The 226,494-nt window shown below is 69.3% G+C and carries 204 protein-coding genes, 2 tRNA genes and 11 pseudogenes (1 of these 217 only partly in view); 123 read left to right on the top strand and 94 right to left on the bottom strand.

Features of this window, described 5'->3' with window-relative positions; translation table 11 throughout:
- The 13 genes from motA to GVO57_RS01650 all read left to right on the top strand — a co-directional run.
- A protein-coding gene (motA, locus tag GVO57_RS01710; protein WP_160591332.1) for a flagellar motor stator protein MotA crosses the window boundary here: on the top strand, window positions 1–529 show its 3' portion. 356 nt of this gene lie to the left of the window's left edge; the window shows 529 of its 885 coding nt (coding positions 357–885); the start codon falls outside the window, past its left edge; it ends in the stop codon at window positions 527–529.
- A 25-nt stretch (window positions 530–554) separates the two neighbouring features.
- Window positions 555–833 (top strand): STAS domain-containing protein, encoded by a 279-nt coding sequence (locus tag GVO57_RS01705; RefSeq protein WP_233281429.1) that lies wholly within the window; start codon window positions 555–557, stop codon window positions 831–833.
- Window positions 830–1,195 (top strand): response regulator, encoded by a 366-nt coding sequence (locus GVO57_RS01700; protein WP_160591328.1) that lies wholly within the window; start codon window positions 830–832, stop codon window positions 1,193–1,195. Before GVO57_RS01705 ends, GVO57_RS01700 begins: the two co-directional genes overlap by 4 nt.
- The gene (locus tag GVO57_RS01695; protein ID WP_160591326.1) at window positions 1,192–3,459 is read left to right on the top strand and encodes a chemotaxis protein CheA; all 2,268 of its coding nucleotides are present in this window, start codon (window positions 1,192–1,194) and stop codon (window positions 3,457–3,459) included. Before GVO57_RS01700 ends, GVO57_RS01695 begins: the two co-directional genes overlap by 4 nt.
- Entirely contained in the window at window positions 3,456–3,947 is a 492-nt protein-coding gene (locus GVO57_RS01690) for a chemotaxis protein CheW (protein ID WP_160591324.1), read from the top strand. Before GVO57_RS01695 ends, GVO57_RS01690 begins: the two co-directional genes overlap by 4 nt.
- 2 nt (window positions 3,948–3,949) lie before the next feature.
- The gene (locus GVO57_RS01685; RefSeq protein WP_327785564.1) at window positions 3,950–4,759 is read left to right on the top strand and encodes a CheR family methyltransferase; all 810 of its coding nucleotides are present in this window, start codon (window positions 3,950–3,952) and stop codon (window positions 4,757–4,759) included.
- Window positions 4,760–4,892: 133 nt separating this feature from the next.
- Window positions 4,893–5,873 carry a protein-glutamate methylesterase/protein-glutamine glutaminase gene (locus tag GVO57_RS01680; protein ID WP_160593763.1) on the top strand — a complete coding sequence of 327 codons (981 nt, stop codon included), beginning with the start codon at window positions 4,893–4,895 and terminating at the stop codon, window positions 5,871–5,873.
- Window positions 5,874–5,891: 18 nt separating this feature from the next.
- Window positions 5,892–6,281, top strand: coding sequence for a response regulator (locus GVO57_RS01675; protein WP_201752672.1), 390 nt, complete (start codon window positions 5,892–5,894; stop codon window positions 6,279–6,281).
- 11 nt (window positions 6,282–6,292) lie between these two features.
- A complete protein-coding gene (locus GVO57_RS01670) occupies window positions 6,293–6,814 on the top strand; it encodes a chemotaxis protein CheD (RefSeq protein ID WP_160593761.1) in 522 nt (173 codons plus the stop codon).
- A 43-nt stretch (window positions 6,815–6,857) separates the two neighbouring features.
- On the top strand, window positions 6,858–7,148 hold the full coding sequence (locus tag GVO57_RS01665) for a hypothetical protein (RefSeq protein WP_160591322.1): 291 nt from the start codon (window positions 6,858–6,860) through the stop codon (window positions 7,146–7,148).
- 1 nt (window position 7,149) lies between these two features.
- The gene (locus tag GVO57_RS01660; RefSeq protein WP_160591320.1) at window positions 7,150–8,025 is read left to right on the top strand and encodes a flagellar motor protein MotB; all 876 of its coding nucleotides are present in this window, start codon (window positions 7,150–7,152) and stop codon (window positions 8,023–8,025) included.
- A gap of 28 nt (window positions 8,026–8,053) precedes the next feature.
- A complete protein-coding gene (locus tag GVO57_RS01655) occupies window positions 8,054–8,479 on the top strand; it encodes a hypothetical protein (RefSeq protein ID WP_233281428.1) in 426 nt (141 codons plus the stop codon).
- Complete coding sequence (locus tag GVO57_RS01650; RefSeq protein WP_160591316.1) at window positions 8,476–9,117, top strand: PilZ domain-containing protein; 642 nt, start codon at window positions 8,476–8,478, stop codon at window positions 9,115–9,117. The genes GVO57_RS01655 and GVO57_RS01650 overlap by 4 nt, the downstream gene beginning before the upstream one ends.
- 42 nt (window positions 9,118–9,159) lie before the next feature.
- Here GVO57_RS01650 and fliP read toward each other — a convergent pair whose 3' ends face one another.
- From fliP to GVO57_RS15340, 3 genes are read right to left on the bottom strand one after another with little or no spacing between them, the layout of a single operon-like run.
- Window positions 9,160–9,909, bottom strand: coding sequence for a flagellar type III secretion system pore protein FliP (gene fliP / locus GVO57_RS01645; protein WP_160591314.1), 750 nt, complete (start codon window positions 9,907–9,909; stop codon window positions 9,160–9,162).
- Between the two features lie 2 nt (window positions 9,910–9,911).
- Window positions 9,912–10,562 (bottom strand): flagellar biosynthetic protein FliO, encoded by a 651-nt coding sequence (locus GVO57_RS01640; protein ID WP_160591313.1) that lies wholly within the window; start codon window positions 10,560–10,562, stop codon window positions 9,912–9,914.
- Window positions 10,562–10,699 carry a FliM/FliN family flagellar motor C-terminal domain-containing protein gene (locus GVO57_RS15340; RefSeq protein ID WP_327785533.1) on the bottom strand — a complete coding sequence of 46 codons (138 nt, stop codon included), beginning with the start codon at window positions 10,697–10,699 and terminating at the stop codon, window positions 10,562–10,564. Before GVO57_RS15340 ends, GVO57_RS01640 begins: the two co-directional genes overlap by 1 nt.
- Before the next feature lie 214 nt (window positions 10,700–10,913).
- On the opposite strand from GVO57_RS15340, the gene flgC reads away from it, so the two are divergent.
- Genes flgC through flhB form a run of 5 tightly spaced genes read left to right on the top strand, consistent with a single transcriptional unit; the run spans window position 10,914 to window position 13,776 of the window.
- Window positions 10,914–11,321: a flagellar basal body rod protein FlgC gene (gene flgC / locus GVO57_RS01630; RefSeq protein WP_160593760.1), complete on the top strand. Its 408-nt coding sequence runs from the start codon at window positions 10,914–10,916 to the stop codon at window positions 11,319–11,321.
- 23 nt (window positions 11,322–11,344) lie between these two features.
- Complete coding sequence (locus GVO57_RS01625) at window positions 11,345–11,674, top strand: flagellar hook-basal body complex protein FliE (RefSeq protein WP_160591312.1); 330 nt, start codon at window positions 11,345–11,347, stop codon at window positions 11,672–11,674.
- 1 nt (window position 11,675) lies between these two features.
- Entirely contained in the window at window positions 11,676–11,939 is a 264-nt protein-coding gene (locus GVO57_RS01620; RefSeq protein WP_160591311.1) for a flagellar biosynthetic protein FliQ, read from the top strand.
- Between the two features lie 4 nt (window positions 11,940–11,943).
- Window positions 11,944–12,699, top strand: coding sequence for a flagellar biosynthetic protein FliR (gene fliR / locus GVO57_RS01615; RefSeq protein ID WP_160591310.1), 756 nt, complete (start codon window positions 11,944–11,946; stop codon window positions 12,697–12,699).
- A gap of 3 nt (window positions 12,700–12,702) precedes the next feature.
- Window positions 12,703–13,776, top strand: a complete 1,074-nt coding sequence (gene flhB, locus GVO57_RS01610; RefSeq protein ID WP_160591309.1) for a flagellar biosynthesis protein FlhB — start codon at window positions 12,703–12,705, stop codon at window positions 13,774–13,776.
- A 72-nt stretch (window positions 13,777–13,848) separates the two neighbouring features.
- Here the strand turns inward: flhB and GVO57_RS01605 are convergent, their stop codons facing one another.
- The gene (locus GVO57_RS01605; protein WP_233281593.1) at window positions 13,849–14,220 is read right to left on the bottom strand and encodes a flagellar assembly protein FliX; all 372 of its coding nucleotides are present in this window, start codon (window positions 14,218–14,220) and stop codon (window positions 13,849–13,851) included.
- A gap of 119 nt (window positions 14,221–14,339) precedes the next feature.
- Between GVO57_RS01605 and GVO57_RS01600 the strand changes: the two genes are divergently transcribed.
- From GVO57_RS01600 to GVO57_RS01590, 3 genes are read left to right on the top strand one after another with little or no spacing between them, the layout of a single operon-like run.
- A complete protein-coding gene (locus GVO57_RS01600) occupies window positions 14,340–15,434 on the top strand; it encodes a flagellar basal body P-ring protein FlgI (protein ID WP_160591308.1) in 1,095 nt (364 codons plus the stop codon).
- Window positions 15,434–15,742, top strand: a complete 309-nt coding sequence (locus GVO57_RS01595) for a rod-binding protein (protein ID WP_160591306.1) — start codon at window positions 15,434–15,436, stop codon at window positions 15,740–15,742. The genes GVO57_RS01600 and GVO57_RS01595 overlap by 1 nt, the downstream gene beginning before the upstream one ends.
- Complete coding sequence (locus tag GVO57_RS01590) at window positions 15,739–16,161, top strand: flagellar biosynthesis protein FlgN (RefSeq protein WP_160591304.1); 423 nt, start codon at window positions 15,739–15,741, stop codon at window positions 16,159–16,161. Before GVO57_RS01595 ends, GVO57_RS01590 begins: the two co-directional genes overlap by 4 nt.
- 174 nt (window positions 16,162–16,335) lie before the next feature.
- Here the strand turns inward: GVO57_RS01590 and GVO57_RS15335 are convergent, their stop codons facing one another.
- A complete protein-coding gene (locus GVO57_RS15335; protein ID WP_327785532.1) occupies window positions 16,336–18,975 on the bottom strand; it encodes a hypothetical protein in 2,640 nt (879 codons plus the stop codon).
- 605 nt (window positions 18,976–19,580) lie between these two features.
- Between GVO57_RS15335 and GVO57_RS01575 the strand changes: the two genes are divergently transcribed.
- The 8 genes from GVO57_RS01575 to GVO57_RS01540 all read left to right on the top strand — a co-directional run bounded on the left by GVO57_RS01575 (window position 19,581) and on the right by GVO57_RS01540 (window position 29,143).
- Window positions 19,581–20,615, top strand: a complete 1,035-nt coding sequence (locus tag GVO57_RS01575) for a flagellar motor switch protein FliG (RefSeq protein ID WP_160591300.1) — start codon at window positions 19,581–19,583, stop codon at window positions 20,613–20,615.
- Window positions 20,616–20,633: 18 nt separating this feature from the next.
- The gene (locus GVO57_RS01570) at window positions 20,634–21,284 is read left to right on the top strand and encodes a FliH/SctL family protein (RefSeq protein WP_160591298.1); all 651 of its coding nucleotides are present in this window, start codon (window positions 20,634–20,636) and stop codon (window positions 21,282–21,284) included.
- 253 nt (window positions 21,285–21,537) lie between these two features.
- Window positions 21,538–23,103, top strand: a complete 1,566-nt coding sequence (fliF, locus tag GVO57_RS01565; protein ID WP_160591296.1) for a flagellar basal-body MS-ring/collar protein FliF — start codon at window positions 21,538–21,540, stop codon at window positions 23,101–23,103.
- Window positions 23,104–23,118: 15 nt separating this feature from the next.
- A complete protein-coding gene (fliN, locus tag GVO57_RS01560) occupies window positions 23,119–23,472 on the top strand; it encodes a flagellar motor switch protein FliN (RefSeq protein ID WP_160591294.1) in 354 nt (117 codons plus the stop codon).
- Window positions 23,473–23,517: 45 nt separating this feature from the next.
- Entirely contained in the window at window positions 23,518–24,792 is a 1,275-nt protein-coding gene (locus tag GVO57_RS01555) for a sigma-54-dependent transcriptional regulator (protein WP_160591292.1), read from the top strand.
- Between the two features lie 3 nt (window positions 24,793–24,795).
- Window positions 24,796–26,877, top strand: a complete 2,082-nt coding sequence (flhA, locus tag GVO57_RS01550) for a flagellar biosynthesis protein FlhA (RefSeq protein WP_160591290.1) — start codon at window positions 24,796–24,798, stop codon at window positions 26,875–26,877.
- Window positions 26,878–26,978: 101 nt separating this feature from the next.
- Window positions 26,979–28,469, top strand: a complete 1,491-nt coding sequence (locus GVO57_RS01545; RefSeq protein WP_160591282.1) for a flagellar hook-length control protein FliK — start codon at window positions 26,979–26,981, stop codon at window positions 28,467–28,469.
- A gap of 11 nt (window positions 28,470–28,480) precedes the next feature.
- A complete protein-coding gene (locus tag GVO57_RS01540; RefSeq protein WP_160591280.1) occupies window positions 28,481–29,143 on the top strand; it encodes a flagellar hook assembly protein FlgD in 663 nt (220 codons plus the stop codon).
- Between the two features lie 425 nt (window positions 29,144–29,568).
- Here the strand turns inward: GVO57_RS01540 and GVO57_RS01535 are convergent, their stop codons facing one another.
- The 6 genes from GVO57_RS01535 to flgF form a co-directional block, all read right to left on the bottom strand.
- The gene (locus tag GVO57_RS01535) at window positions 29,569–29,895 is read right to left on the bottom strand and encodes a hypothetical protein (RefSeq protein ID WP_160591279.1); all 327 of its coding nucleotides are present in this window, start codon (window positions 29,893–29,895) and stop codon (window positions 29,569–29,571) included.
- A gap of 169 nt (window positions 29,896–30,064) precedes the next feature.
- The gene (locus GVO57_RS01530) at window positions 30,065–30,466 is read right to left on the bottom strand and encodes a hypothetical protein (protein ID WP_160591278.1); all 402 of its coding nucleotides are present in this window, start codon (window positions 30,464–30,466) and stop codon (window positions 30,065–30,067) included.
- Window positions 30,467–30,631: 165 nt separating this feature from the next.
- Window positions 30,632–31,399 carry a flagellar basal body L-ring protein FlgH gene (gene flgH, locus GVO57_RS01525; protein WP_407695735.1) on the bottom strand — a complete coding sequence of 256 codons (768 nt, stop codon included), beginning with the start codon at window positions 31,397–31,399 and terminating at the stop codon, window positions 30,632–30,634.
- A gap of 29 nt (window positions 31,400–31,428) precedes the next feature.
- On the bottom strand, window positions 31,429–31,878 hold the full coding sequence (flgA, locus tag GVO57_RS01520) for a flagellar basal body P-ring formation chaperone FlgA (protein ID WP_160593757.1): 450 nt from the start codon (window positions 31,876–31,878) through the stop codon (window positions 31,429–31,431).
- Window positions 31,879–31,883: 5 nt separating this feature from the next.
- Entirely contained in the window at window positions 31,884–32,669 is a 786-nt protein-coding gene (flgG, locus tag GVO57_RS01515; protein ID WP_160591277.1) for a flagellar basal-body rod protein FlgG, read from the bottom strand.
- A gap of 36 nt (window positions 32,670–32,705) precedes the next feature.
- Window positions 32,706–33,452 carry a flagellar basal-body rod protein FlgF gene (gene flgF, locus GVO57_RS01510; RefSeq protein WP_160591276.1) on the bottom strand — a complete coding sequence of 249 codons (747 nt, stop codon included), beginning with the start codon at window positions 33,450–33,452 and terminating at the stop codon, window positions 32,706–32,708.
- Window positions 33,453–33,589: 137 nt separating this feature from the next.
- Between flgF and GVO57_RS01505 the strand changes: the two genes are divergently transcribed.
- From GVO57_RS01505 to GVO57_RS01490, 4 genes are all read left to right on the top strand, one after another.
- Window positions 33,590–34,177, top strand: a complete 588-nt coding sequence (locus GVO57_RS01505; RefSeq protein ID WP_233281426.1) for a flagellar basal body-associated FliL family protein — start codon at window positions 33,590–33,592, stop codon at window positions 34,175–34,177.
- Window positions 34,174–35,163, top strand: a complete 990-nt coding sequence (locus tag GVO57_RS01500; protein WP_327785531.1) for a FliM/FliN family flagellar motor switch protein — start codon at window positions 34,174–34,176, stop codon at window positions 35,161–35,163. The genes GVO57_RS01505 and GVO57_RS01500 overlap by 4 nt, the downstream gene beginning before the upstream one ends.
- A 24-nt stretch (window positions 35,164–35,187) precedes the next feature.
- Window positions 35,188–35,604 carry a DUF6468 domain-containing protein gene (locus GVO57_RS01495; RefSeq protein WP_160591274.1) on the top strand — a complete coding sequence of 139 codons (417 nt, stop codon included), beginning with the start codon at window positions 35,188–35,190 and terminating at the stop codon, window positions 35,602–35,604.
- A gap of 115 nt (window positions 35,605–35,719) precedes the next feature.
- Complete coding sequence (locus GVO57_RS01490) at window positions 35,720–36,133, top strand: magnesium transporter MgtE N-terminal domain-containing protein (protein WP_327785530.1); 414 nt, start codon at window positions 35,720–35,722, stop codon at window positions 36,131–36,133.
- 95 nt (window positions 36,134–36,228) lie between these two features.
- Here GVO57_RS01490 and GVO57_RS01485 read toward each other — a convergent pair whose 3' ends face one another.
- Window positions 36,229–36,627, bottom strand: coding sequence for a flagellar basal body-associated FliL family protein (locus GVO57_RS01485; protein ID WP_160591273.1), 399 nt, complete (start codon window positions 36,625–36,627; stop codon window positions 36,229–36,231).
- A 98-nt stretch (window positions 36,628–36,725) separates the two neighbouring features.
- On the opposite strand from GVO57_RS01485, the gene GVO57_RS01480 reads away from it, so the two are divergent.
- The 3 genes from GVO57_RS01480 to GVO57_RS01470 all read left to right on the top strand — a co-directional run bounded on the left by GVO57_RS01480 (window position 36,726) and on the right by GVO57_RS01470 (window position 40,326).
- Entirely contained in the window at window positions 36,726–36,953 is a 228-nt protein-coding gene (locus tag GVO57_RS01480) for a hypothetical protein (RefSeq protein ID WP_160591272.1), read from the top strand.
- Window positions 36,953–39,025: a tetratricopeptide repeat protein gene (locus tag GVO57_RS01475; protein WP_160591271.1), complete on the top strand. Its 2,073-nt coding sequence runs from the start codon at window positions 36,953–36,955 to the stop codon at window positions 39,023–39,025. The genes GVO57_RS01480 and GVO57_RS01475 overlap by 1 nt, the downstream gene beginning before the upstream one ends.
- Window positions 39,026–39,132: 107 nt before the next feature.
- Window positions 39,133–40,326: an HD-GYP domain-containing protein gene (locus GVO57_RS01470; protein WP_160591269.1), complete on the top strand. Its 1,194-nt coding sequence runs from the start codon at window positions 39,133–39,135 to the stop codon at window positions 40,324–40,326.
- Window positions 40,327–40,492: 166 nt separating this feature from the next.
- On the opposite strand, the gene GVO57_RS01465 is transcribed toward GVO57_RS01470, so the two are convergent.
- Genes GVO57_RS01465 through GVO57_RS01455 form a run of 4 tightly spaced genes read right to left on the bottom strand, consistent with a single transcriptional unit; the run spans window position 40,493 to window position 44,807 of the window.
- Window positions 40,493–41,401: a flagellin gene (locus tag GVO57_RS01465; RefSeq protein WP_160591267.1), complete on the bottom strand. Its 909-nt coding sequence runs from the start codon at window positions 41,399–41,401 to the stop codon at window positions 40,493–40,495.
- An 11-nt stretch (window positions 41,402–41,412) separates the two neighbouring features.
- On the bottom strand, window positions 41,413–43,155 hold the full coding sequence (locus tag GVO57_RS01460) for a FlgK family flagellar hook-associated protein (RefSeq protein ID WP_327785563.1): 1,743 nt from the start codon (window positions 43,153–43,155) through the stop codon (window positions 41,413–41,415).
- A complete protein-coding gene (locus GVO57_RS15330; RefSeq protein WP_327785529.1) occupies window positions 43,152–43,508 on the bottom strand; it encodes a flagellar basal body protein in 357 nt (118 codons plus the stop codon). Before GVO57_RS15330 ends, GVO57_RS01460 begins: the two co-directional genes overlap by 4 nt.
- A gap of 57 nt (window positions 43,509–43,565) precedes the next feature.
- Window positions 43,566–44,807, bottom strand: coding sequence for a flagellar hook protein FlgE (locus tag GVO57_RS01455; protein WP_233281592.1), 1,242 nt, complete (start codon window positions 44,805–44,807; stop codon window positions 43,566–43,568).
- Between the two features lie 286 nt (window positions 44,808–45,093).
- Between GVO57_RS01455 and GVO57_RS01450 the strand changes: the two genes are divergently transcribed.
- The 6 genes from GVO57_RS01450 to GVO57_RS01425 all read left to right on the top strand — a co-directional run bounded on the left by GVO57_RS01450 (window position 45,094) and on the right by GVO57_RS01425 (window position 51,445).
- Window positions 45,094–45,501 (top strand): flagellar biosynthesis repressor FlbT, encoded by a 408-nt coding sequence (locus GVO57_RS01450; RefSeq protein ID WP_160591263.1) that lies wholly within the window; start codon window positions 45,094–45,096, stop codon window positions 45,499–45,501.
- 1 nt (window position 45,502) lies between these two features.
- Window positions 45,503–46,933 (top strand): flagellar protein export ATPase FliI, encoded by a 1,431-nt coding sequence (gene fliI / locus GVO57_RS01445; protein WP_407695697.1) that lies wholly within the window; start codon window positions 45,503–45,505, stop codon window positions 46,931–46,933.
- Window positions 46,930–47,373, top strand: a complete 444-nt coding sequence (locus GVO57_RS01440) for a hypothetical protein (RefSeq protein WP_160591261.1) — start codon at window positions 46,930–46,932, stop codon at window positions 47,371–47,373. Before fliI ends, GVO57_RS01440 begins: the two co-directional genes overlap by 4 nt.
- Window positions 47,370–48,389, top strand: coding sequence for a peptidoglycan-binding protein (locus GVO57_RS01435; protein WP_160591259.1), 1,020 nt, complete (start codon window positions 47,370–47,372; stop codon window positions 48,387–48,389). The genes GVO57_RS01440 and GVO57_RS01435 overlap by 4 nt, the downstream gene beginning before the upstream one ends.
- 601 nt (window positions 48,390–48,990) lie before the next feature.
- Window positions 48,991–50,004, top strand: a complete 1,014-nt coding sequence (locus GVO57_RS01430; protein WP_201752671.1) for a sigma-70 family RNA polymerase sigma factor — start codon at window positions 48,991–48,993, stop codon at window positions 50,002–50,004.
- A gap of 244 nt (window positions 50,005–50,248) precedes the next feature.
- Window positions 50,249–51,445: a helix-turn-helix domain-containing protein gene (locus GVO57_RS01425; RefSeq protein ID WP_160591257.1), complete on the top strand. Its 1,197-nt coding sequence runs from the start codon at window positions 50,249–50,251 to the stop codon at window positions 51,443–51,445.
- Between the two features lie 9 nt (window positions 51,446–51,454).
- Here the strand turns inward: GVO57_RS01425 and GVO57_RS01420 are convergent, their stop codons facing one another.
- The 4 genes from GVO57_RS01420 to GVO57_RS01405 form a co-directional block, all read right to left on the bottom strand.
- The gene (locus GVO57_RS01420; RefSeq protein WP_160591255.1) at window positions 51,455–53,164 is read right to left on the bottom strand and encodes a methyl-accepting chemotaxis protein; all 1,710 of its coding nucleotides are present in this window, start codon (window positions 53,162–53,164) and stop codon (window positions 51,455–51,457) included.
- A 204-nt stretch (window positions 53,165–53,368) separates the two neighbouring features.
- Window positions 53,369–53,980, bottom strand: coding sequence for a response regulator transcription factor (locus GVO57_RS01415; protein ID WP_160591253.1), 612 nt, complete (start codon window positions 53,978–53,980; stop codon window positions 53,369–53,371).
- Entirely contained in the window at window positions 53,980–55,518 is a 1,539-nt protein-coding gene (locus tag GVO57_RS01410) for a PAS domain-containing sensor histidine kinase (protein WP_160591250.1), read from the bottom strand. Before GVO57_RS01410 ends, GVO57_RS01415 begins: the two co-directional genes overlap by 1 nt.
- Before the next feature lie 228 nt (window positions 55,519–55,746).
- The gene (locus tag GVO57_RS01405; protein ID WP_160591248.1) at window positions 55,747–58,536 is read right to left on the bottom strand and encodes an Ig-like domain-containing protein; all 2,790 of its coding nucleotides are present in this window, start codon (window positions 58,534–58,536) and stop codon (window positions 55,747–55,749) included.
- 259 nt (window positions 58,537–58,795) lie between these two features.
- Between GVO57_RS01405 and GVO57_RS01400 the strand changes: the two genes are divergently transcribed.
- The 6 genes from GVO57_RS01400 to GVO57_RS01375 all read left to right on the top strand — a co-directional run bounded on the left by GVO57_RS01400 (window position 58,796) and on the right by GVO57_RS01375 (window position 64,721).
- Window positions 58,796–60,874 (top strand): ATP-binding protein, encoded by a 2,079-nt coding sequence (locus tag GVO57_RS01400; protein WP_160591246.1) that lies wholly within the window; start codon window positions 58,796–58,798, stop codon window positions 60,872–60,874.
- 65 nt (window positions 60,875–60,939) lie between these two features.
- Window positions 60,940–61,013, top strand: a tRNA-Gly gene (locus GVO57_RS01395).
- A gap of 223 nt (window positions 61,014–61,236) precedes the next feature.
- Window positions 61,237–61,809 carry a hypothetical protein gene (locus GVO57_RS01390; RefSeq protein ID WP_160591244.1) on the top strand — a complete coding sequence of 191 codons (573 nt, stop codon included), beginning with the start codon at window positions 61,237–61,239 and terminating at the stop codon, window positions 61,807–61,809.
- Window positions 61,810–62,069: 260 nt separating this feature from the next.
- On the top strand, window positions 62,070–62,528 hold the full coding sequence (locus GVO57_RS01385; protein ID WP_160591242.1) for an EF-hand domain-containing protein: 459 nt from the start codon (window positions 62,070–62,072) through the stop codon (window positions 62,526–62,528).
- An 85-nt stretch (window positions 62,529–62,613) separates the two neighbouring features.
- Window positions 62,614–63,336, top strand: a complete 723-nt coding sequence (locus tag GVO57_RS01380; RefSeq protein WP_160591239.1) for a response regulator — start codon at window positions 62,614–62,616, stop codon at window positions 63,334–63,336.
- Window positions 63,333–64,721 carry a sensor histidine kinase gene (locus tag GVO57_RS01375; protein ID WP_233281425.1) on the top strand — a complete coding sequence of 463 codons (1,389 nt, stop codon included), beginning with the start codon at window positions 63,333–63,335 and terminating at the stop codon, window positions 64,719–64,721. Before GVO57_RS01380 ends, GVO57_RS01375 begins: the two co-directional genes overlap by 4 nt.
- Window positions 64,722–64,749: 28 nt before the next feature.
- Here GVO57_RS01375 and GVO57_RS01370 read toward each other — a convergent pair whose 3' ends face one another.
- On the bottom strand, window positions 64,750–66,123 hold the full coding sequence (locus tag GVO57_RS01370; protein WP_160591238.1) for a glutamate--cysteine ligase: 1,374 nt from the start codon (window positions 66,121–66,123) through the stop codon (window positions 64,750–64,752).
- 62 nt (window positions 66,124–66,185) lie between these two features.
- On the bottom strand, window positions 66,186–66,938 hold the full coding sequence (locus GVO57_RS01365; protein WP_160591236.1) for a 16S rRNA (uracil(1498)-N(3))-methyltransferase: 753 nt from the start codon (window positions 66,936–66,938) through the stop codon (window positions 66,186–66,188).
- A gap of 159 nt (window positions 66,939–67,097) precedes the next feature.
- Between GVO57_RS01365 and ubiA the strand changes: the two genes are divergently transcribed.
- The 10 genes from ubiA to GVO57_RS01315 all read left to right on the top strand — a co-directional run bounded on the left by ubiA (window position 67,098) and on the right by GVO57_RS01315 (window position 77,212).
- Window positions 67,098–68,000, top strand: coding sequence for a 4-hydroxybenzoate octaprenyltransferase (gene ubiA / locus GVO57_RS01360; protein ID WP_160591234.1), 903 nt, complete (start codon window positions 67,098–67,100; stop codon window positions 67,998–68,000).
- A 22-nt stretch (window positions 68,001–68,022) separates the two neighbouring features.
- Complete coding sequence (locus tag GVO57_RS01355; RefSeq protein ID WP_160591232.1) at window positions 68,023–69,369, top strand: TldD/PmbA family protein; 1,347 nt, start codon at window positions 68,023–68,025, stop codon at window positions 69,367–69,369.
- Entirely contained in the window at window positions 69,362–70,144 is a 783-nt protein-coding gene (locus GVO57_RS01350; protein WP_160591230.1) for a 3'(2'),5'-bisphosphate nucleotidase CysQ, read from the top strand. The genes GVO57_RS01355 and GVO57_RS01350 overlap by 8 nt, the downstream gene beginning before the upstream one ends.
- Window positions 70,145–70,262: 118 nt before the next feature.
- Entirely contained in the window at window positions 70,263–71,447 is a 1,185-nt protein-coding gene (nhaA, locus tag GVO57_RS01345) for a Na+/H+ antiporter NhaA (RefSeq protein WP_160591228.1), read from the top strand.
- A 9-nt stretch (window positions 71,448–71,456) separates the two neighbouring features.
- The gene (gene recQ / locus GVO57_RS01340; RefSeq protein ID WP_160591226.1) at window positions 71,457–73,220 is read left to right on the top strand and encodes a DNA helicase RecQ; all 1,764 of its coding nucleotides are present in this window, start codon (window positions 71,457–71,459) and stop codon (window positions 73,218–73,220) included.
- Between the two features lie 141 nt (window positions 73,221–73,361).
- Window positions 73,362–73,916 carry a PEPxxWA-CTERM sorting domain-containing protein gene (locus GVO57_RS01335; protein WP_160591224.1) on the top strand — a complete coding sequence of 185 codons (555 nt, stop codon included), beginning with the start codon at window positions 73,362–73,364 and terminating at the stop codon, window positions 73,914–73,916.
- 130 nt (window positions 73,917–74,046) lie between these two features.
- Window positions 74,047–74,475, top strand: coding sequence for a TIGR01244 family sulfur transferase (locus GVO57_RS01330; RefSeq protein WP_160591222.1), 429 nt, complete (start codon window positions 74,047–74,049; stop codon window positions 74,473–74,475).
- 10 nt (window positions 74,476–74,485) lie between these two features.
- Entirely contained in the window at window positions 74,486–74,749 is a 264-nt protein-coding gene (locus GVO57_RS01325) for a hypothetical protein (RefSeq protein WP_160591220.1), read from the top strand.
- Complete coding sequence (locus GVO57_RS01320) at window positions 74,742–75,722, top strand: sterol desaturase family protein (RefSeq protein WP_160591218.1); 981 nt, start codon at window positions 74,742–74,744, stop codon at window positions 75,720–75,722. Before GVO57_RS01325 ends, GVO57_RS01320 begins: the two co-directional genes overlap by 8 nt.
- Window positions 75,626–77,212 carry a GMC family oxidoreductase gene (locus GVO57_RS01315; protein ID WP_160591216.1) on the top strand — a complete coding sequence of 529 codons (1,587 nt, stop codon included), beginning with the start codon at window positions 75,626–75,628 and terminating at the stop codon, window positions 77,210–77,212. Before GVO57_RS01320 ends, GVO57_RS01315 begins: the two co-directional genes overlap by 97 nt.
- A gap of 21 nt (window positions 77,213–77,233) precedes the next feature.
- Here GVO57_RS01315 and GVO57_RS01310 read toward each other — a convergent pair.
- Window positions 77,234–77,898: pseudogene (locus tag GVO57_RS01310) on the bottom strand (MBL fold metallo-hydrolase).
- A gap of 108 nt (window positions 77,899–78,006) precedes the next feature.
- Here GVO57_RS01310 and pabB point away from each other — a divergent pair.
- The 5 genes from pabB to pdeM all read left to right on the top strand — a co-directional run bounded on the left by pabB (window position 78,007) and on the right by pdeM (window position 82,674).
- The gene (pabB, locus tag GVO57_RS01305) at window positions 78,007–79,716 is read left to right on the top strand and encodes an aminodeoxychorismate synthase component I (protein WP_160591214.1); all 1,710 of its coding nucleotides are present in this window, start codon (window positions 78,007–78,009) and stop codon (window positions 79,714–79,716) included.
- A gap of 30 nt (window positions 79,717–79,746) precedes the next feature.
- Window positions 79,747–80,964 (top strand): pyridoxal phosphate-dependent aminotransferase, encoded by a 1,218-nt coding sequence (locus tag GVO57_RS01300; protein WP_160591212.1) that lies wholly within the window; start codon window positions 79,747–79,749, stop codon window positions 80,962–80,964.
- A 167-nt stretch (window positions 80,965–81,131) separates the two neighbouring features.
- Entirely contained in the window at window positions 81,132–81,305 is a 174-nt protein-coding gene (locus GVO57_RS01295; RefSeq protein ID WP_160591210.1) for a hypothetical protein, read from the top strand.
- Window positions 81,302–81,940, top strand: coding sequence for a peptide-methionine (S)-S-oxide reductase MsrA (gene msrA, locus GVO57_RS01290; RefSeq protein WP_160591208.1), 639 nt, complete (start codon window positions 81,302–81,304; stop codon window positions 81,938–81,940). Before GVO57_RS01295 ends, msrA begins: the two co-directional genes overlap by 4 nt.
- A 65-nt stretch (window positions 81,941–82,005) precedes the next feature.
- A complete protein-coding gene (gene pdeM, locus GVO57_RS01285; RefSeq protein WP_160591206.1) occupies window positions 82,006–82,674 on the top strand; it encodes a ligase-associated DNA damage response endonuclease PdeM in 669 nt (222 codons plus the stop codon).
- A 15-nt stretch (window positions 82,675–82,689) separates the two neighbouring features.
- Here pdeM and GVO57_RS01280 read toward each other — a convergent pair whose 3' ends face one another.
- Genes GVO57_RS01280 through GVO57_RS01270 form a run of 3 tightly spaced genes read right to left on the bottom strand, consistent with a single transcriptional unit; the run spans window position 82,690 to window position 87,392 of the window.
- Window positions 82,690–83,910: a dipeptidase gene (locus GVO57_RS01280; RefSeq protein ID WP_160591204.1), complete on the bottom strand. Its 1,221-nt coding sequence runs from the start codon at window positions 83,908–83,910 to the stop codon at window positions 82,690–82,692.
- A 2-nt stretch (window positions 83,911–83,912) separates the two neighbouring features.
- On the bottom strand, window positions 83,913–84,905 hold the full coding sequence (locus tag GVO57_RS01275) for a retroviral-like aspartic protease family protein (protein ID WP_160591202.1): 993 nt from the start codon (window positions 84,903–84,905) through the stop codon (window positions 83,913–83,915).
- A 42-nt stretch (window positions 84,906–84,947) separates the two neighbouring features.
- Window positions 84,948–87,392, bottom strand: coding sequence for a ligase-associated DNA damage response DEXH box helicase (locus GVO57_RS01270; RefSeq protein WP_160591200.1), 2,445 nt, complete (start codon window positions 87,390–87,392; stop codon window positions 84,948–84,950).
- Window positions 87,393–87,553: 161 nt separating this feature from the next.
- Between GVO57_RS01270 and GVO57_RS01265 the strand changes: the two genes are divergently transcribed.
- From GVO57_RS01265 to GVO57_RS01255, 3 genes are read left to right on the top strand one after another with little or no spacing between them, the layout of a single operon-like run.
- Window positions 87,554–87,973 carry a hypothetical protein gene (locus GVO57_RS01265; protein WP_160591198.1) on the top strand — a complete coding sequence of 140 codons (420 nt, stop codon included), beginning with the start codon at window positions 87,554–87,556 and terminating at the stop codon, window positions 87,971–87,973.
- Window positions 87,974–87,981: 8 nt separating this feature from the next.
- Window positions 87,982–88,980 carry a ligase-associated DNA damage response exonuclease gene (locus GVO57_RS01260; protein ID WP_160591195.1) on the top strand — a complete coding sequence of 333 codons (999 nt, stop codon included), beginning with the start codon at window positions 87,982–87,984 and terminating at the stop codon, window positions 88,978–88,980.
- Complete coding sequence (locus tag GVO57_RS01255; RefSeq protein WP_160591193.1) at window positions 88,980–89,570, top strand: SOUL family heme-binding protein; 591 nt, start codon at window positions 88,980–88,982, stop codon at window positions 89,568–89,570. The genes GVO57_RS01260 and GVO57_RS01255 overlap by 1 nt, the downstream gene beginning before the upstream one ends.
- 15 nt (window positions 89,571–89,585) lie before the next feature.
- Here the strand turns inward: GVO57_RS01255 and pgmG are convergent, their stop codons facing one another.
- Genes pgmG through GVO57_RS01240 form a run of 3 tightly spaced genes read right to left on the bottom strand, consistent with a single transcriptional unit; the run spans window position 89,586 to window position 92,142 of the window.
- On the bottom strand, window positions 89,586–90,974 hold the full coding sequence (pgmG, locus tag GVO57_RS01250; protein ID WP_160591191.1) for a phosphoglucomutase/phosphomannomutase PgmG: 1,389 nt from the start codon (window positions 90,972–90,974) through the stop codon (window positions 89,586–89,588).
- Window positions 90,975–91,021: 47 nt separating this feature from the next.
- Window positions 91,022–91,339 (bottom strand): J domain-containing protein, encoded by a 318-nt coding sequence (locus GVO57_RS01245; protein ID WP_160591189.1) that lies wholly within the window; start codon window positions 91,337–91,339, stop codon window positions 91,022–91,024.
- Entirely contained in the window at window positions 91,339–92,142 is an 804-nt protein-coding gene (locus GVO57_RS01240; protein WP_160591187.1) for a division plane positioning ATPase MipZ, read from the bottom strand. The genes GVO57_RS01245 and GVO57_RS01240 overlap by 1 nt, the downstream gene beginning before the upstream one ends.
- A gap of 84 nt (window positions 92,143–92,226) precedes the next feature.
- On the opposite strand from GVO57_RS01240, the gene panC reads away from it, so the two are divergent.
- Window positions 92,227–93,072 carry a pantoate--beta-alanine ligase gene (panC, locus tag GVO57_RS01235; protein WP_160591185.1) on the top strand — a complete coding sequence of 282 codons (846 nt, stop codon included), beginning with the start codon at window positions 92,227–92,229 and terminating at the stop codon, window positions 93,070–93,072.
- A gap of 169 nt (window positions 93,073–93,241) precedes the next feature.
- Window positions 93,242–93,537, top strand: a pseudogene (locus GVO57_RS14735) (hypothetical protein).
- Window positions 93,538–93,541: 4 nt separating this feature from the next.
- Here the strand turns inward: GVO57_RS14735 and GVO57_RS01225 are convergent.
- Window positions 93,542–94,440, bottom strand: a pseudogene (locus tag GVO57_RS01225) (LysR substrate-binding domain-containing protein).
- Between the two features lie 204 nt (window positions 94,441–94,644).
- Window positions 94,645–95,859 carry an MFS transporter gene (locus GVO57_RS01220; RefSeq protein WP_160591183.1) on the bottom strand — a complete coding sequence of 405 codons (1,215 nt, stop codon included), beginning with the start codon at window positions 95,857–95,859 and terminating at the stop codon, window positions 94,645–94,647.
- 292 nt (window positions 95,860–96,151) lie between these two features.
- Here GVO57_RS01220 and GVO57_RS01215 point away from each other — a divergent pair, with 292 nt between their 5' ends.
- Window positions 96,152–96,769, top strand: a complete 618-nt coding sequence (locus tag GVO57_RS01215) for a class I SAM-dependent methyltransferase (protein ID WP_160591181.1) — start codon at window positions 96,152–96,154, stop codon at window positions 96,767–96,769.
- An 18-nt stretch (window positions 96,770–96,787) separates the two neighbouring features.
- Here GVO57_RS01215 and GVO57_RS01210 read toward each other — a convergent pair whose 3' ends face one another.
- Window positions 96,788–97,942, bottom strand: a complete 1,155-nt coding sequence (locus GVO57_RS01210) for a phospholipase D-like domain-containing protein (protein ID WP_233281424.1) — start codon at window positions 97,940–97,942, stop codon at window positions 96,788–96,790.
- A gap of 146 nt (window positions 97,943–98,088) precedes the next feature.
- Here GVO57_RS01210 and rpoZ point away from each other — a divergent pair, with 146 nt between their 5' ends.
- The 10 genes and pseudogenes from rpoZ (at window position 98,089) to GVO57_RS01160 (ending at window position 107,906) form a co-directional block, all read left to right on the top strand.
- Entirely contained in the window at window positions 98,089–98,430 is a 342-nt protein-coding gene (gene rpoZ / locus GVO57_RS01205) for a DNA-directed RNA polymerase subunit omega (RefSeq protein WP_160591179.1), read from the top strand.
- 171 nt (window positions 98,431–98,601) lie between these two features.
- Window positions 98,602–101,432: pseudogene (gene ileS, locus GVO57_RS01200) on the top strand (isoleucine--tRNA ligase).
- Complete coding sequence (gene lspA / locus GVO57_RS01195; RefSeq protein ID WP_407695696.1) at window positions 101,425–101,976, top strand: signal peptidase II; 552 nt, start codon at window positions 101,425–101,427, stop codon at window positions 101,974–101,976. Before ileS ends, lspA begins: the two are co-directional and overlap by 8 nt.
- Entirely contained in the window at window positions 101,969–102,391 is a 423-nt protein-coding gene (locus tag GVO57_RS01190; RefSeq protein WP_160591175.1) for a DUF3035 domain-containing protein, read from the top strand. Before lspA ends, GVO57_RS01190 begins: the two co-directional genes overlap by 8 nt.
- A 73-nt stretch (window positions 102,392–102,464) precedes the next feature.
- Entirely contained in the window at window positions 102,465–102,824 is a 360-nt protein-coding gene (locus GVO57_RS01185; RefSeq protein ID WP_160591173.1) for a hypothetical protein, read from the top strand.
- A gap of 52 nt (window positions 102,825–102,876) precedes the next feature.
- Window positions 102,877–103,215 carry a P-II family nitrogen regulator gene (locus tag GVO57_RS01180; RefSeq protein ID WP_160591171.1) on the top strand — a complete coding sequence of 113 codons (339 nt, stop codon included), beginning with the start codon at window positions 102,877–102,879 and terminating at the stop codon, window positions 103,213–103,215.
- A gap of 16 nt (window positions 103,216–103,231) precedes the next feature.
- Complete coding sequence (locus GVO57_RS01175; protein ID WP_233281423.1) at window positions 103,232–104,662, top strand: ammonium transporter; 1,431 nt, start codon at window positions 103,232–103,234, stop codon at window positions 104,660–104,662.
- A gap of 170 nt (window positions 104,663–104,832) precedes the next feature.
- Entirely contained in the window at window positions 104,833–105,594 is a 762-nt protein-coding gene (locus GVO57_RS01170; protein WP_201752668.1) for a DUF6733 family protein, read from the top strand.
- Between the two features lie 317 nt (window positions 105,595–105,911).
- On the top strand, window positions 105,912–106,733 hold the full coding sequence (locus GVO57_RS01165; protein WP_160591167.1) for a TorF family putative porin: 822 nt from the start codon (window positions 105,912–105,914) through the stop codon (window positions 106,731–106,733).
- 177 nt (window positions 106,734–106,910) lie between these two features.
- Window positions 106,911–107,906, top strand: a complete 996-nt coding sequence (locus GVO57_RS01160) for a sensor histidine kinase (protein ID WP_160591165.1) — start codon at window positions 106,911–106,913, stop codon at window positions 107,904–107,906.
- A gap of 38 nt (window positions 107,907–107,944) precedes the next feature.
- Here GVO57_RS01160 and tldD read toward each other — a convergent pair whose 3' ends face one another.
- Both tldD and GVO57_RS01150 read right to left on the bottom strand, forming a co-directional pair.
- Entirely contained in the window at window positions 107,945–109,387 is a 1,443-nt protein-coding gene (gene tldD, locus GVO57_RS01155; protein WP_160591163.1) for a metalloprotease TldD, read from the bottom strand.
- A gap of 19 nt (window positions 109,388–109,406) precedes the next feature.
- Window positions 109,407–109,610, bottom strand: a complete 204-nt coding sequence (locus GVO57_RS01150) for a zinc-finger domain-containing protein (protein WP_160591161.1) — start codon at window positions 109,608–109,610, stop codon at window positions 109,407–109,409.
- A gap of 60 nt (window positions 109,611–109,670) precedes the next feature.
- Between GVO57_RS01150 and GVO57_RS01145 the strand changes: the two genes are divergently transcribed.
- Entirely contained in the window at window positions 109,671–110,588 is a 918-nt protein-coding gene (locus GVO57_RS01145) for an ABC transporter ATP-binding protein (RefSeq protein WP_160591159.1), read from the top strand.
- Window positions 110,589–110,637: 49 nt separating this feature from the next.
- Here the strand turns inward: GVO57_RS01145 and GVO57_RS15225 are convergent, their stop codons facing one another.
- The 11 genes from GVO57_RS15225 to GVO57_RS01090 form a co-directional block, all read right to left on the bottom strand.
- Window positions 110,638–112,296, bottom strand: coding sequence for a right-handed parallel beta-helix repeat-containing protein (locus GVO57_RS15225; protein WP_160591157.1), 1,659 nt, complete (start codon window positions 112,294–112,296; stop codon window positions 110,638–110,640).
- Between the two features lie 170 nt (window positions 112,297–112,466).
- Window positions 112,467–113,234, bottom strand: a complete 768-nt coding sequence (locus tag GVO57_RS01135) for a TorF family putative porin (protein ID WP_160591155.1) — start codon at window positions 113,232–113,234, stop codon at window positions 112,467–112,469.
- Between the two features lie 14 nt (window positions 113,235–113,248).
- The gene (locus GVO57_RS01130; RefSeq protein WP_160591153.1) at window positions 113,249–113,635 is read right to left on the bottom strand and encodes a hypothetical protein; all 387 of its coding nucleotides are present in this window, start codon (window positions 113,633–113,635) and stop codon (window positions 113,249–113,251) included.
- 56 nt (window positions 113,636–113,691) lie between these two features.
- A complete protein-coding gene (locus GVO57_RS01125) occupies window positions 113,692–114,225 on the bottom strand; it encodes a demethoxyubiquinone hydroxylase family protein (protein ID WP_160591152.1) in 534 nt (177 codons plus the stop codon).
- Complete coding sequence (locus GVO57_RS01120; RefSeq protein ID WP_160591151.1) at window positions 114,222–114,734, bottom strand: disulfide bond formation protein B; 513 nt, start codon at window positions 114,732–114,734, stop codon at window positions 114,222–114,224. Before GVO57_RS01120 ends, GVO57_RS01125 begins: the two co-directional genes overlap by 4 nt.
- A gap of 39 nt (window positions 114,735–114,773) precedes the next feature.
- Entirely contained in the window at window positions 114,774–116,168 is a 1,395-nt protein-coding gene (locus GVO57_RS01115) for a S41 family peptidase (protein ID WP_160591148.1), read from the bottom strand.
- 69 nt (window positions 116,169–116,237) lie between these two features.
- A complete protein-coding gene (locus GVO57_RS01110) occupies window positions 116,238–117,515 on the bottom strand; it encodes a murein hydrolase activator EnvC family protein (protein WP_160591146.1) in 1,278 nt (425 codons plus the stop codon).
- Entirely contained in the window at window positions 117,515–117,937 is a 423-nt protein-coding gene (locus GVO57_RS01105; protein ID WP_160591144.1) for a 23S rRNA (pseudouridine(1915)-N(3))-methyltransferase RlmH, read from the bottom strand. Before GVO57_RS01105 ends, GVO57_RS01110 begins: the two co-directional genes overlap by 1 nt.
- 11 nt (window positions 117,938–117,948) lie before the next feature.
- Window positions 117,949–118,410, bottom strand: coding sequence for a ribosome silencing factor (rsfS, locus tag GVO57_RS01100; protein ID WP_160591142.1), 462 nt, complete (start codon window positions 118,408–118,410; stop codon window positions 117,949–117,951).
- A gap of 17 nt (window positions 118,411–118,427) precedes the next feature.
- Window positions 118,428–119,057, bottom strand: a complete 630-nt coding sequence (locus GVO57_RS01095) for a nicotinate-nucleotide adenylyltransferase (RefSeq protein ID WP_160591140.1) — start codon at window positions 119,055–119,057, stop codon at window positions 118,428–118,430.
- Between the two features lie 10 nt (window positions 119,058–119,067).
- Window positions 119,068–120,315: a glutamate-5-semialdehyde dehydrogenase gene (locus GVO57_RS01090; RefSeq protein WP_160591138.1), complete on the bottom strand. Its 1,248-nt coding sequence runs from the start codon at window positions 120,313–120,315 to the stop codon at window positions 119,068–119,070.
- 104 nt (window positions 120,316–120,419) lie between these two features.
- On the opposite strand from GVO57_RS01090, the gene GVO57_RS01085 reads away from it, so the two are divergent.
- On the top strand, window positions 120,420–121,424 hold the full coding sequence (locus GVO57_RS01085) for a DUF3667 domain-containing protein (RefSeq protein ID WP_233281421.1): 1,005 nt from the start codon (window positions 120,420–120,422) through the stop codon (window positions 121,422–121,424).
- A 101-nt stretch (window positions 121,425–121,525) separates the two neighbouring features.
- The gene (locus GVO57_RS01080; RefSeq protein ID WP_160591134.1) at window positions 121,526–121,957 is read left to right on the top strand and encodes a JAB domain-containing protein; all 432 of its coding nucleotides are present in this window, start codon (window positions 121,526–121,528) and stop codon (window positions 121,955–121,957) included.
- Here the strand turns inward: GVO57_RS01080 and GVO57_RS01075 are convergent.
- The 5 genes from GVO57_RS01075 to GVO57_RS14720 all read right to left on the bottom strand — a co-directional run bounded on the left by GVO57_RS01075 (window position 121,936) and on the right by GVO57_RS14720 (window position 127,901).
- Entirely contained in the window at window positions 121,936–122,679 is a 744-nt protein-coding gene (locus GVO57_RS01075) for a class I SAM-dependent methyltransferase (protein WP_160591132.1), read from the bottom strand. The genes GVO57_RS01080 and GVO57_RS01075 overlap by 22 nt on opposite strands.
- A 1-nt stretch (window position 122,680) precedes the next feature.
- Complete coding sequence (prfB, locus tag GVO57_RS01070; RefSeq protein ID WP_160591130.1) at window positions 122,681–123,808, bottom strand: peptide chain release factor 2; 1,128 nt, start codon at window positions 123,806–123,808, stop codon at window positions 122,681–122,683.
- Between the two features lie 100 nt (window positions 123,809–123,908).
- Window positions 123,909–126,434, bottom strand: coding sequence for a penicillin-binding protein 1A (locus GVO57_RS01065; protein ID WP_160591128.1), 2,526 nt, complete (start codon window positions 126,432–126,434; stop codon window positions 123,909–123,911).
- Between the two features lie 274 nt (window positions 126,435–126,708).
- Entirely contained in the window at window positions 126,709–127,350 is a 642-nt protein-coding gene (locus GVO57_RS01060; protein WP_233281420.1) for an N-acetylmuramoyl-L-alanine amidase family protein, read from the bottom strand.
- A complete protein-coding gene (locus tag GVO57_RS14720; protein WP_233281419.1) occupies window positions 127,314–127,901 on the bottom strand; it encodes a hypothetical protein in 588 nt (195 codons plus the stop codon). The genes GVO57_RS01060 and GVO57_RS14720 overlap by 37 nt, the downstream gene beginning before the upstream one ends.
- A gap of 172 nt (window positions 127,902–128,073) precedes the next feature.
- Here GVO57_RS14720 and GVO57_RS01055 point away from each other — a divergent pair, with 172 nt between their 5' ends.
- The 3 genes from GVO57_RS01055 to GVO57_RS01045 all read left to right on the top strand — a co-directional run bounded on the left by GVO57_RS01055 (window position 128,074) and on the right by GVO57_RS01045 (window position 132,990).
- Complete coding sequence (locus tag GVO57_RS01055) at window positions 128,074–130,803, top strand: Rne/Rng family ribonuclease (protein ID WP_160591124.1); 2,730 nt, start codon at window positions 128,074–128,076, stop codon at window positions 130,801–130,803.
- A 97-nt stretch (window positions 130,804–130,900) separates the two neighbouring features.
- Window positions 130,901–132,262: a M48 family metalloprotease gene (locus GVO57_RS01050; RefSeq protein WP_201752667.1), complete on the top strand. Its 1,362-nt coding sequence runs from the start codon at window positions 130,901–130,903 to the stop codon at window positions 132,260–132,262.
- Complete coding sequence (locus tag GVO57_RS01045) at window positions 132,262–132,990, top strand: DsbA family protein (RefSeq protein ID WP_160591122.1); 729 nt, start codon at window positions 132,262–132,264, stop codon at window positions 132,988–132,990. The genes GVO57_RS01050 and GVO57_RS01045 overlap by 1 nt, the downstream gene beginning before the upstream one ends.
- 99 nt (window positions 132,991–133,089) lie before the next feature.
- Here the strand turns inward: GVO57_RS01045 and GVO57_RS01040 are convergent, their stop codons facing one another.
- Window positions 133,090–133,770 carry an RlmE family RNA methyltransferase gene (locus GVO57_RS01040; RefSeq protein WP_160591120.1) on the bottom strand — a complete coding sequence of 227 codons (681 nt, stop codon included), beginning with the start codon at window positions 133,768–133,770 and terminating at the stop codon, window positions 133,090–133,092.
- Window positions 133,767–134,789 carry a Ppx/GppA phosphatase family protein gene (locus tag GVO57_RS01035; protein WP_233281590.1) on the bottom strand — a complete coding sequence of 341 codons (1,023 nt, stop codon included), beginning with the start codon at window positions 134,787–134,789 and terminating at the stop codon, window positions 133,767–133,769. The genes GVO57_RS01040 and GVO57_RS01035 overlap by 4 nt, the downstream gene beginning before the upstream one ends.
- A gap of 285 nt (window positions 134,790–135,074) precedes the next feature.
- On the opposite strand from GVO57_RS01035, the gene GVO57_RS01030 reads away from it, so the two are divergent.
- The 5 genes from GVO57_RS01030 to GVO57_RS01010 all read left to right on the top strand — a co-directional run bounded on the left by GVO57_RS01030 (window position 135,075) and on the right by GVO57_RS01010 (window position 139,469).
- The gene (locus GVO57_RS01030; protein ID WP_160591116.1) at window positions 135,075–135,653 is read left to right on the top strand and encodes an outer membrane protein; all 579 of its coding nucleotides are present in this window, start codon (window positions 135,075–135,077) and stop codon (window positions 135,651–135,653) included.
- Between the two features lie 173 nt (window positions 135,654–135,826).
- On the top strand, window positions 135,827–136,447 hold the full coding sequence (locus GVO57_RS01025; RefSeq protein ID WP_160591114.1) for a porin family protein: 621 nt from the start codon (window positions 135,827–135,829) through the stop codon (window positions 136,445–136,447).
- A gap of 174 nt (window positions 136,448–136,621) precedes the next feature.
- A complete protein-coding gene (gene dnaN, locus GVO57_RS01020; protein WP_160591112.1) occupies window positions 136,622–137,731 on the top strand; it encodes a DNA polymerase III subunit beta in 1,110 nt (369 codons plus the stop codon).
- Window positions 137,732–137,798: 67 nt separating this feature from the next.
- Window positions 137,799–138,893 (top strand): DNA replication/repair protein RecF, encoded by a 1,095-nt coding sequence (recF, locus tag GVO57_RS01015; RefSeq protein ID WP_160591110.1) that lies wholly within the window; start codon window positions 137,799–137,801, stop codon window positions 138,891–138,893.
- Window positions 138,894–138,989: 96 nt separating this feature from the next.
- Window positions 138,990–139,469, top strand: a complete 480-nt coding sequence (locus GVO57_RS01010; protein WP_233281418.1) for a glycine zipper 2TM domain-containing protein — start codon at window positions 138,990–138,992, stop codon at window positions 139,467–139,469.
- A gap of 7 nt (window positions 139,470–139,476) precedes the next feature.
- Here GVO57_RS01010 and GVO57_RS01005 read toward each other — a convergent pair whose 3' ends face one another.
- Together GVO57_RS01005 and GVO57_RS01000 are read right to left on the bottom strand one after the other, a co-directional pair.
- Window positions 139,477–141,018 carry a flavin-containing monooxygenase gene (locus tag GVO57_RS01005; protein WP_160591108.1) on the bottom strand — a complete coding sequence of 514 codons (1,542 nt, stop codon included), beginning with the start codon at window positions 141,016–141,018 and terminating at the stop codon, window positions 139,477–139,479.
- A gap of 161 nt (window positions 141,019–141,179) precedes the next feature.
- Window positions 141,180–142,148 (bottom strand): glucokinase, encoded by a 969-nt coding sequence (locus GVO57_RS01000; protein WP_160591106.1) that lies wholly within the window; start codon window positions 142,146–142,148, stop codon window positions 141,180–141,182.
- Between the two features lie 161 nt (window positions 142,149–142,309).
- Here GVO57_RS01000 and zwf point away from each other — a divergent pair.
- Window positions 142,310–143,760 (top strand): annotated as a pseudogene (zwf, locus tag GVO57_RS00995) (glucose-6-phosphate dehydrogenase).
- Window positions 143,753–145,573, top strand: a complete 1,821-nt coding sequence (gene edd, locus GVO57_RS00990) for a phosphogluconate dehydratase (RefSeq protein WP_160591104.1) — start codon at window positions 143,753–143,755, stop codon at window positions 145,571–145,573. Before zwf ends, edd begins: the two are co-directional and overlap by 8 nt.
- A 23-nt stretch (window positions 145,574–145,596) precedes the next feature.
- On the opposite strand, the gene GVO57_RS00985 is transcribed toward edd, so the two are convergent.
- Genes GVO57_RS00985 through GVO57_RS00975 form a run of 3 tightly spaced genes read right to left on the bottom strand, consistent with a single transcriptional unit; the run spans window position 145,597 to window position 149,529 of the window.
- Entirely contained in the window at window positions 145,597–146,769 is a 1,173-nt protein-coding gene (locus GVO57_RS00985; RefSeq protein ID WP_160591102.1) for a GNAT family N-acetyltransferase, read from the bottom strand.
- Between the two features lie 47 nt (window positions 146,770–146,816).
- Complete coding sequence (locus tag GVO57_RS00980) at window positions 146,817–147,707, bottom strand: endonuclease/exonuclease/phosphatase family protein (RefSeq protein ID WP_201752758.1); 891 nt, start codon at window positions 147,705–147,707, stop codon at window positions 146,817–146,819.
- A complete protein-coding gene (locus GVO57_RS00975) occupies window positions 147,604–149,529 on the bottom strand; it encodes a methyl-accepting chemotaxis protein (RefSeq protein ID WP_201752666.1) in 1,926 nt (641 codons plus the stop codon). The genes GVO57_RS00980 and GVO57_RS00975 overlap by 104 nt, the downstream gene beginning before the upstream one ends.
- 219 nt (window positions 149,530–149,748) lie before the next feature.
- Between GVO57_RS00975 and GVO57_RS00970 the strand changes: the two genes are divergently transcribed.
- Window positions 149,749–150,678 (top strand): hypothetical protein, encoded by a 930-nt coding sequence (locus tag GVO57_RS00970; RefSeq protein ID WP_160591098.1) that lies wholly within the window; start codon window positions 149,749–149,751, stop codon window positions 150,676–150,678.
- A gap of 10 nt (window positions 150,679–150,688) precedes the next feature.
- Here GVO57_RS00970 and GVO57_RS00965 read toward each other — a convergent pair whose 3' ends face one another.
- The 4 genes from GVO57_RS00965 to GVO57_RS00950 all read right to left on the bottom strand — a co-directional run bounded on the left by GVO57_RS00965 (window position 150,689) and on the right by GVO57_RS00950 (window position 156,747).
- The gene (locus GVO57_RS00965; RefSeq protein ID WP_160591096.1) at window positions 150,689–152,263 is read right to left on the bottom strand and encodes a hypothetical protein; all 1,575 of its coding nucleotides are present in this window, start codon (window positions 152,261–152,263) and stop codon (window positions 150,689–150,691) included.
- Window positions 152,264–152,280: 17 nt separating this feature from the next.
- Window positions 152,281–154,404, bottom strand: a complete 2,124-nt coding sequence (locus tag GVO57_RS00960; protein ID WP_160591094.1) for a TonB-dependent receptor family protein — start codon at window positions 154,402–154,404, stop codon at window positions 152,281–152,283.
- 147 nt (window positions 154,405–154,551) lie between these two features.
- Window positions 154,552–154,965 carry a hypothetical protein gene (locus GVO57_RS00955; RefSeq protein ID WP_160591092.1) on the bottom strand — a complete coding sequence of 138 codons (414 nt, stop codon included), beginning with the start codon at window positions 154,963–154,965 and terminating at the stop codon, window positions 154,552–154,554.
- 63 nt (window positions 154,966–155,028) lie between these two features.
- Window positions 155,029–156,747, bottom strand: coding sequence for a hypothetical protein (locus GVO57_RS00950; protein ID WP_160591090.1), 1,719 nt, complete (start codon window positions 156,745–156,747; stop codon window positions 155,029–155,031).
- A 216-nt stretch (window positions 156,748–156,963) separates the two neighbouring features.
- Between GVO57_RS00950 and GVO57_RS00945 the strand changes: the two genes are divergently transcribed.
- From GVO57_RS00945 to GVO57_RS00930, 4 genes are all read left to right on the top strand, one after another.
- A complete protein-coding gene (locus tag GVO57_RS00945) occupies window positions 156,964–157,944 on the top strand; it encodes an SMP-30/gluconolactonase/LRE family protein (RefSeq protein ID WP_160591088.1) in 981 nt (326 codons plus the stop codon).
- Between the two features lie 400 nt (window positions 157,945–158,344).
- Window positions 158,345–160,837, top strand: a complete 2,493-nt coding sequence (locus GVO57_RS00940; protein WP_160591086.1) for a TonB-dependent receptor domain-containing protein — start codon at window positions 158,345–158,347, stop codon at window positions 160,835–160,837.
- 189 nt (window positions 160,838–161,026) lie between these two features.
- Window positions 161,027–162,253: a helix-turn-helix domain-containing protein gene (locus GVO57_RS00935; RefSeq protein WP_160591084.1), complete on the top strand. Its 1,227-nt coding sequence runs from the start codon at window positions 161,027–161,029 to the stop codon at window positions 162,251–162,253.
- A gap of 309 nt (window positions 162,254–162,562) precedes the next feature.
- Window positions 162,563–164,413, top strand: coding sequence for an SGNH/GDSL hydrolase family protein (locus GVO57_RS00930; protein ID WP_160591082.1), 1,851 nt, complete (start codon window positions 162,563–162,565; stop codon window positions 164,411–164,413).
- A gap of 45 nt (window positions 164,414–164,458) precedes the next feature.
- Here the strand turns inward: GVO57_RS00930 and GVO57_RS00925 are convergent, their stop codons facing one another.
- The 18 genes and pseudogenes from GVO57_RS00925 to GVO57_RS00845 form a co-directional block, all read right to left on the bottom strand.
- On the bottom strand, window positions 164,459–164,815 hold the full coding sequence (locus GVO57_RS00925) for a hypothetical protein (RefSeq protein WP_160591080.1): 357 nt from the start codon (window positions 164,813–164,815) through the stop codon (window positions 164,459–164,461).
- Entirely contained in the window at window positions 164,815–165,600 is a 786-nt protein-coding gene (locus tag GVO57_RS00920; RefSeq protein ID WP_160591078.1) for a methyl-accepting chemotaxis protein, read from the bottom strand. The genes GVO57_RS00925 and GVO57_RS00920 overlap by 1 nt, the downstream gene beginning before the upstream one ends.
- Window positions 165,601–165,724: 124 nt before the next feature.
- Window positions 165,725–166,096 carry a response regulator gene (locus tag GVO57_RS00915; RefSeq protein ID WP_160591076.1) on the bottom strand — a complete coding sequence of 124 codons (372 nt, stop codon included), beginning with the start codon at window positions 166,094–166,096 and terminating at the stop codon, window positions 165,725–165,727.
- Window positions 166,097–166,107: 11 nt separating this feature from the next.
- Window positions 166,108–166,347, bottom strand: a complete 240-nt coding sequence (locus GVO57_RS00910; RefSeq protein WP_160591074.1) for a hypothetical protein — start codon at window positions 166,345–166,347, stop codon at window positions 166,108–166,110.
- Complete coding sequence (locus GVO57_RS00905) at window positions 166,347–168,653, bottom strand: chemotaxis protein CheA (RefSeq protein WP_160591072.1); 2,307 nt, start codon at window positions 168,651–168,653, stop codon at window positions 166,347–166,349. Before GVO57_RS00905 ends, GVO57_RS00910 begins: the two co-directional genes overlap by 1 nt.
- Window positions 168,650–169,018, bottom strand: a complete 369-nt coding sequence (locus GVO57_RS00900) for a response regulator (RefSeq protein WP_160591070.1) — start codon at window positions 169,016–169,018, stop codon at window positions 168,650–168,652. The genes GVO57_RS00905 and GVO57_RS00900 overlap by 4 nt, the downstream gene beginning before the upstream one ends.
- Window positions 169,015–169,857, bottom strand: coding sequence for a CheR family methyltransferase (locus GVO57_RS00895; protein WP_160591068.1), 843 nt, complete (start codon window positions 169,855–169,857; stop codon window positions 169,015–169,017). The genes GVO57_RS00900 and GVO57_RS00895 overlap by 4 nt, the downstream gene beginning before the upstream one ends.
- Window positions 169,858–169,859: 2 nt before the next feature.
- On the bottom strand, window positions 169,860–170,468 hold the full coding sequence (locus GVO57_RS00890; RefSeq protein WP_233281417.1) for a HEAT repeat domain-containing protein: 609 nt from the start codon (window positions 170,466–170,468) through the stop codon (window positions 169,860–169,862).
- A gap of 2 nt (window positions 170,469–170,470) precedes the next feature.
- Entirely contained in the window at window positions 170,471–171,535 is a 1,065-nt protein-coding gene (locus GVO57_RS00885; RefSeq protein ID WP_160591064.1) for a protein-glutamate methylesterase/protein-glutamine glutaminase, read from the bottom strand.
- Entirely contained in the window at window positions 171,532–172,128 is a 597-nt protein-coding gene (locus GVO57_RS14545) for a chemotaxis protein CheW (protein WP_201752665.1), read from the bottom strand. The genes GVO57_RS00885 and GVO57_RS14545 overlap by 4 nt, the downstream gene beginning before the upstream one ends.
- The gene (locus tag GVO57_RS14540) at window positions 172,119–173,084 is read right to left on the bottom strand and encodes a chemotaxis protein CheW (protein WP_201752664.1); all 966 of its coding nucleotides are present in this window, start codon (window positions 173,082–173,084) and stop codon (window positions 172,119–172,121) included. Before GVO57_RS14540 ends, GVO57_RS14545 begins: the two co-directional genes overlap by 10 nt.
- Before the next feature lie 115 nt (window positions 173,085–173,199).
- Window positions 173,200–175,113, bottom strand: coding sequence for a methyl-accepting chemotaxis protein (locus GVO57_RS00875; RefSeq protein WP_160591062.1), 1,914 nt, complete (start codon window positions 175,111–175,113; stop codon window positions 173,200–173,202).
- Between the two features lie 210 nt (window positions 175,114–175,323).
- Complete coding sequence (locus tag GVO57_RS00870) at window positions 175,324–176,679, bottom strand: lipopolysaccharide biosynthesis protein (RefSeq protein WP_160591060.1); 1,356 nt, start codon at window positions 176,677–176,679, stop codon at window positions 175,324–175,326.
- Window positions 176,676–177,827, bottom strand: coding sequence for a hypothetical protein (locus tag GVO57_RS00865; protein ID WP_160591058.1), 1,152 nt, complete (start codon window positions 177,825–177,827; stop codon window positions 176,676–176,678). The genes GVO57_RS00870 and GVO57_RS00865 overlap by 4 nt, the downstream gene beginning before the upstream one ends.
- A gap of 69 nt (window positions 177,828–177,896) precedes the next feature.
- The gene (locus GVO57_RS00860; RefSeq protein ID WP_160591056.1) at window positions 177,897–179,396 is read right to left on the bottom strand and encodes an HAD-IB family hydrolase; all 1,500 of its coding nucleotides are present in this window, start codon (window positions 179,394–179,396) and stop codon (window positions 177,897–177,899) included.
- Window positions 179,397–179,685: 289 nt separating this feature from the next.
- Window positions 179,686–180,426: a CPBP family intramembrane glutamic endopeptidase gene (locus tag GVO57_RS00855; RefSeq protein WP_160591054.1), complete on the bottom strand. Its 741-nt coding sequence runs from the start codon at window positions 180,424–180,426 to the stop codon at window positions 179,686–179,688.
- A gap of 420 nt (window positions 180,427–180,846) precedes the next feature.
- Window positions 180,847–180,923, bottom strand: a tRNA-Pro gene (locus tag GVO57_RS00850).
- 195 nt (window positions 180,924–181,118) lie between these two features.
- Window positions 181,119–181,876 (bottom strand): annotated as a pseudogene (locus tag GVO57_RS00845) (CsgG/HfaB family protein).
- Window positions 181,877–182,094: 218 nt separating this feature from the next.
- On the opposite strand from GVO57_RS00845, the gene lepA reads away from it, so the two are divergent.
- Window positions 182,095–183,903, top strand: a complete 1,809-nt coding sequence (gene lepA / locus GVO57_RS00840) for a translation elongation factor 4 (protein WP_160591052.1) — start codon at window positions 182,095–182,097, stop codon at window positions 183,901–183,903.
- 76 nt (window positions 183,904–183,979) lie between these two features.
- On the opposite strand, the pseudogene GVO57_RS00835 reads toward lepA, so the two are convergent.
- Window positions 183,980–185,160, bottom strand: a pseudogene (locus GVO57_RS00835) (glycosyltransferase family 4 protein).
- A gap of 90 nt (window positions 185,161–185,250) precedes the next feature.
- On the opposite strand from GVO57_RS00835, the gene GVO57_RS00830 reads away from it, so the two are divergent.
- Window positions 185,251–186,267, top strand: a complete 1,017-nt coding sequence (locus GVO57_RS00830) for a glycerophosphodiester phosphodiesterase (protein ID WP_160591050.1) — start codon at window positions 185,251–185,253, stop codon at window positions 186,265–186,267.
- 213 nt (window positions 186,268–186,480) lie between these two features.
- Here GVO57_RS00830 and GVO57_RS00825 read toward each other — a convergent pair whose 3' ends face one another.
- The 3 genes from GVO57_RS00825 to GVO57_RS00815 form a co-directional block, all read right to left on the bottom strand.
- Window positions 186,481–187,023, bottom strand: coding sequence for a fasciclin domain-containing protein (locus GVO57_RS00825; protein ID WP_201752713.1), 543 nt, complete (start codon window positions 187,021–187,023; stop codon window positions 186,481–186,483).
- 358 nt (window positions 187,024–187,381) lie between these two features.
- The gene (locus GVO57_RS00820) at window positions 187,382–188,119 is read right to left on the bottom strand and encodes an anti-sigma factor (RefSeq protein ID WP_160591046.1); all 738 of its coding nucleotides are present in this window, start codon (window positions 188,117–188,119) and stop codon (window positions 187,382–187,384) included.
- On the bottom strand, window positions 188,116–188,697 hold the full coding sequence (locus GVO57_RS00815; RefSeq protein WP_233281416.1) for a sigma-70 family RNA polymerase sigma factor: 582 nt from the start codon (window positions 188,695–188,697) through the stop codon (window positions 188,116–188,118). Before GVO57_RS00815 ends, GVO57_RS00820 begins: the two co-directional genes overlap by 4 nt.
- Before the next feature lie 189 nt (window positions 188,698–188,886).
- On the opposite strand from GVO57_RS00815, the gene GVO57_RS00810 reads away from it, so the two are divergent.
- From GVO57_RS00810 to GVO57_RS00795, 4 genes are all read left to right on the top strand, one after another.
- A complete protein-coding gene (locus tag GVO57_RS00810; RefSeq protein ID WP_160591042.1) occupies window positions 188,887–189,858 on the top strand; it encodes an NAD(P)/FAD-dependent oxidoreductase in 972 nt (323 codons plus the stop codon).
- Window positions 189,851–191,035: an FAD-binding domain-containing protein gene (locus GVO57_RS00805; protein WP_160591040.1), complete on the top strand. Its 1,185-nt coding sequence runs from the start codon at window positions 189,851–189,853 to the stop codon at window positions 191,033–191,035. The genes GVO57_RS00810 and GVO57_RS00805 overlap by 8 nt, the downstream gene beginning before the upstream one ends.
- A gap of 181 nt (window positions 191,036–191,216) precedes the next feature.
- Entirely contained in the window at window positions 191,217–192,461 is a 1,245-nt protein-coding gene (locus GVO57_RS14715; RefSeq protein WP_233281415.1) for an NF038122 family metalloprotease, read from the top strand.
- 84 nt (window positions 192,462–192,545) lie between these two features.
- On the top strand, window positions 192,546–192,887 hold the full coding sequence (locus GVO57_RS00795; RefSeq protein WP_160591038.1) for a hypothetical protein: 342 nt from the start codon (window positions 192,546–192,548) through the stop codon (window positions 192,885–192,887).
- A gap of 119 nt (window positions 192,888–193,006) precedes the next feature.
- On the opposite strand, the gene ppc is transcribed toward GVO57_RS00795, so the two are convergent.
- Together ppc and GVO57_RS00785 are read right to left on the bottom strand one after the other, a co-directional pair.
- Entirely contained in the window at window positions 193,007–195,673 is a 2,667-nt protein-coding gene (ppc, locus tag GVO57_RS00790; RefSeq protein WP_160591036.1) for a phosphoenolpyruvate carboxylase, read from the bottom strand.
- 70 nt (window positions 195,674–195,743) lie between these two features.
- Window positions 195,744–196,310 (bottom strand): HNH endonuclease, encoded by a 567-nt coding sequence (locus tag GVO57_RS00785; RefSeq protein ID WP_160591034.1) that lies wholly within the window; start codon window positions 196,308–196,310, stop codon window positions 195,744–195,746.
- Between the two features lie 92 nt (window positions 196,311–196,402).
- On the opposite strand from GVO57_RS00785, the gene gluQRS reads away from it, so the two are divergent.
- The 6 genes and pseudogenes from gluQRS (at window position 196,403) to GVO57_RS00755 (ending at window position 201,475) form a co-directional block, all read left to right on the top strand.
- Window positions 196,403–197,275 (top strand): tRNA glutamyl-Q(34) synthetase GluQRS, encoded by an 873-nt coding sequence (gene gluQRS / locus GVO57_RS00780; RefSeq protein ID WP_160591032.1) that lies wholly within the window; start codon window positions 196,403–196,405, stop codon window positions 197,273–197,275.
- A gap of 9 nt (window positions 197,276–197,284) precedes the next feature.
- The gene (locus tag GVO57_RS00775; RefSeq protein ID WP_160591029.1) at window positions 197,285–197,512 is read left to right on the top strand and encodes a twin transmembrane helix small protein; all 228 of its coding nucleotides are present in this window, start codon (window positions 197,285–197,287) and stop codon (window positions 197,510–197,512) included.
- An 18-nt stretch (window positions 197,513–197,530) separates the two neighbouring features.
- Complete coding sequence (locus GVO57_RS00770; RefSeq protein ID WP_160591027.1) at window positions 197,531–198,100, top strand: cob(I)yrinic acid a,c-diamide adenosyltransferase; 570 nt, start codon at window positions 197,531–197,533, stop codon at window positions 198,098–198,100.
- 73 nt (window positions 198,101–198,173) lie between these two features.
- Complete coding sequence (egtB, locus tag GVO57_RS00765; RefSeq protein ID WP_160591025.1) at window positions 198,174–199,436, top strand: ergothioneine biosynthesis protein EgtB; 1,263 nt, start codon at window positions 198,174–198,176, stop codon at window positions 199,434–199,436.
- A 26-nt stretch (window positions 199,437–199,462) separates the two neighbouring features.
- On the top strand, window positions 199,463–200,407 hold the full coding sequence (egtD, locus tag GVO57_RS00760; RefSeq protein WP_160593749.1) for an L-histidine N(alpha)-methyltransferase: 945 nt from the start codon (window positions 199,463–199,465) through the stop codon (window positions 200,405–200,407).
- A 70-nt stretch (window positions 200,408–200,477) separates the two neighbouring features.
- Window positions 200,478–201,475, top strand: a pseudogene (locus GVO57_RS00755) (LacI family DNA-binding transcriptional regulator).
- Window positions 201,476–201,666: 191 nt separating this feature from the next.
- Here GVO57_RS00755 and GVO57_RS00750 read toward each other — a convergent pair.
- The 3 genes and pseudogenes from GVO57_RS00750 to GVO57_RS00740 form a co-directional block, all read right to left on the bottom strand.
- On the bottom strand, window positions 201,667–202,599 hold the full coding sequence (locus tag GVO57_RS00750; RefSeq protein ID WP_233281414.1) for an ROK family protein: 933 nt from the start codon (window positions 202,597–202,599) through the stop codon (window positions 201,667–201,669).
- Window positions 202,587–203,740, bottom strand: a pseudogene (locus GVO57_RS00745) (glycoside hydrolase family 68 protein). The gene GVO57_RS00750 and the pseudogene GVO57_RS00745 overlap by 13 nt, the downstream one beginning before the upstream one ends.
- Window positions 203,740–206,238: a TonB-dependent receptor domain-containing protein gene (locus GVO57_RS00740; RefSeq protein WP_160593747.1), complete on the bottom strand. Its 2,499-nt coding sequence runs from the start codon at window positions 206,236–206,238 to the stop codon at window positions 203,740–203,742. The pseudogene GVO57_RS00745 and the gene GVO57_RS00740 overlap by 1 nt, the downstream one beginning before the upstream one ends.
- Window positions 206,239–206,557: 319 nt before the next feature.
- Here GVO57_RS00740 and GVO57_RS00735 point away from each other — a divergent pair, with 319 nt between their 5' ends.
- A complete protein-coding gene (locus tag GVO57_RS00735) occupies window positions 206,558–207,817 on the top strand; it encodes an MFS transporter (RefSeq protein ID WP_233281588.1) in 1,260 nt (419 codons plus the stop codon).
- Window positions 207,818–207,884: 67 nt separating this feature from the next.
- Window positions 207,885–208,754, top strand: a complete 870-nt coding sequence (locus tag GVO57_RS00730; protein WP_160591021.1) for a 3-hydroxyacyl-CoA dehydrogenase NAD-binding domain-containing protein — start codon at window positions 207,885–207,887, stop codon at window positions 208,752–208,754.
- Between the two features lie 240 nt (window positions 208,755–208,994).
- On the opposite strand, the pseudogene hemW reads toward GVO57_RS00730, so the two are convergent.
- The 3 genes and pseudogenes from hemW to rph all read right to left on the bottom strand — a co-directional run bounded on the left by hemW (window position 208,995) and on the right by rph (window position 211,527).
- Window positions 208,995–210,205: pseudogene (gene hemW / locus GVO57_RS00725) on the bottom strand (radical SAM family heme chaperone HemW).
- Window positions 210,168–210,794, bottom strand: a complete 627-nt coding sequence (gene rdgB / locus GVO57_RS00720) for an RdgB/HAM1 family non-canonical purine NTP pyrophosphatase (protein WP_160593746.1) — start codon at window positions 210,792–210,794, stop codon at window positions 210,168–210,170. Before rdgB ends, hemW begins: the two are co-directional and overlap by 38 nt.
- Window positions 210,795–210,810: 16 nt before the next feature.
- Complete coding sequence (rph, locus tag GVO57_RS00715) at window positions 210,811–211,527, bottom strand: ribonuclease PH (protein ID WP_160591019.1); 717 nt, start codon at window positions 211,525–211,527, stop codon at window positions 210,811–210,813.
- Between the two features lie 117 nt (window positions 211,528–211,644).
- Here rph and hrcA point away from each other — a divergent pair, with 117 nt between their 5' ends.
- From hrcA to GVO57_RS00690, 5 genes and pseudogenes are all read left to right on the top strand, one after another.
- Entirely contained in the window at window positions 211,645–212,700 is a 1,056-nt protein-coding gene (gene hrcA / locus GVO57_RS00710) for a heat-inducible transcriptional repressor HrcA (protein ID WP_160591017.1), read from the top strand.
- Window positions 212,700–213,284 carry a nucleotide exchange factor GrpE gene (locus tag GVO57_RS00705; protein ID WP_407695734.1) on the top strand — a complete coding sequence of 195 codons (585 nt, stop codon included), beginning with the start codon at window positions 212,700–212,702 and terminating at the stop codon, window positions 213,282–213,284. Before hrcA ends, GVO57_RS00705 begins: the two co-directional genes overlap by 1 nt.
- A gap of 298 nt (window positions 213,285–213,582) precedes the next feature.
- Entirely contained in the window at window positions 213,583–213,954 is a 372-nt protein-coding gene (gene secG, locus GVO57_RS00700; protein ID WP_160591015.1) for a preprotein translocase subunit SecG, read from the top strand.
- 100 nt (window positions 213,955–214,054) lie between these two features.
- Window positions 214,055–215,691, top strand: a pseudogene (locus GVO57_RS00695) (CTP synthase).
- Between the two features lie 108 nt (window positions 215,692–215,799).
- Window positions 215,800–216,162 (top strand): PilZ domain-containing protein, encoded by a 363-nt coding sequence (locus GVO57_RS00690; RefSeq protein ID WP_160591013.1) that lies wholly within the window; start codon window positions 215,800–215,802, stop codon window positions 216,160–216,162.
- A 71-nt stretch (window positions 216,163–216,233) separates the two neighbouring features.
- Here the strand turns inward: GVO57_RS00690 and GVO57_RS00685 are convergent, their stop codons facing one another.
- Entirely contained in the window at window positions 216,234–216,695 is a 462-nt protein-coding gene (locus tag GVO57_RS00685) for an Hsp20 family protein (protein ID WP_160591011.1), read from the bottom strand.
- A 225-nt stretch (window positions 216,696–216,920) separates the two neighbouring features.
- Here GVO57_RS00685 and tatB point away from each other — a divergent pair, with 225 nt between their 5' ends.
- On the top strand, window positions 216,921–217,301 hold the full coding sequence (gene tatB / locus GVO57_RS00680) for a Sec-independent protein translocase protein TatB (protein ID WP_160591009.1): 381 nt from the start codon (window positions 216,921–216,923) through the stop codon (window positions 217,299–217,301).
- Complete coding sequence (gene tatC / locus GVO57_RS00675) at window positions 217,298–218,089, top strand: twin-arginine translocase subunit TatC (protein ID WP_201752663.1); 792 nt, start codon at window positions 217,298–217,300, stop codon at window positions 218,087–218,089. The genes tatB and tatC overlap by 4 nt, the downstream gene beginning before the upstream one ends.
- Window positions 218,090–218,294: 205 nt before the next feature.
- Here the strand turns inward: tatC and GVO57_RS00670 are convergent, their stop codons facing one another.
- On the bottom strand, window positions 218,295–219,878 hold the full coding sequence (locus tag GVO57_RS00670) for a sensor histidine kinase (protein ID WP_160591007.1): 1,584 nt from the start codon (window positions 219,876–219,878) through the stop codon (window positions 218,295–218,297).
- Window positions 219,879–219,923: 45 nt separating this feature from the next.
- The gene (locus GVO57_RS14710; RefSeq protein WP_233281412.1) at window positions 219,924–220,097 is read right to left on the bottom strand and encodes a NepR family anti-sigma factor; all 174 of its coding nucleotides are present in this window, start codon (window positions 220,095–220,097) and stop codon (window positions 219,924–219,926) included.
- 311 nt (window positions 220,098–220,408) lie between these two features.
- On the opposite strand from GVO57_RS14710, the gene GVO57_RS00660 reads away from it, so the two are divergent.
- The 5 genes from GVO57_RS00660 (at window position 220,409) to GVO57_RS00640 (ending at window position 226,417) form a co-directional block, all read left to right on the top strand.
- On the top strand, window positions 220,409–221,239 hold the full coding sequence (locus tag GVO57_RS00660; RefSeq protein WP_160591005.1) for a response regulator: 831 nt from the start codon (window positions 220,409–220,411) through the stop codon (window positions 221,237–221,239).
- A gap of 50 nt (window positions 221,240–221,289) precedes the next feature.
- Window positions 221,290–222,027, top strand: coding sequence for a sigma-70 family RNA polymerase sigma factor (locus GVO57_RS00655; RefSeq protein ID WP_160593742.1), 738 nt, complete (start codon window positions 221,290–221,292; stop codon window positions 222,025–222,027).
- Window positions 222,028–222,330: 303 nt separating this feature from the next.
- Window positions 222,331–225,084, top strand: coding sequence for a bifunctional [glutamine synthetase] adenylyltransferase/[glutamine synthetase]-adenylyl-L-tyrosine phosphorylase (locus GVO57_RS00650; RefSeq protein ID WP_160591003.1), 2,754 nt, complete (start codon window positions 222,331–222,333; stop codon window positions 225,082–225,084).
- A 5-nt stretch (window positions 225,085–225,089) separates the two neighbouring features.
- Entirely contained in the window at window positions 225,090–225,551 is a 462-nt protein-coding gene (locus GVO57_RS00645) for a peroxiredoxin (RefSeq protein ID WP_160591000.1), read from the top strand.
- Window positions 225,552–225,610: 59 nt separating this feature from the next.
- Window positions 225,611–226,417 carry a ferritin-like domain-containing protein gene (locus GVO57_RS00640; protein WP_233281410.1) on the top strand — a complete coding sequence of 269 codons (807 nt, stop codon included), beginning with the start codon at window positions 225,611–225,613 and terminating at the stop codon, window positions 226,415–226,417.
- Window positions 226,418–226,494: the final 77 nt, after the last annotated feature.

Genomic DNA, 226,494 nt, shown 5'->3' with positions numbered 1-226,494 from the left:
GGCCGACCATCACCTGATCGAGTTCGTCTGCGACTATGTGCGCATGATGACGGTCAGCTTCGATGACCCGAACCAGCTGGCCGAGGCGATGGAGGCCGATATCGAGCGCCACCATCATGAGGAAATGGCCCCGCAGCACGCGCTGCAGAGCATGGCCGACGGCCTGCCGGCGATCGGCATCGTCGCCGCCGTTCTGGGCGTCATCAAGACCATGGCCTCGATCGACCAGCCGACCGAGATCCTCGGCGCGATGATCGGCGGCGCGCTGGTCGGCACCTTTCTCGGGGTTCTCCTCTCCTACTGCCTGGTCGGGCCGCTCGCGTCGAAGCTCGCCGAGGTGATCGAGGAGGATTCCAAGCCCTACACCATCGTCAAGGCCGCGATCGTTGCCTACGCCCAGGGCGTGCCGATCCAGGTCGCGACCGAGATCGCGCGCCGGCTGACCCCGTCGGCCCACGCACCCAGCTTCCAGCAGCTCGAAACAGCCCTCGACGAGGCCAAGAATGACATCAACGCCATCGCTGCCTGATCCGGCCGGGGCCGGTCAGCCCATCGTGCTTCCCGCCAACGGCACCACCGTTGCGGCGGAAGACCTGCAGGCCCGCTTCGTTCACGCGGCGGACGCCAATGCCGACATGACCATCGATGCGTCGCAGGTGGAAAATGTCGGCCAGGCCATGCTGCAGCTGCTCGTCGCGGCCCGCGCCCATGCGCAGGCCGAGGGTCTTCATTTTGCGATCAACGCGCCCAGCGAGGCCTTTCTCGCGCGGGTGGCCGCCTGCCGGCTTGGAGAGCCGCTTGGCCTTGAGATGGAAAAGGAACGGGAACAATGAGCAAGCTGATCCTGACCGTCGATGATTCGGCGAGCATGCGGATGCTGCTGAAGGCGTCGCTGGGTGCGCAGGGCTTCACCATCGAAACCGCCAATGACGGCGAACATGGCCTGGAGCGGATGCACGAGGTCAAGCCCGACCTGCTGATCACCGACATCAACATGCCCAAGATGGACGGGTTCCAGCTGATCGAGGCGGTGCGCGCCGAGCCGTGCTTCCGCGGCGTGCCGATCCTCGTGCTGTCGACCGAGTTTTCCGACGAGAAAAAGGCCCGCGCCCGTGAAGCCGGGGCGACCGGCTGGATCACCAAGCCGTTCGATGCGGAAAAGCTGGGGACGGCGATCCGCCGTGTGTGCCCGTGAGCGACGAGCTCGACGAAATCCAGGCGATCTTTTTCGAGGAATGCGCCGAAGGGCTGATCGCGGCCGAACAGGGGCTGTCGGCGATGGCCGATGGCGACACCTCTTCGGAAACGATCGCCGGCGTGTTCCGTGCCGTCCATTCGATCAAGGGCGGTTCGGGCGCGTTCGGCCATGCAGCACTGCTCGCCTTCTCGCACCGGTTCGAGAATGTGCTCGACGAGGTGCGCGCCAGCCGCATCGCGCCGTCGGCTGGCGTCGTGCAGGTGCTGCTGCGCGCCTTCGACATCCTGTCGGACCATGTCCAGGCCGCGCAGGAACAGTCCGCGCCGCCTGCCGACGCCGCGATGCTGGCGACGCTTGACGAGGTGCTGGCCAACAAGGGCGTCGGCGACGCCGGTGCCGCGCCTGCCGCGCCCGAACCCGCTGCCCCCGCACCTGAGGCGGCGGCCCCCGCCGCCAGCGATCAGGGCGACGAATTCGGCTTTGTGCCGGTGACGGTGTCGATCGAGGCGCTCGACGATCCGTTCGGCTTTGAGCCGGTGTCGGTCTCGCTCGACGACCTCGATCCCGAACCGCTGCCGTGGCGCGTCTATTTCAAGCCGTCGCGCGCCGCGATGGCCAATGGCGCCGAACCGCTGCTCACGGTTCGCGAGCTGGAGCGGCTCGATGGCCGGGTCGTTGCCGCCGATGTGAGCGCGATCCCGCCGCTGCGCGAGATGGAAGCGGCCGAGGGCTATATCGCCTGGACGCTGTCGGTGCCCGCGTCGGTCGCCGAGAACGAGATCCGCGAATGCTTCGACTTTGTCGCGCCCGATTCGGTGATCGAAATCAGCCGCGAGGGCGAGGCGCTCGACGCGCCGCCCGCGCCCGCTCCCGCGCCGGCCGCGCCTGTCGCCGCGACACCCGCCGCCGCGCCGCCGCCCGCTCCCGCGCCGGCACCGGCCACCCCGCCGGCTGCCGAAGCCGAGCCGGCTGCCCCGGCCAAGCCGGCGCTGGCGCTGGTGCCGCCGGCCGCTGCACCCGCCACGCCTGCGGCTCCGGCCGCTGAGCGCCAGGAACGTGCGACCGAGCCGGCGTCGCTCACCATCCGCGTCGATCTGGCCAAGCTTGACCAGCTGCTCAACCTGGTCGGCGAGCTGGTGATCCGCAACTCGATCCTTGCCGACCGGCTGGCCCCGCAGGATCAGGAACGGGTCGAGCTGCCCCAGCTGTCGCGGCTGACGCGCCAGATCCAGGATAGCGTGATGTCGCTGCGCGCCCAGCCGATCCGGCAGGCGTTTTCGCGCGTGCCGCGCATGCTGCGCGACCTGCAGACCGAAACCGGCAAGAAGGTGGTGCTGGAGGTGTCGGGCGAGTCGACCGAAGTCGACAAGACCGTGATCGAAAAGATCGGCGACCCGCTGACCCACATGATCCGCAATGCGGTCGACCACGGGGTCGAAAAGCCCGAGGACCGCATCGCCAAGGGCAAGCCCGCCGAAGGCACGATCCGCCTGTCCGCCGAACAGAAGGGCGCCCGCATCATCGTGCGGGTGAGCGATGACGGGCGCGGGATCGACCGGGCGCGGGTGCGCGCCAAGGCGATCGAAAAGGGCATTGTCCCGCCCGACGCGCAGCTGACCAACGAGGAAATCGACCAGCTGATCTGCGCCCCGGGTTTCTCGACCGCCGAGGTCGTGTCCAACATTTCCGGGCGCGGCGTCGGCATGGACGTCGTCCGCTCGAACATCGAGGCGCTAGGCGGGCGCGTCGAGATCGCGTCGGTGCCGGGCGAAGGGACGTCGTTCACGATGATCCTGCCGCTCACCCTCGCCATTCTCGACGGGATGATCGTCCGGCTGGGCGGCCAGCGTTTCGTGCTGCCGCTGGCGAGCGTCGTTGAATCGGTCCAGCCCGCACCGGGCCAGGTGCAGCGCGTGTCGCCGCAGGACGAGGTGATCGAGCTGCGCGGGTCCTATCTGCCGGTCCGCAGGCTCGCCGATGTCTTTGGCATCCATTCCGCGCACAGCCGCGAGCCCGAGGATTCGCTGGTCATCGTCGTCGAAAGCGACACCGCCGGCCTGGTCGGGCTGATGGTCGATACGATCGACGACCGGCGCGAGGTGGTGATCAAGAGCCTCGACCAGAATCTCTACCCGATCCGTGGCCTTGGTGGCGCCACCGTGCTGGGCGACGGGTCGATCGCGCTGATCCTCGATATCGAAGCCCTTGTCGCGGCCCATCCGGTCGGTGGCCGCGCGACCCCGAAAGGACTGGCAGCATGACCACGACCAATGTGAACTCCGCCGAGCGCAAGATCGTCACCTTCACCCTGTCGAACCGTATCTTCGGCATCGACATGAGTGCGCTGATCGAGATCCGCGAATGGGAAGAGCCGACGCCGCTGCCGGGCGTGCCGGGGTATATCAAGGGCGTCGCCAACCTGCGCGGCACCGTCATTCCGATCATCGGCCTTGCCGAACGGCTGGGCTGGGAACCGAGCGTGCCGCACGCCCGGTCGTGCATCCTGGTCGTCGTCAGCGATGGCAAGCAGGCCGGCTTCCTGGTCGATGAAGTCGCCGACATCGTGTCGATCAGCGAAAACCAGGTGCAGCCCGCGCCCGATATCGATCTGGCCGAACCGGGCGTGGTCGCCGGTCTCGTCAAGGCGCAGACCCGTGCCCAGCAGGATGCCTCGGACGAGGGCGCGATGGTGCTGCTGCTCGATCTCGATGCGCTCAACGTCACCCGCCAGCTGGATCTGGCTGCGTGAGCATGACGGCGTCGCCCTTGTCCGGTGCCGTCGCGCACGCATCGCCGCTTGGCGGCGAGGCCGAACTCGGCCGGGCCGAGTTCGACGCGATCGCGCGCATCATGCTGGCAGAAAGCCGCGTTCACCTGACCGCGGCCAAGATGACGCTCGTGCACTCGCGCCTGTCGCGCCGGCTGCGCGAACATGGGCTGGCGACGTTCCGCGACTATGTGAAGCTGGTCGAGACCAACCCGGTCGAGCGCGGGGAGATGGTGACGGCGCTCACCACCAACCACACGCATTTCTTCCGCGAGGTCCATCATTTCGACCATCTGCGCGAAACAGCGCTGCCGATGCTCAAGGACCGTGCCCGGCGCGGGCCGGTGCGGATCTGGTCGGCCGCCTGCTCGTCGGGCGAGGAGATCTACACGGTCGCCATGTGCCTGCTCGGCACCGACCGCAGCCATGCCGGCTGGCTGCGCGGCGCGGATGTGAAGCTGCTGGCGACCGACATCTCGCCGCCGATGGTCAAGGCGACGGCGCGCGGCTTCTATCCGGCGGCCACCGCCGAGGCGATCCCCGAGCCCTATCGCCGGGCGTGGATGCGGCCGGTGCAGGGCGGGTTCGAAATGGTCGAGGAGGCGCGCAGCCTGGTCACCGCGCGGCTGCTCAACCTGTTCGCCGACTGGCCGATGCGCCAGCAATATGACGTCATCTTCTGCCGCAACGTGATGATCTATTTCGAGGACGATGCGAAGCGCGAGCTGGAGATGCGGCTCGTCGATCAGCTCGCCCCTGGGGGTATCTCTATATCGGCCATTCCGAACGCCTGATCGGCCCCGCGCAGCACGGCATGAGCCCGTGCGGACAGACAATCTATGTGAAAAATGGAGCCGGAGCGTGATCGCGTCCCCCGTCAAGACTGCTTCTCCCGTCAGGGTCGTCATCGTCGACGACAGCGCGTCGATGCGCGCCGCCCTCAACCGCATCCTCGGGTCCGACCCGGAGATCGAGGTTGTCGGGCTGGCCCCCGAACCGCACAGCGCGCGCCAGATCATCAAGGACATGAACCCCGATGTCGTGACCCTCGATGTCGAGATGCCGGGGATGGACGGCCTGTCCTTCCTTGAAAAGATCATGCGCCTGCGCCCGATGCCGGTGGTGATGTGCTCGACGCTCACCGGGCGCGGCACCGAGGTCACGATCGAGGCGCTGCGGCTAGGCGCGGTCGACTGCATCGCCAAACCGTCGGGCAATGCCGCCGACATCATGCGCGATGCCGATCTGCTGCGCCGCACGGTCAAAAGCGCGGCGCGCTCGCGGGTCCGCCCGGGCGGCGCACCGACCACGCCCAAGCCGGCGGCGATCAACGGCCAGTATCGCGATGTCATCATCGCCATCGGCGCGTCGACGGGCGGGGTCGAGGCTCTGTTCTCGCTGATCGGCTCGCTGCCCGCCGACTGCCCGCCGGTGCTGGTCGTCCAGCACATGCCGGCTGCCTTTACCGGCGGCTTTGCCGCCCGGCTGAACGCGGCGGCGCCGATGACGGTGGTCGAGGCGACCGACGGCCAGGCGGTCGAGCGCGGCCATGTCTATATCGCGCCGGGCGGGGCCTGCCACATGGAGATGGTCAACAGCAGCCAGCCGCGCATCAAGCTGGTGCCCAGCGATCCGGTCGGCGGCCACCGGCCTGCGGTCGATGTGCTGTTCAACTCGGTCGCAAGGCGCGGGGCCGGCGCGGTCGGCGCGATCCTGACCGGGATGGGTCAGGACGGCGCGGCCGGGCTGCTGGCGATGCGCCGGGCCGGGGCGCGCACCTTCGGCCAGAGTGCGGATACCTGCGTCGTCTACGGCATGCCGCGCGCGGCATTCGAGGCGGGCGCAGTCGAGCGTCAGGTGAATCTTTCGGCCATGCCCGAGGCGATCCTCGGCGCGTGCCGCAAATAAGTGGGTGGAGAGTAAGGCATGCCAGCTGCAGCGGCAATCAAGGTGATGGTCGTCGACGATCAGGCCAGCATGCGGGCGATGATCCGCCGCGCGCTCCAGGACTTCGGGTTCAAGGACGTGCGCGACAAGGCGGATCCCGTCGAGGCGCTGAGCGCGGTCAAGAGCGACCGCGTGCACCTGATCATCTCGGACTATAACATGCCCGAGATGGACGGGCTCCAGTTGCTCGAGGAGGTCCGCAAGGACCCGGTCATCGGCAAGACGGTGTTCATCATGCTCACCGGCTCGTCCGACCGTGAAATCGTCCAGCGGGCGGCGGCGCTCGGGGTCAACAACTATGTTGTCAAACCCTTTGCCCCCGCCGCCCTCAAGGAAAAGATCGAGCGCGTGTTCGGTGAGCTGACATGAGCGCGGCCGCGATGCGCCGTGTCCCGATCGTCCAGGGCGAACATGCCGTGGTCAGCGAGGCCAATGTCATCGTCTCGACGGTGCTGGGCTCGTGCATTGCGGTGTGCCTGCAGGATTCGGTGTCGCGGATCGGCGGCATGAACCATTTCCTGCTCGGCGAGCCGAGCGCGGGACATGATGTGTCGCCCCAGGACATGCAGCGTTACGGCGTGCATGCGATGGAAGTGCTGATCAACGCGCTGATGGCGCGCGGCGCGTCGCGCGACCGGCTGAAGGCGCATATCTATGGCGGCGCCAATGTCGTCGCCGGGCTGGGATCGATCGGCAGCCAGAACGCCAGCTTCGCCCGGCGTTTCTGCCAGACCGAAGGCATCGCCATCGCGCATGAGGATGTCGGCGGCAATTTCGCCCGGCGGGTCGAGTTTCTGGCCTATGAGGGCAAGTCGCGCTGCTCGCGTGTGGCCCAGGCCCCGCCGATCCAGATCAAGCCGCCCAAGCCGGTCGCCGCAGGCGGCGATCTCGAACTGTTCTGAGCCCTTTGCGACCAACGACAAACTTCAAGATCGGGATCATTCAATGTCTCACATCGACAGCCTCGCCCCCACGCTGTGCACCGCGCTCGCGACCGAGATCCGCGACGTGCGCACGATGATCGAGCAGCTGGCCGATGTGCTGGCCTGTGACGAATATCTGGCGCTCAAATATACCGAGCAGCTGCAGGCGTTCGACCTGCTCGTCCAGCGCATCTCCGAAACCGCCGGGCTGCTCGACCGGCTGGCCGAGGGCATCAGTGGCCAGGATGCGGTGGCCGAGATCCGGCTCGAGGTCATGCAGCGGCGTCTGCAAGACGTGCTGAAGGCGGCCTGACATGGCGGCCAATCCGTCATCCTCGTCCGACGCGCGCCCGATTGTCATCCGCCGCGTCAAGAAGGTCGTCGGCGGCGGCCATCATGGCGGCGCGTGGAAGGTCGCCTATGCCGACTTCGTGACCGCGATGATGGCGTTCTTCATGCTGCTGTGGCTGATCGCCGATCCCGATCAGGAAAAGCTGCAGGGCCTGGCCGAATATTTTTCGCCCTCGAGCGCGTCGGGCAAGCCCGGCGAGACGATCGAGAGCCTGAGCGGCCGTCAGCCGGGGCTGGGCGGACGCACACGGCGTGCCCAGTCCGACAACCCGACCTCGAACGGCCAGCCGACCGCCGAGGCCGCCACCCAGGGCACCGCCCGGGGCGGCAGCGCGGCTGTGCCCGATCCGTCGCTCAGGGTGATGGCCGAAGAGCTGAAGCTGCTGCTCCAGCCGGTGACGACGCCCAAGTCCGAACGCCAGACGATCGCGATGCAGCAGTCGCGCGACGGGCTCCGCATCAGCCTGATGGACGATGCCAACCGGTCGATGTTCCAGGGCGGCACCGCGGTGCTCAACGCCTATGCGCGCAACATGCTGACCGAGGTCGCGCGCAAGATCGGCAAGAGCGGCGTGCGCATCGCGATCGAGGGCCATACCGACGCGACCGGCGGCCAGAGCGAGGCGAACTGGAAGCTGTCGGCCGACCGCGCGCTCGCCGCGCGCGCTGCGCTGATCGCCGGCGGGCTGACGCCCGACCGTTTCTCCGAAGTCGTCGCGCTCGCCGCGACCAAGCCCGTCTATCCCGATCAGCCCGAGCGGCCCGAGAACCGGCGCATCACCATCGTGCTGCTGGCCGAATCCTCGCCGCTGCCGAGCGACGCCAGCTTCAGGTTCTGACGTGAAACCCGCGCTTCTTCTTCCGCTGATGCTGATTGCCGGCCTGGGTGTGGGCGGCGGCGCCGCCTTTGGCGTCGGCCAGATGCTGCCCGCGCCCGAAGCCGGGCCTGCGAAACCCAAGTCCCCTGTCGAGGAGGACGCGAACCTCGCGTTCATCAAGACCGAGGTCGTGCTCGTTCCGCTGGTGTTTCCCGACGGGCGGCTGGCCGGCTACACCTCGATCGACGCCGCGCTGCAGGTGCCGGCCGACCAGGCCGAGGCGCTGAAGGCGCGGATGCCGCTGCTGCTGCATGCGATCAACCTGCAGACCTTCCGCACCCCGCTGGCGGCGGGGCCGGACGGGCAGCTCGCCGATCTCGAAGGCTATCGCAAGATCGTCGCCGCCGCCGCGCCCAAGGCGTTCGGCGCGGGCGTGGTCCGCAAAGTGGCGATCATCCAGGCCAATCCGTCATGACCTATCAGCCGCGCGGCTTCGATCCCGCCGGGCCGGCGTCCGGCGCGGCCCGGCCGCGCGCCGAGCGCACCGTCTCGCTGCTGATCGTCGCCAAGCTGGTCGCCGCCGGGCAGGAGGCGCTGTGCCGCATCCGCAACCTGTCGGAAACCGGGTTGATGCTGGAAACATCGGTGGCGCTGCGCCCGGCCGACCGGGTGCGCGTCGAGGTCCGCCACCATCCGCCGCTCGACGGGCTGATCGTCTGGGCGGAGGGCGGCCGGGCAGGCATGTCGTTCGACGCGCCGGTTGCGGTGGCGGCGCTGGTCGCGCCCGCGCCCGCGCCGGTCAGCCGCATCCTGAAGAGCCGCCAGCCGCGCGGACCGCGCGTGGCGGCGACGGCGCGGGTGACCGTCGAGCTGCGCGGGCGGCGGCTGACCGGGCGGCTGTGCGACATCTCGCTGGGCGGGGCCAAGATCATGATCCCGGTCGCCCCGCGCCCCAATGACGTGCTCCAGATCCATGTGCCGGGCCTGCCCGCCAAGGCGGCGACCGTCCGCTGGGTGGGCGAGGAGGTTGGCATCGCCTTTGCCGAACCGCTGGCCTATGACGTCCTCGACGCCTGGCTGGCGGGTTCCGCACTCGTCGACGGCGCAGGCTGACACCGGTTCCCGGCGGCCGTCGCCGTCGCTCGCCGTCCCGCCTCAGGTGCCGAAGCTGCGGACCAGCGAGCCGGCGATCAGCGCCCAGCCATCGACCAGCACGAAGAAGATGATCTTCATCGGCAGCGAGATTGACGGGGGCGGCAGCATCATCATCCCCATCGCCATCAGGATCGCCGACACCGCCATGTCGATGACGAGGAAGGGCAGCAGCAGCAGAAAGCCGATTTCGAACGCCCGGCGCAGTTCGGAAATCATGAAGGCGGGAATGAGCGTCGACAGCGGCGTCTTTGCCGCCGGCACCGGCTTTCCCGACAGGTCCGAAAACAGCTTCAGATCATCGGCGCGGACATGGGTGAGCATGAACTGGCGGAACGGTTCCGACGTGCGTTCGAACGCCACCTCTTCGGTGATGCGCCCGTCATTATAGGGTTTGACGCCGTTCTGCCACGCCGCCTCGAAGGTCGGCGTCATCACGAAAAACGACAGGAACAGCGCCAGGCTGATCAGCACCGGGTTGGGCGGCACGCCCGGCGCGCCGATCCCGGTGCGCAGCAGCGACAGCGCGACGACGATGCGCGTGAAGCAGGTGACCGTCATCAGGATGCCCGGCGCCAGCGACAGCACGGTCAGCATCATGACCAGCTGGATCGCCCGGCTGGTCAGCGAGCCTTCGCCCAGACTGATCGTCGCCGATGCGCCGGCCGCGGCATCGGCGCCCGCCGCCTGCGCCCAGGCGAGGCTGGGCGCGAGCAGGCACACCGCCAGCAGCATCAGCTTCAAAAACCGCATGTTCAGGCCGCCTTGGCGAGGCTGCGGCGGCGCACGCGGCGCGGCGCGGTCGGCGTCATCTGCACGACCGTCAGCGGTGCCGCAGGGGCAGGGGCGGCAGCAACCGGCGCTTCCGCCTCGGGCGCCGCGTCACCGGCAACCGGCATGTCCGGCCCGTGCAGCACCAGCCCGGCCAGCGCCGACACGCTGTCGATCGCATCGCCCGCAAGGGTGAATGCCGGGGCGGTATGTTCGGCCAGCCGGTCGCGCGCGCCGTCGACCATCTGGGCAAAGCTGTCGCGCATCTGCGCCAGCTCGGCCTTGGTCTGGGCCATGGCGGCGGCTGCGGCGGCGCGCTTTTCCTCGGCGATGCGCAGCCGCTCTGCCTCGGCCGCATGGTCGATATCGTCGCGCAGGATCGTGCTTTCGATGACCAGATTGCCCTCGGGCGCGATCAGGATCAGATGCTCGCGCCCGTCGCGGCGCAGCAGGGCAACCGAACGGCGCGCGTCGAGCGCGGTGCGCTCCACCAGTTCGATGCGCCCCGGCTGATGGCCGCCGAACCGGCCGGGCAGGCGCAGATTATAGCGCCGGACCGCCCACAGCCCCACCGCCATCAGACCGAGCACCAGCAGCAGCGCCCCCAGCATCCGCATGAGTGCGAACAGGTCCATCAGCCGCCCCGTTCGACCATATGGGTGATTTCCAGCGACATGCGGTCGCCGTTCACATGCACCTTGCCGAGTGCGATCAGCGTGCCGTTCACATGCAGCTCGCTCGGATCGTCATAGCCGCAGTCGAGCGGGATCATGGCCCCCGGCCCATGGTAAGGATGTGACGGATGGGCAGGCGGGTCGAGCCCAGCACCACCGACATTTGTACGCTGACTTCTTCAAGCGCCGACATTGCGGTCTCCCTTTCACCTCGACTTATAGGAGAGATTTTCCGCCTGCCCGGCCCGACTAGGCAAAATCTGCCTATAAGGAGGGGGAAGCGGCCGGGCAGTCCCCGGCGGGAGCCTGATGATGGACCTGAAGACCAGTACCGATATCTCAGCATCCGGCCTCAGGGCGCAGAGCCTGAGGATGCGGGTGATCGCCGAGAATCTCGCCAATGCGGATTCGGTGGCGCGCACGCCGGGGGGCGACCCGTATCGCCGCCGCGTCGTGGTGTTCAAACCCGATGTGAAGGGTGCCGAGGGCGCGACCAGCGTCAAGGTCAGCACCATCACCACCGACAAATCGGCGTTCCAGCGCATCTACCAGCCGGGTCATCCGGCGGCGGACGCGCAGGGCTATATCCAGCGCCCCAATGTCAACGGGCTGGTCGAAAGCGCCGACATGCGCGCCGCGCAGCGGTCCTATGAGGCCAATCTCAACGCCATCGAGGCCGCGCGCACGATGACGATGCGCACCATCGATCTGATCAAATAATCGCCACTTACAGGAGTATCACTATGTCGCTTGGCGCACTTGATGCGGCGTCGGCCTATGGCCGCGCGCTCGGGGTCGGGACGGGGCTGAAGACCGGCGGCGCTGCCGCTGCGGGCGGGGCCAGTGCCGGCGAGGAAGGCGGCTTTGGCGCGATGGTCGACAATCTGGTGTCGAACGCCGCCGACAGCCTGCGCACCGCCGAAGCGGCGAGCGCCGCCCAGGTGGCCGGCAAGGGCGACCTGATCGACGTCGTGACCGCGATCGGCGCGGCCGAAACCGCGCTCGATACGGTGATCGCGGTGCGCGACAAGGTGGTCAACGCCTATACCGACATCATGCGGATGCAGATCTGACATGGCGGCAGCCGATGTCATGGAGATCGCCAGGGCAGCACTGATGCTGATCCTGGCGGTCTCCGGCCCCTTGCTGATCGCGTCGCTGATCACCGGCGTCGCGATCGGCCTGTTGCAAGCACTGACCCAGATCCAGGAAATGACGCTGACCTTCGTTCCCAAGATCCTGGTGATGGGTGTCGTGCTGCTGATGACGCTGCCGATGATGGGGCAGGCGCTGTCCGGCTTCATGGCCGAGATTGTCAGCCGGATCGTGAAGGGCTGAGCCTATGTATGCCGATCTGCCCGTCCAGGCGACCGGCTTTCTGATCCTGTTCGCGCGCGTCGGCGCGGTGCTGATGCTGCTGCCGGTGTTTTCCGAAGATGCGGTGCCGATGCGCCTGCGCCTGATGGGCGCGCTCGGCATGACGGCGGCGCTGTGGGGGCTGTTGTCGGCGCGCGTCCTGCCCGTGGCCGGCAATGATGCGCAGCTGCTTGGGCTGGTGCTGGTCGAACTGGGCATCGGCCTTGCGCTCGGCATGCTCGTCAAGCTGCTGTTCCAGGCGATCATCATGGCCGGGGCGATCATCAGCCTGCAGACCGGGCTCAGCTCGGCACTGGTGTTCGACGCCTCGCTCGGCGGCCAGACGCCGCTGCTCGCCAAGCTGATCGCGCTCGCCGCCGTGCTGTTCTGCATGGCGATGGGCCTGCATCACATGTGGATCGCGGCGATCGTGCGCTCCTATGAGTTTTTCCCGCTCGGGGTCGTGCCCGATGCCGGCGAACTGGCGCGGCTGGCGGTCGCGACCACCGGCAAGGCGATGATGCTGGCGGTGAGCATCGCCGGGCCGTTTCTGGTCTATGGCATCGTGTTCAACGTCGCGCTCGGCCTGTCGGCGCGGCTCGCGCCCGCGATCCAGATCTTCTTCATCGCGCAGCCGCTCAACATCCTGATCGGCATCGCGCTGCTCGCCGTCACCATGGGGGCAATCCTCACCGCCTTTTCGGCATCCTTTGCCGAATGGATGAGCAACGGCTTCGCCTGACCGATGGCAGAGGCCGACAAGGATCAGAAAACCCAGGAGCCGACCGCCAAGCGGCTCGAGGATGCGCGCAAGAAGGGCGATGTCGCCACCGCCCCGGAAATGCGCCATGCGATCATGTTCGCGGCCATGTTCACCGTGCTCGGATCGCTGGGGCTGGGCGCGCTGACCGCGCTGGCGCGGATGGCGGTGCGGATCTGGAGCAATGCCGACCAGATCCGGCTCGATCCGCTCGATGCCAGCCGCTTCGCCATCCACATTGCAGCAGAACTGATGATGGCGATCGGCCCGGTGCTGGCCGTGCTGTTCGGCTTTGCCCTGCTGGTCGGGTTTTCGCAGGGCATGCCGACCATCGCCTGGGCGCGCGTCAAACCCAAATGGAGCAAGCTCAATCCGTTCACCGGCTTCAGCCGCATTTTCGGCAAGCAGGGGCTGGTCGAGTTCGCCAAGACGCTGGCCAAATCGGCCGCGGTCATCGCCATCGGCGTGTTTGTGCTGTGGCCGCATGCCGCCGCCATCGACTCGCTCGTTGGCATGGAACCGATCGAGATTGCGCGCACCGCCGCCGCGCTGGTCGTCACGCTGGTCAAATGCGTGCTGGTGCTGGTCGGGGCGATCGCCGCGTTCGACTTTGTCTATCAGCGCCGCGCCTTCCTCGCCAAGATGCGCATGACGCTGCAGGAGGTGAAGGACGAGCATAAGGAAAGCGACGGCGACCCCAAGGTCAAGGCGCGCCAGCGCCAGATCGGTCTCCAGCGTGCGCGCAAGCGGATGATGGCGGCGGTGCCGACGGCCAGCGTCGTCGTCACCAACCCGACCCATTATGCGGTCGCGCTCAAATATGAACATGGCGCGATGCGCGCGCCGATCGTCGTCGCCAAGGGCGTCGATGCCATCGCGCTCAAGATCCGCGAGGTCGCGGGCGCGGCCGATGTGCCGATCATCGAAAGCCCGCCGCTGGCCCGCGCGCTTTATGCAAGCGCCGAGATCGACCGGCCGATCCCGGTCGAGCATTATGCGGCGGTTGCCGAGATCATCTCCTACGTCATGAGCCTCGCCCGCAAGCGCAAGGCGGCGTAAGCGCGCCGCTACCGGCGACAGACAAGAAGAAGAGGGCGCAAGAACGCGGCGACAGCGTCGCGGCGTCGCCGTTCAGCCGCGCCGTTCGAGCTTGGCGAGTTCAACAAGGATGCGCAGCTCGATCTCGTCGAGCAGCGTCGACAGCGCCGTATCCGGTGAGCGGTCGCGCCGGCGCGTCCATTCGCGCAGTTCGCGCAGCTTTTGCGGGCCGACAGTGCCGGCGATGAGCGCGCGGTGCAGCGTTTCGAGGGCATTGACGCCCTGTTCGGCCTGGCGGGCAATCTCTGCCCGGCGGTCGGGTTCCGGCCCGGCGGCGGCCAGCGCCACCAGCATCTGCACCGACTGGACGGGCGGGCTGACCGCGCTCTGCCCGGCGGGGGGCGGCGGGGCTGCGCCGGGCTGGAACTGCGGCGCATCGACCCGCTTCGCCGGATGAACGGCGATCAGGGCCTGAAGCAGCGCGGCGGTTCCCTCGATACGCAGTTTTGCCTCCTGACCGAAAAAACGGCCTTTCTTCTTCTATAAGAGAAAAGAGTGCCGTTTACCCTTTTCGACGGAACATTATGCGTCTTCTTCCCCTGCTGGTCCTGATCGCCGCCCTCTGGCCGCAGACGCGCGCCGATGCGGCCCCGCGGATCAAGGATATCGTCACCGTCGAAAATGTCCGGTCCAACCAGCTGGTCGGCTATGGCCTGGTGGTCGGGCTGGCGGGCACCGGCGACCGCGTGCTCAACACGCCGTTCACCGAGGAATCGGTGCAGGCGATGCTCGAGCGCATGGGGGTCAATATCCGCGGCACCCAGCTGCGCATCCTGAACGTCGCCGCCGTGTCGGTGACGGCGACGCTGCCGCCCTTTGCCCGCGCCGGATCGACCATCGATGTCCAGGTCTCGGCGATGGGCGATGCGACCAGCCTGCAGGGCGGGACGCTGATCGCCTCGGTGCTCAAGGGGCTGGACGGCGAGGTCTATGCGGTGGCCCAGGGTCCGGTCGCGGTATCCGGCTTTCGCGCCCAGGGTGCGGCGGCACAGGTCAATCGCGGCGTGCTGACGTCGGCGCGCATCGCCGGCGGTGCGATCGTCGAACGCGAAGTGCCCTATGCGCTGCGCTCCGCCACCAGCCTCAAGCTTGCGCTCCACAATCCCGATTTCACCACCGCCCAGCGCGTCGCCGCCGCCATCGGCCGGCGTTTTCCGGGCGCGGCGGCGGTGCTCGATCCGGCCACGGTCGAACTGCGCGCGCCCGATGAGCGCACGCCGCTGATTGACCTTTACGCCCAGGTCGAAAATCTCGAGGTCGCGGTCGACCAGCCGGCGCGGATCGTCATCAACGAGGCGGCGGGCACCGTCGTCATGACCGCCGATGTCAAGGTCAGCCCGGTCGCCATCGCCCAGGGCGGGCTGACGATCAGCGTGTCCGAAGCGCCGGTCGCGTCCCAGCCCGAGCCGCTGTCCGACGGCCAGACGGTGGTGCTGCCGCGCACCTCGATCGAGGTCGATGACGGCGCCAACCGCTCGCTCGGCATGGTCGAGGGCACGTCGCTGCGCCAGCTGGTCGGCGGGCTCAATGCGCTGGGCGTCAGCCCGCGCGACCTGATCACCATCCTTCAGGCGGTCAAGAGCGCAGGTGCGCTGCAGGCCGAGATCGAGGTGCAATAATGTCCGGCATTCCGCCCCTGCCTGCCCAGCCGGCAACGGCCCCCGCGCCCGCTGTCACCGAAGACCCCGGCCGCGCCCGCGCCGCCAAGACCGCGCGCGAGTTCGAGGCGGTGTTCATCGGCCAGATGACCAAGCTGATGATGGAAAGCGTCGAAGTCGGCGACCAGTTCAGCGGCGGGCATGGCGAGGAAATGTTCCGCGGCATCCTGGCCGAACAGCTGGGCAACGAGATTTCACGCCGCGGCGGGCTTGGCCTTGCGCCCGCGGTGATGGACCAGATCATCCGCCTTCAGGGACAGACAAAATGATCGATGACATGATCGAGACCATCCAGTCGCTCAATGCGCTGATGCGCGAGGAGACGGGGCTGCTCGCCACCGCCGGGCGCAGCCGCGACATCGAGCCGGTCGCAGCCGCCAAGCTGAAGCTGACGGCAACGCTCGAGACGCAGATGGCGGCCCTTGCCCGCGAACAGCCGGACTGGCGCGAGACCATGGCTCCCGAGCCGCGTGCGGTGCTGATCGAGGCGCTGGACGAGCTGCAGGATGTCGCCGCCGACAATGCCCGGATGCTGTCGCGCCAGATCGACCTGTCGCGCGACATCATGGATGCGATTGCCGAAGAGGCAAAGCGCCTGTCGGGCACCCGCCGCCAGACCTATGGCGCGGCCGGCGGGCTGTTCGAAATGGATCAGGCGACGCCGATCTCGGTCAACACCAGCCTGTAACGTCGCGCGCGCTTGCCGCCCGCCAGACTGTTGCGCCCCCGGCCGGATGCGGCCGGGGGCGTTTGCCTGTCCGGCGATCGGCCCGCCGCTGCCATGCCGGCGGGCCGATGCCCGCAAACGCAAACGCCCCGGCGGGGCCGGGGCGTTCTGGTCATGACGGGGGTCTGACGATCGTCAGTTGCCGTTGCGGCCGATCGCGCTTTTGATCAGGCCCATCTGCTTGCGGTAGAGGCTGGTCATCGCCGTGAAATCGGCCTGCACCTGGCCCATGCGCAGCAGCTGGTCTTCGAGCGTGACATTGTTGCCATCGGGCTTGGTCTCGCTGATGTCGGTGTCGCGGATCACATTGCCGCCGATGCTCGGCCCGCGTGCGCCAAGCGCGGCCATGCTGCTGGTGATCGCGACGGTCGGCCGGGCAACTGCCGCGCGGCCTGAACGGATGTTGAGCATCGCGCCGAAATCGGGCGTGCGCACGTCGCGCGCCTTGTAGCCGGGCGTCTCGCTGTTGGCGATGTTTTCCGAAATCACCCGCTGGCGATCGGCCAGATGGCGCATCGACTGGGTGATGCCTTTGATCAGAGCGGGGGGCTGCGCCATTGGGTCAGAATCCGGTGAAGGTGGAGCCGCCGCCCAGACGCCGGAGCGCATCCTGATAGCGGCTGGCCTGGGCGGCGAGATAGGGCGACACCCGCCCGGTCTTGCCGCTGTCGTTGACGATCGCTTCCTTGTTCTTGTCCCAGAACAGCGAGCGGAAGGCGCTCTGCGAGGTCGAGAGCGCCGATTCAACGCGGCCAAGCGCCAGCTTGGCCCCGTCGGCGGTCGAAATGTCGAGCGCGGCCGACAGGTCCAGCCCGTAATTGCCCCCGGCCGCACGCGCGGCGCATTGTCGGGGATCGGGGCCGATGCGACCAGCCGCGCCGGTGCCATGCCCAGCTTCTGCAACGCGTCGCGGCCTTCGCGGCCGGCGATCAGCTCGATGCTGTTGCCGGCGCGCGCCTCGATGCGCAGCACATTGCCGTCGCCCTGACGCGGGGTCGAGATCGTGACCTCGCGGCTGGCGGCCAGCCGGATCCGGTCGGCCAGGCTGGTCAGCGTGTCGTTTGCCGCGATGGTGATGCGCCGCACCGCGCCGCCATTGACGCGGAACGAGAATTCGTCGCCGGGCCTGAGGCTCGTCTGCGCGACCAGCCTGGTCGAATCCTCCGGGTTGATCGTGCCGCGGCGGAAGCCGAACGCGCCGATCGCCGTGTCCGCGCCCGGGGCGGCGGCCACCTGCACCGCTTCGGTGCGCACACCGGCCCGGCCCCATTGATTGATGTTTTCAACCGTGCCGGTGCCGCTGTTCACGCGCGCGACAAAGCCGTCGACCGGCCCGGCACGGGTGCCGCCCAGATCCCCGGTCGTGCGGCCGCCGACATAAAGCGTGCCGCCCATGAAGGCCAGGCTGTCGATCTGATCGTCGCCGCCAGTGCCGATATAGCTGGTCGAGGCGTTGGACAGGCCGGGATTGAGGCGGGTGACAAAACCGTCGCGCGCGCCGCTCAGCGTGTTGACCTCGTCACCGGTGATGGCGGTCGAGGTCGCGCCGGCCACGGCGATGGTGCCGTCGCGGCCGATCGCGAGCGCGCGGGCATCGGCCTGTCCGAGGCTGATTTCACCCAGATCGGTCGACAGCGCGGTGCCGCTCATCCGGCGGACAACGGCATTGCCGCCTTCCGATGTCAGCGCGACCAGCGATCCGTCGCTGTCGACGCGGAGCGCGCGCACCGTGTCGCTGCTGCCGCTGTTGATCGTCCGGCGCTCTGCCAGCCGCCCGGTTGCATCGAGCCGCGCCAGAAAAGCGTCGCCGGTGCCGCTGGCGGCGCGGCCGCCGACAAAGATGCTGCCGTCATTGCCGACCGCGACTGCATTGGCGCTGTCTGCGCCGATCGAGCGCACGACGGTCGTGAACTCTTCGTCACCGGCGGCGCTGAACCGGGCGACCAGCATGTCGCCGTCGCTTGTCGCGCCGTCGAACGCACCGCTGACCGTGCCGGCGACGACGATATCGCCGTCGGCGGCGATGCTGATCGCCGCACCTTCGGCAGTCCCGCCCGCGCCCAGCGTGCGCTGCCAGATGACCTTGCCGTCGCTGTCCATCTTGGTCAGGAACAGATCGTCGCCGCCGTCCGACCGGTTGGCACCCAGATCGCCGGCGGTGGTGCCGACCATATAGGTAAAGCCCTGGGCGTCGGTCGCGACCGCGCGGGTGCGGGTGGGGGCCATCACCTGGACGGGTTCGGGCTGCTGGTCGGGCAGCAGCGGCTTGGGCGGCGGGCTCAGCTGCGCGCGGGCGGTCGCGGCCGGGTCGATCGCGCTGTAGCTGGCCAGCGTGTTGCGTTCGATCGCCCCGGTCGGGTCGTCGAACCGCATGATGCTGGTCGCGGTCGGCGAATCGAGCGGCGTCTGGCCGGCGGCGACCATCAGCGAGTCGCCCGCGCCCACCTGGTTGATCGTCACCCGGTCGATGCCGGTGCCGTTCATCTGCAGACCCCAGCCATCGGCGGTCTTCACCGGCTTGAAGCTGATCGGCCAGCGCGGAAGCGGGTTGCCATCCGCGTCATTCACGACATCGCCATTGGAGTCGCGCTGCGGAATGGCGGCGATGGCGGCCGAAAACGCTTGCGCGATGCTGTCGAGCGTCGGCGGCTGCGGCGTATCGGCCAGATCGACGGTGACCGTGTCGGTGGTGGCGCTGCTGCCGCGGTTGAGCGTGATCGAAAAGCGCTCATTGCCGCCAAGGCCGGGCAGGGCCGCGGCGCGGTCCTTGACCACCGCCTCGCCATTGACCTGGGTCGAGGCGGGGCGGCCACTTCCACGCTTTCGGCGCGGCGTGCCGGCTGGCCAAAGGCGATCGACAGCTTGTCGCCGGGGGCGCTGGCAAGGAACGCCTGCAGATCGGCGATCCCGCGCGCGAAGGTCGTCTGCAGCGACGTGCGCTCGGCGACCGAACTGGTCTGGCGCATCGCCGTCTGGGCAAGCACGCGCAGCCGGTCCAGTGCCTTGTAGGTGGTGAACGCCGTCTGCACATCGGGCGGCAGGGTGGGGCCGATCTGGCGCACGCTGTCGATGATCGTCGACATGCTGCGGATGGCCGCCACCTGCACCGACAGCGGCGCGGTGGTTTCGGGCTGGCTCCATGGCGGGGTGACCGGCTTCAGCGTGAACTGCGCCTTGGCGATGCGTGCCGCGCGCGTCTCAATATCCGCCGAAGGCGTTGCAAGACCGCCAAGATTTGTCCCCGAAAGCAGGGACAGGCCGATCACGCCCTGATTGAAATTGATCGTCATAGTGCGCCGAACGTTCGTTGTTGCTCCTCTATAATAGATTGAGTGGAACGCCGCCGGTGCGGTTAACCATCATTTCTCTGGGGATTTTTAATGGCTGTCACGCTTCCGGTCGCCGAGCCGCCCGAGCTCAAGAAATATAGCGGTCCGCAGCGCGCCGCGGCGCTGCTGCTGGTGCTGGGCAAGGAACATGGCGCCCCGATCTGGGAAAGCCTGTCGGTCGAGGAAGTGAAGGAACTGTCCTCGGCGATGTCGCAGCTCGGCCGGCTGCCCTCGGCGGTCGTCGAATATCTGCTGGTCCAGTTTTCGGCCGAAGTGTCGAGCATGGCGTCGCTCCACGGCTCGCACGAGACGACCGAGCGGCTGCTGGCCGGGATCATGCCGCCCGACAAGGTGCGCGAGATCATGGAGGACATTCGCGGTCCCTCCGGGCGCACCATGTGGGACAAGCTGTCCAATGTCGGCGAAAGCGTGCTCGCCGGCTATCTGAAGAATGAATATCCGCAGACCGTCGCCGTCATCCTGTCGAAGCTGAAGCCCGACCATGCCGCGCGCGTGCTCGCCGAGCTGCCGCGCGATTTCGGCGTCGATGTCGTCACCCGCATGCTGCGCATGGACACCGTGCAGAAGGACGTGCTGCAGGAGGTCGAGTCGACCCTCAAGACCGAGTTCATGAGCAACCTGTCGCGCACCCAGCGCCGCGACCCGCATGAGAGCATGGCCGACATGTTCAACGCGATGGACCGCGCGACCGAGGAAGCGATGCTGAACGCGCTCGAGGAGCGCGCGCCCGAATCCGCCGAGCGGATCCGCGCGCTGATGTTCACCTTCGAGGATCTGACCGCGCTGCTGCCCGAAGCGATTGCAGCCGTGGTCAAGAATGCCGACAAGAAGACGATGGCGCTCGCGCTCAAGGGCGCGCCGGAAGAGGCGCGGCGCGTGTTCTTTGGCGGCATGACCGAGCGTGCGGCCGGGATGCTACGCGACGACATGGCCAATATGGGGCCGGTGCGCGCGCGCGATTGCGAAGAGGCGCAGAGCCAGCTCGTCCGCCTCGCCAAGACGCTTGCCGCCAAGGGCGAGATCGTGCTCGTCGATCCCAAGAGCGACGACGCGGTCATCATCTGATCCGGGAAGGCACCAGCCATGTCGATGCACGTCAAGCCATTTGCCTTTGACCGGGTGTTCGCCGTTCCGACGGCGGAGGCCGAACGCAGCCCCGAGGCGCTCAGGCTGGAGATCGAGCATCTCGAGCTCGAGGTGCTGCGGCTCAAGCGCGAAATCGAATCCGAAACCGCGCGCGCCCGGGCCGAGGCGTTCCAGCAGGCGGTCGATCAGGTGCGCGCCGAGCGCGAGGCGGCACTGCTCGCCGCGGTCGATGCGCTCCAGGCCGGGTTCGAGGCGATGGACGAACGCCTCGACGCTGCCGAGGAAAGGCTGGCGCGCGAGGGCGGGGCGATCGCGCTTGCCGCTGCCGATTATCTGGCGGCGCGCGCGCTTGCCGATGCCCCGACCGCGGCGATCGACGACGCGATCGGCCGGGTGCTGCGCCAGGTGCGGCGCGGCCAGCCGGTGCAGATCCGCGTCCATCCCGATCTGGTCGCCGATGTCGAGGCGCTGGTCGCCGCGCGCCAGAGCGCCGACCGCCGCCGCCTGAACCTGACCGTCGTCGGCGATGCCGGCCTCGGCCTTGGCGATGCGCAATTGCTCTGGGATCAGGGCGGGCTGGCGCTGGACGCAGAAGCGCGCCGTGCCGCCGTGGCGCAGGAAATGGCGGCGCTGTTCCCGGGCGACTGACCGGCCGACGACATGCCGTTGCATCGGGCGATGCGGCCCCGGCCCGGATACGGGCCGGGGCCGTTTGCCTGTCTGCGCCCGGCCATGTGCAGCGGTTGCGCCCGCCCCGGCAAAAACTGCCGCCTTCGGGAAAAAACTGCCGGGCCGCGTTCTATAATGAGCCGGTAGGGCGCCACCGCCCGCGGGAATGAGGCCGGTCTTGGAATCTCTTCGTTCGTTTATCGCAAAGATCGGCGCCGGGCGGATCGCCCTGATGGGGGCTGTCGCCACGGCGCTGCTTGTTGCCTTTGCCTGGATGTCGCTGCCTGGCGCTGCGGGTCCGATGGGCTATCTTTATACAGAGCTGGAACCGGCGGCCGCGCAGACCATCGCCGACAAGCTGAAGGCCGAAAATGTGCCCTTCCAGCTGTCCGCCGACGGCACCGCGATCATGGCCCCGGTCGACCGGCTGGCCGATCTCAGGATGACGATGGCGTCGGACCGGCTGGGCGGCAAGATCGGCTATGAGGTGCTCGACGCCGAGGAGCCGTTCGGCGTCTCGTCCTCGCGCGCCAAGATCAACGAGACGCGCGCCATCGAGGGCGAGCTGGCGCGGTCGATCCGCAGCCTGCAGAATGTCGCCCAGGCGCGCGTCCATATCGTCATGCCCGACCGCAGCGTGTTTTCCACCCAGCCGCGCCGCGCGACAGCGGCGGTGACCGTCAAGACGCAAGGCCGGCTGTCGGGCGAGAATATCCAGGCGATCCGCTATCTCGTCTCCTCCTCCGTGCCCGAATTGTCGCCCGAAAGCGTGTCGGTCATCGACCATACCGGGGCGCTGCTGGCGCGTGCGGGCGAGGCGGGGGCGGGGTCCGCCGGCGATGCCGATGAGCGCCAGCAGGCGGTCGAGGCGAAGCTGCGCCAGCAGATCGAAAGCCTGCTCGAACCGATTGTCGGCGCCGGCAAGGTGCGGGCCGAGGTCGCCGCGATCATCGACCGCGACCAGACGCGCGAAGAGGCGAGCACCGTTGATCCCGACAAGCAGGCGATCGCCCGCCAGGTCACGGTTGAATCGAACGACCAGAGCAACGAGACCGATGGCGGCGCGCCGCCCGCAACCGTCGCCGCGCAGCTGCCCGAAACCCAGGCTGCCGATGCTGCCGGGGGTGGCGACAGCCGCCGCGCCGCCCGCGCCGAGACGTCGGAAGACGTGACCTATGAGAACAGCCGCACCAACACCGTGCGGGTGCGCAGCCCCGGCAAGATCAACCGGCTGACTGTTGCGGTGATGATCGATCCGGGCGCGCAGGCCATGCCCGCCCAGCAGCTTCAGCGGCTGCAGCGGCTCGTTGAAAATGCCGTCGGCTTCGATGCCGAGCGCGGCGACAGCGTGGCGGTTGAAAGCATGAAATTCGCCGCCGCCGATGTCGCGGACGAGGGGCTGGACATCATGTCCTATGTGCCGCTCGACCAGATTTTCTCGGTGCTCAAGCTGCTGATCATCGCCGGGGTCGGGCTGTTCGCGCTGCGCCTGTTGCGGCCGCAATGGCAGACCAAGCTGGCCGAAGCGACGGCGGGCGGGGCGATGGGGGTGGGCGAGAATGCGACCCTGCTCGCCGCCGATGGCAGCCCTGCCGCGCTGCCCGGCGCGAACGATCCCGAAACGCTCAAGCTTGCGCTCGACAATGCGGAATCGCGCGGGGCGATGCTCGATCAGGAGATCGCGCTCGCCGAGGTCGACGGCAAGATCAAGATGTCCGCGATCAAGCGCATCGGCGACACCGTCGCCGCCAACCCGGGCGAGGCGACTTCGGTCGTGCGCCAGTGGATGATGAACTAAGGAGAGATGGATCAAATGGACGCGACCCCCTCTCAAGTCGTGCCGTCCGAGTTCGTGGAACTGGACACCGATTTCCCCGATCTGGCGCTGCCCAGCGACGAGCCCAAGGCGCTGTCGACCCGCACCATCCCGTCAATGGCCCCGGTCGAGGAGATCCCGGTCAAGGTGCAGGCGGTGCTCGGCGGTGCGCGGCTGCAGATCGCCGAGCTCCTGCAGACCCGTGCCGGATCGGTGATCGAGCTTGATCGCCGCGTCGGCGAACCCGTCGACGTCTATGTGAACGAACGGCTGATCGCGCGCGGCGAACTGGTGCTGATCGACGGATCGCTCGGCATCACGCTCACGGAAATCGTCAAGCAGGAGCGTTGAGGGGTGAAGCGGGGGAGCCGAACGAAAATCCTGTTGATCGGCGGCATGGCAGGCGAATTCCGCCTGGCCGCCAGCATGGCCCGCGATCTGGGGGCAGAGGTGCATCTGGCCTCGTCGTTCGACGAGGCGCTGGACGAGCTGCGCCATCAGGGCGGCGATCTGGTGATGGTCGAGGTCACGCTCGACGTCGCCGAACTGCTCGCCCGGCTGCGCTCCGAACGCATCGCGGTGCCGGTGCTGGCCTGCGGTGTCGATGCGCCCGCCGACCGTGCGGTCGCCGCGGTGCGCGCCGGGGCCTATGATTATGTGCCGCTGCCGCCGCAGCGCGACCTGATCGCGGCGGTGATCCTGTCGATCGGCGAGCGGCGCACCCACATGATCGGTGAGGATTCGCTGCTGAAGCGCGCCGTCGATTATGCGCTCGCTTTTGCCGGATCGAACGTGCCGGTGCTGTTTGCGGGCGAAAGCGGGACCGGCAAGGAAATGCTTGCCCGCCTCGTCCATGACGCGTCGGACCGGCCGGGCCGGTTCGTGGCCGCCGAATGCCTGGGCGTGGCGGCCGAAGTGCTCGAATCCGAACTGTTCGGCCACCGCGCCGGGGCGTTTCCGGGCGCGGTCGCGCCGCGCGCCGGCCGGCTGGCCGAGGCGGCGGACGGCACGCTGCTGCTGCGCAATGTCGATGCGCTGCCGCCGGTCTGCCAGGCGCGGCTGCTCGCCGCGCTTGATGACCGCAGCGGCGGTTCGGCGCGGATCATGGCGACGACCAGTTTCGACCTGAAGCAGCGCGTGGCCGAGGGCAGCTTCCGCGCCGATCTCCAGTCGCGGCTGGGGCTGGTGGTCGTCGACCTGCCGGCGCTGCGCGCGCGGCCGGGCGATATCGACCGGCTGGCGGTGTGGTTCGCCACCCAGCTGGCGCAGGAAAACGGGCTGCCCGAACGGCTGTTCGCACCCGAAAGCCTGACGCTGCTGCGCGGCTATGGCTGGCCGGGCAATGTCCGCGAGCTGGAAAATGTCATCCACCGCGCGGTGCTGCTGGCAAGGGGCGACATGATCGCGCCGGAGGACATCGTCCTTGATGACGGCACGCGCATCGCCCCCGCCGCGCTGGCGGTTGAGGGCGGCGACGGGTCGCTCAGCATCGACGGGCTGGTCGGCCGGTCGATGGCCGATGTCGAGCGCGAACTGATCCTGCAGACGCTGGAGAGGTGCGGCGGCAACCGCACTTCGGCCTCGACGATCCTCGGCATTTCGGTGCGCACGATGCGCAACAAGCTGCGTTCCTTCATGGAGGCCGGTTACCCGGTCTCGCCGGCGGTGTAAGCGATGCCCCCGCAGTTCCTCGACTTTCTGCAGAAGATCGGCGCCAATCGCGACATGGCGCTGGCCGGCGGCGTCATCGCGATCATCGCGATGCTCATCCTGCCGATGCCGCCCTGGCTGCTCGACCTCGGGCTGGCGCTGTCGATCACCTTCTCGATCATGATCCTGATGACGGCGCTGTTCATCGAGAAGCCGCTCGACCTGTCCGCTTTCCCGACGATCCTGCTCATTGCGACGATGCTGCGCCTCGGGCTCAACATCGCCTCGACCCGGCTGATCCTCGGCCATGGCCATGAGGGGCCGGATGCGGCCGGCGGCGTCATCGGGGCGTTTGGCGAGTTTCTGATCGGCGGCGAGGTGGTGATCGGCCTGACGATCTTCATGATCCTCATCGTCATCAACTTCGTCGTCATCACCAAGGGCGCGGGCCGCATCGCCGAAGTCGCGGCGCGGTTCAGCCTCGACTCGATGCCCGGCAAGCAGATGGCGATCGACGCCGATCTGTCGGCCGGCATGATCGATGAGGCCCAGGCGCGCGCCCGCCGCCAGGAAATCGAGGCGGAAAGCGGCTTTTACGGCGCGATGGACGGGGCGTCCAAGTTCGTGAAGGGCGATGCCGTTGCCGGGCTGCTGATCACCGCGATCAACGTGCTGGTCGGGCTGGTGATCGGCGTGCTCGTCCACGGCGTGCCGCTTGCCGAGGCGTTTCGCACCTATACGCTGCTGACCGTCGGCGACGGGCTGGTCAGCCAGATCCCGGCCCTGATCGTGTCGACCGCCGCCGGCCTGCTGGTGTCGAAGGGCGGGGTTGCCGGGCGCACCGGTGCCGCGCTCACCGCGCAGCTTGGCCGCTCGCCGCGCGCCTTTGGCATGGTCGCCTTCCTGATGGGCGCGCTGGCGCTGATGCCGGGCCTGCCCTTCATTCCCTTTGCAGGCTTTGCCGGGCTGGCCGGCTGGCTCGCCTGGTCGACCGCCCGGCGCAACGAGCTTGAGGCCGCGCGCGCGCGCCTTGAACAGGCGCAGGCCGAGGCGCAGCAGGCGCAGGAGGACGAGCCGATCTCGCGCACGCTCGCGATCGACGCGGTGCGGATCGAGCTGGGCTTTGGCCTGTTGCCGATCATCAATGAAAGCACGACCGATCCGCGCCTCGACGATCAGGTGCGCGCGCTGCGCCGCCAGATGGCGACCGAATATGGCTTTGTGCTGCCGTCGGTGCGGATCATCGACAATCTGGCGCTCAAGGCCAACGAATATATCGTCTATATCAAGGAAACCGAGGCCGCGCGCGGCGAGCTGCGCCTCGACAAGCTGATGGTCATCAATCCCGGCGGCGGCAGTGTCGGCCTGCCCGGCGACGATACGCGCGAACCGGTGTTCGGGCTGCCGGCACTGTGGATCGACCGTGATCTGCGCGAGGAAGCCGGGTTCCGCGGCCTGACCGTCGTCGATTGCGGGACGATCATCGCCACCCATCTGACCGAACTGGTCAAGGACAACATCGCCGACATGCTGTCCTATCTGGAAACCCAGAAGCTGCTGAACGAGGTGCACAAGGACGCCGAAAAGCTGGTGGCCGATCTGGTACCGTCCAAGATCACCATTTCGGGCGTGCAGCGCATCCTGCAGAACCTGCTGGCCGAGGGCATTTCGATCCGCGACCTGCCGACGATCCTCGAAGGCATCGCCGATTCGGTGCCGCTCACCAGCAATCTGGCGCAGATCACCGAACATGTGCGCAGCCGCCTGGCCCGCCAGATCTCGGCGCAGCAGGCGCGCGAGGGGGCCATTCCCATCGTCACCCTGTCGGCCGAATGGGACAATGCGTTTGCCGAAAGCATCATCGGCCAGGGCGAGGACCGGCATCTGGCCATGGCCCCGTCGGCGCTGCAGGGATTCATCGCGGCGGTGCGCGATACCTATGACCGGCTGGCCGGCATGGGCGAGATCCCCTGCATCCTCACCAACCCGTCGATCCGGCCGTTCGTGCGCTCGATCATCGAACGCGTGCGCCCGGCAACGGTCGTGCTGTCGCAAAACGAGATCCACGCCCGGGCGCGGATCCGCTCGCTCGGCACGATTGGCTGACAAACCGTCTATAAGAGTCAGGTTGGGCCATATGGTCCTGCGGCTCTGAACTGGAAGAGATCCGAATGGACATCAGTGCGCTTCTTTCCGGCACCGCACCCGTGACCCCGCCGGCCGGCACGGCCCCGGCCGCGACCGACGGCTTTGCCGCGACCCTTGGCCAGCTGCTGGCGGGGACGCCGGGGATTGCGGGCGGGGCGGGTCAGGCTGGCCCGGTGCAGATCGGCGGGCAGCAGGCAGCCGGCCAGATTCCGGGGCTGACGATCGGCCAGATCGCCAATGGCACGGCCCCCGGCGGCGAAAAAGCCGCCGGCCAGACCGTAAACGGGCTGGCGGCAAACGGGCTGGCGGAGGGGGGTGCCGGCGCGCTGCTGCCGCCCCGGCTTGTCGCCCAGCTGCCCGGCACGTCGCGGACCGCCTATCTGCCTGCCGACGCGGTCGAGGGCGGGGTGCCCGGCACCGCTGGCGCACCCGACGCACTTGGGACGACGCTGACCACGGCTCTGGCCGGGCCGGATGCCGCCACGAAGCTGCCGCGTCCGATTGCCGCCAACCTGCCCGCAGCGGTCGCTGCGACCCCCGACACCGGGCAGGGCGCGCCGCTGCCGATCATCTTTGACGATACCCAGTCCGATCCGATCGAGTTTCCCGACCAGCTGCCCGCGCTGCCCGGTTCCGCATGGGCCGCTGCCGCACTGGCCGGCCCCGCAGCCGGCGAACTGCCCGGTGAGCCGGCCGGCGAACTGGCCGCTGCGGACGAGGGCGAAGCGCTGCCGGCGGCCGATGGCCAGCCGGTGATGCTTGCCGCGCTGCCGCCAGAACCCGCGCTGCCGCCGGTCCGGCGCGGCGTGCCCGATCTTGACGGTCATGCCGCCGAAGCCGCCAAGGCTGCGGCGCCTGCCGCCGTTTCGGCACTGGACATGCCAGCAGCCGGGGCAGCGGAGGCATCGGCCCCGGCCGGTGCGGTGACTGAAATCGCCATGACCGCCGACACCCGTCAGCCGGGCGCGGGCAATGCCGCCCCGGCCGCTCAGATGCCCGCGACCCCGCCTGCGGCCCAGCCGGATGCTCCGGCCATCGCCGCTGCCGCGCCGCCGCCGGTTGCCGCCGCGCCGCAGGCCGTGGCCGCCCCCGGATCGGCACGGTCCGAAGCACCGGGCGCGCGCCTGGCGCTCGACAGCGATTTTGCCGCCCGCATGGGCGTCCAGATCGCGCGTCGCCTTGCCCAGGGCAGCGACGAGCTGACCGTGCGCATGGACCCGGCCGAGCTGGGCCGCATCCAGGTGCGGCTTGCCTTTGACGAAACGGGCGCGCTGCGCGCCGTGGTCGCCGCCGACAGCGCGTCGGTGATCGAGGCGATGCGCCGCGATCTGGGCGACATCACCCGTGCGCTTGCCGATGCCGGCGTCCGCGCCGACGGCCAGAGCTTCCGGTTTGACCGGGGCAGCCAGGATGGCGGCCAGGGCCAGTCGGCCTGGGCGCGCTGGCAGAATGCGCGCGGCACCGCCGCGCTGCCGGGCGACGAACCCGGCGCGCAGGAGCTTTCCTATCGCCCGGTCCGCCGCAACGGCCGGCTCGACCTGATCGCCTGAAGGAGTCTGCGATGACCGTCACCCCGACCAGCGCCGGCGCTGGCAATACCGCCACCCCCTCGGGCCTGTTCGGTGCCAATGGCGCCGATTTCAATCTGTTCCTGAATCTGCTGACCACCCAGCTGCAGAATCAGGATCCGCTCGATCCGATGGATACCTCGCAATACACCCAGCAGCTGGTGCAATATTCGCAGGTCGAGCAGTCGATCCAGCAGACCGGCGTGCTGCGCGACATCCTGTCGCGCCTGTCGGTGCAGGACATGGCCCAGGCATCGGGCCTGATCGGCCGCGAGGTCGAGTTCCAGAACGCGGTGTCGGGCCTGTCGGACCAGCCGGCGCAGTGGAGCTGGTCGGCCCCGCGCGCGGCGGCCAGCATGGTCGCGACCGTCAGCAACGAACGGGGCCAAGTGCTCGCCACCCAGCCGCTGACCCCGGGCCTTGACGGCCGGTTCAGCTGGGACGGGCAGCTGGCCACGGGCGCGCAGGCCCCGGCGGGCAGCTATACGCTCAAGATCGAAGCCAAGGATGCGACCGGTGCCGCCGTGCCGGTCACCGTGCGCAGCACGGGGCGGGTGCAGGACGTGATCGCCGATCAGGGCAAGCTGGCGGTTGGCGTGCGCGGCATTACCCTGCCGCTCGATCAGGTTGTGCGCGTCGCCGCCCCGGCGATTTGATCCACAGCAAAAAACGCCCCTTCGCGCGGGTTTACGGGCAGCTCGCCCTATAATGAGAGGGTGCGGTACAGCGGCGTGACAGCGTCCGCACCAGTGCTCGCCCCGGCGCCGACGGGCAATCGGGCAGCAAGACGGAACGGCAGGCTGATCCCCAACAGCCTGCCGTTTTTCGTATCCGGCGTCCGCCGTTCCGAAGATCGGCGTTCCCCGCACCTGGCAGGATGCGGGACCGCGCGACGCGGCGGCCGGGATATAGGATTTTGAGCGCAAGGCAGGACGGCAGTCAGAGATCCGCAGGGGTATGACGCCCGCGGTGCTGCCCATTTGGGAGATACTTCCGAGGCCCTCCCGCTCCAAGGGGTGTGAGGGAGAGCGGGAGGGCCTCGACCGGGACGCCCGTTGCCGGGACGCCCGATTGCTGGATGTCAGGCCGCGATCGAGCGCGGCAGTTGCATGACCGGGGCCGCATGGGCCACGGTGAAATCTTCAATCGCACAGCCCGGCAGACCGGCGGGTTCGCACAACAGCGCAATACAGTCCGCCACCGATGGGTCTTCGCGCGGCCCGATCGTCTCGGCAATCTCGTCGATCGTCATGCCGGCGGACAGCGCCTTGGCGGCCGCCGCAGCCCACAGGGAACCGGCGTCATTGACCGACAGCCGCACGGTCACATCGATTTCCCGCAGTTCCGCTGCGCCGTTCCGCGACGCGCCCTGGGCGATGCCGGAATGGTTGAACTCGCGCAGGTCCATTACGCTGCTCCACTAGCCGACGGCGCGTCACGCTGCGCTGGCCTGGCGTTGAGGGCGCCGGATCGGGCCGCGAGCATTTTCACCGCTCGTTTACCAATATCTGCCCGTGGGTGGTTTGAGACCACTCCGGTCTTTCCCTTAGCGTAGTTGTCCGAGGACGCATCGGCGGTCAGTGCAGCCGCATCTCGAGCGAGCGGCTGAGGCTGCGCGAATGGGCGATCACAAGGCAGAGTTCCGCGTAAAGCTTGTCCCAGAACGGCGCTGCAATCGTGAAGCGGCGGCCATGTTGCTGGGTGATGATGATGCGCGGCGCCGGTTCGCAAACCAGTTGGAAGCGCGACGAGAATGGACCCTCGCTATATTCATCGGGAAGGCCGGAAGGCAAAGCGAGGCGGGCCGACATGATGTAGCCGCCGAGAAGTTCGGTGCCATAGGGGTCGAGCATGATGCGCTCGTCCTCAGGACCGGCGGGATCCTCCAGCACGATCAGCGCGCCACCGGGATGCGCGTCGACGCTCACCCGCAGCGTGGCGCCCAGCGTATCGATGATGTCTCTGACCCGAGGGAACACAAAACCTCACAAAACCCTAATCGCATTATAGCGGGGCATGGAGCCGGCCCGTGCCGTGCGGCCAAAATCTTGGATCGCGTTGTCAGGGGCGTTGCCGTGCGCGGCTGCCGGGCGGGCCATTGGCGGGCGTGGCCGCAGCCGCGCCCGCGGGGTGAGGGGCCGGTGTCAGAACGGGAACAGCGCGTCGTAGATCTGCTGGGCCCAGCGCGTCTGCTGGAGATCGGTCAGCTGGCCGCGCCCGCCATAGCTGATCCGCGCCTCGGCGATCTGGCTGTGGCGGATGCTGTTGTCGCGGGCAATGTCCTGCGGCCGGATCATCCCGGTCAGGATCAGCTCGCGCAGTTCGAAATTCACCCGGATTTCCTGCCGGCCACGAATGACCAGATTGCCGTTGGGCAGGACGCTGGTGACGACCGCCGACATGGTCAGGTTGATCGTTTCGCTGCGGCTGGTGTTGCCCTGGCCGGCAGAGCGGCTTTCGGATTCGGATTCGACCAGATTGCCGGTATCGGGCTGGCCGGGCAGCACGTCCTGCAGCAGCCCTTCAAGCCCGAGCAGCGAGGCCAGCCCGGCATTTTCAGAGCTGGTGCGGCTGCGCTGGGTGGCATTGTCGACGATTGCCCGGTCCTGCACATTGATGCGGATCGTCAGAATGTCGCCCGTGCGGCTGGCGCGCTGGTCGCGGAACAGGCCGGCGGCGCCGGCGCGGAAGATCGATGCCGTCTGCACCGGTGCCTCGGCGGGCGCGGCACGCGCGCCGGCTTCGAGCCGTTCGTTCATGCCCGAGGTCGCGATCGACCGTTCCCAGGGCGGTGTAGGCACGTTTTCCTGCGTCGTCATCTTGGGCGGCTTGCCGACAGCCGCCAGCCGCCCGGCGGCGCCGCAGCCGGCGAGCGTGGGGGCCAGCGCCGCCATGAGCAGGGTGAGGGAAATGGACTTGTTCACGCGCCTGGCTCCGTTGATCAGTTGGCGGCGATGCGGACCGAGGCCGGGCCGTCGACCGCGCCTTCAAGCGTCTTGTTGCTGGGGGCGACGACGCGGACGACATCGCCCCGCCGTCCGTCGGACAGGGCACGGCCCTGCGCGGTGATGGTCAGCGCGCCGCTGCGCACGCGCAGCGTCACCGGCTCGCCGCGCCGCACGAGGCGCGGGGCCATGACGTCGCCCGACCGCACGACCGCGCCGGCATTCAGCCGCCGCGTCGCTTCCATGCCGGCGGCGGCATTGGCGGCAAGCGCGCCCGTCGTCTGGCTGGCCGGCACGTCCTGGGCGACGAAATCGGTCGTCGCGATGATCTCGCCGCGCTCGACCGGGCGGGCGAGGACGAAGGCGCTCGCCAGCGGCGCGGCCGGGGGAACGACCCCCGGCGCGGCACCGGCCATGCCGGCGAGCAGAAGCGCCAGACCCAGCATCGCCGTCACCGCAGCTGGCTGGAGGTGGCGAGCATTTCGTCGACCGTCTTCACCACCCGGCTGTTCATTTCATAGGCGCGCTGGGCGCTGATCAGCGCGGTGATTTCGGCGACCGGATTGACGTTCGATGCTTCAAGGAACCCCTGGCGCAGCATGCCGAAGCCCGGATCACCCGGCGAGGCGATGTTGGGCTGGCCCGACGCGGCGGTGGCAAGGAACAGGTTGCCGCCCTGCGCCTCAAGCCCCGCTTCGTTGACGAAGGTCGCCAGCTGCAGCTGGCCGACATCCTGCATTTCGGCCTGGCCGGCGACCTTGATCTGCACGATGCCGGTGCGTGAAATGCTGACATCGGTCGCCTGGGGCGGGATGGTCACGCCCGGCTGCACGGCATAGCCGTCGGCGGTCACCAGCTCGCCCTGGTCCGACAGCTGGAACGACCCGGCGCGGGTATAGGCGATTTCGCCCGAGGGCATCAGGATCTGGAAATAGCCATTGCCCTCGATCGCGACGTCATACTGGTTGTCGGTCGTCGTCATCGCCCCCTGTTCGGAGATGCGGTAGACGCCGCCGGTGCGCACGCCCGCGCCGATCTGGATGCCCGAGGGCGCACGCGCCTGCGGCCCGCCGGTCGCAGCACCCGGGCGCGCGACCTGCTGATAGAGCAGGTCCTGAAACTCGGCGCGCTGCTTTTTGTAGGCGGTGGTGTTCATGTTGGCGATGTTGTTCGAGATCACATCGACATTGGTCTGCTGGGCCAGCATGCCGGTGGCGGAAATCGACAGGGAACGCATCGGGTCTACTCCTGGAAAAAAGGGTCTGGGCGCGGATCAGCCGCCGATGCGGCCAAGCCGCTCGACGGCGCGCTTGCGCATGTCGTTGATCGCATCGGCCATGCGCTGGCTGGTCTGGTAGGAGCGCAGGATCTGGATCATGTTGGTGGTCTCGACGATCGGCTGCACGTTCGAGCCTTCGAGCCCGCCGGCGCGCAGCTTCGTCTCGCCGGCGGCGAGGACGCGGCCATTTTCCGCCGCCATCAGCCCGTCGCCGCGCGGCGTGACGCCGGCTTCATTGTCGAACACCGTGACGGCAATGCGCCCGAGCGGGCCGTCCGGCCCCATGATCGAGCCGTCATTGGCGATCGTGACGCGCCCGATCATCTCCGGCGGCACGGTGATCGGCTGGCCGCTATCGCCGCGCACCGGCTGACCGTTGCTGGTGACCAGCTGGCCGGTGTCGAGCAGCTTGAACTGGCCCGCGCGCGTGTAGCCGGTGCCGCCATCGGGCAGCGCGACCGCGAAATAGCCCTGGCCGTCAATGGCCACGTCGAGCGGATTGCCCGTCGCCTGAAAACCGCCGAGCGCGGTGTCGTGCACCGCGCCGAAATCGAGCACGAACGACACGTTGCGCGCATCGCGCGTCATCGCATCTTCGCCGCGCTTCAGCATTTCGTGGAACACCGGCTGCTCGCGGCGGAACCCCACGGTGCTGACATTGGCCATGTTGTTGGCAACCACGTCGAGCCGGCGGCGGAGCGCCTGTTCGTGGCTGAGCAGCACATAGGAAGAAATGTCCATCCTCACCTCGGCAAAAAAGCGCAGGATCGGCTGGCACTAGGCAAGTTTTGCCGATCACCATCCTATAATAGGAGGGAATGACGCATTCGCGGTGCTGCCGGGGCGATTTACCGGCGAGCCCGCGAGAAGGGGATTTTGTGGCGAACCAGAAGACGAAGCTGCCGGACGGTCTGAGCGAGGCCGGCGACACCAAGGATGGCGGCGCGCCGGGTGCGGATGAAAACGCCGAAGCCGGTGCCTCGCCCAATCCGAAGAAACGCAAGCTGATCATCATCGGCGCGGCTGCGGCGCTGCTGGTGGTGGGCGGCGGCGGCGGCGCGCTGTTCATGATGTCGGGCGGGGACAAGCCCAAGGCCGAAGAGTCCGCCGAGGCGGAAGAGGAAGAGGCCCCGGCCGAAGGTGAGGGCGAGGGCGAAGGCAAGGAGAATGTCTTTGTCGACACCCCGCCGATGACCGTCAATCTGCGCACCGCAGATGGCAGCGCGCGGTTCCTGAAGGTTCATTTCATGCTCGTGCCCGGCAAGGCGACGTCGGAGGCGATCACCAAGAAGCTGCCGCTGGTGCTCGACAGCTACCAGCCCTTTCTGCGCGAACTCAGGCCCGAGGATCTGTCCGGTTCGGCCGCCACCTTCCGCATGAAGGAGGAAATGCTGATCCGCGCCAACGCCGTGCTCGGCAAGGCGGCGGTGCGCGACGTTCTCATCCAGGATCTTACCCAGCAATGAGCGATCCGTTCGAGGAGTTCGAGCTGCCCGAGCCCAAGCCGATGGAGATCGGCGCGGCGGGCGAACTCGACCAGTCCGATATCGACGCGCTGTTCGGCGACATTGGCGGCCCGGCGCCGACCAAGAGCGGCCTGCGCGCGGTCATCGAATCCGATATCGTCAATCACGAGCGTCTGCCGATGCTCGAGGTGATCTGCGACCGGGTGATCCGCAGCTTTGCGACCAATATGCGCAACCTGACCTCGGACGCGATCGACGTCACGCTCGAGGAGGTGACCGGCACCCGGTTCGGCGAAATCATGAACCGAGTCGCGCTGCCGGCGATGTTCGGCGTGTTCAAGGTGCGCGAATGGGAAAACTTCGGCATCATGGTCGTCGAGCCGAGCCTGATCTATTCGGTGGTCGATGCGCTGCTCGGCGGCCGCAAGGGTGCCGGCCAGCAGATGCGCGTCGAGGGGCGCGCCTTCACCACCATCGAAACCGCGCTCGTCGCGCGGATGATGCAGCTGGCGCTCAATGATCTCGCCCAGGCCTTTGAACAGGTGACGCAGATCTCGATCGATCTGGAGCGCATCGAAAGCAGCCCGCGCTTCGCCGCGATTGCCGGCCCGTCCAACGTCACCGCCGTCTGCACCTTCCGCGTCGAGATGGAGGGACGGGGCGGCAAATTCTCGTTCCTGCTGCCGCACACCACGCTGGAGCCGGTGCGCGACAAGCTGCTCCAGCGCTTCATGGGCGAGAAATCCGGGCGCGACGGCATCTGGGAAACCCATATGGACCGCGAGCTGCGCAAGACCGAGCTGTCGCTGCGCGCCGTGCTGTCGGAACGGATGATGAAGCTGCAGGACGTGCGCGACCTGCAGATCGGCGAGACACTGCCGCTCAACAAGCATCCCGACGACCCCTCGAAATCCATTGTTCGGGGATCAAGCTGGGCGTTGCCCAGCTTGGCCAGCGCAACAACAGCATCGCCGTGCGCATGCTGACCGACATTGCCAGGAACTGATCCGATGAGCTTTGCCACCACATCCAATATCGTCACCGTCATCCTGTGCATCGCGGTGCTCGTGCAGTCGATGCGGATGATGCGCAGCCTGACCGCGTTCAAGACCGCCGATCTGCCGGCAACGGTGCAGGCGCTGGAGACGGCGACCGGCCATGCCCGCCAGGTGCTGTCGGAGCTGAAGGACGTGCTGCGCCGCGAGGCCGATCCCTCGATGCGCCGGCTGGGCGAGGCCGAGGCGATCCGCGACGAGCTGAAGGTGATGATCGACATCGCCAACGCAACCGCTGACCGGCTGATGGACAGCGCCAGCGCCGCCCGCAAGGCCGAGGCCGATCTGGCTGCCGCGCGCGGCCCGGCCGAGGGGGCGGAGGCCGATCCTGCGGCGGAAGCCAATGCCGATGACGACCGGGTGATCGCATGATCGTTCGCCCGTCGCTTTTGATGCTGACCGCGCTTGCGGCCGGCGCATCGGCGCTCACCAACGCCATCGCCGCCGCCGGCCCGGCCCCGCGCCTGCCGAACAGACCCGGCTGGGCGTGTCGATCCAGCAGGACATGGCGGCGCGCGACCGTGCCGCCGCCCAGCGCAACCGCGCGCTCGACATGCGCGAACAGGCGGCGCGCGCCGCCGAGGCGCGGCTGAAGGCGGCCGGGGTCGGGGCCGAGGCGGCGCCGCCGGGGCGGCCCGGCGCTGCCGCCGCCGATCCCGCTGACGAACGCTACAGCGAACTGGCGCGAATCTATCAGGCGATGAAGCCCAAGGCGGCAGCGGTGGTGTTTGAACAGCTGGCGATGGACGTGCAGGTCGAGGTTGCGGAGCGGATGCGCGACCGGTCGACCGCCGCGATCCTGGCGGCGATGACGCCCAAGGGCGCGGCGGCGCTGTCGATGGCGATTGCCCGCCGTCAGGCCGCCCCGGCTGCGCCCGGCGCGCGCATGGCGGCGCGCTGATCGCGGTCGGGCGCGACCCCATCACCCACGAAAAAGGGGCGCTGCCGGTGTCGGCAGCGCCCCTTTTTCGTCATGACCAGGAGATCCCGCCCGGATCAGACCGGCTTGGCCGCGACGGCGGTGATCAGCACTTCGTGGATGGCCGGATTTTCCTTGCGCAGAGCAGCGGTCAGCTTCTTCGCCAGCTGGTCGCTGTTCACGGCCTGAAAGGGCGAGGCGTAAAGCCGCGCGAAATCCATCATCGTGGCAAAGGTCGCTGCGCGCAGGCGCGGCATCTGCGGACCCATTTCGCCGGCGCTCGCCGGGTCCTTGGCGCTCAGATAAAGATGCACGCGCAACTCGCCCTGCACATGATCGCCATCGACGATCGGCACGGCCATCGGCTCCAGCTTGACCAGCGCCAGCTCGGTCGGCGCCTTGTCATCGGCTTCGCCACCCGCCCCGCCGGCGGCAGTGGCACTGCCAAGCGCGGCCGCGGCCGCAAGCGTGAACATCAGTTTCTGCACTTTTACACCACGATCTGGGGAACGCGACCCGCCTTATACCGGCAGTTTCTCCTATAATAGATGCTGAAGATGATTAACGGTGGCGAATGGGTCAGGATCAGAAACCGGGCAAGCTTCGGGTCGTCGGCGGCGGGCGCACGCCCGCTGCGGCGCAGAGCAAGGCTGAAGAGCAGGCAGCCAAGGCGGAGACCGTCGCGCCGCCTGCACCTGCGCCAGCGCCGTCGCTGGTCATGCCGGTCATCCTGTTTCTGATTGCCTGTGCCGGTGGCGGTGCCGGGGTCGCCTGGCTGCGGTCGGCAGGGATGCTCGGCTGATGGCGCGGGTCATGCCCCTGCGCGCCGCCGCGCTGGCTGCGGCCGCCATGCTGGCCGCGCTCGCCCCGCTGCGGGACGCTCTGGCCGATACGCCGCGCCCGCCGGTCCAGCCGGCCGTCAACCCGCCTGCCAGGCCAGCAGCCACCGCGTCCACCGGGCCGACTCGTGCCGCCAAGGCCAAGGCCGATCAGGCGGTGGCGGCGGCGCGTGGCCCCGCAAAGACGCCTGCTCCCGCTCAGCCCGCGCCTGGGTCTGGCGCAGCGCCCGCCGCCGGGCCGTCCGCGACGGCCGTGCCGGCAACGGATGCCGCGCCGATGCCCGCGTCCGACCCGCAAATGCCGCCGCCCGGCCCGGCCCGCGCCGCACGGCTGCCGGGCTTTGCGCCCGTGCTGTCGGATTCGCCGCGAATCGACGGCCCCGCCAGCTGGCAGGGCAAGCCGGTCGACGACACGCTGGCGGCGCTGGCCGCGTCAACGCCGGCGCAGCGCCAGGCCGCGCGCTGGGACTATGCGATGAGCCTGTGGTCGGCCGGTCGCGTTCCCGAGGCGTCGGGCGTGCTCGAGGTGATGGCGCAGGACGATCCCGATCTGGTGCTGGTCGACAATTTCGATCTGGCGCGCGGGGTTGCGCTGACGGCGCTCGGCCGGTTTGACGAAGCGCTGACCCTGCTCGACCGGCCGGGTCTTGCCGGCAATGCGGAAGCCTGCGCGTGGCGCGCGCGCGCGCTGGCAGGCAGCGGCGCGCGGCTGCTGGCGCTGCGCCAGCTGCCCTGCGCGACCCCCGCGCTCGCCGCCCGCCGCCCGGCGGAGCGGATCCCGTTTCTGATCCCGGCGGCCGAGGCGGCACTGGTTCTGGGCGATCCGGCGGCGGCGCTGCGCATCCTCAAATACACGCCCGAGGCGGACCCGACGTCCAATCTCATCCGCGCCAAGGCGCATCAGGCGCTGGGCCAGCTGGCCGAAGCGGCACTGCTGTTCGGCCGCGTCGCGCAGAAGGGCAATCCAGCCGATCAATATGAGGCGCGCGTCGGAGAGATTGAGGTGGGCGTCAAGCGCCGCACCCTGCCGCCGGCCGAGGCGCTCAAGCGGCTCGAGGCGATGCGCTTTTCCTGGCGCGGCGGGGCGGCGGAGAAGCACGCGCTGCAACTGCGCTGGCAGCTGGCGCGGCAGGTGAAGGACGACCGCGCAGCCCTGTCGGCGGCGGGCACGCTGGTTCGCTATCACGATCTCGGCCCCGATCTGCCGCCGCTGATGCGCGAGGCGCAGACGATCCTCACCGGGCTGCTCGATCCCGGCAGCCGCGTGCCGCTCGATCAGGCGGCCGGGCTGTACTGGGATTATCGCGATCTCGGCCCCGGCGGTGCAGAGGGCGATCTGATGGTCGCGCGGCTGTCGGAACGGCTGCAGTCGGTCGGCCTGTATGAGCGCGCTGCCGAACTGCTCGAACACCAGCTGTTCGAACGCGCGCAGGACATTGCCCAGGGTCCGCTGTCGGTGCGCGTCGCCAAGCTGCACATCCTGTCCGGCCATCCCGATCGCGCGCTTGAGGTGATGAGCGCCACGTCCAAGACCGTCTATCCCGCGCCGATGCTGTGGGACCGGCAGCGCATGGAGGCGGTTGCGCTGCAGCTGCTCGGGCGCGGGCAGGAGGCGCTTGCGGTGTTGCAGGAGGTGCCCGACGCTACCGGTCTGCGTGCCGAGCTGCTGTGGAAACAGCGCAACTGGCAGGGGTTTCTCGATGCTGCAGGGCGTGAGGCCCCGGCCGCGCGCGGCGCGATGAGCGAGGTGCGCCAGGCGATGCTGCTGCGGCGCGCGATCGCGCTCGGCATGCTCGGCCGCGAGGCGGAGCTGGAGGCGCTGCGCACCCGCTATCAGCCGGCCTTTGCGACCTTGCCCACCGCGCGCGCGTTCGATCTGCTGACGCGCGGGGTGAACGAGCTTGATGCCGATGGCTTTGCCGAGGCGATGGCGGCGATGCCGGCGGCCAGCCCGGGCGGATCGCTTGCCGATCTGCTCGACGCGGCACCGGCTGCGGGACGCGGAGACAAGGCGCCGACCAAAGCTAGTGGCTGACGGTGGTGCCGGGGGTTGAAGGTGGGCGGATGAGCGGTCTTCAAGGAGTCGTTAAGCGTCTGCCCCTTATCCCATAATCGGAAGGAAGAATCATCTTGCTGCGCCGTGTGTCCCCCAAAGATCTCGAACTGGGCATGTATGTGCATCGCCTGGAAGGGTCTTGGCTGGACCATCCGTTCTGGCGCTCGCGCTTCCTGATTTCGTCGCCCGACACGCTCGACCTGTTGCGGCGCAGCCCGGTGCAGGCGGTGGTGATCGATGAAAGCCGCAGCAAGCGTCCGCCGGGGCGCCGCAAGCCGGCCGCGGCGCCGCGCCCCGCGCCGCGCACGCCGCCGCGCCCGCCCGGCGAGCGCACATCGCTGGTGCGCGAATATGAACGCGCCGCGCGGCTGGTGAACAAATCCAAGCGGCTGGTCGCCAACATGTTCGGCGAGGCACGGCTGGGCAAGGCCGTGAACAGCCAGGAAGTTTTCGTTCTGGTCGACGAGCTGGCGGCCTCGGTCGCACGCCGTCCCGATGCCTTTGTCAGCATCGCGCGGCTCAAGACCAAGCATGAATATACCTATATGCACTCGGTCGCGGTGTGCGGGCTGATGATCAACTTTGCCCGTCATCTCGGCCTGAGCGAGAGCGAGGTGCGCGAGGCTGGCTTTGCCGGGCTGCTGCACGATATCGGCAAGGCGGCGATGCCGCGCGCGATCCTGGACAAGCCCGGGCCGCTCGATCCGGCCGAGTTCCAGACGATGAAGACCCATCCCGAACGCGGCTTCGTGCTGCTGTCGGAAAGCAGCGACGTGCCCGAGGCGGCGCGCGATGTCTGCCTGCATCATCACGAACGCGTCGACGGCACCGGCTATCCCTACGGACTTGAAGGCCGGCGGCTGACCCAGTTCGCGCGCATGGGCGCGATCTGCGACGTCTATGACGCCATCACCTCCGACCGCGCCTATAAGCGCGCCTGGAACCCCGGCGAGGCGATCCAGCGGATGCGCAGCTGGCACGGCCATTTCGACGCCGGGCTGCTCGAGTCTTTTGTCGGCAGCATCGGCATCTATCCGGTCGGCGCGCTTGTCCGCCTCGAGTCGGGCAGCCTCGCGGTCGTTACCTCGGTCAATCCCGAAGATCCGACCCGTCCGCCGATCCTGCCGCTGCGATCGCTCGGCAATGGCCGCTGGGCGGCGGCCGACCACTCCCAGTCCTGCGACGAAGAGATTCTGGGCATCGAGCATCCCGAAGAGGTGAAGGTCACCAATTTCGAGGCATTGCGCGCGATCGCCCTGCGCATCGCCGCCGGTATCTGAGACCGGCGGCATTCCATTGTCCCGCGCCCCGGTCCGGGTTGCGCCAGTTTGCGGTGGTCCTGCCCGCACCTGCGGTTGCGCGCATGAAAAAAAGGGCGTCGCGGCTCCGTGCCGCGACGCCTTTTTTTGTTCACCCCTCCGGCGGCACTTGCCGCCCCGGCCGGGATCAGCGCAGGAAATTCACCAGGCTCAGCCCCGACAGCCGGGCAAAGGTCTGGTAGCTCGCCTCGAGCGTCGTGCGCCGCTGCACCAGTTCCGAAGCCACCTGGGACAGGTCTGCATCCTCGTTTTCCGAGATCAGCTCCTTGAGCAGCAGCGTGCGTTCCTCTGCGCGGGTTTCGAGCGTCTCGATCTGCGCCCGGCGGCGGCCATTTTCGCCATTGACGGTGCGCAGCGTCTTCAGCCCCTCGTCGAGCAGGGCGACGGCGTCGTTGAGCGCGTCCAGCTGCGCGGCGGTCGGCTGATTGTCGATCGTGCCGGCCTCGGCAATCGTGCGGAACGCCTCGAAGAAGCGCGCGCCAATCTCGTCGGCGACGATGCCATATTCGACATTCAGCCCGTCAGCGACGCGGGCCGCAGCCTTCACATTGTCGTTGGTGAAGGCATCGGCGGTCGACAGGCCGATCGTGTCGGCCAGCGACGCCGGCTGAAAGGGCGGCTGGTTGGTCTGGGAGCCCGCAAACAGCGGCAGCCCGCCTTCATCGGCGTTCATCGCATAGCGGAAGCGCTGGAACGCCTCCTCGATCGCTTCCTGCAGCCCGGTCGACTGGCCGGTCCCGACCGTCTTCAAAATGTCGTTGCGGACCTTGGTCAGCGATTCCTCGGCGCCGCCCAGATTGGCGTCGACAATGGCAAGCGTGGTGTTGAGCCGCTTGGCGACTGCGCCATGCGCCTCCTGCCGCGCGACGAGCGTGCGCGCCGACAGGTTGCGCACGGCCTCGACGCCCAGCGATGCGAAATCCTGGGCCTTTTTGCCGGTGGCCATCTGGATCTGGGTTTCGGCCAGCTTCTGCTGCGACTTGCCGATGGCGCCAAACAGGATGCGCTGATTGGGAATGGTGGCGACGCGGGTCATCGGTTTTCCTTTCAGCCGACCATGGCGATCAGGGTGTCGTACATTTCGGTCGCCGTGCTCATCACGCGCGCGGCGGCCGAATAGCTGTTCTGCAGGACGACAAGCTGTGACAGCTCCTCGTCGATGTTGACGCCGGAGAAATTGTCACGCCGGTTGACCGCATCCTCGCGGCGGGCGGTGGCGTCGACCAGCTGATCCTGTGCCTGGGCGGCGTCCATGCCCGCCCGGCCGAGCACCAGGCTGGCATAGCGTTCCATCGCGACGATGCGGTTGCGCCCGAGATCGACCGGCCGGGCCAGTTCATCGACAAAGGCGGTCGCGCCGCGATTGTCGCCGGCGCCGATCGCGGGCTGGCCGACCGTGGCCGCGAGGTTGAACCGCGCGAGCGGCAGGCGCTGGGCGGTTGCCAGCACGTCCGGCTTGACCTCCGCAAGATTGAGGCCGCTGTTATCGCCCGACAGGCCCATCAGCGAGGCGAAGGACCTGCCCGTGCCGAACCGGCTGGTCGAATCCGACGTGATGCTGACCGACGCGGTCGGGATCGCGGCATTGGGAGTGAACTGCATCCGCCCGCGCGCATCGAGCGCGAAACTGCCAAAGGCGCTCAGCGGACCGCCATTCAGAGCCGTGGTCAGATCGTTGAACGTGCCGCCGGTTGCCGGGGACAGCGTCTGGCGCGCGACGACGCGGCCATTGGGGTCGCGCACCAGCAGCTCGACCGTCTCGCCGGTCGTGAAGCCATGCGCGTCGGTGCCGATGAAGCCGGGCGGAACCAGCGTGCCGCGCGGGCTGGTGATGATATCGTTGAGGCCGAAAAACTGCGAAAAGCCGACACCGGCCCGGCTGCTCGGCTGCGCCGGATCCTGCGCGATCACCACGCCATTGCCGGGCGCGGCAGCGGTGATCGACAGCTGGCCATTGTTCCAGGTCGCGGTCGCGGCCCCGCCCAGCCCGGCATTGATCGCCGCAATCGCATCACCGATGGTCGCGCCGGCACCGAGTGTGCTGAAATCAACCGTGGTGCGCGCGACCAGATTGCCATTGGTCTGGGTGACGGCAAACACCGCCCGGCCGGTAAAGCCCAGCCGGTCGGTCAGCGCCATGCCGCTCTGCCGTCCTTCAAGCCGGTTGGGTGCGGGCACGGTCGTGCTGGCATTGGCGACGGCATTGAGCGTTTCGGCAAGGCCGCCGAACAGCGTGCCGACTTCCTCGCCAAAGGCGGGCAGCGCCCGGTCGCGCAGATCGATCAGCCCGCCCAGCTTGCCACCGATCGCGGGGCCGTCCAGACGCTCGCCGGTCAGCGGGCCCATGCTGCCATCTTCCTCGACGAAGCGGATGTCGATGGGCGGATAGACCGGCTGATCGACGCCGTCGCCGACCGGATAGGACAGCTGGCGCAGACGCTTGTCGACCAGCGCGACGCCGCCTGCGGTTTCGATGTTGAGCCGCCCGTCGGGCATTTCGCGCACCGTGACCTTGATCAGGCTGGCGAGTTCCTCGACCGCGGTCATGCGCAGATCGGTCGCCCCGCCGGTTGCGCGGCCCTGGGATGCGGCGCGCGACACGGTGTCGTTCAGGTCGGAGATGCGCCGCAGCAGGTTGTTGATCGTGTCGATCGTGTAGCCGACCTCGGATTCGACGTCGGTCTTGAGCACCGACACGTCGCGCGACACCTGCTGCATCGACACCAGCGCGTCCTGCACATTGGCGGTGAAGTTGCGCACCGTCTGTTCGGTCGAGGCCGAACCGGTCATCGCCACGGCTGCCGCGCCGATGGCGTCGAGCCGGGCGGGAAGGCCCGATTCATCCCCGGCGCGCCGAGCAGCGACTGAAGCCGGTTGAGATAATTGGCGACCACTTCCGACCGGCCGAAATCGCCCTGGCGCCGATAGACATTGGCCTCGAGGAAGCGGTCGGCGACACGCTCCGGCTCGCTGACCCGCACGCCGGTAATGCGGCCCGAGGTGACGCTGGTCGCCAGATTCACCCGCTCGCGGGCATAGCCGGGCGTGCTGACATTGGCGATGTTGTTCGAAGCCGCGCGCAGGCCCGCCTGCGCCGCGCCGAGGCCGGAAAGTGCGGAGCCGAGAATATCGTTCAGGGACACGGTGTTTCAGGCCTCTGGCTGTCGGGCGGGGGACGTGCGCGCGGATCGGGGGTCAGATCAGCGCTTCAGGTTGCTCAGTTCCTGCAGCATGTCGTCCACGGTCGTGATGATCTTGGACGACGCGCTGTAGGCGCGCTGGAAACGGATCATGTTGGTGAACTCCTGCGCCAGATCGACGTTCGACGCTTCAAGCGTGTTGGCCGCGATCGTCCCCGCGCCGAGCGCGCCGGGCGTGTTGATCGCCGCCGAACCCGAAGCGCCGGACACGGCGAAGGCGTTGCCGGTCAGCCGGTTCAGCCCGTCGGGGTTCTGGAAGGTGGCGATCGGCAGCTGGAACACCCGCCGGGCCGTGCCGTCCTCGAAGATCGCGCTGACCACGCCTTCCTTCGACACTTCGACCGAGGCGATGTTGCCGAGCAGGCCGCCATCGACCGACGAGGAGATCAGCGACGAGGTGGCCCCGAACTGGGTCAGGCCGTCGAGCCCGCCATTGCTGCCGAGCGCCAGGTTGATCGGCTGCGACCCCGCGCCGTTGGTCCAGCTGACCGACAGCGGCGCGAACAGCGCGGGCGTCGAGCCGGCAAGGTTGAGGCTGCCATCGGGGTTGAAGGCGACGGTGCCGCTGGCGAGCAGGCCGCCCGCCGCCGTCACGTCGCTCGCCGGCACCGCATAGATTTCGCTGCGCCAGGTGTTCGGGCCGGTCTTCAGATAGGCAAAGTTGATGCGGTGCGCGCTGCCCTGCGAATCGAACACGTCGAAGGCGCGCTGGAAATGCGGCGTCACCGTGCCTGCGGCCATGTTGCCCGCCGCATAGGTGCCGGCAAACGGCACCTGGTCCGACTGGAGATTGGCGCGGAACTGGACCCGCGTCGTCGGCGCCGCCGAACCGGTCAGCTCGCTCAGCCGCACCGGCTCAAGCGCGTTGGTGTTGCCGGTGTTGACGAACTGGCCCTGGGCGTCGAGCCGCCAGCCCTGCAGATAGAAGCCGCTGGTGTTGCGCATGAAGCCGTCAAGGTCGGGCTTGAACGATCCGGCGCGGGTGAAGGCGATGTCGGCATCGCGGTCCGAGCCGGTGCGCACGACGAAGAAGCCGGCCCCGTCAATGCCCAGATCGGTCTCGCTGGCCGACGCCTGGAGCAGGCCCTGCTTGGAGATCAGCGCCTGCGGTGCGGCGGCGACGCCGCCGGCCGAATAGCTGGAGCGCAGCCGGCCGTCGGTCACGAGCGTGCGGAACTCTGTCGTCACGCCTTTATAGCCGACGGTGTTGATGTTGGTGATGTTGTCGGCGACGGTTGCCATCGCGCTCGATTTGGCGCCGAGGCCGGACACGCCGGCATAAAGAGCGGAAAAGAGGCTCAAAAGAGGTCTCCTGGGACATGTCGGGCGCTCGTCGCCCGCCTGCATTCACCATTATAGGAGGGGGGTGGGGGCGACCAAAATGCGGTTGCCACGGCTTTTTTCCCGGGCCGTGCCGGCCGGGTGCGGGGCGGCAAATTCCGCCGGGCCTAGGCAAATATTGCCGCACATGCCGCCGTTCGCCCCATGTTCGTCCTATAGGAGAGGGGACAGACTGAAGGATTGCAGCATGACCCTCCGCATTTCACTCCGGCCCGGCGAAAAGGTGATCGTGAACGGCGCGGTGTTGAGCGCGGTCGGCCGCACCGAGCTGGCCGTCGAATCCAAGGCGGCGATCCTGCGCGGGCGCGAGATCATGAGCCCGGCCGAGGCCGATACCCCGGCCCGCCTGCTCTATTTCCACACGATGATGGCCTATATCGATGCCGAAAGCAGCGAGGCGCACCAGGACCGGATCATCGAGGCGCTGCGCAATGTGTCGGCGCTGCTCAGGACGCCTGAGGCCAGCGTCGCGACGATGAGTTTCGCGCGCAACGTCGCGGCCATGCAATATTATCGTGCGCTCGGCGATTGCCGCCAGCTGATGCGGCTGGAGGACGAGCTGCTGGCCGACGCGCAGCCGGAACAGGCGGCCTGACATGCTGCGCGACCTGTCGGCGCTGGCCCAGTCGGTCGCCACGCTCGATCCCGATCTGCGTTTCGGCAAGGTCGTCGGCGTGCGCGGCGCGCTGATCGAGGTGGCCGGGCTGGCCGGGGCCGCGCGCATCGGGTCGCGGCTGTCGATTGCCGGTGCCGACGGGCTGGTCGAGGCCGAAGTGACCGGCCTGGATCATGACATCGCCCATTGCCTGTCGTTCCGCGACCCGCAGGGCATTGCCTCGGGCGCGCGCGCCGATCTGGTCGCCGGCCAGTTCGTGCTCCGCCCGTCGACCGCCTGGCTCGGCCGCATGGTCGACGGGCTGGGGCGGCCGATTGACGGCCGCCCGGCGCCGATTGCGGGAGCCGAGGCGCGGCCGATCAAGGCGATGCCGCCCGCCGCCGCCGAACGCGCGCGGGTGGGGGCGAAGATCGAAACCGGGGTGCGCGCGCTCGACGTGTTCGCGCCTTTGTGCGCGGGCCAGCGGCTGGGGCTGTTCGCCGGTTCGGGCGTCGGCAAGTCGGTGCTGCTGTCGATGCTGGCGCGCTGGACGGCGTGCGATGTCGCGGTGATCGGCCTGATCGGCGAGCGCGGCCGCGAGGTGCAGGAATTTGTCGAGGATGATCTGGGACCGGAGGGTCTGGCGCGCAGCGTCGTCGTCGTCGCGACATCGGACGAACCGGCGCTGATGCGCCGTCAGGCGGCGTGGACCACCCTCGCCATCGCCGAATATTTCCGCGACCAGGGGCTGCACGTGCTGTGCCTGATGGATTCGGTCACCCGCTTTGCGATGGCGCAGCGCGAGATCGGGCTGGCGAGCGGCGAGCCGCCGGCGACCAAGGGCTATACGCCGACCGTGTTTGCCGAACTGCCGCGCCTGCTCGAACGCGCCGGCCCGGGGCGGCCGGGCCAGGGATCGATCACCGGCCTGTTCACCGTGCTGGTCGATGGCGACGATCACAATGAACCGGTGGCCGATGCCGTGCGCGGCATTCTGGACGGCCATGTCGTGATGAGCCGGCGGATCGCCGAGCGCGGCCGCTATCCGGCCATCGACGTGCTGAAATCGGTCAGCCGCACCTTGCCCCATGCGCACAGCCCGGCGGAAAACGCCGCGCGGATCGAGGCGCGGCGGCTGATGTCGCTTTATCAGGACATGGAGGACATGGTCCGGCTGGGCGCGTACAAGGCCGGCGCCAGCCCCGAGGTCGATCAGGCGATCGCACTGGCCCCGGCGATCGAGGCGCTGATCAATCAGGGCAAGGATGATCGCGGATGGGCCGGCGCGACCTTTGCCGCGCTGGGCGAGATCATCGGCACCGCCGACGCGGACGCCGAAGAGGACGCGGCGCAGGGCGCGGACTGGGCGGGGGCGGATGGCGCGCCTGATCCGGCCGGCCAGCCCGATGACCTGATGCGCGAGGCGGCATGAAGACGCCTTATCACGCCGCGCTCACCATCCAGCAGCGCACGGTTGACCAGATCAAGGTCGAAATCAGCGTGGCGCTTGAGACCGCAGACCGGCTGCACCGCCGCACGACCGAGGTGCAGGCCGCGATCCAGGCCGAGCACCGTGTGGCGGCCGCGGACTGGCGCCTGCCCGAGAACCGTTACTTCCTGCGGATGCGCGACGAACGCGCGCGGCTGGCCGCCGACCGCGCCGCCGCCGACCGGCAGCTCGATCAGCTGCGCGCCCGTGCGCGCGAGGCCTATGGGTCACTGAAGGCCGTGGAGAGCGCCGCCGACAAGTTTGCGGCGACGATGCGTCAGGCCGCCGCCGCCGCCGAACAGGCGGAGGATGATGACCGCGCCGCCGCCGGGCTGCTGCGCGTCGCCCGCGCCCGGCGCGCGGCCCGGCAACGCCGGCCATGATCGTCCGCCCCGATCTGAAGGCACTCGCCCCGGCCGAGCGGGCGGCGTTCATCTATGCGAGCGCCAAGAGCGAGATGACCAGCCGGCTGTGGCGCGCCGCGCTCGGCAGCGGGGACCGCGATGGCGAGGGGCAGGCGGGGGCGAGCACGCTTGCCAGTGCCGGCGGGTTCGATCTCGATTCGCTGATCGATGCGCTGTCGGCGGGCCTGCCCGAGGCCGCCGGGCGCGCGCGGGGGCCCCAGCAGCTGCTGCCTGAAAACTTTGCCGCGCCGGTGCCGCAGCCGGTTGCCGGGCCGGTGCCCGATCGCGCCCCCGGCCGCGCCGATTCCGGCACCGCCGATGCCGATGGCCGCCGCAGCGCGGCCGCGCCGTCCGGCCTTGGCCCCAATGCGCGCCATGCCGCCGCCATCGACTCTGCCGCTGCCCGCACCGGCCTGCCCGCGCCCGCGCTCGCTGCGATCATCGATGCGGAGGCCGCGAAGAAGCGCGACGGCAGCTGGAACACCCACAGCCGCAATCCCCGGTCGAGTGCGGCCGGGCTCGGCCAGTTTCTGGCCGGCACCTGGGAAGGCGAGGCGGAGCGCCCCGGCACCTGGCTCAACCGCGCCGCGCATGAACGCGGCTGGCTGGACGAGGGCGGGCGCGTCGTCGCCGCGGCGCGCTCGGACCTGCTGGCGCTGCGCTATGATGCGCGCGCCGCGATCGAGGCAACCGCCGATTATGCGCGCCGCAACCTCGACCGGCTGCAGGCAGCCGGGGTGCGGATCGGTGATGGCATGGCCGAAATCGCCCGCGCCGCCTATCTCGGCCACCATCTGGGCGCGGGCGATGCGGTCAGGTTCCTGAGCATGGGCGGGCTGCCCGCGGCGCGGGCGGAAAAGCTGCTGGTCGCCCAGATTGGCGGCGGCGCTGCGGCTGCGCGCATCGCCGAGGCCGGCCAGGCGACCGCCGCGCACCGCGACTGGCTGCTCGGCTTTGTCGACCGTCATATCGATCCCGCGCGCTTCGCGGGCTGATCCGATCGCCCGACCGGACCGGGGCCGGGCAAGCAGCAACGCGCCGCAACCGCCGGTTGCCGACGCGGCTGACTGCTGATTTCGGCCGCAAAACGCCGTCCGGCGGTTCGTCCGCTCTATAACGGAAAAGAAACCGGTGCGGGGAGCGATCGGGTGGATGCATCGCGCATGACTGTCGGGGACGTCCGGGCTTGGCCGTGTGTGCACCGCGCGCCGGGCGTCCGGGGGCGGACGTTCGCGTTAACATCCGCTGCATTTCTGAACGGATCGCGGGCGCCGCACCGCCGCCACGCGCCGGAGTCGGGCCTGTTTTCGCCCCGATCCGGGCACTGGCCGGTGCTGGATCGCGCCTTGTTTGCGGAGAGCCGCGCCGCTGCCCGGATCCGCAGGCGCTTTCGCCAGGATGCTGAAAAAACGCTTTTTATCAGCTCGTTCTGACCGGCGAGATGCACCCGGCAGGGCCATTCCGAGCGGCATGATTATAGGATAGGTAATTCTCCGTAACCATATTCTGGGAGGTCGTTAAAGGATAGCTGCGATCAATGCCCTCGTCACGCCGCCGGGACAGCCCGAGCGGATTGGAATGGGGGTTCCAAATCTCATGTCGAAGACGACCATCGCGCTCGAAGAAGCTGTTGCCATCGTTCTGGAAAACACGCCCAAGGGCGAAGAGCGGCAGACCGCTCGCCAGCGCGCCAATGTCGACCGCGCGTTCATGCGCATCCTGAAGCTGATCGCGCCGCGCATCCGCCATTTCATCCGCCAGTACGGGCTGACCGCGCACTGGGACGATGCCGAACAGTGCTGCGCGATTGCCGTGCACCGCGCCATCCAGGCCTATGAGCCGGAAAAGGCGCAGTTCACCACCTTCGTGAACTGGCAGATCCGCGGCGAGCTGCAGAGCCTGCGCTTCCGCCTGATGACCGACCAGCGGCCGTCGGCCAAGAAGGTCGAGGCGACGACGATTTCGCTCCATGCCTCCGCGACCGGTGCCGAGGGCGAGGAAACCACGCTGGAAGCAATCATCGTCGACGAAGAGGCGCTGGCGCTGACCGAATCCGCCGCGTCGGACTATCTGGCCCGCGCCGCAACGGCGAGCCTGCTCGACGAGTTTGTCCGGTCCGGCCGCGCCGCCGGCATCGAGCAGCTGCGCCGTCAGCAGCCCAAGCGGGCGCTCGCCAAGGCGCGCAGCGAAGGGCCGCGGTTCAAGAACGCGCTGGCAGGCATCGACCCGACCGAAGTCGCCAAGCTCGACCAGAAGCTGGCCCGCGACCGCGAGATCCTTGAGCGCCGCGTGTTCGGTGACGGCAGCGACGAACTGGATGTCGATGCCGGCATCACCAAGGAGCGCGTCCGCCAGATCAGCAAGCGCGCCACCCGCACCATCGCCGATCTGGCCGCGCAGCAGCCGCGTTTCCGCCTGATGGCCGAATATGGCTCGGTGGGTGCGCCGGCCAAGCGCGCGCCGCGCACCGCCGCCCAGCCGCTGCTGCCCGATCCCAATGCGCCGCACAATCTGGCGCTGCGCGTCCGTGCTGTTGATGCGATCGGCGATCTGGGCGGCACGCTGCCGCCCCGGCCCGCTGGCCCGGCGTCGGTCGGCATCGCGGCCTGACCGTTCCTCTCATCCCATCCGCCGGGCTGACCGCCCGCCGCCCCGGACCCATCCCCGCATCTCCCGCGGGGATGGGACCTGTCATTCCAGGCCCGGATTGTCCGCAATGTTGACCGGGACCCGCCGCCGGACCGCATGGTCGGGCGGTGTTGCAAAATCGGACACAGTTTCCCCGGCACGATCCTAGACGCCAGCCTGTCATAAATATAGGTTCGCAAGCCAATAAAAGGGGGGATTGGCTGGCATGCGGCGGGACGAGAGTGCGTCCGGGGGCGGGGCGGAGCCCTGCGCGATCCGGGTCGATCCGCACCGCCTTGTCGTTTTCCCCAATCGTATCCGCGATTTGCGGCGCACCCATGGCCAGTCGAAGCTGCTCGCGCTGTCCGCGCGGCTGCCGGCCATTCCCTATATCCGCCTGTCCAAGATCGAACGCGGGGAAGTGGTCGCGCGCGCGGATGAACTGCGCGCCATCGCCGCTGCGATCGGCGTCGAGGCGGTCGATCTGCTGATCGATATCGATGCACCGGATTTCGACATCGCCCGCTGGGCAGAGCCGTTTCAGGATGGCGGTGCGTTCGATGCCGCGGAGGAGGGGTTTGCGGTCAAGCTTGCCGCCGCCGTGCGCACGCGCCGCGCCGGGGACCGTGCGCTGACCGTGGCCGTGCTCGACCGCGATTACGGGATCGCGCCCGTGATCCTGTCGCGGATCGAAAACGCCCACAAGACGCTTGATCGCTGGAACGCCGCCACGGTCGGCGCGCTGTGCCGGTTGATGACGGTGCGCGACGAGGGCGAGCTGCGCGCCCTGGTCGAGGCCCAGTATCGCGCGGGCGCGCTCGATGCCGCGCTGGTCGGCTTCGGGGATCCCGAGGCACGGCGTGCACGCATGCGCGCGCGGATTGCAGCACTTGTCGCTGAACTGGGCGGCGCTGCGGCACCCGGCCCCTATGCTGGCGGAAATGGCGGTTCGACCGCAGGCACGGACCGCATCCCGGCCTCTCCCGAACCGCATGTTCGGCGGCGCGCCATTGCCCCGCCGCCGCTTCCCGCGCCGCCACCGCCGTCATTCGCCACGATTCGGCTGGTGCCGGTGTTCGGGGCGCCGCGTGCCGACGGGCTGATCGATCCGGTGATCGTCCCCGGCGCGCTGGTCGAAGCGCCGCGCCATGCCGGGCCGCGCGCCTTTGGCCTCAGGGCATGCCGCCCCTCGCTGGGCGCAGGTTTGCCCGGCCACGGCGTGTTGATCGTCGATCCCGATGCCTATCCGTTCGGGGCGGGGCTGGCCGTGCTGCGCGAGGATGACGGCTATCGCCTTCTGCAGACCAGCTATGATCTGGCCGGGGCGATGCGGGGCCACAGCCTCAATCCACCGCTCGATCTGGCGCTTGACGGCACCGATCCTGCCCGGCTGGCGGCGGTGCTTGCCGTGATCTTTCCCTGACCCGCCGGATCAGAAGCTCGTCCAGTCGTCGCCGCCACCGTCATTGCCGGAGTCGGGCCTGCGCAGCGCTGCGATCGCATCGCTGGGCAGCTGCTTGATCGGCGCGCCGAAATCACCGGGGCGCGGGGTGGCCGGTGATGGCCGGTGCGCCGGGCGCGGCTGGGCTTCGGCGGCGGCCGGCCGGGGGCGGGACGATGCTTCGGCTGCCGGGCCGCCGGCACCGCCATGGGTGCGGAAGCGCGCGGCCTGGGTGGCGAGCGAGTCGATTTCCGAGGTCAGGTTGCGCGCGGCGGCCGAGGTCTGCTCGACCATCGCGGCGTTCTGCTGGGTCGCCTGATCCATCGCGCCGATCGCAGCGTTGATTTCGGTGATGGCGGATGCCTGGGACTGGTTGTCGGTCGCGATCTCGCTCAGCAGGCCGAACACGGCGGTCACGTCGGTCGAGATGTTGGCAAGCGCATTGTCCACCCGCTCGACCGCGCCGACGGCGGTGCCGATATCGGTCTGGGTGACGGTCAGCTGGTCACGCGCGCGCTTCGCCTCCTCCTCGGCGCGCATCGCGAGCGCGGAGACGAGATCGGCGACGACGGCAAAGCCGCGTCCCGCCTCGCCCGCGCGGCCCGCTTCGACCGCCGCGTTCATCGCCAGAACGCGGGTCTGGAAGGCGATCTTGTCGAGGCCTTCGATCACGCTGTCGATGCCCTTGGCGCTGTCGGCGACGCGGGTCATCGCCTGCACCGCCTCGTCGGCGACCGCGCGGCCATCGCCCACGGTGGCCAGCGTCTGGTCGGCACGCTTGACCGTGCGCTCGGCGGCCCCGGCGGTGGCCTTCAGCCGGTCGTCCATCCGCGCGATGCCGGCGGCGGTCTGCTCAAGGCTGGCGGCGTTGCTTTCCGTCCGCCGGGCGAGATTTTCGGAGGCCTGGCTGATGTCGTTGGCTTCACGCCGGATCGCGCGGATCGTCTCGGCCAGCGACCCGACCAGCTGTTCAAGGCTGGCGAGCGCGCCGTTGAAATCGGTGCGGATGCGCGCATAGGCACCCGGGAAATCGCGATCGAGCGTTGCGGTCAGATCGCCCTCACGCAGCGCCGCCAGCCCCTGCTGCAGCGAGACAAGGATGGTCTCCTGATGCGCGGCTTCCTGTTCGCGCTGCGCTGCTGCCTCGCGCTCGATGGCGGCGCGCTTGGTGTTTTCCTCGCCGACATGGGCGACCAGCCGGGTCAGCTGTTCGGCCGTCATCACCAGAAAGCCGGTTTCGACGAGCAGGATCACAGCATGGAGCAGCACGCGCATCACCCCGCCGCCGCCGGCAAACACCCAGCCCGGCATCGCCATGCCGAGCACCAGATGATGCACGGCGACAACCAGTGTCGCGGCGATGATCGTCCGCCAGTCGCACAGCATCGCGGTGGTCGCGAGCACGGCGAAGAACAGCATGTGGATGTCGGTCTGCCACGCATAGCCTTCAAAGACATAGAGCAGCAGCGCGGGATAGACGGGGGCGGTCAGGCCAAGCGCGATCCGGGTCTGGTCGTCGGTCCGGCCGGCCTGGGCGGCCAGTAGCGGATAGATGGCCAGCGCGACGGCAAGCAGGGCGGCGATCCATTTGCCGCCGATGGCCAGCGCCGCCCCGGCGGTGATCAGCGTGAGCAGCAGGATCAGCCCTGTCAGCGTTTTCACGCCCATCAGGCGGATGGTTTCAAGGTCGATTTTCTGCATGGCCGTGACGATCCCGCTCCGTATCCGGCCGGGCCGACGGCATGTTGACCGCTGCGCGCCATGGCATGGCGGGGCCGCGCCATCGCCCGGACGCACCTCCGCTCATTATAGAACGGCATCGGATCGGCGGTTCGCACGGCGCGCAGATTCCGGCCGCCATGGGGGGAAGGGGCGCGCGGCGGCCCGCCCCGCCGCGCGCCTCGTTCAGTCCTGCGGGAACAGCCCGGCGGCGAAGGCGATCTTGAGCGCTTCGGACAGGCTGCGCACCTTGAGCTTGGCCATCAGATTGGCGCGGTAGATCTCGACCGTGCGCGGGCTGATCTGCAGGTCATGGGCGATGACCTTGTTGGCATGGCCTTCGATCAGGCCCTTGAGCACGTCAGTCTCGCGCGCCGACAGCTGGCTGACCAGCTGGCGGGCCTGTTCGACCCGCGCGGCGGCGGCGCTTTCCTGCTCCAGCTTTTCGAATGCGCCTTCCATCACCTCGGTCAGCGCCTGGTAGTTATAGGGCTTTTCGAGGAAATCGAACGCGCCCGCCTTCATCGACTTGGTCGCGACCTCGATGCTGCCCTGGCCGGTCAGGATGATCGCCAGAAAGCGTTGCTGGTCGCGGATCGCGCGCAGCACATCAAAGCCCGAGGATCCGGGCATGTTCATGTCGAGCAGCAGCACACCGGGATCCAGCTCGTCCGCGCCGCCCAGAAAGGCGTCGCCCGAGGCGAAGCTGCGGATCACGACATCCGAGCGCAGGCTGAGCAGCCGGTGCAGCGAAATGCGGAGTTCGTCATCGTCATCGATGATGTAGATCGAACGCATCAAGGGTCGGGATCTCCGTCTTGTTCTTCGAGCGCCGGCACGGTGAACCGGAAGCAGGCGCCGCCTTCTGCGCGGTTTTCCGCCCAGATGCGCCCGCCATGCGCCTCGACGATCCTGCGACTGATCGTCAAGCCAACCCCCATGCCGCCTCCCCCCTTTGTGGAGCGGAAAGGCTGGTATAGCCGGTCAACCACGTCTTCGGAAATACCCGGGCCGGTGTCGATCACGCTGATCTCGACCATATCGCCGGCCTTGCCCGCCTTGACGAGGATGTTGCGATTGTCCGGCCCCACCTGTTGCAGCGCGTCGATCGCGTTGCGCATCAGGTTGACGATCACCTGCTGCACCTGAACGCGGTCGGCCATCATGAAGGTCGCCTGGCGGTCAAAGGCCAGATTGACGCGCACATCATATTGCGCGCGCCCGACAAAGACGAGGTTCACCGCATCGCGCACCGTTTCCTCGACCGGTTCGATGCGGATATCGACTTCGCCGCGCGTCACGAACTTGCGGATGCGGCGGATGATCGTGCCTGCACGGATCGCCTGCTTGACCGCCGCTTCGATCATCTCCACCGGGCGCGGATCGCTGAGCGTTTCCCGGCCCAGCAGCAGTCGCGCGGCTTCCAGATAGTTGGACAAAGCGGCGAGCGGCTGGTTCAGTTCATGGGCGATGTCGGCCGCCATTTCCCCCATGGCATTGACGCGCATCGCATGCGCAAGCTCGTCATTGAGCGTGCGCAGCCTTTCCTCCGCTGCCAGCCGTTCGGAGATGTCGCGCATCGACACCGCGTAAAGCGGCTCGTCGCCGGCAGAGACGGTTTCGACCCGGACCTCGATCGGGATTTCGCGCCCGTCGGCATGGCGGCCGCGCATGATCAGCGGCGGCGCGGGCTGGCCGCGATTGCCCGAGCGCACGAACCGGCCAAAGGCCAGCTCGTCCGCGCCCAGCACCTCGCGCGGGGCGAGCATCGACAGATTCTGGCCCATCGCCTGTTCGGCGCTGTAGCCAAAGGCCTGTTCGGCCGAGCGGTTGAAGCTTTCGATCGTGCCCGATTTGTCGACGATCAGCATCGCGTCGGGAACCGCGTTCAGCAGCGCGCGCAGCTGCGACCGGCGGGTGGCGACGCGCCCCTGGCTCAGCCCGGTCAGGTCGGTGTTGCGCCCGAACAGCCGCGCGATGCACCCGTCATCGCCGTAAAGGCAGCGGGCGACGCCGCGCATGATCCGGTATTCGCCGCCGCGCATCTGCAGCCGGTAGACGATATCGATCTTGGCGAGCCGCGCGGCCTCGGCGGTCGTGACCAGTTTGCGGACATGGCCAACGTCTTCCGGATGGATCAGTCGGATGAACTGGCTGAGATTGGCGACCGTCCCGGACGGGTAGCCCAGGCTCTCTTCGGTGCCCGACGACAGCCGGATGCACCGCGACCGCAGATCGATGTCGAACGTCCCGAAGCCCGCTGTCGTGACGGCCTCGGCCAGCGTTTCCTCGATGATCCGGCGCTCGTCCCGGGCCGCGCCGTTCGCCTCCGCCATTCACAGCCCTCTTGCGTCTCTCAAGGCCGTTATGGCCCCGGTGGCCCGGTTTATCCCGCCGCAGACTCTCTGACTGCTGCCGAAATGACCGTGCGTCTCCCGCCCTTTAATAGGTTAAAGTGACACGAAAAGCGGCGTTCGCCTATAACAATGTTGCACATCGCAGGCGGGGTAGGCCGGATCTGGGGCCGCACCGCCCGGTGCGGCCCCAGACTGTGGAGGCCCGGCTCAGGCCAGCTGGAACCATTCCTGGCCGAGCGCGAACATGTGCCGCTCCGGGCCATGGCCGAACAACGCGCTCCCCTGATCGAACGACGGGGCCAGCCCGGCAGGCTGGTTGTCGAATGCCAGTTCGCGCGCGAAGATCGTCTCGGCGGTGGGCCCGAGCTGGAACAGTGCCAGCAGCGGGTTGTGGTCGGTCGACAGCTGGACGCCCGCGGGCAGATCGGCATTGATCTGCACCGCGTCGAACTGCGCGCCCGCCAGCAGGTTCGACGTGGCGACGATATGGTCGAGCGCCTGGTTGTTGCCCTCGAACACATAGGAATAGCGCTCTTCCTCCGGGAGCAGCGCGGTCGCCATGTCCTGCATCAGCCCGCCATTGGTCAGCGACTTGATGGCGTTTTCCCAGACAAAGCCGTTGAAATCGCCGAGCACGGCGATCTTGGCCGCCGGGTCGGCCGCAACCTTGGCATCGATCCAGCTGCGCACCGCCGCCATCTGGGCGGTGCGGGCGGCATCGCCGGCATCGGCCGGCGGCTGCTTCGCCCCGAACAGCGGGTCGGACCCGCCGCGCGAGGTCGAGTGGACGTTGACCAAAGTCAGCGTTTCGCCGTTGAACTCAAAGCTGGCGACGAGCGGCCGGCGGGTGCCGCTGTAGATCGGATCGTTGATCAGCTGCAGCGAGCCGGCGACCAAAGTGACCCGCGACGGATCGTAGAAGAAGCCGTTGCGGATATTGCCATTGGGTTCGCCGCCGGTCGAGTTCGCCGCCGAGGGCGCGATTTCGGCATAGGCATATTCCGGCCCGCCCATGTCGAGGATCGCCTGGATCAGCGCCTGCGCCGTCGGCACGCCCGACAGGTTGCTGCCGGTGCCTGCGCCGTCGCCGTCCTGGATTTCCTGCGCGGCGATGATGTCGGGCGCATTGAGGTTGAAAACGATGTCGGAGGCGAGCGAGTAGATCTTGTCCGCGCTGTCGACCGCCGACAGGTTTTCCATATTGTAGGTCGCAACCGACACCCGGTCGATCCGCTCCTGCAGGTTGGTCGTCTCACGAACCAGCTCGACATCCTCGGTCACCGCGACCGCTTCGGTCACCAGCAGCTCATAGGACTGGAAGGAATAGCTGATGATGCCGCTGACATCGCTCAGCCGGTCGCCGACCGTGTAGAGGTCGTTGAAGCCGGCGAACAGGCCATTGTCATTGTCGAGCTGCAGCCGCTCGGGATTGTAATCGCCCTCGCTGATCGTGATGCCGCCGCGCTCGGACACGCCGGTCGCGCCCGCGCCGCCGCTCGCCACGACATAGGTTTCGCCGAAGCTGTTGGTGTTCGACACGACGAGCGGCTTGTCGATCGTGACATACATGCCCTCGAGCGACTCGTAGAAATCGATGCCGTCGGTCGTCGGATCATAGGAGGTCAGCCCGTCATCATCGATGACCTCGGTCGGCGCCTGGCGGCCGCCCTGGCCGATCAGCACCGTCTCGAACGCCGCCGTGCCCAGCTTGGTGAAGCTCGGCGACACCAGCTGGGTGATCGTCAGGTTGCGCGCGTCATTGCCCGGACGGAATTCGGTGACGGTCGCCCGCACCTCGATCAGGTCGCCGCGCGCCACGCCGGTCGGCGCCGAGCCGGTGAGCACGAAAATCCCGTCCGACGTGCGGTCGTCGCCGTCCGAAGCCCCGATCGCCGACTGGATGTAGAAGCCGTTGGTGTCGATCGCGGTGACGACGCCCTGGGTGAGCACCTGGGTGTTCACGAACCCGCTCTGATGGCCAAGGCCCTGGATCTCGCCGATCGTCACCGCCTGCGTGCCGAGCGTCGTGAAGTCGAGCGCGCCCTGCGGCAGGCCCGCAAAGGCGTTGCCGGCCAGATCGGCGAGCACGCCCGCGGGTGCAGTCAGCGTATAGGTGCGCCCGCCGATCAGATCGGCGATCGGGTTGATCGTCACCGTATTGCCGCTGATCGTCACCTGCGGGTCGGTGACGGCGATCACGCGCACGTCATTGCCGCTCGCAAGCGTGAAGCTGCCCTGGCCGGCCTGCACGGCCTCGCTGAACCGCAGCACGATATTGGCCGCCGGGTCGACGGCGACTGCGCCGTCATCGGGATCCGACGGGTCGAACCCGGCAAGGGTCGGCGGGGTCAGGTCGGGGCCGCCGGCGACGCTCGACACCACGATGTCATCGATGCCGATCGTCTCGTCATTGCCCGCCGCATTGGTGGTGATGACGCGGATCTGCAGGTCGGCGGCATTGTTCGCGCCCGCCGGCAGGGTGACGTCGATCGCGGTCACCAGCGTCGCGCTGTTCGCCTGGGTGGCGTCGGCGATATAGGCGATGTTCGACCAGCTGCCATTGCCGGTGCGCCACTGCACGGCGACCTGCTGGATCGCATTGTCGGCGGTCGCGTCGAGGTCGCGGATGTTCGCCTGAAAGCGGATATTCTCGCGTCCGGTGGCATCCAGATAGACCACGATCGACGGCGCATCGGCGGTGCCCGATCCGTTGAGCGCGATGGTCGGATTGGCGATGCCGTCAAACTCGAGCACGCCGCCCGACAGGTTGCCCGCGCTCGGGTTGCTCTGATTGGCGACCACATTGACCACCACTTCCGACGTCGTGGGGGCGGTGATGGTGCGCGGGTCGACCCCGGTCGCGGTCACGATGTCGTCGCCGCGATAGCCCATGATGCTCGGCACGCCCGACCAGTCATTGGCGGCGGTGATCAGCCCGGCATTGCTCCAATCCTGGCGAAAATCGCCCGATGCCAGCACGTGGCGCACAGTGGTCATGATTCCCCCTTTTTCGAAAAAAGCTTCCAGCCCCAGAACCCCATCACGGTTACAGTGATGTTAAGATTTGTTAAGAAAATCTTGTGCGGCCGGGTTGTGCCAAAATGGGCCGTGCCGGTGCCGGCAGTACCGGGGCCGGCCCCCGATCGGGTCCGGAACCGGCGCAAAATAGGGGATTATCCGCACTGTCGCCGGTCACCCCCGGGGCGCATGATGGGCATTGGCCCCTCAGACGGGCGGTGGGAGATTTGGGACAGGCATGCGGCGGGCACCCGGCGCGGAGGATGAGGCGGGCGGCGGCCACGCCGTGACGGCGGGCCGAAAGGCCGTGCTGGCGGGCGCGCGAATCGCATGGCCGGGCGAAGGTGGCCGGCTGGTGCTGTCGGCCGGGCTGTGCGCGCTTGTCGGCCTGCCCGCGATCGAACGCGGCATCGGGCGGGTGGCCGCCCTGCGCGCCATTCACCCCGGTGACCGTGCGTTCGTGCGCGCGGCGCTGACCGATTCGGGTTCGCCCGGCCGCACGGCGCTGGCCCTGCTGTTCCGCATCCGTGGCGCATCCGGCTGGGTGTGGGTGCATGGCCGGATCGTGCGCGGCCCGCGCGGCGGCCGGGCGGGTGCCGTCCATTATCTGCTGAGCGACCATGATGTCCGCGCGCCTGGCCGTCGCGCTGCCGATCTGCTTGGCCGGATCAGGCTGGCGATCGCGACCGCCGCTGCGCCGCACGAGGCGCTCGACCGGGCAGCGGAGCTGATCGGCCGCTATCTGGACGCCGGCCAGGTCGGGGTCGCCCATGTCGATGCGCAGGGCGCATATGCGCGGATCGAGCGCGGCTGGAATGACGGCACGATTTTCCTGGTGCGCGGATCATGGCGGATGGATGATTTCGGGCCGGAGTTCATCGCCGAGATGCGCGCCGGCCGCATGGCGGCCATCCCCGATCTTGCACGCGATCCGCGCACCAGCCGCCCCGATTACCTTGCCCAGTTCCAGGCGCTGGGCGTCGGCGCGATCGTCACCGTGCCGTTCATGGACGGGGAAAGGCTGGTCAACTTCCTGTTCGTCCATGCCAGCGGCCCGCGCGACTGGACGGCGCTGCAACTGGCGACCGCGCAGAAGGCCTGCGCGCTGCTGGCCGATGCCGTGCGCTTTGCCCGCTGGACCGCCGATCTGGAGGCGCGCGAGGCGCGCTTCGCCATCGCGGCGGGCAGTGTCGGCATGGTGGTGTGGGAATGGGATGTCGCCGCCGGCCGCCTGCATCATTCCGGCCATCTCGACTGCCTGCTGGGCCTGCCGCCGGGAACGATCCGCGAGCCCGACGATGTGCTGGGTCTGATCCACCCCCAGGATCTGAGCGCGCTCGAGCTCAACATTGTCGACGCCCTGGCCGGGACGGGTCCGGAAGCGTTCGACACGGTCATGCGCGTCGGCGTTGCAGATGCCGAGCGCTGGATCCGCGTGTTCGGCGCGGTCACCGCGCGCAGCGGCGCCGGGCAGGGCATCCGCGCGCACGGCTTCGCGGTCGACGTCACCGCCGCCCATCAGCTCGAGGCGCGGCTGGCCGCGACCGAGGACCGGCTGCAAAAGGCATCGCGCCTGTCGGCCATGGGCGTGTTCGCCGCCACGCTCGCGCATGAACTCAACCAGCCGCTGACCGCGCTCGCCAACCATCTGTCGATCCTCGCCGCGCTCGCCGCCGGCCAGGACCGGCCGGGCGAGACGATGCGCCAGTCGGTGCTGCTGGCCCAGAATCAGACGCGCCGGGCCTCCGACATTATCCGGCGGATGCGCAAGCTGGTGACCGGCGGCGGGCGCGAGACCGTCTGCTGCCCGCTGCGCGACATTGTCGATGCGGCGGTGCGCGGCAATGAGGACCGCATCCGCAAGCAGCGCATTCTGCTCGACATCGAGTTTGCCGATCCCGACCTGTCGATCGATGTCGATCCGATCCAGATCGAGCAGGTCGTCTACAATCTCGTACGCAACGCCTGCGAGGCGGTGTCCGCCGTCACCCGCCCGCGCATCCGCATCCGCGCGGCAACCGACGGCGAGACGATGTCGCTGACCGTGGCGGACAACGGCCCGGGCGTCGCCCCGGCGATCGCCGCGCGGCTGTTCGAGCCGCTGGCGACCAGCAAGCCCGAGGGGATGGGCCTCGGCCTGTCGATCTGCCGTTCGATCCTCGAGGCGCATAATGGCCGCATCAGCCTGCTCGACAGTGCCGAGGGCGCGGCCTTCCGCATCGCCCTGCCGGTCGCGGCCTGCTGCGCGCCGGCCCCGGCATCCTGCCGCGCCGAACGGGCCGGTGCGCAGGCCTTGCTGCTCGGCAAGGACGATTGACGGAACCCGGCAGGCATGGCAGTCGCGCACCCGACAGGCCGGGTGCCCGGTGCACCCTGTCCCGGGCGGGTATAGCTCAATGGTAGAGCACTAGCCTTCCAAGCTTGTGATACGGGTTCGATCCCCGTTACCCGCTCCATTTTTCCGGCCTGCTCCGGCCTCCTTATCGTCCCGCCAGCCCGTTCCCGCCTCCGCTTTGCTCGGGATCGGATGCGATGATCATTGCCGCATCGCGGTGCCGTGGCTTAGCTCCGGTGCCTGCTCGATCTCATCGTTCGGGAACCGGGATGAAGCTGCCTCTCGCCTCCGCTGTCTGCTGCCTGTCGCTTGGTCTGTTGTCCGCGCCGGTGGCTGGCCGGGCGGTGCCGACGGACACCCCGGCGGGCATCGACCCGGTCTCCGCGTCAGCCGGGGCGCGGGCCGCGCTGCGCGCCCGCGCGGTCTTTTCCTGTTCGGATGACCGTCTGTTCGGCCGGGTCGGGCAGGATCGCCTGTGCCTGCCGGCGGCGCTGGCCCCCGTGCTCGGCGGCGATGATGGCGAGGTTGCGGTTATCGCGCTCGCGCTTGCCTATCATGCGCGCCACCGCCCGGCGCCCGCCCCGCCGCCGCTGGTGGCTGCGGCGGGCGAGCTGTTGTCATCTGCCGTGGCAGAGCAAGTGCGCGCGCGGGACGATGCGCTGCCGGAGCGCGTTGCTGAACGGTTCCGCCTGCCGTCGCCGCCCGCCGGGCGGGGGGAAAGCGCGCCGCCCCTATGGGTGATGGACGGCTTGGCACGGGCGCGGACTGCGGGCGTTTGCGCGGCCGATCTGGCGCTGACGCTGCGCCGGATCGGCGATGATGCCCGCCTGCCGCCGGGCTTGCGGGCCGAGGCGCGGGCGACACGCCGGGCGCTTGGCATGTTCGGGTGGAGCGCAGCCGCCGGCGCCGCCTGCTGAACTCGGTCGCCGATCCCGGCCGCGATGGCGTCGCCGCGCGACATTTTGCGACAATGCAGGCCCGGTGGCGCGATAGGCTTGCGAAGGATTGATGCGATCACTGCGTTCATCAGGCCGGGCCGGGTGGTCCGGTGCCGATTGTCGCGGGAGTTTGTCGCCATGTCGCTCGCTCTGTTGCTGTCCGCCCTTGGGGCCTTTGCCGTCACCGGGGCATCGCCCTTGCCGCCGCCGCGCCGCCGGTCGCCGCTGGTGAGGCCGCTGTGCAGGAGCCGGGTTGGGCCGGTGGCGATCTCAGCCGTGCCGCCGTCGAGGCGCGCATTTCCAGCCGGTTCGCGCGGATGGACGCCGATGGCGACGGGCGGCTGACCCCGGCCGACCGCGCGGCGCGGCGGGCGGCGCTCGCCGGGCTGATGTTCGACCGGCTGGATGCCGACCGTGACGGCAGCATCAGCCGCGCCGAATGGGCGGCCGCCGAGGCCCGGCGGGGTGATGGCATGCCGGCCGGTCGCCGGATGCAGCCCCGCGCGATGAACGCTGGCCGGGGCGGCCGGGGCATGGCGCTGCTGGCCGGGGCAGACCGCGACCGCGACGGCGCGGTGACCGAGGCGGAACTGCGCGCGCATCTGCTTGCCCGGTTCGACCGCGCCGATGCCGACGGCAATGGCGTGGTGACGGCGGCGGAACGTGCGGCTGCCCGCGCCGCGCGCCGGGGCGGCTGACCGGCGTCTCCAGCGTTCCGATCCGCGGCATTTTCCGCGCCGCCGGGTGATTGGGGCGGGCGAAAAAATGCTCTAAGCCCGGCCTATGGACGACAAGCCGCACCTTCTGCTCGTCGATGACGAACGCTCGATCCGCGAGCCGCTTGCCGCCTATCTGACGCGCAGCGGCTTTCGCGTGACCCAGGCCGGCGATGCCGCGGCGGCGCGCGAGCGGCTCAACGGCTATGCGATCGATCTCGCCATCCTCGACGTGATGATGCCGGGCGAGGACGGCCTCAGCCTGTGCCGCCACATCCGCGCGACCGGCGACCTGCCGGTCATCCTGCTCACCGCCATGGCCGAGGATACCGACCGGATCGTCGGGCTGGAAATGGGCGCGGACGATTATGTGGTGAAGCCGTTCAACCCGCGCGAGCTGGTCGCGCGGATTAAGGTCATCCTGCGCCGCGCCGGGCGCAGCGGCGGCACCCGGCTGAAAGCGCCCGAAACCGGCAGCTATGCCTTTGCCGGCTGGGTGCTCAAGGCCGGCGAGCGCAAGCTCGTCGATCCCGACGGCGTCGGGGTGCCGCTGTCGACCGGCGAGTTCAACCTGATGCTCGCCTTCGTCACCCATCCGCATCAGGTGCTCAGCCGCGACCAGCTGCTCGATCTGGCCTATGGCCGCGAGGCGCATGCCTTTGACCGTGCGATCGACAATCATATCAGCCGCCTGCGCCGCAAGGTGGAGGCGGATCCGCGCAGCCCGGCGCTGATCAAGACGGTGTGGGGCGGGGGCTACAGCCTGGCCGCCGATGTGACCCGGCTGTGACCACAGGCACCGGCACCGGCACCGGGCTGGGGCGATCCGCGCTCCGGCTGCTGCCGCGCAGCCTGGGCGGGCAGCTTGCCCTGCTCGTCGCGCTGGCACTGGGCGCGGCACAGGCGGTGAACTTCACCCTGTTGTTGCAGGCGACCAAGCGTCAGGCGGTCGCGCAGGCCGGCACCTTCGCGCTGGCACGGCTGGCCGAGGCGGTGCAGCGCGCCCGCGCCGGCCAGCCCGAAGCGGCGATGGCGGGCGGCGCGCTGCTGACCGGGGACAGCCCGGTGCGCCCGGCGATGGCGCAGCTGCCCGACATTGCCGAGCGCGGGCGCGACATGCTGGCCCAGATCGGCGTCGAGGTCGATGCGCTCAGCGCCGCGCAGGTGCCGGCGCGCGAGTTCAGCGTGCGCGTCGACGGGCGCGGGCGGATGCTGCGCGGCGCGGCGGTGCAGCAGCGCCAGATCATCGTCGTGTCGGCGGCGATCGCGCCGGGGCGCTGGGTGACGACAGCGGCTTCGCTGCCGCCCGGCGAAGGGCGGGTGATCGGCTGGCTCGCCTTCCAGACGCTGGTGCTTTACGGCTTTGTGCTGCTGGCCGTGCTGTGGATCGGCCACCGGCTGGCGCGGCCGCTGGCCGAGCTGCGGCTGGCGACCGAGGGGTTCAGCCGCGACCGCGCGGCACCGCCCGTCGCCGAACGCGGGCCGGACGATATCCGCCGGCTGGTCGCGGCGTTCAACGCGATGCGCACCCGGATCGTCGGCATGCTCGATGAAAAGGACCGGATGCTGGGCGCGATTGGCCATGATCTGCGCACGCCGCTCGCGTCGCTGCGCGTGCGCACCGAACTGGTCGATGACGAGGGCGAACGCGCGCGCATGGCCGCGACCATCGACGAGATGAACCGGACGCTCGACGACATCCTGTCGCTGGCGCGGCTCGGCCGGCCGAGCGAGGCGGTCGAGCGCATCGACCTGCCGGCGCTGATCGACAGCCTGGTCGAGGAATTCGAGGATCTGGGCGCGGACGTGGCGTTTGCGCCGGCGGGCCGGCTGACCGTCGCGATCCGCCCGACGCTGATCAAGCGGGCGCTCAGGAACCTTGTCGAAAACGCGCTCAAATATGGCGGCTGCGCGCGGATCGATGTCGAACGGGACGGGGATGGCGGGGTTGCCGTCCATGTCGCGGATGACGGGCCGGGCATCCCGCCCGACCGGATCGAGGCGATGTTCGAACCCTTTACCCGGCTGGAGACGTCGCGCAGCCGCGAAACCGGCGGGGCCGGGCTGGGCCTCGCGCTCGCCCGCGCCATTGCCGAGGGGCATGGCGGCGGCATCCGCCTGGTCAACCGCCCGGGCGGCGGGCTTCAGGCGACGCTGAAGCTGCCCCCCGGCTGACCGGCGCGCGCGCCGGGTCAGCCCGCGATCAGAAGCTGTATTCGCGGTAGACGCGGCTCAGGTCGCCGCCCCAGTCGCCATGATACAGGTCGAGCAGCCGTTCGGCGGGCGTCTTGCCGCTGCGCACCACATCCCAGAGCGGGGCGAGGAACCCGGCCTCGGTGTCGCCGGCGCTGTTGCGCGCCGCCCGGCGGTTGAGCCCGGCCTCGGCGATCGCCAGCACTTCGCCCGCAATGTCGCGCAGCGTGCCGCCGCCGGGCAGCGGCGCATCCAGCCCCAGCCGCGGCACATCCTGGCGCAGCGCCTCGCGCGCGGCCATCGACCAGGGGCGGACCAGATCCCAGGCGGCATCAAGCGCGGTCTGGTCATAGAGCAGCCCGACCCAGAAGGCGGGCAGCGCGCAGATCCGGCTCCACGGCCCGCCATCGGCCCCGCGCATTTCCAGAAAGCTCTTCATCCGCACTTCGGGAAAGGCGGTCGACAGATGGTCCGCCCAGTCCGACAGGCGCGGCCGTTCGCCGGGCAGCGCCGGCAGCTCGCCGCGCAGGAAATCGCGGAAGCTCTGCCCGGCGGCGTCGATGTAGCGGCCGTCGCGGAACACGAAATACATCGGCACGTCGAGCGCATAATCGGCATAGCGTTCATAGCCGAAGCCGTCCTCGAACACGAAGGGCAGCATGCCGGTGCGCGCCGGATCGGTATCCGACCAGATATGGCTGCGATAGGACAGGAAGCCGTTCGGCCGCCCTTCGGTGAAGGGAGAGTTGGCGAACAGCGCCGTCGCCAGCGGCTGCAGCGCCAGCCCGACGCGGAACTTGCGCACCATGTCGGCCTCGCTCGCATAGTCGAGATTGACCTGGATGGTGCAGGTGCGCAGCATCATGTCCAGCCCCAGGCTGCCGACGCGCGGCATGTGGTTGAGCATGATCGCATAACGGCCCTTGGGCATCACCGGCAGCTCGTCGCGGCGTTTGTCGGGCCACATGCCAAGGCCCAGAAAACCGAGCCCCAGCTCATCGCCCACCGCCTTCACCTGTTCCAGATGGCGGCCGGTCTCGGCGCAGGTCTGGTGCAGGTTTTCAAGCGGCGCGCCCGACAATTCCAGCTGGCCGGCCGGTTCCAGGCTGATCGTCCCGTCCGCGCCGCGCAGCGCGATCATATGGTCGCCTTCCATCACCGGCCGCCAGCCAAAGCGGGTCAGGCCCTGCAGCAGGTCGCGGATGCCGCCCGGCTCGGCATAGCCGGGTGCGGCATGGCCGTCGCGGCGATAGACGAACTTTTCATGCTCGGTCCCGATCCGCCAGTCGGCGGGCGGCTTTTCGCCACCCGCGAACAGCGCGACCAGCTGGTCGCGCGATTCGATCAGGGGATCGTCCTTGCTGCTCTCGTCGCGCGTGCTCATCCCGTCCGGTTCCTTGCTGGCTGCCCGTGCCTCTATTGGGCCGGGCCCGAAAAAAATAGATTTTATTTTGCTACCCAATCGCCCGCGACCGCCATCCAGACGGACAGGGCGGCGGCCGCCGCGGTGTCGGCACGCAGGATGCGCGGGCCAAGCGACACCGGCACTGCGGCGGGCACAGCGCGGATGAGCGCGCGTTCATCGGGATCGAACCCGCCTTCGGGACCGATCAGGATCGCCGCCGGGCCGGGCCGGGCGGCGATGGCGGCGGCGATCGGCGTGCCGCCTTCTTCGTCGGCGAAGAACAGATGCCGGTCCGCCGGCCATGCGCCGATCAGCGTTTCCAGCCCGGTCAGGTCGTGCAGTTCGGGCAGGGCGGTGCGCGCGCATTGTTCGGCCGCCTCGATCATGTGCGCGCGCAGCCGCTCAAGGTTCAGCCGGTCGACGACCGCGCGGCGCGTGCCCACGAACATCAGCCGCGCCGCGCCCAGTTCGGCGGCCTTTTCCACGACCCAGTCGATGCGGCCGCGCTTGATCGGGGCGGCGCACAGCCAGATGTCGGGCACCGGCTCGCGCGGGCGCAGCCGCTCGATCAGCCGCACGGTCAGGTCGCGCTTGCCCTGCGCCACGATCTCGCCCGCCCATTCGCCGGTCTGGTCGTCGCACAGGATGACGATGCCGCCGGGGCGCATCCGCATCACGCCGCCCAGATAATGGGCCTGCGCCCCGTCGATGCGCAGCTCCAGCCCCTCGGCCAGCGGCGGATCGACGAACAGGCGCGGGGCGGACCGGGGCGGCCAGGCGGGGGTGGCGGGCATGGCCGGGGGCTTAGCCGAGCGCGGCCGTCGGGCCAAGCATCGCGCCGCGCCCGCCGCCCGTTCGGCGCACGGGACCGGCCGGTCCAGACGCCTGATTTGCTGCATTTTCCGGGGCGCGGGGTGATTCCACCCGCCCGGAAAATGCTTTACGGCGCGGCCATGTCCACCGTGCTTCCCGATACCGAACACCGGCGGCTCGCGGCGTCCGGCCGGCTGCGGCCCTATATCCTGCTCGCCCGGCTCGACCGGCCGATCGGCTGGTGGCTGCTGTTCTGGCCCTGTGCCTGGGGCGTGGCGCTGGCGGGCGGGGCGTTCAGCCATTTGGCGTTGCTGGCCTGGCTGCTGCTCGGATCGGTGGCGATGCGCGGCGCAGGCTGCGTCTATAACGACATCATCGACCGCGATCTCGATGCGCGGGTGGCGCGCACGCGCGGGCGGCCGCTCGCCGCCGGGCTGGTGTCGCTGAAGGCGGCCTGGGCCTGGCTGCTGATCCTGTGCGGGATCGGGCTCGTTGTGCTGGTGCAGCTGCAGCCGCTTGCCATCGTCATCGCGCTGGCGAGCCTCGCGCCGGTTGCCGCCTATCCGTTCATGAAGCGCATCACCTGGTGGCCCCAGGCCTGGCTGGGCATGGTGTTTTCCTGGGGCGCGCTGGTCGGCTGGGCGGCGACGTTGGGCACGCTCGGCTGGCCGGCGGTCGCGCTCTATCTGGGCACGGTTGCCTGGGTCGTCGGCTATGACACCATCTATGCGCTGCAGGACCGCGAGGATGACGCGCTGGTCGGCATCCGCTCGTCGGCGCTGGCGCTGGGCGGGCGGGTGCGCGCTGGCATCGGCTTTTTCTATGCGCTGGCGCTGATCGGCTGGGCTGTGGCGATCTGGGGGGTGCGTGCCGAGCCGCTCGCACTGGTCGCGCTGGCGCCGGCGGCGCTGCATCTGCTGTGGCAGGTGATGGCGCTCGAACCCGGCGATGCCGATGATGCGCTTGGCCGCTTCCGCTCGAACCGCATGGCGGGGCTGCTGGTCTTTCTTGCCTGTCTGACGGTCGGGACTGGCGCGGGCTGAGCCGCGACCTTAAGTGCAGGCGATGCTTTCTGCCGAAGATGCCGCCGCCCGCCTTCAGGATCTGGTCGCCGCCGCGCGCCGTGCCGGTGCCGATGCCGCCGATGCGATCTATCACGCCAACCGGTCGACCGACGTGCATGTCCGCCTTGGCCGGCTGGAGAATATCGACCGGTCGGACGGCGAGGAAATCGGGCTGAGGGTGTTTGTCGGGCGGCGCTCGGCCAGCGTCTCCGCCTCCGACCTTGCGCCCGCCCGGCTGGATGCGCTGGCCGAGCGGGCGGTGGCGATGGCGCGCGAGGCGCCCGAGGATCTCCATGCCGGGCTTGCGCCCGAGGACGCGCTGATGCGCGATGCTGCCCCCGATCTTGACCTGCATGACGGCGTCGATCCCGAACCGGCAGAGCTGCGTGCCCGCGCGCTTGCGGCCGAGGAGGCGGCGCGCGGCGTCGCCGGCGTGTCGAACAGCGAAGGGGCGAGCGCCAGCGCCGGATCCAGCCTGGTCGCCATCGCGACCAGCCACGGCTTTGCCGGCGGCTACCGCGCCAGCGCCCATTCGGTTTCGGCCTCGATGCTCGCCGGCGAGGGCGGGGCCAAGCAGCGCGACGGGGCGTGGCACTGGACCCGCCATCTGGCCGATCTGGACCCGGCCGAGCAGATAGGCCGGCTGGCGGGCGAGCGCGCGGTGGCGCGGCTGGGCGCGGCGCGGCTGCCGAGCGGCGCGATGCCGGTGGTGTTCGACCCCCGGGTCGGCAATAGCCTGATCGGCCATGTGCTGGGGGCGATTTCCGGCCCCGCCATCGCCCGGCGGACGAGCTTTTTGCTGGAAATGGAGGGCGAGCATGTGCTGCCGCGCGGCCTGTCGGTCGTCGATGCGCCGCACCGGCGGCGCGGCCTGCGCTCGCGCCCGTTCGACGGCGAGGGCCTGCCGACCGCCGAGAGGCGGATCATCGATGACGGGCGGCTGACCGGCTGGCTGCTCGACAGCGCATCGGCCCGCCAGCTTGGCCGTGCGCCGACCGGCCATGCGGTGCGCGGCGTCGGCGGCCCGCCGGGCGTGGGGGCGAGCAATGTCGATCTGCTGGGCGGCACGCTGTCGCGCGACGAGCTGCTGGCCGGCATCACCCACGGCTTTTACGTCACCGAGCTGATCGGCCAGGGCGTCAATGGCGTGACCGGCGATTACAGCCGCGGGGCGGGCGGTTTCCTGATCGAGAATGGCGTGCTGACCCGGCCCGTTGCAGAGGTGACGATTGCGGGCAATCTGCGCGACATGCTCGCCAATCTGACCGCTGCCGACGATCTTGAGCATCGCTACGCGCTCAACGTGCCGACGCTGCTGGTCGAGGGGATGACGCTCGCCGGTGGCTGACCGGCTGATCGATGCGGTCGCCGCCATCGCGGGCGAGGCCGGGGCGCTGGCGATTGGCCGCGCCCGCGCCGGGTTCACGACATGGGAAAAGGCCCCAGGCCAGCCGGTGTGCGACGTCGATCTGGACGTCGATGCGCTGCTCAAGCGGCGCCTGTCGGCGCTTGATCCCGAGGCGGGCTGGCTGTCCGAGGAAACGGCTGACAGCGCCGACCGGCTGGCGCGGCCGCGCACCTGGATGGTCGATCCCATTGACGGCACGCGCGATTTCATCCGCGGGCGGCCGGGCTGGGCGATTTCGATCGCGCTTGTCGCGCGCGGGCAGGCGGTGCTGGGCGTGCTCGCGGCCCCGGCGCGCGGCGAGCTATGGCGGGCCGAACTGGGCGGCGGGGCGTGGCTGAACGGCCGGCGGCTGGCGGTTGCCGACCGGCAGGCGCTGCCCGGCGCGCGCGTGCCCGCCGACATGCTGCCCGCCGACGATGCCGATCTGGTTGCCGTGCCCCGGCCCAACTCGATCGCGCTCAGGATCGCGATGATCGCCGCCGGCGAGGTCGATCTGGTCGCAAGCCTGCGCTGGGGCCGGGAATGGGACATCGCCGCCGCCGCGCTGATCGCCGGCGAGGCGGGAGCGGTCGTCACCGATGCGCTGGGCGCGCCCATTGGCTGGAACAGCCCGACGGCTGAGCTGTTCGGTGTGCTCGCCGCCGTGCCCGGCATCCATGATGCCGCCCGCGCGCGGCTGTCCGAACGGGCGGCGCGCGCCGCCCGGCGCGACTGACGCCAGAGCGCTCCGGGCCGCAGGGTGAGTCCGCCCTGTTCGAAAACGCACCAGGCGAAGCGGCGATCCCGACCGCTTGGCGGTTGATCCCGCCGCCGTCTCGCGACACAGACGGGCGATGGCCCTTTCCCGTCCCGCATCCGCCCTGCGTGCCTTCCTCGCGACCGAGGCGGCGGGCGGCTATCTGCTGATCCTGGCCGCCGCGCTCGCGCTCATCGCCGCCAATCTGCCGGCGACCGCCGACGCTTATCATCATTTCGTCCATGCGGTGACCGGGCCGGTGCTGGTGCCCAAGCTGGGGCCGATGACCGTGCATCTGTGGGTCAATGACGGGCTGATGGCGATTTTCTTCCTGCTCGTCGGGCTGGAGATCAAGCGCGAGCTGCTCGACGGCCAGCTGGCCCGCCCGGCGGACCGGGTGCTGCCGGTCATTGCCGCTGTCGCGGGCATGGCCGCGCCTGCGGCCATCTATCTGGCCTGTGCCGGGCCGGTGGCGGGGCTGGCCCGGGGCTGGGCGATCCCGGCGGCGACCGACATCGCCTTTGCGATCGGGGTGATGGCGCTGCTCGGCCGGCGGGTGCCGACCTCGCTCAAGCTGTTCCTGACGACGGTCGCGATCGTCGACGATATGGGGGCGGTCGCGATCATCGCGGCCTTTTACACCGAAAGTCTCGATCTGGGTGCGGCGGCGGCGGGGCTGGCCGTGCTGGGGGTGATGTTCGCGCTCAACCGGCTCGGGGTGCGCGCGGTCTGGCCCTTTCTGATCGGCTTTGCCGCGCTCTGGTATGCCGAACTGGTGTCGGGCATTCACGCGACGGTGGCGGGCGTGCTCGCCGCGCTCGCCGTGCCGATCCGCGTCACGCCCGCCGCGCCCGATGCCGAAGACTCGACGCTCCACCGGCTGGAACATGCGCTGGCGCCCTGGGTGGCGTTCGTGATCGTGCCGGTGTTCGGCTTTGTGAATGCCGGGGTCGCGCTTGGCGCGGGCACCGATGTGCTGGCGCCGCTGCCGCTTGGCATCGCGCTCGGCCTGTTTCTCGGCAAGCAGGCGGGGGTGTTCGGCGCGGTATGGGCGACGGTGCGGCTGGGGCTGGCCCCCCGCCCGGCGGGTGCGGGCTGGGTGCAGATCTATGGTGCGGCGCTGCTGTGCGGGATCGGCTTTACGATGAGCCTGTTCATCGCCGGCCTCGCCTTTCCCGGCGATCCGGCGCGGGTCGATGCGGCCAAGATCGGCGTGCTTGCCGGATCGCTTCTGTCGGCGCTGGCGGGCTTTGCCGTGCTGCGCCTCGCTGCCCGCCGCTGAGGCGCTGGCATGGGCGATGTTCAGGCGCTGCTGCAGTCGGTTTTCGGCTTTCCGGGCTTTCGCGGCGTTCAGGGGCAGGTGATCGACCGGGTGATGGCCGGCCGCCATACGCTGGCGGTCATGCCGACCGGGGCGGGCAAGTCACTCTGCTACCAGCTGCCGGCGGTGGCGCGTGATGGCCTGTGTGTCGTCATCTCGCCGCTGATCGCGCTGATGCATGACCAGCTGCGCTCGGCATTGGCGGTCGGCATCCGCGCGGCGACGCTGACCTCCGCCGACGACAATCGCCGCGAGACGATCGACCGGCTGCGCGCAGGCGCGCTCGACCTGCTCTATGTCGCGCCCGAACGCGCGGCGACGCCGCAGTTCCGCGAGCTGATCGCCGAGGCGCGGATCAACCTGTTCGCCATCGACGAGGCGCATTGCGTGTCCGAATGGGGGCATGATTTCCGCCCCGATTACCGGCTGCTGCGCCCGCTGCTCGACAGCTTCCCGCACGTGCCCCGGCTGGCGCTCACCGCCACCGCCGATGCGCATACCCGCGCCGACATTCTGGTCCAGCTCGGCCTGCCCGAAGACGGGATGATCATCGCCGGGTTCGACCGGCCCAATATCCGCTATGCCATCTCCCCGCGCGACGGCGCGGCGCGGCAGATCGCCGATCTGGTCCGCCAGACGCCGGGGGCGGGCATCGTCTATGCGCCCTCGCGCGCCGGCACCGAAAAGCTCGCCGCCCAGCTGGCGGCGACCGGGCGGCCGGTGCGCGTCTATCATGCCGGGCTGTCGCCCGAGCTGCGCCAGGCCAATCAGGCGGCGTTCGTCGCGTCCGAGGACATGGTGATGGTCGCGACCATCGCCTTCGGCATGGGGATCGACAAGCCCGATGTGCGTTTCGTCGCCCATGCCGCGCTGCCGCGTTCGATCGAGGCCTATTATCAGGAAACCGGCCGTGCCGGGCGCGACGGGGCACCGGCTGCCGCGCATCTGTTCTGGGGCGCGGAGGATTTCGTGCGCGCGCGCCAGCGGCTGGACGAGGTCGAGCCCGACCGGCGGGCGAGCGAACAGGCGCGGCTGGCGGCGCTCAGCGGTCTGGTCGAGACGGGCGACTGCCGGCGGATGGTGCTGCTGCGCCATTTCGGCGAGCAGCCGGCTGGCCCGTGCGGCAATTGCGACAATTGCCTGACCCCGCCGGCGCGCGTCGACGCGACCGAGCTGGCGCGCAAGCTGCTGTCGGCGGTGTTCCGCACCGGCCAGACCTATGGCGCGGGCTATGTCGAGGAAATCCTGCTCGGCCGCTCGACCGCGCGCAGCCAGATGAACGGCCATGACAGCCTGTCGGTGTTCGGCATCGTGGATGCCGCCGACGCGCCGCTGATCCGCCCGCTCACCCGCGCGCTGATGCTGCGCGAGGCGCTGGTGACGACCGAACATGGCGGGCTGATGCTGGGCGCGCAGGCCCGCCCGATCCTGAAGGGCGAACAGCCGGTCGAAATCGCACTGCCGCCGCGCCGGACGCGCAAGCGGGGCGGCGCAGCCGTGCCCGCAGCCGATGATCCGCTGTTCGAGGCGCTGCGCGCCTGCCGCCGCGCGCTTGCGGCCGAGGCGGGCGTGCCGCCCTATGTGATCTTCCATGACGCGACGCTGCGCGACATGGCCGCCGCGCGGCCCGACAGCCTGTGGGCCATGGGTCAGATCACCGGCGTCGGCGCGCGCAAGCTCGATGCCTATGGGCCGGCATTCCTGCGCGCGATCGCCGAGCATCTGTCGGCCTGAGCGCGCACCCGCCGGCAGCCGGGCGCGCATCCCCGCCCGGCGTTTCCGTCTCGGAACGGGACGTCATCGCCGCTTGACTCTTGGTTAACAGAAGATGAACGTCAACCTTCTCGGGGGAGTTCATTCAGAAGGGGTGCGATCATGAAGACCAGTCTGTTCGTGGCTGCTGCTCTTGCCACCGTCTGCGCATCTGCCGCGTCGGCCGGCACCATCGTGTTCACCGGCAACACCAGCGGCGGGCCGTTGTGGAACCGGCCGATCCAGGGCAATCCGCCGACGCCGCCGGCATCGGGGGTCGGCACGGCTGTTGCCTATCGTTTCCACCAGTTCGCCGTCGATGCGAACGGGGCCTACAGCTTCCAGTCCACCGCGGTCGGCGGCTGGGACAATTACGCCTTCCTCTATTCCAACAGCTTCAACCCGCTGACGCCCTTTGCCAATGTGATCGTCGGCAATGACGACAATCCCCTTATCGGCCTGGCGGGCTTCACCACCAATCTGACGGCGGGTACGACCTATTTCCTCGTCATCACTGGCTACGAAAACATCGATGCCGGCGCCTATTCGGCCGAAATCCGCGGCCCGGGCAACATTGCCGCCGTGCCCGAACCGGAAAGCTGGGCGCTGATGATCGGCGGCTTCGCGCTTGCCGGCGGCGCGCTGCGCGTCCGGCGGTCGCGCATCGCCTACGCCTGAACCGGTCTTCGATCATGGCCGACGGCCCCGCATGGCGACGTGCGGGGCCGTTTTGCCGTCCGGCGATCTGATCGCCCGCGTCCGCGAAATCGCTTATTCACAACGGGGTAAATCCGGTTACAGTTCCGGCATGATCCACCGTCTCGACGAACGCATGGCCGTGGCGCCGCAGATCTGGCCCTCCGAATTGCTCCCGCTTTCGGAACAGGGCTTTGCGCTCATCATCAACAACCGCCCCGATGACGAGGAGGCCGGCCAGCCCGCCTCGGTGGAGGTCGAGAGCGCGGCGCGCGTCGTCGGGCTTGGCTATCGTGCCATCCCCGTCACCCATGCCGGGTTCAGCCATGCGCAGATCGATGCGATGGTCGAAGCGCTGTCGGCGGCGCGCGGGCCGGTGCTTGCCTATTGCCGGTCGGGCACGCGCTCCTGCTTTCTCTGGGCGCTCGCCCGCGCCCGGATGGGCGACGATCCCGCCACGCTGGTCGAAAAGGCGGCCGCCGCCGGTTACGACCTGCGGCCGATCCAGGCGATGATCGAGGCGCTTGGCGCCGGGCGATGAACGGCCGGCCATGAACATCGCGCTGATGGCAGGGTCGCTCGCCGGGGTGCTGCTGCTCGCCTTCATCGCCCGCGCGCTGGGCCTGGGCGGCGCGGCGCTCGCCGACGAGGCCGAGGCCTGTGCCATTGCCGAGGCGGAGATGCCGGGCTTCATCGCTGCTGCCGCCACGCTTGATGGCGACCGCGCCGGCGCGCTGGTGACCGGGGTCGATGGCCGGGCGCTGCGCGTGCGCCGCCACGGCGCGCAGTTCGTGGCGGAGAGCGTCAATGGCTGAACTGCCCGATCCGGTCGATTATGCGGTGCCGGGCTTCATCCTGCTCATCCTTGCCGAAATGCTGGTCGCGCGCGCGCGCGACCGTCGCCGCTACTGCCCGCGCGATACCTTCACCTCGCTGATGCTGGGGTTCGGCTCGACGGTCGCCGGGGCGCTCAGCGCCGGGCTGGTCTACAGCCTTGCGGTCGCCGTCCACGGCCTTGCTCTGTTCGACATCGGCTTTGCCTGGTGGGCGTGGATCCTGTGCTTCGTGCTCGACGATCTGGCCTATTATCTCTTTCACCGCTCGGCCCACCGGGTGCGCTGGTTCTGGGCCAGCCATGTCATCCACCATTCGAGCCAGCATTATAATCTGTCGACCGCGCTGCGGCAGACCTGGACCGGGTTCATCAGCCTGGCCTTCATCTTCCGGCTGCCGCTGTTCCTGATCGGCTTTCCGCCCGAAATGGTGTTCTTCTGCGCCGGGCTCAACCTCATCTACCAGTTCTGGATCCATACCGAGATGGTCGGCCGGATGCCGCGCTGGTTCGAGGCGGTGATGAACACGCCGTCGCACCACCGCGTCCACCATGCGACCAACGCCGCCTATCTCGACCGCAATTATGCCGGCGTGTTCATCATCTGGGACCGGATGTTCGGCACGTTTACGGCGGAGCGTGACGATCTTCCGCCGCGCTACGGGCTGGTCAAGAATCTCGGGCGCTTCAACCTGATCTGGGCGGCCTTTCACGAATGGGTCGGCATCGCCCGCGACGTGGCGCGCGCCCCCGGCTGGCGGGCGCGCCTGCTCTATGCGTTCGGGCCGCCGGGCTGGAGCCATGACGGCAGCCGCGACACCAGCGAGACAATCAGAGAAAAAGAACAGAGGAGAGTGGCGTGGAAGAGTATGACATCATCGTCGTCGGCGGCGGATCGGGCGGCAGCGCCGTCGCCGGCCGGCTGGCGTCCGGGGGGCGATACCGGGTCTGCCTGATCGAGGCGGGGGGCACCAACACCAGCTGGCGGGTGCGCGCGCCGGGGATGCTGCCCTTTCTGCCCAAAAACACCAATTGGCGGTTCGAAACCGTGCCGCAGCCGGGGCTCAACGGCCGGCGCGGCTATCAGCCGCGCGGCAAGGGGCTGGGCGGGTCGAGCGCGATCAACGCGATGATCTATATCCGCGGCTGCGCCTGGGACTATGATCGCTGGGCCGAGCTGGGCGCGACCGGGTGGAGCCATGACGAGGTGCTGCCCTATTTCCGCCGCGCCGAGGGCAATGTGCGCGGGGCTGACGCCCATCATGGCGGCGACGGGCCGCTCAAGGTGTCGGACCAGAACTGGCCGCACCCCGGCAGCCTTGATTTCATCGAAGCGGGCGCATCGCTGCAGCTGCCGCGCAGCGACGATTTCAACGGTCCCCAGTTCGAAGGCGTCGGCCTGTATCAGGTGACGCAATATCGCGGCGAACGCTGGTCGGTGGCGCGCGGCTATGTCGAGCCCGAGGTCGCGGCCGGGCGGCTGGCGGTCAAGACCGGCGCGCTGGTCGAAAAGATCGGGGTGGAAAATGGCCGTGCCCGGTCGGTCACCATCCGCCGTGGCGGACGGACCGAGACGCTTGGCGCGCGCGGCGCGGTGATCCTGTCCGCCGGCGCGTTCGGCACGCCGCAGACGCTGATGCTGTCGGGCATCGGCCCGGCCGACCATCTGCGCGAACAGGGCATTCCGGTGGTGCTCGACCGCGCGGCGGTGGGCGCGGACCTGCAGGACCATATCGACTATGTGTCGGGCTATGAGACCGACGGCTATGAGTTTCTGGGCGGATCGGCGCGCGGCGCGGTCAAGCAGATCGGCGCGATCGTCGAATGGCTGCGCCACCGCACCGGGCGGCTGACCACCCCTTATGCCGAGGCCGGCGGCTTTGCCCGCACCAGCCCCGATGTCGCGGTGCCCGATGTGCAGTTCCATTTCGTGCCGGCGGTGCTGGAAGATCATGGCCGCACGCGGGTGAAGGCGCACGGTTTTTCCTGCCATGTCTGCGTGCTGCGCCCGGAAAGCCGCGGCACGGTGCGGCTGGGCAGCCCCGATCCGCGCGCCGCGCCGGTCATCGATCCGCGCTTCCTGTCGGACGACCGCGATACTGAGGTGCTGCTGCGCGGCACCAAGCTGATGCGCCGCATCCTCGAAGCGCCGCCGCTGGCGCGTCATGGCGGGCGCGACCGGCACACGGCGGGGATCGAGGATGATGCCCGGCTGGTCGAGATCATCCGCAACCGCGCCGATACCGTCTATCACCCGGTCGGCACCGCGCGCATGGGCAGCGACCCTGATGCCGTTGTCGATCCGCGGCTGAAGGTGCGCGGGCTCGACGGGCTCTATATCGCCGATGCCTCGGTCATGCCGCGCATCGTCAGCGGCAACACCAATGCCCCGACCGTGATGATCGGCGAACGCTGCGCCGAGTTCGTGACCGCCGATCTCGGCTGATGCGAAACCGGGTGCCGGCCGTCAGCCGGCCAGCACCCGGTCGGCGACGAACGGATTGGTCCGGCGTTCATGGCCAAAGGTCGACATCGGGCCATGGCCGGGGACGAAGTTGGTGTCGTCGCCCATCGGCCACAGCCGGGTGGTGATCGCGGCGATCAGATCGGCATGATTGCCTCGGGGAAAATCGGTGCGCCCGATCGAACCCTGGAACAGCACGTCGCCGACGATCGCCAGCCGCGAGGGCGCGTGGTGGAACACGACATGGCCGGGCGTATGGCCGGGACAGTGGCGGACACCGAGCCGCAGCTCGCCCACCGTCACCTCGTCGCCATCGACCAGCCAGCGGTCCGGCTCGAACGGGCGGCCATCAATGCCGTAACGCCGCCCGTCATCGGCGAGCTGGGCGATCCAGAACCGGTCATCCTCATGCGGGCCTTCGATCGGCACGCCGAGGTCGGCGGCCAGCATCCCGGCCTGGCCGCAATGATCGATATGGCCGTGGGTGATCAGGATCTTCTCGATCGCGCACCCGGCCTGGCGCACCGCGTCCTTCAGCTTCGGCAGATCGCCCCCGGATCGACCAGCGCGCCGCGATTGGTGCGCGTGCACCAGAACAGCGTGCAGTTCTGCTGCAGCGGCGTCACCGGCACGATCATGGCCCTGAGCGGGGGGAGAGTGTTGGTCATGCCCGGCCATGTGGCGCGGCGCGCCGGTGCGGGCAAGGGGGGCGCGGTGGGGCGCGCGGTGCAGCCCGGGCTTGCATCTGCCGGGGCAGGCGGCATGAGGGCGGCGGCGTGACCCCGTTCGTTCTTCTCGACAATGCCCGCACCGGCGAGGCGCTGCTCTACCGCGATCCGCAGGCCGTGGTGCGGGCGGACCGGCCGGGGGATGTGCCCGCGGCGCTCGCGGTGCTGCGCGGCCACCATGCCGCCGGGTTCATCGCCTATGAAGCCGCCGCCGCGTTCGAGCCGCGCCTTGCGGCCCTGCCCGGCGCTGCGGGACAGCCATCGGCCCCGCCGCTGTTGTGGTTCGGGCTGTTCGGCGCGCCGCAACGCGTCGATGCCGATGCGTTTCTGCCCGATCCGGCGGGCGCGTGGATCGGCGCGCCTGAACCGCTGGTCGCGCGCGCCGATTATCTGGCCCGCGTCGCGGCGGCGCAGGACGCGATCCGCGCCGGCGACATCTATCAGGCCAATATCAGCTTTCCCGCCGCCGCGCGCTGGGCGGGGGACCCGCTGGCGCTTTATGCCGGGCTGCGCCGCCGCGCCCGCGCCGCGCATGGCGCGCTGGTCTTTACCGGCGACCACTGGATCCTGTCGCTGTCGCCTGAGCTGTTCTTCACGCTTGAAGGCGGTGTGCTGACCGCGCGGCCGATGAAGGGCACCGCCCCGCCGGGCAGCGATCCGGCACGGCTGGCCGGCGATCCCAAGCAGCGGGCCGAAAATCTGATGATCGTCGATCTGCTGCGCAACGATCTTGCCCGCGTCGCCATTGCCGGCAGTGTCGCGGTGCCCGAGCTGTTCCGGATCGAGGACTATCCGACGGTCCAGCAGATGGTGTCGACGGTGACGGCGCGGATCCGGCCCGGCTGCGACGCCATCGATGCGCTGACGGCGCTGTTTCCGTGCGGATCGATCACCGGCGCGCCCAAGATCCGCGCGATGGAGGTGATCGCCGCGCTGGAGCAGGCCCCGCGCGGCGTCTATACCGGGGCGGTCGGGCGCGTCGATCCGGATGGGGGGGCGGCGTTCAACGTCGCGATCCGCACCCTGGTGACGACGCCCGGGGCCGATCGGGCGCTGCTGGCGATGGGATCGGGGATTGTCGCGGACTCCGATCCCGCCGATGAATGGCGCGAATGCCTGTCCAAAGGAGCCTTTGTGGCGTCTGACGCCGGTTTTGACCTGATCGAGACGATCGCCTTTGATCCCGAGGACGGTCTGTTGCGGCTGGAGGCGCATCTGGCGCGGCTGAAGGCGAGTGCGGCGGCGCTCGGCTTTTCCTTCAACCGCCATGCCGCGCGCAACGAGCTGCAGGCCGCGACCTTCCGCCTGCGCGCGCCGGCGCGGGTGCGGCTGCTTGCCTCGGCCGGCGGCAGCCTGGCGGTCGAGGTGCGGCCGATGCCGCCCGCGCCATCGGAGGTGGTCGAGGTCGCGCTGGCCGAAATGACGGTGCCGCGCGCCGATCTGCGCCGCGTGCACAAGACCAGCGACCGCGCCTTTTACGACGATCCGCGCCGCGCCGCCGGCACGTTCGAGGTCGCCTTTGTCGATGCCGAGGGCTTTCTGACCGAAGGCAGCTTCACCAATCTGTTCGTCGAGCGGGACGGAATGCTGCTCACCCCGCCGCTGGCGCGCGGGCTGCTGCCCGGGGTGCTGCGCGCCGAACTGATCGCCGAAGGCCGCGCCCGCGAGGCCGATCTGGTGCCGGCCGATCTGGCCGGCGGGTTCCTGATCGGGAATGCGCTGCGCGGACTGTTGCGGGCGCGGCTGCGTCCGCTATAGCCCGGCGGGCCTGCCCGCAAAGGAGTGCCCATGTCCGCCCCCTCCGTCACCCGTCTTTCCGCAGCACTCGGCCGCATCCAGCCGTCCGCCACCCTGGCGATGACCCAGCGTGTCGGCGAACTGAAGCGGCAGGGCGTCGATGTGATCGGCCTGTCGGCGGGCGAACCCGATTTCGACACGCCCGATTTCGTCAAGGAGGCGGCGATCGCCGCCATTCGCGGCGGCCAGACCAAATACACCAATGTCGACGGCACGCCCGAGCTGAAGGCGGCGATCATCGCCAAATTCGCCCGCGACAACGGCTTGACCTTCACCCCGGGGCAGGTGAGCGTGAATGTCGGCGGCAAGCACACGATCTTCAACGCGATCGTCGCGACCTGCGATGCGGGTGACGAGGTGGTGATCCCCGCGCCCTATTGGGTCAGCTATCCCGACATCGTCGCCTATGCCGGCGCGACCCCGGTGTTCATCGCGGCGGGCGCCGATCAGGGCTACAAGATCACCCCCGAACAACTTGACGCCGCGATCACGCCGCGCACGCGCTGGGTGCTGATCAACTCGCCGTCGAACCCGAGCGGTGCCGCCTACAGCGCCGCCGAACTGCAGGCGCTGGGCGAGGTGATCCGCCGCCATCCGCATGTCCTCGTCATGACCGACGACATGTACGAGCATATCTTCTACGCCGATTTCCCGTTCACGACGCTCGCCCAGCTGTGCCCGGACCTTCAGGACCGCATCCTGACCGTCAATGGCTGTTCCAAGGCCTATGCGATGACCGGCTGGCGCATCGGCTATGCCGCCGGGCCGGACTGGATCGTGAAGGCGATGGGCAAGCTCCAGTCGCAGTCGACGTCCAACCCCTGCTCGATCGCCCAGGCAGCGGCGGTCGCCGCGCTCACCGGGCCGCAGGATTTCCTGGCCGAGCGTCAGGCGGCGTTCCGCGTCCGCCGCGACATGGTGGTGGCGATGCTGAACGCCGCCCCCGGTCTGTCCTGCCCGACGCCCGAAGGGGCGTTTTATGTCTATCCGGACGCCAGCGGCCTGATCGGCAAGACCACGCCCGACGGGCGGCGGATCGCAACCGATGACGATCTGATCGACTATTTCCTCGATCATGCCCGGGTGGCCGCCGTGTCGGGCGCGGCGTTCGGCCTGTCGCCGGCCTTCCGCGTCAGCTATGCGACGTCGGATGCGGTGCTGCGCGATGCCTGCACCCGCATTCAGGAGGCGTGCGCGGCGCTGCGCTGATCCGGCGCGCCCATTGATCGGCCCGCTCAAGCGGGCTGATCGAAAATCTGCATGGTGCGCCCTCTGGTTCAGCGGGCGTCCAGCATCCATTTGCGATCCCGAAACGTAGCTCAGCCACCGAACCGGGCGGTCCCCGCGGACGCGCCCGGACCCGACAGAGAAAGCCCATGTCCTTTTTCCGCTCCGCCCTTCTCCGCCAGTTTCTCGGCGGTTTCGCCCTGGGGGCGGTGCTGCTGCTCGGCTGGCAGGCGACCGACCGGGCGCTGGCCCCCGACGAGGCCGAAATCGCCGCCCGCTCGGCGGCGCAGGCCGGCGCGGTGATGGCGCAGGCCGCGCGATGAGGCTGGCCGCCGCCGCGCTGCTTGCCGGTGCCGCTCTGGCGCCGGGCGGGGCGGCGACGGTGGCGGTGCCGCCCGCGCAGGCCGATATTCCCGCCGCCTCGCCCCGCGCGACGGCGGTGCTGGCGGGCGGATGTTTCTGGGGCGTGGAGGCGGTGTTCGAGCGGCTGGCCGGGGTGGTGTCGGTCGAATCCGGCTATGCGGGCGGGGCGGCGGGCGATGCGCGCTACGACATCGTCTCGGCCCAGCGCAGCCGCCATGCCGAGGCGGTGCGCATCGTCTATGATCCGCGCCGGATCAGCTATGCGACGCTCTTGCGCGTGTTCTTCGCGGTCGCCCATGATCCGACGCAGATCGACCGTCAGGGGCCGGATGTCGGGCCAAGCTACCGGTCGGCGATCTTTCCCGCCGATGCCGCGCAGGCCCGCGTCGCGCGCGCCTATATCGCCCAGCTTGGCGCGGCCCGCGTCTTTGCCCGCCCGATCGCGACCCGGATCGAAACCGGGCGCTTCTACCCGGCCGAGGCCTATCATCAGGACTTCATGGCCCGGCACCCGGACCATCCCTATATCCGCGCGCACGACGTGCCCAAGCTGAGGGCGCTGGCGCGGACCTTTCCGGCGCTGCTCAGCCGCTAAAGCCGACCCCAAAACCGCCGGTGCCGCCATTTGCATCGCCGGGCAAAGCCGTTAGGGCTTGGGCCATGGTTCGCTTTTCGTTCGCCGGGCACGAACTGGCCGCGCTTGCCGAAGGGGCGCTGTTCTGGCCGGCGCGGCAGGCGCTGCTGGTCGCCGACCTGCATCTGGAAAAGGCAAGCTGGTTCGCGCGCACCGGGCAGATGCTGCCGCCCTATGATTCGCAGGCGACGCTCGAAGCGCTGGCGGCGCTCGCCGGGCAGACCGGCGCGCGCGAAATCTGGTGCCTGGGCGACAGTTTCCACGATGCCGATGGCAGCGCGCGGCTGCCGGATGCGGCGCGCGCGCTGATCGACAGGCTGGCGGCATCGGCGCGGCTGTTCTGGATCACCGGCAATCATGATCCCGCCCCGTCCGGATCACGCCCGCTGCCGGGCCAGCTGCTCGACGAAGCGGTGGTCGACGGGCTGGTGCTGCGCCACGAGGCCGATCCCGCCGATCCCCGGCCCGAACTGTCCGGGCATTTCCATCCCAAGCTGCGTGTCCGCGTGCGCGGGCGGCAGGTGGCGCGGCGCTGCTTCGTGCGCAGCCCGGCCAAGCTGATCCTGCCCGCCTTTGGCGCGCTGACCGGCGGGCTGGATGCCGGCCATCCCGAAATCCGCCGCGCCGCCGGCGAAGGGGCCGAAGCGCTGGTCGCGCTCAGCAACCGGCTGCTGCGTTTCCCGATCGCCGCCTGAGGCGCCGACCCCCGCTCAGCGCGCCGCGCCTTCGGCGGCGCGCATGACGCGCAGCAGATTGCCGCTCCACACTTTCTTGATGTCGGCGTCCGAATAGCCGGCGGCGCGCAGCGCGGCGGTGATCCGCGGCAGTGCGGCAACGTCGATCATGCCGGTCACGCCGCCGCCGCCATCCCAGTCCGCGCCGATGCCGACATGATCGGGGCCGACCAGTTTCAGGCAATGCAGCAGGCTGGCCATGAACTGATCGAAGGTCGCCGGATTATAGGGCTGCAGCCGGTCGAGCGCCGCCCATTCCAGCGCCACCGCCCGCTGCTCTGCCGGGTCCATCCGGTCCATCGCCTCGCGTTTCGCCCACAGCGCCTGGCGCGCCGGGCTGCGGTCGACCGGGGCGAGGAAGATGCTGTTGACGAACACCACGCCGCCGCGCGCCGCCAGCGCCTTCAGCCGCTGATCGTCGAGGTTGCGCGGATGATCGAACACCGCGCGCGGGCCCGAATGCGACAGGATGATCGGCGCGCGCGACAGCGCCAGCATCTGGTCGAACGCGGCGTCGGAGGCGTGGCTGGCGTCGATCACCATGCCCAGCCGGTTCATCTCCGCCACCCATTGCCGGCCGAGCGCGCTCAGCCCGCCATGGCGGCTGCGCCCGCCGCTTGCCGCATCGGCGAACTGGTTGTCGCCATTGTGCACCGGCCCGGCCAGCCGCACGCCGGCGCGGTGGAAATCGGCGAGCGCCGCGACACTGTCGCCCAGCGGATAGCTGTTCTCGATCGATTGCAGCACGACGATCCGCCCGCGCGCGGCCTGGCGCTCGATCTCGGCCGCGCTGGTCGCCAGCGCCATGCGCCCGCCGCTGCCATCCACCATCGCGCGGATCTGGCGCACCCGCGTCCAGGCATGATCGGCGGCGCGGGCATAGCCGGCGGCGTCGAGCGGTCCCTGTTCGGTGTAGATGACGAAAAACCCGCCATCCAGCCCGCCTTCGGCCATGCGCGGCAGATCGACCTGGCTCAGATCGCTGGCATAATCATGCCGGTCGGCGATCCGCCAGCCGGGCCGGCCGAGATTGACCGGCGTGTCGAGATGCGTGTCGAGCGCCAGCAGCCTCATGTGCAGCGCCCGGGCATCCCGGGCGGGATTTTCGGCCGGGGCAGCGGCCGGCATGTCCGCCGCCGCGCAGGCGGTGAGCGCGAACGCCGCAATCATGGTCGCGGCGGGGCGGGGCCAGGCCATGGTCAGCGCGCCGCCAGCTCGGTGCGCGCGGGCAGCGCGGATGACCCGCCGCGCACGAACCTGACCTGCTTGTTGGCGAAATCCACCGACACGCGCGAAAACAGCCTGAGCGCATCCATGCCGAGCAGCATCGCCGGCCGGTCGGCAAGGCCGAAGCGGCGAAACGGTTCGGCGTCGGTAAAGGCGACGGGCAGATTGTTGATCGTCAGCCCGCCGATGCGGATCTGGCGGATATGGGCGAACTGCGCGCTGATCGTGTCGCCGGTCACGCTGGTCAGCCCGACGGGGAGCAGCGGCCCGGCGCGGTGGCGGTTGCCCAGCCGGCGCAGCAGCGCCAGATTGCCGATGCTGGTTTCAGCGCCGGTATCGATGATCACCTGGATGCGCTGGTTCTCGATGCTCGAATCGACAAGGATCAGCTGCCCGAACCGGCTTTTGGCGCGCACGACGATCATGTCCTCGTCGCGCCTTTCCTCGCGCTTGCGCGCCGCCGACACCGTCATTCGGCCGGCCTTGAAATCCAGCACCAGCCGCCGCGTCTGCAGGCTGTCGAGGCCGAGCAGTCCGGCCGCGCCGATATGCACGGCCTCAAGCGCCGGGGCCTCGATGGGGGCGATGGCGGTGCCCGAGACCTCGAGATCCGGCACGATCACCGTGCGCACCTGATCGGTCCCCGTCACCGTGATCAGCCGGCGCACCGGGCCGGGGGCAAGCTGCAGCCGTTCGGCCAGCTGGCGTGACACCACCGTGCGTTCGGCCCCGGTATCGACGACAAAGGGAATGTCCGACAGCCCGCCGATCGCGACCGGCACGGTCATGCGCGCCGCACGGTCCGCGCCCAGATCGAGCGTCGCCAGCGGATCGGCATCGCCGTCCTCGGTCGCCTGCGCATCCGCTGCGGGTGTCGGGGCGGACACGGCGGGCAAAGCGGGCGGCGTCGCGCTGGCGGACGCGAGGGCAAGAGCCGCGAGCAGCGGGGCAAAAGCGGTCGACATGGTCTTGATCCTTCTCCGCCCGCCATATTGCCTGGTTCGCGCCTAATCCGCCAGCATCGCCTCTGCGGCCAGCGCCTCGGCCTCGATCAGCAGCTGGTCGTCGACATCGCGCGGGGCCACGCGTTCGCGCCCGATCAGCACCAGCACCGGCACCGCAAGCGGGCTGACGCGCGCCAGATCCATGTGCAGCATCGTCGGCCCGGCGCGTTCGAGCAGCGCCGCCAGCCGCCCCAGATCGGTCATCCGCGCGCGGGCATCGTCCCACGCCGCCTTCAGCAGCAGATGATCGGGCTCATAGCGGGTGAGCACGTCATAGATCAGGTCGGTCGAAAAACTGACCTGCCGGCCGGTCTTGCGCTTGCCCGGATGCTGGCGCTCGACCAGCCCGCCGATCACCGCCACCTCGCGAAAGGCGCGTTTGAGCAGCGAGCTTTGCTGTGCCCATTCGACAAACTCATGTTCCAATATGTCGGGCGAAAACAGCGCGGCGGGATCGGGAATGGGCGCAAGGCTGGTGGTGGCGAGCGCATAGTCGCTGGCGACAAAACCAAGCGGCTGCAGCCCGAGATTTGCCATCCGCCGCGTCAGCAGCATGCCGAGCGACTGGTTGGCGTTCCAGCCTTCGAATGTATAGGCGACAAGGTGATGCCGCCCCTCGCGCGGGAAGGTTTCGACCAGCAGTTCGCCGGGGCGGGGCAGGCGCGACCGGCGGGCCTGCATCTCCAGCCATTCGCGCACATCGGCGGGAAAACGCGGCCACTGGCCCGGATCGGCCAGGAATGCGCGCACCCGGTCGGCCAGATGGCTGGAAATCGGCATGCGCGCCCCGCCATAGGTCGGCACCCGCGCCGGGCGGCTGGTGGCGCGCACGACCACATCCTCGGCCTCCACCCGCTCGACCTCCAGCGTCAGCCCGGCGAAGGAAAAGGTGTCGCCCGGCCCAAGGGTCGCGGCAAAGCCTTCCTCCACCCGCCCGAGGCTGCGGCCGTTGCGGAAGCGGACGTTCAGCATCGCCGCTTCGACGATGATCCCGGCATTCAGCCGGTGCTGGGCGACAAAGGCCGGGTGGCTGACGCGCCAGCGCCCGTCGGCGTCGCGGGCCAGCCGGCGGAACCGGTCATAGCTTTTGAGCGCATAGCCGCCCGAGGCGACAAAGCCGATCACCTCGGCGAACAGTTCTGCCGTCAGCCCCGAATAGGGCAGGGCGGCGCGGATTTCATCGAGGAGAGCCGCCTCGTCGAACGGCGCGGCGGCGGCGCACGCCATGATGTGCTGGGCGAGCACGTCGAGCGCCCCCGGCCGGAACCGTTCCTGGTCGAGCGTGCCGTCCGCCACCGCATCGACGGCGGCGCGCGCCTCCAGATATTCGAACCGGTTGCCGGGCACGATCAGCGCCTCCGACGCCTGATCGAGCCGGTGATTGGCCCGCCCGACGCGCTGCAGCAGCCGCGACGATCCCTTGGGCGCGCCCATCTGGATCACGCAGTCGACATCGCCCCAGTCGACCCCCAGATCGAGCGAGGCGGTGGCGACCAGCGCGCGCAGCCGCCCCGCGGCCATCGCCTCTTCCACCTTGCGCCGCGCCTCGACCGACAGGCTGCCATGATGGATGCCGATCGGCAGCTGCGCGTCGTTGAGCGTCCACAGATCCTGGAAGATCAGTTCGGCAAGGCTGCGCGTGTTGCAGAACACGATGGTCGTGCGCCGCCGCGCTATTTCGGCCATCACCTGCCGCGCGGCATAGCGGCCGCTATGCCCGGCCCAGGGGATGCGATCATCGGGAATGACGATCCGGATGACCGGCGGCGCCCCCGGCTCCCCTTCGACCAGCGCGACCGAGTCGATGTCGCCATAAGGCGCGAGCCAGGCGCGATAGGCATCGGGATCGGCAACGGTCGCCGACAGCGCGGTGCGGGTCAGCCCCGGGGCGATCGCCTGCAGCCGCGCGAGCGACAGCGCCAGCAGGTCGCCGCGCTTGCCGCTGGCAAAGGCGTGAACCTCGTCGATCACCACCCGCCGGACCGTCGCGAGCAGCGCCGCGCTGTCGGGATAGGACAGCAACAGGCTGAGCGATTCAGGCGTGGTCAGCAGGATGTGCGGCGGGCGTGCGCGCTGGCGCGCCTTGCGGTCGGACGGGGTGTCGCCGCTGCGGGTCTCAACGGTGATGCCCAGGCCCATTTCGGCAATCGGCGTCATCAGGTTGCGCTGCACATCGACCGCCAGCGCCTTGAGCGGCGACACGTAAAGCGTGTGCAGCCCGTCGCCCGGATCCTCGGCCAGATCGACGAGCGTCGGCAGGAATCCGGCCAGCGTCTTGCCCGCCCCGGTCTGCGCGACGAGCAGCGCATGGCGGCCCTGTGCCGCGGCCCCCAGCATGTCGAGCTGGTGGCGGCGCGGCGTCCAGCCGCGCGCTGCGAACCAGCCGGCGATCCGGGCCGGCAGGCGCGCACGGGGGAGTTCCGGGGCGGCGGCGCCCTTGTCTGCCATGGCGTCGGCCATGCCCAGTCCAGTGGAACGCCGGGGCGCGGCGCGCAACCCCCTTCACCCCCCAAACCACCCCTCGTCACCTGCGCTGCGCCCGCGCCGCGCCTGCCCTCCGGCGATAACGGTTTGCGATCCGGGCGGCGGGGGATTAATGGCTTCAGCCCATGGGACAGATCGCTCCGCGCGCCTTCGGGCTCGCCATTCTCGCCGTGGTGCTGGGGGTTGCCGCCAGCGTCATCTGGGTGCTTGTCTATGCGCTGGCGGTTGCGCCGGGGCAGGGTCAGCAGGCCTATGTCGATTATGCGACCGCCGCCGCGCCGACCATCGCGCTTGCGACCGGCGTGCCGATCATGGCGCTGCTCGGTTGGTGGATCGGGCGCGGGCGTGACCGGCGCACCGCGCTGTTCGGCGGCGCGCTGGTTGCGCTGTTCTTCGTCGCCATCGACATCGCGCTGCTCGCGGGGCTGGGCAATATCGCGCTCGCGCCCTGGGCCGACATCCTGCCCGGCTATGCGGCGCGGCTGGCGGCTGCGCTGGCCGGGGCGGCGCTTGCCGGCCGGGGCGGGGTGCGCGCGGCCGGCTGAGCGGCGGCATGGCGCGCCTCGGCGACTGGATCGAGCCGCGCGCCGAGGGCATTTACATTCCCGCCGCCGATGCGTGGATCGATCCGTCGCGGCCCAAGCCCCGCGCGCTCGTCACCCATGGCCATGCCGATCATGCGCGCGGCGGCCATGGCTGTGTCTGGGCAACGCCGGCGACGCTGGCGATCATGGATGCGCGCTACGGGCCGCAACAGGCGGTGCCCGTCGATCATGGCGCGGTGCTGAACCTGGGCGATGTCGCCGTGCGCTTCGTGCCGGCGGGCCATGTGCTCGGCTCCGCGCAGATCGTGCTCGATCATCGCGGCGAACGCATCGTGGTGTCGGGCGATTACAAGCGCCGGGCCGATCCCACCTGCCTGCCCTTCGAACCCGTCGCCTGCGACGTGTTCGTGACCGAAGCGACGTTCGGCCTGCCGGTGTTCGTCCATCCCGATACCGGGGACGAGATCGACCGGCTGCTCGCCGCCGTCCATGCCAATCCCGACCGGGCGGTGCTGCTGGGCGCCTATGCGCTTGGCAAGGCGCAGCGGATCATCGCCGAACTCAGGCTGCGCGGCCATCATGCGCCGATCTATCTGCACGGCGCGATGGAGCGGCTGTGCGCGCTTTATGCCGCGCACGGCGTCGCGCTCGGCGATCTGCGCCCGGTGGCGGGCGCGGCGCGCGCCGACATGGCCGGGCATATCGTGCTGTGCCCGCCTGCTGCGCTCAATGATCGCTGGAGCCGCCGCCTGCCCGATCCGCTGACCGCCATGGCATCGGGCTGGATGCGCATCCGCCAGCGCGCCCGCCAGCGCAATGTCGAGCTGCCGCTGATCATTTCCGACCATGCCGACTGGGACGAGCTGTGCGCGACCATCACCGAAATCGCCCCGCGCGAGGTGTGGGTGACGCATGGGCGCGAGGATGCGCTTGTCCATTGGTGCGCCACCCGCCAGATCAAGGCGCGCGCGCTCGACATTCGCGGCTATGAGGACGAGGACGACTGATGGCGAAATGGGGACGGTGGCTGGCAATCGGCGGCGTCGCGGCGGTGGCGGCGAGCGCCTATCTCTATGCGCGGCGCGAGGCGCGGGCGGCGCAGCCCGGCTACCGGGTGGTCGAACGCGCCGGGGCGATCGAGATCCGCGACTATCCGGCGCTGCTGGTCGCCCAGTCCGAGGATCCCGGCGACCGCAAGTCGAGCCTTGATCGCGGCTTTCGCAAGCTTGCCCGCTATATCTTCGCCAAGTCGCGCGAGGGGGAGAAGATCGCGATGACCGCCCCGGTGCTGCATGACGCGGCCGCACCCGGCCGCTGGCGCACGCGCTTCATCATGCCCGCCGGCTATCGCCGCGACACCTTGCCCGCCCCGGCGGCCGGGGTCGACATTGCCGATGTGCCGGCGCGGCGGGTGGCGGCGATCCGCTTCAACGGCCGCGCCGACGATGCCGCGCTCGTCCGGCGCGAGGCCGATCTGCGCGCCTGGCTGGCGGCGCGCGGCCTGACCGGCGGGGCGGCTGAACATGCATTCTACAACAGCCCGTTCGTCGCGGCGGCGATGCGCCGCAACGAGGTGCTGATCCCGCTTGCCGGGTAGAGCAGCGGCCGGGCGTCAGTGCCCGGCCTGCGGCCCGCGCACGATGCCCGACCGGCCAAGCTGGTCGTCGATCTGGGCGACCAGCCGGTCGAGCCCGTCCGCCGACCGGCCCTCGGCACGGGCAACGAGCACATCCTGGGTGTTCGACGCGCGCAGCAGCCACCAGCCATCGGCGGTGGTGACGCGCGCGCCATCGGTGCGGTCAACGGTCGCGCCCTCGGCCTCCAGCCGCGCCAGCACTTCGTCGACAACGGCGAATTTGCGCGTCTCGTCGACCTGGAAGCGCATTTCGGGCGTGTTGATCATCTGCGGCATCGCGCGGCGCAGCTCGGCGAGCGGGCGGCCGGCGCGGGTCAGCGCGCCGATCAGCCGCACGGCGGCATAGAGCGCATCGTCGAACCCGTAATAATCATGGGCGAAGAAGATGTGCCCGCTCATCTCGCCGGCCAGCGGCGCGCCGGTTTCCTTCATCTTCGACTTGATCAGGCTGTGGCCGGTCTTCCACATCAGCGGCGTGCCGCCCAGTTCGGCGATGCGGTCGTAAAGCGCCTGGCTGGCCTTCACATCGGCAATCACGGTGGCGCCGGGCAGATCGGCCAGCACCGCCTCGGCGAGCACGGTCAGCAGCTGATCGCCCCACACCACCTGGCCCTCGCCGTCGATCGCGCCGATGCGGTCGCCATCGCCGTCAAAGGCGATGCCGAAATCCAGCCCCTTGTCCGCCACCAGCCGCTTCAGATCGGCGAGGTTCTTCTCCTCGGTCGGGTCGGGATGATGGTTGGGGAAAGCGGGATCGACATCGGTGTAGAGCAGATGATGCTCGCCGGGCAGCAGCCGGACCAGCTTTTCGAGCGCCGGGCCGGCGGCACCATTGCCCGCGTCCCAGCCGATGCGGAACGCGCCGCCGGCAAAGCCCTGCACCAGCCGGGCAACATACCGGTCAAGGATTTCGACATCGCTGATCGTCGCCGGCGCGTCCGCCGCCAGCCAGTCGCCCGCCGCCGCCAGCCGGCCGATTTCCTGAATGTCCGCCCCGAAAAACGCCCGGTGCTGGAACACCATCTTGAAGCCGTTATAGCTGGGCGGGTTGTGGCTGCCGGTGATTTGGATGCCGCCATCGACGTCGAGCACCGCTTCGGCGAAATACAGCATCGGCGTCGCGCCCAGCCCGACCCGCACCACCGAACAGCCGCTGTCGGTCAGCCCGCGCGCCAGCCCCTCGGCCAGCATCGGCGAACTGTCGCGCCCGTCCCAGCCCAGCGCCACCCGCGTGCCCCCGGCGCGGCGCAGCAGCGTCGCAAAGCTGCGGCCGATCGCATAAGCGTCTTCGGCGCCGAGCGTCTGGCCGATCACGCCGCGAATGTCATATTCGCGCAGGCAGCTGGGGTGAAACTGATGTGACATCAAACCTCCTTATCGGGCAGCGCGCCGTCGGGCCGCTGCCTTAACGCTCAATTGTTGCCGCTTCGTTCGATCTCGCGCAGCAGCAGGTCGCGCGCGGCATTGACCTGGTTGGCCAGCGCCGCGCTGCCCCCGGCATCGGGATGGACCCGCGCCATCAGCCGGCGGTGCGCCGCGCGGATCGCCGCCGCATCGGCATCGCCGGCGACGCCCAGCAGCTGCCGCGCCTCGGCCACGCCCGCCACCCCGGCATCGCCCGCACCGCGCTTCGCCCCCGCGATGCGCGTGCTGCCGCGCCGCGCCGCGCGGCCCCGCCACCAGAACAGGGCCAGCGCGGCCAGCGCCAGCAGCGTGACCAGCTTTGCCATCAGGCCCCGGCGCTGTCCGCGGCCGCACCGCCCTGGCCGTCGGGCAGGCCAAGCCCCGCCACCAGCTCGCGCAACTCCTGCCGCGCGGCGACATGGCCCAGCCCGACATCCTGGATCTGGCCGATGTCGAGCATCGTCAGCCCGCTCGGGAACAGCTCGCGGTAGATGACGCGCTCGCCAAGGCCGGGGATCAGGCGAAAGCCCACGCGCCGCGCCAGCGCCGCCAGCGCCTCGCCCACGCGGCGCATGTTGCGCGCCTCGATATGCTGCAGGCGGTTGCGCAGCACCACCCAGTCGATGGTCGTGCCATCGGCCTTGGCGCGGGCCTTGCGCGCGTCCCAGATCAGTTCGGAATAAAAGCTTGGCCGGCTGACCTTGTAGCTTTCCGGGTCGACCTGGCCGATCAGATCGAAATCGACAAAGCTGTCGTTCATCGGCGTGACCAGCGTGTTGGCAAGCGATGCCGCGCGCCGCGCGATCGGATCGTCGCGGCCCGGCGTGTCGATCACCAGAAACTCCGCGCCCTCGGACATCGCCGCAACCTTGTCGAGAAACGCCTGCTCGTCGCCCTCGCCATGCGTGTCGACGCGCGGCGTCGGCAGATCGACCTGGCGGCGCCTGGCCGTCGCGGCGCGGTTTTCCAGATAGCGGGCAAGGGTGCGCTGGCGATGATCAAGGTCGAGTGCGGCGACGCGGCGGCCCTGCGCGGCGAGGGCGACCGCAACATGGACCGCCGTGGTCGATTTGCCAGTCCCGCCTTTTTCGTTTGCAAAAACAATGATATGTGTGCGGTCTGAGGACATGAGATCCGGTTCGGCCCCTTGAGAGTCTTGATGGCCGGCATCCGGCCCCTATTCAGCGCCGCCCATATCGGAGGCCGTCCAGCCGTGCAAACCATCCGTCAGATCGATGCGCTTCGCGACGCCGTCGCCGCCCTGCGCGCCGATGGCCAGCCGGTCGCGTTCGTCCCCACCATGGGCGCGCTTCACGCCGGCCATATCGCGCTGGTCGAAGAGGCGCGCCGCCGCACGCCCCATGTCGTCGCGTCGATCTTCGTCAATCCGCGCCAGTTTGCCGCGCATGAGGATCTCGACCGCTATCCGCGCCGGCTGGCCAAGGATCAGGCGATGCTGGCCGAGGCGGGGTGCCAGCTGCTCTGGGCGCCCGAGGTGGACACCATGTATCCAGCGGGGTTTGCGACCGCGATTACGATCGGCGGCGTCACCGCCCCGCTTGAAGGTGCGGCGCGGCCCGGCCATTTCGACGGCGTCGCCACCGTCGTCGCCAAGCTGTTCAACCAGGTCGGTCCCGACATCGCGCTGTTCGGGGAAAAGGATTATCAGCAGCTGGCGGTGATCCGCCGGCTGGTCGCGGATCTGGATTTCCCGATCGAGATCATCGGCGTGCCGACCGAGCGCGAGGAGGATGGCGTCGCCCTGTCGTCGCGCAACGCCTATCTGACCGAGGAAGAACGCGCCCAGGCCCGTGCACTGCCGCGCGCGCTGGGCGAGGCGGCGGGGTCGATCGCGGCGGGCGGCGACATTGCCGAGGCGCTGGCGCGGGCGGAGGCCGCGCTCGTTCGCGCAGGCTTCGGGCCGATCGACTATATCGCGCTTGCCGATGCCGCGACGCTGGCCCCGCTCGACCGACTCGACCGCCCGGCCCGCCTGCTCGCCGCCGCCTGGCTGGGCACGACCCGGCTGATCGACAATATCGCGGTGATGCCCGGCTGAGCGGGGACGTTTTTGTCGCGGTGCGGGGAGTCGTTTGTTCGGGAAGAACGGCACCGGCCCGCACCCCCACCCGGCCTCCCATATACCCGGCACGTCCCTGACCGGGCGTTAACCATTTTTTCAGTCCCGCCGCCCAATCCTGTCCACGGTAGCAAGCGGAGGGGGCCTTATGGGCAGCAGCTACAAGAGTGCGGCGTTCCTGATCGAGTCGCGGCTGAGCGATGCCGCCCGCGGCGATGCTCAGGCCTGTTTTGAACTGGGTATAGCCTATTCCTCGGGGCGGGCGGCCTGAGCGTCGACCTGATCGAGGCGCATAAATGGTTCAACCTGTCGGCGCTGGCGGGCCTTGCCCGCGCCCAGCAATGCCGGGCCGAGATCGCCGAGGAAATGACCGCGCGCGAAATCGCCGAAGCGCAGCGCCAGGCCCGTGCCTGGCTGAGCGCGACCCAGCGCCGCGCGGCCTGACCGGTCAGGCGGCGGCGTCTGCGCCATCTCCGAACCGTCCGGTCAGCCAGCGGTGGAAGATCGCGACCGCCGGGGCCCTGAGGGCGCGCGGGCGGCAGGCGAACCAATAGCTGTAGGGGCTGGTCGCCGACACGTCGAACAGCCTGACAAGACGCGGGTCATTGGCATTGCGCAGATGGCTTTCATGCATCATCGCAACGCCCAGTCCTGCGCGGCTGCCTCCAGGATCAGCTGTCCCGAATCATAATGGTCGATCGCCTGCGGCTCGATCCGCCCCAGGCCGAGCGCGGCGCAAAAGGCGTCGAACGCATCCGGCAGGTCGCGGTGCAGGAATACCGTGGTGCGCGCCAGATCGCGCGGATGGCGGAGCGCGTCCGGCCCCTCGGTCATGCTGCGCGCGCCGATGGCAAGAACCTGGTTGCGGTCGAGCCGATAGGCGTAAAGCCCCGGATCGATGTCGCGCGCCAGCCAGATCGTCGCGTCGAGATCGTCGCCCAGCCGCGACAGGCTGTGCGGCGCGGTGTCGATGTCCAGATGCAGTTCGGGATGGGCGGCGCGCAGGTCAGGCAGCAGCGGCAGCAATTGCTGCGTTGCGAACAAGGGCAGCACCCCCAGCCGCAGCCGCAGCACCGGCGCGCTGCTCGTGAACCCCTCAATCGCCTGGGCAAGGCCCGACAGATGCGGGGCGATGGCGTCCATCAGCCGTTCGCCGTCGCCATTCAGCCGCATCGCCTGGGGCAGGCGATCAAACAGCGGCCGGCCCAGAAACCGCTCCAGCGTCTGCACGCGCCGGCTGAGCGCAGGGGAAGACAGCGCAAGTTCCTCCGCCGCGGCCTTGACCGAGCCGAGCCGGGCCACCTGCTGAAATGCCTCGATCGCGGTCATCGGCGGAAGCCGGCGCACCCCTGTCGTCCCCTGCTGAATGCGGAGCCACGCCCGCTGCGCCTGCCGTCATATCATGATTGCAGTTTATGCAATGCATATTTCGCACTTCGCACTTGCACAAACCCATGCTGCACTGCACATAGGACGGGCCTTTCAGGCATCCTCTCCTAAAAACTTTTCCGGCCGGTCCATTTGGACCGGCCTTTTTTTTGATCCCGGGGTTCAGCGGGCGAGTCGCGCGGCCAGATAGGGCAGCAGCGCCAGCAGCGCGGCACCCGCGGCCAGATAGGGCAGAGGCGGCCAGATTTCATACATGCCGACGCCGACCGACGGGCCGAGCACGAAGCAGGCCCCGTTGACCGAAGTGGTGCGCCCGGCGACCGCGCCCTGTTCGTCCGCGCCGACCGCGAGCGACGCGCCCGCGGTGAAGGCCGGGCGCAGAAAACCAAAGCCCAGCGAGGCGAGCGCATAGGCGACGCACAGCATGTGGAGCGACGTGGCAAAGCCGGTCACGACACAGCCGAGCGCCGAGACCAATGCGCCCCACAGCGCCAGTTCGCGGGGTTTCAGCTTCAGCGTCGGGATCAGCCCCCATTGCGCGAGCAAAGCCGCGCCCGCGCCGGTCATCAGCACCAGCCCGGTCGCCCCCGCCGCCGCGACCGTCGACAGGCCGAGCCGGTCGAGCACGACAAAGCCGATCGCCTGGCCGGTCATCGCCTGCGCATGGCCGGCGACCAGCCCGGTCAGCATCCAGGGCCAGATGCGCGGTTCGGTGAGCTTCATCGGCGGGGTGCGGCCTTCGGCCATCGCCGCGCGCACGCTGGCCCCGGTCGGTTCGCCGCCGATCGAGGGATAGCTGGTCGCGGCACCGTGCGCGGCGGCCGGCTGATCGTCGCCCAGCCGCGCCCAGGCATAGATGAGCACGATCAGGCCAAAGCCTGAAAAGACGAATGCGGGACCAGCGAGCCCCACCACCGGCAGCACGAAGAAGGGCGCAAGCGCCGGCCCCAGGATGGTGCCAAGCCCGAAGGCCGAGGCGAGCAGGGTGAGCGCCGCCGTGCGTTCCTCGCGGCTGCTGTGCGCGGCGACGATGGCCTGCGCGGCGGGCGGGGCGGCGGCGCCGAAACCGCCATAAAGCATGCGGGCAAGGATGAAGGCGCCAAAGGCGACGCCGGGGGCGATCAAGCCGATGATGCCGGCGGCGAGGAACGCCCCGCACAGCGACACCGACGAGATGAAGCCGAACAGGCCAAGCAGCACCATCGCCCGCCGCCCGGCCCGGTCCGACCGTTCGGCCCAGAACGGCGCGGCGATCACCCAGACCAGTGCCGACACCGAAAAGGCCGCGGCGACCGCGCTGTCGGGCACCTTGAGCGACCGGCCGATCGCGGGCAGCACCGATTGCAGCGCGGTGTTGCCGGCGGCGATCACCAGCATGACGATGAACAGCAGCTTGAACGGCGGGGCTGCGCCGGTCGGCTGCGCGCCGCCGCCGTCCGCCCGTCCGGGGCCGCGCCATGATGGCCGTTCAGTTCCGCGTCCCCGCCAGCCGGCATGTCCCTGTCACCATGATCCGCCATTGCCCAGGCAGCGATAGGGCAATGGCGGGCGCTGTAAAGTCTTGGTCTTTCAGCCGGTCCCGGAAACCGCCCGTCGCGCACGGGGCGTCCCTGACTTGCCATTGCGGGGCGGATTTGCGACGGACGCGCGCCCCGCGTCAGGAGAGACGATGTCCGCTTCAACCGCCCGCCGCAAATGGCGCATCCCCGGTGCCGCCGCGTTCTGGCGGCTGCCGCCGGTCCTGTTCCTGCGCGGGTTCCTGAAGGCACCGGCCATGGTCGGATCGATCGTGCCGTCGTCACAGCGCCTGATCGCGCGCGTTCTCGCCCCGGTCGACTGGGCGCGGGTGCGGCTGTTCGTCGAATATGGGCCGGGCGTCGGCACTTTCACCCGGCCGATCCTCGACCGGCTGCCCGCCGATGCGGTGCTGATCGCGATCGATCCCAATCCCGATTTCATCGACTATCTGAAGCGCGAGATCGCCGATCCGCGCCTGTGCCTGGTCCGCGGCTCGGCGGCCGATGTCGAACAGATCATCGCCGATCTCGGCCATGACGCGGCCGATTACATCGTCTCCGGCCTGCCCTTTTCGACCTTGCCCGAGGGTGTGGCCGCGCGCATCGCGGCGGCGACCGCTGCGGTGCTGCGTCCGGGCGGGGCATTTCTGGTCTATCAGTTCTCGGCCAAGTCGCTGCGCTGGCTGGCACCGGCCTTTCCGCGCATCGACCGGTCGGTCGAGCTGTGGAACGTGCCGCCCGGCTTCTGCTTCTTCGGCTGGAAGGACTGAGCGGCCCCCGGCCGACGCCTATTTGCTGTCGACGTTGAGGCTGCCGCCGAAGTTCAGGCGGCGCGACACCGTGTAATCGACGACGGCGACCAGAAAATAGGCGAGCGCATGCCGGATCCGCCCCGGCCAGTGCCGCCAGCCCGCCAGATCCGCCAGCCGCCATTGCCGCGCCGCTGCGCATTCGCCCTCGAAATAGGCGCTCAGCTGGCGGCTGAGCGCCGCATCCTCGATCCTCAGCATCAGCTCCATGTTCAGAAACAGGCTGCGCATGTCGAGATTGGCCGAGCCGATATGGACGATGTCGTCGATCACATAGAGTTTGGTGTGCAGCCGCTGCCGGTCATATTCATGGATGCGCGCGCCGCGCCGCAACAGGCCGGGATAGGTGAAGCGTGCCGCCGCGATGGTGGTGCCGTTGTCGGACCGGCCGGCGGTCAGCAGATGCGCCGATCCGCGCCGCGCGACGCGTTCGATGCGGCGCAGCCAGGTGGGGGCGGGGGCGAAATAGGCGGCGATCAGCCTCAGCCTTGTGGCCGCGCCCAGATCGGCGCGTAGCTGGGCCGCCCAGGGGCTCATCCGGATGGTCGGCCCGCCGAGCAGCCAGCGCACCGGCCCTTCGCGCTCGCTCCAGCCGAACAGCGCGCGGCGCAGCGCGCGCATGCGCGGGCGCGGCTGGCCCGACCAGGCGAACACCATGTCGTAATAGCCGGTCAGCCGCGCCGCCGCCGGGCCATCGACAATCAGCCCCAGATCGCGCCAGCCATCGGGATCGCCCTCGGCGAAATAGGACTCCTCGATATTGAACCCGCCGATGATCGCCACCGCCTCGTCGGCCAGTGCCAGCTTCTGGTGGTTGCGCAGCAGATAGCGCCGCCCGAGCCGGGGGATGAAGCGGCAGATTTCCGCCCCCGCATCGCTGAGTGGCGCGAGGAACGGATCGTCGGCCGCGCTGCCGAAGCCGTCGAGCAGCAGCCTGACCCGCACCCCGCGCGCCGCCGCCGCCACCAGCGCGTCGCGCACCTGCGTGCCCGTGTCGTCGGGGGCGAAGATGTAATAGAGCAGCCGGAGCGAATGCTGAGCCCCGGCGATCAGGTCGAGCAGCGCCGCCAGACGGTCCGGCCCCGAGCTGACCAGCCTGAGGCGGTCGGCCCCGATCTGTGCTTGCGCGTTCACGCCGGTGTGATGGCAAAGGCGGGCAGGGCGCGCAACCGCCGGCGGGGCTGAGGGAGGGAGCCGGCGGGCCGCGTTTACATTGACTCCGCCGCGCGCGCCGCCTATGTGGGCCGCCTTCCGCACAACCCGCTTTTTCTGGAGCGTTTATGGCGCGCGTTACTGTCGAGGATTGCGTCGACAAGGTTCCGAACCGCTTCGATCTCGTGCTGCTGGCGGCGCAGCGCGCCCGGCAGATTTCCGGTGGCGCCGAACTGACGCTGGACCGCGACCGCGACAAGAACCCGGTCGTCGCGCTGCGCGAGATCGCCGAACAGACGGTGCTGCCCGCCGACCTGCATGATGCCGTCGTCTCCGGCCTGCAGCGCGTGCAGATCGACGATGATGACGCGCCCGATGAAGTCGGTTCGCTGGCCGCGTCGGCCGAGGCGCTGCGCCTCACCGCCGCCGCGCCGCCGCGCAACCAGAATCTCGGCCCGGATTACGAATAAGCCGGCCGGTCAGGCCAGGCCGGCGGAACAAGCGGCGCGGGGGGCGACCTCCGCGCCGTTTTGCGTTGGTGCCGCCCGGCCACTGCGCTGCCACTGCCTCGTCCCATCGGCACCCCCGGCCCGTCGCGCCGCGTGACTTCGCGCGCCGTTTCCGTTAAGCGCGCGGCTCTTATGGCCGATACACAGACCGATTACCGCGACACCGTCTTCCTGCCGAAGACCGATTTCCCGATGAAGGCCGGGCTGGCCCAGAAGGAACCCGCGATTCTCGCGCGCTGGGACCGTATCGGCCTGTATCAGCGGCTGCGCGCCGCGCGCGCCGGCGCGCCGCGTTTCATCCTGCATGACGGCCCGCCCTACGCCAATGGCGACATCCATATGGGCCATGCGATGAACAAGGTCCTGAAGGACATCATCGTGCGCACCCAGTCGCTGCTGGGCAAGGACGCCCCCTATGTGCCCGGCTGGGACTGCCACGGCCTGCCGATCGAATGGAAGATCGAAGAGGAATATCGCAAGCAGAAGAAGAACAAGGACGAGGTTCCCCCGGCCGAGTTCCGCGCCCAGTGCCGCGCCTATGCCGACAAATGGGTGGGCGTGCAGAAGGCGCAGTTCCAGCGCCTGGGCATCATGGGCGACTGGGACGATCCCTATCTGACCATGACCTTCGATGCTGAGGCGACGATCGTCGGCGAGCTGCTGAAGTTCGCCGAGAGCGGCCAGCTTTATCGCGGCGCGAAGCCGGTGATGTGGTCCCCGGTCGAAAAGACCGCGCTCGCCGAGGCCGAGGTCGAATATGAGGACGTGACCTCGACCCAGATCGACGTCGCCTTCGAGATCATCGACGCGCCGAACGCCCCCGATCTGGTCGGCGCGCATGCGGTGATCTGGACGACCACGCCGTGGACGATCCCGGTCAACCAGGCTTTGGCCTATGGGCCTGAGGTCGAATATGTGCTGGTCGCGCCGTCGTATGACCGCGCGCTTGGCGATGCGTCGTTCGACAATGCCGCCAACATCCTGCCGAAGCGGCTGCTGATCGCCCGCGACCTGATCGCCACCGCGCAGAAGCGGATGGGCATCACGACGGTCGCCGAACTCTGGTCCGGCAAGGGCAGCGACCTTGCCGGCGCGAAGGCGCGCCATCCGATGCATGCGCTGGGCGGATTTTTCGCAGCCCCGCGCCCGCTGCTGCCCGGCGATTTCGTCACCACCGATGCCGGCACCGGCCTTGTCCATATGGCCCCGATCATGGCGAGGACGATTTCGCGCTGTGCCGCGCGCATGACATCCATCCGGTGTTCGCGGTGATGGACGATGGCCGCTACCGCGACGACTGGCTGTGGCTGGGCGGCGCGGATGCGCGGCGGCTGAGCGTCATCAACCCGAAGTTCAACGCCCCCGAAGGGCCGATTTGCGCCGATCTTGGCGCTGCCGGCGCATTGCTGTCGGCCGGGGCGTTCCAGCACAGCTATCCGCACAGCTGGCGGTCCAAGGCGCGGATCATCTTCCGCTGCACGCCGCAATGGTTCATCGGCATGGACCGGCCGGTCGCGCTGCCCGGTCAGGCCGATGCGGCGGGCGACAATGCGCCCACGCTGCGCGGCCTTGCGCTCGATGCAATCGCCGCGACCCGGTTCGTGCCCGACAAGGGGCGCAACCGCATCGGCGCGATGGTCGAGGGGCGGCCCGACTGGGTGATTTCGCGCCAGCGCGCCTGGGGCGTGCCGATCGCGCTCTATCTCGACCGGCGCACCGGCGATTATCTGCGCGATCCCGACGTCAATGCCCGGATCGTCGCCGCATTCCGCGCCGGCGGGGCCGATGCATGGTTCGGGGCCGATCATCAGGCGCTGCTGGGGCCGGACCGCGATCCCGCCGACTACATGCCGGTCACCGACATTCTCGATGTCTGGTTCGACAGCGGCTCCACCCATGCCTTTGTCGTCGAGGCGCGCTACGGCGCGGGTGTCCGCGCCGATCTTTATCTTGAAGGGTCGGACCAGCATCGCGGCTGGTTCCAGTCCTCGCTGCTTGAAGCGTGCGGCACGCGCGGGCGCGCACCCTATGCCGCTGTGCTCACCCATGGCTTCGCGCTCGACGGGCAGGGGCGCAAAATGTCGAAATCGCTCGGCAATGTCGTCGATCCGCTCAAGGTCATTCAGGATTCGGGGGCCGACATCCTGCGCCTCTGGGTCGCCTCGACCGACTATTTCGAGGATGTCCGCATCGGCAAGGAAGTGCTGGCGACGACCAGCGATGCCTATCGCAAGCTGCGCAACACCTTCCGCTATCTGCTCGGCGCGCTCGACGGTTTTGACGCCGCCGAGGCGGTGACCGATTTCCCCGAGCTGGAGGCCTATATCCTCCACCGGCTGGCCGAGCTTGATGCCGAGCTGCGCGAGGCGGCGGATGCGTTCGAGCTCAACCGCTATGTCCGCCGCATCGCCGAGTTCGCGAACGAGGACCTGTCGGCGTTCTTCTTCGATATCCGCAAGGACAGCCTTTATTGCGACGCCGCCGATGCGCCGCGCCGCCGCGCCTATCGCACGGTGCTCGACATCCTGTTCGGGGCGCTGGTGCGCTATCTGGCCCCGGTGCTGCCCTTCACCGCCGAGGAAGCGTGGCAGAGCCGCTGGCCGGACGATGAAGGCTCGGTGCATCTGGCGACCTGGCCCGACATCGACGCTGCATGGCTGAACCCGGATCTGGCCGCGAAATGGGCCGGGCTGCGCGCGCTGCGTTCGGCGGTTACCGAAGCGATCGAGCCGCTGCGCCGCGAAAAGCTGATCGGATCGAGCCTGGAGGCCGAGATCACCGTGCCGGGCCATCACGACGCCGATCTGGAAGAGCTGTTCATCGTGGCGAAGGTGTCGCCGGGCGAGGAGATCGCCGTGACCCGCACCACCGCCCATAAATGCGGCCGCTGCTGGCGGCATCTGCCCGATGTGGCGGCCGATGGCGGGCTGTGCGGCCGCTGTGCCGAGGTGGTCGGTGGCTGAGCCGGGCGTTCAGGCCGCGCCCGAGGCGGCGGATGCCGGGGCCGGGCGGCTGCGCGCCACCGGGCTCGCACTGGCCGGGGGCGTGTTCCTGATCGACCAGCTGGTCAAATATTGGGTGATCGGGCCGCTCGCGCTCCAGCTGCATGGCCAGATCGTGCTGCTGCCGGTGTTCAACCTCACCTGGGTGCAGAATTATGGCGTCTCGCTCGGCTTTCTGACCGCGAGCAGCGATCTGGCGCGCTGGGCGCTCGTTGCGATGACCGGGCTGATCGCAACCGGCGTGCTCGTCTGGATGTGGCGCGAGCGCAGCCGGGCCGATGTCTGGGCGCTGGGCGCGGTGCTGGGCGGGGCGGCGGGAAACATTCTCGACCGCATTCGCTTTGGCTATGTGGTTGATTTTCTCGACCTTCATTTCGGGGATTTTCGCCCCTTTTTGGTCTTCAATGTGGCCGATGCCGCGATTACGATCGGCGTCCTTACGCTGCTCGGGCGCGCGCTGCTCGTTCGCCGCGATAATGATTCTTCGGAGACGATCGATGCGTAATCTTGTGGTTCTGGGCATGGCGGCGCTCATGCTCGCCGGTTGTGGCGGGTCGAACGCGATGAGCGGCCGCCGCGGCCCGGACGAATTCGCCGCCGCCCGGCGCGCGCCGCTGGTCGTGCCGCCCGATTTCGCGCTGGTGCCGCCGACGCCGGGCGCGCCGCGTCCGCAGGAAGCCGATTCGAGCACCCAGGCGCTGCAGGCGCTGTTCGGCGGCGCGGCACCGCGCAGCACGGTCGAGCGTGTGACGCTTGGCCAGGCGGGCACCGACCGCGCGGCGGCGGGCATCCGCTCGTCGGCCGGTGATCCGGGCACGGTGGTGGTCGACAAGGGGCAGGTGACCCGCGACATCATCGCCGCGCCCGAGGGCGATGGCCAGGATGCCCGCGCCGCCGTGCCGGGAACGCCGCCGCGCTGATCCTGCCGCCGGTCCCGCGCGGGGCCGTGCCGCACCATGTTGGCCCCGGTCGCGCTGCGCCGGGGCCTTTTTCATGCCCGCAGCGATCCGCTCTTTGCTGCCTGAAATTGCGGCACGGGAAATGGTGCAAAAAAAACGGCCGGCAAGATCTTGTCTTGCCGGCCCGAGGTCGTCCGCAGGAGGAACATCGAAGGCCGGGGCGGAAACCCTGACCGTCGCCAAATTCATCGCAAAGACCGTGCCAGACCCGGTTTTCCGCCATTTTTGCCATCGCGACGCGCATTTGCCGCGGAAACTCTGCCTCCTAATCGTGCAGCGCAGCACCAAAATGCACAAAAAACCAGCAATGTTGCGAAGATTGACGTTTGACGCGAGTGAAAAAGCTATTGTGCGACGCAGCATAGTTGTGGGTGCGGACGCACAATTTCATTGACGACCTGTTCACAAACATGAAACATCCGAGTCGCGTTGAGCGGGGGATGTGCATGAAAATTGTCACAGCGATCATCAAACCCTTCCAGATCGATCGCGTCCGTGAGGCGCTGACCGCGCTGGGCGTGTCCGGACTGACGATCTCCGAGGTGCGCGGGTTCGGCCGGCAAAAGGGGCAGACCGAAATCTATCGGGGCGCCGAATACACGACCAATCTGGTGCCCAAGCTGAAGGTCGAAGTGGTGTGCGCCGAGGCCCAGGTCGACGCGATCGTCGAGGCCATTCAGGCGGCTGCCGTCACCGGGTCGATCGGCGACGGCAAGATTTTCGTTCAGCCGATCGAGCAGGCTGTCCGCATCCGCACCGGGGAGACGGGCGATGCGGCGATCTGACCGGAAAGGGGGAAACATGATTGCAAAGTCGTTGGCGGGCCTCGGGCTTGCGCTGTTTGCGGCGCTGCCGGCCTGGGCGCAGGGGGCTGCGGCCTCCGCGATACCCGAGCCGAGCGTGGACAAGGGGGACGTGGCCTGGATGCTGGTGTCGTCGGCGCTGGTGCTGATGATGTCGGCCCCGGGCCTCGCGCTGTTCTATGGTGGGCTGGTGCGCACCAAGAACATGCTGTCGGTGCTGACCCAGGTGTTCATGATCGTCTGTCTGGTCGCGGTGATCTGGGTGTGCTGGGGCTACAGCATCGCCTTTACCGAGGGGAATGCGTTCTTCGGCGGCCTGGGCAAGCTCTTCCTCAAGGGTGTCGATGCCAGCTCGCAGGCGGCGACCTTCTCCAACGGCGTCTATATTCCCGAATATGTGTTCATCTGTTTCCAGATGACCTTTGCCTGCATCACCCCGGCGCTGATCGTCGGGGCGTTTGCGGAACGGGTGAAGTTTTCCGCGCTGATGCTGTTCGTGACGCTGTGGGTCACGCTGATCTATTTTCCGATGGCGCACATGGTCTGGTATTGGGACGGGCCTGACGCGATCGCCAAGGCGGCGCTCGCCGGGGCGGACGCGGTCGCCGCCGCCAATGGCCATGCCGGCTTCCTGTTCCAGATGGGCGCGCTCGATTTCGCCGGCGGCACCGTGGTGCACATCAATGCCGGCGTCGCCGGGCTGGTCGGGGCGATCATGCTCGGCAAGCGGCTCGGCTATCCGCGCGATCCGATGCCGCCGCATTCGCTGACCATGACGATGATCGGCGCGTCGCTGCTGTGGGTTGGCTGGTTCGGCTTCAACGCCGGGTCAAATCTTGAGGCGAATGGCGTGACCGCGGTTGCGTTCATCAACACCTTCGTCGCCACGGCTGCCGCCGCGCTCAGCTGGGTGCTGGTTGAACAGGCAACCGGCGGCAAGCCGTCGCTGCTCGGCGCGGTCACCGGCGCGGTGGCCGGTCTGGTGGCGGTGACGCCCGCCTCGGGCTTTGCCGGGCCGATGGGCGCGGTGGTGCTGGGGCTGATCGTTTCGCCGATCTGCTTCTTCTTCGTCGCCAAGGTGAAGGTGAAGCTTGGCTATGACGATTCGCTTGACGTGTTCGGTGTCCATTGTGTCGGCGGGATCGTCGGCGCGCTGGCGACCGGCATCCTGGTTGATCCCGCGCTCGGCGGGCAGGGCGTTGCCGATTATGCCAGTCAGCCGGGGACGGCGGTGTTCGCCTATGCCGGCGTCGCAGCCCAGCTCTGGACACAGGCCAAGGCCGTGCTGTTCACCCTGGCCTGGTCGGGCATCGGGTCCGCCATTCTGTATTTCGCCGTCGATAAGATCATCGGGCTGCGTGCTGGCGACGAAGAACAGCATGCCGGCCTCGACATTTCCGATCATGGCGAGCGTGCGTATAACTACTGATAAAGTATCTTTGTAAATCGAAGCCATTAAAACAATGCATTTGTGCCCGGAGTAAAACGTCGTTCTTATATGATTTGTGTTGATTATGTTGTTTTGACACTTTTCATAACAAGAACAAGCTGAGTCCGCCGGAGGAGTAACTTAGGGTTACTTGAAGAAGGACGAAAATCATGAAGATGATCAGCAAGAACGTTTTGCTCCGGGCCATGTGCATGACGCTGGCCGGCATCGCCGCCCCGGCGGTCGCCCAGGAGCGGGAGTCGAGCTACACGGTCGCCCTGAACCAGGACAGTTTCTTCGGCTTCTACCCGACGTTCAGCGGGTCGATCCCCACCGGGGAAAAGACCGATTTCACGTTCTACGGCATTTTCTGGACCAAGCCGGCCTTCGGGCTCAACCCGACCAACACCGGCGATGATCTGTGGACCGAGTTCGGCGTCGGGGTGAACTTCAACCTTGCCGATGGCAAGCTGAAGGTGAAGCCGCAGATCGGCCTCACCAACGGCGCGCTGCTGTCGGGCGGTTCGGTCAACGCCGCCGGGGTGGTGCAGGGCGCGAAGTTCGCCGATGGCGTGGTGCCGAGCCTGACGGTCAACTATGCCGATGAGAAGGTCGAGGCGGAGTTCTATGCCGGCTATTATGCCGCGCTGCGCAACCGCGGCGGCGATGCGGCGCTCGACTTCCTCCACACCTGGACCAATGTCGGCTACAAGTTCAGCGACAAGGCATCGGCTGGCCTGCATTATGAGCTGCTGTCGAACACCCGCAACACCTATCCCGGCGGGTCCACCGCGCGCGTCTATCAGTGGGTCGGCCCCTATGTGCAGTTCAGCCTGCCCAAGGGCTTTTATGCCCGCTTCACCGGCGGGGCAGATGTCGAGAGCGGCAATGCCGGTGATTTCTACAAGATGAGCATCGGCATGACGTTCTGATCGCGGCACGACCGGCACGCCGCCGGTCGACCGACAGCAATGGTGGCCGCGGGCACTTGTCAGACCGCGCCGATCATTGCCGGGCGTCTGCCTGCGCAACCAGAAGACGCCGCAACTGGGGCTGGCATGTGGTTCATGCCGGCCCCTTTGTCTTGCGCGGTTGGGCCAAAAAAATCGTCCTCACGACCATAAAAGAATTTGATTCATGGCATAAGCGTGCATAGCAAAGAGGGACCGGCGGATGCGCACCCGCAACGAGGAGCGCCGCGCCGGGCGCAGGACGGACAACGCGATTTTATCTGCGGGGGGTCTGATCTATGCGCGCATATCTTGGTGGCTTGGCGTTTGTGGCGGCTCTGTCGGCGTCGCCGGCCATGGCTCAGGACGGCGAAGCGACGCCGGCTTTTACGGTGACGGGGACGGCGGCGCTGCTGTCCGATTACCGGTTTCGCGGCGTGTCGCAGAGCGACAAGGAAATGGCCGTGCAGGCCGGGCTCACCCTCACCCACAAAAGCGGGCTTTATGCCGGTGCCTGGGGATCGAATCTTGCCGGCTGGGGCACGTTCGGCGGTGCCAATATCGAGCTGGATCTGATCGCCGGCTATAAGACTGCGATCAGCGAGAAGGGCGCCATCGATGTCGGCCTGACCTGGTACATGTATCCCGGCGGCGCGGACGTGACCGATTTCGCCGAACCCTATGTCAAGCTGAGCGGGACGACCGGGCCTGTTTCGCTGCTTGCGGGCGTCGCCTACGCGCCCAAGCAGCGAGCGCTGGGCAATTTCTCGGCAACGCCGCAGAGCCGCGGGCAGAAGCAGGACAATCTTTATGTCTGGGGCGATGCCGCCGCGCCGATCGCGGGCACCCCGCTGACCGCCAAGGCGCATCTGGGCTTTTCAAAGGGCAATCCGGGGCTTGGCCCCAACGGCACCAGTGTTGCGCCAACCGGCGAATATCTCGACTGGCTCCTCGGCCTTGATTTCACCGTCAAGAATCTGACGCTGGGCGTCGCTTATGCCGATACCGACATTTCGCGGGCCGAAAGCGCCAATCTCCAGCCCGGCTTCAGCAAGCGCGGCAATGGCGTGACATCGATCGCCGGGGGCACGATCATCGTGTCGCTGACGGCGGCGTTCTGACCCGCCCGGCTCCGGCGCCAGGCGGGCGGCGCCGGGGCCTTTCCGATTAACCGCGTCTGCCCTGTTTCGCTCCGGTCGGCTCGGCTGTCCGTTTTACCATTTTTTCCGAGCCGCCGGGTGATTTCACCCGGCGTGAAAACGCTTTAGCTCAGCAGGTCGACGAGATCGGGGCGAGTCGTGGCTGAGGATTGGACGATTGCCGGCCGAACTGCCCGCATCGCGTCGGGCGTTGCGCTTGCGGTGATGGCCTGTGCGGCGGCCACGGGGCTGCGCATGGTCGCCGCGCCGCTGCTGCCGCCCGGATTCCCGTTCCTCACCTTCTTTCCGGCAGTCGTGCTTGTCGCGTTCGTGGCCGGGCCCTGGGCGGCAACGCTGTGCGCGGTCCTGTCGGGGATCGCGGCAGCGCTGTTGTTCATGCCCCCCGGTCCGGCCGGGCCGCTGTCCCTTGCCGGGCTGGTCGCGCTTGGCATGTTCGCCAGCGTCGCTGCGGTCGACATCATCCTCATCCACCTGATGAAACGGGCGGGCAACCGGCTGCGTGCCGAGCGCGAGCGCGCCGCCCGGCTGTATGAGGAGCAGCGGCTGCTGTTTCAGGAGCTGCAGCACCGCGTCGCCAACAACATGGCCTTTGTCGCCTCGATCCTGTCGATGCACAAACGGCAGGTCGCCCGCGATCCGGGGTCTGCGACCGCCGCATTCGACGAGGCGATCGAGCGCATCCACGCGATCGGCCGCGTCCACCGGCGGCTCTATGACCCGGCGGCCGCCGGCCTGTCGGCGCGCGACTATCTGGAACAGCTGGCGCGCGATTCGCTGGCGCTGATGAATGCGGGCGAGGTGCGGCTGGAGGTGAGCGCGGCCGAACTGCGCCTCGATCTGACCCGGCTGGTCGCGCTGTCGCTGATCGTCGCCGAACTGATGACCAATGCGGTCAAGCACGGTCTGGCGGGCCGCCCCGACGGGCAGATCCGCATCACCATCGCCCCCTCGGCGCCGGACCGGCTGGCGCTGGTCGTCGCCGATGACGGCCCGGGCCTGCCCGACGGATTCGATCCGCGCACCGCGAGCGGGCTGGGGGCGCGGATCGTCCAGGGGCTCGCCGCGCAGCTGGGCGGCACGATCGACTGGCCGCGCGGGCAGGGCGGTATGGTCAGGATCGAGTTTCCGGCCTGAGCGGCGGGGCGGCGTCCCCCCCGCTCCCCGGCCCCCGGTCAGCGCGCCTGGGTGCCGCCCACGGTCAACCCGTCGAGCAGCAGGCTGGGCTGGCCGACCCCGGCGGGAACCGACTGGCCGCCCTTGCCGCACACGCCAATGCCTTCGTCGAGCGCGAAATCATTGCCGATCGCCTGCACGCGGGTGAGCGCGCTCGGCCCGTCGCCGATCAGCGTCGCGCCCTTGATCGGCGCGCCCAGCCGGCCATTTTCGATCAGATAGGCCTCGGTGCAGGAAAACACGAACTTGCCCGACACGATGTCGACCTGGCCGCCGCCAAAGCTCTTGGCGAAAATGCCCGATTTGACACGCGCGAGCATCTCGCCCGGATAGTCGCTGCCGCCGAGCATGAAGGTGTTGGTCATGCGCGGCATCGGTGCATGGGCATAGGATTGGCGGCGGCCATTGCCGGTGGGGGCCACGCCCATCAGCCGCGCGTTTAGCCGGTCCTGCATATAGCCTTTGAGGATGCCGTCCTCGATCAGCACGGTGCGGCCGGTGGGCGTGCCTTCATCGTCGATCGACAGCGAGCCGCGCCGGTCGGCGATTGATCCGTCATCGACCACGGTCACGCCCGGTGCCGCCACCCGCTCGCCAATGCGCCCGGCAAAGGCCGATGTGCCCTTGCGGTTGAAATCGCCTTCCAGCCCATGGCCGATAGCTTCGTGCAGCAGAATGCCGGGCCAGCCCGGACCCAGCAGCACCGGCATTTCCCCGGCGGGTGCCGCGACCGAGTCGAGGTTGATCAGCGCCTGGGCGAGCGCCTGGTCGATCCCGCGCTGCCACTGGTCCTCGGTGAACAGCCGGTCGTAGAGATAGCGGCCGCCCATGCCGAACGATCCGGTTTCGCGCCGGCCATTGTGTTCGGCGACGATCGCGATGTTGAGCCGGACGAGCGGGCGGACATCGGTGGCGACAAACCCGTCGGCGCGGACGATTTCGACCACCGACCAGCTTGCCGACAGCCCGACCGACACCTGCGCGACGCGCGGATCGCGGGCGCGGGCGGCCGCATCGATCGTCTGGCACAGCGCCACCTTGTCGGCAAAGGGCACCAGCCCGATGGGATCATGGCCGGTATAGAGATGCCGGTTGGTGCGCGGCGGCGCGGGCGCGGCAGCCTGGCCGGGATCAAGCACGCGCATCGTTTCAGCCGCGCGGCGGATGGCGGCGGCGCTCAACTCATTGGCATGGGCAAAGGCGGTCGTCTCGCCCGCCACACCGCGCAGGCCGAAGCCCGAGCTGGTCGAATAGTCGGCGGTTTTCAGCCGCCCGTCATCGAAACCGAAGCTCTCGCTCGCCTGATATTGCAGATAGAGTTCGCCGTCATCGACGCCGTTCAGCGCCGCGCGGGTGAGCGCAAGCGCGGTATCGGGATCAAGGTCGCCGCCATAAAGGACGGCGCGCGGATCGGCGGAGCGCGGATCGGGGGACGGGGTCATGCCCCCCGATATAGGCGCTTCAATGGGCGGCGGAACCCTCATTGTCGGCCGGGCCGCCGATCAGCACGAAGCGACGGTCGCAATAACCGCATTCGCCATAGCCGCGTTCGTCGATTTCGATGAACACGCGCGGATGGCCGAGCGCGGGGTCGATGCCATGGCCGGAGCCGTCACAGGCGACGCGGCGGGTGGACACGCGGAGGGTTTCGGGGGGCGGGATCATGCCGCCGCCGATAGCAATCGCGCGTTGCCCTTTCCAGCCCCCCGCGGTTAGGGGTGACACATGGATGAAGCGGCGATCTCGATTCAGGGGCTGGGCAAGACCTATCGTGGCGGCAAGCGGGCGCTGGACGGGGTCAGTTTCGATGTGCCGCGCGGCCAGATTTTCGGTCTGCTCGGCCCCAACGGCGCGGGCAAGTCGACGCTGATCAACATCCTGTCGGGCATGGTCCGCAAGACCGAGGGGCGGGCCGCGATCTGGGGCTTCGACATCGACGCGCATCCGCGCAACGCCAAGGCGTCGATCGGCATCGTGCCGCAGGAGATCGTCTTCGACCCCTTTTTCACGCCGCTCGAGACGCTGGAGCTGTTCGCGGGGCTGTATGGCGTCCCGCGCGCCGAGCGGCGCTCGATGGAGCTGCTGCGCGCCGTGCATCTGGAAGACAAGGCCAATGCCTATTCGCGCACCCTGTCGGGCGGGATGAAGCGGCGGCTGCTGGTCGCCAAGGCGATGGTCCATTCGCCGCCGGTGCTCGTCCTCGACGAGCCGACGGCGGGCGTCGACATCGAGCTTCGCCAGCAGCTCTGGGCCTATGTCCGCGAACTCAACGACCGTGGCGTCACCGTCGTCCTCACCACCCATTATCTGGAAGAGGCGGAGGAGCTGTGCGACCGCATCGCGATCATCAACCATGGCCGGCTGATCGCCAATGAGCCGACGCGCGAGCTGGTCGGCAAGGCGCAGGAAAAGCGGGTGGAGGTGACCGTCGACCGCGACATCGCCGTGCCGCCCGCCGCCGACTGTTTCGAAAAGATCGCCCTGCGCGGCGAACGGGTGCTCGAAATCACCTATTCCAAGGCCAAGGTGAATGCCGGGCAGGTGCTGTCCGCCGTCCAGGCCGCGGGGCTTGGCATCGTCGATGTGACGACGCGCGAGGCCGATCTCGAGGATGTGTTCCTGAGCCTGACACGCGCGGCCTGAGCGGCGGGGCGGCCCGGCCCGGGCCGCCCGCTCCGGCGACAATCCCGGGTCAGCCGAAGATGAACGCGTCGAGCGGCAGGTCCGGCACGCCCGCAACATGGCCGATCAGCTCGTCCCGGCTGTCGGCCCGGCCATTGCCGTTGCTGTCGTGCAGGATCTCGATCCCCGCCAGCCCGCCGACCCGGCCCTTGCGGAACACATAATCGCCGGGCGCGCCCGCCAGCATGATGCGGTCGCCGGCTGAAAAATCGAGGATCTGGCCATAATCGCCGCGCCCGCCGCGGCGGCTCTGGCCGTCATCGTAAAAGCGGCCGCGCGCATCGCCGAGCGCGAACACATCGGGCCCGCCGCCGCCGGTCAGCCGGTCGATGCTGCCCCGCCCCAGCCGGCCATCGGCATCGGCCACCCCGGTCAGCCATTCGGCAGCATCGCCGCCGGTCAGCCAGTCATTGCCGGTGCCGCCGCGAATGAACGGCATGTCCGCCTCGGGCCAGGGGGTGGGCAGCTCGGCAGGGGGCAGCGCGGGCCTGCCGCCGGTCTGCGGGGTGTCCGGGTCAGATGGGGCCGGCTGGGAAGGGACAGGCTGGGACGGCGTGGGTGCGGGTGAAGGTGCGGGCTGGGGCTGTGCGCCCGGCCAGACCGGCAGCGCGCCCGGCTGGAAACCCATGCCGGGGACGATCAGATCGGCAATGGCCGCTCCCGCCCCGGCATTGATGCGCGGCAGGAACACATCCTGACCGTCAAGCCCGTGCAGCACGGCATTGTCGCTCTGCGCAAGCCCGGTCGCGGTGCCGATCAGCAGATCGTCGGTCACGTTGCGGGCGATCAGCGCGCCGTCGACCCGGTCGACCCGGATCCACAGCCTTTTGGCGTCGCTGGTCGGCGACACCACGGTGTTCCCGATGATCGCGACGCCGATCGCGCCTTCGACCGAAATGCCCTCGAACTGGTCGGATGAATAGATGAGGTTGTTTTCGATCCGCACATTGCTGTGCGGCAGCCGGCCCTGTTCGTCGCGGATGAAAATACCCTGGGTGCCGGTGCCATTGCCCTGCAGCACGACATTGTTGCGAATGAGCACGTTGCTCGATCCGCGCGTTTGGCCCGCCGTCCAGAACTGGATGGCGTCGGCGTGGTCGCCGGCCGATGGCTGGAAATCACGGTAGAGATTGTTCTCGATCACCACCCCGTCGACCGCGGCGAAATCGCCGCCGTCGCTGCGGATGCGGTGAATGAGGTTGTCGGCGATGCGGATGTCGCTCGACTGTTCGATCACAAAGGCGCGCATCAACTCCTGCACATTGGAGCCGGTGAGCGCAAAGCCGCGCGTGCCGGTCACATAAAGGCCCCAGCCGTCATTGCCGGCATTGCCGTCGAGCGAGCCGTGCAGCGACACGCTGTCGAAGCGGATATTCTCCGCATTCGTGACCGTCGCGAGCTGGGTCCATTCCGGCTCGCCCGGCGCGAGCGCGCGGCCGATGTCGAGCCCGCGGAACAGGATGTTGCGCGATCCGTTGACATGCACACCGTCGAGCCGCGCCGGATTGCCGGCATCGGCCGAGGCAATGGTGACGTCGGCGGCAAAGCTGCGGCTGTTGAGCGCCAGCGTGCCATAGCTGCCGGGCGCGAGCAGGATCGTTTCGCCACCGCTGGCGCGGGCAAGCGCCGCATCAAGCTGCGCGCGGTCAGTGACGGTGATGACGGTCATTCAGGTCCCCGGACAAGCAACACGCCCCCGGCACGGGGAGGCGGCGGGCGGACATCCGCCTGCGCGCCCGGCGCTAGGTGCGGCGGATGAAGCCCAGATGAACCAGATTGGGACAGGGCGGCAGGCCGGGGGGCGGATGCGGCAGGCCGAGTCGCCGGCGACAGATGGTTTCAGAAATCGAGCGTCGCCCGCGCGATCAGCCCGGCCCCGCCCGGGCGTCGGCCATTTGCCAGCTGCAGCCCGGCATTGCTGTCGGCATAATCGAGCGCGAGCGTGAGCGGGCCGAGGCTGTGGCGCAGACCAAGCCCCCATTCGGTGTAGCGGCGCGCGAGCGTCAGCTGCCCGCTGCCGGTGTCGCGCCCGATATGCGCGGCGAGCGTCAGCGGGGTGCCCGGCACGCCGAGGTCCAGCCCGGCACGCAGATAGAGATTGTCGGCCCGCCGCTCGCGCCCGGTCGTGCCGGCCGCCAGAGTGCGCTGGCGCGGCGCATAATGGGCCGAGGCGCTGAGGCTCACCGGCCCGATGTCATAGCCAAGCGCCGCGTAAGGCTCGATGACATCGGTCGTCCCCGTGCTCCCGGCAAAGGCGAAATAGCGCGCCCCCAGATCGAGTTCGACCGGGCCGGCCATCGTCCGGTAGCCGGCGGCCAGCTCGACCAACGCATCGGCGCCGCGCGCCGCCGGGCCGGACAGGCTCGCCGCGCGCAACTGCGCATGCAGACCGGAGATATGGCTGGCGTCGATCGTCGCGCCGATGCTTGCCCGCCTGTTCGACAGCGACAGGCCGCGCAGCCGGAAATCGCTCGCCAGCGTCACGCCTGCGCTGAGATCGAGCGCGGGGGGCGGATCGGTCATGTCCGCCGCTGCCGGGGCGGCCGTAACCCCGCCGAGCAGCAGCGCCGGCAGCAGGGCGCGCCCGCACAGTCCTGCCGGATGCATGAGGGTGAGCGGGCTCAGCGGTCGTTCAGCTCGCCATTGGCGCGCGCGCGGCGTTCCTCGCGCGCCTGGCGCAGCAGCTGCTGATAACAGCCGGTCCAGCCGCCCGCGCCGACCGGGGAACAGCTGTTGATGCCGGCGGCGCCGACATATTCCATGCTGCGGGCACGCTCGGCCCAGCTCTGGCTCTGCGGGCTCGGCTCGATGCGCCGCAGCTCTTCGGGGATCCGGTATTTCTCGCCCTGCGGCTTGCGCACGCAGATGACGTCACGCGGGCAGGGCTCGTCGCCGAACACCACCAGCACCGCCTCGTTCGAGTTGCGCTGCGCCGCTGCCGGGCCAAAGGGCACCAGCCCCGGCACGGTCAGCGCGATCGCCAGCGCGAAACGGATCTTGGTGGTCATTGCGGGTCCTCTTCCCTTGGCCGCCGGCGGCGCACCGCCGCCAGCCATGATCGTGTTCAGATACGTTTCGACAGCGCGATCGCCGCGCGGCAGCCCAGCCGGATCGCATGGAACATCACCGGATAGGCAGGCGCGCGCTCGGCCCCGGCGGCCAGCGCGGCATCGCGGTGCTCGACCTCCTCGGCCTGAAAATCGCGGATCGCCCCGGCCAGTTCCGGATCGCGGTCCTCAAGCGTGTCGAGCTGTTCCTGATAATGGCGGTCGATCTCGGTCTCGATCGCCGCCGTGCAGGCCATCGCTGCTTCGGGGCCGATCGCCGCCGTCACCGCGCCCAGCGCAAAGCCCGCAACGTTCCACAGCGGCTGCAACAGGGTCGGCCGCACGCCGCGTTCGACGATCATCGCGTCGAACCGGCGGCGATGGCGTTCCTCCTGTGCGGCCATGCCGGCAATCGCCCGCGCGGCGGGCGACCGGTCGCCCATCACCGCCAGCTGCCCGGCATAGATGCGCGTCGCGCCATATTCGCCCGCCTGATTGACCCTGAGCATCGTCGCGGTATCGACCGCGCTGTCACCGGGTTTCCAGCTCATCGCGTGCCACTCCCCTTGATCGCAAGCGCCGCGACGCATGCTGCCGCGGCAAAGGAAAACAGGGCGTTGAATCCGGCGAGCGACACGCCGAACAGCGTCCATTGCGGCTGGTCGCACCGGATGATCGGCGCGGCAAGGATGGATTTGAGCAGATCTTCGCTGCTGCCCGACACCGCATTGGCCGCGCAGCTGGTCACGCCTTCCCACCAGCCATATTCGACACCGGCGTGAAACACCCCGATCGCGCCCGACACGGCAATGGCGAGTGCTGCAAACAGCACCAGCGGCCGGGTGAGGCGCGCCGGCAGCACAAAGGCAAACAGCGCCAGCACCAGCGCCACCTCATGCGGCCAGCGCTGCCAATAGCACATTTCGCACGGGAACAGCCCGCCCAGATATTCGGACGCGAGCGCCCCGCCAAGCAGTGCGGAAGGTGCGGCAAAGGCAAGCAGCCGGGCCTGGGCGAGGGAGGTCACGATGGGCAGTCTCGGTGCGGTGATCGTCGCCATTCAGGCCACCTGGTCGATGAACGGGGGCTGTATTGCGGATCAGCGCTGCCGGGCCGGGCCGGGCTTGCCGGTCGCCGCCTGCCCGGCAGCGGGCTTGCCCGCAGCCGGCTGGCCGCCCAGCGCGACCAGCGCTGCGCCGTCGCGCCGCAGCCGGGCGATGGCGCGCACCGCATAATCGAGCTGGAAATCGGTGACGCCCTGCTTTTTCAGCTCCTCGGCGGTCATCTTGAAGCGCGGATCCTCCTTGCCGTCATCCTCGATCACCGACCGATCGACCTTCGCCTCATTGACCAGATGGCGGCGCAGATCGGCCTCGCGGAAGCGCGGCCGGGTCTTGTAATCGGGGTCGCTCAGCTGCGGCACGGCGATATCGGGTTCGATGCCGCCTTCCTGCACCGACTTGCCCGACGGGGTGTAATAGCGCGCGGTCGTCAGCCGCAGCGCGCTTTCGGCGGTCAGCGGCAGCAGAGTCTGCACCGATCCCTTGCCGAAGCTGCGTTCGCCCATCACCAGCGCGCGGTGCTGGTCCTGCAGCGCGCCGGCCACGATCTCGGCGGCGGAGGCCGACCCGGCATCGACCAGCACGATCAGCGGCGCGCCGCCGGTATCGTCGCCGGCCTTGGCATAATAGCGTTCGACATCGCTCTTCTCGCGGCCGCGCTGCGACACGATCTCGCCGCGTTCGAGGAACGCGTCCGACACCTCGATCGCCTGATCGAGCAGCCCGCCCGGATTGGAACGCAGGTCGATCACATAGCCGGCCGGCCGCCGCCCCAGCGCCTTCTGCACGCCCAGGATCGCGGCGCGCACCCCGGCGCCGGTATTCTTGGAAAAGCTGTTGATGTTGATGACGCCGACATCGCCCTTCAGCTCCCATTTGACGGGCTTCAGCTCGATGACCTCGCGCACCAGCGACACGTCGAACGGCTTGTCCCGGCCCGGGCGGACGATGGTGAGCTTGAGCGAGGTGCCCGGCTTGCCGCGCATCTGCTCTACCGCCTCGTCAAGCGTGCCGCCATAGAGCAGCTGGCCGTTGATATGGGTGATATAGTCCCCGGCCTTCAGCCCGGCGCGCGCCGCCGGCGTGTCCTCGCTGGGCGCGATCACCTTCACCGCGCCGTCTTCCATCGACACGGTAAGGCCCAGCCCGCCATAATTGCCGTCGGTCTGCGCCTTCATCGACTGGAAGTCGGTTGCATCCAGATAGCTGCTGTGCGGATCGAGCGCGGCAAGCATGCCGTTGATCGCGCCGCGGATCAGCGTCTTGTCATCGACCTTGTCGACATATTCGCCGCGCACCCGCTCGAACACGCTCATGAACTGATCAAGCTCGCGATAGGTGTCCTGCTCGACCGCGGCGAGGCCGGCGGTCGCGATCGGGACCAGGGCAAGGGCGCTGGCAAGGGCGGCGGCGCGCAACACGGGACGGAACATTCGCGGCACTTTCGGCAAGGTTGGCTGTCGACGATATAGGTATTCGCCAAGGGATTAAAGATCAGCGGATCACCGGATCTGCGCCGCCACCGCGACCGGGCGGCCCTGATGGCGCAGCTCGATCAGCAGCGGCGTCGCCCCGGCACGGCCCACCGGGCTGCCCTGATCGACGGTATCGCTGGTACGCGCCGTCGCCCGCGCCAGCCCGGTCAGCACGCTCATCCAGCCGCCGCCATGATCGATGATCAGGATCTCGCCATAGCCGCGATACGGCCCGGCAAAGGCGATCCGCCCGCCCGCCGGGGCGACCAGCAGCGCCCCGGCCTCGGGCAGCAGCGCGAGCCCGCGCGCCCGCTCGCCGCCTGCCCCGGCCTCGCCAAAGCCCGACACGACGCGGCCGAGTGCGGGCAGCCGGTAGGAGGCAAGGCCAGATGCCGCGTCCGATCCGGGATGGGCGGCGGGAGTGGGCGCCCCTCCCGGCCCTGCGGTCCCTGGCCGGGGCAGTGGCCCGGGCAGCGCGCGCAGCGCCGCCGCCAGCGCCGCCTGCCGGTCGGCCAGCGCCACCAGCTCTTCCAGATCGCGCGCCTGTTCGCCGAGCGCCAATGCGGCATCGCCGGCCCGCGCCGACCCGGTGGCGAGCATCGCGGCGCGGCGGCGCTCCAGTGTCTCCAGCCGCGCCAGCTCCGCCAGCCTTGCCGTGCGTTCGGCCTGGGCGGCGCGCTGGGCCGTGACCACGCCGTCGGCAAGCGTGCGCAGCCGCTGCACCTCTGCGAGCGCGCCGCGCAGCGCCTTTGTCTCGGCCTCGATGCGCGGCGCGATCGCGCTGAACACCGCGCGGACATGAACCAGATCCGTCACCGATCCCGGCTGCACCAGCGTCGCGACCGCGGGCCGCCGCGCCATGGTCTGAAGTGCAGCGAGCAGCCGCGCGACCGGCGCGCGCGCCCCGGCCAGCCGCGCCGCCTGACGCTGCCGCGCGGCATCGATCAGCGCCAGCCGCGCCCGCCCAGCCGCCAGTTCCGCTTCGGCGGCCTGGATGCGCGCGGCGAGTGCGGCCCGTTCGTGGCGCGCGCGCGCGGCGGCATCACGCGCCCGTGCCGCCAGCGTATCGAGCCGCGCGGCACGCTCGCGTGCCGCATCGGCGGCCCCGCGCGCTTCGGCCAGCCGCCGCCTTTCGCTGCCCGGCGCGGCCAATGCGGCGGGCGCAGGCGGGGACGCCCCGGCAGGATCGGCGGGCGGACGCCGCGTCGCCCATATGCCGATAAGCGCGGCGGTGGCGAGTGCCAGGGCGATGATCGCCGCTGTGGCGGCCGGACGCGCGGGCAGGAACCGGGCGGCGGGCGCCATCAGCCTTCGCGGTGATAGGGGTGGTTGGCAAGGATGCTGGTCGCGCGCCACAGCTGTTCGGCCAGCATCGCGCGCGCCAGCAGATGCGGCCAGGTGGCGCGGCCGAATGCCAGCAGCAGATCGGCCTCGCCCCGTGCCTGCTGATCATGGCCGTCGGCGGCACCGATCAGGAACCGGCATTCGCGCCGGCCATCGTCGCGCCACCGGCCCAGACGCTGCGCCAGTTCCATCGACCCCAGCATCTCACCGCGCTCGTCCAGCGCCACGGTGACGCTGGCCGGCGCGGGGGCGGGCATGCGGCCGCCCTGATCGGGCAGTTCGGTCATCCGCACCGGCCAGGCGATCCGGCGCAGATAGCGGTCGACCAGATCGGCCTCCGGCCCGCGCCCGATGCGCCCGCGCGCGATGATGTGCAGAAGCAAGGGGTCAGCGGTCAGCCATGGGCCGGCAGCGACCCGCCGCCGCGCTCGACGCCGGGCAGGGGGCCGACGCCCCGTTCAGCGCCCGCGTCACCCGCAGCCGGGGCCTCGCCAAAGGCCCACATGCGTTCCAGATTGTAAAAGCTGCGCACTTCGGGGCGGAACAGATGGACGATCACGTCGCCCGCGTCGATCAGCACCCAGTCGGCGGCGGGCAGGCCCTCGACCCGCGCGATCCGGCCCAGCTCGGCCTTGATGCGTTCAACAAGCTTCTGCGCCATCGACGCGACCTGGCGGGTGGAGCGGCCGCTGGCGATCACCATGTGATCGGCAATGCTGCTCTTGCCGGCAAGCGGGATCGAGACCGTCTCGACCGCCTGGTCGTCCTCAAGCGAGGACAGGACGAGCCTGTGCAGCGCCCCGACCGGATCGGTCTCGGCGGTGCTCGGAGCGCGGGATGAAGCGGGCAATGGCATTCCTCTTGAAAAGGGGATCAGGATGTCGGGGGACAGGCATCACTGCCTGTCCGAACGCGAGACGTGGGGCGGCGGTGCCAATCGGGATCGGCGCGGCGGATGGCCGTGGCCGAACGCGGATCGGGGCGAAAGCGCAGCAGCACGAGCGCCGGCAGTCTCCACATCGTCCAGTCTTTGTGCTGGCCGGCGGGCCGGACGAAGCGCCGCAGCCAGGCCATTGCGTTGCTCGCAAGAGCGTGCCGGTTATATCCGGGACGCGCGATCACCGCAATCGGCACCGTGCGCGCGATGCGCCGCCACGCCCGCCAGCGGTCGAACTGGGCCAGATTGTCCGCGCCCATCAGCCAGATGAAGCGGGTGCGCGGGTGCCGGCGCACCAGCCGGTCGAGCGTGTCGACCGTGTAGCGGGTGCCAAGCCTGGCCTCAATGGCGGTGGCGCGGATCGGCAGCCCCCGCGCCGCCGCCCGTGCCGAGGCGAGTCGCGCCGTAAGCGGGGCCATGGTGTCGGCGTCCTTGAGCGGATTGCCCGGCGACACCAGCCACCAGATCTCGTCCAGATCGAGCGCGCGCAATGCATGGCGGCTGATCGCGCGGTGGCCGCCATGGGCGGGATTGAACGAGCCGCCGAGCAGCCCGATCCGCTTCACGGGCGCACCTTCACGGGCGCACCTGGCCGCTGCCCCGCCCGATCCATTTATAGGTCGTCAGCCCTTCAAGCGCGACCGGGCCGCGCGCGTGCAGCCGCCCGGTCGCGATGCCGATTTCCGCGCCCAGGCCGAACTCGCCGCCATCGGCGAACTGGGTCGAGGCATTGTGTAGGACGATCGCGCTGTCGACTTCGGCCAGAAAGCGGTCGGCCGCTGCGGCGTCGGCGGTGACGATGGCGTCGGTATGGCCCGATCCATGCGCGGCGATATGGGCCAGCGCCTCTTCCAGCCCGTCGACGATCCTGACCGCCGCGACCGCATCCAGATATTCGGTGTCCCAGTCCTCGGGCGTCGCCGGGGCGATGGCGGGATCAAGCGCCTGCGCCCGCCCGTCGCCGCGCAGCGCGCAGCCGCGCTCTATGAGCGCGGCGACCAGCGCCCGCGCGTCGGGATAGGCGGCATCGATCAGCAGCGTTTCCATCGCCCCGCAAATCCCCGTCCGGCGCATCTTGGCGTTGGTGACGATGGCGACCGCCATGGCCGGATCGGCGGCGGCATGGACATAGACGTGATTGTTGCCATCAAGATGCGCGAGCACGGGAACGCGCGCGCCGTCCTGAACGGCGGCGACCAGCGATTTGCCGCCGCGCGGCACGATCAGGTCGATCTGCCCCGCCGCGCCGAGCATCGCGGCGACGAGCGCCCGGTCCTGATCGCCAACCAGCTGCACGGCATCGGCGGGCAGCCCGGCATCGCTGAGGCCGGCGACAATCGCGCGGTGGATCGCCCGGTTGGTGTGGACGGCCTCGGATCCGCCGCGCAGGATGACGGCATTGCCCGCCCTGACCGCCAGCGCCGCCGCATCGGCGGTGACGTTCGGCCGGCTTTCATAGATGATGCCGATGACGCCGATCGGCACGCGCACCCGCGCCAGCACCAGCCCGTTGGGCCGGGTGCGCCGGTCGATTTCCGCCCCGACCGGGCTGTCGAGCGCCGCGATTTCGGCAAGGGCGGCGGCCATCGCCTCGATCCGCGCGCCATCGAGGCGCAGCCGGTCGGTCAGCGCGGCCGACAGGCCCGATGCCGCCGCCAGATCGCGGGCATTGGCCTCTATGATCGCGCCCGCCTGTTCGCGGATGCGCGCCGCGGCCGCGACCAGCGCGGCTGCGGTCGCCGTGGCGGGCAGGCGGGCAAGCGCGGCGGCGGCGGTGCGGGCGCGCGCGGCCATCGCGCCGATCATCTGGCTGGCATCGGTCATCCGCGCGGCCTAGCATGGCGGGACAAAGCCGCGCTAGGCGGGGCCGTGCGGCGGACCGATGCGGCCATCGGCGGTGCGGCAGGGGAGTGCGGGGGATGGCGACCATGACGACGGCAGTCGGAATGACCACAGGCGCGGCCGGCGACGCGGGGCAGGCGGCATCCCCGCACGGCGTCTGTGCCAATTGCGGGACGGTGCTGGCGGGTGCCTATTGCCATGGCTGCGGCCAGGCCGCCCATGTCCACCGCTCGCTGGCGGCGATCTGGCACGATCTGGCGCATGGCGTGCTGCATTTCGAAGGGCGGATCTGGAGCACGCTGCCGCTGCTTGCCTGGCATCCGGGCGCACTCACCCGCCGCTATATCGCCGGGGAGCGGGTACGCTTCGTCTCGCCGATGGCGCTGTTCCTGTTTTCGGTGTTCCTGCTGTTCGCCGTGTTCGGCGCGCTGGGCATGGAACTGAACGTCATAGGCGGCGACCGGACCGCCACGGCTTCGGCCGCCGCCGCGACGTCGCGCGACGGGCTGGCGGCGGCACGCCACGATCTGGATGCCCGCATTGCTGCGGCGCGGGCGCGGGGCGGCGATACCGCCGCGCTCGAACAGGAACGCGCCATGCTGTCGATGGCGTCGGGAATCGTCGAGCCGGGCGGGAACGGCCTGCAGATCAGCACCGGGCTGGCCGCCATCGATGCGCGCCTGAAAAAGGCCAGCGCCAATCCGGGCCTGCTGCTCTACAAGATCCAGTCGAGCGCCTACAAGCTCAGCTGGGCGCTGATCCCGATATCGACCCCGCTGCTGTGGCTGCTGTTTGCCTGGCGGCGCGAATACCGGCTTTACGACCATGCGGTGTTCGTCACCTATTCGCTGGCGTTCATGTCGCTGCTGGCCGTGGTGCTTGCGGTGTTGGGATCGCTGCCGGTGCTGGAAACGGCCGTGGTCACGGCTGCCACGCTGGTCCCGCCCGTGCACATGTACCGCCAGATGCGCGGCGCTTACGGCCTCAGCCGGCGCAATGCCCTGCTGCGCACCGGGCTGCTGCTGATCCTCGCCCTGTTCGCGCTGACCATGTTCGCCTTTTTCCTTGTCGCGCTGGGCGCGCTGGGCTGAGCCGCAGATCGCGCCGGATCGGAGCGGATCGGCCCCGATCCGCTCCGCAATGGCCCTGATCGGACTGGGCGGGCGCATCGCTGCACGGGCAGTTTCTGCCGATGCATGCGATGCGCCCCGCCCCCGATGCAGCGATCGTCGATATGCGCGTCGGCGGCGGGCCGGTGATCGACCGGCCGGGGGCTGCCTATCGTCTGCTGGCACCCGGGCTGGTGTGGTTGCGGCACGAGCGGCTGGCGGTGCTCCACCTGACGCGCGACCGGCGGCTGATCGCACAGCAGCTGTTTGAGGGGCGGGCGGCGGACATTGATCTGCCGGCGCGGACGATCCTTGCCCGGGCGCTTGATGTCGGGGCGGCGGGCATCGTGCTTGCCCATAACCATCCGGGCGGCGACCCGATGCCCAGCCCCGGCGACATTGCCGCGACGCGCCGGCTGGTCGCGCTGCTCGGCCCGGTCGGCGTCCTCATGCACGACCATCTGGTGATCGCGCGGGCCGACTGGACGTCCTTCTACCTGCTCGGCCTGTTGTAGCGGCAGGCGCGCACCGCGCGCGGCTCCGGCCGGGGGCCGTGCGCTTCGAAGGCGGCGAAATAGCTGTCGGCGCGGGGCATCGGCGCGAACGCGACCTGGCGATAGCCAAGTGCGGCAAACTCGCAGGCAAGCAGCGCCGGCGGCGTGCCGTGATTCTGGGTCGGCCGGTCGGAATCGACCACGATCACCCGCCCGCCGGGGCGCAGCGCCGGGCGCAGATGCCAGAGAAAGGCATAGGGCTGGCCGATCTCATGATACATATGGACCATGAACACCCGGTCGAAGCTGCCGGCGGGCAGCTTGGGATTTTCGGGTTCGCCCAGCTTGACCGAGACATTGTCCAGCCGTTCGCGGTTGACGCGCTGGGCCAGCGCGTCGCGCACTTCGGGCACGATGTCCTGTGCGAGCACGCGGCCATCGGCACCGACGCGCGTCGCCAGCCTGACCGTGTAATAGCCTTCGCCCGCGCCGATATCGGCCACCGTCATGCCGGGCACGACCCCGGCCCGGTCCATCACCGAATCCGCCTCGCTCACCCGGTCGCGCGCCTCTTCGGTCGACCAGCGGGTCGACACGATCCGCGCCACCGGCCGGTCGGGGGCAGGGAACGGCCCGGCCCGCTCGCCGTCGCGCGCCGGCGCGCGGCCCGGGGCCTGGCAGCCGGCCAGCGCCAGCCCCGCCAGCAGCGGCGCGGCCAGCGCAAGGGCGGCGGCGCGGCGCATCCTAGTCGACATCCTCGACATCGACCTTCTCGCCGGTCACGCGCTGCGACAAGGCGGCGGCCATGAACCGGTCGAGATCGCCGTCAAGCACGTCGCCCGGCGCGGTCGAGGTGACGCCGGTGCGCAGATCCTTCACCAGCTGATAGGGCTGGAGGACATAGGAGCGGATCTGGTGGCCCCAGCCGATATCGGTCTTGGTGGCGTTGATCGCGTTCGCCTCTTCCTCGCGCTTGCGCAGTTCATGCTCATACAGGCGCGCGCGCAGCTGGTTATAGGCCTCGGCCCGGTTCTTGTGCTGGCTGCGCTGGTTCTGGCACGCGACCACGATCCCGGTCGGCAAATGGGTGATGCGCACTGCCGAATCGGTGGTGTTGATGTGCTGCCCGCCCGCGCCCGAGGCGCGATAGGTGTCGATGCGCAGATCGCTTTCGTTGATCTCGATCTCGATATTGTCGTCGACGACCGGATAGACCCAGACGCTGGCAAAGCTGGTGTGGCGGCGGGCGTTCGAATCATAGGGGCTGATCCGCACCAGCCGGTGCACGCCGCTTTCGGTCTTGGCATAGCCATAGGCGTTTTCGCCCTTGAGCAGCAGCGTTGCCGATTTGATGCCCGCCTGTTCGCCGGCATGATGGTCGATCAGCTCGACCTTCATGCCCCGCCGTTCGGCCCAGCGCGTGTACATGCGCTGCAGCATCCCGGCCCAGTCCTGGCTTTCGGTGCCGCCGGCCCCGGCATTGACCTCGATATAGGTGTCGTTGCCATCGGCCTCGCCGGCCAGCAGCGCCGCCACCTTGTCGCGCTCGGCCCGTTCGGCGAGCAGGGCAAGGCTCTGCACGCCTTCATCGGCCATCGCCTCGTCGCCTTCGGCCTCGGCCATCTCGATCAGCTCGGCGGTGTCGTTGAGCTCATTCTCGATCGCGCGGGTGGCCGAGATCGCCTCGTCCAGCCGGCGACGTTCGCGCATCACCGCCTGGGCCTGTTTGGGATCGTTCCACAGCGCCTGGTCCTCGACCTTGGCGTTGAGTTCGTCGAGCCGGCGCAGCGCCCGGTCCCAGTCGAGAAAGCGGCGGAGCAGCGCGAGCGCGTCGCGAATCTGGTCGATATGGGCTTGCGCTTCGGCGCGCATCTGGACGTCCTACTCTTTCTCGTCTGCGCCGGGGCAGGGCCGCGGCGTGCCGGCCGCCGCCCCGGGATAAGGGGCGCGCGGCATGGCCTGAACCATGGCTCTAGTAAATCCCGCCCTCGCGCTCAAGGAAGTCGCTGTCGCGGCGCGGGCGCGCGTTGAGCGCGGCGGCCGCCGCCTCGGCCTCGGCGCGGGCCTGGGCGAGGATGTCGGCACGGCGGACCGAACGCCGCGGCTCGCTTTCCGGCTTGAACGCTTCCCAGATCACCGCTGCGCGGGGATCATTGCCCGGCCAGGTGCCGAACACGCGCTGGCCCGAGCGGCGGTCGATCCTGACCATGCGGATGCCCGGCGCGGCGCGGAACGGGACGACCGGCATGTCCTTCATCGCCTCACGCGCGAACTGGCGGAACACCGGCGCGGCGAGCGTGCCGCCCTGCGCATAGCCGCCCAGCGAGCGGGGCTGGTCATAGCCCAGATAAAGCCCCGCGATCAGATCGGGCGATCCGCCGACGAACCACACATTGGTCGGCCCGGTGGTGGTGCCGGTCTTGCCCATCAGCGGACGGCCAAGGTCGCGCAGCACCTGGGCGGTGCCGCGTTCGACCACGCCTTCAAGGATATGGACCATCTGATAGGCGGTCATCGGGTCCATCACCTGCCGCCCGCGCAGCGGCGGGCGCGGCATCGGCCGCCCGTCCCAGTCGCGCGCATTGCAGCTGCGCATCGCCGCACAGCGCCCGTCGCTGCGCCAGATCACCTTGCCGCGCCGGTCCTGCACATAATCGATGATCGTCGGCTTGAGCTCGCGGCCGAGCGCGACCAGCTGCGAAAAGGCGTTGGTCATCTGCAGCACCGTGGTGTCGCCCGCGCCGAGCGCGATCGACAGATAGGGCTGATATGTGCCGATCCCCATGCGCGAGATGGTGCGCACGACATTGGCCATGCCGGTCTGCGAGGCGGCGCGCACCGTCATCAGGTTGCGCGACTGTTCGATCCCCCAGCGCATCGTGCGCGGCCCGGCATAGCCGCCGGTGAAGTTGCGGAAGCATTTCTGGCCGAGCAGCGCCGACTGATAGACGCAGAACGGCCCGTCGATCAGCACCGTTGCCGGGGTCATCCCCTGATCGAGCGCGGCGGCATAGACAAAGGGCTTGATCGTCGAACCGGGCTGGCGCTGCGCCTGAGTGGCGTTGTTGAAGCTGCGCAGCCGGCTGTCGAACCCGCCCTGCATGGCAAGCACGCGGCCGCTGCGCGGATCCTGCACCACCATCCCGCCCGAAATCGCCGGGATGCTGCGCAGCGACCAGCCGCCATTTCCGCCCGCGCCTTCGGGCGCGACGACGATCACATCGCCGGCGCGCAGCCGGGCAAAGGCGGTGCCGCCCGCGCCCGCGACCGGCATCTGCGCGGCGGCCGCCGGCAAGGTGGCTTCTTCGCCCGAGGGAAAGCCGATGCGCGCGGCAGCCGCCGATGTGTCGAGCACCAGCGCCACCCGCCAGTCGGGATAGCCGGCGCCGAGATTGGCCGCCGCCAGCCGCTGCGCCCAGTCGCCGCCCAGCTCCAGCCGCCGGATCGGCCCGCGCCAGCCCCGGCCACGGTCGTAACGCACCAGCGCATCGCGCAGCGCGCCCTCGGCCAGCTGCTGCAGCCGGGGATCGAGCGAGGTGCGCACCCACAGCCCGCCGGCATAAAGGCTGTGCGGCCCGGCCCCGGCATCTTCGCCAAAGCGCTCGATCAGCGCCCGGCGCACATCCTCGATGAAATAGCCGGCATTGGCATCGAACCGCGCGCCCTGGCGCGGAATGGTGCCGAGCGGCGCGGCGCGGGCGGCGGCAAGCGCGCGTTCGTCGATATAGCCGTTGCGCCGCATCTGGCCGAGCACCCAGTTGCGCCGTTCAAGCGCCCGGTCGGCATGGCGTTCGGGGCTGTAATTGCTCGGGGCCTTGGGCAGGATGGCCAGATAGGCCATTTCCGGCAGGGTCAGCTGGCCGACATCCTTGTCGAAATAGGCGCGCGCCGCCGCCTGCACGCCATAGGCGTTCCGGCCGAGGAAGATCTGGTTCAGATAGAGTTCGAGGATCTGTTCCTTGGTCAGCGCGGCTTCGATCCGGTAGGCAAGGATCGCCTCGCGGATCTTGCGGCGATAGCTGAGTTCACCCGACAGCAGCAGGTTCTTGGCGACCTGCTGGGTGATGGTCGACGCGCCGACCGGGCGGCCGCTGCGCGTGAGGTTGGTGAACAGCGCCGAGATGATGCCCGGATAATCGACGCCGCCATGGCTGAAAAAGGTCCGGTCCTCGGCCGAGATATAGGCCTGGACGAGCAGCTGCGGATATTCCTCATAGGCCAGCTGCACCCGCCGTTCGCGGGCAAAGCTGTGCACCGGCGTGCCGTCGACCGCGCGGATCATGGTCGGCAGCGGCGGTTCATAGCTGCGCAGCATGTCGACCGACGGCAGATCGCGGGCAAAGACCAGCCAGATCGTCAGATAGGCGGCGGCCATGAGGCCGGCGAGCGCGGCCAGCCACCTGATCCAGCGCCGCTGCGCAAGCCGGGCGACAAGCTGCGCCAGCGGGCCGTCGCGCCGCAGGCGGAAGCGCGCATTTCCAGGTTGAGCCTGATCCATCGCGCCCGGCTCTAGCAGCTTTCACGGGGTTTTACAGTCGGTCGGGGAGTGGGGTGTTTGTGGTGCGGCGGCAGGTTGTTTGTGGATTGGGAAGAACGGCACCGGGTGTTGTTTGTTGGGAAGAACGGCACCGGCCCGCGCGTGTTTGTTCGTGTCGCGGCACCGGCCCGCTCCCCCACCCGGCCACCCATATGATACTGCCGTTGGGTGGCCGGGTGGGGGAGCGGGCCGGTGCCGCCCCCGCGCCGCGAGGCGCGGCACAGACGCGCCTCCCCTAACGCCGGGCGGCCTTGCGCGCGAAATGCGCATCGATGGCGCGGGCGATCGCGTCGGCGATGCGCCGCTGGCCGTCGGGCGCGCCGATAAAGGCGAGGTCGGTGGCGTTGGTGATATAGCCCGCCTCGAGCAGCACCGAGGGCATGTCGGGCGCCTTCAGCACCATCAGCGAGGCGGTGCGCAGATGATCGGGGCGGAACGGCACGCTCGCCTCGGCCTCGCGGTGCAGCAGCCGGGCAAAGGCGAGGGCATCGGCGCGCGTCTCGCGCTGCGCGAGGTCGATCAGGATCGAGGCCACATCGTCGCGCGCCGCGCCCAGATCGATCCCGCGCACAATGTCGGCGCGGTTCTCGCTCCGCGCCAGTGCCGCGGCCTCGGCATCGGAGGCGGTCTCCGACAGCGTGTAGATGGTCGCCCCATGCGCCGCGTCCCCTGCCGGCGCGGCATCGGCGTGCAGCGAGACGAACAGCCTGGCCCCGAGCGCGCGGCCAATCTCGATCCGCTCGCGCAGGCTCAGATAGCGGTCGGTGTCGCGGGTCAGCGCCACCCGCGCCCGCCCGCCCGCCAGGATGCGCGCGCGCACCGTGCGGGCAAGGGCCAGCGTCAGATCCTTTTCGCGCGCCGCGCCGCCCTGCGCCACCGCGCCCGGATCATGGCCGCCATGGCCGGGATCGAGGATGACGAGCGGCCGGTCGGCGGGGCCGTCGACGGCGGGCAGGGGGCGGCGGGCGGCGGCGGATCGAGGCGCAGCGTGAGCGTGCCCGGCGTCTGCGCGGCGGCGATCAGCGCCAGCCGGACGGCGGCCGCGATGCCCGCCGCCAGAATGGCTGCCGCCGCCGCCTGCCAGATCCTGTCGCGCACCTGCCCCGCCATCTGCGCCCGTGCCCGGCGGTCCGCGCCCGCCGGTCCATGCCCGTTGATCCTGTCCGCCGACAGCATGGCCGGCAGGATTTTGCAATGGCGATGGGCAGTTGCAGCCATGGCAACTTGCTCCATGTTGCAAGCAATGCTAGCAGTCATGACAGTCGCGCCGTATTGCGCGGCCTTTACCGGCTTACCGGCGGGCAGGTTTTTGCCATCCGCCCGGTGCCGACCGAACAGGTTGATGTTGCAATGGGGCATGTTTTCCGCGTTTCGCATCGTCCGGCAGGTGCCGGCGGTTGCGCGACGCAGGACGATGACCGCGGCCAAGGCCCGCGGCATGCCCGTGCAGCGGAAGCGCTTATTTTCGTATCACCATTGCCGGCGGCTGCGGACCATGGGTTCCGCGCGTCGCCCGCCTGCTATCGCGCCGGCGCCCGGATCGGCTGCTTGACCGCCGACGGCCGCGCCCGCGCCCGGAGACCAGTGAATGACCATGCGCATGTTGATCGACGCGCGCCACCGGGAAGAAACCCGCGTGGCCGTCGTCAAAGGCAACCGTATCGAGGAATTTGATTTCGAATCGGCCGAGCGGAAGCAGCTCAAGGGGAATATCTATCTCGCCAAGGTGACGCGGGTCGAACCGTCTCTCCAGGCCGCGTTTGTCGATTATGGCGGCAATCGCCACGGCTTCCTCGCCTTTTCCGAAATCCATCCCGATTATTACCAGATCCCCAAGGAAGACCGCGAAGCGCTGCTGCGCGAAGAGGCGGAGCATGCCGCCGAGGAAGCGGCGCTGCAGAATGCCGAGGATGATGACGATGGCGCGCACGATGGCGCGCACGATGCCGAGGGCGACGGCGCGCATGGCGATGACGGCGAGGAGCGTCCGCGCGCCGAGGCGCTGAACGGCGGCGGCGGGTCCGACGATGCGGTTGAATCGCTGCGCGAGCGGCGGATGCGGCTGCGCCGCCGCTACAAGATCCAGGACGTGATCCGCCGCCGCCAGGTGCTGCTGGTTCAGGTCGTCAAGGAAGAACGCGGCAACAAGGGCGCGGCGCTTACCACCTATCTGTCGCTTGCCGGCCGCTACTGCGTGCTGATGCCCAACACCGCCCAGGGCGGCGGGATCAGCCGCAAGATCTCGAACGCTGCCGACCGCAAGCGGCTGAAGTCGATCATGTCGGAACTGACGCTGCCCAAGACCATGGGCTGCATCGTCCGCACCGCCGGCCTGTCGCGCACCAAGACCGAGATCAAGCGCGATTTCGACTATCTGGCGCGGCTGTGGGACGAGATCCGCGAGACGACGCTGAGCGCGTCCGCCCCGGCGCTGATCTATGGCGACAGCGACCTGATCAAGCGCGCGATCCGCGACATCTACAACCGCGACATCGAGGAAGTGATCGTGGAGGGCGAGGACGGCTATCGCGCCGCCAAGTCGTTCATGAAGCTGCTGATGCCGAGCCATGCGCGGCGCGTGCAGCCTTATTCCGATCCGGTGCCGCTGTTCCAGCGCTTCGGCGTCGAGGACCAGCTGTCGCAGATGTACCAGCCGGTCGTGCAGCTGAAATCGGGCGGCTATCTGGTCATCAACCCGACCGAGGCGCTGGTGTCGATCGACATCAACTCCGGCCGCTCGACGCGCGAGCACGGGATCGAGCAGACGGCGGTCGCCACCAACCTTGAGGCCGCGCACGAGATTGCGCGCCAGCTTCGCCTGCGCGACATGGCCGGGCTGGTCGTCATCGACTTTATCGACATGGAGAATGGCTCCAACGTCCGTAAGGTTGAAAAGGCGATGAAGGCGGCGCTCGCCAATGACCGGGCGCGCATCCAGGTCGGCCGCATTTCGGGCTTCGGCCTGATGGAAATGAGCCGCCAGCGGCTGCGCACCGGCGTGCTCGAAGCCTCGACGCGGCCCTGTCCGCACTGCGAAGGCACGGGCTTTGTCCGCACCGCCTCGTCGGCCGGCCTGTCGGCGCTGCGTCTGCTCGAGGACGAAGCGGCGCGCGGGCGCGGTTCGCTGCTGCTGCTGCGCGCCAGCCAGGAAGCGGCGCTCTATGTCCTCAATCACAAGCGCGCCGAACTGGCGGAGATCGAGGAACGTTACGGCGTGCGCATCGAGGTTGCCCAGTCGGGCGAGGTCGAGGGCGCGCGCATGACCGTGGAGTCGAGCGGCCCGCCGCCCGCCCATGCGCCGCGTTTCGATCCGCCGCAGATCGCGTTCGACGATGACGATCCCGAGATCGACGAGATCGAGGACGAAGAGGACGAGGAAGAGGAAGCCGCCGAGGCCGGTGCGCGGGGCGAATCCGGTGCGCGCGGCGACGGCGAAAGCCGGGATGGCGCGCGTGACGAACGTGGCGAGGGCGGTGCCCGCCGCCGCCGCCGCCGTCGTCGTGGCCGTCGCGGCCGGGACGGGGCTGATGGCAGCGAGGCCGGGGCCGAGCGCACCAGCCATGGCGAAGATGCCGACGCCGATGACGCCGCGCAGGATGAGGCCGATGCCGTCGAGGACGGCGAGGCGGCTGCCCGCCGCACCGACGAGGCCGGTGGTGAGGATGGCGAAGGCCGTCGCGGCCGGCGTGGCCGGCGTGGCCGTCGCGGCGGACGCCGTCGGCGTCAGGGCGATGAGGCGCAGGCCGGGGCCGAGGCCGGGGATGTGGGCGAGAGCGGTGACATTGCTGTCGCCGAAACCGCGACAGCCGATGTCGAGGCCGCAGCGGCGCCCGCCGCCGAGGACGCCCCGGCTGCCGAGGCCGCCGCACCCGCCCGGGCGCGCCGCACCCGTCGCCGCAAGGCCGATGCGCCGGTCGCTGCCGATGCGGCCACGGTCGAGCCCGCCGAGCCTGAGGCCGCCGAACCGGTGACCGCCGAGGCCGCTCCGGCCAAGCCGAAGCGCAGCCGCCGCAAAAAGGCGGATGCGCCGGTCGACGCCGAAGCCGCGCCCGTGGCCGATGCGCCGCCGGCCGAGGCCGGCGAGGCGACCGATGCCGCCCCGGCCAAGCCGCGCCGCACGCGCCGCCGCAAGGCCGACGCCCCGGCTGCCGAGGCACCGGATGCGGTCGCCGTCGCTGCCGAACCGGTGGCGGAACCCGCCCCGGCCAAGGTCGTGGCCGAGGATGCCGCCGCGCCGGCGACCGCCGAGGCCGAAGCCGCCGGGAACGCCGCCGACTCTGCTCCGCCGCGCAAGGGCTGGTGGCAGCGGACGATCACCGGCCGCTTCTGATGCGTTTCGCCCCGGAGATCCTGTCGGTTCTCCGGGGCGGACCCATTGCCGCTGTTCTTCATCGCCGGTTCAGTTCGATGGGCAGAAGGGCACGGCCATGCCCGCAGCGCTGACCCGTCTGTTCCGCCTCGTCCTCGCGCTGATGCTGTCGGTTGCGGTGATGGCGCGCCCGGCGCTTGCCCAGTCGATCGTGCGCGACGCCGAGACCGAGGCGCTGATGCTCGACATGTCGCGCGATCTGATCATCGCCGCCGGGCTGCAGCCGCGCAACGTGCAGATCGTGATGATCCTTGACGGCAGTATCAACGCCTTCGTCGCGGGCGGCCAGATCGTCTATATGCATTCCGGGCTGATCACCTCGGCCGACAATGCCAATCAGGTGCAGGGCGTGATCGCCCATGAAATCGGCCATATCGAGGGCGGCCATGTCGTCCGGTTTTCCGAAGGTGCAAAGGCGGCGACGGGCATCATGCTGCTGTCGCTGCTGCTGGGCGCGGCGGCGATCGCGGCCGGGGCCGGGGAGGCCGGGGCGGGCATTTTTGCCGCCGGTCAGCAGGCGGCGATGGGCAAGTTCCTCGCCTTCACCCGCACGCAGGAATCAAGCGCCGATGCGGCGGCCGCGCGCTATCTGAATGCCGCCGGGGTCAGCGGGCGCGGGCTGATCGATTTCTTCAAAAAGTTGCAGAATCAGGAATATCGGCTCGGCATCCAGGCGACCGACAGCTATGATCGCACCCATCCGCTCAGCCGCGAGCGCGTGACGGTGCTGACCGATGTGCTCAAGGGCGCGCCGGCGTGGGACAAGCCGACCGATCCGGCGATCGAGGCGCGGTTCCAGCGCATCAAGGCCAAGCTCAAGGGCTATGCGCTCGATCCTCCCCAGGTGCTGCGCGAATATCCGGAAACCGATCGCAGCATTCCGGCCCGCTATGCCCGCGCCTATGCCTGGCATCGTAGCGCCTATCCCGAACAGGCGCTGGCCGAGATCGACGCGCTGCTCGCCACCGCGCCGCACGACCCCTATTTCCTTGAGCTGAAGGGGCAGGTGCTGCTCGAATCCGGCCGCCCGCGCGAGGCGCTGCCCGCACTGCGCGAGGCCGTGCAGCTGACCCAGTTCAACCCGCTGATCGCATCGATGTTCGGCCATGCGCTGGTCGCGACCGAGGATGACGGCAACCATCCCGAGGCCGAACGGGTGCTGCGCGCAGCGCTCGCCAAGGACAAGGACAATCCCTTTGCCTGGTATCAGCTGGGCGTCATCTACGGCCAGCGCGGCGATGTCGCGCGCGCCGCGCTCGCCAGCGCCGAACGCTTCAACCTTGAAGGCCAGCCGCGCCTGGCGCTCATGAGCGCGCGCACCGCGCTGGCAGGGATTCCGCAGGGCTCGCCCGACTATCTGCGCGCGCAGGACATTGAAATGGTGGCGCGCACCGCCGCCGAACAGGAGAAACGCCGCTGATGAGCCGCTGGCCGCTTTATGCCGGGATCGCCCTTGCCTCGTCCGCGGTGACGGCAGTCGCCACCAGCCTCATCCTGCCCGCGCAGGGCGGCGAGGCGGTGCGCGATTATCTGCTCGCCCATCCCGAGGTGATCCCCGAGGCGATGGACCGGCTGCGCGCCAAGGAGGCGGCGGGGCGGATCGCCGGCAATCGCCGCGCGCTGGAGGCGCCGTTTGCAGGTGCATGGATCGGGGCGGAAAAGCCCGATGTCACGCTCGTCCAGTTCTTCGACTATGCCTGTGGTTTCTGCCGCGCCAGCCTGCCCGACATCCAGCGGCTGGTGCGCGAGGATGCAAAGCTGCGCATCGTGTTCCGCGAACTGCCGATCCTCAGCCCGGGCAGCGAGGCGGGCGCGCGCGCCAGCCTCGCGGCGGCGGTGCGCGGCCGCTATGTCCGCTTTCACGACGCGCTCTATGCCGCCGGCCGGCCGGACAGCGGGACGATCGCGGCGGCGGCGGGCGCGGCGGGCCTTGATGCCGCCGATCTCACCCGCGTCGGCGCGACGTCAGCGGTGACGGCCGAGCTGTCGCGCAACATCGAACTGGCGCGGGCGCTGGGCGTGACCGGCACCCCGGCCTGGGTGATCGGCGACCAGACGCTGTCCGGCGCGGTCGGCTATGCCGCGCTCAAGAAAGCGGTCGCCGATGCGCGCGCCGCCCGCGCCGGATCGGCGTCAAAGCCGGGCTAGAGCGATTTCCAGTCAGGTGGGATCACCTGACGGTTCGGAAAACGCGGCAAACCAACAAATCAGAGCGGTTGATCTGGCGCAGCCGGATCGAAAACCGCTCTAGTCGCCGGACTGCGGCGCGTCCTCGGCCCGGCCCTTGAAGCCCTGGGCGATCACATACCATTCCGATGATTCCTTGCGGCTGGCCGGGGGCTTGGCGTGCTTGACGGTCGTGAACTGCTGTTTGAGCAGCGCGACCAGATCATTGTCGGCCCCGCCCGCCAGCACCTTGGCGATGAAACCGCCGCCGGGGCGCAGCGTCTCGATCGCGAACCAGGCGGCGGCCTCGACAAGCGCCATTGTCCGCAGGTGATCGGTCTGGGCATGGCCGACCGTGTTTGCTGCCATGTCCGACATGACAAGGTCCGCCTGGCCGCCCAGCGCCTCGCGCAGCCGCTCCGGCGCGTCTTCGGCGGTGAAATCCATCTGGAACAGCGTGACGCCGTCGATCGGGTCGGTCGGCAGCAGATCGATGCCGACCACGGTCGCGCCCGGCACGCGCTTGCGCGCCACCTGCGCCCAGCCGCCCGGTGCCACACCCAGATCGACGATCCGCCGCGCGCCTTTGAGCAGGCCGAATTTCTCGTCCAGCTCCAGCAGCTTATAGGCCGCACGGCTGCGATAGCCCTCGGCCTTGGCGCGGCGCACATAGGGATCGTTGAGCTGCCTCTCCAGCCAGCGCGTCGACGCGGCGGTGCGGTTGCGCGCGGTCCTGACCCGCTGGCGGCCGCCGCCCCTCATGCCAGATGCCCGTCGCGCGCCATCAGGCTGCGCAAAATGCCCTCGCGGATCCCGCGATCCGCAACCCCCAGCCGTTCGGCCGGGAAGATGTCGAGGATCGCCTCCAGGATCGCGCAGCCGGCGACGACAAGATCGGCCCGTTCGGTGCCGATGCACGGCAGGGCGATGCGTTCTTCATAGGACATATGGGCAAGCATCCGGGACACCGCGCGCATCGCGGCGGCGGGCACGACCAGCCCGTCCACGGCGCTGCGGTCATAGCTGGGCAGGCCGAGATGGACGCTGGCAAGCGTCGTCACCGTGCCGCTGGTGCCGAGCAGCCTGAGGCCGCCTGCCGCATCGCCGGGCAGGCGCGCGGCAAAGCCGGCGAAACTGTCCGCCACCCGCGCGCGCATCCGGCGATAGCTGTCGGCCCGGTCGATCGCGCAGCTGAGGTCGACCGGCTCGACCTCGGTCAGCGACACCACGCCCCAGGGCGCTGAATACCAGTCGAGGGTGCGCGGCGCCGGGCCGCTGGTGTCGATCAGCACCAGCTCGGTCGATCCGCCGCCAATGTCGAAGATCAGCGCCGGGCCGTCGCCCGCCTCCAGCAGCACATGGCAGCCCATCACCGCCAGCCGCGCTTCTTCTTCGGCCGAGATGATGTCGATCGCGATCCCGGTTTCGCGCCGGACGCGCTCGATAAAGGCCGGGCCGTTTTCGGCGCGGCGGCAGGCCTCGGTCGCGACTGAGCGTGCCAGATGCACATGCCGCCGGCGGAGCTTGTCAGAGCAGATGCGCAGCGCCGCGACCGCCCGGTCCATCGCCGCATCGCTCAGCCGCCCGCTCGTCGCCAGTCCCTCGCCCAGCCGGACGATGCGCGAAAACGCATCGACGATCACGAACCCGTCGGCAGCGGGGCGGGCGATGAGCAGCCGGCAATTGTTGGTGCCAAGGTCGAGCGCGCCATAGACGCGGCGCTGCGGGGCGAAGATCGCCGGTGCAGTGGGCGCCGATCGGGCCCGGGGCGCGGGCCGCATCGGCAGCGGCGAAGACTTGGCCATGCTGCCGTCAAATCCGTCATTCTCCGGCCCGGGACAAACCCGCCGGTGCTTGGGCGCAATCCTATCCCGCGCGCGGCGGGACGGCAAGCGGGGCGGGCATGACCCGGCATGTTGCAGAAATGCCACGCTCTGTGATTGTAATGTGACGTTCATCTGCCGTTGTGCGCCGTTCAGGCGGGGCCGCGCATTGAGGCCGGGCCGCGGCGCCGGATCGCTCCCCCGACAGTCCGGCCGCGGCGATGACATGAGTGGAGTTTGATCATGAAGAAGTTTCTCACCGCCCTTGCCTTTGCTGCTGCCACGGCGACCCCGGCCATGGCGCAGGACAGCGCCGCCTTTGTCGGCCCGCGCGTCGAAGGTCTGGTCGGCTATGACCGTCTGCAGGGCGCCGGCGGCGGCCGTGACGGCCTGGCCTATGGCATCGGTGCCGGTTATGACTTCAAGGTCGGCCGTGCGATCCTGGGCTTCGAGGCCGAATATGCCGACAGCAACACCGATGGCTGCGAAGCCGGCTTCATCATCGCGACCGACCGCATCTGCGCCAGCGCGCGCCGCGACCTTTATGTCGGCGGCCGGGCCGGTGTCGCCGTCGCCCCGTCGACGCTGCTCTATGCCAAGGCCGGCTATACCAATGCCCGGGTCGGTCTCGACTACACCAACCCGGTGACGCCGGCGGCGAATTTCAGCCTCAGCGACAATCTGGACGGTGTGCGCGTCGGCGCGGGTGTCGAGCAGAAGCTCGGCTCCAACCTCTATGCCAAGGCCGAATACCGCTATTCCAACTATGAAGGCGGGTTCGAGCGCCATCAGGTGCTCGCTGGCCTCGGCGTCCGCTTCTGAGGGCGGCGTTCAGCCGAAACGCATGGTCCGGCATGACCGGACTGTGGAAAACCGGGGTCGGAGCGCTTGCTCCGGCCCCTTTTTGTGTTCACGCAGCGCGCTGCGTCGGTTCCTCTCAGGCGGCGGCGCGCATTGAGGCCGGGCTGCGGCGATGACATGAGTGGAGTTTGATCATGAAGAAGTTTCTCACCGCCGTTGCCGTTGCCATTATCACGGCGACCCCGGCCATGGCGCAGGAACGCGCCGCCTTTGTCGGCCCGCGCGTCGAAGCTCTGGTCGGTTACGACCGGCTGATCGGTCCTCGCACACGGGCGACGATCGGTCCCCTTACGGTGCTGGAAGCCAGCGTTGGCCAGGACGGCCTCGCCTATGGCATCGGTGCCGGTTATGATTTCAGGGTCGGCCGTGTGATCCTTGGTCTTGAGGCTGAATATGCCGACAGCAACATCGATGGCTGCGAAGCCGGCTTCATCAGCACGACCGACCGCATGTGCGCCAGCGCGCGCCGCGACCTGTATGTTGGTGGCCGGGCCGGCGTCGCCGTCGCCGCGTCGACGCTCCTCTACGTCAAGGCCGGCTATACCAATGCCCGGGTCGCCCTAGATTACACTGAGCCAGCATTCCCGGTGGCGAATTTCCGCCGCACCGACAATAGGGACGGCGTGCGCGTGGGCGTAGGCGTCGAGCAGAAGCTTGGCTCCAACCTCTATGCCAAGGCCGAATACCGCTATTCCGATTATGAAGGCTGGGACGAGCGCCATCAGGTGCTCGCTGGCCTCGGCGTCCGCTTCTGAGGGCGGCGTTCAGCTGAAACGCATGGTCCGGCATGACCGGACTGTGGAAAACCGGGGTCGGAGCGCTTGCTCCGGCCCCTTTTTCTGTTCATGAAGCGCGATGCGCCGGTGCCCCTCGGGCGGCGGCGCGTCTGGGTCGATCAAGTGGGGCCGGCAGGGCCAAGGGACGGGTTCATGAAAGCGACGATCGAACGTGCGACGCTCTTGCGGGGCCTCGCCCATGTTCAATCGGTGGTCGAGCGCCGCAACACGATTCCGATCCTGTCCAACGTGCTGATCGAGGCCGGGGCGGGCGGGCTCAGGCTGATGGCGACCGATCTTGATCTGCAGATCGTCGAGACGATCGAGGCGGCGGTCGACCAGGGCGGGGCGACCACGGTGCCCGCGCACACGCTGTTCGACATCGTCCGCAAGCTGCCCGAGGGCGCGCAGGTCGAACTGTCGGCGGCCGAGGGCAAGATGGCGATCCATGCCGGGCGCGCGCGCTTCAACCTGTCGACGCTGCCGCGCGACGATTTCCCGATCATTGCCGAAGGCGAGCTGCCGACCCGGTTCGAGCTGCCGGCTGCCGCGCTGCGCCAGATCATCGACAAGACCCGGTTTGCGATCTCGACCGAAGAGACGCGCTATTATCTGAACGGCATTTTCCTGCATGTCGCCGACGATCCGGTGCCGGTTTTGAAGGCTGCGGCCACCGACGGCCACCGGCTGGCGCGGGTGACGGTCGAGCGTCCGGCGGGGGCCGAGGGCATGCCCGATGTGATCGTGCCGCGCAAATGCGTCGCCGAGCTGCGCAAGCTGATCGACGAGGTCGACGGCCATGTCGGCGTGTCGCTGTCGGCAACCAAGATCCGTTTCGATCTGGGCGGCGCGGTGCTGACGTCGAAGCTGATCGACGGCACCTTCCCCGATTATTCGCGCGTCATCCCGACCGGCAATGACAAGATGCTGAAGCTTGATCCCAAAAGCTTCATGGACGGGGTCGACCGCGTGTCGACCATCGCCAGCGACAAGACCCGCGCGGTCAAGATGGCGCTGGAACGCGACCGGGTGATCCTGTCGGTGACCAGCCCGGAAAACGGCACCGCAGCCGAGGAAGTGCCCGGCGACTATTCGGCCCAGCCGTTCGAGATCGGCTTCAACGCCCGCTATCTGATGGACATTCTCCACCAGATCGACGGCGACATGGTCGAGGTGCATCTGGCCGATGCCGCCGCGCCGACGCTGATCCGCGAGCATGACCGGTCCGAGGCGCTTTACGTCCTGATGCCGATGCGCGTCTGACGGGGCGGCGGGCTCGCCCCCGCCCGCCCGGTTCCCGCGCGCCGGCAAAGCCCGTAAGGGACGGGCGATGCTCACCCGGCTCGAACTGACCGATTTCCGCTCTTACGGTGCCGCCGCGATGGTGCCGGGGCCGGGGCTTGTCGTGCTGACCGGCGACAATGGCGCGGGCAAGACCAACATCCTCGAAGCGGTGTCGATGCTGGCACCGGGGCGCGGGCTGCGCGGTGCACCGCTTGGGCACATGGCGCGCAGCGGCGGCGCGGGCGGCTTTGCGGTGTCGGCCAGCCTTGCCGCGCCGGACGGGGTCGAGGTGCGGCTGGGCACCGGCACCGCCGCATCCGCGCCCGAACGCCGGCTGGTCAGGATCAACGGCGCATCGGCCGCCGCCGCCGCACTTGCCGAATGGCTGGCGGTGCTGTGGATCACCCCGGCGATGGACCGGCTGTTCGTCGATGCGGCAAGCGGTCGCCGCCGCTTTCTCGACCGGCTGGTGCTGGCGCTCGAGCCGGGCCATGCCGTCCATGCCAGCCGCTATGAAGCCGCGATGCGGGAGCGCAACCGGCTGCTGGCGGGCGATGGTCCTGTCGATCCCGCCTGGCTGGCCGGCATCGAGACGCAGATGGCAGAGGCCGGCCATGCGCTCGCCACGGCGCGGGCGCGCACGGTGGCGGCGCTGGCAGACCAGCTGGCCGCGCCGGGGGCGGCCGATGATCCGCTGCCGCGCGCCGCAGTGGCGCTTGGCGGCTGGATGCCCCCGGACGATCCCGCGCTGTTCCGCACGGCGCTGGCGCGGGGCCGGGCGCGCGATGCCGCCGCCGGGCGCGCGACCGAAGGCCCGCACCGCCAGGATCTGGATGTCGTCCATGCGCTGAAGGCACAGCCGGCGGCGCGCTGTTCGACCGGCGAGCAGAAGGCGCTGCTGCTGGCGCTGGTGCTTGCCCATGCCGATCTGGTCGCCGTGCGCGCCGGGCGGCGGCCGGTGCTGCTGCTCGACGAGGTGGCGGCGCATCTCGATCCGCGCCGCCGCGCGGCGCTGTTCGCGCGGCTGGCGGCGGCGGGCGGGCAGGTGTGGATGACCGGGACCGAGCAGGCGCTGTTCGCCGACGCGCCCCCCGGCACCGGCCATTTCAGTGTCGCGGGCGGCGGCATCACCGGCCCCTGACGCCGCGCAGCCACTAAGCCGCGCCTGTTGCCGGACGTTCAGCGATCCCCGCTTATGCTGCCGGTCTTCGCATCCGCATGAGGAGGAACAGGCAGGATGAGGATCACCCGCATGGCCGCGGCGCTGGCGTTGCTGGCCCCTTTGGCCGCCGCCCCCGCTCACGCCGCTGCCGCCGCGCAGCCGGTTCAGGCCGACAGCCGCTGGGCGACCGACGATTATGCCGAGATGGACGAGGCGCAGCGGCGCTGGGACGATGCCCAGGCCCGGTTCGAGCGCGAGCGCGACGCGCTGGAGCGCGAACGGCTGGCCTATGATCAGGCGCGCGCGCGGTTCGACCGCAACCGCGCGCGCAGCGCCGCTTATGACGGGCCGACCTGGGCCGGGCCGAATGGCGAGGTGCACTGCCGCCGGTCGGACGGGACCACCGGCACGATCATCGGCGGGGTGGCGGGCGCGCTGCTTGGCCGCGCGATCGATGGCGGGCGGCGCAGCGCCGTCGGCACGATCCTGGGCGGCGGGGCCGGTGCGCTTGCGGGGCGCTCGATCGAGCGCGGCCGCGACGCGCAGTGCCGCTGACGGGCGCTTATTCCGCCGGTTCGAGCTGCCGGGTCGCCGCCGGCAGCTTTTCGCCCTTGCGGGTGAAGGTCATCGCCCCGTCATCGACCTTGCCGAACCTCAGGTCCATCAGGTCCAGCGCGTAATTCTGGTGGACCCGCCACGGCCGTTTGGACCCCTGGCGCGGCAGATGCGCGATCGCCCGCTGCACATAGCCCGAGCTGAAATCGAGCCAGGGCATCGCCTCGACCTCGGGATCATCCAGCACCGGCGTCGCAATCTGCGTCCCCGTGCGGTCCATATGGTTGAGCAGCCGGCAGACATAGGCGCAGGTCAGGTCCGACTTCAGCGTCCAGGACGCGTTGGTATAGCCGAAGGACGAGGCGAGATTGGGGATCCCGCTGTACATCATCGCCTTGTAGCTGACCGTCTGCGCAATGTCGCGCGGGCTGCCGTCGACGGTAAAGGTGACGCCGGCCAGCAGCTGCATGTTGAGCCCGGTTGCCGTGACGATGATGTCGGCGGCAAGCTCGCGCCCGTCCTCCAGCCGGATGCCCTGCTTCGTGAACCGGTCGATGCGTCCGGTCTCGACCGAAGCGGTGCCGGCGCGGATCGCGGCGAACAGGTCGCTGTCGGGCACCAGGCACAGCCGCTGGTCCCAGACATTGTAATGCGGCGTGAAATGCGTCTCGACATCATAGCCGGGCGGCAGCTCTGCGCGCACCCGGTCGAGCACCCATTTGTTGACCGCCTGCGGATCGCGCCGCGTCTTGTTGTAGAAATAAAGCCCGAACAGCACATTCTTCCAGCGCGTGATCGCATAAGCGAGCCGCGCCGGCAGCACCGCGCGCAGCGCATTGGCCACCCGGTCCTCGGCCGGGCGGGTGACCATATAGGTGGGCGAGCGCTGCAGCATCGTCACATGGCCGGCGGTGCGCGCCATTTCGGGCACCAATGTCACCGCGGTCGCGCCGCTGCCGATCACGATCACCCGCTTGCCGGCATAATCCAGATCCTCGGGCCAGTGCTGGGGATGGACGATGCGCCCGGCAAAATCCTCCCGCCCCGCAAAATCGGGCGTATAGCCGGCGTCATAGCGGTAATAGCCCGAGCACATGAACAGGAAGCGGCAGGCAAAGCGCCGGCGCACCCGTTCCGCCCCGATCTCGACCGTGACCGTCCAGGTCGCGCTGGCCGATGACCAGTCGGCGCTCACCACCTTGTGGCCGTAACGGATGTGCCGGTCGATGCCATGGTCGCGCGCAGTGTCGCGCAGATAGGCCTTGATCGACGGCCCGTCGGCAATCGCCTTGGCCTGTTTCCAAGGCCGGAACGAATAGCCGAGCGTGTGCATGTCGGAATCCGAACGGATGCCGGGATAGCGGAACAGATCCCATGTCCCGCCCAGATCGTCGCGCCCTTCAAGGATCAGATAGGATTTGTCCGGGCACATGGTCTGGAGGTGCCAGCCCGCGCCGATGCCCGAAATGCCCGCGCCGACGACCAGCACATCGACCCGTTCGATGCCGTCATCGCCCGTCACGACCGCCATATCCGGTTCCACGCCCATCGCTCCGCCTCCTGTGTCGCCGCGCCCGGCCTTGCTGGCCGGCATTTGGGCTGGGCTTTTGCTGCCGCGCGATCAGTTTTCTATCCGAACCTAACCCGGATCGGCGGGGCTGGCGACCCCCCGTTTCGCACGGCTGTGGACGTGGCCCGGTGCGGGGTTTTTCAGGCGTTCAGGCGGGCGGCAAAGGCGGCTGCCGCCCCCAGCAGGCCGGGCTGGGGATGGGTGACGATCCTGACCGGCAGGGCGGCCATGCGCGCTTCGAACCGGCCCTTGGCGACGAAGCGGTCGCGAAAGCCCGAACGCGGCAGATGCGCGGCGAGCCTGAGGCCCAGCCCGCCCGCCACCACCACCGCGCCGGCACCCTGCGCGAGCGCGAGATCGCCGGCCACGGCCCCCAGGCTCATGCAGAACCGCTCCAGCGCCGCCACCGCCAGATCGTCGCTGCCCTCCAGCGCGCGGGTCCACAGCGTCCGGTCGTCAACCGGCGCGACCGGGCGCTGCTCGATCATGGCCAGCGCCTGATAAATGTCGGGCAAAGCGGGGCCGGCCACCACCCGCTCCACCGACACGCGCCGGTGGCGCTGGCGCAGCAGCGCGAGGATCTGGTCGTCGATCGCGTCCAGAGGGGCGAAATCCATATGCCCGCCCTCGGTCGCGACCGCGCGGTCGCCGCCCGCGCTCCGCACCAGCATCGCGACGCCCAGCCCGGTGCCGGGGCCGAGCACGGTGACCACGCCGTCTGCGGGCAGCGGCCCGTCCGGCCCGCACAGCGGCACCAGCTGTGCGGGGGCGAGCGCTGCGACCGACTGGGCGACGGCCTCGAAATCATTGACCATCGCCAGCGCGTCGATGCCGAGTTTTTCAGGCAGTTCAGCCGGGCGGATGACCCAGGGATTGTTGGTCATCTTGATCGTGTCGCCATCGGCGGGGGCTGCGACCGCGATTGCCGCCGCGCGCGGCAGCGGCCGGCCATGCGCGGCGGCAAAGGCGGTCCAGGCGCTCGCCAGGCTGACATGCTCGGCGGCGCGGATCACGGTTTCCGGGCCAAGCTGCGCGACCCGGCGGCCATCCAGCGTCGCGACCGCGAACCGCGCATGGGTTCCGCCCAGATCGACCGCGACAATCTCCATGCCCGTCCCGCTCCCCGCCTGCCGTTCCGCCGCTTATCGACGGAAATTGCGGCGTCTTTCGCATGGACAGGCGCAATCGCCAATGGCGGTGAATACGAATGCCCGATAAGAGCACTCGGCCGCCGATGACGCTAGGGCGGCAGCCACAGTTTGGAGCGCGCATGGCAGACCCTCATCAAACGCTCATTCTTTTCGGGGCAACCGGCGATCTTGCGCACCGGATGCTGTTTCCCTCGCTCTACAATCTGTTCCGCGACGGTCTGTTGCCTGCCGACATGCGCATCATCGCCTCCGGGCGGGGCGAAATGGACGATGCGGCGTTCCGGGCGAGCATCGACCTGGCCCGGTTCCTGCCCGCCGACCGGTTCGATGCCGATGCCGCGACGGCGTTTCTCGACCGGGTGAGCTATTGTGCGGTGTCGGGCGATCCGGCGCAGTTCGCGCGGCTGCGCGCGCTGGTCGGCGACCGGCTGGACCGGGGCGTGTCGGTCTATCTGTCGACGCCGCCGGCGCTGTTCGCGCCGATGGCGCGCGGTCTGGCCGATGCGGGGCTGGCCGGCGAACATGTCCGCATCGCGATGGAAAAGCCGATCGGCCACGATCTTCAGTCGTCGCAGCAGGTGAATGACGCGGTCAATGCCGTGTTCCCCGAGCGGCGGGTGTTCCGCGTCGACCATTATCTCGGCAAGGAAACGGTGCAGAACCTGCTCGTCCTCAGGTTCGGCAACATGCTGTTCGAGCCGCTGTGGAATGCGACCGCGATCGAACATGTCCAGATCACCGTCGCCGAGACGGTCGGGCTGGAAGGGCGGGTGTCCTATTATGACGGCGTCGGCGCGCTCAAGGACATGGTGCAGAACCATCTGCTGCAGCTGCTGGCGCTGGTTGCCATGGAACCGCCGGCCTCGATGGCCCCGGCGGCCGTGCGCGATGAAAAGGTCAAGGTGCTGCGCTCGCTGCGCCACATGACGCCCGAAACGGTCGGCCAGCTGAGCGTGCGCGGCCAATATGGCGCGGGCGCGGTCGGCGGCCAGCCGGTCAACGGCTATGCCGAGGAACTGGGCGCGGCGTCCAACACCGAGACGTTCGTGGCATTGAAGGCGCATATCGACAATTGGCGCTGGGCAGGGGTGCCCTTCTACCTGCGCACCGGCAAGCGCATGCCGCAGCGCCATTCGGAAATCCTGATCCAGTTCCGCCCGGTTCCGCATTCGATCTTCGCCCGGCGCGGGCCGGGGCTCAATGCCAACCGCATGATCATCCGCATCCAGCCGCAGGAGAATATCCAGCTGCAGGTGATGGCGAAGCAGCCCGGGCTGGACCGCGACGGCGTCGCGCTGCGCGAGGTTGCGCTCGATGTGTCGCTGTCGACCGAGGCCGCCGGGCAGCGCCGCCGCATCGCCTATGAACGGCTGCTGCTCGATCTGGTCGAGGGCGATCCGACGCTGTTCGTGCGCCGTGACGAGGTGGAGGCGGCATGGGCGTGGATCGATTCCATCCACGGCGCCTGGGCCGCGACCGGCCAGGAGGCCCGGCCCTATACCGCCGGTACCTGGGGCCGTCGGCGGCCATTGCCCTGATCGAACGCGACGGAGCCAGCTGGCATGACTGAACTGCATCCCGAAATCGCCGCCGTCACCGCGCGCATCGTCGCGCGCAGCCGGCAGACCCGTCAGGCCTATCTGGATCTGGTCGATCGCCAGCGCGACGCGGGCACCAATCGCGGCTCGCTGAGTTGCGGGAACCTCGCGCACGGCTTTGCCGCGGCTGAGGAGGACAAGGCCAGCATCCGTGCCGGGCGCGCGATGAACATCGGCATCGTCACCGCCTATAACGACATGCTGTCGGCGCATCAGCCCTATGGCCGCTACCCCGAGCAGATCAAGATCTTCGCCCGCGAACGCGGCGCGACCGCGCAGGTGGCGGGCGGGGTGCCGGCGATGTGCGACGGCGTGACCCAGGGCCAGACCGGCATGGAGCTGTCGCTGTTCAGCCGCGACGCCATCGCGATGGGCACGGCGGTCGCGCTCACCCATGCGATGTTCGAAGGCGCGCTGCTGCTCGGCATCTGCGACAAGATCGTGCCGGGGCTGCTGATCGGCGCGCTGCGGTTCGGGCATCTGCCGATGATCCTGGTGCCGGGCGGCCAGATGCCGTCGGGCATTCCCAACAAGGAAAAGGCGCGGGTCCGCCAGCTTTATGCCGAGGGCAAGGCGACGCGCGAGGAGCTGCTCGCGGCCGAGGCGGCAAGCTATCATTCGCCCGGGACCTGCACCTTTTACGGCACCGCCAACTCCAACCAGATGATGATGGAGGTGATGGGCCTGCACGTGCCCAATGCCGCCTTTGTCCATCCCGGCACCAGGCTGCGCCAGCAGCTGACGCGCGCCGCCGTCCACCGGTTGACCGAAATCGGCTGGTCCGGCGACGATTACCGGCCGCTTGGCCGGTGCATCGATGAAAAGGCGATCGTCAATGCCGCTGTCGGGCTGATGGCGACCGGCGGATCGACCAACCATGCGATCCACCTGCCGGCGATCGCGCGCGCGGCGGGCATCGTGATCGACTGGGAAGATCTGTCGCGCCTGTCGGCGGCGGTGCCGCTGATGACGCGCATCTATCCCAATGGTTCGGGCGATGTGAATGATTTCGCGGCGGCGGGCGGCATGCCGTTCGTGATCCGCGAGCTGCTGGATGCCGGGCTGCTGCACGGCGACATCATGACCGTGGCGCCGGGCGGCATGGCCGCCTATCGTCACGAACCGGTGCTGGACGGCGAGGATCTGGCCTGGATCGCGCCCCCCGCCGAAAGCCGCGATCCGTCGATGCTGCGCCCGGTTGGCGATCCGTTCCAGCCGACCGGCGGGCTGAGGCTGTTGGCCGGCAATCTCGGCCGCGCGGTCATCAAGACGAGCGCGGTCGAGCCGGACCGCTGGATCATCGAGGCCCCGGCGCGGGTGTTTGATGACCAGAATGACGTGCTGACGGCGTTCCGCGCCGGCGAACTCGACCGCGATGTGGTGGTCGTCGTGCGCTTCCAGGGGCCGGCGGCGAACGGGATGCCCGAACTGCACAAGCTGACCCCGGCGCTGAGCGTGCTGCAGGACCGCGGCCACCGCGTCGCGCTGGTCACCGACGGGCGCATGTCGGGGGCAAGCGGCAAGGTGCCGGCGGCGATCCACCTCTATCCGGAAGCGCTGCATGGCGGGCCGGTTGCGCGGCTCGCCGATGGCGACATGGTGCGGCTGGATGCGGTTCAGGGCACGATCGAGGTGCTGGACCCGGCCGCGCTCGACCGCGCGCCCGCCGCAGCGCCGTTGCCGGCCGAGGGCAATGGCCGCGAGCTGTTCCGCATCTTCCAGACCGGCAGCGACGATGCCGAACGCGGCGCATCGGCGATGCTGGCGGCGCTGGAGCGGGGCTGAGCGCGAACCGCCTGCGCCGCCCGCTACCAGCCATGGCGGGCGAGCGCGGGCGTGAGCATCCGGTCGAGCGCGCGGGCAAAGCCGGTGAGCAGCGCCCGGCGCACCGGCCCCAGATGGCCGGCATGGACGGCCAGATATTCGATCTCGCCGCGCGCGCCGCGCAGCCGCTTGAACGCGCCCGCGCCCGCCGATCCGTTGATCGCCAGCCCGTGCCGGCACGCCCAGTCGGCATACATCCAGCTTGCGATCCGGTAGAGCGCGGCCGAACGCGGCGCGCCGGTATCATATCCGGCCATGAACGGCGTCATCACCCCGGCGCGCGCGATCATGCCCGTTGCTGCCATGATCCGTCCATCGGCGGCCCGTGCCAGCCGGTAACGCGCCATGCCGATATCGCCCATCATCCGGAAAAATGCCGGGGTGAAGGCGGGATTGAGCGGCGAATGGCGTTCCAGATAGAGCATCGCGTAAAGCGCCGCGATCCGCTGCGCATCGGCATCGTCCAGCGTGTCCGCATCCTCGATCCGCAGCCCCGATGCCTTGACCGCGCGCCGGTCATTGGCGCTGTTGTTGCGCGGCCGCCAGTCGCGGGCGGGATCCTCGGTCACCCAGATCTGCCGTGCCGGCATCAGCAGCCAGCCATCGGCGCTGGCCGCCGCCAGCAGCGCGGGTGACGACCAGCGGTCGAGCGAGCGCAGCACGATCAGATGATCGGGAAAACGCGCAGCGAGCAGCGCGCGGAGCGCGGGCAGGTCCGTTCCGTCCCAGCCGTCATGCAGGCTGGTCGCCGTCAGCCAATGGTCCAGATGCACGGCGGCCTCGACCCGCGCGACGCGGAGGAGCAGATCAACGAGGCCGAGCATCCCGCGCGCCGCCAGCCTTGCCGCCGGTGACGGCAGCAGCCCCAGCTCCCCCAGCGGATAGCGCGCATAGGCGCTGCGCAGATTGGTGACATAGGCGGGCCCGGCGCGCCGCCCGTCCGCGCCATCGACCATCACGGGCCAGCCGCGCCCGCCCGCGCGCAGCAGCATCGGCCGGGCGGTGACATTGCCGGCAAAACCGGTGCATCCCGCGCGCCCGAGTGCGGCGACAAAGCGTGCCGCCGGGGCCGGATCGCGGGCCAGCGTCGCTGGATCCTCGACCAGCGCGGGCGCGCCGGGGGACGGGCAAAGATCGGGGACCGGGCCGGGCTGCACGCCGCCTGATAGCGGGCGACTATGTCGTTCCAGAGACGGCGGGCGGATCAGTGCGCGATGCGCACCGACACCGGGCAATGATCGGACGGGTGGGTCGTCTCGTCCCCGTCATACAGATATTCGGCGAACGAGCCCTTCACCACCCGCGCGGTCGCGCGCGTGCCGGTCGCGATATGGTCGATGAAGCGGCGATAGCGGGCGACGCAGCGGGCCTCGGCGTCGCCTGCGGCCAGCGTCAGCGCCGCGCCCGCCGGGCGGCCGTCATCGACCAGCGCGCGGAACCCGTCGCCCGGATCGGCCAGCCGCCGGTTCCAGTCGCCGAGCACGGCGAAATCCTCTCCAGCTGCCGCGCGGGCGTCGATCCAGCGTTCGAGCGACCGGCCCTGGGCGAACAGCACCGGGCAGTCATCATCCTCGGGATCGCGCCCGGCCGCACAGCCCGATTTCAGATGCACGGCGAGCAGCCGGACCGGCCGCGCCCCGCCGATCGTCACATCGACGCCCCAGCGCAGTTCGGGATTGCCGACGCCAATTGCCCGCAGGTCGCGGTGGCGGGTGATGGGAAGCGTGCGGCGGATCGCAAAGCCGACATCCTGGCGGCGGATAGAGGCCCCCGGCCGGTCGCGGCATTCGCCGCCCTGGCCGCGATCGGGCCGCGCCGACATGACGATCCGGTAGCGCGCGGGATCGAACACGCGCGCGGCGGCGGCGGCGTTTTCCACCTCCTGAAATGCGATCACATCGGCATCAAGCGCATCGGCGTGCCGCCTGAGCAGCGCATAATCTGCCGGGCCGCGCGGGCGGCACCCGGCCCCGTCGGCGGCCGCCAGATGTTCAAGGTTCCAGCTGGCGATGCGGATCGACGGCGTGTCCGCCGGTGCGGCGGGCGCGGCCGGGGCGCAGGCCGCCCCCGACAGGCCGAGGGTCAGCGACAGCAATGCGGTCAGGACCGGGCGACGGGGGAAACGGGCGATGGGCATCGCCCGCCCTTAGGGCATTTTCGAGCCGGGCTGAACCGCCCGGCGACCCGGACACCGCTCTGGCCAAGGGCGGGATCAGGCGGCGCGCGCCGCGATCCCCCGGCGGCCCTGCCGGATCAGAAGCTTGCCCAGTCGTCACCGCCACTGTCGGGGCGGCGCAGCGCCGGCACCGCCGCGGCGGGCAGCGGCCGGGGCGCAGCGGGCGCACGTGCCGGCCGGGGGCGGGGGTCGCCATGCTCGCCGACGGCCGGGGCGCGCTCGCCTGAGTGCCGGGCCGGCCGCCGCCGGTATTGAACGCCGCCGCCTGGCCGGCCAGCGCCTCGACCTCGGCGGTTAGGTTGCGCGCGGCGGCAGAGGTTTCCTCGACCATCGCGGCATTTTGCTGGGTCGCCTGATCCATGGCGAGGATGGCGGTGTTGATCTCGGTGATCGCCGAGGCCTGGGAGCGGTTGTCGGCCGCGATCTCGCCAAGCAGGTTGAACACCGTCGACACATCGGTCGAAATGTTCTGGAGCGCGCCATCGACCCGCTCGACCGCATGGACGGCGGTGCCGATTTCGGCCTGGGTGACGGACAGCTGGTCGCGCGCGCGCTTCGCCTCTTCCTCGGCGCGCATCGCAAGGGCGGAAACAAGGTCGGCGACGACGGCAAAGCCGCGTCCCGCCTCGCCCGCGCGGCCCGCCTCGACCGCCGCGTTCATCGCCAGAACGCGGGTCTGGAAGGCGATCTTGTCGAGACCTTCGATGACGCTGTCGATGCCCTTGGCGCTGTCCGACACGCGGGTCATTGCCTGCACCGCCTCGTCGGCGACCGAGCGGCCATCGCCCACGGTTGCCAGCGTCTGGTCGGCGCGTTCGACCGTGCGGCCGGCGGCGTCGGCGGTCGCCTTCAGCCGCTGGTCCATCTGCGCGATGGCGGCGGAGGTTTCCTCAAGGCTGGCGGCATTGGCTTCGGTGCGGCGGGCAAGGCTTTCCGACGCCTTGCTGATCTCGGCGGATTCGCCGCGGATCGCGGTGATGCTTTCCGACAGGGCGGTGACCAGCTGATGCAGGCTTGCCAGCGCATCGTTGAAATCGGTGCGCAGCTGCGCATAGCCCTCGGGGAATGCCTGCGCGATCGCGCGGGTCAGGTCGCCGTCGCGCAGCGAGGCAAGGCTGGTGCCCAGTTCGACAAGGATCGTGCGCTGCGTTTCCGCCTCGCGCTCGCGCTGGGCGGCGGCGGATTTTTCCGCCTGTTCGCGCAGCGCATTCTCCTGGTTGATCTTGTCGAACATCTCGACCAGCCGGGCGCTCGTCCACACCAGCACCCCGGTTTCGATCAGCAGGATCACCGCATGCAGCAGCACGCGGGCAATGTTGCTGCCGCCGGTGAACACCCAATCCGGCGCCGCCATGCCGAGGATCAGGTGGTGAACCGCAACCACCAGCGTCGCGCCGATGATCGCGCGCCAGTCGCACAGGATGGTGACCGTCGCGAGCACGGCGAAGAACAGCATGTGCAGATCGGTCTGCCAGGCATAGCCTTCGAACACGAACAGCAGCAGCGCCGGGTAGACGGGCACGCTCAGCCCCAGCGCCAGCCGCGTCTGATCGTCGGTCTTTCCGCCCAGCGCCGCCATCACCGGATGGACGGCGAGCGCCACCGCCAGCAGCGCGCCGACCAGCTTCGACCCGCCCACGAACAGGGCCGAGCCGAGCGTGGCCACCGCCAGCCCGGCGCACAGCGCGGCCAGCACCTGCACGCCCACCAGCCGGATGCCTTGCAGGGAAAGACTGTTCATGCCCAACATCACTTCCTTGTTGCGTCGCGCCCGGATCGCCGGGGTGCGGCCTTGGGCCGGCGCGCGGTCGCGCCGGATGATGCATCCATTTTAGACGATTTTTCCGCGATCCTCCGGGCGGCGGTGGGAAATGAGGGGCGATGCAAAGCTTTGCATGCCGCTTGTCCGGCCCCGACGGTCATGCGAGCGTTGCGCCCGTTTTGATGCGGGAGACGAACGATGCTGGTTGCCGTGATCGCCGTGCTGCTGATGGCGGCCCCCGGCCCGGACATGATCGTCGTGCGGCCCGACCAGCCGGTGGCCGCGCTGGTGGAGGACCGGCCAGTCGCGCTCGGCCTGCGCACCGGCTCGATCGACCGCATCAACCTCAATGCCGCAACGGTCGCCCGGCTGGGGCTGAAGCCGGCGGGGCTGATGGGCAAGGTGTCGCTGAAGATCGGCCGCACCCGCATCATGGACGGTCGCAACCGGCCGGTCGGCTATGCGGTCGGCGGGCGCACGGCCAAGGGGCGGGTGATCTGGTTCGACGGGCTGGATGGCCCGCATGACGGCACGATCGGGCCGTTCGCCTTTCCGCAGGCCCGGATCGCGGTCGAACTGGGCGGGGGCGGCGGTCAGGCCCATGCGTTCCCGCTCGCCGGGGCCATCGACACCGCCGGCTACACACCGGTCGAGCGCGGCAGCGCGGAGGGTAATCCGGACGGGCGCTGGGGCTTTGGCCTGTCCTTCGGGGTCGAGCATGACTATCGCCTGCCGCTCGCCTCGGCCGCGACGGGGGCGGCGCTGCTTGCCGAACTGGGCGGCACGGTGACCGATGAGGTCTGGGACGAGGAGATTCTGCTGGGCGTCACCCGGCCGGTCCGCCGCGTCGTGCTGGCCCGCCCGCTGGAGATCGGGCCGTTCCGGCTCACCGAAATCGCGGTCCGGGTGCGCGACCGGCGCGACGCGATGGGCGCGGGGGATGCCCTGCCCGAACCGCCGCGCCCGGATGATGATCCCGCCGAAATCGTCGTGACCGGCAGGCAGCAGGGCGGGATGCGGCCGATCTACACGCTGGAAATCGGCCGCCCGGTGCTGGCGGCGTGCCGGTCGATCACCTTCGACAAGGCGGCACGCCAGATCCTGCTCGACTGCCCGCCCGCGTCCTGAGCGGGGGCGGTCATCGCCGCCCGGCGGCCGCCCGGTTCCGTGCCGCTGCCCGCGCCTTGCGGTCGAGGATCAGCCCCGGCACCGCCAGCCCCGCGATCAGCAGCAGGACGACCAGCCCGACGATCACATTCATCGCCGTGCGGCCGAGCGGGAACAGGAAGTTCCATTTGTGCGCAAGGCTGAACGCCAGCCGTTCGGGCTTTTGCCAGTCGGCCACCCGGTCGGCGAGCGCACCGGTCGCGGTGTCGATGAACAGCGTCGCATGGACGGGCGCGCCATAATCGACCCGCCACACCGGCAGGCGCTTGTTGCGGAAATCATAATCCGGCCCGAAACGGGTGATCAGCCTCATGCCCGTAATCGCGCTGTCGGGCGCGCCGCTGAACCGCCCGGCGATCATCCGCGCCAGCGCCCGGTCGCCATCCGCCCAGGGCTTGCCTGACGCAGCGTCGATGTAGAGCGCCGGGCCGGTCGGCTGCACGCCGTCAAAGCGCGCGGCGCGGATTTCGGCGGCGGTGCGCGGCAGGGCGGGTGTGGCCTCGGCCCTGGCGTGACCGCCATGGTCATGCTCGCCCCCGCTCTGTGCGCTTGCGTCGCGCGCGAGGCCGAGCCGGTAGAGCGCCCGTCCGCCCGGCCCTTCGACCAGCGAGACATGATCGACCGTGCGGCCCGCGGTCAGCGCGCGCCACTCTGCCTCGACCGGAAAGCGGCTGCCGGCCAGTTGCACGGGCGGGGCGAGGCGCATCTGGCTGGCCGGCGGGGCGATCGCCCCGGTCAGCAGATGCCAGATGCCGCTCGCCGCGAACAGGAACAGCGGCAGCGCCAGCAGCCAGGCCATTTGCCGGTGCCAGCCGCGCGCGCCCGGCGGCCGTTTGCCGCGCCGGACGGTCGCCAGCATCGCCATGCCGGTCACCGCCAGCACGACGAGCCCGCCGACCAGCACCGTGATCACGGCCACCCGCACCACCGACAGGCCCGGCGGCACCCAGTCCCAGTTGTGGAGCAGCCGGAACACCGCCTGCAGCGCCGTCTTGGTGCGGTTGTTGACCGCCGCCAGGCTCGACGTTTCGGTATGGACATAGGCGGTCAGCCGGTCGTCGCCGGCAAAGCGGATGCGCCACACCGGCAGCAGCCGGTTCACCCACGGATAGTCGCCGTCAAAGCCGTTCTGCAGGGCGATGTCCGCAACCGGGCGGCGTTCGCCAAGGAAGTGCCGCGCGATGAAGATTGCCTGCGCGCGGTCATGGCCGCGAAGCTCCGCGCCGGTGCGGGGATCGAAATAGCGCCGGGGTGCGGCCGGCGCGGTCGTCACCTGCCACAGCGTCCCCGACGGTCCCGCCACCGTGCGCACCACCGCTGCCCGGTCGATGCCGGCGGCGGCGAGGGTCGCCGCCACCGGCCGCGCGCCGGCCAGGTCGAGCGGCGCGCGCGGCGGCATGAACACCGCCTGTTGCGGGCCGCCCAGCACCATCGCGATATGGGCAAGGGCCGACAGCCCCCAGATCAACAGGCTGGCCGCGCCCGCCCGCGCGAGCCAGCGATGGTTGGACGCCGCGAACCGGGCGATCCTGTGCTTGAGCGCCATGGCCCTTATCTCCCGGATCAGAAGCGCGCGGTCACGCCGCCGAAAAACGCCCGGCCCTGGCCCGGCGTATAGGCGGCGGCGCGCTCGCGCTGCTGGTTGGCGACGGTGGCGACGTTCGAGATGTGGACGACGTCGAACAGATTCTCGACCGATCCGAACAGCCGCAGCCGGGGCGCGATATCGACCCCGGCGGTCAGCCCGACCAGCTCGTAACCGGGCGCACGCTCGGTATTGGCATAGTCGGTCCAGGGCGAATCGATGATCCAGCGGATATTGGCCGACACATAGAAACGGTCGCGCGCGTCGAAGCGGATTTCGCTCACCACCACATGGCGCGGCACGCCGGCCAGCTGGTTGCGGCCATAGACCGGATCGTCGACGAAGCGGAAATCGTTGAGCGTATAGGCGGTGCTCAGCCGCAGCGACTGGCCGCGCGCCGCCAGCCAGTCGCGCGCGACGAACAGGTCGATCCCGGCTTCCAGCCCCTGATGGACGGTGCGGCTGCCATTGGTCGTGACCGACGACGCTCCGTTGTTGATCGCGGTGTCGAGAAACTCGTTCTCGACCTCGGCGCGGTAGAGCGCCACGTCCCACGCGATCACGCCGCGCTGGCCGCGGCTGCCGATCTCGAACGTCGTCGCGCGCTGCGGCGCAAGGGGGGCGAACGGAAATGCCCCGCCCGCCGTCAGGTCGGCCAGGCTCGGCGGTTCAAAGCTGCGGCTGATATTGCCGAACAGCTGCGCGCCGCCGCCCAGATCGGCGATCAGGCCGATGCGCGGGTTGAACTGGTCATAGACGCCCCGGCCGCTGACCGCATTCAGCTCAGCCGTCACGTCCCGCACCGCGCGCGCATATTGCCCGCCGGCGATCAGGTTCAGCCCGCGCAGCAGCGCCAGATCCAGTTCGGCAAAGCCGACCAGCAGCGATGAATCCTGATCCGACTGGTTGCGCAGCGCGCCGCGCCGGCCGCTGTCATTGGCCCAGGTGCGCGCCGCATTGTCGGCGCTGGCCAGCCAGCCGCCGACGCTCCAGCGGCTGTCGAGCCCGCCCGCCAGGCTGAACGTGCCGCCCAGCCGCGCCGAGACGCCGATTTCGGTTTCCTTCTGGTCGATGATGCCCGCCAGCCGGGTGATCGCATGATCGAGCACGCGCCGCGCCGCCCAGCCGCCCAGCTCCAGCTTGGTGGCGCCCAGATCGATCGCCGTCAGGTTCGACAGGCGCAGCACCGACAGGTTGCGGTCCCAGTCATCGGCGACCGGGCCGGGATCGAGCACGCGCACCGGCCCGCCGGGGAAGAACGGGCCGATCTGCACCGGCCGCCCCGCCGCGCGCGGATTGGCGAGCGCATCGGCCAGCCGCAGCGACCCCGCCAGTTCGAACCGGTCGCGCAGCGCGGTCAGGTAGAAACGGGTCTCGACCGCGTCGCTCGCCCGCCAGCCGACATTGGCATGACCATAAAGGCTGCGGACGTCGCTGTGGACGCGGTAGCCATTGGTGGTGAGCCCGGTCAGGCCGACGAAATAATCGGCATCGCCCTCGGTTCCCGCTGCCGACACATTGCCGCGCAGCGTCTCGAAGCTGCCGCCTTCGAGCCGCATGGTGAGCGGCGCGCGCGCGGTCCGCCCGGTCGGGCTGACGATGTTGACCGCACCGCCCAGCGACGCCGCGCCATAGCGCAGGCCATTGGCGCCCTTGAACACCTCCAGATAGCGGATGGTGAGGGGATCGACCTCCTGAAACTCGGTGCTGCCGCTTGCCCGGCTGATCGGCACCCCGTCGCGCAGCACGGTCAGGCCGCGCCGTTCAAAGCCGGAGTTCAGCCCCGATCCGCGGATCGACAGCCGGCTTTCGCGCTGGGCGCTGGTATCGGCGAACACGCCGGGGGTGAGGACCAGCGTGTCGCCGATGCTCTGCGCGAAATCATCGGCGAACACCTCATCCTCGACAAAGCCGATCGCGCCCGGCACGCGTTCGAGCGCGCGGCGCGCCTGATCGGCCGAGGGGGCGGTGGGTGTGCCGATGCGGGCGGCGGTCACGACGATCACGTCCTGGCGCTGGCCGATGCCCTGGGCGAAAGCGGGGGCGGCGGGCAGCAGGGCGGTGCCGGCAAGCGCGGCGGCAACAAACTTGGTGCGGGTCATCAACGAAAATCCTGGCAATCACGGTCTGAACGGGCGCGCAGGGCCCGCGACCGGCCCATGCGGGGCGCAGACGGTCGCGGCGTGTGGCGCGCGGCACGGCCGGGCGCGCGCTTCAGCGCGCGGGAACCGGCCGTTGGCGGGTGGGGTTCAGACGGTAAGCGGCGGGCCGCGCAGCGGCGGGCGCAGGCCCGGCCCGTGGCGGCGGAGCACCGGCGCGACGGGGCGCAGGCCGAGCGCCATCACATAGGCAATGGCGATGGCCAGCAGCAGGGCATCGACCCCGGCGGTCGCGGCCATGGCAAGTCCTGTGAACAGGCAGCCCGATTTGGCCTTCATGTCGGCCTGAACCGCCGGATCGCCGGCATCGCCCTTCATCGGCAGGGCGATCCGCACCGGGCCGGGATCGTTCGCCCCGTCCCAGCACAGTTCGATCATGAACGCCTGGCCGGCGCGCGACGGCATGAAGCCCGCCGGGATCAGCGCCTTCACGGCCAGCGCGACCGCGATCATCGCGATCGCCACGGCCTTGTGGCCAAGGATCAGGGCGCGCAGCCGGGTCATGCGGCGCGCGCCTTAACGCGCGCTGCCCGGTTTGTCATCTCCGGTTTCCAGCCGGGCGGCGCCTCAGCGATAGCGCCAGCTGGTCAGGTCCGCGCCCGGCGGCGCGGTCTGGCGGATGCGCTCGAGGATCTTGTCGACATACATGCTGTTGTAGCGCAGCCGCGACACCGCGTTGGGCAGCTTCGCGTCGCCATTCCAGCAATGTTCGGCACGGTCGCCGTACAGCACCTCGCCGCGATAGGGCGGATCGGCGCGGGTCAGCACCTGTTCGAGCGTGTACACCGCGTTGTTAAGATAATAATTGTCCATGTCGCCGACATAGACGTGAAGCTTGCCGGCAAGGTCCGGGGCCAGCTTTGCCCAGTCGCGCGCGAGGATGTGGGTCAGGTCGTAATTGTCGCGCCAGTGGCGGGCGACTTCGGGATCGATCGAGCCGCTCAGCTTGTCGACCAGCGGGCGCGGATAGCCGTCCGCGCCCATCGGCGAGAACACCGCTTCCCAGATGTCCCACTGCCCGCCCGAACGGGTCTTGTCGCCCAGCACATATTCCAGCCGGTTTTCATCCTCGGCCATGTAATCGACCTGGCCGAGATAATTGCGCTTCGCCGGCTTGGCGACACGGCCGAACGGCCCCTCGCGCCAATAGGCGTTGCGCTCCTCATAGATGTTGGTGACCATGTAATGGCGGAAATCGACCGGGTCCGGGCAGCCGATGAACGCGCCATTATAGGCGCGCGGATAGAAGATCTGCGCCGCCATCGCCGACCAGCCGCCGGTCGATCCGCCATAGAGAAACCGCGCCCAGCCCTGGCCGATGCCGCGAAACTTCGCCTCGAGCGCGGGCAGGAACTCATGGGTGATCGCATCGCCATAGGGGCCGAGATTGGCCGAGTTCACCGCATAGCTGTCGTCGTAGAACGGGTTGGAATGGTCGATCTCGACAATCAGCATGCGCGGGAAATCGGGTGAGATCCATTTCCTGTAGAAATCATAGGCTTCCTGCTGCTCGATCCGGTTGTAGCAGGGCTCGCCGAATCGGGCATTGGGCACGCAGGGGGCGTCGGCATCGGGCGGGGTGGTGCGGAAGCCGCCGAAATCGGCCGGGAAATGGCCGTGGAAGATGGCAAGCGGAAAGCGCGCTTCGGGATGCAGGTCGAAATCGCGCGGCACCAGCACATGGCCGGTGATATAGGTGTCGCGTCCCCAGAAGCGGGTGAGGCTGGGGCTCTTGAATTTGAAATGGCGGATGAAGGTCGTGTCTTTGGGCGGCGCGACCGGCGGCAGCACGCGGCTGAGCGCGATGTCGATCTGGCCGGGGCGGGCGGGATCGAAGCGGATGCGCTGCGGCGCGCTGATGATGTTGCCCGGTTCCTCGCGCCAGTTCTGCCCGGCCCCGCGCGCGGCGGGCAGCAGCACCGTGCGCCCGTCGCCCCGCCTGAACCGGTCATAGACGTGCAGCACCGCCTGCACATGATAGTCGCCGGCCGGCACGCCCGCCAGCGTGCGCGCCGGATAGCCGGGCAGATCCGCCGTCATGGTGACGGTGCCGCCGCGCGCGACGCCGCTGACGTTCATGCCGATCACCTGCGGCGCATCATGGCCGGGCGCGACCTGGAAGCGCGGTTCGGGCGTGTCGCGCGGCGATAGGATCAGGATCAGCCGCCCGTCATAGCGCGCCTGCGGCGCATCGGCGGGGATCGTCACGCGGAAGGTTTCCGCCGCCGCCGGAACTGCCAGCGCGGCAAGCGCCACCGCCCCCATGAAGCTCAATGCCCGCATCATCCCCCTGTTCCCCCGCGGCTGTCCGCCGGCGCGATCCTAGGCCGGGAATGCCCGCGCGCAAGGGCGGTAAGGGGGGGCAGGGGGCTGTGCGCGGGGCCATGATCGCCGCACCGCCCCAGCTTTCCGTTTTGCTGCATGTTCCGGGCCGCCGGGTGATTCCACCCGGCTGGAAAACGCTCTAGGCTCGCCCGATCAGCATAAAAGGGGGAGGCGACGATGCGGCAATGGCCGGGCGCGATGGCGGCGATCTTGTGGGGCGGCGTGGCTGCCGGGCCGGTTGCCGGGGCGCAGGATGCGCCGCCGGGCGCGTTCGAGGCCGGGGCCCCGCTCGGCGTCACGGTCGACGGGCGGCACCAGCCGATGTCATCCAATGTGCGGGTGTTCGGCGCGATCGTGAGCGCGGAAAGCTGCATCTATGATCGCAGCCGCCGGCTGATCATGGTCGTCAGCCGCGGCGCCGCGCAGACCGAGGCGCCCAATGACGGCTTTGTCTCGCTGCTCAACCCCGACGGGTCGGTCCACACCGCCAAATGGATCGGGGCCAGCCGCGCCGGGCTGATCCTCAACCAGCCGTTCGGCAGCGACATTCAGGGCGGGCGGCTCTATCTGGCCGACAGCGATGGCGGCACCGCCGACGGCGCGGCGCGCGTGTCGGTGATCCGGGTGTTCGATGTCGCGAGCGGCGCGCCGGTCCGCGCCATTCGCGTGCCGGATTCGCCCTGGTTCAACGACATCGCGGTCGCGCCCGACGGCACCATCTATGCGACCCAGACCGGCAGCCCCGATGGGCGGGTGCCGATGCGCGTCTACCGGATCGATGCCGACGGCACGGCTCGCGTGCTCGTCGACGGCGCGCCGCTGTCGCTGCCCAACGGCATCGCGCTCGATCCGGACGGCAACATCGTCGTCGTCAATCTGGGCAATCGCGACGTGCTGACCTTCAGCCCGTCGGGCAAGCTGCTCAATACCGAACAGGCCGCCCAGTCGGGCAATGACGGGCTGGTGATCCTGCCCGACGGCACCCGTTACATCAGCAGCGTGCGCGAAGGCGGCATCCAGCGGATGCGCCCCGGCCGCCCGGCCGAGCTGATCGCGCGCAACATCCCGAGCGCGGCATCGATGTGCCACGATCCCGACCGCAATCAGCTGATCATCCCGATGAACCCCAACAACGCGGTGGCCATCGTCAGGCTTTAGAGCATTTTCGAGCCGGGTGGACTTGACCCGGCGGCTCGGAAAATGCCGCACAACGAAAAGCGGGAGCGGCCGATCCGATGCAATCGGATCGGAAACCGCAGTGTCGCGGGAACCGGCGGGGGCGGCGGGCGGTTCGGCTCTCATCCCCAATGCGCCGCAGGGCGCTGAATTCGCATGGTTTGTTCCGGGCGGTTGCCTGCAACAACAAGATTTTATGGCAAAGTTTGTTGGTTAGCGCGCGGGATGACGTGGTTGCCGCCATGCAGCTAAGGGCTTTTACTTACCGCTCCTTAAGTTGCTGACTTTGCTTGGTCATAAGTAAATCATCTGACTTCGATAGGTCATGCTTTTTTTCTCTCTATAATGCGTCGATAAAACCATAATCACGCCAGGATGAGAGATGAGAAACATTGCCATTGCCCTGCTCGCGTCGTCCTTTCTGGCGACGCCGGTTCTTGCCGGCGAACCGGCGGACATTCCCGCAGCCGACACCGACCAGCCCGAGGCCCCGGCCGATCCGCAGGCTGCCCCGGCGCAGGAAGTGTTCTCGACCGGCGTGGCGCGTGGGCGCGACCGGCTGGACAGCGCGACATCGACCAGCATCTTCAGGTCGAGCGAGTTTCTGAAGCTCGGGCCGCGGCCGTTCGCCGACGTGATCCGCGCCATCCCCGGCCTGCGCGTCGAATCCGCGGTGGGCGAGGGCAATGCCAATTACACGGTGCGCGGCCTGCCGCTCGCATCGGGCGGCGCCAAATATCTGCAGATCCAGGAAGATGGTCTGCCGGTTCTGGAGTTTGGCGACTTTTTCAACTTCGCCGCCGATGTCTTCGTGCGCAGCGATTTCAACATCGCCCAGATTGAATCGATCCGGGGCGGTTCGGCCTCGACCTTCTCGTCCAACTCGCCGGGCGGGCTGATCAACCTGCTGTCCAAGACCGGCGACACCGATGGCGGTGCCGTGCAGCTGACCAGCGGGATCGACTATGGCGAGCGCCGGATCGATTTCGACTATGGTTCGCAGCTGGGCGGCGGCTGGCGGTTCCATATCGGCGGCTTCTACCGCCAGGGCGAGGGGCCGCGCGATATCGGCTTCAACGGCTATAAGGGCGGGCAGATCCGGCTGAACATCACCAAGCAGTTCGACACCGGCTTCATCCGCCTGCACGCCAAATATCTGCAGGACCGGTCGCCGACCTTCGCTCCCTATCCGATCCAGATCACCGGGACGAACGACGATCCGACGATCCGCAACTTTGCCGGCTTCGACGTGCGCAGCGACGCCACGCTGTCGCCCTTTATCGGTCCGGTGGTGACGCTTGACGGGCAGAACCAGCTGCGCCGCTTCCCGGTGCGCAACGGCATGGATCCGGTCAGCAAGGCGATCGGGCTGGAGGCGCAGTTCGAGGTTGCCGGCTTCACCGTCAGCAACAAGGCGCGCTATTCGGCGAACTCGGGCGACTTCCTGCGCGTGTTTCCATCGTCGGTGAACACGGTGAATGCCCTGGCCGCGCAGATTGGCGGTGCCGGGGCGACCGCGCGCTATGCCAGCGGCCCGCTCGCCGGCCAGCCGATTGCGGCGGGGTCGCCGATCAACGGCAACGGGCAGCTGATGCTGTCGTTCATGGCGCAGACCCGGGCGCGCTCGCTCGACTATTTCGTCAATGATCTGCGCGCGTCGCGGGTGTGGAACATGGGTGGCGGCGCGCTGACCGTGACCGGCGGCCTTTACGCCGCCGACCAGCAGCTGTCGTCCGAATGGCTGCATTCCTCGATCGTCACCGATGTGGCGGGCAATGGCCGCACCGCGATGGTCGACATCACCAGCGCGGCCGGCGTCGCCCAGACCCAGGGCGGCTATTTCTCGTTCGCGCGCGGCAACAGCAGCCGGTTCCGCCGCATTTTCGATGTCGATTACAGCATTCTCGCGCCCTATGGCTCGGTCAACTACCATGTCGGCAAGCTCGCGATCGGCGGCAGCCTGCGCTATGATCGCGGGCGGGTGCGCGGGTCGCTGGTCGGCGCCGATCTGGGCGGCGGCCGGGTGGGCCTGACCAGCTTCGACGTCAATGGCGATGGCGCGATCTCCGCGCCCGAAACCCGGGTCGGCTTCCTGCCGCTCGATCGGCCGGCCCCGGTCGATTATGATTATGGCTTCCTCAGCTATTCAGCGGGCGTCAACTACCGGATCTCGGAGCCGCTGGCGGTGTTTGCGCGCTACAGCCGTGGCGGCCGCGCCAATGCGGACAAGATCCTGTTCACCTCGGCCGTCGCCGCCGATGGCAGCGTGCCGAGCAAGGCCGACCGGGTCGACGAGGTCCGCCAGCTCGAAGGCGGGTTCAAGTTCCGCCGCACCAACGTGACCGTCAATGCGACCGCGTTCCTCGCTTATGCCGACGACCATAATGTGCTCAATGGCTCGGCCAACGCGACGTTCCGCACCTACCGCGCTTACGGTCTGGAGCTCGAGGGCACGTTCCGCCACGGCCCGTTCAGCATCGCCGGCGGCGCGACCTACACCACCGCCAAGATCACCGAGGACAAATTCGACGCGAGCCTCACCGGCAAGGAACCGCGCCGCCAGCCGGCCTGGACGATCACGGTGATGCCGCAGCTTGAGTTCGACCGGGTGAATGTCGGCGCGAACATCGTGACCGTGACCAGCAGCTATGCACAGGACGAGAATATCCTGCGCATCCCCGGCTTCACCACGGTGAACGCGTTCGCGCTGTTCAAGCCGGTGGCGCGGGTGCAGCTGATGGTCAATGCCAGCAACCTGTTCAACCAGGCGGGCTTTTTCGACATCAACCAGAGCCAGCTGCCTGCCAACGGTATTGGCTGGGGCCGGTCGATCAACGGTCGCACGATCTCGGCCTCGCTGCGCTACGACTTCTGATCCGATGTTCGGGGGAGCGGAGGCTTCGCTCCCCCGCCACCTCTGACCAGTCCGCGCCCGCCCGTGTTGCCGCACGCGGCGGGCGCGGGCATGTGCTGTCACGATACTGTCATCCCGGCGACGCAACCCGGCCCCGTGAGCGATGGCGGGCCCGCAAGGTCTGCCGGGGGAAGGGGTGGGCAGCGGGTCATGGGCACGACGCCGGAGTTGATCATCGTGCTGATGGGCGCGGGCGGCGGCGGGCTGAGCCTGGCGCTGGTGGCGGCGCGGCTGCTCGGTCCGTCGGGCCGCCAGCGACGCGGGCCGCTGCTCGCGCTGGCGGCGCTGCTGCTGGTGTTCACCCTCGATCTGGCCGATTCCGCGCTGGCGCTTGCCAGCCCTGCCCGCCACGGTGCGTTTGCAGGCTATGTGCTGCTGGTCTGGCCGCTCTTTCCGCTCGCGCCCTGGCTTTATGTGCGCAGCGCGACGCTGGCTCCCAGTGCGGGGCACTGGCGGTCGCTGCGCGTGCCGCTCACGCTGTGGGGCGTCGCCATCCTTGCGCTGGTGCCGCTGCTGCGGCTCGACGGCGCGGTGCGCCATGCCATTCTGGTCGACGGGCGGCTGCCGGCGGCGGACGGGCTGCTGCCCGCGATTGCGGGGCTGACCCTGTTCGTGCTCGGCTGGCTGGCGGCGCTGGCCGTGTCGGCGGTGGCGACGATCCGGCGGCTGGCCGCGCATCGCCGGCGGATGCGCGCGCTCTTGTCCAACACCAGCGGGGTCGAGCTGCGCTGGCTCGACGGGTTTCTGCTGTTCCTGCTGGCGGCGTTCGCGGTCGAGCTGGCGGACAGCCTGCTGGCGCTGTTTGCCGACCGGTCGCTGCTGGGCGACGACATGGCGGCGCTGGTCGAGGTCGCGATCCTGATCGGCCTTGCCCTGTTCGGCCTGCAGCAGGGCGATCCCGTGCCGGTCTGGGCGCGCGACCTGCTGCCGCCTGAGGCGGGGGACGACGCTCCCCTGCCGGCGGCCGGCGATGCCGGTGCTGCGACCATCGCCGATGCCGGTGCCTATGCCCGGTCGGGGCTGGACGATGACAGTTGCGCCCGCATTCTCGACCGGCTGGATGCGGTGATGGCCGCCGAGCGGCCCTGGGCCGATCCGTTCCTGACGTTGCAGGCCCTTGCCGAACGCTGCGGCGTCAAACCCCATTATCTCAGCCAGGCGCTCAACATGCGCGGCGGCACCAGCTTTTACGACTATGTCAATCGCTGGCGCGTCGAGGCGGCGTGCCGGGCGCTTGCGGCCAGCGAGGACAATATCCTCGCCATCGCCGAACAGGTCGGCTTCAATGCCAAATCGACGTTCAACGCCGCCTTTCGCCGCGTGACCGGGGAAACCCCCTCCGCCTATCGCCGCCAGGCGGGCGGCCGCGCCGCCTGACGCGCGGCTGACGCGCAACTAAGGCGCAACGGTGGGGCGCAGCGGGGTCCGGGCCGATCGGCGCGGACGCCCGGCACGTCCGCGCCGATGGGGCTGGACGACGCGGCGGCCGCCGGGCGCGCACAACAGGCCGGTCAGCAACCACCGGATCTGCCCATCATGTTTTCCGCACCGCTTTCTCGTCACCTGCCCGCCCGTGCCGCCGCCGTCGCGTCCCGAGCTGTTCCGGCGTTCGACCGCCCCGTCCGTCGCCCCGTGCCCAGCCCAGTCCGCCGCCCAGTCCGCCGCATCGCCCTGCTTGGCGCGGCGATGCTGGGGCTGCCCATCGCCGGGCCCGTGGCCGCTGCCGGGCCGTCTGGCGTGCTTTACGTGTTCGGGGATTCGGATTCCGATCAGGGCAATCTCGCCCGGCTGCGCGGCGAGCGCGCGGCCGACCGGCCCGGCTATTTCTGCCCCGATGACCTGTGCCGCGATTCGAACGGCCCGGTCTGGGCCGAACGGCTGGGGCGGCCGGTCGCGCCGCTGCTGGCAGCGGGGCCGGCAGTACCGGGCCGGGGCATCAACTTTGCCGTGTCGGGCGCGCACATGACCGCGCGCGGCGAGCCCGACGTGCTGCCGAGCGGCGTGACCGTGCAGATCGACCAGTTTGCTGCCCTGGTCGCTGGGGGCCGGATCCGGCCGGCGGCGGACGACCTGTTCGTCATCCAGGCCGGCACCAATGATCTGCTGCGGCTGGCCGAAGGCGATGCACCCGAGGCGATTGGCGGCGATATCGTCAGCGCGGCTTCGGGCCATGTCCGCCGGCTGGCCGGGCTGGGTGCGCGCACCTTGGCCGTCGCCGAGGTCGCCCCGGTCCAGTATCTGCCGATGGTCGCGGGTGCGGAGCTGGCACCGCTGCGCGCCGCGCTCACCGGCATTGTCGGCGGCGTGAATGACGCGCTCGCGATGACGCTCGCTGACATGCGCGGCGATTTGCCCGCCGGCACCAACATCGTGCTGATCCGCCAGCAGGCCTTTTTCGACTGGCTGGCCGCCAATCACGGGGCGCTCGGGCTCGCGCCGCTCGACCGGGCCTGCATCGATGCCGATGGCCGGCTGTGCGCGCCCGATACCGCCGCGCAGGACCGGTTCGTCTGGTTTGACAGCAATCATCTGAGCGGCAGCGGCCACGCGCTTTATGCCCGCTGGGTCCAGGCGACGCTGGACGGGGCCTCGGGTGCCGCCGCCGCGCAGACCGCGCAGCTGCCCGATCTCGCCATCGCCCAGGCGGCACGGCTGCGCGCGCTGAGCGATGCCGCCCGGGCCCCTGGTCTGTCAGGTGCCGATCGCGGCGTGCGCCTGTTCGCCGCGCCGCTGATCGAGCGCGGGCGCTTTGCCGGTCCGGCGGGCGGCGAGAGCAGCCGCATCCGGGCGCAAGGCGGGCTGATCGGGCTGGATGCGCGCCTCGGGCGCGGCAATGCCGGCCTGTCGGTCGGCTGGACGCAGGGGCGGACGATGTTTGCAGATGGTGGGCTGGCGCGGTCGCGCGGGTTTGCGGTCAGCGGTTTTGCCGGCTGGGCGCTGCCGGTGGGCGCGATCGAGGCGAGCATCAGCTATGCCCGTCCAGAGCTGACCGATATTCGCCGCGAAACCGGGCTGCCCGGCCTCGTCGCGCGCGGGCGGACGCGCGGCCGGCATCTGGCCGCGACGCTCGGCTATGCCAGCGGGATTGCGGCCGGGCCGCTGACCGCCGCTGTCCGCAGCCGGATCGTCTATGAGCAGGTGCGGCTGGGCGGTTTCGAGGAGACGGCGGCCGACGGGCTGGCGCTTGCCTATGCCCGCCAGAGGCTCGCGCGCTGGGGCATTGAGTCGCGGATGGAGGCATCGTGGCGGATCACCGCCGCCGGTGACGCGCTGACCATCGCGCCCTTTGCGGAGCTGGACAGCCGGATCAATCTGGCCGGCGGGGGGCATGTGCTGACCTCTGCGCTGGCGGGCAACATTGCCCTGCCCGCGACCACCGCCAGCCGCCAGTCGGCCCGCGACACCATCGATGCGGGCGGCGGGATCAGGCTGGAGACGCGCACCGGCCTCAGCCTGTCGGCCCGCTATGTGCGCGCGGTTGCGGGGCCGGCAAAGGGGGGTGGCCTGTGGTCGCTGCAGGTGGCGATGCGCTTTTGAACCCAGGCGGCGGCGGCCGGGGTCTGCCCTGCCGGCCGCCGCCGGTCAGAACAGCTGGACGCGGGGCATCGCCGGTTCGGGCGTGTGGACGGTGGCCGGCGGGGCGGCATGGGCCAGCCTTTCGCTTTCCATCACATAGCGCGCGCGAAGCGTCTCGAGCCGGTCGGCAAGGCTTGGCCCGGCTCCGGCGTCGGGCGTCGTCAGATGCGCCTCAAGCTCGTCGAGCGCCTCGGTGACATGGTCCAGCCGCTGGCGGATGATGTCGTGGAACTGCACCGCCCCCAGAATATGCGCCAGCCCCTCGGTCAGCTGGGCATGGCTGCCGCCCGCTTCGCGGATCAGGCCGATCAGCGTGTGGCCGCTGCGGTTCACCTCCTCGTGCAGCGCGCCCAGTTCCGCCATCAGCCGGGCGACGTCGGCATCGCCCGCCCCGGATCGGGCCGGGCGCGCAGCAGCTCCTCGCGCATCCGCTGTGCGATCAGGTCCAGCTCGCTGCCCAGCGTCTTGGCGACCGAGGCGATCGATTCGGCCAGTGCGCGGACCTGGTCGGCGACCACGCCGAACGACCCGCCGGCAGCGCCCGCACGCCCGGCCTCGACCGCGGCGTTGAACGACAGCAGCACTGCCCGGTCCGAAATCTTGGCGATCTCGTCCGCAGCCGGCCGCAGCCGGGCCGTGCCTTCGGCCAGCGATTCCAGCCGCTGATGATTGGCCGACAGGTCGCTGGCGCGCCGGTCGAGGATCGCGGTCAGCGACTGGATGATGTGATCGGGCCGGGCGGCGGCACGCAGCAGCGCCTCGCCATCGGCGACCGACCGGCTGAGCCGCGCCTGCTGCTCGGCCGAACTGCCATTGAGCCGCGTTGCCTGATCGATGATCGCCATCACCCCGGTTTCGGCATCGCCCTGCACACCGGCAATCTGGCCGCGCAGCGTGTCGAGATAGCGGATCAGTTCGCCGGCATCGATCCCCGCCGGGGCCGGCACCGGGGCAGGGGGCGGCAGATCGGCCTCGACCGTGGCCGGCGGCGCTTCCACCGGATCGGCCATGTCGTGCGCGAACGGCGGTGCGGCCGCAGCGGAAACGGTCTCCGCCGCCTGCCTGTCGGGCCGCCTGCGTGCCGCCACGCCCAGCAGCGCCGCCGCCTCGCCCAGCGCCAGCGCCGCCCCCAGCCGCCGGCCAGCCATCCGCCCAGCAGCGCGGCCGCCGCCGTCACCAGCAGCGCGGCTGCGGCGGTGCCGGCGGCATGCCGGGGGCGCGGTGGTCCGCTCTGCGGGTGTCGGGGGCGGGGCATTGGCGGCATCCCGCGTGTCAGCCCGGCATCACCTGGCGGACGACCTCCAGCAGCTCGGGGCCGGGCACCGGCTTGACCAGCCAGCCGGTCGCGCCCAGCCGCCGCGCCTCGTCGCGCTTGGCGGCCTGGCTTTCGGTGGTCAGCGTCAGGATGGGCTTGAACCGATAGCCCGGCAGGGCGCGCACCTGCTTGATCAGTTCCATCCCGCCCATGTGCGGCATGTTGATGTCGGTGATGATCATGTCGGCCTTGAGCCCGCTGCGCAGCTTCGACAGCGCCTTGCAGCCGTCAGCCGCGGTTTCGACGACATAGCCGTTCATTTCCAGCGTCGCGCGGACGCTCATCAGCATGGTGGCGGAATCATCGACGATCAGGATGGTCTTGGGCATCGGCAGTCCTATCAGTCCGGAGAAAATAGCGGGGCCAGCCAGCCATGCAGATCGGCATCGGCGGGCAGGGCGAGCACCGGCGCGCCGCTGGCCAGCACGACCTGCACACAGGCGGGGTGGATATGGGTGCAGCCGCCCAGGTCGATCGTGCGACCGGGAGCTTCGATCAGCCACGCATGCAGCGTCTCGGCGGTCTCCACATCGACCTCGCCCGACAGCACGGCTTTGCGCTTGAACAGCCGGATCGGCATCAGGCGAGCCTCCTTGCGTTGAGCACCATGACAACCGCGCCGTCGCCCATCAGCGTCGAGCCCGAATAGATGTCGATCCCGGCCAGCATCGCGCCCAGCGGCTTCTGGATGACGTCGAGCGTTTCGCGGAAATCATCGACGATCAGGCCGATCTGCTCGTCCCCGCGCTGGAGGATGAGGATCGCCAGCTCGCCCGCCGCGCTCCGGCGCGGCGCGGCCGCGATGCCGAGCGCGTCATTGAGCGGGCGCAGCGCGACGATCCGGCCGCGCCGGACGATGGCCTGCCCCTGTCCCACCCCCTGCACGGCCGTTTCGGGCACCCGCAGCGTCTCGACCACCGCGTCCACCGGCACGGCAAAACGCTGGCCATCGGTTTCGATCACCAGCACGCGGGTGATGGCGACCGACAGCGGCAGCATGATCTGCACGGTCGTCCCCCGTCCGGGCACGCTGTCGAGCGCGATGTCGCCGTGCAGCCGCTCGACCGCCGTGCGCACCACGTCCATGCCCACGCCGCGCCCGGACAGGTCCGAAATCGCCGCGGCGGTCGAAAAGCCGGGCAGGAACACCAGCTGCACGGCATCGCGCTCGCTGAGCTGTGCTGCCGCATCGGGCGCGATCAGCCCGCGCTCGACCGCCCGCGCGCGCACCCGCTCGGGATCGATGCCGCGCCCGTCGTCGCGGATCTCGATGCGGATGCGGTCGCCCTCCTGCGCCGCGCGGATCGCGATGCGCCCGGTTGCGGGCTTGCCGGCGGCGATGCGCTCCTCAGGCATCTCCAGCCCGTGATCGAGGCTGTTGCGGACCATGTGGATCAGCGGGTCGGCGATGCTTTCGACGATGTTCTTGTCGGCCTCGGTCTCCTCGCCCTCCAGCACCAGCTCGATCTGTTTGCCCAGCCGGCGCGACAGGTCGCGCACCAGCCGCGGAAAGCGTTCGAACACCAGCGCCACCGGCATCATGCGGATCTGCATGATCGCGCCCTGCAGCTCGTCGGTGATGCGACTGATCGCGGCGTGCTGCGCCTTGATCTCGCGCTCCAGCTCCCGGCCGCCCTCCAGCCGCGCGGCATGGCGGGCAAGATAGGGCAGCGCGTTGCGCGCCACCGCCATCTCGCCGACCAGATTGAGCAGCCGGTCGATCCGTGCCTGATCGACGCGCAGGCTGCGGCTGGCGGCGACGGGCTCGTCGGCGCGCGCCGCCGCGGCCGGAGGTGCGGCCGAGGGCGTGTCCGGGCCGGTGGCAGCCGCATCCGGCGCGCCCCGCGCCTGTGCGATCAGCATGTCGGCCGCCTCGATCAGCGCAGCCGGATCGTCGCTGTCCAGAAATGCGTCGCCCAGCGCCGGCAGCCGCCCGGCCAGATCGGCAAGCCCAAGCTGCCGCGCCCCGCCCGCCAGCACGCCCACCGCCGCGCGCACCCGGCCGGCATGCCAGTCGGGCCGGTCAGCCTCCAGCAGCGTCGCGCGCTGGTCGGCAAGCAGCGACGCCAGATCGGCTGAAGGTTCGGCGGCCGGGCCGGGTTCCGCCTCGGCAGCGGGCACCGGGATCGGGATCAGCGACACCTGATCGGCGACATAGCGGAAATGCCGGCTGAGCGCCTCGTGCGGGGCCGCGCAGACCAGTTCGAACGCCAGCCGGTTGCAATAGGCGTCAAGCTCGGCCAGCGGCGGCCAGTCCTGCGGCGCGACGATGCGTCCCCAGATCCGCCCCGGTGCCTGGCGGGCATTGCGCAGCGGATCATCGCCGCTGAAATAGCATTGCTCGCTCGGCAGATAGCGGATGAAGACCAGCGGGTCTTCCCCGCCATGGTCGCGCGCCGCCGCCAGCGCCGGGGCCGGGATGTCGGCGGGCGGATCGACGGGCTGATCGGCGGGGGGAGCGGTGGACTGGGCGGACGTCCCGGCTGCCGGTTCGGGGGACGCGGGGGCGATCAGTGCGCGCAGCGTCGCGGCCATCGCCACCGCCTCGTCCCCGCGCGGGCCGTGCGTGTCGCCGCTTTGTGCCACCTGGTCGCACAGCGCCGAAACCAGATCGGCGGCGCGCAGCAGCTGATCGGCAAGCACCGGCGTGAAGGGCAGCACGCCGCCGCGCACCGCATCCATCAGGTCTTCGGCGGCGTGGAGCAGCCGCGTCATCTCGGCCATGTCGAACAGGCCGCTATTGCCCTTGAGCGTGTGGACGCAGCGGAACAGCGCGTTCATCGCCGCATCGTCATCGGGCGTGCGCTCAAGCTGCATCAGCCCGGCATCGATCCCCTGCAGCAGGTCCTGCGCCTCGGCGAGGAACTGGTCGAGCAGCCGGCTCATGCCCGTCCCCCGGTCAGCAGCGCGACATGGTGGAGCAAAGTCTCCGGCCGGACCGGCTTGGGCAGATAGGCGCTGGCGCCGCTCAGCCGGCAGCGCGCGGCGGTGACGGCACCGCTGTCGGTGGTGATGACCAGCGCCGGCGGCTGGGCGACGGGTTCGCGGCGCAGCGCTTCCAAAAACGCAAAGCCGTCCAGACGGGGCATGTTCACATCGACGATGCACAGGCTGCACGGCTGGGCGAGCGCGGTTTCGAGCGCGTCGATGCCATTGTCCGCTTCCGCGACCTGATAGCCGGCCCCGGACAGGATCTGGCGATAATAGCTGCGGATCACCGCTGCGTCGTCGACGACGAGGATCGGGTTCATGCGGCGTCCCCCGGCCGTTGATGGACGATCGCGCGCGGCAGCCTGCGCGGGCTGAACAGCGACGAGATGCGCCCCATCGATTCCGAATGGCCGAGCAGGACGAAGCCGCCCGGCGTCAGTGCGTCGTAAAGCGCATCGGCGGCGATGCGGCGCGAACGGTCGTCGAAATAGATCAGCAGGTTGCGGCAGAAGATGACGTCGATGTCGCGAAAGGCGCGGGTTTCGCCCGGCGCGGTCAGGTTGCAGCGCGTGAAGCTGACCGAGTCGCGGATTTCCGACGACAGCTGATATTCGTCGCCGCGCGGCACGAAATAGCGGGCGAGCCAGGCGCGGGGCAGATGCTGGACCGAGCGGGCGGAATAGCGGCCGGCCCGTGCGCGCTCGAGCACCGCCGTGTCGATGTCCGACGACAGGATCTCCACATCCCAGTCGGCGAGCGCGGGCCAGCGTTCGAGCAGATAGATGGCCACCGAATAAGGCTCTTCGCCGGTGGAGGACGGCACGCACCAGATGCGGATCGGCCGCCGGTGGCGGCGGCGCGCGACGATGTCGGGCAGCACCGAATCAACCAGCGCCTCGAACTGATATTCCTCGCGCAGGAAATAGGTCTCGTTGACCGTCATCGCGTTGATCAGCTGCTGCAGCTCGGTCGCCGCGCCGCCCTGGCTCAGCCGCGCCAGATAGGCCTTGGCCGAGCCGCTTGATGTTTCGCGCACCCGCTCGACCAGTCGTTTGTCGACGAAATAGCGTTTCGAGGCGTCGAAATGGATGCCGGTCTCGCGGTGGAAATAGTCGCGGAACCGCTCGAAATCATCGTCGCTGACCTGGGGATGGCCCATGCTCATCGCTCCCGCAGGCGCGCGATGGCGGCATCGGTTGCATATTGCAGGAACGGTTCGGCGCGGAACCGCGCCTTCAGCCGCAGCAGCGCGGGCAGCGCCGCGCGGTCGCCCTGCTCGCCGAGCAGATCCGCCGCCGCGGCGCAGACATTGGCGTCCTGTTCCTCGGCCAGCAGCCGCTCCAGCCGCCCGGCCAGCCGGTGATCGCGGCGGCCGGCCAGCGCCGCCAGCCCGCGCAGCCGCCGTTCGGCGTCGGGGTCGTCGAGCAGCGGCAGCAGCAGCGCGACGGTGCGGGCATCGTCGATCCGGGCCATCGCCTCGAATGCCGCCGCGCGCATGCCCGGATCCTCGGCACCGAGCAGGGCGGCGACGCCGCCAAGCGCGGCATCGCTGCCGATCGCCAGCAGCGCGTCGATCAGCGCCGCGCGCACCGCGCGGTCCGGCTCCACCGCCAGACGTGCCAGCAGCCGGGCCATGGCGGCGGGCTGCCCGGCCAGCGCCTGGGCGGCGCGGCGGCGCGCGGCAGGGTCGGCGGCGCTGAGCCGTGCGGGCGGCGGTGGCATGCGGTGCGGGGCCTGATCGGCCCGGCTGCGGGGCTGGAGCAGGGGCATGGTCAGCCGCCCGCCGCCCAGCGGTTCAGCTGGTCGGCGATTTTCTGGGCGGGCAGCACGACTTCGGCGCCGTCGCGCAGGATCAGTTCGCGCGGCATGCCATGGACGATCGCGGTTTCGGCGGATTCGGCGATTGTCCGGCCGCCGCGCTGCCGGATCTCGGCAAAGCCGTCGGCGCCGTCATTGCCCATCCCGGTCAGCATCACCGCGACCAGCCTCTGCGCCGGGCAGTGCTGCAGGGCCGACCGCGCCAGCACCTCGACCGACGGGTGCCAGGCAAACGCGGGGTTTTCGGGCTTGGGGACCGCAAACAGCCGCCCGGCCCGGTCGGCGACGACCAGATCGGCCCCGCCCTTGGCGACATAGGCGCAGCCGGGTTCGAGCGCGACCGGCGTTGCCGCTTCGACCACCTTCAGCGGGCAGACCCGGTCGAGCCGCTCGGCAAAGGAGCGGGTGAAGGCGGCGGGCATATGCTGGGCGATCACCACCGGCCAGGGAAAGTCGGCGGGCAGATCGGGCAGAATGTCCTCAAGCGTCTTCGGGCCGCCGGTCGACACGCCGATCAGCACCAGCCCGGCGCGCCGTGCCGGGCGCAGGCTGGGGGCGGGGGCGGGGGTGGCACGGGGGGACGAATGCGGGGCGGGCCGCGCCCGCACCGGTTCGCCGTGGCGCAGCCGCGCCCCGGCGGCGGCGCGGACCTTGGCGACCAGTTCGCGGCGGATGTCGCCGAAACTGCGCGAGATGGTGCCGCCGGGCTTGGCGATGTAATCGACCGCCCCCAGGTGCAGCGCCTCAAGCGTCACCAGCGCGCCCTGTTCGGTCAGCGACGACACCATCACCACCGGCGTCGGCCGTTCGGTCATGATCAGCGACAGGGCGGTCAGCCCGTCCATCTGCGGCATGTTGATGTCGAGCGTGATGACATCGGGGTGCAGCGCGCGCACCTGTTCGACCGCCTCGGCACCGTTGCGCGCCTGCGCGATCTCGAACCCGCCCTCCTCTGCGAACAGCTGGGCGAGCTGGGTCCGGACAAGCGCGGAATCGTCGACGATCAGCAGGCGGATCATGCGGCCGCGTCCAGCATCCCGGCAAGTTCGGCCCGCTCGTCCGCATCGATCAGATGATGGGCATCGATCAGCTGCAGCATGCGGCCGCGCTGCCCCATGTTGACGAGGCGGGGCAGCAGCCGGTCCTGCGCGGCGGACAGCGCCGGGGCAGGCTCGATGGCTCCGGCATCGACGCTCAGCACCTCGCTGACATGATCGACGACAAAGCCGGTTCGCACACCGTCGATCTGGAACACGATGATCCGCTGCCGTTCCTGCGTGTCGAGCCGGTCCATGCCCAGCCTTGTGCGCAGGTCGAGCACCGGCAGCACCGATCCGCGCAGGTTGATCACCCCCTCAACGGCCGCCGGTGCGCGCGGCACCCGGAACATCTGGTCCGGCACGCGCAGGATTTCGCGCACATCGGCGATCGGCACGCCGAATTCCTGGCGGTCGAGCCGGAACACGATCAGCTGGCCCTGATCGCCCGCGCCCGGTTCCGTGCCCGCAGCCGCCTCCGCCGCGCCGTCGCCTCCGGTCTCGTCGCCGCCCAGCCTGCCGGCGGCCTCGATCGCCGGGTGGACGAACAGCGCCCGGCTGTCGATCACCGACACCAGCCGCCGGCCTTCCTCCAGGCGGCAGACCTGCGCGATCTCCCCCGTCCCGCCGCGAGCAGCGGCGGCAGCTGTTCGATGACCGTGCGGGGCACGCCCAGCACCTCGGTCACCGTATCGACGGCCAGGCCGACCGAGTCCTCGCCGACCTTGAGCACGACGATGCGGCTTTTCTCGTCGAGCGGCCGCGCCTCGAGGCCGAGCAGGCGGCGCAGATCGACGAGCGGCAGCAGGCGGTTGCGCAGCGTCATCAGGCCAAGGACATGGCCGTCCGAACCCGGCACCGGCATGATGCGATCGGGCGAATGCACGATCTCGCGCACATCGGCGATGGCGATGCCATATTCCTGCCCGTCGAGGCGGAAACTGACCAGCCGGATCTCGTCGCCGCCATCGCCCGCCTCGGCCGGGGTGCGATCATCGGCCCCCGCATGGCCGGATGGCTGGCCGGGCGTCTGGGCGCGGCCGGCCATGGTCTGTGCTTCGGCCAGCGCCTCGACTGCCAGACGGGGAAAATCGACGATCAGCGTGATGCCGCGGCCATCGGCGTCGCGGATCATGCCGGCCAGGAACCGGCTGTCGATCACCGACTGGGCGGTGCCGGCGGGTTCGATCTGCGCTTCGGCGATGCTGGCGACGCTCGACACCCGGTCGACCACGAAGCCGACCGGCTGGCCGAGCTGGATGACCATCGCCCGGCTGGCTTCGTCGCGCGGCCGGTCCGGCAGGCCGAGCAGGCGGCGCAGCGACACGATCGGCAGCACGTCGCCGCGCAGATTGGCGATGCCGTCCAGCGCCGGCGGTGCCAGCGGCACCCGCACGATATCGGGCAAGCGGATGATCTCGCGCACCGCCGCCATCTCGGCCGCAAAGGGCCGGCCGTCGATGGCAAAGGTGACGAACTGGCGTGTGGCCGTGCCCCGTTCGGCGGCACCGCCTTCAGGGGTTGCCGCCACGGTGCTGCCGATATCGGCAGCCGCCGGGGCAGCTGGCGGAGCAGATGCGCGGGGCGCGCGCGGGCCGCGGCGGGCGGCCCGGGTCGATGGTGTCTGGGCCATTTCGGCCTCCCGTTCAGGCGGCGCTCTGCAGCTCGTCGGCGAGAGCGGCGATTTCCTCGATAGCGGTGGCGAGTTCGCGGGCCCCCTGATCCTGCTGCTGGGCGGCGCTGGCGGCCTCGCTTGCCGATTTGTCGGCCTCCTGCGCGGCGGCGGCGATCTGTTCGACGGCTGTTTTCACCTGCGCGATGGCAGCGGCGATTTCGACCGATGCGCTCATGATGTCGCCTGCGCCGCGTTCCATTTCGGCGATTTCGCCCTCGATGCGAATGAGGTTCGCCGTGCAGCTTTCGGCCTTGGCGACCTCTGCCAGCGCGGCGGCGACGATCTCGTTCAGGTCCTGGCCGACAAGCGCGATCTGGTCCTGCACCGCGCGCACCATGTCCTTGATCCGATCGGCATTTTCAGCCGAATCATGGGCAAGGTTGCGGATGTCGGTGGCGACGACGACAAAGCCCTTGCCATATTCGCCGGCCCGCGCCGCCTCGACCGCGCCGTTGACCGCAAGCATGCTGGTCTGGATCGACACGGTGGAAATGGCATCGACGATCTTGTCGATCCGCCGCGACACCAGATCCAGGTCCTTGACCTGCTGGATGCTGGCCCGCGACGCTGCCGCCGAGTTGTTGATGCCCGCGACCATCGCGTCCACCGCCAGCTTGTTGCGCGCCAGCAGCTCGCGGATCTGGCCGACCTTTTCGCTGCTCTGCGACGCGCGTTCGCGGGCGACATCGACGCCGCGCTCGATCTGCAGCGCGGCAGCCGCCGATTCCTCGGTCGCGGCGGACTGGACCTCGGCCCCTTTGCGGATCTGCTCGATCGCGGCCATGATCTGGGTCCCGGACTTGCTGATCTCATGCACCGCCGAGGACAGCTGTTCGGACGCGGCGGCCACTTCCTCCGCGCTTTTGGCGACGTCCGACGAGTTTTTCAGATCATCGGCGAGGTCGGACATCGACTGGGCCGATTGTTCGCATTCCGACAGCGCCATCGCCTGTTCGGCCACCGTCTTCGCCGATTCCTCGGCGGCAGCCGACTGCTGCTCGGCTGCGGAGGCGATTTCCTGCATGCCTTTGAGTGCCTGCTGCGTGGCGACGTTGGACTGGGTGGCCCCGACCGCGATTTCCTGAATCCCGGTCACGATTGTCGAGATATCGGTGCGGATCTGGGCCAGCTGCTCGGTGATCGTGACCGCCTTGGCGACCTCGTCGTCGATCGCGGCGGCCGACTGGTTGATCCCGGCGGCAATCTCGCGGACATCGCTCTGGATCTTGCCGATCAGCTCCTGGATCTGCGTCGCGCTGCGCTCCGACGTTTCGGCCAGGGTGCGCACCTCGTCCGCCACCACGGCAAAGCCCTTGCCATGCTGGCCGGCATGGGCGGCCTCGATCGCGGCGTTGAGCGCCAGCAGGTTGGTCTGGTCGGCGATGCGGCCAACGGCCTTGACGATGTCGTCAATATTGGCGGCCTGTTTTTCAAGCTCGGCAACCATTTCGACCGAGGCCGTCTGGCGGTGGGCGGCGGTGGTGACGTTGGCGATCAGCGCGGCGATCTCCTCGCTGGTGCGGGCGATCACCTGCTGCGACGCCTCGCCCTTGTCGCGGCTGGTCTCGGCATTCTGCATCTGGCGGGTGATTGCGCCGGCGACCTGCTGGAAGGCGGCAAGCGACATCTGCGCGGCGCTCGACGCCTGTTCGGCGCCGACGGCGATCTCGTCGGAGGCGCGCTTCAGCTCCTCGGCGGCGGCGGCGGCCTCGTTGATGCCCGCCGTCAGCTCGGTGCTGGCCGCGGCGATCCGCTCGGCCACCTGTTGCTGCTTGGCGAGCGTGCGCGCGCGCTTGCGGCGCAGTTCGGCCTCGCGCGCCGACCCGGCGGCGGCAGGGCGGGCTGCGACATTTTCCGATCTGGCGGAGTTCTTAACCAGAGCCATGCCTTCCTCTCATTTCGGCAACCATGATCCTATCGCCCCGGTATAGAAGAATGGCTGTCGCCGCAGAGGAAAGCGGGTCAATTTTTGACGGTTAAGCTGACCTTATCTACGAAATTGGTAAGCAAAAAAGATTAACGCTGACCGGCAACAGAAGGCCCATCAGATTGAAAATCAGAAGGAACCAGCCAAAAAACGTATAAATACGTAGGATCAGATTTGATCATCGGTCGCGGCGGGGCCGGGGCTGGCGGTCCCCGTCGCGCGCAGGCACAGAAACACCAGCACGCCAAGCGCGAGCACCGATTCCAGCACCGCGAAATAGCCCGATCCGATCAGGCCGAACCCCTTGAGGGCAAGCGGCAGCAGCGGCAGTGCCAGCACGCTCGCCACGATGTTCGCGCTCATCGACCGTCCGGCATGGCCAAGCGCGATCAGCGCGGAGCTGAGCTGGGGCGCGGCCAGCATGATCAGGCGTGCCGCAAGCAGCCAGACCGCCAGCGCCGCTGCGCCGGCAAACGCCTCCCCGCCCAGCAGCACCACCAGCTCGCGCGAGAAACAGGCGATGAGGACAACGAGCGGCAGGGCCGCCAGCATCGACAGGCCGATGCTGGCGAACAGCGCCTTGCGCAGGGGTGCGCCCCGGCCGCCGCTGGCGATCAGATGGGCGAACTCGGTATAGGCCGCCTGCGCCAGGATCTGCGCGGGCTGGGCGATGATCACGGTGGCGCGCTGGGCGACCGAGAACAGCCCGGCGGCTGCCGGACCAAGCATCCAGCCCACCGCCAGCAGCGCGATGCGCGGCGCCAGTTCGGCAAAGGTCGCATCGGCATTGGCGAACAGCATGAACCGCAACAGGCCGGGATTTTCAGCGCCGATCGCGGGCGCATCGGCGGGCGGGGCGCGGAACAGGCGCGCGCCGGGATCATGCTGCCGCGCCACCAGCCAGCCCATGATCCACAGGCTGGCGGATTCGGCGATCGATGCCAGCAGCCAGACGATGATGAACCCGGTCAGCCCCAGGCCGAGCAGCATCACGGCAACCGCGCCGATCAGCCGGCACAGCGGCATCACCGCATGGTGCAGGCCAAGCAGCCTGAACTGCCTGAGCAACTGCAGATAACCCGCCGGGGTCGTGCGCACCGCCATGACGATGGCAAGGCTGTAGGGCACGACATAGTCGAGCGCCGCGCCGGATATGCCCAGCCGGGGTGCGATCACCGGGGCCAGCGCCATGCCCACCGCCACCGCGACCGCACCGGCACCCAGTTCGACGAGGGCGGTAAAGCGCATCAGCCGCCACAGCCGGGGACGGTCGCCTTCGGCCAGCGCCGGCGCGCCGTAGCGGACGATCGCGTGCCAGCCCGGAAAGCTGATGATGCCCCCCACCGCCAGCGCATAGCCATGTACGAGGATCAGGATGCCATAATCTTTCGGCCCCAGCGCGCGGGCGGCGATGATCAGATAGGCAAGGCTGCAGATGCCGGCGACTGCCTTGCCGCCCAGCAAAAGCCCCAGATTGGCGTAGATCCGGCTGACGACCCCGCGCTGGCGCGTGGCGTCGGTCATGCGTAGAGCGCCGTGATCGCGCGCGCGGCACGCATGCCCGAAGGCTCGTCGGTCAGATCGAAGGTATAGGCGAACAGCCGCTGCTGCACGGCGCGGTAGCGGGCGTCGTGGTTGGCGATGGCCTGATCGATGCGCGCGTCGAGATCACCCACATCATCGAGCACCGGTCCCGCCTGCCAATGGGCGTAATTGGGATCGCCGGCATGGTCGACATGATGGGCGTTCAGGAACAGGCAGGGGCGGGGTTCGCGCATGAACTCGTAAACCTGGCTGCTGACATCGCCCAGATAGATGTCGGCGGCGCGGGTATAGGTCATGTCGGTGAGCGCGCGGCTGGCGGTGTCGACATGGATGTTGGGCGCGGCCAGCCAGCGCGGATCGATCCGGCCGGGGCGGTCGATCCGCAGCCGGTCGATGGTGACGACGAACCGCCGGTGAAACAGCATGATGTGCGGCGCAAAGATCAGATTGTAGCGCCGGCTGGCGACGAAATGGTCCAGCACCGCCCGGCCCATCCGATACCAGGACGACAGGTGCGGCGACAGATGCGGGTTGTAAAGGATCGTCGGCCGCCCGTTCGCCTGCATCGGCAGGACCGGCCGGTCGCCCGCCATGGTGTCGAACTTGGCATAGCCGGTGATCGTGATGTTCGCCGGATCGACCCCAGCTTCGGCGACCAGCCGGTCGCGGATCTTGGGCCCGGCAGCCAGAATATGGTCGAAGCGGGCCGCCGATGCGCCAAAGCCGATCGCGCGGTCCCCCGCGCCATGGTCGGCCAGCACCATCTTCAGCGCGTGCAGCCCGTAACGCTGCTTGAGCAGCAGCGATGTCCGCTCGGTCACCACCAGAACGTCAAGGCTGCGGAACAGGTCGAGATTGTCGCGGTAGATCACGATTTTGCGGGCCGGCACGATCCCGCCCAGCAGCTGTTCGGCCAGGCGCGAGCTGCCGCGCCGGACATCGAGCCGGACCAGCCTGAGCCGCGCCAGCCGCTCCGGCCCCGCCAGCCGGGTGATTTCCGCGATGATCGCATCGCTGCTGGCGGCGATCAGCACGTCATGGCCCAGATCCGCCAGCGCCAGCGCGATCGGCAGGCTGTGGGCGATCTGGTGGATCTGATCGTGGTTGCAGAGAACGCCTATGCGCACGGTGCTGGTGCCATCACTGCCATGTTTCCTGCCCGTTGCAGGCCTTGTGCCTTTGCCGTCACTTGCGGCTCAGCTCCAATGCAGAACCGGCCAGCGCCGCCGCGTCGCCAGCGCCCTGAGCTTGGCGGACGGATTGACCGCGACGGGTTCGTCCGACCATTCGAATGTCGGCCTGTCCGACGCATGGTCGGAAAAGAACCGGACATGGATGTCGGCGCGCGCCAGGCCTTCCGCCTCCAGATGGCGCTCGACCATTTCGCGCTTGGCTTCGCCATAGCAATTGTCGCCATCGATCGCCGGGGTCAGCCTGTCATCGTGCCAGGTCGAACGGGTGCAGACCAGCTCGTCGATCCCCAGCCGCCGTGCCAGGGCCTCGACATAAAAGCCGTTGGCCGCGGTTGCCAGGATCACCCGCCGCCCCTCGGCGCGCTCGGCCGCGATGCGCTGCCGGCCTTCGGCGAAGAAGCCGTTGCGGTCGAGCCGGTCGGCAAAGCGCTCGGCAAGCGCGTGCACGGTCGCGCGGGGCACCGCGCTGCCGATGAGCAGCGCATGCTCGATCTCCTTCAGCCGCCGCCGGCTGACCAGCCGGGCCAGATAGGCGAGCATCGCCGCCAGGACGAGCGGGACCAGCACCAGGCGCCAGCGGGCATGGTTCCACGCCATGAACAGCAGCAGCGCCGTATAGGTCGGCTGGCGGGTCAATGTCCGGTCAAGGTCGAAGATCGAGATCTTGGCCGCCGCGCGCGCGCCGGACGGGGCGGCCGCCGCCGCCTGCGCGCCGCGCGCCCTCAGGATCGCATCGACCTGCCAATAGTCGGACCATTTGTCGACATCGATGCCCGCATCGGGATCGGCCATCGCCACCAGCTGTGCCGACAGGCCCAGTCGCGCGCCGGCCAGCGCGATGCCCTCGGGGCCGGACACGCGCCGCGTGAGTGCCTTGAACGCCAGCCTCGGCCCGAAATGCAGGAACAGGCGCAGCGCCTTTTTCCGGTCCTGTTCGGCGAGCGTCCACAGCTGCAGCGCATTCCAGGTGACGGGCGTGTGCAGCGCGAACAGATTGGCCCCGGTATAGCCATCGTCGCTGAACCTCAGCCAGGTGCGGTCTGTCCCCGGATAGCGCGCCAGCATCGTTTCGCGGGCCACCATGCCGACCGACAGATCATGGGTGGATGCCCGGGCGAGAAAATCGTCGACCATCTGCGTGGTGAGCAGCGGGTGATCGGCCGTGGTGATCATGATCGGCCAGGGCAGCGTCTCGCGCCCGGCCAGCGCCATGATGTTGCGCGAGATGCCGGCCCCGCCCGACCGGACCGTGATGCGCGGCTCGGCCATGAAATGCACGAGCGCGGGGTCATTGAGAAGATCGCCGTCCTTCGCGATGATGACGATCCGGCCGACATGGCGCGACTTGAGCAGCGCATCGAGCACCCAGGCGATCATCGGGCGGCCGTTGATCGGGATCACCGCCTTGGCGCCCCGGCGGAACCCTCGCGCCAGCGGGTCGGTGCCCGGGCGCTGGCCGGCAAGCAGGGCGACGGACCAGACCTGGTGCTGCCGCGCGCTCATATGGCCTTTCGACATGTGGACCGAACGTGAAGCAAGAACGCGTCACCCCGCAATTGCGCTGTCGGGCCGCGACACCGCGCGGCGCTCAATCCCCCAGCCCGATATCATCGCGACAAAGGTTTGCAAGCCGGGCAAACCCCGGGTCTGGTGGATGCGGGGAGCCGTTATTGGACGAGCCGCGCGCGGCGTTGGCGGCCAAACGCACGCGCCGACAAAGCCGCGCCTGGTTGTGCCCGGCCGATCGGGCGTGGGGTCGAAGACAGGGACGATTGGGTCGCGTCAGCCGCGTTCAGGCGACTTTGCGCGGCCGACCGAACCGCAGCATTAGCCAGGGTTGCAGGACCAAAGCGTTCAGATCGATCGCAGCGTGTATGGCCACAACGATGAAAAGGTTGCCGGTGGCAAGATACACGAAGGCGAGAAAGGCGCCGATCAGCCCTGTCGTCAGCACGCCGACGACGCCTTGGTAGGCATGCGCCAGACCGAAGGCGATCGTCGCGAGAGCGAAGCCCAGCAGCGGATCCCCGGCCAGGTCGGTGAACAGCAACGGCAGCACGAGCCTGAAGAAAAGCTCTTCGCCAATCCCCGCGTTGAGCGACAGCAATGCGCCCCAGCCAAGCTCTGCCCGGTTGCGCGGCCGCAGCGCGTCGAAATCGCCGGCGCCGATGCTCTTGCCGGTCCGGATCGCCACGATCATGGTGATCGCGACCCCGGTGCCGAACGATATTCCGGATCCTATCAAATGGTCGGCGCTAAGATCGAGTGCGCCGATCCGCGCCCGGATCATCGCAGCGATCGGTGCGAACTCGGCCGGGAGAACGAACAGCGCCGGCAGTCTGCCCAGCATCGCCAGCTGCGCCACGCCGAAAAGGCCGAACAGCACGAGGCCCTTGAACAGCCAAAGCCGGTAGATCTGCTGCCTGTCCGCGGTCCCGGCCAGCGTCTTGAAAAGCAGATACTCACGTCGATCGTCGACAGCGCATTTGATGAGAAGACCGATTGAGACGGCGAGCAGGACAAGGGAAAGCATGTCGGTCTCCGTTGGCAACAGCCGATCCAGGCGCGAAACTGATCAGACCCGATCCGGCAATAGGCGGCGCGCGCGGGACCAACAACCGCAACGGTGGCTGATCACCATGGCGGCCAAAAAGCTGAGCAGATAAGGTAGGCTGGCGTCATGTTGCGCGCCGTCCAGACCGTGTACGCCGTCCTCATTGAGATCCGGATTGTTATAGAATGGGAGGTGCCCTCCCGCGCAGGAAAGTTTCGACGCCACCAGTAGACGGCGCCGCGACGATAAGTTGCCATTCTGCCTGCTCCCCGGCACAGCGGGGGGGGGGGGAGGGCACAATCGGCCGCACAATCTTGCGGATTTGAATCGCAACCATCTACCTGCCTCAGATTGAAAGGCGCGGTTTTCTGCCGTTTTAGGCTGCGAACGCTGGAGAAATGGTCGGGGAGAGAGGATTCGAACCTCCGGCCCCTGCCTCCCGAAGACAGTGCTCTACCAGGCTGAGCTACTCCCCGACCGGACCGGGCGGCGGACCGCCCCGGAGGCAAGGTGGCTGCCCTTAACGGGGCTTTGCGTGCGGATCAAGGCCGTCGTGCGAACTTTCCGTCGCCCCGCGCAAGAAAGCGGCATCGCAGACAGCAGGGGCGGGGAATCCGGAGGGGGCGGGCGCCTGCCAGTCGAGGCGCCCGCCCCCTGAAGCCGCCGCCGGTTCAGCGCGCCTTGGGCGCGGCGGCTGCAGCGTTCTCGGGCAGGCCGCCCAGTTCGGTGACCAGCTTGGTATAGGCGTCGAGATAGGCGAGCACGATCACCTGGCCGATTTCGGTGTTCTGATAGCCGCCCCGGCCGCGCCGGCGAAGCCGCCCCAGAACGCACCGCCGCCGCCGCCAAAGCTCAGGTCGGATTTGCGCGCATAGCCTTCGACCAGCGCCTCCTCTTCGGTGGTGCGGGCATTGACGACCGACAGGGTGACATTGGCCTCGCTCTTGCGGACCGAAATGCCGCCCAGCAGCCCGCCGACCGCGCGCCCGCCGAGCAGCCCGCCGATCGCGCCCAGCGCGCCGCCGCCGCCCGAGTTGCGGTTGGAGCTGACAATGTCGGGCTGCAGGAAATAATCCGCCGCCTTCACCTGGCCGCGCCCGAGATTCGATCCGGCCTGCAGTTCGCCGGCATCGGCCATCGCGCGTTCCATGTTGCGGCTGGCCATGCTGCGCCCGCGATTGACGAGCGTGAAGCAGCCCGAACGCTGGACGAAGATCTTGATGATCGCCTCGGGGCTGCCGAGGTTGAGTTCGCGCCACCATTGATTGTCCGGCTCGACGATCGCGATCGTGCCGAGTTTCTTGGTGCACACCGGGATCTCGGCCGTCTGCTTGGTCTGCATCTGCCGCGCGGACGAGCCCTTGGTGTCCTTCTTGTCGACGGCAAAGGCCGGCCCTGCCGCCAGCAGCGCCACAGCGGCCGCCGTCATCGTCATCATCTTGCGCACGTCATTCCTCCCTCTCGCCCCTTCAAGCTGAAACCGGTTTGCCGGTGACCCTGGTCCGGTCCGCATGCGGCGCGGAACGGACGACCGGTCATATGGTGGCGACCCCCTTGTTCGGCGCAAGGCATAGCGCAAAGCGCGCGCGCTCGCACCGGCTTTTCCCGGGCTTTGGCAAGCGGCCCCGGCAGTGCTAGGGGCGCGGCATGACCGACCTCGACAAGATCCGCAATTTCTCGATCATCGCCCATATCGACCATGGCAAGTCGACCCTTGCCGACCGGCTGATCCAACGCACCGGCGGGCTGAGCGAGCGCGAGATGTCGTCGCAGGTTCTCGACAATATGGACATCGAGAAAGAGCGCGGGATCACGATCAAGGCGCAGACGGTGCGCCTCGACTGGAACGGCTATGTCCTCAATCTGATGGACACGCCCGGCCATGTCGACTTCGCCTATGAGGTGTCGCGCAGCCTCGCCGCGTGCGAGGGTGCGCTCCTCGTCGTCGACGCCGCGCAGGGCGTGGAGGCGCAGACGCTCGCCAATGTCTATCAGTCGATCGAGCATGATCATGAGATTGTGCCGGTCATCAACAAGATCGACCTGCCCGCCGCCGAGCCCGAAAAGGTCCGCGCCGAGATCGAGGAGATTATCGGCCTCGACGCGTCCGAGGCGGTGCTCGCCAGCGCCAAATCGGGCATCGGCATCGACGAGGTGCTGGATGCGATCGTCAAGAAGATCCCGCCGCCCAAGGGCGATGCCACCGCGCCGTTGCAGGCGATGCTGGTCGATAGCTGGTACGACCCGTATCTGGGCGTCGTCATCCTTGTCCGCGTGGTCGATGGCGTCCTTAAAAAAGGGCAGCAGATCAAGTTCATGCAGGCCGGGACCATGCATCTGGTCGACCGGGTGGGCGTGTTCCGCCCCAAGATCGAGCATATGCCCCAGCTCGGGCCGGGCGAGGTCGGCTTCATCACCGCGCAGATCAAGGATGTCAGCCAGGCGATGGTCGGCGACACCATCACCGATGCCAAAAAGCCGGCGGCCCAGCCGCTGCCCGGCTTCAAGGAAGTGCAGCCGGTGGTGTTCTGCGGCCTGTTTCCGGTCGATGCCAACGACTTTGAAAAGCTGCGCGAATCGATCTCCAAGCTGCGCTTGAACGATGCGTCGTTCAGCTTCGAGATGGAAACCTCGGCCGCGCTCGGCTTCGGCTTCCGCTGCGGGTTTCTGGGGCTGCTTCACCTCGAAATCATCCAGGAACGGCTGACGCGCGAATATGATCTCGATCTGATCACCACCGCGCCGAGCGTGGTCTACAAGCTCGCGCTGACCAAGGCGGCGGGCGAGACCGAAGGGCGGCAGATCGAACTGCACAACCCCGCCGACATGCCCGATCCCAACCGCATCGCCGAGATCGAGGAGCCGTGGATCGAGGCGGTGATCTATGTGCCCGACGAATATCTGGGCGCGATCCTGAAGCTGTGTCAGGACCGGCGCGGCATCCAGAAGAACCTGACCTATGTCGGCGGCCGCGCGCAGCTGACCTATGAACTGCCGCTCAACGAGGTGGTGTTTGATTTCTACGACCGGCTGAAATCGATCAGCCGCGGCTATGCCAGCTTCGATTACGAACAGATCGGCTACCGGCCGGGCGACCTCGTCAAGATGTCGATCCTCGTCAATGCCGAGCCGGTCGATGCGCTGTCGATGATCGTCCACCGCAGCGCCGCCGAGGCGCGTGGCCGCCACATGTGCGAGCGGCTGAAGGATCTGATCCCGCGCCATCTGTTCAAGATCCCGATCCAGGCGGCGATCGGCGGCAAGGTGATCGCGCGCGAGACCATCGCCGCGCTGCGCAAGGACGTGACCGCCAAATGCTATGGCGGCGACATTACCCGCAAGCGCAAGCTTCTGGAAAAGCAGAAGGAAGGCAAGAAGCGCATGCGCGAATATGGCAGCGTCCAGATTCCGCAGGAAGCGTTCATCGCCGCGCTGCGCATGGGCGACGAGGGCTAGGGAATGTTCGGGCCGGGCTGGCCGGCCCGGCTCCTCAGGCTGAAGATGGAGCGGGGCGGGGCGAACCCCGGCCCGGTCAGGGCACCGGGCTGGCTTGCGGTGCGCCGCCGCCGTCGCGGCGCTGGCGCAGCACGCGCAGATAGGTATCGACCAGCGCCTGGTTGACCTGATCCCAGCCCGACTGGGCGGCGCGGGCAAGGCCCGCCTGTCCGGCGGCGATGCGGGCGTCGGGATCGGCCAGATAGTCGCCCAGCGCGTCGGCAAATGCCTCGATCGCGCCGGGGCGCACCAGCCGGCCGGTCACGCCGTCGGCCACCAGGCTTTCGCTGCCGGTCGCGCGGGCGGCGATCACCGGAATGCCGCAGGCCATCGCTTCCTGCGTCACATTGCCGAACGTCTCGGTGACGCTGGGGTTGAACAGCATGTCCATCGATGCGACCGCGCGGCCCAGATCGGCCCCGCCCTGAAACCCGGCGAACACCGCCTGCGGCAGCCGGCGTTCGAACCAGTCGCGCGCCGGGCCGTCCCCGACCACCAGCACTTTGTGGCGCAGCTGCCGCCGCTCCAGCGCCTCGATCGTGTCGGAAAACACGTCGAGACCCTTTTCCATCACCAGCCGGCCGAGAAAGCCGATCACCACATCGTCATCGGCAATGCCCAGCGCCTGCCGCCAGCCCAGATCGCGGCGGCCGGGGTTGAAGATGTCGCGATCGACCCCCGGCTCCAGATGCCGACATCATAGCTCATCCGCTGGCCGCGCAGGCACTGGGCCATCGAATCCGACGGCGCGACAATGGCGTCGCAGCGGCGATAGAAACGGCGCAGCACCGCTTCGACCGCCGGTTCCATGAAGGCGAGGCCGTAATAGCGCGGATAGGTTTCGAACCGCGTGTGGACCGAGGCGACGACCGCCAGATCGTGGCGGCGCGCATAAGCGAGCGCGCGGTGGCCGAGAATGTCGGGCGCGGACAGATGGATGAGGTTGGGCGCGAAATCATCAAGATCGCGCCGCACCGCCGCCGGCAGGCCGAGCGCGATCCGGTATTCGCCGCGCCCCGGCACCGGCACCGATGCGACGCCGACCAGATCGCCCGTTGGCGCAAAGGCCGGCGTGTCGACGACCGGTGCATAGACGCGCACCTGCGCGCCCTGGCGCAGCAGATAGCCCACCAGCCGGTTGAGTGCCTGATTCGCCCCGTCGCGGACGTAATTGTAGTTTCCGCTAAACAAAGCGATGCGAAGGTCGGTGGCATTCATCCCCGCGCTGCTAGCGGGACCGGGAGAAAAAGTCACATGCCCTTCACCGCCGGCCTTTCGTTTCGCGCCGCCCTTGCCATTCTGGCGGCCATGACCGCGTCCCTCACCCCCGCCGCCGCAGCCCCCGTTCCCGCCGCATCCGCCCGCCCGGTCGTCATCGCCCATCGTGGCGCCAGCGGCGAGCGCCCCGAACACACGCTTGCCGCCTATGAACGCGCGATCGAGCAGGGGGCCGATTTCATCGAACCGGATCTGGTGATGACGAAGGACGGCGTGCTGGTCGCGCGCCACGAAAACGAGATTTCGGGCACCACCGATGTCGCCGAACGGCCCGAATTCGCCGCCCGCCGCACGACCCGGCTGATCGACGGGGTGGAGATGAGCGGCTGGTTCACCGAGGATTTCTCGCTTGCCGAGCTGAAGACGCTCAAGGCGCGCGAACGGCTGCCCCGGCTCCGGCCCGGCAACACGGCCTTTGCCGATGAACGCATCCCGACCTTTGCCGAGGTGGTGGCGCTGGCCCGCAAGCACGGCGTCGGCGTCTATCCCGAAACCAAGCATCCCTCCTATTTCCGCGGCATCGGCCTGCCGCTCGAAGCGGCGATGCTGAAGGTGCTTGCCGATCATGGCTGGACGCGCGCGGCCGACCCCGTGTTCATCCAGAGCTTCGAGGTCGAAAACCTGAAGATGCTGAAGGGGATGACGGCGCTCCGCCTCGTCCAGCTGGTCGCCGGGGCGGGCGGGCCGCCCGACCGGCCGGGCACCGCCTATGCCGACATGCTGACCCCAGCGGGGCTGAAGGAGATTGCCGGCTATGCCGCCGGGATCGGGCCGGAAAAGACGCTGGTGGTGCCGCGCGACGCCGCCGGCCGGTCGCTGCCGCCGACCCGGCTGGTTGCCGATGCCCATGCCGCCGGGCTGGTCGTCCATCCCTGGACCTTCCGGGCCGAAAACATGTTCCTGCCCGCCGAACTGCGCAGCGGCGCGGCGGGTGAGGCGCATGGCCGGCTGGCGGAGGAGCTGGCGCAGTTTCTGGCCGCGGGCGTTGATGGGCTGTTCAGCGACTATCCGGCAGCAGCGGTGACGGCGGTGCGCCAGCCGCGCTGAGGCTGAAAAGGGCGAAGGCCGTCCCCGGGTGCAAGGGGGGAGGGGATGGCCTTCGCCCAGCCATAAGCCCGTCCGGTTCCCGGCCTTTGCGGCGGTTCATGGAGCCGGCGGGCGATATGGGAAAGACCGTGTCAGGGGGACGGCCTTTCCCGGTCTTGCCGCGCGGGGCGGGCGGCGGACATCCGCCCGGCCCCGCGCGGAAGCCTGCAGGGTTTACGGCAGGACGACCGCGTCGATCACATGGATGACGCCGTTCGACTGCATGACATCGGCCTGGGTGACATGGGCCATGCCGCCCTTCTGGTCGGTCAGCATCACGGTGTCGCCCATCAGCGTCGCGGTCAGCGTGCCGCCGTTCAGCGTCTTGACCACCGCCTTGCCGCCGCCGGCCTTGATCTTGCCGACCAGATCGGCGGCGGTCACGCGGCCGGGGACGACATGATAGGTGAGCACGCCGGTCAGCGCGCCCTTGTTTTCCGGCTTGAGCAGCGTTTCGACGGTGCCGGCGGGCAGCTTGGCGAAGGCGGCATTGACCGGCGCGAACACCGTCAGCGGGCCAGGGCCCTTCAGCGCATCGACAAGGCCGGCCGCCGAGACCGCCGCGATCAGCGTCGTGTGGTCCTTGGAGTTGACGGCATTTTCGGCGATCGTCTTGTTCGGATACATGGGCGCACCGCCCACGATCGGCGCGGTGTCGGCGGCGATGGCCGCACCGGCAGTGGCGAACAGGACAGCGGCGGTCGCCGCCTTCAGCATCAGCTTCATGTCAAATCCCTTTCTGGTCGTGGCCCCGTCAGGGGTCCGGGCCCACGCAGCCAGCTACGCATGGTCGTGGGCGGCGGATGCAGCCTGTCGCCAACGGCTGATCGCTGATCGGCAACGTCTGGTCGGGATGGGGCGTGCCGGGGGTGTCGAGTTGGGAAGAACGGCACCGGGGAGTCGTTGGTTGGGAAGACCGGCACCGGGGAGTCGTTAGCTGGGAAGAACGGCACCGGCCCGCTCCCCCACCCGGCCTCCCATAGCGTAACCTGCCGTTGGGAGGCCGGGTGGGGGAGCGGGCCGGTGCCGCCCCCGCGCCGTGAGGCGCGCAACAAACAACTCTCAGGCCCGCACCTCAGACGGCGCGCATCTCGCCTGCCATCACCACGGGGCCGCTCGGCTTGCCGCCCGGCGCGCCGCCCGGCGGTTCGAGCGTGATCGCCAGCTTCACGCCCGCGCCCAGCATCCGCCGCTCTTCGGGCGCGATCACCATCGTCGCCGCGCTCTTGTCGGGAATGACGCCCAGCGAGCGCGGCTTGCCGTCGGCGGGGATCACCCACAGCTCGGCTGCCTTGCCGCCGGCATCCATGCCGGTCGGCAGCACGGTCATCCGCCCCTCGCGCCCGTCAAAGGTGATGGCGACCAGCCCGGTGCCGCGCGTAGGGGCGGCGGGGGTGAGCGCGGCGACCATGATCGGCGCGGCCTGTTCTGGCCCGGCTGCCGGTTCGGTGGCCGGCGGAGGTGCCGAGGCCGTCTGCGGTGCCGGTGCGGGTGCCGGGGCAGTCGGGCGCAGCACGATCACCGCAAGGAAGCTCGCCGCGAGTGCTGCCGAGGCATAGGTTGCCATCCGCCAGAACCGGGGGCCGTCCGCCCGGGCCGGGCGTGCGGCGGGGGCGGGGGGCGGCAGGCTTTCGGCGATGCGCGCCCACAGCTCGGTCGGCGGCGTTTTGTCGGGCGCGCCCATCATCGGCAGCAGCCGGGCGCGCCAGCGGTCGACGGCCAGCGCGAAGCCGGCATCGCCATCGACCCGCGCCGTGGCATCGGTCAGGCCCAGCGCATGTTCGGCGGCCAGCAGATCATCTTCGTCGTTCACCGGCTCAGACACTCACGCAGCTTCAGCAGAGCGCGGCGGATCCGGCTCTTGACCGTGCCGAGCGGTTCGGACGACCGCTGGGCGAGTTCGGGATAGCTCGCGCCTTCCAGAAACGCGGCGCGGATCAGCCCCGCCTCGCGACCCGGCAGATCGCCCAGACAGGCATGCAGCCGCGCGCCGTCTTCCGCCATTTCCGCGAGCGACGCGGCATCGGGGGCGGGATCGGCGATGTCGGCCGCGTCCTCGATCGGGGCCATGATCGCCCCGCCGCGCGCGCGCAGCCGGTCGATCGCGCTGTTGCGCGCGATCGCTGCCAGCCAGGTGATCGGGCTGGCGCGGCTGGGGTCGAACCGGTCGGCCCGCCGCCAGATGTTCAGATAGGCGTGCTGCAACGCCTCCTCCGCGTCATGGCCTTCGCCCAAGATACGGCAGCATATCCCGTAAAGTTTCGCTGAACTGCGCTGATAGACTTCGTAAAAGGCGCGTCGGTCGCCCTCGGCGGCGCGGGCAAGCGCCGCCGACAGGCGTTCGCGGGCCTCGTCTGCGCCGGTGCGGTAAGACGGTTTGACCAGTTCCAATCGCTGCTCCACCGCCCCCGAAGTTGCCCTGCCGAGTCGCGCTCTGCGCCCGCCCAAGCTAGTCGATCCGCCCCGTTGTGCAATGGCCGGGCGCAGCTTGGTGCGCGGCGATTTCCCCGCGTGCCCAAACGCTTTATGGCCCGCCCCGGACAGCGCTGGGCGTCGCGGGGTCGAGCCGGGAGGGAAGTGATGCAGATCGTGATTGTCGGGGCAGGACTGGCCGGGCTGGCCGCCGCCGATGCGCTGATGGCCGCCGGCCATCGGGTGCGGCTGATCGACAAGGCGCGCGGGCCGGGCGGGCGCATGTCGACCCGGCGGGCCGAAACCCCGCTCGGGGCGGTGCAGTTCGATCATGGCGCGCAATATTTCACCGCCCGCACCCCCGATTTCGTCGCGCAGGTCGATGCCTGGGCGGCGGCGGGCATCGTCGCGCCCTGGCCGGCTGCCGGGCCGGATGCCTTTGTCGGCGTGCCGGGGATGAACGCGCCGGTGCGCGCGCTCGCCGCTGGCCATGACGTGATGTGGTCAACGCGCGCCGAGGCGCTGGTCCGCGCCGGGGCCGGCTGGCGCGTGACCGGTGACGCGGGCGGCGCGGCGCTGGACATCGCTGCCGATGCGGTGCTGGTCGCGGTGCCCGCCGAGCAGCAGGCCGCGCTGCTTGCGCCCCATGATCCGGCGTTCGCTGCCCGTGCCCAGGCCAGCCGCTCCGCGCCGTGCTGGACGGTGATGGCGGCCTTTGCCGAACCGGTGGCCGCGCCCGACAGCTGGCGGGGTGGCACGGACGGCGATGGCGGCGTGATCGGCTGGGCGGCGCGCAACTCGGCCAAGCCCGGGCGCGCGGGACCGGAGGCATTTGTCATCCAGGCCAGCCCGGACTGGTCACGCGCGCATCTGGAAGACGATGCCGACACGGTCGCCGCCGCGCTGCTCGCCGTATTTGGCGCGGTGATCGGCACTGCGCTGCCGGTGCCGGCCTATGTCACCGCGCATCGCTGGCGCTATGCGATGGCCGCGCGGCTGGCGGAACCCGGCCCGCCCGCGCTCTGGAACCCGGCGCTGCGGCTGGGCGCGTGCGGCGACTGGCTGGTCGGGCCGCGCGTCGAGAGCGGCTTTGTCTCGGGGCGGGCGCTGGCCGCGCTGATCGGCGGCGATCATGGCTGAGCCGACGCGCGCCGCCGCGCTGGCCCGGATCGCCGCCTTCGCCCCGGCGATGGGCGAGCTTTATGCCGACCGGCGCAACCATGATCATGGCCCGGCGGCGGGCGATGCGCTCGCCCGGCCCAATGTGTCGGGCCTGTCGCCCTGGCTGCGCCACCGGCTGGTGCATGAGCGCGAGGTGATCGCCGCCGCGACCGCCGATCATGGCGGGGCGGCGGAAAAGTTCGTGCAGGAGGTGCTGTGGCGCGGCTATTTCCGCGGCTGGCTTGAACAGCGGCCGAGCGTCTGGCGCGCCTATGTCGAGGGGCGCGATGCGGCGCTTGATCGCCTCAACGCCAATGCCGGGCTGCGTCGCGCCTATGACGCGGCGGTGGCCGGACGCACCGGCATCGACTGTTTCGATGCCTGGATCGCCGAACTCACCACGCACAACTGGCTGCACAATCATGCGCGGATGTGGCTGGCGAGCATCTGGATCTTCACGCTGCGCCTGCCCTGGGAACTGGGGGCGGACCTGTTCATGCGCCATCTGCTTGACGGCGATGCCGCGTCCAACACCCTGTCTTGGCGCTGGGTGGCGGGGCTGCACACGCGCGGCAAGGCCTATGCGGCGCGGGCGGAGAATATCCGCCGCTACACGGGCGGCCGCTTCGATCCGCGCGGGCTGGTCGAGGATGTCGAGCCGCTTGACGAGGCGGCCGAGCATCCGCTCGTCGCTCTGCCCGCACCGGGCGGCGCGGTGATGCCAGGCCATGCGCTGGTCGTGCATGACGGCGAAGGGCTGGCGCTGCCGCCGGCGCTTGCGCACCCGCCGGCCATCGTCATCGGCCTTTGCGCGCCCGACCGGCGCAGCCCGGCGGGCGTCGCGCCGGCGGTCGCCGGCTTTGCGCGCGGCGCGGTGGCCGACATGCTGGCGCGCGCCGAAGGGCTGTGGGGCTGCCCGACTGCCATCGCGGCAACCCCGGATGAACTTCATGCCGCTGCTGCCGGCCGGCCGCTGGCGGCGTTCCGCCTGCCGACCGGGCCGGAGGGTGATGTCTGGGCGGCTGCGCTGGCCGGGGCGCTGAGTGTCGATGATCCCTATGACCGTGCGCTGTGGCCGCTCGCCACCGCCGGCTTCTTCAAGGTCAAGCAGAAGGCGCCGCGTGCGCTGGCCCCGCTCGGCCTCGCGCTCGGCTGAGTGTCTTTGGCAGGGTGGGCGGGCGCAGATCCCGACCATGCAATATGGTGCCAAAAGGACACATGATATTCTATATCATTGGTATTCAATAAGTTAATACTTGATTTACCATAACCGTCCGTCAGCATCCCCTTCGCGCGGGCTGTGGGGTAGCAGCCCGTCGAAAAAAGGGGATGAATGCGTGAGCAGATTGATCATTGCCGCCATGGGCGGCGCGGCGCTTGGCGCCCTTGCCATGCCATCGGCGGCGCAGGCGCAGCTGGGCCATGTCCACACCGCGACCTGTAACCACCAGTTTGTCGAGGATAACGGGACCTACAACCCGAACAGCCTCAACAGCTTCTCGGTCCAGTCGAACAATGCCGGCGGCGGGATGACCATCATCCTCAACGACCTGGGCGGCGTGGGCGAAGGCACCCAGGCGCGCGCGGCGTTCGAAGCGGCGGCGCGTTACTGGACCAGCCTGTTCAACGACAACATCACCATCCGGCTCGATGTCCGCTTCTCGCAGCTCGGCACCGGCATTCTGGGCTCGACCGGCTCGACCACCAACACGGTCGGCTATTCCGCCGTCCGCCAGGCGCTGATCGCCGACGCCAAGTCGACCTTCGACCAGGTGGCGGTCGCCTCGCTGGGTGCAGGGCCGCTGACGTTTGCATCGAACGAGCCGGCCGGCCAGCCGATCAACCGCGACACCCGCGTGCTTGATGCCAACAACTCGTTCGACAACAACAATCTGAACGTGAACACCGCGCAGATGAAGGCGATGGGCCTTGCTCCCGTCTATGCGGCCAACAACCCCAATGGGCGCGACGGCAGCGTCAGCTTCTCGACGCTGTTCGACTGGGATTTCGATCCGACCGACGGCATCGATCCGGGCAAGATCGATTTCGTCGGCGTTGCCGCCCATGAAATCGGCCATGCGCTCGGCTTCCGCTCGGGCGTCGACACCGCCGATGTGAACGCGCTGCCCGGCGTGGCGCTTCCGGGCCGCACCGGCCTCAACAACATCGCCTGGGGCACGGTGCATGACCTGTTCCGCTACGGCACGCTTGATGGCCAGACCGTGCGTGATTGGACGATTGGCGGTGCGCCCTGCTATTCGATCGATGGCGGCCAGAACTGCCTGGCGCTGATGTCGACCGGCCGCACCGTCGGCGATGGTCGTCAGGCCAGCCACTGGAAGGACGACGTCCTTCTGAACATCGCGCCGCCGATCGGCATCATGGACCCGACGGCGACCGGCCCGGGGGGCGGCCGTCCGTTCCAGCAGGTGTCGCTGTTCGACATCATCGCGTTCGACGCCATGGGCTATGACCTGGCCGCGGTGCCCGAGCCGCAGACCTGGGCGATGATGATCCTCGGCTTCGGCTTTGTCGGTGCCGCCGTGCGCCGCCGCGTCCGGGTGGGCGTCCGCTTCGCCTGATTTTTCCGGGGGGAGGGGGTGCCGGCCTGTCCGGGCCGGCACCCGACCCCGCTGGATCGATCGGCAAAAGCCCGAAGATCGAACATGAAACGCCGCGTGGCCCGATGGTCGCGCGGCGTTTTTCATGCGGCGGCCGGTGCGCGGCGGCCCTGCTTGTCGCACCGGCGCGCGATCAGGCCGGCGGGCGCGGCCGTGTTGGGCGGGGTGTGCGGTCAGGCGTCGAAGCTATTCCCGGCGGTCCGGTCCGCGCGATTTGTGTCCGCGCGCCTCGACCAGATTCAGCCCGGCAATGACAAGCAGAAGAACGACGATCACGCCCCCCAATATTTCCATGCGCCCCCCCATTTCGAATCAAGAGGTTCGCATGAAAAACCGCCGCAGGAAAGCCGAGGTTTGAAGTCCCGCGCGGTCAGGTCCTGCGGTTGATCACCGAACACCATCACGGGCGGGCATATATGCGGCTCGCGCATGCTTGGCAGGACATGCGCGATCCTGCACGGCTCGCGCCACAGCTTCGCTGTGCTTTCGGTCGTCCGTGTGCGGTTTCAGCCGCTGTTGCGCAGCGCGGTCGCGATCGCGTTGATCGACAGCTGGATGCCCTCGGCGATGCGCGCATCGGTCTCGCCGGCACGGTGGCGCTTCAGCAGCTCGATCTGCAGCAGGTTGAGCGGCTCGATATAGGGCAGGCGCAGCCGGATCGAGGCATCGAGCTTGGGAGTGCGCGCCAGCAGTCGCGGCTGGTCGGTCACCTCGAGCAGCGCGTCGCGGGTGGCGAACCAGGCATCGCGGATGCGGCCGAAGATCCGCTCCGCCGCAGCCCGGTCGGCGACCAGCCCGGCATAGCGCGCGGCGATGCCCATATCGGATTTGGCCAGCACCATTTCGAGATTGGCCAGCGTCGTCGCCATGAACGGCCAGGCCGTTGCCATGTCGCGCAGAAGTGCTTTGTCCTCAATGCTTTGAAGCGCGTGGCCGACGCCGAACCAGCCCGGCAGCATCACCCGCGCCTGCGCCCAGCTGAACACCCAGGGGATCGCGCGCAGATCCTCGATCCGGTCGGATGCGGTGCGGCTGGCAGGGCGCGATCCGATCTTGAGCGTCGCGATTTCGGCGACCGGTGTCATCTGCCGGAAGAAGCTGCGAAAATCGCCATCGTCATAAACCAGCCCGCGATAGGCGGCAAAAGCGGTGCGCGACATGCCCGCCATCGCGCCCGCAAAGCGCCGCCGGTCCGCCGCCGACAGTTCCTCGGGCGCGAGCGAGGTCAGCACGGTCGCCGCCGCCATCGCCTCCAGATTGGCGGCCGCGCTTTCGGCGGTGCCATATTTGGCGGCGATCACCTCGCCCTGTTCGGTGATGCGGATGCGGCCCTGCACGGTGCCGGGGGCCTGGCCCCGAATGGCGGCGAAGGACGATCCGCCGCCGCGCCCCACCGCGCCGCCCCGGCCATGGAACAGGCGCATCCCGATCCCGGCTTCGGCGAATACCGCGCGCAGCGCCTCGCTCGCCTCGTGGAGCGACCAGACCGAGGTCAGATAGCCGCCATCCTTGTTGCTGTCCGAATAGCCGAGCATCACCTCCTGAAAGCCGCGCGCCCGCGCCGCCGCGCCGACCGGGGGCAGCGCCAGCCAGGTGCGCATGATCGCCGGTGCGGCCTCAAGGTCGGCAATCGTCTCGAACAGCGGCACGGCCATCACCATCGGCTGCGCGCCCGGCGCGGCCAGCCCCGCCTCCTTCAGCAGCAGCTGCGCCTCAAGCAGGTCGGAGACGGACCGCGTCATCGACACGATGCAGTTTTCAACCGCAGCCGGCCCGTGGCGGCGATGGGCCGCGGCCGCAGCCTCGAACACCGCCAGTTCCTTGGCGGTTTCGTCGGAATAGTGCGCAAAGGGCGAGCGGAGCGGCCGTGGCGAGGCGAGTTCGCGGGTGAGGAGCGCAATGCGCGCCGCCTCGTCGAGCGCCAGATAATCCGCCTCCACCCCGGCCTGTGCCAGCAGCTCGGCGACCACGCGTTCATGGACGGCGCTGTTCTGGCGCAGGTCGAGCGTCGCGAGGTGAAAGCCGAAGGTCTCGACCGCGCGGATCAGCCGGGCGAGCGCGCCGCCCCCGGCCAGCGGCCCGCCGCCCGCGCCGAGCGACCGGGCGATGGCGACCAGATCGGCGCGCAGCGTATCGGGATCCGGATAGGGCGGCGCGGCCAGCGCGGTCGCGCGCGGCGGCGCATGGCCGGTCAGGTCCGAATAGGTGGCGGCCAGCCGCGCATAAATGCCCGACAGCGCGCGCCGATAGGGTTCATCGGCGCGCGCCGGGGCATTGTCATGGCTGGCATCGGCCAGCGCGCGCACGGCATCGCTCACTTCTGCCAGTTCGGTCGAGACCGACAGCTCCGCGCCCAGCGCATGCACGGCGTCGAGATAATGGCCCAGCGCCACCTCGGCCCCGCGCGCCAGCGCCAGTTCAAGCGAGGCTGCGGTGACGAAGGGATTGCCGTCACGGTCGCCGCCGATCCAGCTGCCGGGGCGCAGGAACCCCGGCGGCCGCGCGCCGATCAGCTGTTCCCAGCGCTGGTAGAGCGCGGGCAGCACCGGCAGGAACACGTCGCGGAAATAGGCGGTCGCGGTGTCGACCTCGTCGGCGACATAGAGCCGCTCGCGGCGCAGCGGGCGCGTCTGCCACAACAGCGCGATCTGGCGCGAGATCGCCTCCTCGACCGGCTCGCCATCCGCTGTTTCGGCAAAGCCCGCATCGCGGCGGCGCATCAGCTCGGCAATGCGGTTCTTGTGGTCGATGATGCTCTTGCGCCTGACCTCGGTCGGATGCGCGGTCAGCACCGGCGCGATCCGGGCGGATGACAGCAGCTCCATCAGCGCCTCGCGCCCGATCCCGGCGCGGTCGAGCGCGGCGAGCGCGGTCTTCAGGTCCGCCCCCGGTTCCGCCGCGATGCCCTGCCGGTCTTCGGCCAGGTTGGCGAGCATCGAAAACAGCATGAAGCCGCGCACAAAGGCGAGCGTGTCGTCCAGCCCCAGCGCATCGAGCCCGGGATCGATCGACGCCGCATCGGCCAGCCCCCGGTGCCGGTCGACCGAGGCGGAGCGGATATATTCGGTCTGCCGATAGAGCCGCTCGCCCCCATAATGGCGGATCACATCCCCGAGCAGGCGGCCGAGAAAGCGGATGTCGGGGTTCTGGGTGATCGCGGGGGCTTGTTGCATCGCAACATGGTGCCCCGCGTCCCCCGCCCGGTCAACCGGACCTGAGGGGCGGGAGGTCTGCCCCCCCCACTCACGCCTGCAGTTCGACGTCCCAATACAGCCAGTCGCGCCAGCTTTCGTGCAGGTAGTTGGGCGGAAAGGCGCGGCCATGGTCCTGAAGCTGCCAGCTGGTCGGCCGATAGGGCTGTTCGTGCAGGCCCATGCCCGCTTCGCGCGGCGTCCGCCCGCCCTTTTTCAGGTTGCAGGGCGCGCAGGCGGTGGTGACATTTTCCCAGGTGGTGCGCCCGCCATAGGCGCGGGGGATGACATGATCGAAGGTCAGATCGCGCGCCGCGCCGCAATATTGGCAGACGAAACGGTCGCGCAGGAACAGGTTGAAACGGGTGAAGGCGGGGTGTTGCGAGGGTCTGACATATTGCTTGAGCGCGATGACCGAGGGGAGCCGCATCGCGCTGGTCGGACTTCGCACCTGCTTCTCATAGGTCTCGATGATGTCGACCCGGTCGAGAAACACGGCCTTGACCGCCGATTGCCAGGGCCACAGGCTGAGCGGATAATAGCTGAGCGGCGTGTAATCGGCATTGAGGACCAGCGCCGGGCAACTGTCCGGGTGGCGTATGAGATCGGGATGGTACAAGCGCGCCTCTCCCTCGTTCCGACAGGCGCAATGCCCGGCGAAGATGACGCAGGGATGACATTTGCCGGGCAAAAGGGTCAAGCCGATCCACCATGTTATCCACAGACTTGATCACACGCTTCGCCCCCAGCCCGACCGGCCTGCTCCACGCCGGCCACGCCCTGTCGGCGATGATGGCGCATGACCGGGCGCGGGCGGCGGGCGGCCGCTTCATCGTCCGCATCGAGGATATTGATGGCGGCCGGGCGCGCGAGCCCTTTGTCGAATCGATCCTTGCCGATCTGGCCTGGCTGGGGCTGAGCTGGGACGGCCCGGTGGTCCGCCAGTCGGCGCGGCTGCCGCTCTACCGGGCGGCGCTCGACCGGCTGCGCGCAATGGGGCTGGTCTATCCCTGTTTCTGCACGCGCGCCGACATTGCGCGCGAGATCGCGGCCAGCCAGTCCGCGCCGCACGGGCCGGACGGGCCGCTTTATCCCGGTACCTGCCGTCCGGCGGCAGGGCAGGGCGAACCCGATCTGTCGCGGCCTCATGCCTGGCGGCTGGACGTCGCCCGCGCAGCGGCGCTGACCGGCCCGCTGGTCTGGACCGACGAGCGTGCCGGCCAGGTGGCGGCGCGGCCCGATCTGCTTGGCGACGTGGTGCTTGCGCGCAAGGATGTGCCGACCAGCTATCATCTGGCGGTCGTCACCGACGATGCCGATCAGGGGGTGACGCTGATCGTGCGCGGGGCGGACCTGTTCCATGCCACCCATGTCCACCGGCTGCTGCAGGCGCTGCTCGACCTGCCGGTGCCCGTCTATCACCATCACGGGCTGATCCTTGATGCGGACGGGCGGCGGCTCGCCAAGCGCCATGGCGCGCCGACGCTTGCCGATCTGCGGGTGGCGGGCGCTGACCCGGCGATCATCACCGGGGCGATCAGAAATGGCGGCGCGCCGCTTGGATTCCGGCGCGATGATGCCTAGATAGCCGCGATGACGACGATCCTTGCCCTGCTTCTCATCGTCGCGATGATCGCGACCCTGTTCATGCTGATCCGGGGCGTCGTCGCGTTCCTCAAAACCACCGAGGCCGATCTGAACGCGCAAGGATCCGGGCCGAGCCAGTCGGCCCTGCGCCAGAACAAGGCGATGATGGGGCGGATCTTCTTCCAGGGCGTCGCGATCATCATCGCCGCGCTGCTGCTGCTCCTGTCGCGCTGACCCGACCGGCCCGTCGCGATGGTCAAGCTCAACCGCATCTACACGCGCACCGGCGATGATGGCACGACCGGGCTGGTCGATGGCTCGCGCGTGCCCAAAAGCGCCGCGCGCCTCGCGCTGATCGGCGATGTCGATGAAGCCAACAGCGCGCTGGGCGTCGCCATCGCGGCGCTGGGCGACGATCCGGTGGTCGGCGACCTCAAGCGCATCCAGAACGACCTGTTCGACCTCGGGGCCGATTTTGCGACGCCGGGCGAAAGCTTTGCGCCGTCCGACATGGTGCTGCGCATCGTCCCCGCCCAGGTCGCGCGGCTGGAGGCGGAGATTGACGCGATGAACGCCGATCTTCCGCCGCTCACCTCGTTCATCCTGCCCGGCGGCACGCCCGGCGTCGCCGCGCTGCATCTGGCGCGCGCCATTGTCCGCCGTGCCGAACGCACCGCCGTGGTCGCAGCGGGGCAGGTGCCGCTCAACCCGCAGGCACTCGCCTATCTCAACCGGCTGTCGGACCATCTGTTCGTCGCAGCGCGGCTGGTCGCCAGCCGCAATGGCGGCGACGTGCTGTGGAAACCGGGCGCGACCCGCTGACGGTTGCGGCGCGGCATGCGGGCGCCGGTCCGGTCACGACAATGTCGCGGGAGCCGGCTATGATCGCCGCCCGATGACTGCCGCCCGCCCTTTCCGGTCCGACCCGCCCGTGGCGGATCTGGCCGCCCTGTTTGCCCAGGTCCGTGCGTTCAGCATGGCGCTGGTCGAGGGGCTGAGTGATGCCGATGCCACCGTCCAGTCGATGGACGATGCGTCGCCCGCCAAATGGCATCTGGCGCACACCAGCTGGTTCTTCGAAACCTTCGTGCTGCGCGATCTGCCCGGTTACCGGCCGTTCGATCCCGCCTTCGCCTATCTGTTCAACAGCTATTACGAGGCCGAGGGCCCGCGCCACCCCCGGCCGCAGCGCGGTCTGCTGACGCGCCCGTCACTGGCCGACATCTGCGCCTATCGCGCCCATGTCGATGCCGCGATGGCCGGGGCGATGGCCATGCTGACGCCTGACCAGGCGGCGCTTATTGAACTGGGGCTGGCGCATGAACAGCAGCATCAGGAGCTGCTGCTGACCGATCTGCTGCACCTGTTCGCGCAGAACCCGCTTCACCCTGCATTCCGGCCGCAGCGCCGGGAGCCCGCACCGCCGCCGCCGCCCATGGGCTGGCGCGACGGGGCGGAGGGGGTGGTCGAGATCGGCCATGCCGGGCCGGGCTTTGCGTTCGACAATGAAGGGCCGCGCCACCGCGTGCTGCTGGCGCCGCACCGGCTCGCCGACCGGCCGGTCACCGCCGGCGAATGGGCGGCGTTCATTGCCGACAGGGGCTATCAGACGCCGCGCTGGTGGCTGGCCGATGGCTGGGCATTCATCCAGCGCGAGCGGATCGAGGCGCCGCTCTACTGGCAGCGCGACGGCGAGGGCGGGTGGCTGAGCTTCGGGCTCGACGGGCTGCATCCGGTCGATCCCGCCGCACCGGTCACGCATATCAGCCTGTTCGAGGCCGATGCCTTTGCCGCCTGGGCCGGGGCGCGGCTGCCGACCGAGTTCGAATGGGAAGCCGCCGCTGCCGACCATGATCCGGCCAGCGGCAATTTCCTCGACGCGCCGGTCGCGGTGCGGCCGCTGCCCGGCGATCACGGCCTGTTCGGCGGCGTCTGGGAATGGACGGGCAGCGCCTATCGCCCCTATCCGGGCTTCCGCCCGGCAGCCGGCGCGGTCGGCGAATATAATGGCAAGTTCATGAGCGGCCAGTTCGTGCTGCGCGGCGGCAGCTGCGCGACGCCGCGCGGCCATGCCCGCGCAAGCTATCGCAACTTCTTCTACCCCCATCAGCGCTGGCAGTTCAACGGCCTGCGCCTGGCGAGCGACCCGTGCAGCTGACCGGCGTGCATCCGGGCGGGCGGACGATGACCGCCGACCCCGCATTCCGCGCCGATGTGCTCGCCGGGTTCCGCATGCGTCCGCGGGCGATCCCGGCGCGCTGGTTCTATGACCATCAGGGGTCGCTGCTGTTCGAAAAAATCACCGCGCTGCCCGAATATTACCCGACCCGGGTGGAGACCGCGCTGCTCGCCGCCGCCGCGCCCGACATCGCCGAGGCGGTCGGGCCGGGGCGCGCGGTCGTCGAGTTCGGATCGGGATCGTCGGTCAAGACGCCGCATATCCTGGGCGCGGTGCGGCCGGCCGCCTATGTGCCGATCGACATTTCGGGCGAGTTTCTGCGCGAATCGGCGGCAGCGCTCGCCTCGGGCTTTCCGCGCCTGTCGATCCTGCCGGTCGAGGCGGATTTCATGCTGCCGATCGAACCGCCGCCCGCGATCGCGGCGCTGCCCAAGCTCGGCTTTTTCCCCGGTTCGACGATCGGCAACATGGTGCCGCGCACCGCGGTCAATCTGCTGCGCGCGATGGCCGAGACGCTGGGTGAGGGCGCGATGCTGCTGATCGGCATCGACCGGGTGAAGGATGTCGGCACACTGATCGCCGCCTATGACGATGCCGCCGGCGTGACCGCGCGGTTCAACCTCAACCTGCTGCACCGGATCAACCGCGAGCTGGACGCCGACATTCCGGTCGACGGCTTTGTCCACCGTGCGCGCTGGAACGATGACGAGGCGCGGATCGAAATGCATCTCGAGGCGGTGCGCGACTTGAGCTTCACCATCGCGGGCGAGACGTTTGGGATGGCGGCCGGTGAGACCATCCACACCGAAAACAGCCATAAATATGGCCCGCGCGAGGCACGGCTGCTGCTGCGCGCCGGGGGGTGGAGCCCGATCAGGGAATGGACCGATGCCGATGACCAGTTCGCGCTGATCCTGGCCGAATCGCGCCCGCCCGGCACCGCGCCCTGAAGCCTTTGGGGCCAGAAACTTAACCCCTGCCGGGCTGGCGGGGGGCGGCCGGCCATGGCATGGAACGGTCATGAAGGCTCCGATTGGTTCGCTGGCCGAGCTGGCCAAACTGGCCGGCGTTTCGGTTTCCACCGTGTCGCGGGCGCTGGCGGGCAATCCCGCGATCCGCGCCGAGACGCGCGACCGGATCGGCGCGCTGGCGCGCGAGCATGGCTTTCGCATCAACCAGGCGGCGCGCAACCTGCGCCTCGGGCGCACGGGCGCGATCGGCGTCGTGCTGCCGCTCGGCCATGAAACCGGCCAGCATCTGTCCGATCCGTTCTTCATGAGCCTGCTCGGCCCGCTCGCCGACGCGCTGGCGGCGCGCGGGCGCGACCTGCTGCTGTCGCGCGTCATTCCGGAGGCCGATGACTGGCTGGACGCGATTGTCGATTCGGGCCGGGTCGACGGCGTGATCCTGATCGGCCAGTCCGACCAGATCGACGTGATCGAGCGGGTCGCCGCCCGGTTCCGGCCGCTGGTTGTCTGGGGGGCGGCGGTGCACGGCTATCAGCAGCTGACCGTCGGCACCGACAATGTCGCGGGCGGCCGGATGGCGGCCGCGCATCTGCTGGGTAGGGGGCGTCGCCGGCTGGCGTTTTTTGGCAATCCGGCGGTGCCTGAGTTCGCCGCCCGCTATCAGGGTTTCTGCGCCGCCCTGGACGAAGGCGGGGGGAGGGACGGCTGGTCCCCGTTCATCTGACCACCGATGCCTCGGCGGGCGAAATCGCCCGCTATCTCGACAGCGAGTCGCCGCCCGACGGCATCGTCGCGGCATCGGACGTGATCGCGATGAGCGCGTTGAGCGTGCTCGGCGCGCGCGGCATCGCCGTGCCCGATCAGGTGGCGGTGATCGGCTTTGACGACATTCCGCTGGCGCGCCACACCAGCCCGCCGCTGTCCACCGTGCGCCAGCATGTCGCGCGCGGGGCGGAGCTGCTGGTCGAGCTGCTGTTCGCGCGGATCGACGGGCGTGACGCCCGTTCGGTCACCATGGCACCCGAACTGGCGCTGCGCGGCTCAGGCTGAGGGGGAAGCACGGCACCGGGTGTTGTTTGTTTGGGAAGAACGGCACCGGCCCGCTCCCCCACCCGGCCTCCCATAGTATGCTGCCGTCGGGAGGCCGGGTGGGGGAGCGGGCCGGTGCCGCTCCTGCGGCGTCAGCCGCAGCACAAGCCACGCCGCCCCTGCGCCGTAAGGCGCACAGCAAACAACTTCCCTCAGCCGGCCGCCGCCATTTCGGCCAGCGCGACCGCGCCCAGCGGCCCCGCATCGGATCCGAGCGCCGGGGCGGTGATCAGCCGGTCGAGCGCGTCCGGCGTGACCGGAGCCAGATAGCCGCCGAGCATCCGGGCGGTCGCCCGGCGCAGATGCGGCAGCAGCACCGCCCGGCTGCCAACGCCGCCGCCGATCAGGATGCGCTGCGGCGACAGGATCAGCAGCAGGTTAGCGATCAGCGTCGCCAGTTCGTCCGCGATCATCGGCCAGACCGGGTCGTCATCGCCGATCTCGTGCGCGGGCCGCCCGGTGCGCGCGGCGATCGCCGGGCCGGACGCCAGCCCTTCCAGACAGTTGCCATGATAGGGGCAGATGCCGGCAAAGCCTGACGCGGGCGCAGAGGCGGGGCGGACATGGCCCATTTCCGGGTGCATCAGGCCGTGCAGCGGCCGGCCGTTCACCACCGCGCCGCCGCCAATCCCGGTGCCGATGGTCAGATAGGCATGGACTGACAGGCCCTGCGCCGCGCCCCACCGCCCTTCGGCAAGCGCCGCGCCATTGACGTCGGTATCCAGCGCGACCGGCAGACCGAAGCGCCGGAAGGGCGCGAGCAGGTCGGTCCCCGCCCAGCCTTGTTTGGGCGTCGTCGTCAGCCGCCCGAAATCGGGCAGCGCGGGATCGAGGCAGAGCGGGCCGAAGCTGGCAATGCCCAGCCCCGCAATCGCCGCGCCCGCCGCCTGCCAGCCGTCAAGGGCCGCCATCATGCCGCCCAGCACCGTCTCCGGATCCTCGGTCGCCACGCGGACACGGTCGAGGATCTGCGGGCCGCGCGCCAGCACGGCGATGGATTTGGTCCCGCCCAGCTCGATTCCGGCAGTAAGTGGGCCAGCAGTAAGCGGCCCAGCAGGAAGCGGCGCGCCCGTCATGCGAGCCATGCCCGGTCGCCGGCCAGCATCAGCTGCAGCGTCGGCGCAACCGTGCCGCCGAAACAGGCGCGCGCCTCGGCCGCGCTGGCGGGGGCGTGGGCCGCGCCGATCATGTCGGCAAAGCTGAGCACCTGAAGATCGGCGGTCACCCACCAGCTATAGGCCTGATGCGGGGCCTGTGACGGGTTGGCGAACACCAGGCCAGCACCATTGAGCGGCCGGTATGGCCCTCGATGCGGTCGGCCACCATACCGTAAAGCCCGGTCGGCCCCGCGGGGCCTGCGGGATCGAACACCTTGTTCTGGGTCGACCAGAACAGATAATAAAGCCCGTCGCGGCAGACGATGTGCGGGCGTTCCAGCTCGTTGTTCAGCCCTTCGGCGGCGATCAGCGGCGGCAGCAGCCGCCATTTGTCCCCGTCCGCCACCGCCCAGCCGATCGCGCCGTTGAACGCCGCCGCCGATCCGGCGAGCGAGGCGGCGAACAGCAGATGGTCGCGTCCCGTCGCGGGATCGTGGAAAAAGGCCGGGTCGCGAAACGCCTTGATCGTGCCGATCGCGCCGCCGCCCGCCATGTCGGTCTGGTAATGGACGCCGTCGGCGGCGACCGTTTCGCGCGGCACGCTCCAGCCGGTGGGGCGCACCCCGTCGAGCCGCGTCTCGGTCACGAACAGCCGCTGGTCAAAGCTGGTCGCGGTCTCGCCGCGCCGCCCGGCGGCGGTGAAATGGACGGCGAGGGTGACACCATCATCGCCCAGCACCGCCGAGCCGGACCATTCGCGGCTGCCCGGCGAAAAACCGTCGGGAAACAGCGGGCCGAGATCGCGCCAGCCGCCATCGGCCGCCCGGTGCATCAGCCGCAGCCGCGCAATGCCGTGGCGGGCATCCGGGTCCGGCCCTTCGGGGGCGGACAGGAAGATGGCGAGCATCCCGCTGGCAATCCCGGCAATCGCGCCCGACCGGTCCTGCACCGGCCACCAGTCCCACAGGTCATGGCCGGGCAGCAGCGGCGGCGCATCCGCCCGGCCGATCACCGGCGCATGGGCCGGTGCGGCAAGCGCCAGCAGATGCGCGCGGGTCCAGTGACTGGTGATCGCCGCGCCCGGGCCGTCCGGCCCGGGCAGGGCGCCGTCCGCCCGGGCGTCCAGCATCAGAAGTCGAACCGGACGGCGGCCGAGACGGTGCGGCCGTTGATCGAGCGTGCGCGCACAATGCCGTCTGCGGGGATCGAGGCTTCCTCCGCCTCGGTGAAGCCGTTGACGTCGAACAGGTTGTTGGCGTTCACCGACAGGGTGACGCGCGGCACCGGGGTGAACCGGGCAAAGGCGTTGACCTGGGTGAAGCCCGGCAGCTTCAGCCGGTTGTCGTCCTGCGCATAGCTGTCGGTGGTGCCGACCATATTGGCCCCCAGCGCGAACCGGTCGGTTTCATACTGGGCGGTCGCCTGATAGATGAAGTCCGCCTGGCGGCGCGGCCGGTTGCCGGCAACGGCCGGGTTGACGGCGTCGCGGGTGATTTCGGCATCGGTATAGGTGGCCCCGGCCGACAAGGTGAAGCCGCCGCGCCGGATGCTGCCTTCCAGCTCAAGGCCCCAGGCGCGGTAGGAGCGGTCGAACAGCCTTTGCGTCGTCGCCTCGAAATTCTGTTCCTCGGTGCGGGCATGGAACAGCGTGGCGTAAAGCTGGGTGCCGCCGTCGCGATATTTCACCCCGCCTTCCAGCTGGCGGACAAAGTCCACCGCCAGCGCCGGGTTGCGCAGCGCGCCGGTGGTCGTGCTGACATTATTGTCGTTGAACAGCAGCCGGTCGGCATTGGCGCGGCCGCCGCGCGCATAGCTGGCAAACAGCGCCAGCGTGTCGGCCAGCCGGTAGTTCAGGCCCAGCGAGTAGGACAGATAGTCGTAATTGTAATCAACCGGTGCCGGGCTGCCGAGCGGGACGACCGAGGTCAGCTGTTCGGCGGTGGAGATGGTGCCATTGCCATCGACATCGACCGGCCGTGTGCCGACCCGACCGCCACCCAGATCGGCACCGAAGGTGGTGCCGCGCGCGCGACCGAAATCATAGCGCAGCGCGCCATCGACCGACAGCTTGCCGAAACGCATGTTGAGCGAGGCGAACGGCGCGTTGGTATCATAGCTCAGGTCATAGACCCGGCGGCAGCAGCCGCCGAAAAAGCTCGCGCCATAAGCCACGGTGCCTCCATCGGTGACCGCCGCGCCGCCGGTGGTGCGGATGTCGATCAGCCCGGCATTGCCGCCGCCGCGCACCTCGAGCAGGTGCGACGTCCACAGCCAGTCGGTCGCGATGTCCTGCCGCGACTTGTAAAAGCCGAAGGTGACCGCGCCCTCGCCCCCGCCGATCGTCAGATCGCGGGTCAGCCGCAGGTCGTTGGTGATGTTATCAAGGCTGTTGAGCCGGGTGTTGAACAGCACGACGCGCGCGACCAGCGTGCCCGCGGGCACCGCCTGGCCGGCATTGGGGCCGGTTGCAAAGCGCGCCGTCGCGCCCGCGCCGCCCAGTTCGGTCGCGATCGCGCCTGCCGTGCCGACCGAAGCCGGGAAGGGCGAGGTGAAGCCGCCCGACACGTCGGAAAAGCGGAAGCGGTTGACCAGCGTCCAGTCGTCATCGACGTCGATCGAGGTTTCAAAGCCGAACGCCTTGACCAGCGGGCGCATGCCGTCGGTCACGTCGAAACGCTGGGCGACATTCTGGCCGTTGAGCGACAGCGCCTGCAGGAAGCCGCGCGAATGCAGGCTGTCGCCGTTGATGCTGAAGCCGGGCAGGCTGGTATAGGTCGGATCGGCGTCGGTGCCGGTCACGCGCACCGGATTGGGCAGATAGCCGACCGCGCGGTCATCCAGATATTTGCCGAAGAAGCGGATATAGCCGCCCTCGAACTTGCGGGTGAGGTTGAGCTTGATCTGCCCGCCCTTCAGCCCGTCATAGCCCAGCCGGCGCGGGCCTTCGCCCTGGCGGTAGAAGCCGCCGACATGGAAGCTCCAGTCCTTGCCGATCGGCGCGCCATAATCGAAATCGACGCGATATTCCTCATAATCCAGCCCGAGCGTCGTCTGGATCGCGCCGCCTTCCTGCTCGCCGGTCTTGGAGATGAAGTTGATCACCCCGCCCGGCGAGTTGGAGGCGAAGGTCGAGGCCGAGCCGCCGCGCACCGCCTCGATCCGGGCGATGTTGAAATCGGTGCGCACAAAGATGTCGGCATTGCCGAAGGTGATGTCGCCAAACTCGAGGACCGGCAGCCCGTCTTCCTGAAGCTGGAGGAACTTCGCCCCGCCCGAGGCGACCGGCAGGCCGCGCACGGCGATGTTGGCATTGCCTTCGCCGCCCGAGGCTTCGGCGCGAATGCCGGGGATCTGGCGGAACGCCTCGGCCGCCGAACGCGGCGCAAGGTCGATGAGCGCGGCACCCGACAGCGCGCTCGTCGCAACCGTCGCGTCGAGCCGGTTCTGGCCGCGCGCCACGGCGGTGACGACGATGTCGTCGGCGGGCGCTGCAGCGGACTCATCAGTCTGCGCGGCGACATCGGCCTGGGCCGGGTCCGCGATCCGCGCGGCATGGGCGGGCATTGCGGTTGCCGCCGCGAGCGCCGGCAACATGACGCCAGCCAGCAATGCGTGGTGCTTCACCATATCCTGCATCTCCCCTGCTTGCCGTTTTTTGCACGGCGTTGGCAGCGGTATAATATTTCGCAATCGATTGCGCAATCGATTGCATTCTTGATTGTCGTCGCCCGCCGCCGCGCTATGCTGGCCGGTGCAGGGCAGCTGCGACCTGGCCATCGCACAAGCATGGCGGCCGGCCGCCCGGGAGCGGGAGAGAGAGATGACGGCCACCCAGACGCACGGGGGACGCGAAGGCCCGTCCGGCAACAGTTCGTCCGGCAACAGCCCGGCGGGTGGGTGCGCGGGGGCCGCCAGGCCGCGCCTGTCGCTGCTGCGCATCGCCGAGATGAACCTTGGTTTCCTTGGCCTCCAGTTCAGCTTCGGGCTGCAGCAGAGCAATATGGGGCCGATCTATGCCTATCTGGGCGCGGACGAGGCGAGCCTGCCGCTGCTCTGGCTCGCCGGGCCGATGACCGGGCTGATCGTCCAGCCGCTGGTCGGCGCGCTCAGCGACCGCACGGTGTCGCGCTTCGGCCGGCGGACGCCCTATTTCCTGATCGGGGCGCTGCTGTGTTCGCTGTGCCTGTTCGCCATGCCGCACAGCCCGGCATTGTGGGCGGCGGCCAGCCTGCTCTGGGTGCTCGATGCCGCCAACAATGTGACGATGGAGCCGTATCGCGCTTATGTGAGCGACCGGCTGGCCGCCGATCAGCGCCCGCTCGGCTTTCTGACGCAGAGCGCCTTTACCGGCCTTGCCCAGACACTGTCCTATCTGTCGCCGTCGATCCTTGTCTGGTGGGGGGTGGGGGCCGATGCGGTCGGCGCCAACAACATCCCCACGGTCACCGGCATCGCCTTTGCGGTCGGCGGCGTCCTGTCGCTGTCGACGGTGCTGTGGTCGGTGCTGCGCGTTCCAGAGCTGCCGCTCGATCCCGCCCAGGCGGCGGCGCTTGAGGCCGGGCGCGCCGCACCGGGCGGGGCGCTTGGTGATCTGTGGGCTGCGATCCGCGACATGCCCGCGCCGATGCGGGCGCTGGCGCTGCCGATGCTCTGCCAATGGTATGCGATGTTCGCCTATTGGCAGTTCGTCGTCCATGCGCTGGCGCGCAGCCTGTTCGACACCGCCGATCCGCTGAGCGCCGGCTTTCGCGAGGCGGCCCTGCTCAACGGGCGGCTGGGCGGCTTCTACAACTTCATCGCCTTTGCCGCCGCGCTCGCGATGGTGCCGCTCGTCCGCCGCGCCGGCCCGGCCCGCATCCATGCGCTGGCGCTGACCGTATCGGGCGCGGCGATGATCGTGCTGCCCGGGCTTGCGGATCCCTGGCTGATGGCGCTGCCGATGTTGGGCATCGGCATTGGCTGGGCAAGCATGATGGGCAATCCCTATGTGATGCTGGCCGACGCGATCCCGCCTGAGCGCACCGGCATCTATATGGGCATTTTCAACATGTTCATCGTCGTGCCGATGATGATCCAGAGCCTGACCATGCCGCTCATCTACCGCCCGCTGCTGGGGGGCGATCCGCGCCATGTGCTGATGCTGTCGGGCGCGCTGATGCTGCTGGCCGCGCTGCTGACGCTGCGGGTCAGGCCGCAGCGCGGCTGACCCGTGCTTGCCGGGGGCGGGCGGCCGGGGCATATCGCCGCCGCATTGTCGCGTGACGGAGATTGAGATGGACATTGTGGGCGTGATCGGCGCCGGCCAGATGGGGGCCGGCATCGCGCAGGTGTCGGCACAGGCCGGCTATCAGGTGCTGCTCGCCGATGTGGCGATCGACCGCGCGGAGGCCGGGAAAGCCGGCATCGCCCGCCAGCTCGACCGGCTGGTCGCCAAGGAAAAGCTGTCGGCGGCCGAGCGCGACGCGGTGCTCGCCCGCATCACCCCGGTCGGCGATCATGCCGCCTTCGCCCCGGCCGGGCTGGTGATCGAGGCCGCGACCGAGAATGAGGCGATCAAGCGCCGCATCTTCGAAAGCGTCGGCACGGTGCTGTCCCCCGACGCGATCCTGGCATCCAACACCTCGTCCATCCCGATCACCCGGCTGGCGCAGGCGGCGCCCGATCCGGCGCGCTTCATCGGCGTGCATTTCTTCAACCCCGTGCCGGTGATGGGGCTGATCGAGGTGATTTCGGGCCTGGCGACCGCGCCGGCGACGGTCGCGGCGATCGAGGCCTATGCCGCGCGGCTCGCCAAGCGCGTCGTCCACGCCCAGGACGCGCCCGGCTTCATCGTCAACCGGGTGCTGATGCCGATGCTCAACGAAGCCTGTTTCGCGCTGGGCGAGGGGGTGGCGAGCATCGCCGACATCGACGCCGCCTGCCAGCTGGGTCTCAACCATCCGATGGGGCCGCTGACGCTCGCCGATTTCATCGGGCTGGACACCTGCCTGTCGATCACCCGCGTGCTGTTCGAAGGCAGCGGCGACCCGAAATTCCGCCCCGCGCCGCTGCTCGTCAAATATGTCGAGGCCGGCTGGCTGGGCCGCAAGACCAAGCGGGGCTTCTACGATTATTCGGGCCCGGAGCCGGTGCCGACGCGCTGAGTGTTTCGCTTCGGAAGAACGGCACCGGGAGTCTTTGAATTGGGAAGAACGGCACCGGCCCGCTCCCCCACCCGGCCACCCATATGATACTGCCGTTGGGTGGCCGGGTGGGGGAGCGGGCCGGTGCCGCCCCCGCGCCGAGAGGCGCGCAACGAACAACCCGGTGCCGCTCCTGCGTCGCAAGGCGCAGCACAACCAAAACCCCCCACGCCCTAACCCGCGCAAACACCTCCGCGCGGATCAGGCGACGATGTCCCCCAGCAGCCGGTCGAGCACCAGCATCCCGGCGGGCAGAACGCGCAGCTGGTCGTTCATGTGCGCGACCAGCCCGTGCGCGGCCAGCCTGTGCACCGCGCCGGTGTCGATCAGCGCATCGGGTGCCAGTCCGGTGGCCGCCGCGATCCGCGCCAGATCGACGCCTTCGTCGAGCCGCAGCCCCATCATCAGCGCTTCGGCGGCGCGGACATTGGCGGCCAGCACATCCTCGCTCTGGATGCCATGGCCGTTGCGCGCCATCGCGGCGAGGAAGTTTTCCGGCTTTTTGTGGCGCAGCGTCGCCCGGCCCAGCCGCCGGCCATGCGCCCCCGGCCCGACGCCCAGATAGTCGCCATAACGCCAATAGCTGAGATTATGCCGGCTCTCCGCCCCGGCCGGGCGTGGTTCGACACTTCGTAAGCGGGCCGCCCCGCCGCCGCCGTCATCGCGCGGGTCAGCTCGAACAGATCGGCGGCGGTGTCGGTGTCGAGCGGCACCAGACTGCCCTGCGCGGCGAGCGTCGCAAAGCGCGTGCCCGGCTCGATCGTCAGCTGGTAAAGCGACAGATGCTCGGTGCCGAAGCCGAGTGCGCGGGTCAGCTCGGCGGCCCAGTCATCCGGTGACTGGCCCGGCCGCGCATAGATCAGGTCGATGCTCACCCGCGCAAAGGCGCGCTGCGCGGTGTCGAGCGCCGCCAGCCCTTCGGCCAGCCCGTGCGCCCGCCCGAGGAACAGCAGCGCCGGATCGTCGAGCGCCTGCAGGCCGAGCGACACGCGGTTCACCCCCGCCTGCGCCAGATCGGCAAAGCGCGCCGCCTCGACCGATGACGGATTGGCCTCCAGCGTGATTTCGATGCCGGGCGCGAATCCCCAATGCATCTGTGCCGCCTCGATCAGCGCGGCGGCGGTCGCGGGCGGCATCAGCGAGGGCGTGCCGCCGCCGAAAAAGATCGACGACAGCCGCCGCCCCGGCGTCAGCGCCGCTTCATGCGCCAGATCGGCGAGCAGCGCGTCGCGCCACCGATCCTCGTCCACAGTGGCGCGGACATGGCTGTTGAAGTCGCAATAGGGGCATTTGCGCACGCAGAACGGCCAGTGGATGTAGAGCGCCAGCGGCGCATCCGCATCCGCGCCGGGCGGCGCATCGACAGGTGCCGGCTCAACCAAAAACGGCGGCAACCAGCTTGGCGAAGGCATCGGCACGGTGGCTGATCCGGTGCTTTTCCGCCGGGTCGAGTTCGGCAAAGCTGACGTCATGGCCCCGCGCGACGAACACCGGGTCATAGCCGAAGCCGCGCGTGCCGCGCGGCGGCCAGACCAGCCGGCCCTCGACCCGCCCCTCGAACACTTCGGCATGACCATCGGGCCAGGACAAAGCGAGCGTGCAGGCGAACCAGGCCGAACGGTCGGCATCCGGCCCCAGTTCGGCCAGCAGCCCTTCGACCTTGCCCATCGCCAGATACCAGTCGCGCCCCGGCGGGCCTTCAAAGGGCTGGCGCTCCGCCCAGTCGGCGGTGGCGACGCCGGGCCGCCCGCCCAGCGCCGGCACGCACAGCCCGCTGTCATCGGCAAGCGCCGGCAGGCCCGCGCCCTCAGCGGCGGCATGCGCCTTGATCAGCGCATTGTCGGCAAAGCTCTGCCCGGTCTCCGCCGGCTCGGGCAGGCCGAGATCGCCGGCGGACACCGGCTCGATCCCAAAGGGTTCGAGCAGCGCGCGGATCTCGCGCACCTTGCCCTGATTGTGGCTGGCGATGACCAGCCGGCCCGGCTCCAGCCTGCGCGCCATGGTCACCGCGCCGGCCTCAGGCGGTGCGGGCGCGGGCGATCGCCGCGTCCTGCGCGGCGAAAATCTCGCCACAGCCGATGCGCGCCAGCCGCAGCAGCCGCAACAGCCCTTCCTCGTCATAGGTGGCACCTTCGGCGGTCGCCTGCGCTTCGACGATCCGGCCCTGGTCGGTCAGCACGAAGTTCGCGTCCGCATCCGCCGCGGAATCCTCGGGATAATCAAGGTCGAGCACCGCCATGTCCTGCCAGATCCCGCAGCTGACGGCGGCAACCTTGGCGCGGATCGGATCGACGGCCAGCCCCAGCCCGTCGACCGCAAGGCGCAGCGCCACCCAGGCGCCGGAGATCGCCGCGGTCCGCGTGCCGCCATCGGCCTGGATCACGTCGCAGTCGAGCGTGATCTGCCGTTCGCCCAGCGCCTTCAGGTCGATGACCGCACGCAGGCTGCGGCCGATCAGCCGCTGGATTTCCTGCGTCCGGCCCGACTGCTTGCCCTTCGCCGCCTCGCGCGCGCCGCGCGTGTGGGTGGCGCGCGGCAGCATGCCATATTCGGCCGTCACCCAGCCTTCGCCCTTGCCGCGCAGGAACGGCGGCACGCGTTCCTCGACGCTTGCGGTCACGAGCACGCGGGTGTCGCCAAAGCCGATCAGGCACGAGCCCTCGGCATGACGGGTGAAATGCGGCTCGATGGTGATGGCGCGCATCTGGTCGGGCGCACGGCCGGAGGGTCGCATGGCGGATCCTTCAACAAAAAATCTGTGGTGTCGGGCGAAAGCCGGCCTCTAGGCCGGGGCGGGGGGCGGGTGCAAGTTCGGGGTGACGAATCCGCCGGCGATTCCTACATTGGCGGCATGGGAGTGCCGGTCAACGATCTGCCGATCGCCGAGTTGTCGGATCGCGCGCGCGATGTGTTCCGCGTCGTCGTCGAAAGCTATCTGGGAACCGGCGCGCCGGTCGGGTCGCGGACGATTTCGAAACTGGGCGGGTTCAACCTGTCGCCGGCCTCGATCCGCAACGTCATGCAGGATCTGGAGGAAGCCGGGCTGCTGTCCGCGCCGCACATCTCGGCCGGGCGGATGCCGACCGATCTGGGGCTGAGGCTGTTCGTCGATGCGATCATGCAGGCCGCCGAGCCGTCGGCCGAGGAACGCCGGATGATCGAGCAGCAGCTGACCGAGGAGGGACCGGTCGAACAGGCGCTGGCCGCCGCGACCGCCGCTCTGTCCGACCTGTCGGCCTGTGCCGGGATCGTGATGGTGCCCAAGCGCGCGCCCCGGCTGCGCCAGATCGGCTTTGTGCCGCTGTCCGCGCAACAGGCGCTGGCGGTGCTGGTCGGCCAGGACGGCAGCGTTGAAAACCGGGTCGTCGATCTGCCGCCGGGGGCGACCGCCGCCAGCCTGATCGAGGCGTCGAACTTTGTCAGCAGCGCGCTGGCGGGGCTGACGCTCGACGAGGCGCGCCACCGGCTGGCCGCCGATATCGGGCGCGGCCGCGCGGCGCTCGATGCCGCCAGCCGGGCGCTGGTCGAACGCGGCCTTGCCGTCTGGACCGAGGATACCGACCGCCGGCCGGTGCTGATCGTGCGCGGCCAGTCGCACCTGATCGACGATGCCGCCGCCGCCGATCTGGTCCGCGTCCGCCAGCTGCTCGAGGAGCTGGAGGACAAGGAGGAAATCTCGCGCCTGCTCGACAGCGCCACCGAGGCGGCAGCGACCAAGATTTTCATCGGATCGGAAAACAAGCTGTTCGCTTTGTCCGGCTCATCCGTTATCGCCGCGCCCTATCGCGGCGCGGACGGGCGCGTGGTCGGCGTGGTGGGCGTGATCGGCCCCACCCGGTTGAACTATGCCCGCATCGTTCCCATGGTGGATTTCACCGCGCAAACCCTCTCAAGACTGATGGCATGATGACCGACAACGACATGATCGATGATGAAATGAGCGCCGGTTCGGGCGCCCCGGTGGATGGCGATGCCGATGCCGGGCAGGCGGGCGACGCGCAGACGGCTGAACAGGGGGGCGGACAGGTTGCGCGGATCGCGGCGCTGGAGGCCGAACTGGCCGAGGCGCGTGCCGCGACGCTCTATGCCCAGGCCGAGACGCAGAATGTCCGCCGCCGGATGGAAAAGGACGCCGCCGATGCGCGCGCCTATGCCGCCACCGCCTTTGCCCGCGACGTGCTGAGCGTGTCCGACAATCTGGAACGCGCGCTCGCCGCCATTCCGGCCGAACTGCGCGATGACGACCGGTTCAAGGCGCTGGTGATCGGCCTCGAGGCGACGGGGCGCGAGATCGCCAGCGTGTTCGAACGCCACGGCATCTCGCGCATCCAGTCGCTCGGCGAAAAGCTCGATCCCAACCGGCACCAGGCGATGATGGAAATCGCGTCGGATGCCGAACCGGGCACGATCGTCCAGGAAATGCAGCCCGGTTTCATGATCCGCGACCGGCTGCTCCGCCCGGCTCTGGTCGGAGTCGCCAAGGCGGGGTGAGGTTGATCGCGGCGTTGTCCGTGGTGTGGCGCGAGCCGGCACCGGGTGTTGTTTGTTGGGAAGAACGGCACCGGCCCGCTCCCCCACCCGGCCTCCCATAGCGTAACCTGCCGTTGGGTGGCCGGGTGGGGGAGCGGGCCGGTGCCGCCCCTGCGCCGGAAGGCGCAGCACAAAAACACTGCTCCTGCGCCGGGAGGCGCGCGACAAACACCCCCCGTTCCGCAACCCGCCCCCGCAGATTGATTCCCCGGCGGGTCACAGCTAAAGACCCCGCCTTGTAAAGGGTGAAAGCAGGCCGATGTTCACGTTTCTTCTTGTCGTTCAGGCGATCATCGCGACCGCACTCGTCACCGTCATCCTGATGCAGCGGTCCGAGGGCGGCGGCCTGACCGGCGGCAGCCCGACCGGGCTGATGTCGGCGCGCGGGGCGGCCGATTTCCTCACCCGCGCGACGGCGATCCTGGCGACTTTGTTCATCCTGTGCTGCGTCGCGCTGGCGACGATCGCGGCGATGAACAACAAGACCGGCAAGGTCGATGCCTCGGCGGCCACGCCCGCCCCGGTCAGCGCGCCTGCGGCACCCGCTCCGGCCGAAGATCCGCTGGCTGCCGCCGCGCGCCAGGCGGGCGCTGCCGAACCCGCGCCTGCGAACGGCGCCCAGCCCAAATAACCCGGCCCAAATAATCCCCATGCTTTTGCCGCCGGGCACGGCTTTTTTTCCGTGCCCCGGCTTGCCCCCGGTGCCTTGGGGCGGCTAAGCGCCAAACCCCATGGCGCGGTATATTTTCATCACCGGCGGCGTGGTCTCCTCGCTCGGCAAAGGTCTCATGGCGGCGTCTCTCGCCGCGCTTTTGCAGGCGCGCGGATACCGCGTACGCATCCGGAAGTTCGACCCCTATCTGAACGTCGATCCGGGGACGATGTCCCCTATCAGCACGGCGAGGTCTATGTGACCGACGACGGGGCCGAGACCGATCTCGATCTTGGCCATTATGAACGCTTTACCGGCGTTCCCAGCCGTCAGTCGGACAACATCACCTCGGGCCGCATTTACCAGACGATCATCCAGCGCGAGCGCCGGGGCGATTATCTGGGCGCGACCGTGCAGGTGATCCCGCACGTCACCGACGCGATCAAGGCCTTTGCCCAGGCGGAGACCGACGATCTGGATTTCGTGCTGTGCGAGATCGGCGGCACGGTCGGCGACATCGAATCGCTGCCGTTCATCGAGGCGATCCGCCAGCTGCGCAACGAACTGGGCCGCGACCAGACGGTGTTCGTGCATGTGACGCTGGTTCCCTATATCGCGGCCGCGGGCGAGCTGAAGACCAAGCCGACCCAGCACAGCGTGCGCGAACTGACCGCGCTCGGCATCCAGCCCGATGTGCTGGTGTGCCGCTGCGAACATCCGCTGCCCGAGGGCGAGCGGGCCAAGATCGCGCTATTCTGCAACGTCGCCAAGGAAGCGGTGATCCAGGCGCTCGATTCGCGCAGCATCTATCAGGTGCCGCTGCAATATCATGCCGAGGGGCTGGACCGTCAGGTGCTGCACGCGTTCGGCATCGAGACGCCGCCGGCCAGCCCCGATCTCGGGCGCTGGACCGACATTGTCGACCGGGTGGAGAATCCCGAGGGCGAGGTGACGATCGGCGTCGTCGGCAAATATGTCGGCCTGCCCGATGCCTATAAGTCGCTGCACGAGGCGCTGGTGCATGGCGGGCTGGCCAACCGGGTCAAGGTGCATGTCAAATGGCTCGATGCCGAGCTGTTCGAAAATGACGCCGAGCAGGTGGCCGCGACGCTGGAGCCGATGCACGGCATCCTCGTGCCCGGCGGCTTTGGCGAGCGCGGGTCCGAAGGCAAGATCGCGGCGGTGCGCTTTGCGCGCGAACGCGGCGTGCCGTTTTTCGGCATCTGCCTTGGCATGCAGATGGCCTGTATCGAGGGCGCGCGCAATCTGGGCGGGCTGGCCAATGCCTCGACGACCGAATTCGGCCCGACCGAGGAGCCGGTGGTCGGCCTGATCACCGAATGGATGACCGCCGAGGGGCTTCAGCGGCGCGAGGCCGATGGCGATCTGGGCGGGACGATGCGGCTGGGCGCCTATAAGGCGGTGCTCGCGCACAACAGCGTCGTGTCGTCCATCTATGGCGCGACCGAGATCAGCGAGCGCCACCGCCACCGCTATGAGGTCAATGTCCATTACCGGCCGCTGCTGGAGACGGGCGGACTGATGTTCAGCGGCCTCAGCCCCGACGGGCAGCTGCCCGAGATTGTCGAGCGGCCCGACCATCCCTGGTTTGTCGGCGTGCAGTTCCACCCCGAACTCAAATCCAAGCCGTTCGACCCGCATCCGCTGTTCCGCAGCTTCGTGTCGGCCGCGGTCAAGCAGAGCCGGCTGGTCTGATCCCAGCCGGTCCGGCCGGTGCCGGCCGCCACGCGGCGGCCGGCACGGCGGAATATCCTGAACGCGGTCTTTACCCTGCCTTTACGGGGCGCGCGCTAGGCGTGCGCCATGCGAAACGAACCCTTGCGCGACATGGTGGGTGGGCTCGATGACGGCATCGGCCCCAATCTCAGGGAAAGGCGCTATGCGTGCCTGCTGGTCGGCACCATCGCCCGGGCCGGGTCGCGCAACCGGATGCGCATCACGGTGCGCAACATTTCCGCCCATGGCCTGATGGGCGAATGCGCCTATCCGCCGCGCACCGGCGATCTGGTCGATATCGACATTCCCGGCATCGGCGCTGTGACCGCCCATGTCCGCTGGGGCGACGGGCAGCGCATCGGCGTCGAGTTTGACGGACCGATCGACCCGACGCTTGCCTTTGAACGCAACCGGATGCTCACAAGGTCACCGCTGCAAAGCGCGCACTGATCGACGCGAGATGCAAAACGGGCGCCCCGTTGCCGGGGCGCCCGCTCAATATCCGGGGGTGGCGACTCCGGTCAGGCGGCGTCGCGCTGCTCGATCACCGGGGCCGGGGTGTCGCGGGTGATCGCGATCTTCTGCGGCTTCATCGCTTCGGGCACTTCGCGCACCAGATCGATCGTCAGCAGCCCGTCGGCCAGGGCCGCCGCCTCGACGCGGACGAAATCGGCCAGTTCGAAGCGCCGTTCAAAGCTGCGCGTCGCGATCCCGGAATGCAGGAAGCGCGAGCGGTCGGGGCTCTGATCCTTCTTGCCGGTGACGAGCAGCAGATTCTGCTGCGCGGTGATGTCGATTTCCTCGGCCTTGAACCCGGCAACGGCGAGCGTGATCCGGTACCGGTCCTCGGCCAGCCGCTCGAGATCAAAAGGGGGGAAATTGTCCCCGGCGGACGCGGCGCGGGTGCTGTTTTCCAGCAGGTCGAACAGCCGGTCGAAACCGACCATGGAGCGGCGATAGGGGGTCAGGTCGAAACTGCGCATATCATATCCTCCGATGAGCAAAATGATCTGGTGGCGCCCCATAAGTGGCGACGCCGATTGCGTTTTCTGTCCGGCCCCGGATGTGGCGGCCGGACAGCACAGGATTTAGGCGGGCATCGGCCGCGTTCAAGGGCGGGGCATGCCGGCGCTTGGGCTCCCCCTCCGGCGATTTGGCGGCAGGGGGCGATTTTCCCCGCCGCCAAAATGCTCTAAGCGGGCGCCCTGATGTTCGATATCGCCCCCCAGGAATTGCTGTTGTGCGCGATCGTCGCCCTGGTGGTGATCGGTCCCAAGGATCTGCCGCGCGCGATGCGCGTGCTCGGCCATTGGGTGGCGAAGGTGCGCGGCGCGGCCCGCCATTTCCGCTCGGGCTTCGACGCAATGGTGCGCGAGGCCGAGCTGGAGGAAATGCAGCGCAAATGGGCGGAGGAAAATGCCCGCATCATGCGCGAACACCCGCCCGTGCCGCCCGTTGCGTCGCCGGTTCTGCCCGACGCGACCGATGCCCCTGGTGCCGGTGATGCCGCGCCCGACGCCGCGCCGGAGATGACGCCGCTGCCGCCGCCGATGGACGACAAGCCGGCGGGCGGGGGAGAGGCGCGATGATCGGCGACATCGATGAACGCCGCGCGCCCCTGCTCGACCATCTGATCGAGCTGCGCCGCCGGCTGCTCTGGTCGATCGCCGCGCTTGGTGGCGCGTTTTTCGCGTGCCTCTATTTTGCCGAGCCGATCTTTGCGTTTCTCGTCCAGCCGCTGATCGCGGCGGGGCAGGGCAAGATTATCTATACCGATGTGTTCGAGGCGTTTTTCGTCAATCTGAAGGTCGCGTTCTTTGCCGCCATCATGGTCGCCTTTCCGGTGATGGCGACGCAGCTCTGGGCGTTCGTCGCGCCGGGTCTGTACCGGCAGGAAAAACGGGCCCTGCTGCCGTTCCTGATGATGACGCCGGTGCTGTTCACCGCCGGCGCGGCGCTGGCTTATTATGTGGCGATGCCGGTCGCGCTGCGTTTTCTGCTCGGCTTTCAGGGCGATGTCGGCGGCATCCAGCAGGAAGCACTGCCGGGGGTCGGCAATTACCTGTCGTTCGTCACCAAGTTCATCTTCGGCTTCGGCGTCGCGTTTCTGACCCCGGTGCTGCTGATGCTCCTGGAGCGCGCCGGCATCGTCACCCGTGCCCAGCTGGTCGCCGGGCGGCGTTATGCGATCGTGATCGCCTTTGTCATCGCCGCCGTGCTGACCCCGCCCGATGTGCTGTCGCAGCTGCTGCTCGCGGTGCCGCTGGTGCTGCTCTACGAACTGGCGCTGATCGCGATCTGGTTCACCGAGCGCCGCCGCAGCCGCGCGCGCCCGGCCGTCGATGCCCAACCCGGGGGCGATGACGCAGCGGCCTGACGCCGCCGGTTCGCCGCAATGTCCGTGTCCCCCGAAAAACAGCTAGGACCCGGAAATGACAGGCCGGGGGGCGGCCAGCATTTCCGGGTCCATGTACGCGGACAGCGAGAGCGGGGGGGCAAATAATCGCTGTCCGAAGGCCAAAACGCCGCACCGCCTGTCGCGGTTCCGCGTTGCGGGCATTTTTTTCCGGGCAGGCCTGCAATCAGCCCCGCAGCGGTGGCGCAACCGGCGCGGCCACAGGCTGGAGCAGCGCAAAATCCACGGCGAAGCGGCCCGTTTCGCCGTCGCGCTGGAGCGGGGTCCGCAGCTGGCGCGACAGCCCTTCCAGCACCCGGCCATAGCGTTCGGCAAGCAGCTGGGCGATCAGCTCGCCATCGACAAGCGCCGGCGACACGAGTGTCAGGCGTGCGCGCCCCGGTGTGTCGAGGGCGGCAATCTCGATGTCGATCGACGCCGCCGGATCGATCGTCATCGCCAGCTCGATCAGTTCGGTCAGCAGAAAGGCGAGCGGAATGGCGGTGTCCTGCGCGACGAACAGGCTGGGCACACCGATCCGGATCGCGGGCAGCGCCTGGATGGTGCTGCCGGTCATCGCCGTGCTGCGCAGGTTCGACGTCAGTTCGCCGATCAGGCCGTGCAGATTGAGGCCGCGATTGTCTTCCAGCTCGGCGAAATGGTTGCGGTGGACGACGGCGAGCGCGTCGACCCGCCGGCCGATCGTCGTATAGGCCGCAATCGCTTCTTCGTCGCGCGCGGCACGGGCATGCAGGTTGATCAGGCTGGAGACGACCTGAAGATTGTTCTTCACCCGGTGATGCACCTCGCGCGTCAGCCGCGTCTGGCGGGTGAGGCCGAGCGCCAGCTGCGCTTCATGGGCGGCCACTGTCTGGCTGATCGCGCTGAACGTGTCGCCCAGATCGGCTATCTCGCGCGCGGGAACGGTCATCCGCGCCGGGCTGGGCAGGATCCGTCCCGGCTCATAGGCGGAAATCGTCGCATGCAGCCGGGCCAGCGGGTCGAGCACGAAGCGGTGAATGACGAGCCACGCCACCGCCAGCGCCGCTACCCACATCATCACCGGGGTCAGCATCGTGATCATCTGCGTGGCGGTAAACGGGGCGCGCTCGACCGCGAAGATCAGGTCCAGCCCCGTGCGCGGGACACGGACCGTCACGCGTTCGAGCCGTTCGACCACCGGCAGCGTAAACTCGCTGATCAGCGCCAGCCGGTCATCGCCGGCCGTCAGCACCGCGCTTAGCGGCCAGAGCCTCTCCTGCGGCGTGACCGTGCGGCGCAGATCGGCAAGCCCGTAACGGGCGATGCCGATGAACGCGCCGGTATCGCTGCGCGCATGGATTTCGATCGCATGGCCGGCGATGCGCACGCCGTTCATCGGGCGGCCCAACATCGCCTCGGCGCGGGCGAGGGCAAGCGATCCGCAGATCGGCCGCCCGCCGCGCGTCACAAGCAGGAAATTGTTCGATTCGAGCAGCGCGGTTCCGAACACGCTGCGCGTGCGCGCGCACACCGCCAGTTCGTCGGCACCGCGGTCGAGCAGATTGACCGCTGCCCTGAGCGCCGTGACATCGACGGTGATTTCCGCCGCCAGCCGCCGTGCCGCGCTGTCGGCGGCGATGCGCAGCAGCGCGCGCCGCTCAAGGTCGACGCTGCGGCTGTTCTGGATCGCGGCATAAACGGCCAGGCAGCCGAGCGGCAGCAGCGCGAGGCTTAAGAGCACAAGCAGCCTTGTGCCGGTCGCCAGCCGGGCGAAGCGGCGGCCGATCATTCTGCCGTCCGGCGCGCGGGGGCGGCGCTGTCCATGCCCCGAGGGTTATTTGAGCTTGCCGAGCAAATCCAGCATGTCGGGCGGAATATCTTCTTCGACCGCGCTTTCGTAAAGCGCGCGGAGCGCGCGCCCGACGCTGTTGTCGGCATGGCGGGGATCGGCATGCCCGGCTGGCCGGGCCGCTTTCGCCTGTTGCGGTTCCTTGCGTTGTGCGCTCAAAATCAAGCCAGCCCCTAAACGCGGCGCACCCGGCCAACGGGCCCGCCGCAGCGATCGCCATTCTCTTGCCGTAAACGACCCCCTGCCGCAAACCGGCAATTGTCCCCTCAGGAATAATGCGGACATGCGGGCGGTGAAACCAACAACGATTTTGTTTGTTCCGCTCTTGCGCCCATTTTCTGTCGCCGGGCGCGACGCTTGCTGCCGGCGGGGTGATGCGGGCCGGACCGGCACGCTTGTCAGGCCGGGGCTGCCGCTCCACATTCCGCCGGTAGCGGCAACACAGGCGACGATTGGAGGACTGGTCGAACATGACGCTTGGTCAACATCTGGCCCCGCATCTGCCCTTTCTGCGCCGCTATGCCCGCGCGCTGACCGGCGATCAGGCGCAGGGCGACGCCTATGTGAAGGCGACGCTGCAGGCGATCGTCGATGCGCCGGAACAGTTTCCGCGCGACATCGATCCGCGCCTCGGCCTGTATCGGACGTTCCAGGCGATCTGGGGATCGGTCAACGGCGCCAATGACGATGAGCCGGGGGCGGGGCGTGCGCCGGTCGCGGGCGGCGTGGCGGACGGCGTGATCGGGGACGAGGCCGTGGCCCATGCCCGGCTGGCGCGCCTGACACCGCTGCCGCGCCAGGCGCTGCTCCTGACCGCGATGGAAGGCTTCACGCTTGCCGACAGCGGCTATCTGCTCGGGGTCGATGCGGGCGAGGTCGAGACGCTGGTCGCCGAGGCGCTGGCCGAGATCGAGGCGCAGACCCGCGCCGATGTGCTGATCATCGAGGACGAGCCGATCATCGCCATGGATCTGGAGACGATCGTGCGCGATCTCGGCCATGACGTGACCGGCGTTGCCGTGACCCGTGACGAGGCTCTGGCGCAGGCGCGCGCGCGCCGCCCGGGGCTGGTGCTGGCTGACATTCAGCTGGCCGATGACAGTTCGGGGATCGACGCGGTGCGCGACATATTGGGCGAGTTTGCGGTGCCCGTGATCTTCATCACCGCCTTTCCCGAGCGGCTGCTGACCGGCGAACGGCCCGAGCCGACCTTCCTGATCACCAAGCCGTTCCAGCGCGCAACCGTGAAGGCGGCGATCGCCCAGGCGCTGTTCTTCGACCGCGCGACCGTGCCCGCTTGAGCAGGCGGCGGCGGTCCCCGTCCGGGCCGTCGCCCGCGCCCGCAGGCGGGATCGCCGGCCACGTTCCTCAAGCCGGGCAGGATTCCGGCCCGGAAGCATTTGCGCCCGGTGCGCCGCCGCATCGGCCGCTCAGCGATGCGGCGTTCCGTGATCAGCTGGCGCTGGTCATCCCGCATCTGCGCGCCTTTGGCCGGTCGCTGTCGGGCAATCGCGATCTGGCCGACGATCTGGTGCAGGAAACGCTGATGAAGGCCTGGGCGGCGCGGGCGCGTTTCCAGGCGGGAACCAACATGCGCGCCTGGACCTTCATGATCCTGCGCAACCTGTTCCTGTCGCAGATGCGGCGTGCGCGCTTTCGCGGCGAATGGGACGAGCTGGCGGCGGACAAGCTGCTGGCGGCCCCGGCGGGGCAGGACCGGCATGTCGAGCTGGCCGATATGCACCGCGCGCTGCTGCATCTGCCCCGGCCGCAGCGCGAGGCGCTGATCCTGGTCGGTGCGGGCGGCTTTGCCTATGAGGAAGCAGCCGAGATCTGCGGGGTGGCGGTCGGCACGATCAAGAGCCGCGTGGCGCGTGGCCGCGTCGCGCTCGAGGCGCTGCTCAGCGAAGGTGGGATGCCGTCGCGCCGCGAAGACCGGCGCGCGCCGGGCCTGACCGCGCTCGAGACGATCATGGCCGATGTCGATCAGCTGAGCGCCGGGCCGCCCGGTTCCGCCGGATCGTCCGATGCGCCGCCGGCGGCCGCGCTGGCGTCGCGCGAGCCGCCGGCCGGGCGCAGGCCGGGCTGATAAGGGATGTCGTCCAGCTGTCTGGCGAGCGTGTCCCAGTCTGCCGGCCAGGGGGCCGGATCGGGCGGCACGGCGTGGCATGGGTCGTGCCGGTCCCGGCCGGTGCCGAAGGCGGCGGCAAGCGCGCTCCCGATCCGTTCGACCTCCGCAGGCTGAACGGCTGCCCGGCGGGGGCTTGGTGCGGGGGCGGGGGATCAAACATATTTTAGGGTGAACGCAGAACCGGGCTCCGGGTTGCCGGGTGCGCAGGCCGGGCACCGACGCGGTTGCAGCCGCCGCGCGCTTTGGCCACATCTGCGCGTCATGGACCCTGCCGCGCCGCCGCCCCGCTCCTCCGCCGCCGACCGGCATCCGCCAGCCGATCCCGCCGCCCCTGTGGCGGCGGCGCGCGACGCCATTGCCCGCGCGCGCGCCCATGCCCCGTTTCTGCGCCACCTGCTCGACCGTCATCCCGATCTGGACGCGTTGCTGGCGGCAGGCGATCTGGCCGGCGCGCTCGCCGCCGCGCGGGCCGAGACGCCGGGGGATCCGCTCGCGCGCACGCTGCGCCGGCTGCGGGCGCGGCTGGCGCTGGTGCTGGCGATCGGCGATCTGGCCGGGCTGATCGATCTCGAAACCGTCACCGCCACGCTGTCGGATCTGGCCGATCTTGCGCTCGACCGCGCGATCGCGGCGGCGATTGCCGAGCGCACGCCCGGCGCGCCCATCCGGGGCTTTGCCGCGATCGCGCTTGGCAAGCATGGCGGGCGCGAGCTCAATTATTCGTCGGACATCGACCCGATCTTCCTGTTCGATCCCGACACCCTGCCCTGCCGCCCGCGCGAGGAGCCGGGCGAGGCGGCGGTCAGGATCGGGCGGCGCGTTGTCGAGCTGCTGCAGGCGCGCGATGCCGATGGCTATGTGTTCCGGGTCGATCTGCGGCTGAGGCCCTCGCCCGAGGTCACGCCCATCGCGCTGCCGGTGGAGGCGGCGATCGGCTATTATGAATCGAGCGCCCTTGCCTGGGAACGCGCGGCGTTCGTCCGCGCCCGCGCGGCGGCGGGCGATGCCGATCTGGGGCGGATGTTTCTTGAGGCGGTGCGCCCCTTTGTCTGGCGGCGCGCGCTCGATTTCGGCGCGATCGGCGAGATGCAGGCGATGTCGCGCCAGATCCGCGCGCATCATGCCGCCGGCCAGATGCTGGGTCCGGGCTTCGATCTGAAGCGCGGCCGGGGCGGCATCCGCGAGGTCGAGTTCTTCACCCAGATCCACCAGCTGATCCATGGCGGGCGCGACCGCGAGCTGCGCCTTGCCACCACGCTCGATGCGCTGGCTGCGCTCGCCGCGCGCGGGCTGGTCGAGGCGGGCGAGGCCGGGCGGCTGGCGACCGCCTATCGGCTGTATCGCGCGATCGAGCACCGGCTGCAGATGGTCGATGACCGGCAGACGCATGAACTGCCCGCCGATGCCGCGGCACTCGATTCGGTCGCGCGGCTGCACGGGCTGGACGACGGGGCGGCGCTGGTCGCCACGCTTGCGCCGCATGTTGCCGCCGTGGCCGACATCTATGGCGCGCTGGGTGCCGATGCCGCGCCGGGCCTGCCGCTTGACGATGACGCGCTCGACCGCGCGCTTGCCGAGGCCGGGTTCGATCCCCCCGGCCCGGCGCGCGCGACGATTGCGCGCTGGCGCGGCGGCGGCGTGCGCGCGCTGCAGAGCGCGGCCGCGCGGGCTGCACTGGAAGACATGCTGCCGGTGCTTGTGACCGCGCTGGGCCAGGCCCCCGATCCCGATCGTGCGCTGCACCGGCTGGACGACATTGTCGCGCGCGTGCCGACCGCGCTCAACTTTTTCCGCCTGCTCGCCGCGCGCCCGGCGCTCGCCCGGCTGCTCGCCGGCATTCTCAGCCATGCGCCGGCGCTTGCCGCCGATCTCGGGCGGCGGCCCGACCTGCTCGACGGGCTGATCGACGCCACCGCCTTTGCGCTGCCGCCCGATCTGGGCACGCTCGCCGCGCAGTTTGCGGGCGGCGATGCGGACCGGGGCTATGAGGGGCTGCTCGATCATGTCCGCCAGGCGGTTGGCGAACGCCGCTTTGCGCTCGGCGTGCAGATTATCGAGGGTGCGAGCGACCCGCTCGACGTCGCCGCCGGCTATGCGCGCGTCGCCGAGGCGGCGCTGGTCACGCTCGCCGATGCGGCGATTGCCGAACATGTCGCCGCCCACGGCCGGGTTCCGGGCAGCGAGCTGACGATGATCGCGCTCGGCCGGCTCGGCGGGCGGGCGCTGACCCATGCGTCGGACCTTGATCTCGTCTATCTGTTCACCGGCGATTTCATGGCCGAATCGGATGGGCCGCGCCCGTTGGAGGCGACACGCTATTATGCAAGGCTTGCCCAGCGCGTGACCGCCGCCTTGTCGGCACCCACCGCCGCCGGGCCGCTTTACGATGTCGACACCCGGCTGCGCCCGTCGGGGGCGAAGGGGCTGCTGGCGGTCACCGTGCAGTCCTTTGCCGATTATCAGGCGCGCGAGGCCTGGACCTGGGAACATATGGCGCTGGCGCGCGCGCGCCCGGTCTATGGGTCGCCGGCGGCGCGGGCGGCGGTGCAGGCGGCGATCGACGCCGCGCTCGGCGCGCCGCGCGACATCCCTAAGCTGCTGGCCGATGCGGTCGCGATGCGGCGCGACATGCGCGCCCACAAGCCGCCCGCCGGGCCGCTCGACGCCAAGCTCGTCGAAGGCGGGCTGGTGGATCTGGAGTTCTGCGTCCATGTCGCCCAGCTTGAGCACCGGACCGGCGTCGATCCCGATCTGCGGCGCGCGATTGCCGCGCTTGTGGAGGCCGGGCATCTGCCGGCCGCGCTCGGGCCCGCGCATGACATGCTGACCCGGCTGCTGGTGACGCTGCGCCTCGTCGCCCCCGATGCGCAGGAACCGCCGCCGCCCGGCCGGGCGCTGGTCGCCCGGGCCTGCGGCTTTGCCGACTGGCCGGACCTGCTTGCAGGCTATGCCGCCGCGCGGCAAAGCGTCGCTGAATGCTGGGCGCGGATCGTCGCGCGGAGCGAGGAGGGCTGAGGATCATGGTTCAGGTCGGCGACATGGCACCCGAGGCGGCGTTCGAGGCGATGGACGGCGCGCAGACGACGCTGGCCGCGTGGCGCGGGCGCAAGCTGGTGCTCTATTTCTATCCCAAGGATGATACGCCCGGCTGCACCAAGGAAGCCCAGGCATTCTCCGAACTTGCCGCCGCGTTCGATGCCGCCGGCACCGCCATTCTGGGCGTGTCCAAGGACAGCGCGAAGAAGCACCAGTCCTTCACCGCCAAATATGGCCTTTCCTTTCCGCTCGCGACCGACACCGACAACGCACTGCTCGAAGCGTTCGGGGCGTGGGTGGAAAAGAGCATGTATGGCAAAACCTATATGGGCATCGACCGGTCGACCTTCCTGATCGATGCCGAAGGGCGGATCGCGCGCATCTGGCGCAAGGTGAAGGTGCCCGGCCACGCCGCCGAGGTGCTGGCCGCCGCCCAGGCGCTGTGACGCCGCCGGAATCGGCCAGCGTCTCGGATCGGGCCGGCCGGGCGAATCGGGCTGGCATCGTGGATCGCGGTGGCTGGGCGGATGTCGCCGGCGCGGCGCGGGCGGTGCTCGATGCGGCGGACCCGGCGGACAAGGTGCGTGCCGCCCGTGCGGCGGCGCGGGCATGGCGGCTGGGCCGCCTCGCGCACGGCTTTGCCACCCCGATGCCCGATCGCCCGGCCCGCCCCGCGCGGCCCGAGCTGCTGCCGCCCGCGCGCATGCCCAAGCGCGGGCGCATGGGATCCGATGCCTCCCGCGTCGCGATGATCCATGCGCTGGCGCATATCGAGTTTGTCGCGATCGATCTGGCCTTTGACCTGATCGGCCGCTTCGGCGCGCTGTTCCCGCCCGCCTTTGTCGATGACTGGATGCAGGTGGGGGCGGAGGAGGCGATGCATTTCGCGCTGCTCGACCGGCGGCTCGGCCAGCTCGGCTCGGCTTATGGCGACCTGCCGGCGCATGACGGGCTGTGGCAGGCGGCGACCGCGACGGCTGCCGATCCGCTCGCCCGGCTGGCGGTGGTGCCGATGGTGCTCGAGGCGCGCGGGCTTGATGTCACGCCCGCCACCATCGCCCGGTTCGATGCGCTTGGGGACCACGCAACCACCCGGATTCTGACGCGAATTCTGAACGATGAGGTGCGCCATGTCGGCGCAGGCAGCCGGTGGTTCAAATGGGGGTGCGAATCACGCGGCCTCGATCCGGCACCGCATTGGCGGCATCTGGTTGCCACGCATTTTCGCGGGGTCGTTAAGCCACCGTTCAACGACTCGGCGCGTGCCAAGGCCGGTCTGCCCCGCGACTATTATGCGGTAGCTTGTCATTAACCCTGCGACCCCAGACAACCGCGATCAGCCGGAGCGGGGGGAGACCGCGACGGCATCTCACGGGTCCGGACGGGCGA

Origin of the sequence: Sphingomonas changnyeongensis, from assembly GCF_009913435.1 — a bacterium.
GTDB classification, from domain to species: domain Bacteria; phylum Pseudomonadota; class Alphaproteobacteria; order Sphingomonadales; family Sphingomonadaceae; genus Sphingomonas_B; species Sphingomonas_B changnyeongensis.
Note: the sequence above shows the minus strand (reverse complement) of the source record. Positions and strands in the feature narration are given on the sequence as shown.

Bases quoted from the DNA above. Each gene is read 5' to 3' on its own strand.
- GVO57_RS01335 (WP_160591224.1), top strand. From the start codon at position 73,362: ATGAAGACCAGTCTGTTCGTGGCTGCTGCTCTTGCCACCGTCTGCGCA.
- GVO57_RS01570 (WP_160591298.1), top strand. From the start codon at position 20,634: ATGTCGATGCACGTCAAGCCATTTGCCTTTGACCGGGTGTTCGCCGTT.
- GVO57_RS01280 (WP_160591204.1), bottom strand. From the start codon at position 83,910: ATGGCCTGGCCCCGCCCCGCCGCGACCATGATTGCGGCGTTCGCGCTC.
- hrcA (WP_160591017.1), top strand. From the start codon at position 211,645: ATGGGAGTGCCGGTCAACGATCTGCCGATCGCCGAGTTGTCGGATCGC.
- GVO57_RS00795 (WP_160591038.1), top strand. From the start codon at position 192,546: ATGAAACGCCGCGTGGCCCGATGGTCGCGCGGCGTTTTTCATGCGGCG.
- ppc (WP_160591036.1), bottom strand. From the start codon at position 195,673: ATGCAACAAGCCCCCGCGATCACCCAGAACCCCGACATCCGCTTTCTC.
- GVO57_RS00960 (WP_160591094.1), bottom strand. From the start codon at position 154,404: ATGACCCGCACCAAGTTTGTTGCCGCCGCGCTTGCCGGCACCGCCCTG.
- GVO57_RS01010 (WP_233281418.1), top strand. From the start codon at position 138,990: ATGAGGATCACCCGCATGGCCGCGGCGCTGGCGTTGCTGGCCCCTTTG.
- GVO57_RS01300 (WP_160591212.1), top strand. From the start codon at position 79,747: ATGTCCGCCCCCTCCGTCACCCGTCTTTCCGCAGCACTCGGCCGCATC.
- ubiA (WP_160591234.1), top strand. From the start codon at position 67,098: ATGTCCACCGTGCTTCCCGATACCGAACACCGGCGGCTCGCGGCGTCC.
- fliI (WP_407695697.1), top strand. From the start codon at position 45,503: ATGCTGCGCGACCTGTCGGCGCTGGCCCAGTCGGTCGCCACGCTCGAT.
- GVO57_RS01690 (WP_160591324.1), top strand. From the start codon at position 3,456: ATGACCACGACCAATGTGAACTCCGCCGAGCGCAAGATCGTCACCTTC.
- GVO57_RS01035 (WP_233281590.1), bottom strand. From the start codon at position 134,789: ATGCGGCCCGCGCCCCGGGCCCGATCGGCGCCCACTGCACCGGCGATC.
- rdgB (WP_160593746.1), bottom strand. From the start codon at position 210,794: ATGGCGCGCAGGCTGGAGCCGGGCCGGCTGGTCATCGCCAGCCACAAT.
- fliN (WP_160591294.1), top strand. From the start codon at position 23,119: ATGGACGCGACCCCCTCTCAAGTCGTGCCGTCCGAGTTCGTGGAACTG.
- GVO57_RS00890 (WP_233281417.1), bottom strand. From the start codon at position 170,468: ATGCCCCTGCTCCAGCCCCGCAGCCGGGCCGATCAGGCCCCGCACCGC.
- GVO57_RS01245 (WP_160591189.1), bottom strand. From the start codon at position 91,339: ATGGCAAAGCTGGTCACGCTGCTGGCGCTGGCCGCGCTGGCCCTGTTC.
- GVO57_RS00955 (WP_160591092.1), bottom strand. From the start codon at position 154,965: ATGACCCGGCTGCGCGCCCTGATCCTTGGCCACAAGGCCGTGGCGATC.
- GVO57_RS00945 (WP_160591088.1), top strand. From the start codon at position 156,964: ATGCGGCAATGGCCGGGCGCGATGGCGGCGATCTTGTGGGGCGGCGTG.
- GVO57_RS01180 (WP_160591171.1), top strand. From the start codon at position 102,877: ATGAAAATTGTCACAGCGATCATCAAACCCTTCCAGATCGATCGCGTC.
- GVO57_RS00670 (WP_160591007.1), bottom strand. From the start codon at position 219,878: ATGATCGGCCGCCGCTTCGCCCGGCTGGCGACCGGCACAAGGCTGCTT.
- prfB (WP_160591130.1), bottom strand. From the start codon at position 123,808: ATGCGCGCCGAAGCGCAAGCCCATATCGACCAGATTCGCGACGCGCTC.
- GVO57_RS01240 (WP_160591187.1), bottom strand. From the start codon at position 92,142: ATGTCCTCAGACCGCACACATATCATTGTTTTTGCAAACGAAAAAGGC.
- GVO57_RS01625 (WP_160591312.1), top strand. From the start codon at position 11,345: ATGTCGCTTGGCGCACTTGATGCGGCGTCGGCCTATGGCCGCGCGCTC.
- GVO57_RS01145 (WP_160591159.1), top strand. From the start codon at position 109,671: ATGGATGAAGCGGCGATCTCGATTCAGGGGCTGGGCAAGACCTATCGT.
- flhB (WP_160591309.1), top strand. From the start codon at position 12,703: ATGGCAGAGGCCGACAAGGATCAGAAAACCCAGGAGCCGACCGCCAAG.
- GVO57_RS01535 (WP_160591279.1), bottom strand. From the start codon at position 29,895: ATGGACCTGCGCGAGTTCAACCATTCCGGCATCGCCCAGGGCGCGTCG.
- GVO57_RS00740 (WP_160593747.1), bottom strand. From the start codon at position 206,238: ATGGTGAAGCACCACGCATTGCTGGCTGGCGTCATGTTGCCGGCGCTC.
- GVO57_RS00965 (WP_160591096.1), bottom strand. From the start codon at position 152,263: ATGGCGCTCAAGCACAGGATCGCCCGGTTCGCGGCGTCCAACCATCGC.
- GVO57_RS01430 (WP_201752671.1), top strand. From the start codon at position 48,991: ATGTCGAAGACGACCATCGCGCTCGAAGAAGCTGTTGCCATCGTTCTG.
- rpoZ (WP_160591179.1), top strand. From the start codon at position 98,089: ATGGCGCGCGTTACTGTCGAGGATTGCGTCGACAAGGTTCCGAACCGC.
- flgG (WP_160591277.1), bottom strand. From the start codon at position 32,669: ATGCGTTCCCTGTCGATTTCCGCCACCGGCATGCTGGCCCAGCAGACC.
- GVO57_RS01600 (WP_160591308.1), top strand. From the start codon at position 14,340: ATGCGTCTTCTTCCCCTGCTGGTCCTGATCGCCGCCCTCTGGCCGCAG.
- GVO57_RS01130 (WP_160591153.1), bottom strand. From the start codon at position 113,635: ATGACCACCAAGATCCGTTTCGCGCTGGCGATCGCGCTGACCGTGCCG.
- GVO57_RS01125 (WP_160591152.1), bottom strand. From the start codon at position 114,225: ATGAGCTGGAAACCCGGTGACAGCGCGGTCGATACCGCGACGATGCTC.
- GVO57_RS01255 (WP_160591193.1), top strand. From the start codon at position 88,980: ATGGCGAAATGGGGACGGTGGCTGGCAATCGGCGGCGTCGCGGCGGTG.
- GVO57_RS00875 (WP_160591062.1), bottom strand. From the start codon at position 175,113: ATGGCTCTGGTTAAGAACTCCGCCAGATCGGAAAATGTCGCAGCCCGC.
- fliF (WP_160591296.1), top strand. From the start codon at position 21,538: ATGGGGGCTGTCGCCACGGCGCTGCTTGTTGCCTTTGCCTGGATGTCG.
- GVO57_RS01165 (WP_160591167.1), top strand. From the start codon at position 105,912: ATGCGCGCATATCTTGGTGGCTTGGCGTTTGTGGCGGCTCTGTCGGCG.
- GVO57_RS01575 (WP_160591300.1), top strand. From the start codon at position 19,581: ATGGCTGTCACGCTTCCGGTCGCCGAGCCGCCCGAGCTCAAGAAATAT.
- recF (WP_160591110.1), top strand. From the start codon at position 137,799: ATGCTCACCCGGCTCGAACTGACCGATTTCCGCTCTTACGGTGCCGCC.
- GVO57_RS01120 (WP_160591151.1), bottom strand. From the start codon at position 114,734: ATGGCGACGATCACCGCACCGAGACTGCCCATCGTGACCTCCCTCGCC.
- GVO57_RS01370 (WP_160591238.1), bottom strand. From the start codon at position 66,123: ATGAGCACGCGCGACGAGAGCAGCAAGGACGATCCCCTGATCGAATCG.
- GVO57_RS01080 (WP_160591134.1), top strand. From the start codon at position 121,526: ATGCATGCGATGCGCCCCGCCCCCGATGCAGCGATCGTCGATATGCGC.
- GVO57_RS00690 (WP_160591013.1), top strand. From the start codon at position 215,800: ATGCGAAACGAACCCTTGCGCGACATGGTGGGTGGGCTCGATGACGGC.
- GVO57_RS00735 (WP_233281588.1), top strand. From the start codon at position 206,558: ATGAACCTTGGTTTCCTTGGCCTCCAGTTCAGCTTCGGGCTGCAGCAG.
- GVO57_RS00950 (WP_160591090.1), bottom strand. From the start codon at position 156,747: ATGATGCGGGCATTGAGCTTCATGGGGGCGGTGGCGCTTGCCGCGCTG.
- msrA (WP_160591208.1), top strand. From the start codon at position 81,302: ATGAGGCTGGCCGCCGCCGCGCTGCTTGCCGGTGCCGCTCTGGCGCCG.
- GVO57_RS01190 (WP_160591175.1), top strand. From the start codon at position 101,969: ATGCGTAATCTTGTGGTTCTGGGCATGGCGGCGCTCATGCTCGCCGGT.
- GVO57_RS01440 (WP_160591261.1), top strand. From the start codon at position 46,930: ATGAAGACGCCTTATCACGCCGCGCTCACCATCCAGCAGCGCACGGTT.
- fliR (WP_160591310.1), top strand. From the start codon at position 11,944: ATGTATGCCGATCTGCCCGTCCAGGCGACCGGCTTTCTGATCCTGTTC.
- GVO57_RS01000 (WP_160591106.1), bottom strand. From the start codon at position 142,148: ATGGAGATTGTCGCGGTCGATCTGGGCGGAACCCATGCGCGGTTCGCG.
- GVO57_RS01090 (WP_160591138.1), bottom strand. From the start codon at position 120,315: ATGACCGATGCCAGCCAGATGATCGGCGCGATGGCCGCGCGCGCCCGC.
- tatC (WP_201752663.1), top strand. From the start codon at position 217,298: ATGATCGGCGACATCGATGAACGCCGCGCGCCCCTGCTCGACCATCTG.
- GVO57_RS01640 (WP_160591313.1), bottom strand. From the start codon at position 10,562: ATGGACCTGTTCGCACTCATGCGGATGCTGGGGGCGCTGCTGCTGGTG.
- GVO57_RS00885 (WP_160591064.1), bottom strand. From the start codon at position 171,535: ATGATCCGCCTGCTGATCGTCGACGATTCCGCGCTTGTCCGGACCCAG.
- GVO57_RS00660 (WP_160591005.1), top strand. From the start codon at position 220,409: ATGACGCTTGGTCAACATCTGGCCCCGCATCTGCCCTTTCTGCGCCGC.
- GVO57_RS01175 (WP_233281423.1), top strand. From the start codon at position 103,232: ATGATTGCAAAGTCGTTGGCGGGCCTCGGGCTTGCGCTGTTTGCGGCG.
- pdeM (WP_160591206.1), top strand. From the start codon at position 82,006: ATGGTTCGCTTTTCGTTCGCCGGGCACGAACTGGCCGCGCTTGCCGAA.
- GVO57_RS00915 (WP_160591076.1), bottom strand. From the start codon at position 166,096: ATGCCCAAGACCATCCTGATCGTCGATGATTCCGCCACCATGCTGATG.
- GVO57_RS01590 (WP_160591304.1), top strand. From the start codon at position 15,739: ATGATCGATGACATGATCGAGACCATCCAGTCGCTCAATGCGCTGATG.
- GVO57_RS00905 (WP_160591072.1), bottom strand. From the start codon at position 168,653: ATGAGCCGGCTGCTCGACCAGTTCCTCGCCGAGGCGCAGGACCTGCTG.
- GVO57_RS01450 (WP_160591263.1), top strand. From the start codon at position 45,094: ATGACCCTCCGCATTTCACTCCGGCCCGGCGAAAAGGTGATCGTGAAC.
- GVO57_RS01660 (WP_160591320.1), top strand. From the start codon at position 7,150: ATGGCGGCCAATCCGTCATCCTCGTCCGACGCGCGCCCGATTGTCATC.
- GVO57_RS00970 (WP_160591098.1), top strand. From the start codon at position 149,749: ATGCTGGTTGCCGTGATCGCCGTGCTGCTGATGGCGGCCCCCGGCCCG.
- GVO57_RS01675 (WP_201752672.1), top strand. From the start codon at position 5,892: ATGCCAGCTGCAGCGGCAATCAAGGTGATGGTCGTCGACGATCAGGCC.
- edd (WP_160591104.1), top strand. From the start codon at position 143,753: ATGACTGAACTGCATCCCGAAATCGCCGCCGTCACCGCGCGCATCGTC.
- rph (WP_160591019.1), bottom strand. From the start codon at position 211,527: ATGCGACCCTCCGGCCGTGCGCCCGACCAGATGCGCGCCATCACCATC.
- GVO57_RS01435 (WP_160591259.1), top strand. From the start codon at position 47,370: ATGATCGTCCGCCCCGATCTGAAGGCACTCGCCCCGGCCGAGCGGGCG.
- egtB (WP_160591025.1), top strand. From the start codon at position 198,174: ATGACTGCCGCCCGCCCTTTCCGGTCCGACCCGCCCGTGGCGGATCTG.
- GVO57_RS00895 (WP_160591068.1), bottom strand. From the start codon at position 169,857: ATGGGCCATCCCCAGGTCAGCGACGATGATTTCGAGCGGTTCCGCGAC.
- GVO57_RS01355 (WP_160591232.1), top strand. From the start codon at position 68,023: ATGCTTTCTGCCGAAGATGCCGCCGCCCGCCTTCAGGATCTGGTCGCC.
- GVO57_RS01135 (WP_160591155.1), bottom strand. From the start codon at position 113,234: ATGCATCCGGCAGGACTGTGCGGGCGCGCCCTGCTGCCGGCGCTGCTG.
- GVO57_RS00930 (WP_160591082.1), top strand. From the start codon at position 162,563: ATGCTGGGGCTGCCCATCGCCGGGCCCGTGGCCGCTGCCGGGCCGTCT.
- GVO57_RS01220 (WP_160591183.1), bottom strand. From the start codon at position 95,859: ATGCTGGTGATCGCCGCCGGCAACACCGCGCTGCAATCGGTGCTGCCC.
- secG (WP_160591015.1), top strand. From the start codon at position 213,583: ATGTTCACGTTTCTTCTTGTCGTTCAGGCGATCATCGCGACCGCACTC.
- GVO57_RS01025 (WP_160591114.1), top strand. From the start codon at position 135,827: ATGAAGAAGTTTCTCACCGCCGTTGCCGTTGCCATTATCACGGCGACC.
- GVO57_RS15225 (WP_160591157.1), bottom strand. From the start codon at position 112,296: ATGACCGTCATCACCGTCACTGACCGCGCGCAGCTTGATGCGGCGCTT.
- GVO57_RS01065 (WP_160591128.1), bottom strand. From the start codon at position 126,434: ATGGATCAGGCTCAACCTGGAAATGCGCGCTTCCGCCTGCGGCGCGAC.
- GVO57_RS00870 (WP_160591060.1), bottom strand. From the start codon at position 176,679: ATGACCGACGCCACGCGCCAGCGCGGGGTCGTCAGCCGGATCTACGCC.
- recQ (WP_160591226.1), top strand. From the start codon at position 71,457: ATGGGCGATGTTCAGGCGCTGCTGCAGTCGGTTTTCGGCTTTCCGGGC.
- GVO57_RS01595 (WP_160591306.1), top strand. From the start codon at position 15,434: ATGTCCGGCATTCCGCCCCTGCCTGCCCAGCCGGCAACGGCCCCCGCG.
- nhaA (WP_160591228.1), top strand. From the start codon at position 70,263: ATGGCCCTTTCCCGTCCCGCATCCGCCCTGCGTGCCTTCCTCGCGACC.
- GVO57_RS01700 (WP_160591328.1), top strand. From the start codon at position 830: ATGAGCAAGCTGATCCTGACCGTCGATGATTCGGCGAGCATGCGGATG.
- GVO57_RS01555 (WP_160591292.1), top strand. From the start codon at position 23,518: ATGGCAGGCGAATTCCGCCTGGCCGCCAGCATGGCCCGCGATCTGGGG.
- egtD (WP_160593749.1), top strand. From the start codon at position 199,463: ATGACCGCCGACCCCGCATTCCGCGCCGATGTGCTCGCCGGGTTCCGC.
- GVO57_RS01475 (WP_160591271.1), top strand. From the start codon at position 36,953: ATGGCGCGGGTCATGCCCCTGCGCGCCGCCGCGCTGGCTGCGGCCGCC.
- GVO57_RS00925 (WP_160591080.1), bottom strand. From the start codon at position 164,815: ATGGCGGAACTGGGCGCGCTGCACGAGGAGGTGAACCGCAGCGGCCAC.
- GVO57_RS01045 (WP_160591122.1), top strand. From the start codon at position 132,262: ATGAGCCGCTGGCCGCTTTATGCCGGGATCGCCCTTGCCTCGTCCGCG.
- GVO57_RS00920 (WP_160591078.1), bottom strand. From the start codon at position 165,600: ATGGCTGGCCGGCGGCTGGGGGCGGCGCTGGCGCTGGGCGAGGCGGCG.
- GVO57_RS01410 (WP_160591250.1), bottom strand. From the start codon at position 55,518: ATGGCGGAGGCGAACGGCGCGGCCCGGGACGAGCGCCGGATCATCGAG.
- GVO57_RS00975 (WP_201752666.1), bottom strand. From the start codon at position 149,529: ATGAACAGTCTTTCCCTGCAAGGCATCCGGCTGGTGGGCGTGCAGGTG.
- GVO57_RS01075 (WP_160591132.1), bottom strand. From the start codon at position 122,679: ATGCGCCGCGCCGCCGCCCTTGCGCTGGCCGCGCCGCTGCTGGCGGGG.
- GVO57_RS01665 (WP_160591322.1), top strand. From the start codon at position 6,858: ATGTCTCACATCGACAGCCTCGCCCCCACGCTGTGCACCGCGCTCGCG.
- GVO57_RS00860 (WP_160591056.1), bottom strand. From the start codon at position 179,396: ATGAGCGCGCGGCAGCACCAGGTCTGGTCCGTCGCCCTGCTTGCCGGC.
- GVO57_RS01460 (WP_327785563.1), bottom strand. From the start codon at position 43,155: ATGACCGGTTCGGCCTCGACCGAACAGACGGTGCGCAACTTCACCGCC.
- GVO57_RS00900 (WP_160591070.1), bottom strand. From the start codon at position 169,018: ATGAACCCGATCCTCGTCGTCGACGACGCAGCGGTGATCCGCAGCTAT.
- GVO57_RS00730 (WP_160591021.1), top strand. From the start codon at position 207,885: ATGGACATTGTGGGCGTGATCGGCGCCGGCCAGATGGGGGCCGGCATC.
- GVO57_RS01260 (WP_160591195.1), top strand. From the start codon at position 87,982: ATGGCGCGCCTCGGCGACTGGATCGAGCCGCGCGCCGAGGGCATTTAC.
- GVO57_RS00910 (WP_160591074.1), bottom strand. From the start codon at position 166,347: ATGCCGATCCGGCTGTTCAAGCGCAAAGCCGTGCTGTCGGGCGAGGTC.
- GVO57_RS01365 (WP_160591236.1), bottom strand. From the start codon at position 66,938: ATGCCCGCCACCCCCGCCTGGCCGCCCCGGTCCGCCCCGCGCCTGTTC.
- GVO57_RS01650 (WP_160591316.1), top strand. From the start codon at position 8,476: ATGACCTATCAGCCGCGCGGCTTCGATCCCGCCGGGCCGGCGTCCGGC.
- GVO57_RS01685 (WP_327785564.1), top strand. From the start codon at position 3,950: ATGACGGCGTCGCCCTTGTCCGGTGCCGTCGCGCACGCATCGCCGCTT.
- GVO57_RS00825 (WP_201752713.1), bottom strand. From the start codon at position 187,023: ATGCTGAAGGCGGCGACCGCCGCTGTCCTGTTCGCCACTGCCGGTGCG.
- gluQRS (WP_160591032.1), top strand. From the start codon at position 196,403: ATGTTATCCACAGACTTGATCACACGCTTCGCCCCCAGCCCGACCGGC.
- GVO57_RS00750 (WP_233281414.1), bottom strand. From the start codon at position 202,599: ATGGCTCGCATGACGGGCGCGCCGCTTCCTGCTGGGCCGCTTACTGCT.
- dnaN (WP_160591112.1), top strand. From the start codon at position 136,622: ATGAAAGCGACGATCGAACGTGCGACGCTCTTGCGGGGCCTCGCCCAT.
- GVO57_RS01480 (WP_160591272.1), top strand. From the start codon at position 36,726: ATGGGTCAGGATCAGAAACCGGGCAAGCTTCGGGTCGTCGGCGGCGGG.
- flgA (WP_160593757.1), bottom strand. From the start codon at position 31,878: ATGCTGGGTCTGGCGCTTCTGCTCGCCGGCATGGCCGGTGCCGCGCCG.
- GVO57_RS01275 (WP_160591202.1), bottom strand. From the start codon at position 84,905: ATGTCGACCGCTTTTGCCCCGCTGCTCGCGGCTCTTGCCCTCGCGTCC.
- GVO57_RS01620 (WP_160591311.1), top strand. From the start codon at position 11,676: ATGGCGGCAGCCGATGTCATGGAGATCGCCAGGGCAGCACTGATGCTG.
- GVO57_RS01405 (WP_160591248.1), bottom strand. From the start codon at position 58,536: ATGACCACTGTGCGCCACGTGCTGGCATCGGGCGATTTTCGCCAGGAT.
- tatB (WP_160591009.1), top strand. From the start codon at position 216,921: ATGTTCGATATCGCCCCCCAGGAATTGCTGTTGTGCGCGATCGTCGCC.
- GVO57_RS01380 (WP_160591239.1), top strand. From the start codon at position 62,614: ATGGACGACAAGCCGCACCTTCTGCTCGTCGATGACGAACGCTCGATC.
- flgC (WP_160593760.1), top strand. From the start codon at position 10,914: ATGGACCTGAAGACCAGTACCGATATCTCAGCATCCGGCCTCAGGGCG.
- lepA (WP_160591052.1), top strand. From the start codon at position 182,095: ATGACCGACCTCGACAAGATCCGCAATTTCTCGATCATCGCCCATATC.
- GVO57_RS01455 (WP_233281592.1), bottom strand. From the start codon at position 44,807: ATGGCAACCGTCGCCGACAACATCACCAACATCAACACCGTCGGCTAT.
- GVO57_RS00855 (WP_160591054.1), bottom strand. From the start codon at position 180,426: ATGCTTTCCCTTGTCCTGCTCGCCGTCTCAATCGGTCTTCTCATCAAA.
- fliP (WP_160591314.1), bottom strand. From the start codon at position 9,909: ATGCGGTTTTTGAAGCTGATGCTGCTGGCGGTGTGCCTGCTCGCGCCC.
- GVO57_RS00770 (WP_160591027.1), top strand. From the start codon at position 197,531: ATGGTCAAGCTCAACCGCATCTACACGCGCACCGGCGATGATGGCACG.
- GVO57_RS00645 (WP_160591000.1), top strand. From the start codon at position 225,090: ATGGTTCAGGTCGGCGACATGGCACCCGAGGCGGCGTTCGAGGCGATG.
- GVO57_RS01150 (WP_160591161.1), bottom strand. From the start codon at position 109,610: ATGATCCCGCCCCCCGAAACCCTCCGCGTGTCCACCCGCCGCGTCGCC.
- GVO57_RS01420 (WP_160591255.1), bottom strand. From the start codon at position 53,164: ATGCAGAAAATCGACCTTGAAACCATCCGCCTGATGGGCGTGAAAACG.
- pgmG (WP_160591191.1), bottom strand. From the start codon at position 90,974: ATGTCACATCAGTTTCACCCCAGCTGCCTGCGCGAATATGACATTCGC.
- GVO57_RS01320 (WP_160591218.1), top strand. From the start codon at position 74,742: ATGGCTGAACTGCCCGATCCGGTCGATTATGCGGTGCCGGGCTTCATC.
- GVO57_RS01110 (WP_160591146.1), bottom strand. From the start codon at position 117,515: ATGGCGCCCGCCGCCCGGTTCCTGCCCGCGCGTCCGGCCGCCACAGCG.
- GVO57_RS01485 (WP_160591273.1), bottom strand. From the start codon at position 36,627: ATGTTCACGCTTGCGGCCGCGGCCGCGCTTGGCAGTGCCACTGCCGCC.
- flgF (WP_160591276.1), bottom strand. From the start codon at position 33,452: ATGGACATTTCTTCCTATGTGCTGCTCAGCCACGAACAGGCGCTCCGC.
- GVO57_RS01115 (WP_160591148.1), bottom strand. From the start codon at position 116,168: ATGTTCCGTCCCGTGTTGCGCGCCGCCGCCCTTGCCAGCGCCCTTGCC.
- GVO57_RS00940 (WP_160591086.1), top strand. From the start codon at position 158,345: ATGAGAAACATTGCCATTGCCCTGCTCGCGTCGTCCTTTCTGGCGACG.
- GVO57_RS01215 (WP_160591181.1), top strand. From the start codon at position 96,152: ATGTCCGCTTCAACCGCCCGCCGCAAATGGCGCATCCCCGGTGCCGCC.
- GVO57_RS01680 (WP_160593763.1), top strand. From the start codon at position 4,893: ATGCGCGCCGCCCTCAACCGCATCCTCGGGTCCGACCCGGAGATCGAG.
- GVO57_RS01400 (WP_160591246.1), top strand. From the start codon at position 58,796: ATGCGGCGGGCACCCGGCGCGGAGGATGAGGCGGGCGGCGGCCACGCC.
- GVO57_RS01495 (WP_160591274.1), top strand. From the start codon at position 35,188: ATGAGCTTTGCCACCACATCCAATATCGTCACCGTCATCCTGTGCATC.
- GVO57_RS00685 (WP_160591011.1), bottom strand. From the start codon at position 216,695: ATGCGCAGTTTCGACCTGACCCCCTATCGCCGCTCCATGGTCGGTTTC.
- rsfS (WP_160591142.1), bottom strand. From the start codon at position 118,410: ATGCCATTGCCCGCTTCATCCCGCGCTCCGAGCACCGCCGAGACCGAT.
- GVO57_RS01295 (WP_160591210.1), top strand. From the start codon at position 81,132: ATGTCCTTTTTCCGCTCCGCCCTTCTCCGCCAGTTTCTCGGCGGTTTC.
- GVO57_RS01170 (WP_201752668.1), top strand. From the start codon at position 104,833: ATGAAGATGATCAGCAAGAACGTTTTGCTCCGGGCCATGTGCATGACG.
- GVO57_RS01270 (WP_160591200.1), bottom strand. From the start codon at position 87,392: ATGGCAGACAAGGGCGCCGCCGCCCCGGAACTCCCCCGTGCGCGCCTG.
- GVO57_RS01540 (WP_160591280.1), top strand. From the start codon at position 28,481: ATGACCGTCACCCCGACCAGCGCCGGCGCTGGCAATACCGCCACCCCC.
- GVO57_RS01655 (WP_233281428.1), top strand. From the start codon at position 8,054: ATGCTGATTGCCGGCCTGGGTGTGGGCGGCGGCGCCGCCTTTGGCGTC.
- GVO57_RS01055 (WP_160591124.1), top strand. From the start codon at position 128,074: ATGTTGATCGACGCGCGCCACCGGGAAGAAACCCGCGTGGCCGTCGTC.
- tldD (WP_160591163.1), bottom strand. From the start codon at position 109,387: ATGACCCCGTCCCCCGATCCGCGCTCCGCCGATCCGCGCGCCGTCCTT.
- GVO57_RS00705 (WP_407695734.1), top strand. From the start codon at position 212,700: ATGACCGACAACGACATGATCGATGATGAAATGAGCGCCGGTTCGGGC.
- GVO57_RS01670 (WP_160593761.1), top strand. From the start codon at position 6,293: ATGCGCCGTGTCCCGATCGTCCAGGGCGAACATGCCGTGGTCAGCGAG.
- GVO57_RS00830 (WP_160591050.1), top strand. From the start codon at position 185,251: ATGACCGCGTCCCTCACCCCCGCCGCCGCAGCCCCCGTTCCCGCCGCA.
- GVO57_RS01265 (WP_160591198.1), top strand. From the start codon at position 87,554: ATGGGACAGATCGCTCCGCGCGCCTTCGGGCTCGCCATTCTCGCCGTG.
- GVO57_RS01465 (WP_160591267.1), bottom strand. From the start codon at position 41,401: ATGACCCGCGTCGCCACCATTCCCAATCAGCGCATCCTGTTTGGCGCC.
- GVO57_RS01415 (WP_160591253.1), bottom strand. From the start codon at position 53,980: ATGCGTTCGATCTACATCATCGATGACGATGACGAACTCCGCATTTCG.
- GVO57_RS00810 (WP_160591042.1), top strand. From the start codon at position 188,887: ATGCAGATCGTGATTGTCGGGGCAGGACTGGCCGGGCTGGCCGCCGCC.
- GVO57_RS01030 (WP_160591116.1), top strand. From the start codon at position 135,075: ATGAAGAAGTTTCTCACCGCCCTTGCCTTTGCTGCTGCCACGGCGACC.
- GVO57_RS00805 (WP_160591040.1), top strand. From the start codon at position 189,851: ATGGCTGAGCCGACGCGCGCCGCCGCGCTGGCCCGGATCGCCGCCTTC.
- GVO57_RS01005 (WP_160591108.1), bottom strand. From the start codon at position 141,018: ATGGGCGTGGAACCGGATATGGCGGTCGTGACGGGCGATGACGGCATC.
- GVO57_RS01425 (WP_160591257.1), top strand. From the start codon at position 50,249: ATGCGGCGGGACGAGAGTGCGTCCGGGGGCGGGGCGGAGCCCTGCGCG.
- GVO57_RS01500 (WP_327785531.1), top strand. From the start codon at position 34,174: ATGAGCGATCCGTTCGAGGAGTTCGAGCTGCCCGAGCCCAAGCCGATG.
- GVO57_RS00775 (WP_160591029.1), top strand. From the start codon at position 197,285: ATGACGACGATCCTTGCCCTGCTTCTCATCGTCGCGATGATCGCGACC.
- GVO57_RS01085 (WP_233281421.1), top strand. From the start codon at position 120,420: ATGACGACGGCAGTCGGAATGACCACAGGCGCGGCCGGCGACGCGGGG.
- GVO57_RS15340 (WP_327785533.1), bottom strand. From the start codon at position 10,699: ATGATCCCGCTCGACTGCGGCTATGACGATCCGAGCGAGCTGCATGTG.
- GVO57_RS01325 (WP_160591220.1), top strand. From the start codon at position 74,486: ATGAACATCGCGCTGATGGCAGGGTCGCTCGCCGGGGTGCTGCTGCTC.
- GVO57_RS01050 (WP_201752667.1), top strand. From the start codon at position 130,901: ATGCCCGCAGCGCTGACCCGTCTGTTCCGCCTCGTCCTCGCGCTGATG.
- GVO57_RS00935 (WP_160591084.1), top strand. From the start codon at position 161,027: ATGGGCACGACGCCGGAGTTGATCATCGTGCTGATGGGCGCGGGCGGC.
- GVO57_RS00650 (WP_160591003.1), top strand. From the start codon at position 222,331: ATGGACCCTGCCGCGCCGCCGCCCCGCTCCTCCGCCGCCGACCGGCAT.
- flhA (WP_160591290.1), top strand. From the start codon at position 24,796: ATGCCCCCGCAGTTCCTCGACTTTCTGCAGAAGATCGGCGCCAATCGC.
- GVO57_RS01185 (WP_160591173.1), top strand. From the start codon at position 102,465: ATGCCCGCAGCGATCCGCTCTTTGCTGCCTGAAATTGCGGCACGGGAA.
- GVO57_RS01040 (WP_160591120.1), bottom strand. From the start codon at position 133,770: ATGAGGGGCGGCGGCCGCCAGCGGGTCAGGACCGCGCGCAACCGCACC.
- GVO57_RS01330 (WP_160591222.1), top strand. From the start codon at position 74,047: ATGATCCACCGTCTCGACGAACGCATGGCCGTGGCGCCGCAGATCTGG.